The 230,686-nt window shown below is 58.8% G+C and carries 212 protein-coding genes, 7 tRNA genes and 2 pseudogenes (1 of these 221 cut by a window edge); 54 read left to right on the forward strand and 167 right to left on the reverse strand.

The genetic code is table 11. The annotated features are described in order from the left end of the window. Positions 1-87: 87 nt before the first annotated feature. Together BN1724_RS02495 and BN1724_RS02500 are read right to left on the reverse strand one after the other, a co-directional pair. Positions 88-161 (reverse strand) — tRNA-Val (locus BN1724_RS02495). Positions 162-259: 98 nt separating this feature from the next. After that, positions 260-676 (reverse strand): DUF3052 domain-containing protein, encoded by a 417-nt coding sequence (locus BN1724_RS02500; protein WP_058234089.1) that lies wholly within the window; start codon positions 674-676, stop codon positions 260-262. 262 nt (positions 677-938) lie between these two features. On the opposite strand from BN1724_RS02500, the gene aceE reads away from it, so the two are divergent. From aceE to BN1724_RS02530, 6 genes are all read left to right on the forward strand, one after another. Then, positions 939-3,683 (forward strand): pyruvate dehydrogenase (acetyl-transferring), homodimeric type, encoded by a 2,745-nt coding sequence (gene aceE, locus BN1724_RS02505; RefSeq protein ID WP_058234090.1) that lies wholly within the window; start codon positions 939-941, stop codon positions 3,681-3,683. Positions 3,684-3,699: 16 nt separating this feature from the next. Next, positions 3,700-4,104, forward strand: coding sequence for a GntR family transcriptional regulator (locus BN1724_RS02510; protein ID WP_058234091.1), 405 nt, complete (start codon positions 3,700-3,702; stop codon positions 4,102-4,104). A gap of 93 nt (positions 4,105-4,197) precedes the next feature. Next, complete coding sequence (locus BN1724_RS02515) at positions 4,198-5,202, forward strand: ACP S-malonyltransferase (RefSeq protein WP_058234092.1); 1,005 nt, start codon at positions 4,198-4,200, stop codon at positions 5,200-5,202. Beyond that, on the forward strand, positions 5,199-6,200 hold the full coding sequence (locus BN1724_RS02520; RefSeq protein ID WP_058234093.1) for a beta-ketoacyl-ACP synthase III: 1,002 nt from the start codon (positions 5,199-5,201) through the stop codon (positions 6,198-6,200). Before BN1724_RS02515 ends, BN1724_RS02520 begins: the two co-directional genes overlap by 4 nt. A 130-nt stretch (positions 6,201-6,330) precedes the next feature. Next, positions 6,331-6,579 carry an acyl carrier protein gene (locus tag BN1724_RS02525; protein ID WP_058234094.1) on the forward strand — a complete coding sequence of 83 codons (249 nt, stop codon included), beginning with the start codon at positions 6,331-6,333 and terminating at the stop codon, positions 6,577-6,579. 148 nt (positions 6,580-6,727) lie between these two features. Next, entirely contained in the window at positions 6,728-7,969 is a 1,242-nt protein-coding gene (locus tag BN1724_RS02530) for a beta-ketoacyl-[acyl-carrier-protein] synthase family protein (RefSeq protein ID WP_058234095.1), read from the forward strand. A 424-nt stretch (positions 7,970-8,393) separates the two neighbouring features. On the opposite strand, the gene BN1724_RS02535 is transcribed toward BN1724_RS02530, so the two are convergent. Together BN1724_RS02535 and def are read right to left on the reverse strand one after the other, a co-directional pair. Beyond that, on the reverse strand, positions 8,394-8,885 hold the full coding sequence (locus tag BN1724_RS02535) for a DUF3145 domain-containing protein (protein WP_058234096.1): 492 nt from the start codon (positions 8,883-8,885) through the stop codon (positions 8,394-8,396). 79 nt (positions 8,886-8,964) lie between these two features. After that, the gene (def, locus tag BN1724_RS02540; RefSeq protein WP_058234097.1) at positions 8,965-9,450 is read right to left on the reverse strand and encodes a peptide deformylase; all 486 of its coding nucleotides are present in this window, start codon (positions 9,448-9,450) and stop codon (positions 8,965-8,967) included. Positions 9,451-10,037: 587 nt separating this feature from the next. On the opposite strand from def, the gene BN1724_RS02545 reads away from it, so the two are divergent. From BN1724_RS02545 to BN1724_RS02565, 7 genes are all read left to right on the forward strand, one after another. After that, positions 10,038-10,448, forward strand: coding sequence for an NUDIX domain-containing protein (locus BN1724_RS02545; RefSeq protein WP_058234098.1), 411 nt, complete (start codon positions 10,038-10,040; stop codon positions 10,446-10,448). A gap of 2,584 nt (positions 10,449-13,032) precedes the next feature. Continuing rightward, positions 13,033-13,407 carry a helix-turn-helix transcriptional regulator gene (locus tag BN1724_RS13525; RefSeq protein WP_084252687.1) on the forward strand — a complete coding sequence of 125 codons (375 nt, stop codon included), beginning with the start codon at positions 13,033-13,035 and terminating at the stop codon, positions 13,405-13,407. Between the two features lie 337 nt (positions 13,408-13,744). Next, entirely contained in the window at positions 13,745-14,206 is a 462-nt protein-coding gene (locus BN1724_RS13175) for a tyrosine-type recombinase/integrase (protein ID WP_058234100.1), read from the forward strand. 125 nt (positions 14,207-14,331) lie between these two features. After that, positions 14,332-14,541, forward strand: coding sequence for a helix-turn-helix transcriptional regulator (locus BN1724_RS13530; protein WP_407919309.1), 210 nt, complete (start codon positions 14,332-14,334; stop codon positions 14,539-14,541). 90 nt (positions 14,542-14,631) lie between these two features. Beyond that, entirely contained in the window at positions 14,632-14,850 is a 219-nt protein-coding gene (locus BN1724_RS13535; RefSeq protein ID WP_407919310.1) for a helix-turn-helix transcriptional regulator, read from the forward strand. 28 nt (positions 14,851-14,878) lie between these two features. After that, positions 14,879-15,127, forward strand: a complete 249-nt coding sequence (locus BN1724_RS13540) for a helix-turn-helix domain-containing protein (RefSeq protein ID WP_058234101.1) — start codon at positions 14,879-14,881, stop codon at positions 15,125-15,127. A gap of 24 nt (positions 15,128-15,151) precedes the next feature. Further along, on the forward strand, positions 15,152-15,403 hold the full coding sequence (locus tag BN1724_RS02565; RefSeq protein ID WP_058234102.1) for a helix-turn-helix domain-containing protein: 252 nt from the start codon (positions 15,152-15,154) through the stop codon (positions 15,401-15,403). Between the two features lie 196 nt (positions 15,404-15,599). Here BN1724_RS02565 and BN1724_RS02570 read toward each other — a convergent pair whose 3' ends face one another. The 46 genes from BN1724_RS02570 to BN1724_RS02800 all read right to left on the reverse strand — a co-directional run bounded on the left by BN1724_RS02570 (position 15,600) and on the right by BN1724_RS02800 (position 51,276). Next, positions 15,600-16,790 (reverse strand): Fic family protein, encoded by a 1,191-nt coding sequence (locus BN1724_RS02570; protein ID WP_058234103.1) that lies wholly within the window; start codon positions 16,788-16,790, stop codon positions 15,600-15,602. A gap of 284 nt (positions 16,791-17,074) precedes the next feature. Then, the gene (locus BN1724_RS02575) at positions 17,075-17,503 is read right to left on the reverse strand and encodes a hypothetical protein (RefSeq protein WP_157085718.1); all 429 of its coding nucleotides are present in this window, start codon (positions 17,501-17,503) and stop codon (positions 17,075-17,077) included. After that, the gene (locus tag BN1724_RS02580; protein ID WP_058234105.1) at positions 17,491-17,877 is read right to left on the reverse strand and encodes a DUF7718 family protein; all 387 of its coding nucleotides are present in this window, start codon (positions 17,875-17,877) and stop codon (positions 17,491-17,493) included. The genes BN1724_RS02575 and BN1724_RS02580 overlap by 13 nt, the downstream gene beginning before the upstream one ends. 255 nt (positions 17,878-18,132) lie before the next feature. Then, on the reverse strand, positions 18,133-18,474 hold the full coding sequence (locus tag BN1724_RS02585) for a hypothetical protein (protein ID WP_058234106.1): 342 nt from the start codon (positions 18,472-18,474) through the stop codon (positions 18,133-18,135). Between the two features lie 74 nt (positions 18,475-18,548). Further along, positions 18,549-19,277: a collagen-like triple helix repeat-containing protein gene (locus tag BN1724_RS02590; protein ID WP_058234107.1), complete on the reverse strand. Its 729-nt coding sequence runs from the start codon at positions 19,275-19,277 to the stop codon at positions 18,549-18,551. Further along, positions 19,270-19,605: a hypothetical protein gene (locus BN1724_RS02595; RefSeq protein ID WP_058234108.1), complete on the reverse strand. Its 336-nt coding sequence runs from the start codon at positions 19,603-19,605 to the stop codon at positions 19,270-19,272. Before BN1724_RS02595 ends, BN1724_RS02590 begins: the two co-directional genes overlap by 8 nt. A gap of 1 nt (position 19,606) precedes the next feature. After that, complete coding sequence (locus tag BN1724_RS02600) at positions 19,607-20,593, reverse strand: peptidoglycan-binding domain-containing protein (RefSeq protein ID WP_058234109.1); 987 nt, start codon at positions 20,591-20,593, stop codon at positions 19,607-19,609. Next, positions 20,590-20,865: a hypothetical protein gene (locus tag BN1724_RS02605; protein ID WP_058234110.1), complete on the reverse strand. Its 276-nt coding sequence runs from the start codon at positions 20,863-20,865 to the stop codon at positions 20,590-20,592. The genes BN1724_RS02600 and BN1724_RS02605 overlap by 4 nt, the downstream gene beginning before the upstream one ends. 12 nt (positions 20,866-20,877) lie before the next feature. Then, complete coding sequence (locus BN1724_RS02610; RefSeq protein ID WP_058234111.1) at positions 20,878-22,020, reverse strand: pyocin knob domain-containing protein; 1,143 nt, start codon at positions 22,018-22,020, stop codon at positions 20,878-20,880. After that, on the reverse strand, positions 22,017-22,961 hold the full coding sequence (locus BN1724_RS02615) for a hypothetical protein (protein WP_058234112.1): 945 nt from the start codon (positions 22,959-22,961) through the stop codon (positions 22,017-22,019). The genes BN1724_RS02610 and BN1724_RS02615 overlap by 4 nt, the downstream gene beginning before the upstream one ends. Next, positions 22,961-24,049: a Gp37-like protein gene (locus tag BN1724_RS02620; protein ID WP_058234113.1), complete on the reverse strand. Its 1,089-nt coding sequence runs from the start codon at positions 24,047-24,049 to the stop codon at positions 22,961-22,963. Before BN1724_RS02620 ends, BN1724_RS02615 begins: the two co-directional genes overlap by 1 nt. Further along, positions 24,050-24,895 carry a phage distal tail protein gene (locus BN1724_RS02625; RefSeq protein ID WP_172797068.1) on the reverse strand — a complete coding sequence of 282 codons (846 nt, stop codon included), beginning with the start codon at positions 24,893-24,895 and terminating at the stop codon, positions 24,050-24,052. It lies immediately after the preceding gene. Between the two features lie 35 nt (positions 24,896-24,930). Further along, entirely contained in the window at positions 24,931-28,866 is a 3,936-nt protein-coding gene (locus BN1724_RS02630; protein ID WP_058234115.1) for a phage tail tape measure protein, read from the reverse strand. A gap of 50 nt (positions 28,867-28,916) precedes the next feature. Beyond that, the gene (locus BN1724_RS02635; RefSeq protein WP_058234116.1) at positions 28,917-29,189 is read right to left on the reverse strand and encodes a hypothetical protein; all 273 of its coding nucleotides are present in this window, start codon (positions 29,187-29,189) and stop codon (positions 28,917-28,919) included. 128 nt (positions 29,190-29,317) lie between these two features. After that, complete coding sequence (locus BN1724_RS02640; RefSeq protein WP_058234117.1) at positions 29,318-29,659, reverse strand: hypothetical protein; 342 nt, start codon at positions 29,657-29,659, stop codon at positions 29,318-29,320. 32 nt (positions 29,660-29,691) lie between these two features. Then, entirely contained in the window at positions 29,692-30,309 is a 618-nt protein-coding gene (locus tag BN1724_RS02645; protein ID WP_058234118.1) for a phage tail tube protein, read from the reverse strand. Positions 30,310-30,374: 65 nt separating this feature from the next. Then, complete coding sequence (locus BN1724_RS02650) at positions 30,375-30,752, reverse strand: hypothetical protein (RefSeq protein WP_058234119.1); 378 nt, start codon at positions 30,750-30,752, stop codon at positions 30,375-30,377. Next, positions 30,749-31,000 (reverse strand): hypothetical protein, encoded by a 252-nt coding sequence (locus BN1724_RS02655; RefSeq protein ID WP_058234120.1) that lies wholly within the window; start codon positions 30,998-31,000, stop codon positions 30,749-30,751. The genes BN1724_RS02650 and BN1724_RS02655 overlap by 4 nt, the downstream gene beginning before the upstream one ends. Next, positions 30,997-31,320 (reverse strand): hypothetical protein, encoded by a 324-nt coding sequence (locus BN1724_RS02660; RefSeq protein ID WP_058234121.1) that lies wholly within the window; start codon positions 31,318-31,320, stop codon positions 30,997-30,999. The genes BN1724_RS02655 and BN1724_RS02660 overlap by 4 nt, the downstream gene beginning before the upstream one ends. Then, complete coding sequence (locus tag BN1724_RS02665; RefSeq protein WP_058234122.1) at positions 31,320-31,808, reverse strand: hypothetical protein; 489 nt, start codon at positions 31,806-31,808, stop codon at positions 31,320-31,322. Before BN1724_RS02665 ends, BN1724_RS02660 begins: the two co-directional genes overlap by 1 nt. 15 nt (positions 31,809-31,823) lie before the next feature. Continuing rightward, complete coding sequence (locus BN1724_RS12810; RefSeq protein WP_157085719.1) at positions 31,824-31,991, reverse strand: hypothetical protein; 168 nt, start codon at positions 31,989-31,991, stop codon at positions 31,824-31,826. Beyond that, a complete protein-coding gene (locus BN1724_RS02670; RefSeq protein WP_058234123.1) occupies positions 31,988-33,283 on the reverse strand; it encodes a phage major capsid protein in 1,296 nt (431 codons plus the stop codon). Before BN1724_RS02670 ends, BN1724_RS12810 begins: the two co-directional genes overlap by 4 nt. 5 nt (positions 33,284-33,288) lie before the next feature. Next, complete coding sequence (locus BN1724_RS02675; RefSeq protein ID WP_084252692.1) at positions 33,289-34,122, reverse strand: HK97 family phage prohead protease; 834 nt, start codon at positions 34,120-34,122, stop codon at positions 33,289-33,291. A gap of 59 nt (positions 34,123-34,181) precedes the next feature. After that, the gene (locus BN1724_RS02680; protein WP_157085720.1) at positions 34,182-35,459 is read right to left on the reverse strand and encodes a phage portal protein; all 1,278 of its coding nucleotides are present in this window, start codon (positions 35,457-35,459) and stop codon (positions 34,182-34,184) included. Then, the gene (locus BN1724_RS02685; protein ID WP_058234126.1) at positions 35,450-37,135 is read right to left on the reverse strand and encodes a hypothetical protein; all 1,686 of its coding nucleotides are present in this window, start codon (positions 37,133-37,135) and stop codon (positions 35,450-35,452) included. The genes BN1724_RS02680 and BN1724_RS02685 overlap by 10 nt, the downstream gene beginning before the upstream one ends. Beyond that, positions 37,135-37,488 carry a terminase small subunit gene (locus BN1724_RS02690; protein WP_058234127.1) on the reverse strand — a complete coding sequence of 118 codons (354 nt, stop codon included), beginning with the start codon at positions 37,486-37,488 and terminating at the stop codon, positions 37,135-37,137. Before BN1724_RS02690 ends, BN1724_RS02685 begins: the two co-directional genes overlap by 1 nt. Before the next feature lie 134 nt (positions 37,489-37,622). Further along, the gene (locus tag BN1724_RS02695; RefSeq protein ID WP_084252693.1) at positions 37,623-37,928 is read right to left on the reverse strand and encodes an HNH endonuclease; all 306 of its coding nucleotides are present in this window, start codon (positions 37,926-37,928) and stop codon (positions 37,623-37,625) included. Positions 37,929-38,174: 246 nt separating this feature from the next. Continuing rightward, on the reverse strand, positions 38,175-38,855 hold the full coding sequence (locus tag BN1724_RS02700) for a helix-turn-helix domain-containing protein (protein WP_058234128.1): 681 nt from the start codon (positions 38,853-38,855) through the stop codon (positions 38,175-38,177). Positions 38,856-38,982: 127 nt separating this feature from the next. Next, positions 38,983-40,269, reverse strand: coding sequence for an AAA family ATPase (locus BN1724_RS02705; RefSeq protein ID WP_058234129.1), 1,287 nt, complete (start codon positions 40,267-40,269; stop codon positions 38,983-38,985). Beyond that, positions 40,262-41,260, reverse strand: a complete 999-nt coding sequence (locus BN1724_RS02710; RefSeq protein WP_058234130.1) for a hypothetical protein — start codon at positions 41,258-41,260, stop codon at positions 40,262-40,264. Before BN1724_RS02710 ends, BN1724_RS02705 begins: the two co-directional genes overlap by 8 nt. Before the next feature lie 70 nt (positions 41,261-41,330). Then, positions 41,331-41,789 carry a hypothetical protein gene (locus tag BN1724_RS02715; RefSeq protein WP_058234131.1) on the reverse strand — a complete coding sequence of 153 codons (459 nt, stop codon included), beginning with the start codon at positions 41,787-41,789 and terminating at the stop codon, positions 41,331-41,333. Positions 41,790-42,926: 1,137 nt separating this feature from the next. Next, a complete protein-coding gene (locus BN1724_RS02725; RefSeq protein ID WP_058234133.1) occupies positions 42,927-43,199 on the reverse strand; it encodes a hypothetical protein in 273 nt (90 codons plus the stop codon). A gap of 23 nt (positions 43,200-43,222) precedes the next feature. After that, positions 43,223-43,765, reverse strand: a complete 543-nt coding sequence (locus BN1724_RS02730) for a single-stranded DNA-binding protein (protein WP_058234134.1) — start codon at positions 43,763-43,765, stop codon at positions 43,223-43,225. Positions 43,766-43,768: 3 nt separating this feature from the next. After that, positions 43,769-44,629, reverse strand: a complete 861-nt coding sequence (locus BN1724_RS02735) for a recombinase RecT (protein ID WP_058234135.1) — start codon at positions 44,627-44,629, stop codon at positions 43,769-43,771. Continuing rightward, the gene (locus tag BN1724_RS02740) at positions 44,626-45,402 is read right to left on the reverse strand and encodes a hypothetical protein (protein WP_058234136.1); all 777 of its coding nucleotides are present in this window, start codon (positions 45,400-45,402) and stop codon (positions 44,626-44,628) included. Before BN1724_RS02740 ends, BN1724_RS02735 begins: the two co-directional genes overlap by 4 nt. A 774-nt stretch (positions 45,403-46,176) precedes the next feature. Further along, positions 46,177-46,515, reverse strand: coding sequence for a BRO-N domain-containing protein (locus tag BN1724_RS02745; RefSeq protein ID WP_058234137.1), 339 nt, complete (start codon positions 46,513-46,515; stop codon positions 46,177-46,179). Positions 46,516-46,518: 3 nt separating this feature from the next. Then, positions 46,519-46,974 carry a BRO-N domain-containing protein gene (locus BN1724_RS02750; protein WP_058234138.1) on the reverse strand — a complete coding sequence of 152 codons (456 nt, stop codon included), beginning with the start codon at positions 46,972-46,974 and terminating at the stop codon, positions 46,519-46,521. Between the two features lie 206 nt (positions 46,975-47,180). Next, on the reverse strand, positions 47,181-47,516 hold the full coding sequence (locus tag BN1724_RS02755) for a dsRNA-binding motif domain-containing protein (protein WP_058234139.1): 336 nt from the start codon (positions 47,514-47,516) through the stop codon (positions 47,181-47,183). Between the two features lie 21 nt (positions 47,517-47,537). Continuing rightward, on the reverse strand, positions 47,538-47,876 hold the full coding sequence (locus BN1724_RS02760) for a hypothetical protein (protein ID WP_058234140.1): 339 nt from the start codon (positions 47,874-47,876) through the stop codon (positions 47,538-47,540). Further along, positions 47,873-48,187 (reverse strand): hypothetical protein, encoded by a 315-nt coding sequence (locus BN1724_RS02765; protein ID WP_058234141.1) that lies wholly within the window; start codon positions 48,185-48,187, stop codon positions 47,873-47,875. The genes BN1724_RS02760 and BN1724_RS02765 overlap by 4 nt, the downstream gene beginning before the upstream one ends. Further along, complete coding sequence (locus tag BN1724_RS02770) at positions 48,184-48,507, reverse strand: BRO-N domain-containing protein (RefSeq protein ID WP_058234142.1); 324 nt, start codon at positions 48,505-48,507, stop codon at positions 48,184-48,186. The genes BN1724_RS02765 and BN1724_RS02770 overlap by 4 nt, the downstream gene beginning before the upstream one ends. Continuing rightward, complete coding sequence (locus tag BN1724_RS02775) at positions 48,504-48,830, reverse strand: hypothetical protein (protein ID WP_058234143.1); 327 nt, start codon at positions 48,828-48,830, stop codon at positions 48,504-48,506. The genes BN1724_RS02770 and BN1724_RS02775 overlap by 4 nt, the downstream gene beginning before the upstream one ends. A gap of 38 nt (positions 48,831-48,868) precedes the next feature. After that, positions 48,869-49,105: a hypothetical protein gene (locus BN1724_RS02780; protein ID WP_058234144.1), complete on the reverse strand. Its 237-nt coding sequence runs from the start codon at positions 49,103-49,105 to the stop codon at positions 48,869-48,871. A gap of 63 nt (positions 49,106-49,168) precedes the next feature. Next, complete coding sequence (locus tag BN1724_RS02785; RefSeq protein ID WP_058234145.1) at positions 49,169-49,984, reverse strand: phage antirepressor KilAC domain-containing protein; 816 nt, start codon at positions 49,982-49,984, stop codon at positions 49,169-49,171. Between the two features lie 235 nt (positions 49,985-50,219). Continuing rightward, positions 50,220-50,630 (reverse strand): hypothetical protein, encoded by a 411-nt coding sequence (locus tag BN1724_RS02790; protein ID WP_058234146.1) that lies wholly within the window; start codon positions 50,628-50,630, stop codon positions 50,220-50,222. 376 nt (positions 50,631-51,006) lie between these two features. Continuing rightward, positions 51,007-51,276, reverse strand: a complete 270-nt coding sequence (locus BN1724_RS02800) for a hypothetical protein (protein WP_058234148.1) — start codon at positions 51,274-51,276, stop codon at positions 51,007-51,009. Between the two features lie 758 nt (positions 51,277-52,034). Between BN1724_RS02800 and BN1724_RS02805 the strand changes: the two genes are divergently transcribed. Beyond that, positions 52,035-52,370, forward strand: coding sequence for a hypothetical protein (locus BN1724_RS02805; RefSeq protein ID WP_058234149.1), 336 nt, complete (start codon positions 52,035-52,037; stop codon positions 52,368-52,370). Positions 52,371-52,537: 167 nt separating this feature from the next. On the opposite strand, the gene BN1724_RS12815 is transcribed toward BN1724_RS02805, so the two are convergent. Beyond that, positions 52,538-52,885 (reverse strand): hypothetical protein, encoded by a 348-nt coding sequence (locus BN1724_RS12815; RefSeq protein WP_157085721.1) that lies wholly within the window; start codon positions 52,883-52,885, stop codon positions 52,538-52,540. A 43-nt stretch (positions 52,886-52,928) separates the two neighbouring features. Further along, positions 52,929-53,177, reverse strand: a complete 249-nt coding sequence (locus BN1724_RS12820) for a hypothetical protein (RefSeq protein WP_157085722.1) — start codon at positions 53,175-53,177, stop codon at positions 52,929-52,931. Positions 53,178-53,232: 55 nt separating this feature from the next. Here BN1724_RS12820 and BN1724_RS02815 point away from each other — a divergent pair, with 55 nt between their 5' ends. Beyond that, on the forward strand, positions 53,233-53,541 hold the full coding sequence (locus BN1724_RS02815) for a hypothetical protein (protein ID WP_058234151.1): 309 nt from the start codon (positions 53,233-53,235) through the stop codon (positions 53,539-53,541). Positions 53,542-54,748: 1,207 nt separating this feature from the next. Here BN1724_RS02815 and BN1724_RS02820 read toward each other — a convergent pair. After that, positions 54,749-54,964, reverse strand: a complete 216-nt coding sequence (locus BN1724_RS02820) for a helix-turn-helix domain-containing protein (RefSeq protein ID WP_058234152.1) — start codon at positions 54,962-54,964, stop codon at positions 54,749-54,751. 114 nt (positions 54,965-55,078) lie between these two features. On the opposite strand from BN1724_RS02820, the gene BN1724_RS13545 reads away from it, so the two are divergent. Next, positions 55,079-55,381, forward strand: coding sequence for a helix-turn-helix transcriptional regulator (locus tag BN1724_RS13545; protein ID WP_084253082.1), 303 nt, complete (start codon positions 55,079-55,081; stop codon positions 55,379-55,381). Here BN1724_RS13545 and BN1724_RS02825 read toward each other — a convergent pair. Further along, positions 55,343-55,414: transfer RNA gene (locus tag BN1724_RS02825), tRNA-Asn, on the reverse strand. The genes BN1724_RS13545 and BN1724_RS02825 overlap by 39 nt on opposite strands. Positions 55,415-55,657: 243 nt before the next feature. Beyond that, positions 55,658-56,266, reverse strand: coding sequence for an isochorismatase family protein (locus BN1724_RS02830; RefSeq protein ID WP_058234153.1), 609 nt, complete (start codon positions 56,264-56,266; stop codon positions 55,658-55,660). 77 nt (positions 56,267-56,343) lie between these two features. Here BN1724_RS02830 and BN1724_RS02835 point away from each other — a divergent pair. Then, positions 56,344-56,417: transfer RNA gene (locus tag BN1724_RS02835), tRNA-Ile, on the forward strand. Between the two features lie 142 nt (positions 56,418-56,559). Here the strand turns inward: BN1724_RS02835 and dnaG are convergent. The 4 genes from dnaG to BN1724_RS02855 all read right to left on the reverse strand — a co-directional run bounded on the left by dnaG (position 56,560) and on the right by BN1724_RS02855 (position 62,651). Continuing rightward, the gene (gene dnaG / locus BN1724_RS02840; protein ID WP_058234154.1) at positions 56,560-58,620 is read right to left on the reverse strand and encodes a DNA primase; all 2,061 of its coding nucleotides are present in this window, start codon (positions 58,618-58,620) and stop codon (positions 56,560-56,562) included. Next, on the reverse strand, positions 58,620-59,909 hold the full coding sequence (locus BN1724_RS02845) for a deoxyguanosinetriphosphate triphosphohydrolase (RefSeq protein WP_058234155.1): 1,290 nt from the start codon (positions 59,907-59,909) through the stop codon (positions 58,620-58,622). The genes dnaG and BN1724_RS02845 overlap by 1 nt, the downstream gene beginning before the upstream one ends. Before the next feature lie 2 nt (positions 59,910-59,911). After that, on the reverse strand, positions 59,912-61,156 hold the full coding sequence (dusB, locus tag BN1724_RS02850) for a tRNA dihydrouridine synthase DusB (protein WP_269447049.1): 1,245 nt from the start codon (positions 61,154-61,156) through the stop codon (positions 59,912-59,914). A 100-nt stretch (positions 61,157-61,256) separates the two neighbouring features. Next, positions 61,257-62,651, reverse strand: coding sequence for a glycine--tRNA ligase (locus BN1724_RS02855; RefSeq protein WP_058234156.1), 1,395 nt, complete (start codon positions 62,649-62,651; stop codon positions 61,257-61,259). 100 nt (positions 62,652-62,751) lie between these two features. Between BN1724_RS02855 and BN1724_RS02860 the strand changes: the two genes are divergently transcribed. The 5 genes from BN1724_RS02860 (at position 62,752) to BN1724_RS02880 (ending at position 66,249) form a co-directional block, all read left to right on the forward strand. Then, positions 62,752-63,639 (forward strand): metal ABC transporter substrate-binding protein, encoded by an 888-nt coding sequence (locus BN1724_RS02860; protein ID WP_058234157.1) that lies wholly within the window; start codon positions 62,752-62,754, stop codon positions 63,637-63,639. Further along, positions 63,636-64,358: a metal ABC transporter ATP-binding protein gene (locus tag BN1724_RS02865; protein WP_058234158.1), complete on the forward strand. Its 723-nt coding sequence runs from the start codon at positions 63,636-63,638 to the stop codon at positions 64,356-64,358. Before BN1724_RS02860 ends, BN1724_RS02865 begins: the two co-directional genes overlap by 4 nt. Further along, positions 64,355-65,227, forward strand: coding sequence for a metal ABC transporter permease (locus tag BN1724_RS02870; RefSeq protein WP_407919294.1), 873 nt, complete (start codon positions 64,355-64,357; stop codon positions 65,225-65,227). Before BN1724_RS02865 ends, BN1724_RS02870 begins: the two co-directional genes overlap by 4 nt. Before the next feature lie 76 nt (positions 65,228-65,303). After that, complete coding sequence (locus tag BN1724_RS02875; protein WP_058234160.1) at positions 65,304-65,690, forward strand: Fur family transcriptional regulator; 387 nt, start codon at positions 65,304-65,306, stop codon at positions 65,688-65,690. Positions 65,691-65,757: 67 nt separating this feature from the next. Beyond that, positions 65,758-66,249: a DedA family protein gene (locus BN1724_RS02880; protein ID WP_058234161.1), complete on the forward strand. Its 492-nt coding sequence runs from the start codon at positions 65,758-65,760 to the stop codon at positions 66,247-66,249. On the opposite strand, the gene BN1724_RS02885 is transcribed toward BN1724_RS02880, so the two are convergent. The 10 genes from BN1724_RS02885 to hrcA all read right to left on the reverse strand — a co-directional run bounded on the left by BN1724_RS02885 (position 66,185) and on the right by hrcA (position 77,089). Then, on the reverse strand, positions 66,185-66,979 hold the full coding sequence (locus BN1724_RS02885; protein ID WP_058234162.1) for an isoprenyl transferase: 795 nt from the start codon (positions 66,977-66,979) through the stop codon (positions 66,185-66,187). The genes BN1724_RS02880 and BN1724_RS02885 overlap by 65 nt on opposite strands. A gap of 26 nt (positions 66,980-67,005) precedes the next feature. Beyond that, positions 67,006-67,737: a DNA repair protein RecO gene (gene recO, locus BN1724_RS02890; protein WP_058234163.1), complete on the reverse strand. Its 732-nt coding sequence runs from the start codon at positions 67,735-67,737 to the stop codon at positions 67,006-67,008. Between the two features lie 98 nt (positions 67,738-67,835). Beyond that, entirely contained in the window at positions 67,836-69,635 is a 1,800-nt protein-coding gene (leuA, locus tag BN1724_RS02895) for a 2-isopropylmalate synthase (protein WP_058234164.1), read from the reverse strand. Positions 69,636-69,885: 250 nt separating this feature from the next. Continuing rightward, a complete protein-coding gene (gene era / locus BN1724_RS02900; RefSeq protein ID WP_058234165.1) occupies positions 69,886-70,854 on the reverse strand; it encodes a GTPase Era in 969 nt (322 codons plus the stop codon). Positions 70,855-70,908: 54 nt separating this feature from the next. Next, the gene (locus tag BN1724_RS02905; protein WP_058234166.1) at positions 70,909-72,252 is read right to left on the reverse strand and encodes a hemolysin family protein; all 1,344 of its coding nucleotides are present in this window, start codon (positions 72,250-72,252) and stop codon (positions 70,909-70,911) included. Positions 72,253-72,254: 2 nt separating this feature from the next. Then, on the reverse strand, positions 72,255-72,719 hold the full coding sequence (gene ybeY / locus BN1724_RS02910; protein WP_058235713.1) for an rRNA maturation RNase YbeY: 465 nt from the start codon (positions 72,717-72,719) through the stop codon (positions 72,255-72,257). 40 nt (positions 72,720-72,759) lie between these two features. After that, positions 72,760-73,824, reverse strand: coding sequence for a PhoH family protein (locus tag BN1724_RS02915; RefSeq protein ID WP_231928135.1), 1,065 nt, complete (start codon positions 73,822-73,824; stop codon positions 72,760-72,762). Positions 73,825-73,890: 66 nt separating this feature from the next. Next, positions 73,891-74,742 (reverse strand): 16S rRNA (uracil(1498)-N(3))-methyltransferase, encoded by an 852-nt coding sequence (locus tag BN1724_RS02920; protein ID WP_084252697.1) that lies wholly within the window; start codon positions 74,740-74,742, stop codon positions 73,891-73,893. 49 nt (positions 74,743-74,791) lie between these two features. After that, positions 74,792-75,925 carry a molecular chaperone DnaJ gene (gene dnaJ, locus BN1724_RS02925; protein ID WP_058234167.1) on the reverse strand — a complete coding sequence of 378 codons (1,134 nt, stop codon included), beginning with the start codon at positions 75,923-75,925 and terminating at the stop codon, positions 74,792-74,794. Between the two features lie 144 nt (positions 75,926-76,069). Then, on the reverse strand, positions 76,070-77,089 hold the full coding sequence (gene hrcA / locus BN1724_RS02930) for a heat-inducible transcriptional repressor HrcA (protein WP_058234168.1): 1,020 nt from the start codon (positions 77,087-77,089) through the stop codon (positions 76,070-76,072). 152 nt (positions 77,090-77,241) lie between these two features. Between hrcA and BN1724_RS02935 the strand changes: the two genes are divergently transcribed. Further along, the gene (locus tag BN1724_RS02935) at positions 77,242-78,153 is read left to right on the forward strand and encodes a DUF3097 domain-containing protein (protein WP_058234169.1); all 912 of its coding nucleotides are present in this window, start codon (positions 77,242-77,244) and stop codon (positions 78,151-78,153) included. A 15-nt stretch (positions 78,154-78,168) separates the two neighbouring features. Here the strand turns inward: BN1724_RS02935 and hemW are convergent, their stop codons facing one another. From hemW to lepA, 3 genes are read right to left on the reverse strand one after another with little or no spacing between them, the layout of a single operon-like run. Continuing rightward, the gene (hemW, locus tag BN1724_RS02940) at positions 78,169-79,377 is read right to left on the reverse strand and encodes a radical SAM family heme chaperone HemW (protein ID WP_407919311.1); all 1,209 of its coding nucleotides are present in this window, start codon (positions 79,375-79,377) and stop codon (positions 78,169-78,171) included. Between the two features lie 2 nt (positions 79,378-79,379). Further along, complete coding sequence (locus BN1724_RS02945; RefSeq protein WP_058234170.1) at positions 79,380-80,105, reverse strand: MOSC domain-containing protein; 726 nt, start codon at positions 80,103-80,105, stop codon at positions 79,380-79,382. Beyond that, positions 80,102-81,991, reverse strand: coding sequence for a translation elongation factor 4 (gene lepA / locus BN1724_RS02950; protein WP_058234171.1), 1,890 nt, complete (start codon positions 81,989-81,991; stop codon positions 80,102-80,104). The genes BN1724_RS02945 and lepA overlap by 4 nt, the downstream gene beginning before the upstream one ends. A 245-nt stretch (positions 81,992-82,236) precedes the next feature. Here lepA and BN1724_RS02955 point away from each other — a divergent pair, with 245 nt between their 5' ends. From BN1724_RS02955 to BN1724_RS12825, 3 genes are all read left to right on the forward strand, one after another. After that, entirely contained in the window at positions 82,237-82,845 is a 609-nt protein-coding gene (locus tag BN1724_RS02955; protein WP_058234172.1) for a type II toxin-antitoxin system PemK/MazF family toxin, read from the forward strand. A gap of 248 nt (positions 82,846-83,093) precedes the next feature. After that, positions 83,094-83,360 (forward strand): 30S ribosomal protein S20, encoded by a 267-nt coding sequence (rpsT, locus tag BN1724_RS02960; RefSeq protein ID WP_058234173.1) that lies wholly within the window; start codon positions 83,094-83,096, stop codon positions 83,358-83,360. Between the two features lie 593 nt (positions 83,361-83,953). Continuing rightward, positions 83,954-84,151, forward strand: a complete 198-nt coding sequence (locus tag BN1724_RS12825) for a hypothetical protein (RefSeq protein WP_157085725.1) — start codon at positions 83,954-83,956, stop codon at positions 84,149-84,151. A gap of 51 nt (positions 84,152-84,202) precedes the next feature. Here BN1724_RS12825 and holA read toward each other — a convergent pair whose 3' ends face one another. From holA to BN1724_RS03010, 11 genes are all read right to left on the reverse strand, one after another. Further along, positions 84,203-85,189 (reverse strand): DNA polymerase III subunit delta, encoded by a 987-nt coding sequence (holA, locus tag BN1724_RS02965; protein WP_058234174.1) that lies wholly within the window; start codon positions 85,187-85,189, stop codon positions 84,203-84,205. A 137-nt stretch (positions 85,190-85,326) separates the two neighbouring features. Further along, positions 85,327-87,834, reverse strand: coding sequence for a ComEC/Rec2 family competence protein (locus tag BN1724_RS02970; RefSeq protein WP_058234175.1), 2,508 nt, complete (start codon positions 87,832-87,834; stop codon positions 85,327-85,329). Further along, entirely contained in the window at positions 87,831-88,607 is a 777-nt protein-coding gene (locus tag BN1724_RS13250) for a ComEA family DNA-binding protein (protein WP_231928136.1), read from the reverse strand. The genes BN1724_RS02970 and BN1724_RS13250 overlap by 4 nt, the downstream gene beginning before the upstream one ends. 250 nt (positions 88,608-88,857) lie before the next feature. Further along, the gene (locus BN1724_RS02980) at positions 88,858-89,514 is read right to left on the reverse strand and encodes a vitamin K epoxide reductase family protein (RefSeq protein ID WP_058234177.1); all 657 of its coding nucleotides are present in this window, start codon (positions 89,512-89,514) and stop codon (positions 88,858-88,860) included. Continuing rightward, positions 89,511-90,491, reverse strand: a complete 981-nt coding sequence (locus BN1724_RS02985) for an NAD-dependent epimerase/dehydratase family protein (protein ID WP_058234178.1) — start codon at positions 90,489-90,491, stop codon at positions 89,511-89,513. Before BN1724_RS02985 ends, BN1724_RS02980 begins: the two co-directional genes overlap by 4 nt. After that, positions 90,488-93,175 carry an alpha/beta fold hydrolase gene (locus tag BN1724_RS02990; protein ID WP_058234179.1) on the reverse strand — a complete coding sequence of 896 codons (2,688 nt, stop codon included), beginning with the start codon at positions 93,173-93,175 and terminating at the stop codon, positions 90,488-90,490. The genes BN1724_RS02985 and BN1724_RS02990 overlap by 4 nt, the downstream gene beginning before the upstream one ends. Continuing rightward, positions 93,172-94,203 (reverse strand): 3-oxoacyl-ACP synthase III, encoded by a 1,032-nt coding sequence (locus BN1724_RS02995; RefSeq protein WP_058235716.1) that lies wholly within the window; start codon positions 94,201-94,203, stop codon positions 93,172-93,174. The genes BN1724_RS02990 and BN1724_RS02995 overlap by 4 nt, the downstream gene beginning before the upstream one ends. A gap of 220 nt (positions 94,204-94,423) precedes the next feature. Continuing rightward, positions 94,424-95,230 carry a hypothetical protein gene (locus BN1724_RS03000; protein ID WP_157085726.1) on the reverse strand — a complete coding sequence of 269 codons (807 nt, stop codon included), beginning with the start codon at positions 95,228-95,230 and terminating at the stop codon, positions 94,424-94,426. Positions 95,231-96,447: 1,217 nt separating this feature from the next. After that, on the reverse strand, positions 96,448-97,050 hold the full coding sequence (locus tag BN1724_RS12830) for a hypothetical protein (RefSeq protein WP_157085727.1): 603 nt from the start codon (positions 97,048-97,050) through the stop codon (positions 96,448-96,450). A 1,683-nt stretch (positions 97,051-98,733) separates the two neighbouring features. Next, on the reverse strand, positions 98,734-101,124 hold the full coding sequence (locus tag BN1724_RS03005; protein WP_058234181.1) for a glycoside hydrolase domain-containing protein: 2,391 nt from the start codon (positions 101,122-101,124) through the stop codon (positions 98,734-98,736). Between the two features lie 514 nt (positions 101,125-101,638). Beyond that, complete coding sequence (locus BN1724_RS03010) at positions 101,639-102,559, reverse strand: sugar phosphate isomerase/epimerase family protein (protein ID WP_084252700.1); 921 nt, start codon at positions 102,557-102,559, stop codon at positions 101,639-101,641. A 204-nt stretch (positions 102,560-102,763) separates the two neighbouring features. Between BN1724_RS03010 and BN1724_RS03015 the strand changes: the two genes are divergently transcribed. Continuing rightward, on the forward strand, positions 102,764-103,351 hold the full coding sequence (locus tag BN1724_RS03015) for a thymidine kinase (protein WP_058234182.1): 588 nt from the start codon (positions 102,764-102,766) through the stop codon (positions 103,349-103,351). Between the two features lie 89 nt (positions 103,352-103,440). Here the strand turns inward: BN1724_RS03015 and BN1724_RS03020 are convergent, their stop codons facing one another. Beyond that, positions 103,441-103,749: a hypothetical protein gene (locus BN1724_RS03020; RefSeq protein ID WP_058234183.1), complete on the reverse strand. Its 309-nt coding sequence runs from the start codon at positions 103,747-103,749 to the stop codon at positions 103,441-103,443. Between the two features lie 309 nt (positions 103,750-104,058). Here BN1724_RS03020 and BN1724_RS03025 point away from each other — a divergent pair, with 309 nt between their 5' ends. After that, entirely contained in the window at positions 104,059-105,276 is a 1,218-nt protein-coding gene (locus tag BN1724_RS03025) for a MalY/PatB family protein (RefSeq protein ID WP_058234184.1), read from the forward strand. Positions 105,277-105,352: 76 nt separating this feature from the next. Next, positions 105,353-108,832, forward strand: coding sequence for a bifunctional proline dehydrogenase/L-glutamate gamma-semialdehyde dehydrogenase (locus BN1724_RS03030; protein ID WP_058234185.1), 3,480 nt, complete (start codon positions 105,353-105,355; stop codon positions 108,830-108,832). 102 nt (positions 108,833-108,934) lie between these two features. Here BN1724_RS03030 and BN1724_RS03035 read toward each other — a convergent pair whose 3' ends face one another. Next, complete coding sequence (locus BN1724_RS03035) at positions 108,935-110,368, reverse strand: UTP--glucose-1-phosphate uridylyltransferase (RefSeq protein WP_058234186.1); 1,434 nt, start codon at positions 110,366-110,368, stop codon at positions 108,935-108,937. Between the two features lie 154 nt (positions 110,369-110,522). On the opposite strand from BN1724_RS03035, the gene metG reads away from it, so the two are divergent. Then, complete coding sequence (metG, locus tag BN1724_RS03040) at positions 110,523-112,343, forward strand: methionine--tRNA ligase (RefSeq protein WP_058234187.1); 1,821 nt, start codon at positions 110,523-110,525, stop codon at positions 112,341-112,343. A 31-nt stretch (positions 112,344-112,374) separates the two neighbouring features. Here metG and BN1724_RS03045 read toward each other — a convergent pair whose 3' ends face one another. Beyond that, a complete protein-coding gene (locus tag BN1724_RS03045; RefSeq protein ID WP_058234188.1) occupies positions 112,375-113,649 on the reverse strand; it encodes an O-acetylhomoserine aminocarboxypropyltransferase/cysteine synthase family protein in 1,275 nt (424 codons plus the stop codon). A 155-nt stretch (positions 113,650-113,804) separates the two neighbouring features. Continuing rightward, positions 113,805-114,476, reverse strand: coding sequence for a DNA-3-methyladenine glycosylase I (locus tag BN1724_RS03050; protein ID WP_058234189.1), 672 nt, complete (start codon positions 114,474-114,476; stop codon positions 113,805-113,807). A 134-nt stretch (positions 114,477-114,610) separates the two neighbouring features. Between BN1724_RS03050 and BN1724_RS03055 the strand changes: the two genes are divergently transcribed. Continuing rightward, positions 114,611-115,150 (forward strand): methylated-DNA--[protein]-cysteine S-methyltransferase, encoded by a 540-nt coding sequence (locus tag BN1724_RS03055; RefSeq protein ID WP_269447050.1) that lies wholly within the window; start codon positions 114,611-114,613, stop codon positions 115,148-115,150. Between the two features lie 100 nt (positions 115,151-115,250). Here BN1724_RS03055 and BN1724_RS03060 read toward each other — a convergent pair whose 3' ends face one another. Beyond that, complete coding sequence (locus BN1724_RS03060) at positions 115,251-117,461, reverse strand: chorismate-binding protein (protein ID WP_058234191.1); 2,211 nt, start codon at positions 117,459-117,461, stop codon at positions 115,251-115,253. Between the two features lie 314 nt (positions 117,462-117,775). Between BN1724_RS03060 and BN1724_RS03065 the strand changes: the two genes are divergently transcribed. Both BN1724_RS03065 and BN1724_RS13185 read left to right on the forward strand, forming a co-directional pair. Further along, positions 117,776-118,153 (forward strand): histone-like nucleoid-structuring protein Lsr2, encoded by a 378-nt coding sequence (locus BN1724_RS03065; RefSeq protein WP_058234192.1) that lies wholly within the window; start codon positions 117,776-117,778, stop codon positions 118,151-118,153. 701 nt (positions 118,154-118,854) lie between these two features. Then, complete coding sequence (locus BN1724_RS13185) at positions 118,855-119,028, forward strand: NUDIX hydrolase (protein WP_197671751.1); 174 nt, start codon at positions 118,855-118,857, stop codon at positions 119,026-119,028. A gap of 239 nt (positions 119,029-119,267) precedes the next feature. On the opposite strand, the gene BN1724_RS03075 is transcribed toward BN1724_RS13185, so the two are convergent. Further along, positions 119,268-120,299 (reverse strand): nitronate monooxygenase, encoded by a 1,032-nt coding sequence (locus BN1724_RS03075; RefSeq protein WP_058234193.1) that lies wholly within the window; start codon positions 120,297-120,299, stop codon positions 119,268-119,270. 290 nt (positions 120,300-120,589) lie between these two features. Between BN1724_RS03075 and BN1724_RS03080 the strand changes: the two genes are divergently transcribed. Beyond that, on the forward strand, positions 120,590-121,186 hold the full coding sequence (locus BN1724_RS03080) for a class I SAM-dependent methyltransferase (RefSeq protein ID WP_058234194.1): 597 nt from the start codon (positions 120,590-120,592) through the stop codon (positions 121,184-121,186). A 161-nt stretch (positions 121,187-121,347) separates the two neighbouring features. Then, positions 121,348-122,628 (forward strand): MFS transporter, encoded by a 1,281-nt coding sequence (locus BN1724_RS03085; RefSeq protein WP_084252703.1) that lies wholly within the window; start codon positions 121,348-121,350, stop codon positions 122,626-122,628. 59 nt (positions 122,629-122,687) lie between these two features. Here the strand turns inward: BN1724_RS03085 and BN1724_RS03090 are convergent, their stop codons facing one another. Both BN1724_RS03090 and BN1724_RS03095 read right to left on the reverse strand, forming a co-directional pair. Continuing rightward, the gene (locus tag BN1724_RS03090) at positions 122,688-123,554 is read right to left on the reverse strand and encodes a helix-turn-helix transcriptional regulator (RefSeq protein WP_058234195.1); all 867 of its coding nucleotides are present in this window, start codon (positions 123,552-123,554) and stop codon (positions 122,688-122,690) included. 287 nt (positions 123,555-123,841) lie between these two features. Beyond that, positions 123,842-124,201: an ArsR/SmtB family transcription factor gene (locus tag BN1724_RS03095; protein WP_231928137.1), complete on the reverse strand. Its 360-nt coding sequence runs from the start codon at positions 124,199-124,201 to the stop codon at positions 123,842-123,844. 87 nt (positions 124,202-124,288) lie between these two features. Here BN1724_RS03095 and BN1724_RS03100 point away from each other — a divergent pair, with 87 nt between their 5' ends. Continuing rightward, positions 124,289-125,566, forward strand: coding sequence for an MFS transporter (locus tag BN1724_RS03100; RefSeq protein WP_058234196.1), 1,278 nt, complete (start codon positions 124,289-124,291; stop codon positions 125,564-125,566). 321 nt (positions 125,567-125,887) lie between these two features. On the opposite strand, the gene BN1724_RS03105 is transcribed toward BN1724_RS03100, so the two are convergent. From BN1724_RS03105 to BN1724_RS03135, 8 genes are all read right to left on the reverse strand, one after another. Further along, positions 125,888-126,667 (reverse strand): class I SAM-dependent methyltransferase, encoded by a 780-nt coding sequence (locus BN1724_RS03105; protein WP_058234197.1) that lies wholly within the window; start codon positions 126,665-126,667, stop codon positions 125,888-125,890. A gap of 380 nt (positions 126,668-127,047) precedes the next feature. Next, positions 127,048-127,120, reverse strand: a tRNA-Ala gene (locus BN1724_RS03110). A 32-nt stretch (positions 127,121-127,152) separates the two neighbouring features. Next, positions 127,153-127,803: a histidine phosphatase family protein gene (locus BN1724_RS03115; protein WP_058235720.1), complete on the reverse strand. Its 651-nt coding sequence runs from the start codon at positions 127,801-127,803 to the stop codon at positions 127,153-127,155. A 53-nt stretch (positions 127,804-127,856) separates the two neighbouring features. Continuing rightward, positions 127,857-128,264: a ribosome silencing factor gene (rsfS, locus tag BN1724_RS03120; protein ID WP_058234198.1), complete on the reverse strand. Its 408-nt coding sequence runs from the start codon at positions 128,262-128,264 to the stop codon at positions 127,857-127,859. Then, positions 128,261-128,866, reverse strand: a complete 606-nt coding sequence (locus tag BN1724_RS03125; RefSeq protein WP_157085728.1) for a hypothetical protein — start codon at positions 128,864-128,866, stop codon at positions 128,261-128,263. Before BN1724_RS03125 ends, rsfS begins: the two co-directional genes overlap by 4 nt. Positions 128,867-128,879: 13 nt before the next feature. Further along, positions 128,880-129,494 (reverse strand): nicotinate-nucleotide adenylyltransferase, encoded by a 615-nt coding sequence (gene nadD / locus BN1724_RS03130; protein ID WP_084252706.1) that lies wholly within the window; start codon positions 129,492-129,494, stop codon positions 128,880-128,882. A gap of 22 nt (positions 129,495-129,516) precedes the next feature. Continuing rightward, positions 129,517-129,675 carry a hypothetical protein gene (locus tag BN1724_RS12835; protein WP_157085729.1) on the reverse strand — a complete coding sequence of 53 codons (159 nt, stop codon included), beginning with the start codon at positions 129,673-129,675 and terminating at the stop codon, positions 129,517-129,519. Between the two features lie 90 nt (positions 129,676-129,765). Beyond that, on the reverse strand, positions 129,766-131,118 hold the full coding sequence (locus BN1724_RS03135; protein ID WP_058235722.1) for a glutamate-5-semialdehyde dehydrogenase: 1,353 nt from the start codon (positions 131,116-131,118) through the stop codon (positions 129,766-129,768). Between the two features lie 181 nt (positions 131,119-131,299). On the opposite strand from BN1724_RS03135, the gene BN1724_RS03140 reads away from it, so the two are divergent. Then, the gene (locus tag BN1724_RS03140) at positions 131,300-132,280 is read left to right on the forward strand and encodes a ribokinase (RefSeq protein WP_084252707.1); all 981 of its coding nucleotides are present in this window, start codon (positions 131,300-131,302) and stop codon (positions 132,278-132,280) included. 80 nt (positions 132,281-132,360) lie between these two features. Here the strand turns inward: BN1724_RS03140 and proB are convergent, their stop codons facing one another. The 7 genes from proB to BN1724_RS03175 all read right to left on the reverse strand — a co-directional run bounded on the left by proB (position 132,361) and on the right by BN1724_RS03175 (position 141,762). Beyond that, complete coding sequence (proB, locus tag BN1724_RS03145; RefSeq protein WP_058234201.1) at positions 132,361-133,533, reverse strand: glutamate 5-kinase; 1,173 nt, start codon at positions 133,531-133,533, stop codon at positions 132,361-132,363. After that, complete coding sequence (gene obgE / locus BN1724_RS03150; protein ID WP_058234202.1) at positions 133,530-135,113, reverse strand: GTPase ObgE; 1,584 nt, start codon at positions 135,111-135,113, stop codon at positions 133,530-133,532. The genes proB and obgE overlap by 4 nt, the downstream gene beginning before the upstream one ends. Before the next feature lie 126 nt (positions 135,114-135,239). Further along, on the reverse strand, positions 135,240-135,488 hold the full coding sequence (rpmA, locus tag BN1724_RS03155) for a 50S ribosomal protein L27 (protein ID WP_058234203.1): 249 nt from the start codon (positions 135,486-135,488) through the stop codon (positions 135,240-135,242). Between the two features lie 16 nt (positions 135,489-135,504). After that, positions 135,505-135,813, reverse strand: a complete 309-nt coding sequence (rplU, locus tag BN1724_RS03160) for a 50S ribosomal protein L21 (protein ID WP_197671752.1) — start codon at positions 135,811-135,813, stop codon at positions 135,505-135,507. Positions 135,814-136,070: 257 nt separating this feature from the next. Further along, positions 136,071-139,040, reverse strand: coding sequence for an Rne/Rng family ribonuclease (locus tag BN1724_RS03165; protein WP_058234204.1), 2,970 nt, complete (start codon positions 139,038-139,040; stop codon positions 136,071-136,073). A 415-nt stretch (positions 139,041-139,455) separates the two neighbouring features. Beyond that, positions 139,456-140,181, reverse strand: coding sequence for a PspA/IM30 family protein (locus BN1724_RS03170; protein WP_058234205.1), 726 nt, complete (start codon positions 140,179-140,181; stop codon positions 139,456-139,458). A 117-nt stretch (positions 140,182-140,298) separates the two neighbouring features. After that, positions 140,299-141,762, reverse strand: coding sequence for a coiled-coil domain-containing protein (locus BN1724_RS03175; protein ID WP_058234206.1), 1,464 nt, complete (start codon positions 141,760-141,762; stop codon positions 140,299-140,301). A gap of 255 nt (positions 141,763-142,017) precedes the next feature. Here BN1724_RS03175 and BN1724_RS03180 point away from each other — a divergent pair, with 255 nt between their 5' ends. The 5 genes from BN1724_RS03180 to BN1724_RS03200 all read left to right on the forward strand — a co-directional run bounded on the left by BN1724_RS03180 (position 142,018) and on the right by BN1724_RS03200 (position 149,575). Continuing rightward, positions 142,018-143,583, forward strand: a complete 1,566-nt coding sequence (locus BN1724_RS03180) for a cytochrome ubiquinol oxidase subunit I (protein WP_058234207.1) — start codon at positions 142,018-142,020, stop codon at positions 143,581-143,583. A 13-nt stretch (positions 143,584-143,596) separates the two neighbouring features. Further along, on the forward strand, positions 143,597-144,658 hold the full coding sequence (cydB, locus tag BN1724_RS03185) for a cytochrome d ubiquinol oxidase subunit II (protein WP_058234208.1): 1,062 nt from the start codon (positions 143,597-143,599) through the stop codon (positions 144,656-144,658). 83 nt (positions 144,659-144,741) lie between these two features. Continuing rightward, on the forward strand, positions 144,742-146,430 hold the full coding sequence (gene cydD, locus BN1724_RS03190) for a thiol reductant ABC exporter subunit CydD (RefSeq protein WP_058234209.1): 1,689 nt from the start codon (positions 144,742-144,744) through the stop codon (positions 146,428-146,430). Further along, on the forward strand, positions 146,427-148,337 hold the full coding sequence (gene cydC, locus BN1724_RS03195) for a thiol reductant ABC exporter subunit CydC (RefSeq protein ID WP_084252709.1): 1,911 nt from the start codon (positions 146,427-146,429) through the stop codon (positions 148,335-148,337). Before cydD ends, cydC begins: the two co-directional genes overlap by 4 nt. Continuing rightward, positions 148,334-149,575, forward strand: coding sequence for a sensor histidine kinase (locus BN1724_RS03200; RefSeq protein WP_231928139.1), 1,242 nt, complete (start codon positions 148,334-148,336; stop codon positions 149,573-149,575). The genes cydC and BN1724_RS03200 overlap by 4 nt, the downstream gene beginning before the upstream one ends. A gap of 272 nt (positions 149,576-149,847) precedes the next feature. On the opposite strand, the gene BN1724_RS03205 is transcribed toward BN1724_RS03200, so the two are convergent. Next, a complete protein-coding gene (locus BN1724_RS03205) occupies positions 149,848-150,477 on the reverse strand; it encodes a response regulator transcription factor (RefSeq protein ID WP_058234210.1) in 630 nt (209 codons plus the stop codon). A 309-nt stretch (positions 150,478-150,786) separates the two neighbouring features. On the opposite strand from BN1724_RS03205, the gene BN1724_RS03210 reads away from it, so the two are divergent. Continuing rightward, a complete protein-coding gene (locus BN1724_RS03210) occupies positions 150,787-151,233 on the forward strand; it encodes a hypothetical protein (RefSeq protein ID WP_157085730.1) in 447 nt (148 codons plus the stop codon). Positions 151,234-151,563: 330 nt separating this feature from the next. After that, positions 151,564-152,094 carry an Imm26 family immunity protein gene (locus tag BN1724_RS03215; protein ID WP_058234212.1) on the forward strand — a complete coding sequence of 177 codons (531 nt, stop codon included), beginning with the start codon at positions 151,564-151,566 and terminating at the stop codon, positions 152,092-152,094. Positions 152,095-152,213: 119 nt separating this feature from the next. On the opposite strand, the gene BN1724_RS03220 is transcribed toward BN1724_RS03215, so the two are convergent. The 12 genes and pseudogenes from BN1724_RS03220 to thiL form a co-directional block, all read right to left on the reverse strand. Continuing rightward, entirely contained in the window at positions 152,214-152,594 is a 381-nt protein-coding gene (locus tag BN1724_RS03220; protein ID WP_058234213.1) for a DUF695 domain-containing protein, read from the reverse strand. Between the two features lie 36 nt (positions 152,595-152,630). Continuing rightward, on the reverse strand, positions 152,631-153,116 hold the full coding sequence (locus tag BN1724_RS03225) for a hypothetical protein (RefSeq protein ID WP_157085731.1): 486 nt from the start codon (positions 153,114-153,116) through the stop codon (positions 152,631-152,633). Between the two features lie 978 nt (positions 153,117-154,094). Continuing rightward, positions 154,095-154,353: pseudogene (locus tag BN1724_RS03230) on the reverse strand (Txe/YoeB family addiction module toxin). 240 nt (positions 154,354-154,593) lie between these two features. Then, a complete protein-coding gene (locus tag BN1724_RS03235) occupies positions 154,594-155,226 on the reverse strand; it encodes an RloB family protein (protein WP_058234215.1) in 633 nt (210 codons plus the stop codon). After that, entirely contained in the window at positions 155,226-156,572 is a 1,347-nt protein-coding gene (locus BN1724_RS03240) for an AAA family ATPase (RefSeq protein ID WP_058234216.1), read from the reverse strand. The genes BN1724_RS03235 and BN1724_RS03240 overlap by 1 nt, the downstream gene beginning before the upstream one ends. 904 nt (positions 156,573-157,476) lie before the next feature. Next, on the reverse strand, positions 157,477-158,418 hold the full coding sequence (gene mutM, locus BN1724_RS03250; protein ID WP_058234218.1) for a bifunctional DNA-formamidopyrimidine glycosylase/DNA-(apurinic or apyrimidinic site) lyase: 942 nt from the start codon (positions 158,416-158,418) through the stop codon (positions 157,477-157,479). Position 158,419: 1 nt separating this feature from the next. Beyond that, on the reverse strand, positions 158,420-159,148 hold the full coding sequence (rnc, locus tag BN1724_RS03255; protein ID WP_058234219.1) for a ribonuclease III: 729 nt from the start codon (positions 159,146-159,148) through the stop codon (positions 158,420-158,422). After that, complete coding sequence (locus BN1724_RS03260; RefSeq protein WP_084252712.1) at positions 159,148-159,846, reverse strand: YceD family protein; 699 nt, start codon at positions 159,844-159,846, stop codon at positions 159,148-159,150. The genes rnc and BN1724_RS03260 overlap by 1 nt, the downstream gene beginning before the upstream one ends. A 110-nt stretch (positions 159,847-159,956) precedes the next feature. Continuing rightward, a complete protein-coding gene (coaD, locus tag BN1724_RS03265; RefSeq protein ID WP_058234220.1) occupies positions 159,957-160,472 on the reverse strand; it encodes a pantetheine-phosphate adenylyltransferase in 516 nt (171 codons plus the stop codon). A 47-nt stretch (positions 160,473-160,519) separates the two neighbouring features. Then, the gene (gene rsmD, locus BN1724_RS03270; RefSeq protein WP_058234221.1) at positions 160,520-161,098 is read right to left on the reverse strand and encodes a 16S rRNA (guanine(966)-N(2))-methyltransferase RsmD; all 579 of its coding nucleotides are present in this window, start codon (positions 161,096-161,098) and stop codon (positions 160,520-160,522) included. A 1-nt stretch (position 161,099) separates the two neighbouring features. Then, positions 161,100-163,316, reverse strand: a complete 2,217-nt coding sequence (locus BN1724_RS03275; RefSeq protein WP_058234222.1) for an ATP-dependent DNA helicase RecG — start codon at positions 163,314-163,316, stop codon at positions 161,100-161,102. A gap of 242 nt (positions 163,317-163,558) precedes the next feature. Then, entirely contained in the window at positions 163,559-164,653 is a 1,095-nt protein-coding gene (gene thiL, locus BN1724_RS03280) for a thiamine-phosphate kinase (protein WP_084253088.1), read from the reverse strand. A 251-nt stretch (positions 164,654-164,904) separates the two neighbouring features. Between thiL and BN1724_RS03285 the strand changes: the two genes are divergently transcribed. Beyond that, positions 164,905-165,381: a DUF3515 family protein gene (locus tag BN1724_RS03285; protein ID WP_058234223.1), complete on the forward strand. Its 477-nt coding sequence runs from the start codon at positions 164,905-164,907 to the stop codon at positions 165,379-165,381. Positions 165,382-165,424: 43 nt separating this feature from the next. On the opposite strand, the gene BN1724_RS03290 is transcribed toward BN1724_RS03285, so the two are convergent. From BN1724_RS03290 to leuC, 7 genes are all read right to left on the reverse strand, one after another. Further along, positions 165,425-166,543: a D-alanine--D-alanine ligase family protein gene (locus tag BN1724_RS03290; RefSeq protein ID WP_058234224.1), complete on the reverse strand. Its 1,119-nt coding sequence runs from the start codon at positions 166,541-166,543 to the stop codon at positions 165,425-165,427. Positions 166,544-166,547: 4 nt separating this feature from the next. Continuing rightward, positions 166,548-167,564 (reverse strand): NAD(P)H-dependent glycerol-3-phosphate dehydrogenase, encoded by a 1,017-nt coding sequence (locus BN1724_RS03295; RefSeq protein WP_058234225.1) that lies wholly within the window; start codon positions 167,562-167,564, stop codon positions 166,548-166,550. A 13-nt stretch (positions 167,565-167,577) separates the two neighbouring features. Continuing rightward, a complete protein-coding gene (locus tag BN1724_RS03300; protein ID WP_058234226.1) occupies positions 167,578-168,348 on the reverse strand; it encodes a lysophospholipid acyltransferase family protein in 771 nt (256 codons plus the stop codon). Further along, positions 168,348-168,911 (reverse strand): hypothetical protein, encoded by a 564-nt coding sequence (locus BN1724_RS03305; protein WP_058234227.1) that lies wholly within the window; start codon positions 168,909-168,911, stop codon positions 168,348-168,350. Before BN1724_RS03305 ends, BN1724_RS03300 begins: the two co-directional genes overlap by 1 nt. Continuing rightward, a complete protein-coding gene (gene murA / locus BN1724_RS03310) occupies positions 168,908-170,236 on the reverse strand; it encodes a UDP-N-acetylglucosamine 1-carboxyvinyltransferase (protein WP_058234228.1) in 1,329 nt (442 codons plus the stop codon). The genes BN1724_RS03305 and murA overlap by 4 nt, the downstream gene beginning before the upstream one ends. Positions 170,237-170,362: 126 nt before the next feature. After that, the gene (leuD, locus tag BN1724_RS03315; protein ID WP_058234229.1) at positions 170,363-170,974 is read right to left on the reverse strand and encodes a 3-isopropylmalate dehydratase small subunit; all 612 of its coding nucleotides are present in this window, start codon (positions 170,972-170,974) and stop codon (positions 170,363-170,365) included. A 52-nt stretch (positions 170,975-171,026) separates the two neighbouring features. Continuing rightward, complete coding sequence (leuC, locus tag BN1724_RS03320; RefSeq protein WP_058234230.1) at positions 171,027-172,439, reverse strand: 3-isopropylmalate dehydratase large subunit; 1,413 nt, start codon at positions 172,437-172,439, stop codon at positions 171,027-171,029. Positions 172,440-172,586: 147 nt separating this feature from the next. On the opposite strand from leuC, the gene BN1724_RS03325 reads away from it, so the two are divergent. Continuing rightward, the gene (locus BN1724_RS03325; RefSeq protein ID WP_157085907.1) at positions 172,587-173,306 is read left to right on the forward strand and encodes an IclR family transcriptional regulator; all 720 of its coding nucleotides are present in this window, start codon (positions 172,587-172,589) and stop codon (positions 173,304-173,306) included. A gap of 21 nt (positions 173,307-173,327) precedes the next feature. Here BN1724_RS03325 and BN1724_RS03330 read toward each other — a convergent pair whose 3' ends face one another. The 7 genes from BN1724_RS03330 to BN1724_RS03360 all read right to left on the reverse strand — a co-directional run bounded on the left by BN1724_RS03330 (position 173,328) and on the right by BN1724_RS03360 (position 177,951). Next, positions 173,328-174,149 carry a universal stress protein gene (locus tag BN1724_RS03330; protein ID WP_058234232.1) on the reverse strand — a complete coding sequence of 274 codons (822 nt, stop codon included), beginning with the start codon at positions 174,147-174,149 and terminating at the stop codon, positions 173,328-173,330. Positions 174,150-174,269: 120 nt separating this feature from the next. Beyond that, the gene (gene ddaH, locus BN1724_RS03335) at positions 174,270-175,049 is read right to left on the reverse strand and encodes a dimethylargininase (protein ID WP_058234233.1); all 780 of its coding nucleotides are present in this window, start codon (positions 175,047-175,049) and stop codon (positions 174,270-174,272) included. A gap of 144 nt (positions 175,050-175,193) precedes the next feature. After that, positions 175,194-175,269, reverse strand: a tRNA-Glu gene (locus BN1724_RS03340). 20 nt (positions 175,270-175,289) lie between these two features. After that, positions 175,290-175,365 (reverse strand) — tRNA-Glu (locus tag BN1724_RS03345). Positions 175,366-175,392: 27 nt separating this feature from the next. Continuing rightward, positions 175,393-175,464 (reverse strand) — tRNA-Gln (locus BN1724_RS03350). A gap of 156 nt (positions 175,465-175,620) precedes the next feature. Next, positions 175,621-177,048, reverse strand: coding sequence for a glutamate--tRNA ligase (gene gltX, locus BN1724_RS03355; RefSeq protein ID WP_231928265.1), 1,428 nt, complete (start codon positions 177,046-177,048; stop codon positions 175,621-175,623). A 123-nt stretch (positions 177,049-177,171) separates the two neighbouring features. Beyond that, positions 177,172-177,951, reverse strand: coding sequence for a fumarylacetoacetate hydrolase family protein (locus BN1724_RS03360; RefSeq protein WP_058234234.1), 780 nt, complete (start codon positions 177,949-177,951; stop codon positions 177,172-177,174). Between the two features lie 127 nt (positions 177,952-178,078). On the opposite strand from BN1724_RS03360, the gene BN1724_RS03365 reads away from it, so the two are divergent. Together BN1724_RS03365 and BN1724_RS03370 are read left to right on the forward strand one after the other, a co-directional pair. Beyond that, a complete protein-coding gene (locus tag BN1724_RS03365; RefSeq protein WP_058234235.1) occupies positions 178,079-179,089 on the forward strand; it encodes a hypothetical protein in 1,011 nt (336 codons plus the stop codon). Between the two features lie 19 nt (positions 179,090-179,108). Beyond that, a complete protein-coding gene (locus BN1724_RS03370) occupies positions 179,109-181,709 on the forward strand; it encodes a DEAD/DEAH box helicase (protein WP_084252713.1) in 2,601 nt (866 codons plus the stop codon). On the opposite strand, the gene cimA is transcribed toward BN1724_RS03370, so the two are convergent. The 12 genes and pseudogenes from cimA to gatC form a co-directional block, all read right to left on the reverse strand. After that, positions 181,706-183,355 carry a citramalate synthase gene (cimA, locus tag BN1724_RS03375; protein WP_058234236.1) on the reverse strand — a complete coding sequence of 550 codons (1,650 nt, stop codon included), beginning with the start codon at positions 183,353-183,355 and terminating at the stop codon, positions 181,706-181,708. The two genes, BN1724_RS03370 and cimA, sit on opposite strands and share 4 nt — an antisense overlap. Positions 183,356-183,472: 117 nt before the next feature. Further along, positions 183,473-184,561: a branched-chain amino acid aminotransferase gene (locus BN1724_RS03380; protein ID WP_058234237.1), complete on the reverse strand. Its 1,089-nt coding sequence runs from the start codon at positions 184,559-184,561 to the stop codon at positions 183,473-183,475. 120 nt (positions 184,562-184,681) lie between these two features. Continuing rightward, positions 184,682-185,713, reverse strand: coding sequence for a 3-isopropylmalate dehydrogenase (locus BN1724_RS03385; protein WP_407919312.1), 1,032 nt, complete (start codon positions 185,711-185,713; stop codon positions 184,682-184,684). 90 nt (positions 185,714-185,803) lie between these two features. Beyond that, positions 185,804-187,408, reverse strand: coding sequence for a phosphoglycerate dehydrogenase (serA, locus tag BN1724_RS03390; protein WP_058234239.1), 1,605 nt, complete (start codon positions 187,406-187,408; stop codon positions 185,804-185,806). A gap of 55 nt (positions 187,409-187,463) precedes the next feature. Further along, entirely contained in the window at positions 187,464-188,492 is a 1,029-nt protein-coding gene (gene ilvC, locus BN1724_RS03395; protein ID WP_058234240.1) for a ketol-acid reductoisomerase, read from the reverse strand. 118 nt (positions 188,493-188,610) lie between these two features. Then, positions 188,611-189,126, reverse strand: coding sequence for an acetolactate synthase small subunit (gene ilvN / locus BN1724_RS03400; RefSeq protein WP_058234241.1), 516 nt, complete (start codon positions 189,124-189,126; stop codon positions 188,611-188,613). A gap of 151 nt (positions 189,127-189,277) precedes the next feature. Beyond that, positions 189,278-191,035 (reverse strand): acetolactate synthase large subunit, encoded by a 1,758-nt coding sequence (locus BN1724_RS03405; RefSeq protein ID WP_058234242.1) that lies wholly within the window; start codon positions 191,033-191,035, stop codon positions 189,278-189,280. A 281-nt stretch (positions 191,036-191,316) separates the two neighbouring features. After that, positions 191,317-193,148, reverse strand: a pseudogene (gene ilvD / locus BN1724_RS03410) (dihydroxy-acid dehydratase). A 122-nt stretch (positions 193,149-193,270) separates the two neighbouring features. Then, complete coding sequence (locus BN1724_RS03415) at positions 193,271-194,968, reverse strand: alanine/glycine:cation symporter family protein (protein WP_084252716.1); 1,698 nt, start codon at positions 194,966-194,968, stop codon at positions 193,271-193,273. Positions 194,969-195,308: 340 nt separating this feature from the next. Beyond that, positions 195,309-196,817: an Asp-tRNA(Asn)/Glu-tRNA(Gln) amidotransferase subunit GatB gene (gatB, locus tag BN1724_RS03420; protein ID WP_058234243.1), complete on the reverse strand. Its 1,509-nt coding sequence runs from the start codon at positions 196,815-196,817 to the stop codon at positions 195,309-195,311. Beyond that, positions 196,814-198,352: an Asp-tRNA(Asn)/Glu-tRNA(Gln) amidotransferase subunit GatA gene (gene gatA, locus BN1724_RS03425; protein WP_058234244.1), complete on the reverse strand. Its 1,539-nt coding sequence runs from the start codon at positions 198,350-198,352 to the stop codon at positions 196,814-196,816. Before gatA ends, gatB begins: the two co-directional genes overlap by 4 nt. Before the next feature lie 2 nt (positions 198,353-198,354). Beyond that, positions 198,355-198,651 (reverse strand): Asp-tRNA(Asn)/Glu-tRNA(Gln) amidotransferase subunit GatC, encoded by a 297-nt coding sequence (gatC, locus tag BN1724_RS03430; RefSeq protein WP_058235728.1) that lies wholly within the window; start codon positions 198,649-198,651, stop codon positions 198,355-198,357. Between the two features lie 48 nt (positions 198,652-198,699). On the opposite strand from gatC, the gene BN1724_RS03435 reads away from it, so the two are divergent. After that, the gene (locus tag BN1724_RS03435; RefSeq protein ID WP_058234245.1) at positions 198,700-199,491 is read left to right on the forward strand and encodes a rhomboid-like protein; all 792 of its coding nucleotides are present in this window, start codon (positions 198,700-198,702) and stop codon (positions 199,489-199,491) included. Here BN1724_RS03435 and ligA read toward each other — a convergent pair. From ligA to BN1724_RS03485, 10 genes are all read right to left on the reverse strand, one after another. After that, positions 199,420-201,759, reverse strand: a complete 2,340-nt coding sequence (ligA, locus tag BN1724_RS03440; RefSeq protein ID WP_407919295.1) for an NAD-dependent DNA ligase LigA — start codon at positions 201,757-201,759, stop codon at positions 199,420-199,422. The genes BN1724_RS03435 and ligA overlap by 72 nt on opposite strands. A gap of 270 nt (positions 201,760-202,029) precedes the next feature. Further along, entirely contained in the window at positions 202,030-203,190 is a 1,161-nt protein-coding gene (locus tag BN1724_RS03445) for a hypothetical protein (RefSeq protein ID WP_157085733.1), read from the reverse strand. Further along, positions 203,187-204,287, reverse strand: coding sequence for a tRNA 2-thiouridine(34) synthase MnmA (mnmA, locus tag BN1724_RS03450; RefSeq protein WP_058234247.1), 1,101 nt, complete (start codon positions 204,285-204,287; stop codon positions 203,187-203,189). The genes BN1724_RS03445 and mnmA overlap by 4 nt, the downstream gene beginning before the upstream one ends. Positions 204,288-204,298: 11 nt before the next feature. Further along, complete coding sequence (locus BN1724_RS03455) at positions 204,299-205,513, reverse strand: cysteine desulfurase family protein (RefSeq protein ID WP_231928140.1); 1,215 nt, start codon at positions 205,511-205,513, stop codon at positions 204,299-204,301. A 64-nt stretch (positions 205,514-205,577) separates the two neighbouring features. After that, entirely contained in the window at positions 205,578-206,453 is an 876-nt protein-coding gene (locus BN1724_RS03460) for a hypothetical protein (RefSeq protein ID WP_058234248.1), read from the reverse strand. Positions 206,454-206,731: 278 nt separating this feature from the next. Further along, positions 206,732-207,763: a vWA domain-containing protein gene (locus tag BN1724_RS03465; protein WP_084252717.1), complete on the reverse strand. Its 1,032-nt coding sequence runs from the start codon at positions 207,761-207,763 to the stop codon at positions 206,732-206,734. After that, complete coding sequence (locus BN1724_RS03470) at positions 207,760-208,773, reverse strand: vWA domain-containing protein (protein ID WP_172797069.1); 1,014 nt, start codon at positions 208,771-208,773, stop codon at positions 207,760-207,762. Before BN1724_RS03470 ends, BN1724_RS03465 begins: the two co-directional genes overlap by 4 nt. Beyond that, on the reverse strand, positions 208,770-209,252 hold the full coding sequence (locus tag BN1724_RS03475) for a hypothetical protein (protein ID WP_058234250.1): 483 nt from the start codon (positions 209,250-209,252) through the stop codon (positions 208,770-208,772). Before BN1724_RS03475 ends, BN1724_RS03470 begins: the two co-directional genes overlap by 4 nt. Then, on the reverse strand, positions 209,239-210,132 hold the full coding sequence (locus BN1724_RS03480) for a DUF58 domain-containing protein (RefSeq protein ID WP_058234251.1): 894 nt from the start codon (positions 210,130-210,132) through the stop codon (positions 209,239-209,241). The genes BN1724_RS03475 and BN1724_RS03480 overlap by 14 nt, the downstream gene beginning before the upstream one ends. Positions 210,133-210,146: 14 nt before the next feature. Further along, the gene (locus BN1724_RS03485; protein ID WP_084252718.1) at positions 210,147-211,298 is read right to left on the reverse strand and encodes an AAA family ATPase; all 1,152 of its coding nucleotides are present in this window, start codon (positions 211,296-211,298) and stop codon (positions 210,147-210,149) included. A 76-nt stretch (positions 211,299-211,374) separates the two neighbouring features. Here BN1724_RS03485 and glgX point away from each other — a divergent pair, with 76 nt between their 5' ends. From glgX to glgB, 3 genes are all read left to right on the forward strand, one after another. Beyond that, positions 211,375-213,615 (forward strand): glycogen debranching protein GlgX, encoded by a 2,241-nt coding sequence (gene glgX, locus BN1724_RS03490; protein WP_058234252.1) that lies wholly within the window; start codon positions 211,375-211,377, stop codon positions 213,613-213,615. A gap of 254 nt (positions 213,616-213,869) precedes the next feature. Beyond that, positions 213,870-215,993: an alpha-1,4-glucan--maltose-1-phosphate maltosyltransferase gene (locus BN1724_RS03495; RefSeq protein WP_231928141.1), complete on the forward strand. Its 2,124-nt coding sequence runs from the start codon at positions 213,870-213,872 to the stop codon at positions 215,991-215,993. Continuing rightward, a complete protein-coding gene (gene glgB / locus BN1724_RS03500; RefSeq protein WP_084252719.1) occupies positions 215,980-218,274 on the forward strand; it encodes a 1,4-alpha-glucan branching protein GlgB in 2,295 nt (764 codons plus the stop codon). The genes BN1724_RS03495 and glgB overlap by 14 nt, the downstream gene beginning before the upstream one ends. Before the next feature lie 165 nt (positions 218,275-218,439). On the opposite strand, the gene BN1724_RS03505 is transcribed toward glgB, so the two are convergent. From BN1724_RS03505 to BN1724_RS03515, 3 genes are all read right to left on the reverse strand, one after another. Further along, on the reverse strand, positions 218,440-219,333 hold the full coding sequence (locus tag BN1724_RS03505) for a co-chaperone YbbN (protein ID WP_058234253.1): 894 nt from the start codon (positions 219,331-219,333) through the stop codon (positions 218,440-218,442). Positions 219,334-219,444: 111 nt separating this feature from the next. Continuing rightward, on the reverse strand, positions 219,445-220,482 hold the full coding sequence (locus BN1724_RS03510; protein ID WP_058234254.1) for a hypothetical protein: 1,038 nt from the start codon (positions 220,480-220,482) through the stop codon (positions 219,445-219,447). After that, complete coding sequence (locus BN1724_RS03515; protein ID WP_058234255.1) at positions 220,479-221,675, reverse strand: hypothetical protein; 1,197 nt, start codon at positions 221,673-221,675, stop codon at positions 220,479-220,481. Before BN1724_RS03515 ends, BN1724_RS03510 begins: the two co-directional genes overlap by 4 nt. A gap of 235 nt (positions 221,676-221,910) precedes the next feature. Here BN1724_RS03515 and nucS point away from each other — a divergent pair, with 235 nt between their 5' ends. Together nucS and BN1724_RS03525 are read left to right on the forward strand one after the other, a co-directional pair. After that, the gene (nucS, locus tag BN1724_RS03520) at positions 221,911-222,597 is read left to right on the forward strand and encodes an endonuclease NucS (protein ID WP_058234256.1); all 687 of its coding nucleotides are present in this window, start codon (positions 221,911-221,913) and stop codon (positions 222,595-222,597) included. Between the two features lie 41 nt (positions 222,598-222,638). Then, complete coding sequence (locus tag BN1724_RS03525; RefSeq protein WP_084252720.1) at positions 222,639-223,889, forward strand: N-acetylglucosamine-6-phosphate deacetylase; 1,251 nt, start codon at positions 222,639-222,641, stop codon at positions 223,887-223,889. A 60-nt stretch (positions 223,890-223,949) separates the two neighbouring features. Here the strand turns inward: BN1724_RS03525 and BN1724_RS03530 are convergent, their stop codons facing one another. From BN1724_RS03530 to atpB, 9 genes are all read right to left on the reverse strand, one after another. After that, on the reverse strand, positions 223,950-224,372 hold the full coding sequence (locus tag BN1724_RS03530; protein WP_058234257.1) for a DUF2550 domain-containing protein: 423 nt from the start codon (positions 224,370-224,372) through the stop codon (positions 223,950-223,952). A 10-nt stretch (positions 224,373-224,382) separates the two neighbouring features. Then, the gene (locus BN1724_RS03535; RefSeq protein WP_231928142.1) at positions 224,383-224,682 is read right to left on the reverse strand and encodes a F0F1 ATP synthase subunit epsilon; all 300 of its coding nucleotides are present in this window, start codon (positions 224,680-224,682) and stop codon (positions 224,383-224,385) included. Further along, positions 224,679-226,154, reverse strand: coding sequence for a F0F1 ATP synthase subunit beta (gene atpD / locus BN1724_RS03540; protein WP_058234258.1), 1,476 nt, complete (start codon positions 226,152-226,154; stop codon positions 224,679-224,681). Before atpD ends, BN1724_RS03535 begins: the two co-directional genes overlap by 4 nt. 42 nt (positions 226,155-226,196) lie before the next feature. After that, the gene (locus BN1724_RS03545) at positions 226,197-227,123 is read right to left on the reverse strand and encodes a F0F1 ATP synthase subunit gamma (protein WP_058234259.1); all 927 of its coding nucleotides are present in this window, start codon (positions 227,121-227,123) and stop codon (positions 226,197-226,199) included. Positions 227,124-227,167: 44 nt separating this feature from the next. Then, complete coding sequence (gene atpA, locus BN1724_RS03550; RefSeq protein WP_058234260.1) at positions 227,168-228,802, reverse strand: F0F1 ATP synthase subunit alpha; 1,635 nt, start codon at positions 228,800-228,802, stop codon at positions 227,168-227,170. 83 nt (positions 228,803-228,885) lie between these two features. Further along, positions 228,886-229,701, reverse strand: a complete 816-nt coding sequence (locus BN1724_RS03555; protein ID WP_058234261.1) for a F0F1 ATP synthase subunit delta — start codon at positions 229,699-229,701, stop codon at positions 228,886-228,888. A 10-nt stretch (positions 229,702-229,711) separates the two neighbouring features. Continuing rightward, a complete protein-coding gene (locus BN1724_RS03560) occupies positions 229,712-230,266 on the reverse strand; it encodes a F0F1 ATP synthase subunit B (protein WP_058234262.1) in 555 nt (184 codons plus the stop codon). Positions 230,267-230,274: 8 nt separating this feature from the next. Further along, the gene (gene atpE / locus BN1724_RS03565) at positions 230,275-230,502 is read right to left on the reverse strand and encodes an ATP synthase F0 subunit C (RefSeq protein ID WP_058234263.1); all 228 of its coding nucleotides are present in this window, start codon (positions 230,500-230,502) and stop codon (positions 230,275-230,277) included. A 78-nt stretch (positions 230,503-230,580) separates the two neighbouring features. Then, positions 230,581-230,686, reverse strand: partial view of a F0F1 ATP synthase subunit A gene (atpB, locus tag BN1724_RS03570; protein WP_331709468.1) — the final stretch only. Its footprint extends 647 nt past the window's final position; the window shows 106 of its 753 coding nt (coding positions 648-753); the start codon falls outside the window, past its right edge; it ends in the stop codon at positions 230,581-230,583.

Below are 230,686 nucleotides of genomic sequence, written 5' to 3' on the forward strand. Positions count from 1 at the left end.
AACGCTCTGACCTGGGCCGCAGACGCGAACAAGGCCCGAACCTCGACCAACGTTTCCGTTAGCAAGGGTTCGACCCTTGGCTCGGGGTGGGCCGTGAGGGACTCGAACCCCCGACATCCACGGTGTAAACGTGGCGCTCTAACCAACTGAGCTAACGGCCCGTGCTTGCTCGACGCAACTCATGCTGACGTGAGCAGACCACATCGTTGCAGATGATGCGGGCTCGAGCAAATTGAACAAGCCCGCATACACCGCGACATCAACGGCTTCGAGCTCCAAGCCGAGTCGCTGACCAGTCAGGCGCTGCGCTGACAGAGCTCATCGCTTTGAGCCCCGCAAGGTCAGCAGATTCCTCGATGATGGCAGGTTCCACATGGCCGGGGCGGCCAGCTTTGGGCACGAGCAGCCAGATCGGTGCGCCGGGCGCGAGCGGAGCGAGGGCGTCCACCAGCTGATCGACTAGGTCCCCGTCGTCGTCTCGCCACCAGATGATGACGGCGTCGACAATCTCCTGAGTGTCCTCGTCTTCTAAATCGGAGTCGATCGTATCCTCAATCGCATCGCGTAAATCGAGGTCGACGTCTGCGTCATAACCGATCTCCTGGACAATCTGCCCCACGGTGAATCCGAAGAGCTGGGCCGATGCGCTCGTGGCGGCGTCGGGCGACGGTGCCAAGGAAAGACTCCTTCATGTCGGTGAAATGTCGTGGATACCAGGGGCTTAGCGGCCTTCTGGTAGCTGTCGGCTCTGAGTCTAGCTAACTGTGTTTTTCATGTCACTTGGCTTTGCTGCGCAGGTTCAACACCTCCGTCAGCGTAATCTGGAAATCCGCACGGACTCGGAGCGGTCGAGCCGGTCATGAGCCTTTAGGGCATTGATATGTCGCCGCCGACCCGACCCCGTCGCCCCTGTCGGAGCACCGAGAGAAGAGGACAGCGTGACTTCACGAGACAGCAACGGTCCCATCATCAACGGCGTCTACTCCCCTGCCCCGGACCCCGATCCGCAGGAGACCCAGGAGTGGATTGAGTCGTTTGACGGCGTCGTCGATGAGCGAGGGGGCGCTCGAGCGCGGCAGATCATGTTGAATCTACTGCGTCGAGCCCGGGACCGTCACGTCAGTGTCCCGAGCACCAACTCCACCGACTACATCAACACGATTTCGGTTGAGGATGAACCGTATTACCCCGGCGATGACAGCCTGGAACGAGAGATCCGCGCTGCGGTGCGCTGGAACGCAGCGATGCTGGTGCATCGTGCCCAGCGGCCAGGAATTGGCGTCGGTGGCCACCTGTCGAGCTATGCCTCGGTGGCCACCATGTACGAGGTTGGCTTTAACCACTTCTTCCGTGGGAAAGACCATCCCGGCGGTGGTGACCAGATCTTCTTCCAGGGGCATGCTTCCCCCGGGATCTACTCGCGTGCTTTCATGATGGATCGTCTGAGCGAGGATGTTCTCAACGGTTTTCGCCAGGAAAAGTCACATCCTCATGGCATCCCGTCCTACCCACATCCGCGCGCTATGCCGGATTTCTGGGAGTTCCCGACGGTGTCCATGGGCATCGGCCCGGTTAACGCCATCGAGCAGGCGTCATTTAACAAATACCTGCATAACCGGGGTTTGAAAGACACGTCCCAGCAGCATGTGTGGGCGTTCCTCGGCGACGGCGAAATGGATGAGGTCGAATCGCGCGGTGCGCTGCACATACCGGCGATGGAAGGTCTGGACAATCTGACCTTCGTCGTCAACTGCAACCTGCAGCGCCTGGACGGCCCGGTGCGCGGTAACGGCAAAATCATCCAGGAGCTGGAAGCCCAGTTCCGCGGTGCCGGCTGGAACGTCATCAAAGTGATTTGGGGGCGCGGATGGGATCCGCTGCTGGCAAGCGATTACGATGGCGCGCTGGTCAACCTCATGAACAACACCCCTGATGGCGACTACCAGACCTACCGTGCCGAATCCGGTGGCTTTATTCGCGATAATTTCTTCGGGCGCGATCCGCGCACCAAGGCCATGGTCGAAGGAATGAGCGATGACGACATCTGGTGGAAGCTGAACCGTGGTGGCCACGATCCGCACAAGGTGTATGCGGCATACAAAGCCGCGATGGAGCACACCGGCCAGCCGACGGTGATTTTGGCTCACACCATTAAGGGCTTCAAGCTCGGTAAGTCCTTTGCAGGCCGCAACGCGACGCATCAGATGAAGAAGTTCACGCTGGACGACATTAAGACGTTCCGTGACACCCTGCGCATTCCGATCAGCGACGCTGAACTTGAGAAGGATCTGTACGGGGCGCCGTACTACCGCCCGGATCCAAACTCGGACGCTATGCAGTATCTGCATCAGCGGCGCCGGGAGCTCGGTGGCCCGATCCCCCATCGCGCCCACAAGAAGGTCTTCCTTCCCCAGCCCGCTGAGAAGGAATACAAGGTTGTTCAGCGCGGTTCAGGCAAGCAGGAAATCGCCACCACGATGGCGTTCGTGCGTCTGCTCAAGGACCTCATGCGGACGAAGGAAATTGGCGCCCACTTCGTGCCAATCATTCCGGATGAAGCCCGTACCTTCGGCATGGACTCCATGTTCCCGACGGCGAAGATTTACAACCCGCACGGGCAGAACTACATCTCCGTGGACCGCGATCTGCTGCTGGCCTATAAAGAGTCCGCCTCTGGCCAGATCAAGCACATGGGCATTAACGAAATCAGCTCGACCTCGGCGTTTACCGCTGCAGGAACGTCGTACGCAACCCATGAGTTACCGATGATCCCGGTCTACATCTTCTACTCGATGTTCGGTTTCCAGCGCACCGGTGATTTCTTCTGGGCGGCGGGTGACCAAATGGCTAAGGGCTTTGTCATCGGGGCCACGGCCGGAAAGACCACCCTTGCGGGTGAAGGCCTACAGCATATGGACGGCCACAGCCCGATCCTGGCCTACACCAACCCCGGCACGGTCATCTACGACCCGGCATACGGATACGAAATCGGGCACATCGTGCGCGATGGCCTACAGCGTATGTACGGCGAGAACGAAACCCGTAACCAGGATGTCTTCTACTACCTCACGGTGTACAACGAGCCGATCGTGCACCCGGCTGAGCCCGAAAACCTCGATGTTGACGGCCTGCTGAAGGGTATGTACCTGCTGAAGGCTGACGAAGGCGAGGGCCCCAAGGCCCAGCTGATGGCCTCCGGTGTGGCCGTGCCGTGGGCTCTGCACGCTCAGCAATTGCTGCGCGAAGACTGGGGAGTCTCCGCCGATGTGTGGTCAGTCACCTCATGGACGGAAATGCGGAAAGAAGCTCTGGAAGCAGAAGAACACAACTTCCTGCACCCGAGCGAAGAAGCGCGAACTCCGTGGATTACGCAGCGTCTGCACGACGTGCAGGGTCCGTTCGTGGCGACCAGCGATTTCGATCATCTGCTGCCCGATATGATCCGCCAGTGGATTCCCGGACGCTACGGCGTTCTGGGTGCCGATGGCTGGGGCTTCTCGGACACGCGCCCGGCAGCTCGCCGCTTCCTGCACATTGACGCCCATTCGCTAGCCGTCCGCGCTTTGGCAGAGCTGGTTGCAGAAGGCAAGCTCGACCGGTCGGTTCTTCAGCAAGCCATCGACAAATACGATCTGTTGAACGTCAACGCAGGTCAGTCAGGCAGCGACGGAGGCGAGGCCTGACTCGCTGGTCACGACGATGACTTCTCCGTCGATCTCGGATCTGCCCCCGCTCGTGGGCCTCAGCATCGAGGCCCACGGCGCGGTGGCGCCGGTCCACCAAATCTATGACGCTATTGCGTCCGCAATTCGTTCGGGTGAACTGGCTCCTGGTACTCGGTTACCCACTGTGAGGACGCTTGCGACGGACCTGCAGGTTGCGGTCAACACCGTCGCTAAAGCGATTCGACGGCTTGAGGAATCCGGCCTGGTCATTACCAGGGGACGCGCAGGCACTGTGGTGGCTGCGCAAGATGCGCCCATGCGGGAACTATCCCAAGCCGCGGCGTACTTCGCCGAACTATCCAAGCGCTTAGGTATTGATCGTTCCCAAGCCGACGCCCTCTTGGATGCCGCCTTCGCCGACAGCAATACCGGACCCTAGGTGGGCTGCATACTCAAGGGCCGTTAATCTTTTCACTGTCGGTACAACCACTGTACGGCCGGACCGGCATCTCATCACAACTAGGAGAACCCCGTGCTCGTTATCGTTTGCCCCGGTCAGGGCGCGCAGAAACCGGGCTTCCTCGCACCTTGGCTCGACCTTCCGGGAATGCGCGATCTGCTCGGACAACTCGGTGACGCCTGTGACTGCGACCTGATAACCCACGGCACCGTCTCGGATGCTGACACCATCCGCGATACGGCCATTGCGCAGCCTCTTTTGGTCGCCGCCGGGATCATCGCTCACACCGCTCTCACACAGACGGTTGCCGCCGTATCTGCTGGCGCAACGTCAAATACTGAACCACCAGCTAGTAAAGAACCTCTCCTCGCAGATCTGTTCGCCGGCCACAGCGTCGGAGAGGTGACCGCAGCGGCGCTGGCAGGCGTGCTAACCCCTGAGGCAGCCATGCGGTTTGTGTCCGCGAGGTCTCAGGCAATGGCCCGAGCTGCAGCCGCCACCCCCACCTCCATGTCTGCGGTCGTCGGTGGCCAGCGCGATGACGTCATGGCTCGGCTCGCTGAGTTAAAACTTGTAGCCGCCAACATTAACAGCGCGACCCAGATCGTTGCCGCTGGCGATCCTGGAGCTCTTGCCGCCCTTGCCGCAGAGCCTCCTCGCCGCGCGAGGGTCATCCCACTGTCAGTAGCCGGAGCATTCCATACCCCGTATATGGATTCCGCCCGTGAAGAACTGCGCGAAGCAGCGTTGCATTTTGAGCCCGCCCCGGCGACCACGCCGCTGGTCTCCAATGCACAGGGAGCACTGGTTCGCGATGGGAAGGTGTACATCGATTCACTGGTCACCCAGGTTGCAGCACCGGTGGATTGGGAAGCCTGCATGAAAACTTTTGCATCTCAACAGGTCGATGCGATGATCGAGCTCGCCCCGGCTGGAACACTCACCGGTCTCGCTAAGCGAGATCTCAAAGAGGTGGAGCGAGTGAACCTAAACACGCCCGATGACCTTGCTCCAGCCCGCGATCTCGTCCTCGCCCATGCGGGCACCAACACCAACACTCCTGGAGGTAACGCGTGAGCGCGACTTTAACCCCGGCGACCACCGTGCCCGGTAGCCGCATCCTTGCTTATGGAGCTGCCCGCGGCGACGTCGTCGTTCCCAATGACGATCTGGTCGGCCCCATCGATTCCTCTGACGAGTGGATCCGCCAGCGCACCGGCATCATTACTCGCCGTCGCGCCAGCGCCGAGATGTCAGTGCTCGACATGTCGCGTACGGCCTCTCAGGACGCCATCACCGCATCCGGTTTGAACGCGAGCGATATCGACACGGTGATCGTTGCTTCGATCTCGTTCCCCTACCCGACGCCCTCACTCGCCACACTGCTGGCCCACGAGCTCGGCATTGACGACGCTGTCGCCTATGACATCTCGGCTGCCTGCGCCGGTTTCTGTTACGGGATCGGGCAAGCAGATGCGCTCGTGCGAGCAGGAGCTGCCCGCAATGTTCTAGTCGTCGGGGCTGAAAAGCTCTCTGATTTCGTCTCCCCCACCGATCGCAGCATTTCATTCCTGCTCGGGGACGGGGCCGGAGCCGCCATTGTCACCGCGAGCGAAACCCCCAAGATCGGCCCGACGGTATGGGGCAGCGACGGTGGCAATTGGCACACCATTCGGATGACGCACTCCTGGCTGCAGATGCGAGACGAGAATCTCGGCTGGCCCACCCTCGAACAGGACGGGCGAACCGTTTTCCGGTGGGCTGTGTGGCACACCGCAGACATCGTGCGTCGTACCCTTGAGCAGTCGGGACTGACCGTCGAGGATGTCGATGTTTTTGTGCCCCACCAAGCCAATATGCGGATCGTAGATGAGCTGGTGAAGCAGCTGAAACTGCCTGAATCAGTGACCATCGCCCGTGACATCGCGGATACCGGAAACACGTCCGCCGCATCCGTCCCGCTGGCAACCCATCGTCTGCTTGCCGAGGGCCAGGCAAAGTCCGGCGATGTCTGCGTGCAAATCGGCTTCGGGGCCGGACTCGCCTACGCGAGCCAAGTTGTCATCTTGCCCTGATAACGTCACATGAGACCACCTTTGTCAGGTGTTCGACAACGCGTCGTTCCTGCAAGGTTCTGTGCTGGGCGGCCTCGCCCGGTAATGTACTCACTGCCCAACGAACAAATATTCATCTAAGGAGCAACCCATGGCACACTCGGAGAACGAGATCCTCGCCGGACTCGCAGAGATCGTGAACGAGGAGACCGGTGTCGCCACCGAGGACGTCCAGATGGACAAGTCCTTCACCGACGACCTCGACATCGACTCGATCTCGATGATGACCATCGTCGTCAATGCTGAGGAAAAGTTCGACGTGCGCATCCCCGACGATGAGGTGAAGAACCTCAACACCGTGGGAGACGCCGTCAAGTACATCAACTCGGCTCAGGCCTAAGACCTAGCCCGGGGCACACCTCCCCGGGAATAGCGGCATAGGCCGCAGTGGCGGCGGGGAGGCCTACGTCTTCCCGCCGCAAACGTATTAACCCCGCTTTCCCTCCCCGCCCCGGTGTGCGGGCGTCGCCTAGACACAGGAGCACCGAATGACCACCACGCCCCGTCGAGTTGCTATCACCGGCCTCGGCACGTTCAATCCCCTCGGAACCGACGTTGATTCGACCTGGAAAGCCGCTCTGGCGGGAACCAGTGGCGCCCGGACGCTAGAGAACGACTGGACTGAGGCGTACGGCCTGTCCGTCAACTTCGCCTGTTCTGTTGCGGGAGACCCCTTAACCGTTCTATCGCGACCGGAGTCAAAGAAGCTCGACCCCGTCGGGCAATACGCTCTCATCGCGGCTCGGGAAGCTTGGCGCGACGCCGGGACTCCTGACGTTGACCCCACCCGCCTGGGTGTTGTCGTCGGTAGCGGAATCGGCGGCGTATGGACCCTCCTCGATCAGTGGGATGTAGTCCGCGAAAAGGGTGCCCGTCGCGTAAATCCCTTTACCGTGCCGATGCTGATGGCGAACTCGTCCACCGCACACATTGAAATTGAATTCGGCGCTAAGGCGGGCGCACATACTCCGGTCTCAGCCTGTGCAACCGGCGCGGAAGCCGTCGCCCACGCTGCGGATATGATCCGTTCAGGCCGTGCTGACATGGTGATTTGCGGCGGCGCCGAAGCCTGCATCCATCCGCTGCCGCTGGCCGCATTCGCTAATATGCGGGCACTATCTACCCGTCGCGACGATCCGGCAACGGCATCACGACCCTATGACCGCGATCGCGACGGCTTTGTCCTCGCGGAGGGCTCCGGCATTTTGGTTCTCGAATCCGAGGAACACGCCCAGGCTCGCGGGGCCCGTATGTACGCCTACGTCGCAGGCCGTGGTATGGCCTCAGATGCCTACCACATCGCCGCGCCCGATGAGGATGGCCAGGCACGCGCCATGCGGGAGGCACTCGCTCTTGCCGATATCTCGCCGAAGGACGTCGTTCACGTGAACTCTCACGGAACCTCGACCCCTCTGGGCGATATTGGTGAACTCAACGCGATTCGCACCGCTTTCGACGGGCAGACCGACCAGATTGTGGTGTCCTCCACGAAATCCATGACCGGCCACTTGCTCGGTGGCGCCGGCGCTTTAGAGACCATCTTCGCGGTGCTGGCGGCCCATCACCGGGTTGCTCCTCCGACGATCAATATCGAAAACCTCGACCCTGAGGTCCACATGGATATCGCCAACGGTGCACCGCGTGAGCTTCCATCGGGCGACATCGCCGTGCTGAACAATGCATTCGGTTTCGGCGGACATGATATCGCGCTGATTATGACTACTGCCTAAGCTCTAATTTCAGCTGGCTAGGGTCTAGTTCTACCTGTTTAAGGTCAACTTCCATCTGGTTAAGGGCTAGTTCTCCTGTTTAGGCTCCGGTTTTAGCTGGCCTCTTAGTCTCGATTGGACAGTTTAACCGGGCTGTTCTAGCCAGCCGGATCGTCTGGCTCGCGGGCTGTTAAGGCCCGCGAGGGCCAATACATCGCGGAGCACCTCCATGAGAGGGGTGCTCCGCGATATGTATATAGGGTTCGGCCATATAACGGATAACGTCATATAACGGGTGTGGCGCCATCGTATACCGGATACTGTCCGCTCATAGACCGAAGGCTATACGGTATACAGCAGATGATCGGGGGCCATAAATGCGGTCACCGATATCCCAGCAACCTTGAAAAGAGCGGAAAGCATGCCGGGGAGATTTAGCCAGCAATTAGCCGACCCGATGCAGCCACCTCATGCGCACTCCGTCCCCAGCATGGCGATAAACTTCCAGTTCTTCATCCCACGGCGCCCCTAACGCGAGGTTCAAACGCTCGGTGAGTGAGAGCGGATCGCGTTTGCTGTGTTCGATACATGAGCGAACCTGGTCCTCAGTCAGCACCGTGTTTCCCGCACGGTCCATCGCCGCATAGAAAATACCGAGGTCGGGGGTATGACACCAACGGGCACCATCGGCGTGCATCGAGGGTTCCTGCGTCACCTCAAAACGAAGATCGTCCCAGCCGCGCAGAGCGCTGGCCAGGGCTGCCCCGGTCGTTTCCCGGCCTCGCCAGGACGTTTCGGCGTGCACCAGGCCATGTTCAATGGGCTGTTCGCGCCATATCAGGCGTACAGGCACACCAAGTACTCCGCTGGCCGCCCAATCAATGTGCGGGGTGAGGGCACGCGGCGCGGAGTGGATATAGAGCATCCCCTGGGTCATGGTGTCCCTTCCTGTCCGATGCGTCTTCCCCAACGAATCGGTGCGGTGAAGGGCTATCCTTCCCAGGTTTAGATCAAGCCTAGAACTTTTCTCTAATGGCTCGCAACGCTTTCTTTTTCTGAGAGCGTTCTAATCGATCGATATATAGGAAACCGTCGAGATGGTCGCATTCATGCTGAATCAGTCGTGCGACGATCTCCTCTCCTTCCAGCACGACCTCTCGACCATCCAGGTCGACACCGATCGCACGCGCGTACTGGGCACGACGGGTGGGATACCAGAGCCCTGGCAAGGAAAGGCATCCTTCTTCCCCATCTTGAATCTCATCAGATAGTTCGACGATGCGAGGGTTCAGGATATAGCCGATCTCCCCCGCGAGATTCCACGAAAAAGCTCTGAGACCGACCCCAATTTGGTTGGCGGCTAAACCCGCTCGACCTTCATCGTCGACGTTCTCACACAGATCGCGGACCAGCTGCCGGACCCCCTCGGTGATGTCCGTAATCTCTTCGCATGGCGTGCGCAAAACAGGATCACCGATGATACGGATAGGGCGATGAGCCACGTATGCTCTCCTTGCTGGAACTGGCCTGCGCTAGACAGGTGATCTCTCGGTTCTATGCCGCATTCATATCTATCACGCAATATCCAGCTGCACTATGACTAGCGTCTCCCGAGGACCAGTCGGTGGACAAACACCCTCCTCATGAACACCTGCCAGGCTTAGAAGCTTCAATGAGCAGTCACGCTATGAGCTAGGCGGACATAGCATGGCTGCTACGCAAGCCCCCTCTTCTCAACTAGCTTCACACACCATCGCGATCTTCCCGTATGCGACCCGCTGATCTTGGCGATACCCGCCCATTCGAGCGTGTTACGATATTTGACCCCTAGAGACGTTTGATACCATGATGTAGCGCTAACCGAGTTGCAGAAATAGTCACAGTCACCGAAACATTGAGATACTGACACCGGCATGTCGGTACAGCCATTTGCTACATACGGAAACTCTCACCCTTTTAAAATGCGTCATCAACGACACCAGGGAAATGACCAGCGTTTCAAGAGCCCGCACGCTAAACGATACCGGATACCAAAAAACACATTCACCCATGCCAACAATGACTTCACGACACCAAAGACAGGAATATAATGAACAACCCTACGATTAGAGTCCGAGCCGCTGGAATTCTCGCGACTAACAACGGAATCCTCGTTCAAAGAAAAGTCAATGACCACCACTGGGCACTACCCGGCGGCCAGGTAGAGTTTGGGGAGTACGCTAAAGATGCACTGTGGCGAGAATTCAACGAAGAACTCGGAATTGATATCGAAGTCGGTGAACAGCTCACCGTTTTAGAGAACTTCTTCGAGCTCAACAGTGCCCCTTTCCACTCCATCGAATTCTATTTCAGAATAGGTGCTCCTCAAATCGGATCAGCCCCGCCCGCCAGTACGGAACCAGACCTCGAATTTCAATGGTGGATTCCGGGATGCGACCGAGAGTTTCGCCCCCATATTTTAGAGCCTCTGATCGTCGCTGAGCTTCAAAGGCTTAGCTAATGGCTTAGTGGCTGGAGTTCAGGCCTGGGATGCAGGCCCATATTCGTGGTGCCGCCGCGGGCATGGGCTTGTGTCGTCGATACTCACGCTGGTGCATCGACGCTCACTGACTGACGATGAACATAGAAACCCCGTCCTGTTGGACCGAACGGGGTTTCAATACTCCTACCACTCTGTGAAAGATATTAGTGAAACGGCTATAGGTATCTCGTGTCGGCAACTATTGAATACCATGCGCACTAGCCGTTCTATGAGAGCATAGAAGCTGCATCACTAGGCGTCATATCAGGTGGACCGCCGAGCCAGAACCTGATAGTTGATATTACCTGTTAACCTACGCCCACTCGCGTCTTGCGATACCATCATGCATTAGAAGCGTAGAGCCGATGCCATGTCACCACATGAGAAATGGTGATGATAGCTTCTAAAATTATGAACTGATAAAACACTAAAATCCTCAACCGAAAGTCCATGAGATACACCGATCAAAATACACAAAAATTTAAGGCAAATTTACCTTTACCCAAGAAGAATTATAGTGAGAATAATCATCTTCACTAGGCTGTCTCTAAACCCTTTATTGAAGGGAATATTAAACAAGGATGTCTAATAAATCCATTTCTTGGGTTAGGATATATCTAGCCATATCATTTTGATTAGCGGTATACTTTTACTCTCGACATTAACGCTTATCTATACCGATCCGCCTGTTCGCATTTATCAATTATGTCCAGTCCGGCTCCTGCGCCAATCATAGATTACTACACAAAAAATAAACTTAAAGAAGATTCGATTTTGACAGATAATGAACTCTGCATTCTCATGTTCACTGACGGCGCCAACCATCACCAGTTTTGGCGCAAGTCTCTTTGTGAGAAGTGGCTCTAAACAACATCGTGCATTAGATCCAGGTTATCCTCGTCCGCATCCCCTGAACAGCAGCGAGTATCACCCGCTTGCTCGGGAGCCGATGAAACTTTAGCCATGCATCAACACTGCACAGGAACTGAGATATAGCATGTTTACCGCAAATTGCGTAAAATAGAATAGTCCAGTCAGATATCGATCAAGCGCAGAACTGTAGGGCTCTCGGCAAGGGCGACAAAACATGGCTCGCGCCAGCCAATGGTCCCGTACTGAAACGGGCATACATCGATGCGATGGGGACTGTTTCCTGACCTCACGAATAGACACTTCTCCCGACCTAATCTCACGCTATTCACACTTGCAGGAAATCAGATACATATCTGACATGTTTTATAGGGAATCTATCCAGTAAAGGGGTATACCTGAAATATACACTCCCACTATCCAACCAAGAACTGCCTGTGAATATGCGGAACCTGGACAGACGGAACTAGACATCAAAGCCGATATCTCGCCGGCTACCAGTGTCCCCGAGAACGGGCACAGCATCCCCGCCGGGAAGAGATAGAGATTCGTAAAAGCGAGACACAGGGCATGAGCCATGTGCTACATGATGGTTACTTGTCCCAGCTCTGACATGAGAGTATGCATACCACCATATAAAGCGACAAGGATGCGCTATGAATAATCGACTCAAATCGGTAGGCTTCTGGGCACGAAACCATCTTAAAACCGCGTCCACGGTAGCTGGATGCCTCGGTTGCGGTGGCACGCTCTTTGTTTCTATGTTCACACTGCTCCTCATCAGTGCGCTCCTAGTCCCGACACCGACCGCCTCCCCATCACCGACTGTATCCCCATCACCAATCGTCTCGCCATCACCGACCGTCTCGCCATCACCTGCACCCACGCCATTGGTAGAGACACCCGCGCCATCGACACCGACTCCCACACCATCAGTGGGCACTCCCCCACCACCGGTGTCGACTCTCCCACAGGAGGTCCCTGCTCCGATTGACCCGAAACCTAACCCTGGGCGAGCACCAGTTGCCCCGAGGCCCAATCCCGCACCCAAGGAACCTACCGCGCCACACCCCAAACCTAGTCCGGATCGGTCCGAAAAAGTTTTCGTGAAGCCTGGAGCATTTTGCTCAGGCGGCGTCGGAGTCACCAAGAAAGGGAAGCCTATGGTCTGCAAACCCGCAAAAGATGGGCGTCTGCGCTGGCAAAAGGTTGGTTAGAGTAACGGTCAAAGGGTGTCACTTACCTTTCAAAGGCGATGGAACATGACAAATTTCTAGATGGAGCCCCTAGAGAGGATTTTGATAGAGCTCAAGGGTGAGTTGCTGCACGGCGTGAATGGTCACCTTAAAGCGTTCGGCCATATCTTCCATACTCACCCTGTCGAATGTTGATAGGGAGCTTTCAACCCACACACATATAGGAGGTTCTGCGCTTCCTTGTGTGCCCGTTGGTAGGCAAGTTCAGCCGTATTCGCAACCACCTACCGCAAACTCGTAGCGCCTCCTCGTGGACACCGCAAGATATGGACATGGGGTCATCACTTAGTTCCCTCCGAAACGGGCGCTGCTACATCTTGCGCGGTCATGAATCTGTCGTGCGACAGCCTTTAGGCCACACTCCTACGCACGTAAGACTAAGTGGCAACGCCTTGCGAGTGCCGTTGATAATCGCTAAGCCTGGCGCATGATTATCGATCCAGGGGAGTGGGGAATCCCCCGAATTTACGAAGGCAGACCGACTCCGCAAAGCACGTGAGTGTGCTGGACTTGAACAGGCTGAGCTTGCCGAAAGGCTAGGAGTGGCTCGCAACACTGTGAGCACTGCCGAGCGTGGGGTGAACTCCCCCAGGCGCATCATAGTGCGCGCGTGGGCATTAGCAACTGGTGTACCGCTGTACTGGATAGAAACAGGAAGGGTCCCGTCACCTGATGGCGACGGGACCCATATGCTCCCGCGGTTGGACTCGAACCAACAACCGTTCGGTTACAAGTTCTTGCAGGTCAGACCGATAACGAAAAGATCACGATCATATGCAGCTCGACCGGTAAGGACTCCTGTCGCTGCATGATCCCCACATGAATGAAAACTGGATAGATGCTGAGCGCCATTACGTCATTGCCCTCAGAGCAGCGGGCAGAGCAGACGGAACGATCAGGATTCACCGACACTACCTAAGACAGATCCAGCGCCACGTCCGTAGTCCCTGGTCAGCGCAACATTCCGACCTTCTAAAGGTTCTCTCAAATCGGTTCTGGGAAGCGGAAACGCGCAAAAGTGCCCGATCCGTCATATGTTCATTTTACCGATGGGGGCACGGTACCGGACGGATCGAAACAGATCCAAGTGTGGGATTGCCCACAGTTCACGTTCCGCCGAGATGTGCCCGACCGACACCGGAGGACATCGTGCGCAAGGCTCTATCTCTCGCAGACCGGCGTCTAGACCTCATGATCCGGGCAGGCGCTTACCACGGACTGAGGGCATGTGAGATATCCCGCATTCATCACAACGACCTCGAAGGCGAGGAGTTGCGAGTACTCGGCAAGGGAGGGAAAACGCGGCTCGTACCCATCAATGATCCCGTACTAGAACATGCGATACGCCGCTGCGAGGGGTGGCTATTTCCTGGTCGCACAGACGGGCACCTCTCCCCCGGCCACGTTACCAAACTCCTGAGCGAGGCCATCCCCGGAATCTGGACGGCCCACACCCTGCGCCATAGGTACGGTACGAAGGTCTATGAAGGTGCTGGGGACATTCTTGTGGTCGCGGAACTACTCGGCCACGCCCGGCTCGACACCACTAGGCGTTATGTGCGAATGTCGCGCGATAAGGTTCGCGAGGCCGCGCGGGCAGCGGCGGCCTAGATGTATGGCGAACTCCACGCTCCTCCCCCACTCCAAGTCGAGCGTTATTCACGCTTGCATGAGATCAGACAAACGTCTACCGTTTTTTCATGGAAAATCTACCCGGGACAGGGGTTGTGCCCGAAATGAACACGCTCACGAATCGTTTGCGGGCAGCGCGAGAGTATGCGGACCTTGGGCAGACTGAACTAGCCATTAAGGCCGGTATCTCACGGGCCACCATCAGTGCCGCCGAGAACGGGCACAGCGCCCCATCTAGCGCAACGATCACAGTCTGGGCATTGGCCTGTGGCGTTGATGCTTGTTGGTTAAGTACAGGGAGACTTAAGCCGTAGCCAAGAGTTAGCTGACTCTACGAAGGATAGGAATAACAAGTGTCCGATGATCGAAACCGAGGAGTGATACCCCAGATCAACACTCTTCCAGTGCGCATACGTGCCGCGCGCGAGTACGCCGGATTGGAACAAGGTGAACTGGCCGATAAGGCTGGGGTGGCACGAGGAACGCTAGGGGCGGCAGAGCGTGGCTACAGGACGCCGACTAAACGCACTCTCACCTTGATTGCCTGGGCCTGCGGCGTTGATTCGCATTGGCTTAGAACGGGCCGACCGCAACCCTGTAATGATGGTTTAAATCATAACTAGCTAAATTTCTACCAGATAGGACTATCGAGTGTTTGACGACCGGAATAAGGGGGTAATCCTTCAGATTAATACACTCCCGATACGTCTGCGAGCGGCGCGCGAGTATGCAAATTTTAGCCAGGAAGGCCTTGCGGAGCGGGCTGGAATTGGCATGGCCACCGTAAGCCGTGCAGAACGGGGCGACGGAAGGCCGACGCGCGCAACCATCAGGTTGTGGGCGTGGGCCTGTGGAATTGACGCAGAATGGCTCAGAACAGGAAAGCCAGAAATTGGTTAACCCTCTACGCGACAGGAACGTTGGGTGCCTAATAACCTCACCGAAGGGACGATCCCTAACTTCACCAAGGCAGACCGGCTGCGCAAGGCGCGTGAACTCTTGGGGCTAGATCAAAGCGCCATGGCAATCCGCTTGGGTGTCTCGCGCGGAACCGTGAGCAATGCAGAGAGAGGGGCTGTTGAGCCTCGCCGAACTGTCGTGCTGGCGTGGGCGTTAGTTACCGGCGTTTCGTTGCACTGGCTTGAGACTGGCAAGGAAGCCCCAGAGGACGATTGACACGCTCCCTCATGCCACCACCCAACGATACTGCGCGCTAGACATGTCCTCGCTGAGGTCTACTGTCGAACGGGCGGCGTGATGCTGGAACGTATTGCCCTGGCACTGGGTGAGGGTTTGGACTATCCATAGCGCAGCGTAAACAAAAAGAACCCCCACGGTTACGTCTAACCGTAGGGGTTCTTTTTCAAGCCGTCTAGTTTGGCAGCTCTGGCGAATACTGCTGTAAAGGCATAAATGCATTCATAATAAACGCGCAAGGGATGTATCCGCCTTTGCGCTTTACGACAAGGCCAAGCTTCTCTAGCGCATTCAGGTCGCGAGCTATAGTGCGGTCTTCGCGCCCAGCGTACATCTCGGCTATTCGGGTAGTAAGATGCCGCATTGATTTTTTAGGCGTCTCTTCATCGATTGGGAGCGCTAACACCAAATCTCGCCGACGCTCTTTGGTGGGCCCGGAAGGTTCGTTACGAAGACGCTCATGTACATAGTTAATCCATGCGATACGAACCTGATGAGCCTTTACGGTGTCAATGTGTTCGCGAAGCATATCGACATACCCCTCAACCGCGTAGAGAATAAAGCCGTCCAGGTCGTTTTCTCGTGACGCCGCTGCAAGTCGTTCATAATAGCGGGTCCGGGTGCGATTATAGAAATCAGAAAGCAGATTCGACGCAATCCAGGGAACAACGCCTGAGTGCGCTAGAATCGCCACCTCAACAAGTCGGGCGGTGCGTCCGTTGCCATCTCCAAAGGGGTGAATCCATACAAGGTAAAGATGGGCAAGGAGGGCAGCGAACACGGCGTTATAGAATCGCATGTCATCCGACTGGGATTTATCTTGTGATGGAGCAATGAAAGCTTCATTAAGCCATGAACATAACTTGCTCATGAGGAAATCAAGCTCTTCCGGCGGTGCCCCCCGATAAATGTTGCCGACAATTAAATTGGTGGTCGTGTACTCGCCAGGCGCTACATGACCATCATGCTCAAGGCCCTGTAAGACGCTGGCATTTTGTTCTTTAATCCATGCTTCAGAGAGTCGGAATCCGTTCCCTTGTCGCCCCGATTCGTCAATGACTGCGAGTGCTTTAACGATATTTCGTATTTCGACTTCGAGATATTCCTGCGATGCAGGGAGCCTGTGCCCCCTATTGATAATTGCGTCGACATCCTCTTCGGACAGAGCGTTTCCCTCAATCGCAGTAGTGGCTAGCGCACCTTTGGTGAGAACCACTGAGGCCAAAGCGTTTGCCAGTGCAGGGGGTAGCGGAATACCTGCGAGGTGCTGGTTCTTAGAGAACGCTTCGCCGAGCTTTGCCCACAACATGCTGACCTTCGGGGCGTACTGGAAGGTCAGCCATTGATGCGTTTCCATGTACCTCATGCAGCAAGAATATCCAACTTGGCCGAGTTTTGGCAATGCGTTTGGCATGTCAACACCGGCGGCCGAGGTCGCCTGCGTGCGGATTTCTGGCCGCCAAGATTGCGCTTACATATAAATCGCACCATTATGCAGACACAAAAAGAACCCCCGCGGTTACGTCTAACCGTGGGGGAAACTTTTGCGGAACCTGCTGGGCTGAGCGTCACTCTAGACTACTTTTAGGTCATTGTCACGTGACCATCTATCGGCCATGTTTCTACTTCTGAAAACAGAGCAGGGGTAGATTAAGTCAGTGCAGGAACTTTCATATCGCCCCCGAAAGATACTCGGGGTGCGGCGAGGCGCGTATCCGTCAATCGGAAGCATTCCCACGACTTGTTGCGCTTAACTGCTTCAATGAGCATGCCAATGCATGCATATCGAGACACATCTTGCATAGCCGCTCTATCCTTGGATGGGGTGGCGGTAATGATTTCCAGTTCCCCTGCATGGATCATGGCTATCACGCATTTTTGTGCACCGCCGTGCTGGATGTGGCGATCTACACGCCGCATCACATCCCCGACCTGATCGTCATAGAGGACAGCAATCACAGGGGTTCGGGAGACGCATCCGTTGCGGGCGAGGTACTCCCTTCCCGCCGCCGTGGTGGTTAGCTTTGCGAACGTACGCGCCACGTCAAGCCGTTCGCGCCCATCCTTCACTGCTTCCACCTCCGAAAGTACTCGTGTGCGTGATCGAACATTTGATCTAACGCGTAATCGTACATAGAGTTAACCACGTCCCATTCAGTGCCGTCTACGTGGATATATTGTATAATATCCGTTTCGCCAGTATCTCCGATCCCTTCGCGCATGCGGTGACGATGCACAGCCCCGTGACAGGTGTCGATGCGCGACACCTCTGCAAGGCGTTCAGAACCATCGTCGTAGTAGAGCATAATGGCAAAGCGGACAACCTTCCCCCTATAGATGTGCTGGACAATCTCGATTTGTAGGTGGTCACCTATATCCACCAGGGTTGTCTCGACCGTACAGGCTGCTTGCGGTGGCGGGGTGTACTGTTCAGGTTTTGGTTTAGCCGTCATGTCGGCTAAACCTTGCCCTGCGTGCCTGCGGGGAGTCACTCAAAGTCACCGGCACAGCACGTCATGGAACATGACCTGCTCGACAAGATGTCCCTAGCGTGCCTGCTAACACCTGTTAGGGCTATGGGGTTACTCATCCCGTAATCATAGGCTGCACAACTTGCCCAAGGTGGGGCATTGGCGTCCAACCAACCCTGAGCTCATACATAAAAATAGCGCCCCGCACCTCAATCTAGAGATGCGGGGCGCTCGATGTCAGTTCTCCGGGTCCGGCTTCGGCGTGAGCGATCCAACCGGGCGAATCACATCACCGTTCGGTACAGCCTCATTCGCTGGGCCTGCGATCACTTCACCGTCGCTGACGTGTTCGAGAACCTTGGAGTTCGGGGTGACGTACTTGCGGGCAACCATCACGATGATCGGCGCGATCACGGCCACCAGGCCAAGGATTGCCACCTTCTGATCCTCGCTGATAGGGATACCAAACGCGATCAGAAGCGCAATGAGGGCGGCCACAATGGCGGTGATGGTCGCGGCCGAGATCACCGGCTCAGAGCGCAAAATATTTGTATCGTTCGCGACGTGCGTATTAGACATAGGTGTGCCTTCTTTCACTGTGTACGTAGAGCTTGCGCAGGCAGGCGCGTTATGCCGCGGTGCGCGAGATTGGTTTAGCGCGACGGGCTCGGCGTGGGGGCGGCGGGAAGTTTGATCAGGCAGGGGCCGCCGTCGCTTTCGGTCTCATCACTCCATGTCAAAATCCAGTGACCGGTCTCGGGGTGACAGGTGGCGCTCACGAGTCCGCGTCCGGCAGGACCCGTCTCACCCGCAGGCCCAGCAGGTCCTTGGGGTCCTGGTGGCCCGGGAGGCCCTGCCACACCGTCTTTACCGTCTGCACCGGGCTGACCATCCGGACCGGCCTGGCCGGGCATGCCAGGGGCACCAGCAGGCCCAACCGGACCTACCGCGCCATCACTACCCGGAATGCCTTGTGGCCCTTGCGGCCCTACAGGTCCACGGTTTCCAGTCGTATCCACGGTCTTTGTGTTCGGTGTCTCAGCGGCGGTTTTCTGCGCTTCTTGACACACGGCCTTACCCTGGGCGTCTTGTTTGATCGCGCCCGAGGCGCACAGGTCGGCTACCGACCGGGCGATATCTTGTTTGGCTTGACTTTCGTCTTGGACTTGGACGTGCGCGCGCGATAGTTGTTCGCCGCGTTCGCGCAAGGTTTTACCGTTGTTCCACACCACAACAGCCATGATGGACATGCCCGCTAGCCCGGCAATGACAAGGATTGTTAAGACCCACACCATGATGCGTTCAATCTTGTCGGCCCGACCTGCGGCCTGCATGGTCTGTTCTGCCCGCTCTTCAATATCTTTAAAATCGCGTTCAGACATTTCTCACCTCCCTGTAGGCCGGGTCGGGTTCAATACCATGGTCAATGAGTTGCCGGTAGTACGACAAGCGGTCACTATTAGCTTGCGCGAGCATTTTCCGGCACTCCTCGAGCGTGATATTGACCTTCTCGGCTTCGGCCAGGTAAAGCTCTGCGCGAAGTTTTTGCGCCTCAATAGCATCGTCGCGGCGTTGTCGTCTGGATGTGCTCACGCGTGTCACCGCCCATGCAATCCCGCCACCCAACACAGTGACCGTCCCGCTAAGGCCACCAACGGCGGTCAGTAGATCGGACACACTGTCTTGAGTGGCGAGAATGCTTAGGGTCATCTCACTCCGTCGCTACCTGAACGGTCAGATGATTTGCCACCTCTTCGGCGCTCACCTTGGCCGCGCCTTCGCGTGCGCCACGCTCTGCGGCCTCCTCAATGGCCTTCATGTCAATGCTCTGACCGTTGATGAGCTGGCTAATAGCCTCACTTAGGCCTGCGATCTGTCCCCGCAAAGGGAGTAATTGCTGACGCACAATCCGGTCCGTCATCGACCCGAGCGTGGTCTCGGGGTACTCTGCGCCACCCTCATAGCGGCGGGCAATCATCGGGCCGCGCCACACCTTATTAGGCAGCTCGTCAAGCTTTCTGTTTATCTCATCAATTGCGCTCATAGCATCCTCCAAATATTTGCGTGTGTCAGGTCCGGGGATGCCGTCGGCAGCAATCCCCATATCGTGTTGAAAAGCGGTGGTCGCGGCGCGGGTGGCGGGGCCGATCACCCCATCGACGGCGAGATTTCCGTACCCAAGTTCGTTCAGTGCGCTCTGAGTCTTGGGTACATCCAGCACCCCGCCGCTAGAGCCATTAGTAGATGCGCCGGCGTAGATAGGGCGTACGGCGCCGTACAGGGTGGATGCGCGCCGGTACCGGTCGTGATAGACCCCGTCACCGTTGGCGCTGCCGTTATCGTTGGTGTTTCCGCCGATGCGTTCGATCCGTCCATCGGAGCCCACCCCGGATAGGGCAAGCTCAATATGGTTCATGCCCTTACCAACGATCAGTAAATCGCCGCGTCGGACGTTGCTTGCCCCCTGGTAAAAACGTCCGTGCCGCTTGCCCCAGGTTACCGCGTCGGGTACGTAGCGGGAGTAGGGGAAGTTGGCCTCAGGGATGCCGACCTTGCGGGCTCCCCAGGATAGGAAGTCATAACACCAGTAATCAGCGGGAAACCCCAACTCACGGGAATACTTATTGGCGTTTCCCCGGCCTTCGCGGTAACCGGTTTCGCGGACCAGGGTGGCTATATAGTCCTCAAGTTGACTCATACGGGGTTGTCCTTATCTCGTAGAGAGACATCGGCGGTCTCGGGGTTGCGGGCAGTGTTAATCACGCCGGCGGCTTCCATTTCGGTGGGCGCAATAGCGTCCTTGACGGTTTCAAGCAGGGCGTCCGGGTGGGCCCCTGCTGCTACGGCCTCGCGCACCAGTCCGGCAATCTGCTCGGGTAGTTCGTTAGCTCGTGCGCGGCGCTCTTGCTCGGTCAGCACCTCAATGCGTAAAGCATCTAGCTGTTCATCGTCGTAGTTTGTGAAGTCCATACAGTTCTCCTTTTAGGCAGGGGTGCCAGGCATGCTGGTGGGCCAGGGGTCGCGGGTGGTGAACCAACTCGTGCCGCGCACATTGGTTTTAGCTGTGATCGACCACGCCGTCACGCCGTTCGTCCAGGCATCAAAACGGGCCTCAGTGGTGGGGCCGAGAGTGTCGATTTCACCGGCGGCCTGTTCGAGTCGGAACCCGTTGGGAAGACTCCAACGCAGACCGCTTAAGGCGTCGGTTTGTTCGCCATGCAGGCTGATCCCGACCATGACACCGACCCGTCTGATCTTGATGGTCGGTTTCCATTGAGTCGAGGCTGTCCTTGCGATGCTGGAGATATCGCGCCACCCGGTATCAGGCAGTGTGGCCGATAGCCCGTCAATGCGTTGCCACGGTGACCACAGTTCGGTTGTTGCCGACTTATAGAACGCGCGTTGATACACCTCGCGATAAGTCCCGTAGGTTTCGTAGGTTTGCCAGATGAAGTTGCCGTTAGGTGCCGAGGTGGCCGTGAGTAGGCCGGCCAGGTTGCGCGGATACCCCATCTCGGGGGTTGCGTACTGGGATGCCACCTGCACCCATGTCCCGCTCCGCACAGAGTCAAGGTGTTGAGCAAGCTCGAGAACACGTACAGAGTGTTCACCCTGGAGAGTTTTCAGACTGTTCTCCAGTGCAGCGATGCGGGCAGCTTGAGCGTCAATCACTTCCGAGACGGCGGGCGTCCACGGCGTCGAATCGCTCAGCTTTTCGACCTGGAATAGGTCAATATGTTTATTTGCCGGCAACTTGAAGCTGATATCGGGAATGCTGAGGCGTTTGCCTTCGCTGTTGCTTCTTTGGAGGGCGATATTAAATTTCGCAGTCCACCACCAGGTGCCGCCGATATCCGTAGAGACCAGTCTGGTCGGCGTGTTCGAGCCGTCCGGGGCAATCATGTGGCCCGCGCGCACATCGCACAGGACCGGACAGAGGAATCTAAAACCTTTCGCGCTGGGGATACGCGAGTGCGAAGGATGTAGCTCGATAGTGCCGGTAATATTTTTCGATTGATCGGGATAAAAATCCTCGTCCCCGCCATCTCCGAGGATAACGGCAAAGTTTGCGCCGACCGTTCCGAACGTGATGCCCTCAGAAGTGGCCCAGGCTGGTGTGCTCATTCCTCACCCCGCGTTGTCCACATTGCGCTAAATGCCCACGCGTCACCGACGCGCGTCACGGTCGATCCAGAGGTCAGGCGGCACGAAATCTGCCCGGATCCAAGATGCAACTTATATAAGCCTGGATTTCCTGCCAGGGCAGCAAATCCATGTAATTCAAGATCGGTGCTCGGGTCACATAACTCGTCCGGGATGAGCTTGCCGTGCACCATAAAGTCAGAGCCTTGAGTGAAAGCTTCGGCGGTGCGGCGCAACCACACCTGCATCTGACATAGCCTGCGCCCGTCATCGGTGTGCGAGACGATGATCCCGCCGGAAAACATGTCAGGAGACCACCCATTCATAGCGTGCGGCGCAACTCGCCACGGCGCATTAGCAGGCTTCCACCCACCATCAGTGGCCCTCCACACCGTGGAGGTGGAAAAGTCAGTAACGAGTGTCCCGCGCAGCACACTGGTGGCAGGTGGAAGATTGCTCTTATTCTCCACCGTGAGGGTGGGCGAGATGTAAGCGCGTCGCGATACCCGAGAAGCATCAGTGAGCAGCTGGTTCGGAAGGCGGCGCACCTCCCATAGCGGTAGATATACCTTGCCTGACCCGCCGGGGATTGCGGTCGTGGCCGTGACGGCTACCGGGCCAGATGCTCGGGCGTGCTGAGTTGGATCATATGTTAATCCGATATAGTAGGTTGTTGCTTTCGTGACGGCGGGCAGGGCGAAGCTGTAGACGGCATCTAGGCGATGCTGAAAGCCGTACACAATGGCTTTTGCCATGCCGTTAGCGCCGACGGTGAGGCGTCCCTGATTTGAGGTGTTGTCGACCGTGAGGTTGTAGGGGTCGCCACCCTCAGACAGGATGCCGTTGCCAAGTCCAAGCGTAACCTGCCCCCACTGCTGGTCAGTCAGCGGCTTTTCCAGGACTGGGAAGCTTGTTTGCGCCATTAGATCACCTCTAATTCTGTGGTGCGGGCTTTGAGTGATTTCACTTCGCTCACCCACGCTGGTTGCTTGTTATCCGCCTGGTCGTGATCACCAACCGATATTTCTGCGTTTCGTCCAGTGGGGGTCCAAGTCAGATGAACCTCACGGACCGGTTTGGCAAGGGTGCTGTTGCCAAGGTGGACGCTGACGATGTCGCCGAGCTGGTAGTCAACCCCGTACGTCAGTCCGGGCACTTCGGCGAGAGAAAAGTTTGCGGTTGCCGATTCTGCGCCGTCGTCCAATTGCTTTTCCCCAGATTTATCTAAGTCCTCAGCTTTATCCGTGTCGCGTTGGTCTTTAAAGGTTTCGATACGGCCCCAGGTTGAGGTGCGGATGTATTCCTTGAGGGTGCGTGATGCCCCTTCGCCCTGTCCGCCCACGACTACAGCTGTGGTTGTCGGTGCGCTCAGGCTCCAGGATGCATTTTTGAGCCCGCCTTTTTTCCCGCCAAATCGAACCTGTCGCGAGAGGTCTTTTGGAGTCCGTACAACAAACTCGATACGGTCGCCAACCCAGGTAGCATCAAAGGTGACGCCGCCTTCTCGCGCGAGGTGACGGCATTCATCCAGCAGGTTTTTAAGCCGGGTCCGTACGGTCACAACATTGCCCTGCGCTTTAGATGGGGGCAGCGTCAAGAACTGGGTACGACGATCTTCGCGCGCACTTGGTCCAGCGTTGAGGTCAACAAGACTGCGGATAGCTGTTTCTGCGCGGCCTGTCGCCCGGTAATAGTCGGTTCTCTGGGCATCTGGGGCGCGCAGCGGGTCGGGCAGTGTGACACGGTGGGCAAGGCATGCCAATTCAGATACGCCGGTCCATGTCACTTTTACGAAATTCTGTGTCACGTCAGTGCTAATAGAGCGAATCGGCCCCGAGGTGACGCCAGGAATAAGTAGACGCCATCCGGGACCGACTGCGGCGGTGCGCTCTGTCAAAACGGCAGATATTTGATAGGTGCCAAGCCCGGCGTCACGCAGCACCGCGTCACCCGATAGTGCTTCAACCTGTCCGCGTCGAATGCCTTGAGGGTCGATCAGCCAGGGCTTCACTTACATCCCTCCCAGATAGCGTTCACGGTATGTCAATCGCACCAGGGATTCCGGCCCAGCGTCGGTCAGGGTGACAGTTAGGCGGTTTAGGCCCGGCGAGAGGGGAAAGATGGTGGAGTTCACGTCAACATCAGCCCAGCGATCTGGGGTAATGTCATCAGTGCGGCCATCAAAACGCACCACCTGGCCAGCTGGAAATGCGCCCTTGACGGTGAGGTGGTCGCTACCGTTAGAGATCACCAGGTCGCGTCCAGGGCCGATCACCTCCCAGACGGGGTTGATCGGGCCATCGCCGTCGATGGTGACATCAAAGCGACCCAACACGGTTGAGGCCGCCAAAAGGACCGGGAAGAACGGCGAGGTTGTGGAGATAAACGGTTTGCGACTTGGGGTAACTGAGAATGTTTGCAGTCGCTCCGGCCCTTGCCACCACGGATCGGGACAGCGAAACGTGAGCCCGAGTGTCTGCCAGTTGCCGTGAAAGTTTTGCCCGAAATCCCCTTCAAGACCAGAGTCTAGATACCCACTAATGTAGCGTTGACGGTCTGTGGCCGGGTCGTAAATATGAATATCAACGGGCCCAAGATGTGGGGCTAAAAGCGCATAGAGTTCGCCTCGCCACCCGGTAAGGCCACCTTCGCCGTCGAATTGGGCGAAGATCGGAATAAACAGTTTACGTTCGGTGTAACGCTGACCGACCACAACTGATCCGTGATCGGCCAGGCGTTCAACGGTCTCTAAATGAGAGGGAGCAAGGCCCAGACCAGTAGACCCGTAGATATGTAGCACGGGATCCTCTGGGCCCCTCCCCAAGGTGAGGGTCTGTCCGGCACGAGAAAATGACACGATTGGATAATCTTTGCGCGCCACACTTAACCCCTTTATACCACTAGCAGCGCCTCACGTTTGCGACGCTGATCCTCAATTTCTTTAGCCACGTCCTGCGCTGAGTGGCCGTAAATATCGCCAGTGTTCACCACAAGACCGGCCTGGGTGCTTGCGGGTCGGTCCGCAATACGCATCAGCGCTTCAGACTCAGCAGGCGGAAGGATCGTCTCAGGACGGTTAGTCAAATTTGTCACGAGATGAGTACCGGGCCCTAAGCGACCTCCCTGGTCATACAACTTTGGAATGATGCCGCCACGAGCAAAACCAACGTGCACGTGGTTGTAGTGCGTACGGACTGTGGCCGGATTATTGGGAACCCCCATACGTCCCGAGGAGTTCCATTGCCGCGCACCCGCCGGAGAGTACAGCAACTCAGTCGGCTTCAGCGGCCACATGGCGTTAAAGAACTTCATCATGAGGGCGGGCGGTCCCGCGTAGTCGCGTGCACGGTTTTGCGCATGCAACGACCGATATCCCGACAAGGTGCGCGCACCAGGTCGATACCCAGATGTCACCGCTAGACCCATGGATGTTGCCAGGCGTGTGGAGTAGTCCAGGGATCGCGTGCCACCGGGTGGCGGCGTAGCCAAGGCGGCCACGCTACCTATGGCGGCACGTGCGAGATTATCCCCGATGAGGGAGGCAATCTTCATGGGGATCGCCTTTGCGATCTCCAAGATCATGCCAGCGCCGGGAATGCTGCCAATCAAAGACGAGGCAACTTTCTTGAGCGCCGCACCCGGATCGGCGATAGCGTCAGAAACAAAGTCCCACACGCCCTTAGCGGCATCCCACACGTCGCCGCCAATATCTTTCACCTTGTCCACAATGCCGCCGAGCGAGAACCCGGTTTGGAATCGGGTAAGCGACTGGCCGGACATGGCGGCCCGATTGACCGCATATAGACGCGCACGCTCGTACGGGTCGCGCATGGCTTCAGAGACGTAGACACCTTCACCGCGACGCATGGGGACAAGCTGATCATCGCCATTGCGCCAGGACGAAGTACCGGGCAGGATACCGCCCCGAGCAAAACCGACCGTAAATTGTTTGGGGTCGATTTCCTTAACGCCAAACGTGCTTGCGATTTTATTGAAGTTCTTCACGATCCCATCGCGCACGATGGTCTCAATCACGAACTTAATCGGTACTTTTGCGGCGTCTTTGATGGCCTCCCAGGCCTTAGAGACAGCATCCTTGGTTGTGTTAAACCCTGATTTGATGCCGTTCAAAACTTTATCAAAGATCGGTTTAACGGTATCGCGGAACCAGGTGACAACCGGCGAAATGATGGTGTTTTGAATGACCGACCAAACAACCGATAGCCGCTCTTTTAGGATGGTGAACGCGGTGCCAACGAGGGTTGCGACCAGTTGCAGCCTAGGCCAAACATTGGCCATAAACCAGTCCACGACAGCGCCGACGAGAACCATGATCCCGTTCCAGACTGGCAGAAAAATATTCTGATACAGCCAGGTTGCGGTAGCGCCGATAGCCGCAAAAGCGAGCTGTAACGCAGGCCAAGCGGTCCCGGTAAACCAGTCAGCCACCACGGCTACCGCGGCCTGGATACCTTTCCAGGCGGGAGTGAATACATTGATCCACAGCCACATTGCCGCCACAGCAATGGCGTCCCATGCCGACTTCAGTGCAGGCCACGCGGTGCTCGCAAACCAATCAACGACCGCACCGATGGCCGCCTTAATCCCGTTCCAGACGGGCAAGATGACATTTTGGTACAGCCAGATCATGACCGGGGCGACGATTTCGCGAAATGCCGCCACCCAGATATCTATAATGGTCATGATGACCGCGATAACCAGGACAATCGCGCTCTTAATGCCCTGCCAAACGGGAATATAGACGTTTTTCCACAGCCACATAGCGGCTGTTGCCATGGCGTCCCAGACGGCCTTAAGTGCAGGCCAAGCGGTATCAACAAGCCAACCCACGACCGCAGCAACGGCGATCTTGATGCCGTCCCACACTGGGGCGAGTATGGTGCGCCACAGCCACATGGCGGCGGCGGCAATACCGTCCCACGCCGTTTTCAAAGCGGGCCAGGCGGTATTAGTAAACCAGTCCACCGTTGCGGCAATGGCGACCTTGATGCCTTGCCACATGGCAGCGAAAATCTTTTTACCGATTTCCGTTTTGGTGAAAAACCAGGTCAGCGCAGAGATGAGCAGACCAATAAGGACAATTATTTTTCCAACAACAGGTAGCGACGTGATACCGAGCTTAATAGCGCTAAAAACACCTGTAATAGATGTCGCGAAGGAGGCTAAGGAAGTAGTTAATGCGACAAATGCTGGAGATGCGACATAGGCAGATGTTCCAACGATCCCAATCGATGCAGCAAGCGGGGTGAGCCACTGCCAGTTATCGGCGGTGAAGCGGGCAAGCTTAACGAACCCGTCGATCATCTTCCCGAAAATCGGGAGGAACTTATCAATCATGGGGGTTCCCTTTTCAGAGAACCAGGAGAACATCTTGGACAGCACGGGCATGAGGCGTTCACCCAGCGCTACCTTGAAGTCCTCCATCTTGGCCTTCATGACCTGCTGCTTGTGGGCGTAGGTGTCGGCCTCGCGAGCGAAGTTGCCCAGAGAGTCGGCAGCCTGCTCATTGAGTAGCGCCATGGTGATAAGCTGTTTTTGGTGGGGGGTAAACGCCCCGCCAGTCTTCTTAATGCCCATCTCTAGGCCCTTGGCCTTTAAAGTGGCGTCATTGAGCGAAATGCCATATCGCTCAATAGGGTCCATTTCGCCGCGCAGCGCTGAGGCGATCGCGTCAATGGCGTCCTTGGTGCTTCCCCCGAACTGTGAAGATAGGTCGGCGCCCAGCGTGATAAGCCAGTTCGTTTTATTAGCGAGCTCACTCATGGGCGTGCCCGCATTTTTCAGCGAAGCCCCCAACACGGTCGCGAGCTCGTTGTACTGGTTTTTCGACAGGCCAACCGTCGTAGAGGCAGCGTTTGACCACTGCATCATCTGGGCAGAGGACTGCTTGAAAACGTTGTTGACGGCCCCGATGGACTGTTCGAGGTCACCGGCAGCATCGGCCCACCCTTTAAAGGTGTTGACACTTGCCACGGCCCCTACGGCGGCTAGCGCTGTGACCGACAGAGACTTCAGACCTCGGCTAAGAGTGGATCCGAACCCTAGCCCGGCCCGTGTTCCAGCAGTTTCAAACTCGCGAGCCACCCGGCGCGCCGATTGCCCAGCCTGAGTCTCTACTTTGGCAAACGGGCTCCGAAAGGCCCCCGAAAAAGCGGCCTTCATCCGCGCGCCAAGGCTGGAGAATGCCCCGCCCGCCCGCTCAGTGGACGCAGCCGCGCGGTTGGCAGCTTCGCGGGCCTGGTTGAGCTGAGAGTTAGCCTGACGCTGCTCTATGGCATAGCGCGAGACGGTCTCGGCGGCGGTGCGCGAGACGTCGGTGTACTTGTTTTTCGCCTTGGTGAGGCGATCTTCAGCCGCAAGGTCAGCAGCGGTTGGCTTGACGGCATCGCGAGCAGCGGCCAGGCGTTTTTCTGCCGCCGCCACCGCGTCTGGTGATCCCGCTTTACGTGCGGCAGCGAGTTCTTTCTCGGCAGCCTTAACGTCTGCATCTCGCGCGATAGAGGTTTTGCGAACCTCTAAAACGCGCCTTTCGGCGATTTCGATCTGCCGAGCGGCATCGGCGCGCTGGCGTGCCGCGCGTTTGGCAGATTCTTTAACGCGCTCGTCTGCCTTTTCGGCGTTGGCGGCCAGCTTGTCAAAGTCTGGGCCTTTTTCTTGGCTAAACGCCTTGCCCATGGAGCGGCCCATAGATCGGCCCGCAGCGGCGGCGATACGGTCCCCGCTAGAAAAGGCACGCCCAATCTCGCGGGCGATCTGTGAGCTCTCAACGGTTAGAGTGACATAGGCGGTTGATAATTCGTAGGCCATGACACCCCCTATTTAGTTATGTTCTGTTAAATGGTGTGCGGCTAATCTTCTCAATCATCGGTTTCAAAGTCGCCGTTTAGCCAGTCGTCTAGTTCAGAAATTGGGATTGGGTCCGAACCAACCTTATTTGATTCTTCAGTAATCTCCCACGGGCGGGCGAGATGCACGAAGTCTTTAGATGTGGCTTTAGACTGATTCCCGCGTTGCACATTGGCGTTAATCGTCGCTTCGGCAATGTGCATGAGGAGGTCTCGTTGCGGATCGCCCCATTCCCAGTTTTTCAGGGTCTTCCTGTAGGGAGAGTCCCAGGGAAGGTTTCCCATGGCCGGAACGATGTCTTGCCATGCCTGCAGGCGGCGGCGGGGGTTTGGATGTTCGGTCTCCCGCCACCGAAGCCCTGCATAGATGAGCGACGCTTCTACTTCGGAAGGGTGCTCATCGTGCGCCTTGATTACTGCGAGGATTTTCCCAAATCTACCTGAGATGCGTCAGTCCACAGCGTGGCAAACTTTTCCATTTCGCTAATCGACAGGTCGGATACTGCGTCAATCATAGCCTTATCGACATTTGCGGCCTTCAAAAGATCAATAAGTACCGGGAGGTCGCCGTTGATGAGCTTAGATAGCTCAACTGCTGACAACGATGCCTGATTTGGGATAGCAAAAACAGCATCTCCGTACACCTCGGGATAGGTGAAGTATACGAGCGGGTACCTTTTAGGGGTTACGCGCTTAAAGTCGCACCGCTCCGGGGACTTGTTCTGCTGCTTTTTCTTCTTTTTCTTATTCGACACGAGACATAGTCCTTAATTAGAGGGGTGGGCGATCAGGAGGCGGGGGCCGGGTTCGGCGTGGGGGTCGGGGTCGGCTTAGGGTCAGCCTTACGCTTGACGGCGCGGCCAGACATAGCCTTATTCTTAGCCCCGTTACTATTCGGGAACGTTTCAATAGTGACTTCATAGGCGATGATGTCGGAGTGAACGTAATTAACATCGCCCGCTAAAGATACGCGACCGTTATAAATGCATTCACGAACCTTATAGTCGCCGTCCTTCATATCTAACCCAAATGCACGATTAACGGAAACATTACTTCGTACTTCAACAGTGATATCGTCAAACTCGTTGTTCGAGACGATGACGTTTTCTTCACCGAACAACAGTTTCAGGGTGTCAGCATTGCGGGACTCTAAGAAGGTAAGCTTATACGTGAGCGAGTGTTCTTTGGTGACAACTTTTACAACGTCCCCACCCCACGCCTTGATCTTCTCGTCAGATTTGTCGATGGTGCGGGTGACGCCATCCTCGCCGACATATCCACCTTTCTTGAAGGCGGCATCCCATGGGTCGCGCACGTTATCAGGGAAAGGGGTTCCGACAGGGGCGTGAACTAGGCCCCCCGTCGCGGTGACGGGGCCGCCGGTGAGAATATTGTTAATGGACATAGTTACTCCTTAGGAAGGGCATAAAAAAACACCCATTAATGGGTGTTCATGAACGGAAACCCTGATTAGGGTGTAGGGACTTCTTGCCCTCTAAACCTGAGGGTGTGGGTCAGTTGAAAAATAGGGATGCGCAGGTCAGGGTCAGGCGTATATCGCGGGCGGCTCATCACATTGAGCCAGCGACCCTCTTGAGCACCCCATTCCCGCAGTAATGCGTCTACGGTGCGGGCGGCAAGGGAAGCGGCATCGGCGTCTTCATGTGAGCACTCCACGGTGATGCGCACATCGTCGAAGACCTGCTCATATAGTGTCCCGCCGCTATCGACCACGCTGATATAGAGTCCGCGAAAGTCGTCCGGCCTAGGGTCTTGGGAGTACTGCGCGTCAAGGTGCTGAGACAGGTAGGAGATGACGATGGCTACCGGGTCGGGGAAGATGATCACCGTCCGGCCTCCAAGGAGCGCAAAAGCCGGTTGTGTTTGCGGTTATCGCGCATCGCGGGTCCCGTTGCCATCACAGAGACAGCGCCGCGTGGCACTTCGAGCACCAGGTCAGTGACGATATAGCCGTGTACTTTGCCGTCTTGGGATGCCTCTTTCTGAATCCGCTCAGCGCGCTCCATGAGGTCTTTTTTGATACGCGGGTCGTTGCGTAGCTGCTCAAACCCTTCGCGGTGAAAAATGATCTTCATTCGCTCACCCTTCGCGCGAGAACTTCAGTGCGAAATGGCCGGACGGTGAACATGTTGACTAACGGTTCGCCGGGCTCTTCGACTGCGCATTCATGGCCGCGCACAATGAGCTTGTCGCGCGCTGAGATGGTGGTCCCGGGCGGGAAGTACAGCCTGTAGTCGTAGCGCACGTTGAGCGTTATGCCATCGCGTGGTTCTGATGTGTCAGGGATGTCGACACCAACGCCGGTCACAGCAACCTGCGGCCCCCAGGTGTCGATCAGTTGGCCGCGAGCGTTCTTCGTTGTTCCGGCGTGACGGATGATGGTGACGGTCTCCATTAACACCCCCAGGTCAGGCGATACGGTTCCAGTGCGTAGCGCTCAGCTTCAAGCAGGCAGCCGCCGCCAGAGCCGCGCGGCCCCCAGGTCACCGATTGCGTACCGGCGCGCTGTGAGACCACGCTTCCGGTGCGGTCGGCGCGGATGCGTTCAGTAACGGCCTGGGCGATACCAACCAATGCCCCGACGTCGGAAAATCCGTGCGTGATGGTGAGGGAGATTGATCGGTAGCGCTTCGGCCATAAACCATTGCGCCTGCGCACAATGCCAGCCTCTGACCATTCGTATGCGGACAGGTCGAGCGGCTCGTCGAGAACCTTCAGGTCTTTAAGGTCGATGACTCGACGGGACGGGAGTAATAGGGTGTCTGTTCCCGTCCCGTCGAGTATTAGTGTTTCCGTTGTGATGGGGGCGATATGCCAGCCACAAAAATCCCGAATGGCCTGAACGGCTTGATCTTCGGGAGACGCGTTGGTGTCGGTGAACATTTCGCCCCCTTCCTGTTACTTCTTGGCCGGTCGGCCCCTCTTATTGCGGGGTTTGTAGGCGCTTGCTTCGTCAGCCTCTAGAGATTCGGTGTCCTCGGCGCTGAGGCCAAGGGTCTTCGCATCCTCGTCAGAGAGCTGAACGGTTAGCTCAGCGCCTCGGTGGCGGATGCGGTAGACCCTCACGCGCCACCACCGCTAGCGGGCGGCGTCGGCGTCGAGGCGGGGGTCGGAGTGGTGCCAGCTAGCGATACCTTCACGAAGGCGGCCGGGTAACGCACCGCTAGAAGCTCACGCATTTCTGCCAGGATGGTGAAGCGGTTGAAGGTGAAGTCCTCGCCGTCAATATTGGAGGCCTCAACCCGGATGCCACCCTTGCGGTAAACCGTGGCGGCCTGCTTACCCGCGCCCACGAGCACGGTGCCCGGATTCACTGCGGTCGTGACGATGGGGGTCTTAGCCCAGATCGGCGGCTCCATGGCGACCCCGCCTTGGCCGTACTGCCCCATGAAGGGGCCTCCGCCAAGGTACTGGCCGTTAGCATCCTTAGATAGGCGCAGAGTCTCATAATCAAGCGGGTTCATGACCACGCCGTCAGGCATCAGGCCGGTCCCCACCTTGACCTTAGTGAGGGCGCGGTAAATAGCATCCAGGTTGTCCGCCTTGCCGGCAGATTTCTCCGTCTGAATGCCGGACCGGTTAAAGATGCCGGTGATGGTATCGCCCTTGCCGGTGCCGTTGAGAAGCTGATCTTCCTCATACATCATCAACTGGTAGAGCAGGCGGGTATTGATCTCCGAGACGATGTACGGGATATCTTCTGCCATCTCGTCGCTCAGCTTGATCCATCCGGCGATCTTGTGCAGCGACTCTGTCACTTCGTCATAGCCGGGGAAGTTCAGGCCAGGCTTGCGAGTGTTCTCAGCAACGTAGTTGAAGTTTCCGCCGGTCTTGGGATCGAACGGCTTTTCTACGAAGTACTTCAGCATGGAGGACGTGATGGATGCCGAGCCGAGCCAGGAGGCGATAGTGGGTCGCTCAACGTACTGGTGAACGATGTTCGTATCAACCTGCGGCTGCTCGATCCCTGCGCCGGTGGTCGTTGTCGTATGAGCATCACCGGCAGCCTTGGATAAAGGAAATTCGGGGGCGTCTGCGGTTGCACCCTTGCGACGTCCCTTGATCCGCATCAGCGCTGGGGATAGATGCTTGATGGAGTGCTCACCCAGAGACCGGGCATTTCCCTCTTTAGCCGCCTTCTCTTCGGCCACAGACTGCGGCGCATCCAGCGAGGCAAGAAGGTCAGAGGCAGACTTCGCAAGCCGAATCTTCTCGTTCAACTCCTCAATCTCCGCACCCTTAGCATTGATTTCTTTAGCCTCTTCGGGCGTAAGGTCACGGTTTTCGTTCGCAGCCTTTCCGGCAATGTCGCGCGCCTGCTTTAAAATCAAGTCGCGCTGTTCGGTATATGTAGGCATAGGGGTTAGACCTCTTTCATGTAAATGGATGTGACGGCGGCGAGGGCGATGAGGGGGTTGCCGCCTGTTTTCCCCCCGTCACAAGGCGTCGTGATGGGCGGGGATTCGGTGGCCGGTTCGGCGGGTGTTTCTACGTCTTTGGCTTTTTTGCCGTCACCGTTGTTGTCATCGTCCTCGTCGTCGATATCCGGCTTAGGGTCTGAATCGAGAGAGGTCAGAACGCTTTCAATAAGCTTGATTGCTTCGCGTAGTTGAGACTCGTTCGACGAAGACAATGCACGTCCGGCTTTTGCTAGCGCGTGTCGTTCTTTGACGCCCAAGATTTCGGTTTCCTGATTGGCTCCGACTTGCACGACAGAGACTTCATATAGGTCAAGCCTGCGTAGCTCTAGGTAGTCGTCATGCTCTTTACTCTCCACCCATGCGTAATCAACAACGTCGAACGCGAACGACATTTGATTCACAAGTCCGGCCTTCATAAGCCGGTGGACTTGTATCGCCTTGGGGTTATCTAGGTCTAGCTTCACTTTGACGAACAGGCCGTGTTCATCTTCGCGGGCTTCGAGGGTTGCGCCAATGCACATGTCCGGGTCAGACATCTGGTGTGACCAGTAGCAAGGGATGCCAGAGCCGCCGGGACCGTACTTGGTGAGCGTCTGCTCGAAAGCGCCCTTAACGATCATGTCGCCGTAGGAATCAATGTTGTCGAAGACGGCGGCATAGCCTGTAAATTGACCATTTTCCAGGTTGTCAGACGACGGGTTGATTAGGATGTCTAACTGCTTTTTGTGCACAAAAAAGCCCCTTTCATGAAGTTCATTAATTGACGTGCCGCACATGAAGGGGCGGCTAAAATGATGGCGGCATTACATGATTGTTAATGCCGCGGTGGCATGTATTAACTACCTGGTGGTCTTCCGTCGCCGCCGTCTTGCGGGGATGCTTGTCCACCCACCGTGACATTGAGCGGAGTCACAAGTTCATCGCCGCCAGGAACGGGAGGAAGCTCGAAGCGGGCACGACCTTCATTTGTTGACATCCACGACTTGCCGATAGCGGTCGAGAGGAATGATGCTTGTTCTTCAAACGAGCCGCGCAGCATAGATTCAACATTGAGCTTGATGTATTGATTGTCTGGGGCGTCAAGAAGTGGAAGAACGAACGTCGATACTCGATCTTCAATAGATCTGATATCAGGGCCAAGTGAGGTGCGATACAGCGCCCGGTTGAACTCCTGCATGTTCGAGTAATTTGTGTTATCGAGCGCGCCCACCATGGCGGGGTTGACTTGATAGACCTGCGCCACGGTCTCCAGGGAGAGCTTGACGGATTCGGCCCATTGTTCATCTGCGGACGAAAATGATAGGCGCTTAAGTTCGGTGCCGTCTTCAAGGAGTGGGATACCGTCTGCGCGGGGTCCTTTATCGCCAACAAAGGCTTCAAGCATGTCGTAAAAGCGGCGGCGGGCGGTGTTGTCCCAGGTGGGGGCATTGACGGGCCGGGATGCATATGCGCCCACACGCCCGTTGCGTTTCCATAGTTGGAGGCGGTGCTTGCGGCTTGAATATTGCTCTTCCAGCACCATGCGCAGCGTTTCTACCGGGGATGAGGTGCTCAGCGAGGGTGTGGGGGTCCATCCGCGAAACTCCACGACGCTACCCTCAGGAAGGTCGATATATCGGTCACTTCCCGGCGGCTGAAGTCGGAAGGTGCGCTCGGAGAAGTGACTATCGGCCATTGGAGTCACCCATGGCGGTGGGAACGGGTGAATGACATAGCCGCTATCTGCGGGCGCAATAAACCAGTAGGCCGTGTCATACAGGCTCTTGGTAGCCACCAGGTCATATAGCAGCTCATACCCAGTCATATATGGGTTGGGTTTGCGCAAAATGGTAGCGACGGGGTTATCGCGCACCCGGCGGCGCTCCTCGCCATTGGCCTCAAACAGCTGCATTCCAAGTTGAGCGATGTTGCGGGCGCGAAAGTCGATGACAGTACGCAGGTGCGGCTGGGTGGCCCACAGATCCTCTACAGACATATTCGACGGGTCGGACGTGGGTAGGTCGTGGGCAAAGATGTCGACCTCGCGACCCATGAAAGTGGTGCGCGCTCGGATCGTGCGGCCAGCACGTAAAACCGATTGCATGAGGTTGCCAAAAAAGGACACTAGGCCCACCACCTCCACTCCTTGTCATCATCCGTACTGTCGGCGGCGTCGCTATTGGCCGTATCCTTGGCGACTGTTTCGCTATCCACCGCAGGGGCGTTATCTGCTTTCGGCTCCTCTTCCCACCACGCGCCATACCCGTCGGCATATGCGGATTGCTTAGGCTCTAGGTCCAGGTTTGCCAGACCCCACCGCGCCAACGTGACAGCACACAAGGGGGCGGCATCCACGGAGGAGTTTTGCCGATCCAATAGCGCCACCTCGCCGAGCTTGCGGCGCTGTGTGTGCTTCATGGCGCTCAGGAGCGCAGGCTGTGGACGGAAGGACACCTCGCCGGCAGCCATCGCGTCATCAAGCTGGGATAGAGAGTTAGTCAGTTCCGTGCCCTCGCAGGTGCGGATGTCAAAGCCTTCTTTTTCAAGCCACGTAATCAGTGAGGAGGCGGGAGCGCCGCGACCTTGGACCACGATGGGTCCAGGGTCTTTCAAGGTGCCGAGGTATTCGGCAATCCAGTGCGTGCCAATCCTCTTAGTAATGACCTCAACATGGATTTTTTTGTCTTCGCGATATCCGGCGACGGCCACCCAGGAGGCTGTGCGGTCTTTGGAGACGTCCACGGCGTACACCAGGGGCGAGTCATCGGCAATGCGAGAGGTGGGATCGGTGCACTTTTCGACCTGCTCGGTGGGGAATGTAGGCTCTGCACTCACGGTCACCCATTGACACATCACCTCGGTGCGGAACTTGTGCTCTGGCATACCGTCGTTGGCGGTCTTGCCGATTCGTGAAGCCTGAGAGAGTAAGTCATCAGAGGTCACGAAGGTTCGGCCATTGCAGGTACGGTTCATGGCCGGATTAGCTTGGGCTAGAGCGCGAAGGTCTCGAACGTCTGCGCCTTCAGGTGCGGACCATTCGAGAATGCAGATGGTTTTATCGCCATCCCAACCGTCTGCGGTGCCATGCTCATCAATCCAGGCGCGCAGGGAGTTTGCTTCGCGAATGGCGTCGTTTCGTAGGCCGCGCAACACGGTGGACTTTGCCTCACCGGCGTTAGAAACAGCGATAACCTGCGACGAATAGATTGAGTTTGTCGTGTTTTGAACGGCTGACCAGGCGTCATAGTTTCGTTGCTGGCGCAGCTCATCGAAAAAGACGTCAGTAATGGACTGAGAGCGCCCGGCATCGTCGGTAGCGGCGGCAGTGGACCATTTAGAGCCATTATCGAGCCGGACAAACTTGTTGCCGTTGGTGTTACATACCTGCTGGATACGGCCTCGGGTGGCATCGCAGGCACGCAGGGTGCGAATAGCGCGATCAAGGATATCCTCGGCAGGAGTGAGCTTATGGGCAAGCCCGAGAATCTCCGGTGGCGGCGGTTTCTCACCCGGTGCTTGCCACATGAGCATCCGCCATAAAGCACGGGCTGTAGTCCCATAGGTTTTACCGTTTTGACGAGCCATGAGCTTGAGGACATACCGGAAACGCAGCCTAGGAAACTCATCCGCCGTGGTACTACCCGGCATGAGCTCAAGGGACCTAATCAGGTCTTCTTCTTGATGAGGCAGCAGCTCTAAGCCAAGGATGTCTTTCCACATGGCGATAGCTTCAAATCCAAGGCTCGTCTCCGGTGTGAGGGGTCGCAGCTCGGGCGTATAGATTCTGGGCATGCGTGAGCCAAGAATCATTACGCCTCCTTTGACGACCTCTTCTCTGCTTTGAGCCGGCGTTTGCGCAGCTCTTCAAACGGGTCGGCCTGTTTTTCTCCATCGCCACGCACCGCGCCACGTGCGGCAGGAGTCAGGCCGAGAGAGACGAGGGTCTTGTGCAGGTTCGGGCCGGAAATTGCCATTGCCTTCTTGATGGCTTCGTCGTCATCAGAGGCAACAGCGCTATCGAGGTAGCCAGCGTAGTAACGTGCGAGCTCAATCGCAGCACCATCGGTGGTATCATTGAGCCAATACGCGCTTTCAAGGGCTTCGTCCACAACTTCTCGCAGTGGCCGTAAGTTACCGACTTTGGCGCTAAAAATTTGGGTCATAATCAGCCTTCCTTATGCCCTTCTCACGCGCGCGCGTGCCCGTCCTCGGGGGGAGAGGAAGCTGCCCCCTGAAAAATCGGGCGTTTCGGACATAATAGTGATTTTAACGCCCCTATTCCTACCTCAATGTCCGTTTAATTCCCTGAAAAATCAGCCCATTCACGCGACGTTTCACCCACCTCATTGACAAACATTCTGTTTCCTCTGGACACATTGCACCTTTTGTGCGATGCCCGGAAGTTACCGGGATCTAACGTGAGCTCGGGATGCGTGGACCGTGGATAGTAGTGGTCAAGCTCGAACGCTTCGGGGTCACGCGCACCTAGCCGGTAGTCAATGCCTTGGCCGCACATCCAGCACGGCGCGTCCTCAGCCTTGCATCGGGCGAAGAACTCTGCGCGCAGCTTTCGATAGCGCCGACTTCCAAGATCAGATGACATCCCATACTCCTTACGTCTTCGTTATGTATGGAATGTGCAATACCGGGCCGCCTGGATGGTCGGCACAGACGGCCCGGCATGTGGCAGTGGGTGCGCCTAGACATCCCGCAAGAAAGGAAGCCAAAGAACCGGAATGCCTAGGCGGCGTATGGCTCACCTGGCAGCGTTGTCTCTCGCGCTAAGTGAGGGCATAAAAAAACCCCGACCAATCCGGGTCGAGGTACAAAAAATTCAATCAATCACAGATTAGTGGGCACCCTTCTCACCTGCAAGTCCTATAGGTAACATTTTGATAACAGAACAGGAGATGGTGGGTGGCGCACCTTCCGCCTGTAGCTCACCGCGCTCAATCATCCGTCCAATCGTGCGGCGAGACACCCCTAACAGTTTCGATGTCTGGGCGATGGTCAAGCGCTTACTATCGGCATCTTGTGCATGCTCAGCCACCTTCGACTCATGCCCCGCCCTGCATCGCACGATCCACCCGTCATCAGGGTAGACCCACTGTTGCGCACCACATCCGCACGGAGTGGGAACAAGCGTGCGGCGCGGGAGTGTGCCAAGCATCCCCTCAGCCATATGGGCATGATCCCTGAGCTCTAGCACCATGTCCTCAGTCCACGCCTGGACAGCTATCCAGGTGGCGTGACGGCGCAGGTATAGCCCGAGCTCTTCGGTGTCATCGCGCGGGAGCGTGCTCCCATACTCCTCCTCAACGATCCTGGCCCATCCCTGCAGGCAGTAGTGGATCATCTCTGCCTGATCGAACAGGTTTAAATCAATCGGCGCACTAGATTCGTACGTCGTGCCATTCACCCTTTCTCCGATCATTTTGCGCTTACTGCGGGCGGCATCCCGCAAGGTCAGCGCGCATTCTTCGGCCCGTACGATCACCTTGATGATGTGCTGTGCATCGATTTCGGACATGGGTCCTCCCAAACGTCTAGGGCTGGATGTGTGGTCTCAGCCCCGCAGATTCCGCTTCTGCGCGTGGTGACGCTGGTGTGGGGTTACTTCTTATGCCTTCAGGGCTGCTGGAGCGCCCTGTAAGCGCCTAATAGTGGTCTGGGTATGGTTCTGTCGGCTCGGGCGGGCTCGAGGGGCTGTAGCGGTAGTTTTCTGGCGTCCATGGGTAGTAATTGCCCGCATAGAGCGAGTCGGGAAATGCCCGCTCGTCCCGATCCCCGCGCCACCTCTTAAGGTCAACCTTCCGATAGTGTTTGTTCGCCTCATAGGGCGGATAAGACGGGTCAAGCTGGAGCCCGATCCCAAACTCAGGCCAGCCCAAAAGCGCAGACGAACCGCGCGGCCTTAGCTCGCGAATCCCGCCGCTAGATTGCGCGTGCCCGGCGTGGGCTTCCATGACAAGCGCGGCCCCTTTTGATCGCAGTGAATCAAGTGCTGCAAGCAAGGGAGCCGCGTCGTCGTCAGACTGGATTGCCCTCGGCGTGAGGCGGTACAGCGGGCCGATAAACAGCACATCCGGATTATGCTCATCCATCAAGTCATGCAGGGCCGATAGATCACGCTCGGACGTGATGTTCAGTCGGGGAACGCATGCTAGCGGAACCAGCTTGCCAACATCCATCCCCTGCTCTTGGGACGTGTTGGCAACCAGCGTACGAGTTGCCCGCCGCCACTGTTTTTCCGAGTTCTCGGCATCGACGACCAGTATCCGAACAGGCTGAATGCGCTCGAAAGTAAACGGGTTGATGCCCGCCGCTGAGCATACAGCCATCTGGCGCACCAGTGTCGATTTACCTGCACCTTCGCCACCTGTCAGCACAAGCCGATCACGGCGTTCAAGAATGCCTGGTATCACCCAATCGTAGGCGTCAGTCTCTTGAAGGATGTCCGAGAGCATGCGCGCCTGAAGGGCCCGAGAGTGTGGGGACCCGATATTTTCCAGGTCAGATTTAGCGATAGCGATAGCGTCGGCCAGATCGGCTTCTAGGGCGTTTTGTTGAGCCCTGACGGCCATCTGAACCAAACGTCGACGCTTAGCTCCTTCCGCGACCTGTTCGGCCCAGAACCCCACTGACCCGCCAATGGGTGCCGCGTTCGTCAGGTCGAACAGCTCTGCCGAGTTGAACCCCTTAACTTCCCGCCGCACGACGGCTTCCATTGACACGACATCAGTCGGTTCGCCGTTTTTCCATCGGGTATGCAGCAGGTCCCAGATATTACCTAATCGCGTGGCGAGAAAATCATCGGCGCAAATATGCTCACTTGCCCAGCGAATTGCTGAACTGTCAAACAAGCATGCGCCAATAATTGCCTTCTCAGCATCAATCGTGTCGGCCGATCCAAGATTAGCGTTAAGAAACTCCGGGCTATCCACGAAGTTCCCATTCTTCTAATTGCCTACCCGAGGAAGAATGCGCTGCTAGCTTCGGGCCGAAGTTGCCGCGTTCAAACTCTTTGCGCATCCAGACTCGCCACGCCTGAATCCAATCAGACTTTTTAGCGTTCTTTGTCTCTGCGCTCTTCCAGTAGTCACAAAATGCTCCGGTGTGCCACTGGATGTTCAGGCCAGGAACTGTTCGTGAGGCCCACTCTAGCATGGATTCGTTGATCGCAAAATCCTCAGGGATGCGCGTCGCCTCACGCGCACGTGTACGGGTACGCGCGCGCCCGCGCGCACCCTCTCTCTTATTATTACTACTAGTTATGTAGAGAGGCGCTTTTTCTTCCGCGTCGACTTCCACCCCTCTTTCCACCCCTCTTTCCGCGCGGAATTGGGGGTGGAATTGGGGGTGGAATGCTTCAGCCTCATCGAACAAGGAGCTCTGCTCATCCCCACATCGGGGGCTCTGGTCGGCCTTCGGACTCCGCTCCGCGGGGGCATCAGCTTCATCATTTTTACTGGTCACAGCTTTTTTTCTCGCCCGATCCTTGGCGCGTTTGCGCTCGATCTGTTCGCCACTCTCGTTCCATTTGAGCCATCCGCAGATGCGATAGCCGTCGCCGTCGCGAACGATCAGGCGCGCCTTTTCGAGACGTTCGGCTCTGCTCATCGGGTCGCTTCCGCTGACCTTCCACCCCTCTTTCCACCCCTCTTTCCGCGCGGAATTGGGGGTGGAATTGGGGGTGGAATTGGGGGTGGAATTGGGGGTGGAACTCGCGCCTGGTGCCGCGCGCTTAGCCGCGACGCCTAGTCGAGAGGTTAGCTCCGAGTCCGATATCCACCCATCCCGCCCCGGGTAACGTTTCGCATAGGCCAGCATGCGGATGTACATCAGTTCGGCTTCTTCGTCTAAGCCGATCATCTTTTCGTCATCCATATAAAAGGCATGCAGCGGAACGCAGTCCATGTTTTTTCGGATAGCCATAGATTCCCCTCGTAAATAGATTCAAAATGAAATGTAAGTAGGCAGAAATAAAGGGTAAACCGCCTCCCCGCTATAACGGAAAAACGGGCCGACAATAGTCGTCCAGGATGACATTGGCCCTTAAGTGTTTATCTGGGATCATGGTATCTACGCCCTCGTGCCATAGCCATGGACCGTTCACGTAGTTGTAGTTATCCTCGTCGAGTATTTTCATGGTGACTAGCTCATCAATGCACCCTTTAAAGGTGTCAGACAAGTTCACCGGGTCGTATATTCTGCGCGTGCGTTTCGTAATCCCTACCCAGATGGTCGCGCGACTGCACGACTGTAGGTGACGCGCTGCAACCCTCGTGAGCGCGCGCATAGCGTCTTTCACCTTGGTGCGCTTCCACGTCTGTGCGGCGCGGTTGCTTGTAATGGTGAGGTCTAGCGGAATGGTTAGGGTGAAGGTCTGGGGCGTGAATGGATAGTCGGCATCACGCGGGGTCCATGACGGGTCCGTGTAGTCCCATGTATCGGGACCGTGCATGAAACCTCCTCCATGGGTCTAGATAGGGTCGGGAAGCTGTTTGGTGGGCATGGATAAGCCCCTGCCGCTGGTGGGGTGCAGCAGGGGCTTACGGGTGGGGTTCGCGCGAGACGAAGCGGCTAGGCATCACTCTTGTCACCCTGAGGCGATTCCGGGACGGCGTTTTCTATTCAGTCAGCACTCATGGCCTACCTTTCTCGTACCTGTCTAACTCTATTTGCCAAACATCTTGAAGATGGCTATCCCACATAGAAATGAACTTATTCCAGCGAATCCCGTCAACCTCGAGCCATATCGACTCGCCACAGGCACACTTAAACTCAGCCTCGACAAGATCAGGATAATCTCGATCCCAATGCTCCCTGACGCCATCGGTAAGCCGATGCCCACAGCAAGATGTATCCACAAGCCCTTGCGTCCTGAGGGTATGGGAATACGGCACCTCAGATAGATCGATCACGACAGAATCAAGGCTATCGGAGCAGGCCGAAACCTGCCGACTATTACTAAAGTCGCAGTTCAGGTGATCCAGCTTGGCGGACGCTATCCGAATGAATCCCTTATTGAGTGTGTAAGCGTTTAGGTCTGTCGGCGATGCTTTGGCGATGCGGAGGAGGCGCTTAGCGTTATCCCATGCCAGCGTGACGTATGCGGGATCATTCAGCATCCTCAGTACAGTGCGATTGAGGTAGATGTGGACGCGAGAACCGCGCTTGTGGCTTGGGAATTGAGTGATCGTCACGACGGGAGACGGGGCTTGGTTGGGTCGATCCGACCTGCTAATCGCTTGAAAGACCATGATTTTATCCTTTCTTGGGCATAAAAAAGCCCGGATCATTCCGGGCTGTTGAGGTGGGGTTGGTTGACGTTAAGGTCTAATGGACTTCTTGCCAATATGGTTCTTGTTGGCCACGCTCCCATAGTCTGAGACGACGGGTTCCTCGCCATTCCTGAATTTCTACAAAATCCATCCGATAGCGGTAGTCCGCTTTTTTCAATAACACCTTCATGGCTTCCTTGGCCTCATCTAGTCAACCAAAGACGCCTAAAATTTCATCAGTCTCACCCTCGTACGAAGCTGATGCTACAGCTACATAGGCCACAAATTCATTCTTCACTTCTTTTCCTTTCGTAGCTTTACCGGCCGCTTTCTTTTACTTCACTCCATTTCTTTGTGTACGGCGAATAATCCCACGTCTTGTGAAGCTGAGGACCCTGCCATTCCTGAATTTCTAGGTGCCTATTGCCGTATTCTGTGTAGTAAGGCGCAATGCGGTGGCATTTGCGGCGGACAGCTCGAGCGGCATACTTTGCCGCCCTTAACGAGCCGTATACACCTAGAATCTCGTCGCTTTCTTCATAATCCTGGACAGGGTCGAGGACCACAAATACGCTAGGGAATGCGTTCATGATATTTCCTTTCATAGGGTCCTTTAAAACGGCAGCTCGTTCGTCCCGCTAGCCCACGGGTTCACCTGTTGCGGTACCGCCTGCGCCTGGGGTGCGGGCATAGGTGCAGGTGTTGGGGTGTAGGCCTGCTGCTGAGCCGTCCAGTTTTGTGCGGGGGCTGCTTGCTGAGCCCCGAACGGTGCCAAGCCGCCCTGCTGTCCGCGCTGGACCTTGACCGGCTTAGCTGTGGCGTAACGCAGTGACGGGCCAATCTCATCCACGTCGAGGCTGATAATGGTGCGCTTATTGCCTTCGTGATCGTCGTAGGACCGCTGCTTCAGTCGACCCTGGACGATTACGCGCATGCCTTTTTCTAGGGACTCGGCCATGTTCTCAGCCGCTCCATGCCAGAGCGTGCACCGCATGAATAGCGCTTCGCCGTCCTCCCATTGGCCGGTCTGACGATTGAAGGTGCGCGGGGTGGATGCGACCGTGAACAGGGCGTACGGGGTGCCAGTTTGGGTGAACTTCAGGTCGGGGTTGGCGGTCAGGTTGCCGACCACAGTGATAATGGTGTCTCCGGCCATGGTTTATTGCTCCTTAGGGGCTGGGGTGAATGAATCTGATATACGCGCGACCTCATCAGCGGTCAGTTCAGAGCGTGAGGCGATATCGCGGCCAAGAATGCTCGAGACGTAGCCAAGTGCTTCATCTCGTCCGATCAACCCGTTCTCATTGAGAATGGCGAACATTCGCTTAAATGCAGCCTCAGATGGCTGATCACCCACCGGCGCTGACTGACCTGCATTGTTGTGTGGCGGCGGCGCTTCCTGATCAGAGGAATCGTCGGGCGTCGGCGTCGTCTTGGGCTTGGTTTTGCGTGAGACCTTGCGAGTAGGGGCACTCGAGACGACCTCAACCGTTGCTGGAACGTCTACAAAGTCGCCGCCGATCTCATCGGGCGTATACTTCGCAGACCCTAAGACTTCTGGGCAGGCAAGGCGGCAGCATTCGGATATTGCGCGCGCCCTCAGCATGGAACTGGGGAACTTTTTCCACGTCGCATTTCCGGTAATTCCTGCCGTGCGGGCACGCTCAAGGGTCCAGGTGACTTTGTGTTCATACCCCGGGTCATCGCGTCGCCAAATGGATGCGGTGGCCGATTGGTCATCTGCCGTTACACGCACCCGGTGCCCCGCCTCGAGGGCTCTGCGGTGCATCATGGCAGCCGACATGGACGGGCGGCCATTGACGACGTAAATATCAGTAAGGGCCGTGATTGGGGCTTCACTGAGCGCTTGAGCATATCCGATGGCGACCAGGATGTTAGCCGGTGCCTGCTGGTATTCGCGAGGAATAATCGACGCGGCAGCTAAGGCCTTACTGTATTCCATCTGCTCACTGAGGTTCATCGCGTGGGATGAAGACTGATGTGGAACGAGTTCGTTCATGAGGTGATCTCCTTAAGGTTTTTAGGGTTCCATCGGGTGTAAACGGTGCGTGCCGCCTTGAAAACTCGGTAGGCACGATTAATCTCTCGACGGTTCGCGCATAGCTCGTACAGGCGCGTCCCCTCATCTGTCACGTGCGCGACATACGTGGCCGCTACGTTGGGTAGCGGGTGCTCGGTCTCGGGGTCGTCATCGTTGACATAAAACTCTGCCCACGCATAAGCGGCAGTCTGTAAAGCGGTGTCGGCGTAGACGCCTGAGCTGGTCTTGATGTCAATTTCGATAGGCTGACCGTCGCGAATGCTGGGTATGCTCGCGATGAGGTCGAACCGGCCCACCCACCAATCCCGCCGATTGGCTACTGACCTCTCGGTTAGAATTGGGGTGACATTCCATTTATCCAGAAAGTTGGCGTACCCAGTGACGTACGGCACAAGTTGATCTGGCACGTCAATTTCATCGCCATACACCAGGCCTTCCGCGATTTTATGGACTGCGGTTCCGCGTATCGCGGCTTTATCGCGCTTTCTAATCGGCGCTTTGCGCCATTCATCGTACAAAGCGTCAGAGTTGACGTTTTCAAGCACCCACATAGGGTCAGGGGTTGCCAGGGTGTCGGAAATCCACTGTGTGGCAGCTTTCGCGGCCTGGTTGGCTGCCCAGTACATCAAGCCCGGCTTAGGGATGCCGCCGCTAATAATGGTTGTTACGGACGGGGCTGTTTTACCGTCTAACTGGTATCGGTGGGATTCTTCAAAAAACGTAAGACTCATGTCTCTTCCTTTGCGATTCCAAGCATGCGGTGAATAAGATCTGCGTCTGGGCATCGACGGGATACGACGTCTCTGGCCTTAGCTGCTAGCTCGGGCTTCAGTGGCGGTTGGAATGGGAAGTAATCACTTCTCATCCAGTCCTTGGTTGGTGAGGTGCGTCGGCGTTTAGCGGGGCTGCTCATGCGGGTCTCTTCCCACATATAGTGGCGATGTCTCTCCATAGGTTCAGGCTGTATTTAGTGCCATGGAGATATACGGTTGGGCTATAGGCGCGTACGGCGGCATCGTGGCGCGTCATACGTGCCCAGGGGCTCTTCTGTGCATCGTCAGCTGAACACGCCGCCTCGATAGCTTTAGCGGTCATGGGTCGCGGGGTGGTCATCGTTTTTTGCTCTTTTGTATAGCTCGCCTAATGGCGGTATTGCCTGTCGGGTCTTTGTAAGGCGGGTAGCTTCGCGGCTTTTTCCGTTCAGGGACCGGCTTCCACGGATTGTTACCCTGCTGACTTTTCGTTGACTGCTTGGGTGGCGCTGGATCGGGGTCGCTTTTGCCCATCAGCCAATCCGTAACAGCGGCTAGTTCAGGGTCGTCCGCGAATAACTGTTGTCCACTTGTTGGCGAGGTTTGTCGATTGTGGTTACTTCTCGTCACTGATTCATCCGGTTTTCATGTGGTTCAGCTCGTCATCGTTAGTCATGTAGCCTCCTCGGGTCATCTGGTTTGTGGGTATAAAAAAGGCCCGCCAGTAGCGGGCCTTAGGGCAACAGGTGAGACTTAGTTATCTCCATCTTTTGGCTTGCGCTCACGGTCCCGAATGCTGTGGATTATCCAATCATCAACCGCCACGAAACGTTGATTAGGTGCATGGCGTGCGGCAAGTCGAAGACCGGCCAAGGTTAGGGAGGTTTTATTTACGTAGTCATCTCCATGTTCCCAGCGCTTCCTCTCAGTATGCTGGACTCCAACAACCCTTAACAGAACACTGGTGTCGCTATAGCCGTAAGCTTCGGCGACGTCTCCCAAGTGAAACCACGCCTCGAAAGTCTGATCGTCGATAATCGCACGAATCGGCTTGTCGCTTTCGGGGATATATTTAGTCGTCTCGAATCGCATTTCTCAAATCTCCCTCTCAACGCGCTTGTCTTCAGTGGTGTTGCATTCTGTGTTTTCGTGCGAGTTTTTTAGAAAACTTTTTAATTCCGCCGCGTGTAAAATAATTGCGACAGCCTCTTCTAGCTCTAAGTCTGTACTGGCAAGGGCGGGGATCAGGTTGTGGGTAAACGCCCTTCTAAAATCCCTGGCTTCAGGATGAGTGGAACAGAGTTGGGCAGAAAGCATACCCTCTATGGATACTAAAACACCATCTCCATTTACCCCTTCAGCAAATCGTGTGTAATCGACGTCGTATTCATCGTCATCCAGCATTTCCAGCAAATCGTTTCGACTGTCATAGTCGAGCGCTTTATACAAGTCAGCCGCTTCGACTAGTTGCTTGCCGCTCTCTAAATCTTGGTAGGCACGCATATTATGTCCGTGCAATTCATACGGCTCAATCTCTTTATATTCAGTCATAACACAATTTCTTTCATGCTATATTTACCGTTTACGTGTCCGCTGAACGACTTCGTGCAGGACGTATTTCCTTTTGAGGCGGCGGCAGTTGGGGCAATAGGTGCGCAGGATGGGGAGAATGTTACCGCTAGGGGTAACAATTGAAGCGCTCTCGGTGACGGGAATGCTTTCGCAGCGTGGGCATTTCCTTGGGGCTGGCATAGGCGTTATACCTGGTACACAATCGCGGCAGCAAGTCCGAGGGGCAGCATGAGTCCGACAACCCCTAAGCCGACCCTTCCTAGAGCGTTGATAATGCGCACGCTAGACGTTCGGCGCGGCGGTGCGACCTTACGGGGTTCAGTGCGCTCTCCCGCGTCAACCTGGTGTCCTATGCCGTCGATTTCGGCTTCAGCACCGAAATATCCTGCATGGAGCGGCCCGGTCCACCCACAGGTCCGACACTCGGCGTAGGTGTGGTTAAAGCCAACGCGTACGGCGTAATCGTGCAGCTTTGACGGGGCGGCATCGGTGCGGCGGATGGTAAGAACGTTGCTCGACATGGCTGTTTTCCTTTCGAGGACTTAAAAGAATTTCAGATCGTTATCGAGGCACCAGTCTTCGATATCGTAAACAAGATTTCTTGGGCCATATTCAAGTAGTCTGCTATGATGGTCGTCAGGCAAGTCTTTAAAGAAATTGTAAACAGCTTCCGCCGTCACAAAGACCCTTAATCCGTGACGCTTTGTTTTTATGAGGCAGACCTCCTCCTTGGCGGCATGTTGATAAACCTTGTGGTCGGGCTTCACTCGTGCGTGACGCGCAATATCTTCAGCCATGAACCAGGCTTGCCCTTCGTTATCTATGAAGGCATCTAGGTTCCAGGGAGCATTTTCAACCCCGGCTTCTTCGCAGGTTTTCATCCCAGTTTCTCCTTACACCATTTTTCGATTGCATTTATGATCTTCTTGCAATCTCTATCCACGGTGCATCCGATGGCGTCGCGGAGGGCTTCAAGGGTTGCCCGTTTACTTATAAGCACTCGCGCACCGTAAGCTTCCGCAAGACAAATATCATCATCTAGGAGATCGTGATAAACGCTGCTTGCATAGTAGTACTCAGCGCAAATAGCAATACCTTCGACATCAAACCATGGTTTATTGTCATCATCTAGGGCGACAAATATGCTGACATTATCAACATTGAGCAGGTCGCACGGTGACATTTTCTTCATCCCAGATTCTCCTCGCACCATTTTTCGATTGCCTTTATTGCTTCCTTACAATCGATCCTCTCGGAGTACTCAATGCCGTCAGTAAGGAGTTCAAGGGTTTCCCACTTACTGATGAAAACTTGCTTATCCCCACCTGGCCCATACTTAGCAAAGCAAACATCTTCGTCTGGAAGATCCCTGTACATTTCGGACGCATAGAGGTACTCAAGGCAGTAAGCGATATCGTCAGCGTCAAACCACGGTTTATTATCGTCGTCTACGGCGACCGTGATTTCGATGTTACGTATCCTAATCTCGTCCCACCACTGCATTATATTCATTTTAAGTTCTCCTTGCACCACTTTTCGATTTCTTTTATCATTTTCTCGCAGTCGCTGTATTTAGCGTGCCCGACGGCTTCGTGAAGCACATCGAGGGTAACCCGCTTGCTTATAAGCACTCGCTTCCATTCGTCATCACCAACTTTCGCAAGACAAACATCTTCGTCCGGAAGATCACAGTAGAGATCGGGTGCTCCGGGAGCATATTCGGCATAATTGGCAACGTCTTCGGCGTCGAACCACAGTTTATTGTCGTCGTCTATGGCAACCTCGATGCCGGGAAATGGCGTCCCGATACTGTCATTCCGTTGCATTTTTTTCATTTCTTTGTCCTTTCGGTAGGGGTTATTGATTTGTAGCGTTAATGAAGCGGCTGCAGTTCATCCGCGCCACCCTCTTCCTTGCTGTAGACATCGGCGAGAACACGTTCTATCGCTTCTTGTGCGGTTGGGTCGTCAACCAGGGGCGGCACATAGTCGCCGTCCCATATCGCGTGACAAATGCGGGCCAGGCGGTGAACTTTTCGCGCCGACAAGTGTGCACCCATGTCTTGCGCGACCTCCTGAATCATGCGCTTTGTTTCCACGAAATCAGGCATAGTTCACCCCTGGTATTGCATCGTTGCGATGCCGTCAGGCGACGGATTTAGAGTTAGAGATGGTTAGGCGGCGCTTATATTGAGGCGGCCCGATAAGAACCGGTCAATAAAATACGCCTGCCCCTTCCCAGTGACTTTCGGTGTGCGGTTCACCGTGACGTGGCCATCCGAATGCGTCACCGCCGTCTCCTTAATCTTGAACAAGCCAAGGTCCATTGCTTTTTGTGTCGGACTATTCCAATCAGAACCCTTACGACTGACCAGGTAGCCGTGCTTGCGAAGGACTGAGAACAACCTGGTCGCACCGATGTCAATACCGTTACCCCGCAGAATCTTCGCGAGATCACCGACAAGGATCGTTGAATCTGACATACTCACCGCATCAGCGAACAAGACTTTCGGCGCGTCACGCATGGCCTTCTCTTCAAGTGCGGCACGAGCCGCGCGCTCCTCCTTGATCTGTTGAAGTAGTCGGATCGCCATGTCTGGGTCAGAGAGCATCGCATCCACAGCGTCAGGGGTTGCGTACATGCCGTGGCGACGAACCGAGGGAAGGACGTCAGAGAAAACCCATGCCTGGAACCGTTCGACCTGGGCGCGCATAGCCGGGTCTTTGATTCGTGCTGGCTGCCGGCGGCCTATCGCGTGATAGAACCCGGCCTCCGTCAAGTACCAGACTTTTTGAGGTCCGCCGGGGGTCTCCGCCGTCGTGTAACCCTTCTGGTCTGCGGGAATGCTCTCCGTGAGACGAAAAGCATCTCGAAAGCCCAACGCTTTCGCCAGCGATGAGGCAATAACGATGAAGCCGTGTTCAGCGGACGGCATGATGCTTAGCTCGAACTCGCCGGACGAGAACAGGGTGGGGGTATTGGTCGTCATGACGCACCACCGCACGTCACGACGGACTTGCGGGAACAAGCACTGCCTGCTACCATAGCTGGACTCCTTAGGGGAGTATGAGTCACGTCGGGGTTATCTGCCAAGACATGTCCGGCGTGGCTCTTTTTTGAGGACATAACGCGGCCCGTAAAGGTAGCGTTATGGGTTGACGAGGCCCTGGACATCTGCATTGTCTGGGGTCCGCTTTCGTTGTATCCCATTGTAGCATTCATGGTCAGTCCTCAGTGGCTTTCGGCTTGTTTTCTTTGGAAATTTTTTCGTAATGCTTATGCACGAAGTACGTGAGGTAGTAATTAACCATCACCCCACTCTCTAGCAGGACCTCGGCAATTGGATCGTCTAAGCAGCCTATTGCGGGGGGCTTCATTTTCTGAATTTCGTCGCTGTGCATATTGCGAGCCGCCGAGAGCATGACGTCTTGGGTTATAAAAACTCCAGCGCACACTTCTCCGCTTCCGACATAAGCTTTCACCGACCAACCTTCGATACCTAGGACGGCGAGCATATTTTCGGCATACCCGTAGCCGAATGCGCTAGCGACATCTGAAGCTAAATACAGGTACTTGTCGCCGGTCCGAATGTATCGGATATTGACACCTTCAAGCTCTGGAACCTCAATCTTCATCGGTCATTCCCTTTCGATTCGCCTTCCAGGTTGGGGCGGTTTAGTAGTGCTTCCTTTCAGTCGTTCCGCTCTGCGCCACACAGAACACACCTATGCGTATGACTCTGAAGGGCCTCTTGGATATTCCGTAGAAACGCAGACTCCCGAATGAGGCCACTGTCGTGACTTATACCCTTGTTATCGCCTACGGGACGCACATCATCCCAACCGTTTTTCACATCAAAGCCTGGAGGTGCCACGCTAAATATATCTTCAAGCGCTTCGGGAAATAGGTACCACCTATCGCCATCCTCGCCCATAATCCACCTTGCCGTAGGAGTGATTTCTAACCTGCCGATTTTCATTTTGCTTCCTTTCGGTTGTTATTTCGCGTCTCTTACGCCAGATTGCGGGACATAGAGTACGAGAGCTCTTCGCCAAGCATTCTTAGAAATGCAGATTCTCGAATGAGGGCGACAGGGAGGGGGAACTCTTGAACCCAATCTTCTTTGCATATGTCCTCTGGATAGACGGACGCTACCCCCTTACCGCCTGACATGCTAGCCAAATCTTTGCGCACCTCGTCTAGGTCATACCATCTAACCCCGTCCTCCTCTACGAATGGTGCCGCCGTCGTTTTAATTTCTATGTTGCCGATCTTCATCATGCTCCCTTTCTTTTGAATCGGACCCCTAGCGGGGACTCTGCTTGCTTTGTCTCCTCGCCCCACAATTTTCGCCCGGCGAACCCACCCAGTTTTAGCCGCGTAACCAGCGCCTCTAGCTCGGCCACTAAAAGTGACCGAGTTCTAGCGCTCACCGGGGCCTTTGCGTCCAATAGGGTTCCCAGTGGGTCGCCTCCCGTCTAGGCGTAAAGTATGAAACACGGGCGCACATCGTTTAGAGTCTGAGCACGAGAACAGCGACTATGGATATAGTTGTGGCGGGTCTTCCCCTTTCGTTTGGGATGGTTTGGTATTTAGGGTTGTGTAAGCTTGGGTTATGTAAGGCTAGGTGGCATTCTCAGCTATATGCTTTTTAGCTTCTTTGACGAGGTCATAGGGGTTTAGAGAATAGGAACCTTCCCATGAGCAACTGAGACATGATGGCGAACAGATTCCAAAATAGCTGATCACAACGCAACGATGCTCCCGGGACACATCTTCAATGCCAAGGTTATCTTTCCAATGCGATTTCAGCTCTTTACGTACACCTCGGTTAAATTTGTCATTGCAAACAGTACTAGACCATTCACAGTCATAGCATTCTAGAAATGAACGATTGGATTTCAGGCGCTCAACGAGAATAACGTGCGCGGTCATGGCCGCCTCCCGTCAAATGCGCTCTTAGCGTCTGCGGGGTGATCTATCGTGGTGCTATCGACTGCGGTGTCGGATTCCGCAGGAGCGTCAAGATAGGAAATCTTATGGCTACTCTCATCGTCAACACCTTCGGACTTTGGCCAATCGACCTTAAGGCTGAAGGCGTCTTGAGTGGTGGTCTCAGGATCAAAACCACAGATGATGTCCTCGACCGCGTTGCAGAGCTCGTGAATGATTCGGTCACCGGGGAACGACGCGGCTTCTGGCTCGCAGGACAACTTGACGTCGAGGTTAAGGATGAACTCACACACCCGAACCCCAGGAACGGACATCAACGGCTGTGGATACCTGCGAGTGCTGCTGTGCACCTGATTTATGATCGTCCGCTCCACCCGAGTCCCGACCGGCTTGAAGACCGGGCGGACACCGTTTACCTGTGACTCGTAATTCGGATCGGGAATAATTTTGCCACCCCATGCCACTTGAGGTCTGGGGAGCGGCCTTTTACGGTTCATCGCTGGTCACCTTCTTTCTAATATTCGTCGTTATAACCCCAGATCAGTAAAGCCACACATAGACTGGGGTAATGGATATAGCTACATCGATATCAGCCGCATCGGCAGTGTTGTCGGTTTTGGGAGGCGCGTTCGCCTGGTGGCACGCGCGGTACTCGAAAAGGGCACGCCGCGCGGCTGAGGAAGAACGTCAGCGAGCCGAACAGCAGGTACGCCTTGCCGAGGAACAGGCTCGCGCGGCGCATCGACAAGTAGAACTTGCGGTTGAGCGCGCGGCACAGGCGGAACGACTGTTGAGCGAGGCCCACACTCTCGCAGAGAGCGCCAAGCGTATTGCAGATGCCCACGAGCCCGATATGCTCACTCTGACATATGTCGAAGGAAGATCGTACCGGCTGCGCAGTAACGTGGACCATGCCCTCACGGTCAAAAGCGTCCATAACCGGGACCTGTTCTTTCGCCTTGACCTGCCTGAGCCGGTAACTATCCCTTCTCATTCTTCGATTGACTTTCTGGTAGTGGCGACTTGGGAGATGCCTTGTCCGGGCGAGCTTGTTCTTGATGTTGAAGGCGAGAGCGCTCCCGTTTTTCTCGCCTTTCCTCAATAAGGGTGTGGATGATATCGAACCAGATAGAAACACACATGACCACGCAGATGACGGCGCAGACAATGGTGATGATGAATGGAATAGTCACGCCTTCTTTTTCAAGCTCAGCGATAAACTCACACACGGCGTTAGTCCTTTCCCTCTAAACTGTCGCCACGACTATCCGAAGGAGCATCGTTATGGGCATGTTCATCTGCGGGAATGTCAGAGCCTCTGTCTCCGACAAGTCCCTCGCGAAGACGGAGGCGCTTATCAGCCTCTTCCTGCGCGAATCGCACGACCTCTTGAAAATCGAGACCCCTAATATGTCCCTCAGTGAGCATGGCGTGTCGGCAAGGGTGGGTTTCCATTACTGGACGCCGGGTGTTCCGCTCGCGCTCCTGTATGACGTCACTGAGGTTCCGGACTTCAGTGACGAGGACCTCAATGAGATTCGTCGCGTGTACGATATGACGAAGAAGGACCGCATTGTGTTCTTTATGACGTGAACGACCACTCACACCGTCACCCCCGCCACGAGGGTACTGAAGCGCCGCAGGGTGGAAAGAACGTGCGCACGTCGGGCGGTTGAACACCTGAACCACGGCAGGCCCGCAGCCTTTCCCGCCACACGGGTCTTGTATAGCTTGCGCGTCACCCGAACCGTGCGCACGTCTGAAGGACAGGCTACATCGGCATGGGTGTGAGGGTGTGAAAAATGAGGGTAAGGCATCGTAGCCTCCGTGTAATGGAGTTCGTTCAGCGGGGCGTGAGATGTCTTGTTCAAGGACTGCTCACGCCGGGTGCTTGAACACCGGCCATTACCCCGGCCCGCCGCCTTCCCCGCAAAGCGGGTCTTGTATAGCGGTCGCGCCACCCGGCTACAAGTAGCCATAGGAAAGGCCGCATTAGGAGCGACGGGCCTGTAATGGTCGGTGTGTTCAGCACCTACCGCAGAGCGTAGCACCCCATCTCCGGCAGCGCAAGATGAGTCATGGCGTGCGGCATCGTTGGACACACGTGAGATGTGGGCGCCAGCAGACGCAGACGGCGCGCTGAGGTGCGAGAAAGTGGGGACAGGCATCGTAGCCTCCGAGATCTTGTTCTTTTCGTTCAGGGGCGCATCCTCGTTGTTCAGGCGAGGAGAACGCCGGGTACTTGAACACCCGGAACAAGTCGGGCCCGCCGCCTTCCCCCGCGTTGCGGGGTCTTGTATAGCGTGCGCGCTACCCGGCTTCCCAAAAGGAAGCCATAGAAAACGCCGCGCTTCGGGGCGACGGAACCGCTTGTTCTTGGTGTGTTCAGCACCTGCCACAGACCGTAGCACCCCATCTCCGGCAGCGCAAGATGAGTCATGGCGTGCGGCATCGTTGGACACACGTGAGATGTGGGCACCAGCAGACGCAGACGGCGCGCTGAGGTGCGAGAAAGTGGGGTAAGGCATCGTAGCCTCCAGGGTGTCGTTTTTTCGTTCACAGACGCCGCCCTGTTGTTCAGGCAGAGAGACGCCGGGTACTTGAACACCCGAAACGACACGGGCCCGCCGCCTTCCCCCGCGTTGCGGGGTCTTGTATAGCGTGCGCGCTACCCGGCTTCCCAAAAGGAAGCCAAAGAAAACGCCGCGCTTCGGGGCGACGGATCCGGTCGTTTGGGTGTGTTCAGCACCTGTCACAGACCGTAGCACCCCCTCGCGGACGTTGCAAGACATGGAAGCCATTAGTTCTCCTCAGATTCGTGCGCGGCATCCTCGCACGCGATGGACTCGATCACGGCAGGATCGAACAGGTAAGCGCCAGTGCGACCCGGAAGCTTCATTGCTGGGACCAAGCGATCGGTAGCTAGACGCTGAAGGACAGTGTTGCGAGTGATGCCGAGACGCTCAGCTACCTGTGTGGTGCTAAGTAACCCATGTGGGAAGTTTGATTCGGTCATGCCGGCAACTATAGAGCAAGTTTCCCTTAGGAGCAACATAGCCTACTCGAGCACTCTGGCCCATCATGTTACGCCCAGGTGGCGCTAAGTCCCCTAGGATGGTAAGTTGCCCATATGACTGTTGATGCTGCATTGGGGAACATCCCTCAGATAACCAAGGCTGTGCGTCTACGCCTAGCCAGGGAACATGCTGGCCTTGAACAGGCTGAACTCGCCGAACGGATCGGCGCGTCTCGTCGAACGATAGGGTCAGCAGAGCGTGGTGAGCGCGATCCTAGGAGAACGCTAGTAATGGCATGGGCACTCGCAACTGGCGTGCCGTTGCAGTGGATAGAAACAGGAAGGGTCCCGTCACCTGATGGCGACGGGACCCATATGCTCCCGCGGTTGGACTCGAACCAACAACCGTTCGATTAACAGTCGAATGCTCTACCATTGAGCTACGCGGGACTGACCTGAAATACTTTAGCAGCGTTCCCGGTGTGGATCGAACCAGATCGCACCAGTGTGGTAATCGTCATGCTCAGCTTTTCGGGTGCCCTTTCGATGCCGCCACCTGCTAATCGATCTCCTCGCTGAGCCCCACTCGCGCGACCTGCTGCTGGATCCTGTCTCACGGAGCATTGCCGGGTGGGGAGTGTTGCCGTCGTAGGACGACTCGCACCTCCTCCAGCGGACAGGTCCTGGCCCGCGTTACGCGATCTGTCCACCGGCTGCTGAAATCTCCGCGCACACGGCACGTCCGGCGGATGCATCAATCGCCGTCACCATATCCGTGAGCAGACGAATGGTGTACCCGTGCCTGATGGCATCCAGGGCGGTGGCCCGCACACAGTAGTCGGTGGCGAGGCCGACGATGTCTAATTCGTCGATGTCATAGGCCCGCAACGCCTGATCAAGGCTCTGACCTGCCAGGTGATGCCCTTGCTGTTCTCCCGCATGCTCAGGGACGTGGCCTTCAAAACCCGAATACGCTGCCTCGTACTCCCCCTTGACCACGGTCAATACCGGGATGGCCTCCACGCGTGCGAGAGCGGCCGAGATGATGCCGTTTAGTTCCGCACCATCTGAGCCGGCAGCGCAGTGACGCGGCCAACTGTTGACGTAATCCGGTTCGTCAGCCCAGTGAGACCCCGGATCGATATGCCAGTCCTGAGTGGCAATGATGACGGCGTAATCCCCTGAATGCGCGCCGAGGTGGGCTGCGATCCGTTCAAAGACTCCGGTCGCTCCCTCCACTCCCAGTGGGCCACCTTCGGTGAAATCGTTCTGGGCATCGACGACCAGTAGCGCACGGGGCATGGGAGTCTCCGTTCAGTCTGAGTTTTCCTAAGAGCTCTATTCCACGTACGATAGAGCGTCTGGTACGACCCAGGCTAGGGGCAGTAGCTCAGCCGGTTAGAGCAGCGGACTCATAATCCGTCGGTCGTGGGTTCAAGCCCCACCTGCCCTACTGAAAATTTCCGATGTGACCTGCCTGCCGACGATATTCCGTGGGCAGGCAGACTTTTTTATGGTGACTTGATCGGCGCGGTCTCGTCCTCGTGGATGAACGCCTATGACACGGCCTAGATTCACCCGCCGCATTTCCCGGACTATTCGCCAGCTTCGCGCAGCGCCCGACGCCGCTCTTGAAGAGCGGTCATCCGGGTCATAATTTTTTGATACTCCTCGGCCTGAGCGACCGGGTCGGTGCGTTGGAGGCGGGTGCGTAAAACAGAGTATTCACGGGTGAACGAAAGCTCGGTAAGCCGACGCAATAGGTCAGCAGCAAGCCGGTCAATATCAGTCTGGGTGCGGGCGGGAAGCTCCGTCGACGCCAGTTCCTGAATGAGCGGACGCACGGTCTCCCCGGCGATCTCCAGCACCTCATCCAAATACCGGGCAGGGCTCAGAGTTCCATCGACCGCATCTAGCAGGGTCCCGGCGGCCAGCATCACGTCCCATACCCCTTGGAGGGCCGGAACATGGAAAGAGTCATCGGGCAGCAGGGACACCATCATGCGGTCAAGAGAGGTGGGTGCCTGCAGCATGACGGCAAGCGCCTGCACTTCGACCACACCGACCGGGTCCCTCGGGGACACGACATCGCGCAACCGCATAATAGGCGGGGGATCTGGGCTATCTGTTCTGCCTCGGTCACCGCCTGGAGGCATCGAAGCACCGTTGTCGGCCACACCAGCCGCCGCTGCGCCCGTCGAGCTCGCACCCCCACCATGAGAATGGTTCAGGTGGTCGCGGGACCGGTCTGCATGGCGACCGGTGCTATATGCACCACTTCCGGCACGGGCTGCATCGTGCACTGCCCGCAACACCGTGCGTTCATCCATTCCCAGCCAACCAGCCAGACGGCGCGCATATTCGGGACGCATTGCGCGGTCCCGAATCCTTGCGACCACGGGCGCTGCCATCCTTAGGCCTGCCACTTGGCCTTCCACGGTGTCGAGATCGACCTGCGTGAGAACCGACTTGATTGCGAACTCAAACAGAGGTCGCCGCGAACTGACCAGAGCAGCAAGAGCCTCATCGCCTTTAGCTAGGCGCAAATCGCAGGGATCCATTCCGTTCGGCTCAACAGCAACGTACGTCTGCGCTACAAATCGCTGATCTTCATCGAAAGCTTTAAGGGCGGCTTTTTGCCCGGCGGCATCCCCGTCGAACGTGAAGATCACCTCGCCACCTAAACCACCTCCGCTGGTGTTGAGGCGTAAACCAGCAGCCGGGGAGGTATCCCCCATCACTCGGCGCACGATATTAATATGGTCGGCGCCGAAGGCCGTTCCGCACGAGGCGACGGCGGTATCAATTCCCGCGACGTGGGCGGCCATCACATCGGTGTATCCCTCCATCACCACCACTTGGCGTGTAGAGGCGATGGCCTTGCGGGCAAGATCGAGACCGTAGAGAACCTGAGATTTATGGTAAATCGACGTCTCGGGGGTGTTTAAGTACTTAGGCCCCTGATCTGATTCCAGAAGTTTGCGGGCGCCAAAACCAATCGTCTGTCCAGTAATGTCGCGTATTGGCCAGACCAAGCGACCGCGAAAACGGTCATAGACCCCCCGTTGCCCCGTGGACACCAACCCAGAAGATGCCAGCTCCGGCTCAGTAAAGCCGCGCCCGCGCAGATGCTTTAGCAGTGCGTCCCAGCTTTCCGGCGCAAAACCGATTCCAAAATGCTCGGCGACAGAGCGGTCAAATCCGCGTTCCGCGAGAAATCGGCGGCCCGGCTGAGCAGCAGGCGTCATTAACTGCTCTTGAAAGAACTCTTCGGCAATGCGGTGGGCATCCAACAGCCGTTGGCGGCTTCCCAGATCGGGGCGCTCTACCCCGTGCCCTCCGGACGATTCCTCATAGTGCAGCTGAACACCGAAACGTGCCGCGAGCATCTCAACAGCTTCAACAAACGAGAGGTGGTTAATCTTTTGCACAAAGGAGATCACATCCCCACCCTCATTGCACCCGAAACAATGCCAGTGGCCGAGGTGAGGTCGGATATGAAACGAGGGAGTTTTTTCGTCGTGAAATGGGCACAGACCTTTCATCGAGCCAACTCCGGCGCTGCGCAAGGTCACGTGCTCACTCACAACCTCGTCGATCCGAGCCCGCTCCCGCACCAGATCGACATCCTCGCGCCGGATTCGTCCCGCAGCCATCAGCGTCTCCGCTGGCACAGCGCATCGTGCAGACGCCGCGCTGAAAGATCGGTGTAGGAGGCGAGCTGATCGATCACAACGCGATGCCGAGCCGAATCATCCAGAGCCTGATGAAACATTTCCGCAAACAGCGGCGTCATATGAACGGGTCCGGTATCCAGTAACAAGGCGTGTAGGTCACGCAGAATTTGCTCTTGCTGTTCATACACCGGCTGCTGCGCGGCCGCGGCCATCACGTAGGTGGCTGCTAAGCCCTTGAGCACCGCAATTTCTAGCCGGGTCTCGTCGGGAACGATCACCCGAGCCTCATAGCGGCACACCGGGTGCTCACCGTACTGTGCGCGCGTGGCGTCCACAACTGAGCCGGTGAATCGCCCGATGAGCTGGCTCGTCATATCTTTGAGCGCCGCAGCCGAACGCATGGTCCCGGTGAAGTCCGCCACCCAGAATGGCTCTGCTTCTAACCGCGCGAGCGCACTATCGAGTTCACTGATGGGCACATCTGGCATATACCAGTCTTGAACCACGTACAGCGCTGCGTGGCGTTCCATGGCATCGCGCAGCATGGACAGCTGCAACCGGCCACCGAACACGGCGTCCTCGATATCGTGCACGGAATAGGCGATATCGTCGGACGCATCCATCACCTGAGCTTCCAGGCACGCGACCTGGTCGGGGGCTTTGTCTCGTGCCCAGGCAAACACGGGGGCGTCGTCTTCATAAACACCGAATTTTGACGAGTCCGGGTTCGGCCCTGAACCTCGACGCCACGGATATTTCACTGCGGCATCCAGCGTCGCCCGGGTCAAGTTCAGACCGACTGGTCGGTCGCCGTCAAAAACCTTCGGTTCAAGCCGCGTGAGCAGCCGCAGCGTTTGCGCATTACCTTCAAAACCGCCGATATCCGCGCTGAGCGCATCGAGAACCTTTTCGCCGTTGTGTCCGAACGGTGGGTGTCCGAGGTCGTGAGAGAGGCAGGCGGCATCTACGATATCTGGGTCGCATCCCAGCTCACGGGCGATATCGCGTCCGACCTGGGCCACTTCCAGCGAATGGGTGAGGCGAGTGCGGATGAAGTCGTGTGATCCGGCGCCAAGTACCTGTGTTTTTGCCCCGAGCCGGCGCAGAGCGGAGGAATGCAAGATTCTGGCGCGGTCGCGTTGGAAGGCCGTTCGCGCCTGCGATTTAGGAGGTTCAGGATGTTGACGCTGCACATCGTGCGCGCTGTAGCCGCTGCGTGAGGCTTCTCCCCTCGCCGCTGTGACGGACCCTGAATGTCCGTTGGCCATGATCACCCTCCCGAAATCGATAACTCGGCCTGGTGCAGCCGTGCCGCGAGATCCGGTGTGATCTCCCGGGTCTGCATCCACCCCTCCGGCACGGCGGGACGCTTGGGGTGACCCGCCCGACCGCGAGGCCCCTCCACCACCGGCCCCGGATACGGGCAACCCAAGTCCAGCCGTTCGAGTTTGGTATCCAAGTCACGTAAAGATTCCATGGTGGTGAGGGCTTGGCGTACCGCCCCGCCCACCGGGTACCCCTTGAAATACCAGGAGACATGTTTTCTCAGATCTCGAACCCCGCGCCCCTCATCGCCAAAGTATTCAACCAGCAGTTCTGCATGACGACGGAGAATAGCTGCGACCTCCCGCAAGCCAGGCCGAACCCGATCCGGTAATCCGTGAAAACCCGCGGCGAGGTCTGCGAAGAGCCAGGGACGGCCTTGGCATCCACGCCCCACGACCACACCATCGCAGCCGGTTTGCTCGCACATGGCAAGCGCATCGTCAGCCGACCAGATATCTCCGTTTCCCAGCACCGGAATCTCAGTAATCAGCTGTTTCAGATCGGCAATGGCATCCCAATGCGCGGTTCCCGAATAGTGCTGAGCGGCAGTTCGCCCATGCAGAGCAATTGCTTTGGCCCCAACTTCCTGCGCAATCAGCCCAGCATCGCGATAGGTCAGATGGTCTTTGTCGATACCCATCCGGGTTTTGACCGTCACCGGGATGTGCTCAGCAGCTTCAACCGCTCCCCGAACGATCTGCGTAAACAGCTCGGTTTTCCACGGCAGCACGGCCCCTCCGCCGTTGCGGGTAACCTTCGGCACCGGACATCCGAAATTGAGATCGATGTGATCGGCTCGGTCTTCTTCTCTGAGCATCACCACCGCGGCGCGTACAGTCGCCGGATCCACGCCATACAGCTGCACCGAGCGCGGGGTCTCCCGTTCATGGCAGGTGATGAGGCGCATCGACTCGGGTGTTCGCTCGACCAGGGCCCGGGAGGTAACCATCTCGGAGACGAAGAGCCCGCCGTCGTGCTGGCTATACCGTGCACCAAACTCGCGGCACAGCAGACGAAACGGCATGTTGGTAATTCCCGCCATGGGAGCAAGCACAACTGGGGTGTCTACCGTAATTGGGCCGATGGTCAGGTCACGGCTGATCCCAACGTGATTAGCAGCCGCTGCCCGGTCCACCGTATTTTCAGTGCGATCAGTTCCCACAGATGTCATCGCTCCCAAGTCTCCCATCTCATCGCCTGCCCGGCGCTGATAACTCGGCCTCGCCCGGCGGCGCCAGAAAGACCGCCGGTACCGATTACTCAGGACACCACGGCACGACGCGCATTGATTAGGCGCAGCCGATCAGACGTGAGCCGAGATACTCCCTGACCTTGTCGAGTGCAACCCGCTCCTGGGTCATCGAGTCGCGCTCTCGGATGGTTACCGCTTGATCCTCCACGGTGTCAAAATCCACCGTCAGACAAAATGGTGTGCCGATTTCGTCCTGGCGGCGGTATCGCCGACCAATCGCACCGGAGAGGTCAACCTCGACGTTCCACAGCTGACGTAGCTCCTGCGCAACAGCTTTAGCTCGCGGCACGAGGTCCTCGCTCTTGGACAGCGGCAGCACCGCGACCTTCACCGGCGCCAATCGGGGATCTAGGCGCAGCACGGTGCGCTTATCCACTCCGCCCTTCGTATTAGGAGCTTCATCCTCGGTGTAGGCGTCGATCATGAAGGCCATCATTGAACGGGTCAATCCGAAGGACGGTTCGATCACGTAGGGGGTGTACCGTTCGCCGCTGGGCTGGTCGAAATACTGCATTTTTGTACCTGACGCCTCGGTGTGGCTGCCGAGGTCGAAGTCGGTACGGTTTGCAACTCCCATCAGTTCGCCCCATGGGTTGCCCTGAAAACCGAATTTGTATTCGATGTCGATCGTGCCCGCACTGTAGTGCGCACGCTCGTCCTCCGGCACGTCAAAACGCCGCATATTGTCAGGATTGATCCCCAGGTCCACAAACCAGTTCCAGCAGGTCTCAACCCACGCCTTGAAGTGCTCGTCCGCTTCAGCGGGCGGCGTGAAGTATTCGATCTCCATCTGCTCGAACTCACGGGTGCGGAAAATGAAATTGCCGGGCGTGATCTCGTTGCGGAAAGCCTTACCCACCTGGCCAATCCCGAACGGAGGCTTCTGCCGTGCAGCGGTCACAACATTGAGGAAATTGATGAAAATTCCCTGCGCCGTCTCCGGTCGTAGATAGTGCAGGCCTTCCTCGTTATCGACCGCGCCGAGGTAGGTCTTCATCAGACCCGAAAAGAGCTGGGGCTCCGTCCATGCCCCTTCCTGACCAGTTTCAGGATCGCGAATATCAGCCAGCCCATTGACAGGGGGATGTCCATGCTTGGCAACGTAGGCCTCGATCAGGTGATCTTCGCGATACCGCTTATGTGTATGCAACGACTCCACCAAAGGATCAGTGAAGGTGGCGACATGCCCGGACGCTTCCCACACGCGTGTGGGAAGGATCACCGACGAGTCCAGCCCCACCATGTCCTCGCGGCCCTGCACAAAAGTGCGCCACCACTGGCGCTTGATGTTCTCTTTAAGCTCCACCCCAAGCGGCCCGTAATCCCACGCTGACCTGGTGCCACCGTAAATCTCACCGCAGGGAAAAACGAAACCTCGGCGCTTGGCAAGAGCGACGACATTATCCAGGGTGCTGGCGGGCGGCTTGGCCACGGAACATCACTTCCATCGGGTCAGGGGATGCAGTTGGTACTGGGTCATCCTATCCGCGTTGTCTTTGACGACCTTCCCCGGGTGCTTGAAAATGATTGTCATGCGCCTGCCCAAAACCATTCTCACCCTGCTGATGTCATTAGGCCTGATCATCTCCGTCTCAGCCTGCTCAGCTGGAACATCCGCCAATCAGGGCAAGCCCGTCAGCATCGTCGCATCGAGTTATCCGCTGGAATACCTGGCATCGCGCATCGGCGGCGAGCGAGCGCACGTCACCAACATCACGCCCCAGGGCACGGATCCACACAGCGTGGAACTATCCGTCAACCAGGTCCGAGGCGTCGCAGACGCTGACCTCCTGCTCTTCATCAAAGGTTTCCAGCCCCCGGTAGATGACGCCATCACCAGCCAATCCCTCACCAATGGACTGGACATCGCGGCAACGGTGCCCATGCTTCCCAGCAGCACCGGCACCGACCCGCATTTCTGGCACGACCCGCTACGCATGGCACAGGTCGGCGACGCCACCGCGAACAAGCTCGCCACCATTGATCCCGACGGTGCCGAAAGCTATCGCTCCCACGCGGCGAGCCTGCGCAAGGACCTCGAAGCTCTCGACGCCTCCCTCACCTCGCAGTACAGCGCATGCCACGGCGATAAGGCCTTCATCACCAGCCACGCAGCATTTAACTACTTAGAGTCCCGCTACGGACTCAAACAGGTGGGCATTACCGGCGTTGATCCCGAGTTTGAGCCCTCGCCTGCACGGCTCAAGGAAGTAGCCGATATCGCGAAGAAACAGCACGCGACCACCATATTTATGGAGAAAACCGCCAGCCCGAAAGTGGCTGAAAGCCTCGCGTCCTCCCTCGGCGTCAAAACCGACACCCTGTTCACCATGGAAACTAAACCGGAGTCCGGTGACTACCTCACCGCCATGCGCCATAACGCGGATGTGCTCACCGCAAGCTGGGGATGCCGATCATGAACACGCAGTCAGCGGCGCTCAGCGCACACGACTTATGCGTGAATCTTGGGGGAACCCCCATCTTGCACACCATCAATTTGACGGTCAGCCACGGTGAGGTCCTGGCACTGCTGGGAGCTAACGGATCTGGGAAATCTACCCTCCTGCGCACGCTGGTGGGCATTCTTCCCCCGACCTCCGGCACAGCGTGTATCCGCGGCATCCCAGCGGTCCAGCGGGCAGCGCATCGCGATCTCGGCTATGTTCCCCAAACCACCGGCGAGACCGGCAACATCGCAGCGACCGCCGCTGAAACCGTTGCGACCGGTCTGCTTGGACCCTCACGGTGGCGAGCCTCCCTGCGCAATCCACGGATCGCGGCGGCCCTTGACGATGTAGGGATGAGCCACCTGGCTTCTCAGCCCGTCACCGAAATGTCCGGTGGACAGCGTCAACGTATCCATATCGCCCGGGCCCTGGTTCGCTCCCCTGCCATTCTCGTGCTCGATGAGCCATTCACCGGAGTCGATCTCGACACCCAAAAATCCATCGCCGATCTGCTCACACAGTGGCATGCCTGGGGCACCACAATTGTCACCGTGCTGCATGAGCTCGGGCCCCTGGCTGATCTGGTCACCAGAAAAGTTACCCTCGACGCCGGCAGCGTAATCAGCGACCGAATGATCCCGGCAACCCTCTCTGCATCCGCACCAGACACGATCGGAACCCCATCCCCGTGATCGAGCTTCTGAGCAGCCCCTTTCTTCGCTATCCCCTGATTATCGCGTTTTTGACCGGTCTCACCGCCCCGGTGATCGGAACCTACCTGGTTCAAAAACGCCTCGCGCTGCTGGGCGATGGACTCGGACACGTCGCTCTCACCGGGGTGGCCGTGGGATGGTTCACCGGAAGTGTGCTCGGGGCCGGCGTTCCCGGAGCCTACGCGGTGCCCGGAGCCCTCGTAGCGTCAATCCTCGGCGCCCTAGCCATTGAGTACGTGCGGGAAAATGGACGAACCAGCCGCGACGTGGCGCTAGCGATATTGTTCTACGGAGGTATTGCCGGCGGCGTCGTCATTATCCAAGCTTCTGGTGGCACCAGCCAGAACCTGATGGCCTTTCTCTTCGGCTCAATCAGCACGGTCACGCTAATTGACCTCATCACCAGCGTAGTACTGAGCATCATCGTGCTCGGCATCGGTCTGGGCCTTCGACGGTTACTCTTCGCTGTCGGCAGTGATGAAGACTTTGCCCGAGCCACAGGGCTACCCGTGCGAGCAATGAATATCTTGATAGCGGTGATTGCAGCCTTAACCGTCACCTTGTCCATGCGGATCGTGGGCGCTCTCATGGTCTCAGCTCTCATGATCGTGCCGGTGGCCGCTGCCCAAACCATGGTCCGCGGTTTTGGACGCACGATGGCCTGCGCAATGAGCATCGGAACCGTGTGCGCAATAGCGGGCCTCATCACGACCGCTTATGTCGATCTCCCACCCGGCGGTACCATCGTTTTGTTCACCATCGGTGTCTATATCCTCGGGCTCATCATCAGTGCGATCGTGCGCTTCGCCAGCGCGAAGCCGCCTGTGCGTAGATCAACCGACGGTTAGGATGGAGACCGCCTATCCACGGCGACAACTGACAAGAACGTCGCAACTCAGCGACGTATGCGGGAGGTAGCTAAGCGTGCAACGCACCACCAAACAGCGCACAGCGATACTTAGCGCACTCGCGGACGCGGACGATTTCCTCACCGCGCAACAACTGCATGAGCTGATGAAGCAGACGGGCCAAGGGGTTGGCCTCGCCACTGTTTATCGCAACCTCACTGCCCTCGCATCAGCAGGGTTAGTCGATGTGTTGCGTACGGACGACGGGGAGTCAATTTACCGTCAATGCGACGCGGGCGGACATCACCACCACCTCGTATGTCGCCGTTGTGGGGCCACAGTTGAGTTCACGGCAGAACCAATGGAATCCTGGGCTGACAATGTAGCTGGCCAGCATGGATTCACCGATATCCGGCACACGATGGAGATCTTCGGGCTCTGCCCTGCCTGCTCAGCGTCCTGATCTTGACAGGCCATATCCTCGATCCTGGGAAGGAGCTCTGACACTGGGTGGAAGAGCCGTTGAGCCCATGATGGAGTGGATTGAGTCCCTCCCCTTGGCTTTAGCCTTCGTTTTTCTCTACCTCGTGGTGCTGAGCCGAGCGGGAGGAACCTATCTACTCGGGCGTCTCGCCCACCACTTAGCCGATCGAGGACGCCTGCACACATTCCTCAATTCTGAGCGCACCACCCGCGCCCGCCGCGTTGTCAACACCTACGGAGCCCCGGTCGTCGCCGTCAGCTTCCTCACCATAGGTTTCCAAACAGCGGTCAATGCTGCCGCCGGACTCACCCGGATGCCGCTTAGGCGTTACCTTCCTGCGCTCCTCATCGGAGGGGCGGTCTGGGCGCTGCTGTACGCAACCGTGGGCTTGGCCGTGATCTGGCTATGGCTCGACCTGCTATGGACTTCACCGTGGGCGGCTGTCGCCGTGGTGATCCTCGTGTGCGCGGTGACTACGTGGTGGTGGGTGCGTCGACGGCGCCGCCATAACGCCGATCCCTCTGCGCATACTCGCTGATCGCCCGCCATAATACGGTGCGATCCACATCGGGCCATAGCTCGGGACAAAACACGAATTCCGCATAAGCAGCCTGCCACAGCAAAAAGTTCGAGGTGCGCTGCTCTCCTGAGGTCCTCAGGAACAAATCGACATCGGGCATCTCAGGATCGGCGAGGTGAGCAGCGATGCTCTTTTCTGTGATCCCCCGCGGGCTCATCCGCCCCTCGCTGACCTGGTGCGCAAGGGCGCGCATCGCATCCACGATTTCGGCACGCCCACCATAGTTGACGCACATGTACATGGTCATACGGGTGTTATTTCGAGTGAGTTCCTGGGCTTGCTGCAACTCCGAAATCACAGAACGCCACAGCTTCGGGGTCCGCCCCACCCAGCGCAGTCGCACTCCCCACTCGTTGAGGGTATCGCGCTGGCGATGCAGCACGGCGCGATTAAATCCCATCAGAAAGCGCACCTCATCCGGCGAACGCTTCCAGTTTTCCGTCGAGAATGCGTAGACCGACAAATGCTTAACGCCGATTTCCAGCGCCCCCGCCACCACATCCAGCAGAGCCGCTTCACCCGCTTCATGCCCCGCAGTCCGGGGAAGTCCCCGCTGATTGGCCCAGCGACCGTTTCCATCCATCACCACAGCGACATGGTGGGGAACAAATTTCGCAGGAATCGCAGGCGCGGTGGCACCGCTGGGATGAGGATACGGATCGGCATATCCGTGGCTCGCAGGCTTCATGTGCGGGGGCGGGGCGGGGTCATCGACTACCTCTCGATATAGGACAGGGAACGGAGAGCGCGCTCAAGGTGCCACTGCATCGAGTTCGCAATCAACCGGCTCGCCTCTAGGGCTACCGTATCGTCAGCGGCACACACCGGCTCCCATTGCCCCGCCATCAAACATGCGAGATGGGTAACCGCTTGCTCGCGCACCGCCACCGCACCCGCTTGGCGACAGGAACGGCACACCAAGCCTCCAGCGGCCACATCGAATGCGTGGTGCGGCCCGGGGGCACCGCAGCTGGCACAACTTCGCAGGTTTGGTGCCCATCCGGCGTAGCCGAGAGAGCGAAGCAAAAAAGCATCCAGCACCAACGCAGGGGCGATCTTCCCCGCGCACAGGGTTCTGAGCGCACCGACCAAAAGCAGAAAGTGAGCTTCCGAGGGCTCCGCAACGTCGCCGACGAGACGGTCAGTGGTCTCAACCATGACCGAGGCGCTGGTGTAACGGGTGTAGTCGGTGACGATGTCCGCGGCAAAAGGCGAAATGGTCTCTACCTGCGTCACCGTGTGTAACGAACGGCCACGGTGAAACTGGATATCGACCAGGCCAAAGGGCTCCAGCCTCGAACCGAATCGACTGCCGGTGCGGCGCACTCCCTTCGCAACCGCGCGCACCTTACCGTGGCGCCGGGTCAGCAGTGTAATGATGCGATCGGCCTCGCCCAGCTTGTGGGTGCGCAGAATGATCGCATGATCGCGAAAGAGCTTTGACATGTCGGCCACAATCTACCGCGTATGACGGGCTTTTCGGCGTAGACACTTGCCACGTTGTTCGTCTCACCCAGTCGACCCAGTCGGCTAGTTCAAAGGTATTACCTCGTGCGCAGGGCGTCCCGCTCTGCTCGGTTGACCGCAGAAATGATGGCGGCAATTGAGGCTCGGGTGATCGAACCATCGATTCCAACACCCCACAGAATACGATCTCCAATTTCGCACTCAATGTAGGACGCCGCCTTGGAGTCGCCGCCTTCACTCAGCGCGTGTTCGGCGTAATCGAGCACTCTGAGGTTAATCCCGCGGGATGCGAGAGCCTGAACGAAGGCATCCACCGGACCGTTGCCAATGCCGATCACCGTGCACATCTCGCCGTCCACCACGAGCTGGGCTTCCAGCCGGTCCGCCCCATCGCCGAAGGAGGACTGTTGCAGACCGCGGATATCGAAGCGTCCCCAGGATCGATTGGGGGCAGCGTCCGGCTCGTAGTGAGTCACCGGAAGATATTCATCGACAAACGCATGCCAGAGCGCTTCGGATGAAATCTCGCCACCTCGTGAATCAGCAAGGCGCTGGATGACCGAAGAGAACTCAATTTGCAGCCGTCGCGGCAAATCGAGCTGGTGATCGGTTTTCAATAGATAAGCCATACCGCCTTTGCCGGACTGCGAATTGACTCGAATAACAGCCTCGTATGAGCGACCGAGATCTTTAGGATCAATAGGCAGATACGGGATACGCCAGACGGAATCTTGGAGACTGCGCCCGGTTGCCTGAGCATCAGAGCGCATCCGGGTAAAGCCCTTATTGATAGCGTCCTGGTGAGAACCGGAAAAGGCGGTAAAGACCAGATCCCCGCCGTACGGGTGGCGTTCATGCACTGAAATCTGATTGCAGTACTCCACGGTCCGACGTACCTCGTCGATCCGAGAAAAATCAATCTGCGGGTCAATTCCCTGGGTGAAAAGATTCAACCCGAGCGTCACCAAACACACATTCCCGGTGCGTTCACCGTTCCCGAACAGGCAGCCTTCAATACGATCAGCTCCGGCCAAATATCCCAGTTCAGCAGCGGCGACACCGGTACCCCGGTCGTTGTGCGGATGCAGGGACAGCACAATGTTCTCCCGATTGAGCAGATTCCGCCCCATCCACTCGACCGCGTCCGCGTAGACATTGGGCATCGCCATTTCTACGGTGGCCGGAAGGTTGATAATCACTTTCCGTTCAGGGCTGGGATTCCACACATCCGTCACCGCGTTACACACCCGGGCGGCGAATTCCAGCTCCGTTCCCGTGAAGGATTCCGGGGAATACTCATAAAACACGTTCGTATCGGGAATGGTTTCCTCGTATTTTTGACACAGCAGCGCCCCTTGCACCGCAATATCGAGAATCTGATCCTCATCCGCATTAAAGACCACATCGCGCTGCAGAATCGAGGTCGAGTTATACAGGTGAACAATCGCCTGCTTCGCGCCTTCGATTGCTTTGTAGGTTCGTTGAATCAGGTGTTCACGGGCCTGGGTGAGAACCTGGATCACTACATCGTTGGGGATGAGATCACGTTCTATCAGAGTTCGCACGAAGTCGAAGTCGGTTTGCGAAGCGGCCGGAAACCCGACCTCAATTTCCTTGTATCCCATGGTCACCAACAGGTTAAACATGCGCAGTTTGCGTTCAGTGTCCATCGGGTCGATCAGGGCTTGGTTGCCATCTCGCAAGTCCACTGCACACCAGCGGGGTGCGGTCTGTATCCGGCGTATGGGCCAGGTACGGTCGGGCAAGTCAACCTGGATCTGTTCATGAAATGGCTGGTACCGGTGCACAGGCATCCCAGACGGTTGCTGGGGATTCCAGGCCTCAGGCCGAGTCATGTCATCGGGTGCGGAGGTCATATGTCATGTCCCTTCATCGCGAAAAGGCCCTCATGGCGGAGCCTCGTCATCTAATCGGCGCGATGTCGCTGCCGGTCCTGTCATCACCGGGATGCCACTCTCCGCGACGAGAGACCGGCGATATAAGACCTTTTAGATCTTCGACGACTCGTCGCGGCACCTAAGAAGAAGCATGCGCAAAACCATCCGGTCACGATAACACTGGCCTGGATGCTCTCTGACGGTGGGCCGAATCGCGGACACCATCGCTCTAGAACCCTAAACGCTGCAATTGCTTAGGATCTCTCTGCCAATCCTTTGCAACCTTCACCCGGAGATCGAGATATATTCGACGGCCCAGCAACTTCTCAATCTCAACCCTGGCCCTCGTCCCCACGTCTTTGAGTCGGGAACCAGCTCGGCCGATCACAATTCCCTTTTGGCTATCGCGCTCGACATACACGATTACCCGGACAACCAGTTTCCCGGTTCCCGGTGCCACCTCGTCCTCGGAGGTTCCATCCCGTGGCTCTTCAACAATTTCGTCCACGACCACGGCTAGCGAATGTGGCAGCTCATCGCGCACGCCTTCGAGAGCGGCTTCCCGTACCAGTTCGGCGATGCGCTTAGTTTGGGTGTCGTCGGTGATGGCGTCGTCCGGGTAGAGCTGAGGGCTGAGCGGCAGATGCCGCGGAATGACCTCGAGCAACACGTCAACCTGTTCCCCGGATATGGCTGACAGCGGCACAATTTCCCGGAAAGCAAGCAGTTTATCGACGGCGACTAGGTGTTGAAGGAGGCGATCTTTGCTTACCAGGTCCGTTTTAGTCACCACCGCAATCACCACGGGCCCGCGTCCATGTGCGATCAGCTCCCCCAGCTCGGCGGCTATATATCGGTCACCGGGACCGATTTTCTGGTCCGCGGGTAGGCAAAAACAGACCACGTCGACTTCGGTCAAGGTCTCACGCACGAGGTCGTTAAGGCGTTCACCGAGCAGAGTTCGCGGCCGGTGAAGGCCCGGGGTGTCGACCAAAATGAGCTGCGCCTTGGGCATTGTCACAATGCCGCGGATCGCATGCCGTGTGGTTTGCGGTTTAGCGGAGGTAATCGCGACCTTTTCGCCGACCAGCGCATTCGTCAAAGTGGACTTGCCGGCATTTGGCCTTCCCACCATCGCCACGAATCCCGCGCGGTATGCCGCATCATCAGTCGTATCGGGTGGTTGCTGATCTCTCATCGTGTCCTCGTCTTCTCCGTGCGGCATTATGTGTGCAATGCAGCATTATTCACGCTATGCGGCAGCATCGTCAGACGATGTCTGGTCTCGATCAGCTGAGTCATCGCTAGTCGAGCTCGCGCGGGATACCAAAATGGTTGCGAGACGCTTGCGTCGTCCAGCGGTTCCATCGGCTACAAGATGCAGACCCAAGGCATCCGTCTCCGCGCCGGGGATCGGCACCACACCGAGCGATTTCGCCATGAGACCAGCGATTGTATCGACGTCGTCATCGTCAATATCAAGGCCGAAAAGCTCTCCGACCGTCGAAATGGTTTCCCTTGCTGGAACCCGGAACACTCCATCGCCCAGGTCCTCGATAACAGGCTCTGCCCGGTCGTGTTCATCGGAAATTTCTCCGACGATCTCTTCCAAAATGTCCTCGATGGTCACGATGCCGCTGACCCCACCATATTCATCGACGACTACGGCCACGTGCACATGAGCGGCCTGCATGGAGCGCAATACATCGTGGGCGTGGAGGAACTCCGGGACAAACTTCGCCGGACGCATGATCTCCTGAGCGGACGATGCTACGGTGCGTTCCCGCCCAGGGCCTGGCAGTCGCGGTGAGTGCAGGGCGCGCATCACGTCCTTGACATAGAGCACACCGAGCAGGTCGTCTACACCGTCCCCGATTACTGGCACGCGGGAAAAACCTGAGCGCACGAATAGTCGCATTGCTTGTTCAGCTGAGGCATCCGCAGCAATAGTCACCATGTCGGTGCGCGGCACCATGAGTTCGCGGATTTTGGTGTCCCCGAGGCCGAAGATGCCGTGAATCATGTCCCGTTCATCGACTTCAAGTTCCTGGGTCTCGGTCGCTCGATCTACAAATTGCCGCAGTTCAGCTTCCGTGGCGTATGGGCCACCGCGAACCTTCCCTCCGGGGGTGAACGCCGAACCGATGTGAATGAGCAGTGAGCTGACCGGTCCCAGCACCACTCTGACGATTCCCACCAGCCCCGAGAGGCGGATCGCGGTTTGTTCTGGATGGCGACGGCCCAGAGTCCTCGGAGATACCCCAACCAAAAGGAACGCAAGCACCGCGGTCACAGCAAACGCCACTAAAAGTGGCACGATCCACCCGTCGAGGTTTTCAAAAACAATGGCGGTCACCGCCACGGCAAACGTCATTTCCGCGATGATTCGGCCGAGGTTGATCGCGGCAAATGTGCGGGTAGCATCCTCGTGCTGGCGCATCACGCGCTGACGCCGCCGAGCGGGCTGGGATTCCAGGGCGCGTTCCAGGGCCACTGTGCTCACGGTCAGCATCGCCGAATCAGCCGCCGTCAAAAGCCCTCCGATAACCAGGGCGAACACACCCAGCGGGAATAGAAAGAACAGGGAGACGTCCATGATTACGCGTGGTCACCGGCCTGAGCGAGGAAGGTCAGCAGAAGTTTGCGCTGCAGGGCGAACATCACGCGTTCTTCTTCGGGTTCAGCGTGGTCGTATCCGAGCAAATGCAGCATTCCGTGGGTAACCAACAGCAGCATTTCTTCTTCGGCGCTGTGTCCTGCGGCGCGGGCCTGGTCTGCTGCGACCGTCGGGCATACCACGACATCTCCGAGCAAGCCTTCAGGTGCCGGATTATCCGCTGTGCCCGGTCGCAGCTCGTCCATAGGGAATGACAGAACGTCGGTCGGGCCCGGTTCATCCATCCATTGCACATGTAGCCGAGTCATCGCTTCTTCATCCACGAACAAAATGGCGAGTTCAGTTTGCGGGTTGAGATGCATAGCGTCCATGACGAAACGCGCCAGATCAGCGAATTCCTTTTCATTGATCTTCGCGGTGGTTTCGTTATTGACTTCGATACTCACGGGATGCTCCTCACGAGGCGATATCGTGGCGGGGTTCAGGTCAAGCTCCATCAGGACCGGGAACCTTGTAGGGTTTTGTTTTGCGCCGCGGGACAGAGTGCCCGGCACCTCCAGCTCCGTGATGCGATGATTCTCCGATCTCCCATCGGCCGTACGCCTCAACAATCTCTGACACCAGACGATGCCGAACCACATCTCGGGCGCTGAGATGGCAAAACTCGACGTCGTCGACACCCTGCAGCACGCGCTCAACAACCCGTAGCCCGGACCGGGTGCCTCCCGGGAGATCTACCTGCGTTACATCCCCGGTCACCACCATCGTGGAGTTAAAGCCGAGCCTGGTCAGGAACATTTTCATTTGTTCCGGGGTAGTGTTTTGGGCTTCATCCAGGATAATGAATGCGTCGTTGAGGGTTCGCCCGCGCATATAAGCCAATGGCGCCACCTCAATTGTTCCCGCCCCCATTAGCCGGGGAATGGATTCAGGATCGAGCATGTCGTGCAGCGCATCGTAAAGAGGGCGCAGGTAGGGGTCGATTTTTTCATTCAGCGAGCCTGGCAGGTAGCCGAGCCGCTCACCGGCTTCGACCGCGGGCCTGGTCAGAATGATCCGGTTAATTCGCTTAGCCAACAGTGCCTGCACCGCCATTGCCACTGCGAGGTAGGTTTTTCCCGTGCCTGCGGGACCAATCCCGAACACCACCGTCGACCGCTCAATCGCATCCACATACGTTTTCTGACCGAGCGTTTTGGGGCGGATAGTGCGGCCACGGGAGGACAAAATCGTTTGAGATAACACCGTGGCAGCGTTTTCGTCACTGCGGCGAACATCCCCATAAATCGCGGCCGCCCGGTGAACAGCTTCCGCCGTCACCGTCTGACCGCGCGAGACCATCTCGACCAGGCTGCGCACAATAGACAGAGCGCGGCGACACGCATCATCGTGGCCGCGCAACGTCACTTGATGGCCACGGACGTGGACATCGACTTCCGGAAGGACCTCCTCCAAGGCGGCAATGGCCTCATCATGGGCGCCGAGTACCTGAAGCGGACTGAGGTGATCGGGAATCGCCAGACGTCGTTCCACGACCTCGGGGCCGGGCATGGGCACAGATCTCCTTCGTGTGGGTAGCATCCTTCGCAGTCTCGATCCTAGCCGGACCCGGTGACACTACATCGCCGCCGCATCAGCGTGATCATGGCGAAATTGGTCAGTTCCGCCCCAGCGACCGACAGCGGCACTGAGAGCAGCTAATACCGCTGGGCCCGCGGTCGAGGCCCGCAAAATTTCAGGCCCCAACTGAACCACCCGGGCCCCGGCTACAGCGAGTGCTGCCACTTCATCAGGCGTGATACCGCCTTCTGGACCCACCACCACACTTATCGACGACATCACGATCTGCCCAGATGTTTGTGCAGTTACCCCATCTGCAGCGGCGAGCTCAGTGAAAACCTCACCGATAGATGCATCCGCACTCTCGTGCAATACGAGCGTTAAACCGCCCTGTGCACGAGAGTCCTCCACAAGCTGGATCAGCCCGGACATATCCACCGGGTCGCCGAGAGCCGGAATCGTCAGGCGCCGCGACTGCTTCACCGCCGAGTCGATAGTTGCTTGCCATTTCATAAGACCCTTGCGTGCCTTTTCACCGTTCCACCGCACTACACAGCGGCTAGCCTGCCACGGCACGATCCTATCCACACCTAGTTCCGTGGCTGTTTCCACCGCCCGTTCGTCCCGCCCTTGCCGCGCTAATGCCTGAACCAGCACGAGCTGCGGTGTTCGCGGCACCGCGGTACGGGAGGAGTCAGCAAGAATCACCTCAAGGTGTTGTTTCCCGACGGTATCCACGGTTGCCCGCGCCTGCGATCCACCGCGGTCGGTTATCAAAACACTTTCGCCAACGCGCACCCGAAGAACCTTCACGGCATGATGAGCTTCGGCACCGTCAAGACGAATACGGGCACCGGCTTTCAGCCCCTTTAGCATCTCGCCGGGAACCAAGAACGCATGCGCGGTCACGCGATCACCATACCTGGACAGAATCCGAGATGATAAGGTCCGCTATACCTCACAGACCCTGTAACCGTTCCCGCAGTTTGGAAAAGACGCCATTTCCTGACGACCCATGAATCCTGGCTTCTGGTTTTTCCTCACCGCGGAGCATCGCGAACTGCTTCAGTAATTCGCTTTGCTCATCGGTGAGCTTGGTCGGAACCGACACGTTGATTCGCACCTTAATGTCGCCTCGTCGTTTCGATCGCAGTCCTGTTACACCCAAACCGTGCAAGGTGACGGTGTCTCCCGGCTGCGTTCCAGGCTTCACATCCACCTCCTGGGAACCGTCGAAGGTCTCCAGAGAAACGACCGTGCCGAGCGCCGCTGCTGTCATCGGAATATCGAGCGTGGTGAGCAGGTCATTGCCTTCGCGAACAAAAATGTCGTGATCGCGCACCCGCAATTCAACGAAGAGATCCCCACGCGGGCCACCGGCAATACCAGCCTCACCTTCACCGCGCAGCTGAATCCGAGTGCCGGTCTCCACACCAGCAGGAATGCGCACCCTCAACGTCCGGTCAGCCCGCACGCGCCCCTGGCCTGAACACTCCGTACACGGGTTATCTATCCGGTCACCATGCCCCTGGCAGGCTGCGCAGGGAGCCGAAGTCATAATCTGCCCGAGCAAAGAATTAGCCACCCGCTGCACATGGCCCGATCCCCCACACACCGTGCACCGCGTAGGACTCGATCCAGGTTCACAGCACGACCCGTTGCATCGGCTACACGGATCAGCGGTGCGAATGGGAATATCGGCCTCGGTTCCGAACACGACATCCGCAAGATCCACGTCCAGCCGTTGCAACTGGTCGGCACCGCGACGCTGCCTCGGCACCGGCCCGCCACTTCGGGTATGCATCCCGGCGGCACCGGCAAACACATCGAAAATATCGGAGAAATCGAAGGTCCCGAAGTTAGCACCGCCACCCATTGGGTTACCCGGTCCGCCGCCAAGATCGTACATCCGGCGTTTTTCTGGATTGGATAGCGTCTCGTACGCCTGCGAAACCTGTTTGAACTTTTCAGCCGCCTCGGGATCCGGATTCACATCCGGGTGGAGGGTCCGGGCAAGCTTCCGGTAAGCCTTTTTAATCTCCTCGCTAGAGGCGTCGCGTGAGACACCGAGAAGCTCATAGTAGTCGTTCACGTCTCTCCTGAGTTGATCAACGATGGGGTATCGGTTGCAGGGCCCGCGCGGTTCGTGGACTCTGCGCTGTCTGTGGGCGACTACCGTGCGCCCGCTGGTTTACGGTGTTCAGCCGGTTGACTGAAAACCGTTTGGTTAGTCGGTCTACCCGAGGAATCGGGACATGTAGCGGGCTACCGCGTGCACCGAGGAAATCCCGGCCACATAATCCATACGAGTCGGGCCAAGAATTGCAAGATGCGATGCGGCGCCCGGACGCTGGCCTGGGGCATAGCCCGCGCTGACCACGGATGTGGAGGTGAGAGCGGCGTCTGGCATTTCGTGGCCGATGCGCACCTGAATTTCCCCAGCCTGCGCGCTCATCTCCGTGAGCAAGCGCAGCAGCACAATCTGCTCCTCCAGGGCATCCAACAGCGGCTCCACGGCCGTCTCAATGTCTATGCCCCAGCGTGCCAAGTTCGCGGTCCCCGCGAGCACAATTCGATCCTCACGCCGAGCATCCAACAGGGCATGCACCGCGGCGAGGATGCTCTGCACCTGGCCGCGTTCATCGAGAGGATAACCTTCCACAAGGTCATCCAGACCCTTTTGCAGATCAGTTACCCGTTGTCCGACCATCACCGCGTTCAACTTGGTCCGAAGATCGTGCACAAACTGGTCGGTCACATCGGGGATCACATCAATGGTGCGCTGGTCCACCCAGCCAGCGTCAGTAATAAGGACGACCAAGATCCGCCCCGGCGCCACGGCGACAACTTCCACATGACACACCTTGGCCTGGTGCAGCGATGGATATTGGACCATCGCGACCTGCCGAGTGAGCTGTGCGAGCAGCCGGACGGTGCGCGAGAGCAAATCGTCGAGATCTGACGCGCCGTCGAGGAAGGTGGTGATAGCCCGGCGCTCAGGAGCTGACAGCGGTTTAATGTGGGCGAGGTTATCGACGAAAACCCGATATCCCTTATCGGTAGGGATTCGCCCGGCCGACGTATACGGCTGTGCAATCAGACCTTCGTCTTCAAGCACCGACATGTCATTGCGAACGGTCGCGGGTGAAACTCCGAGGTCATGCCGCTCCAGGAGGGCCTTAGAACCGACGGGTTCACGGGTTGCAACATAGTCCTCAACAATGGCCCCGAGAATGTGCATCTTGCGCTCGTCCATGCCCTCCTCCTTCCCACCGGCAGTCTTTAGCACTATAGGCGGTCGAGTGCTAATTCTAGCGAACGGTGACGCAGAGCCCAATGTGGCACCCAATGCACTTGTGGTCGTGTCCAGCCCTCGAGAAACCACTATGACTTGATACCTTTCCGGTCATGGCATCACGACCATCACCGCGCGCCACAACCGGTTCATCATTTCCAGGCTCTGACCGGTACGGCAGGGATGTCCTCGCACCCGGAGCCCCTGACCTTCACCGGCGCCGCCCTGTGGCGACCAAAACCGAAGCTCGGCAAGGACTCGTGGTCGAAGATGCCACAACCGGCTGGTGCGGAGCTATTACGCGCGTAGAGAAAATCGCGGGTGGCAGGAGTGTTGAGCTCGAAGATCGACACGGTCGTCGCCGCTCCTTCCCACTCGGACCCGGTTTTCTGCTCGAAGGCCAGCCTGTGATCTTGGTGCCCGCTCGCAACGTCTCAGGCCCTCAGGGGCCAGCACGCTCAGCCAGCGGTTCCGTCTATGTCTCCAATCTGCGTGCCCGCGAGGCCCGCGGCTCTCGACTCTGGGTTGAAGGCAAGCACGACGCCGAACTGGTCGAAAAAGTGTGGGGACATGACCTGCGGGTCGAAGGAGTTGTGGTTGAACTCCTCGAAGGCGCCGACCACCTCGTCGATCTCGTTCGAGAATTTCAGCCCGGACCAAATCGCCGACTCGGCGTTCTCTTAGACCACTTGATCACCGGATCTAAAGAATCCCGCATCGCTGAAGCAGCCCGCAGTGTGCCGGGAGCGAGGGAGCACTTGCTAGTTCTTGGGCATCCATTCGTGGACATTTGGCAGGCTGTACGCCCGGCCCGAGTGGGGCTCGCATCCTGGCCCGATATCCCCCGCGGCACCGACATCAAAGTGGGTACTCTGCGGGCACTGGGGTGGCCAGCCAGCGACCAGGCCGATATCGCAGACGGATGGCAGAGAATCCTGAGTTCAGTGCGCAGCTACGCGGACCTCGACCCGGCTCTGCTAGGGCGCGTCGAAGAACTGATTGACTTCGTCACGGCGACACCGTAGGTAAGTTGGGCGGGTCTACGTCAGATCCCGAATTACCTGATCGGCGAGGAGCCTGCCAGCAGGCGTCAGGACAGCCTTCCCCTGAGCCAGTTGCGCCGGATCGAGCAGTCCCCGGTTAGCGTGAACATGCAGCGCTGACCGACGTTCAGCGGCAACAGCATCAATATCCAGACCATCAACGGTCCGCAACTCGAGCATGATGCGCTCAACCCGTCGATCCTCGGCGGTCAGAATCTCCTGCCCGTCCTGCGGAAGCACTCCCCTGGTAACCGCATGGGCATAACGGCTTGGATGTTTGAGGTTCCACGCACGCATCCCGTCGCGATGGCGATGCGCTCCGGGTCCGATTCCCCACCAGTCTGCGCCATGCCAATACGCAAGGTTGTGGCGGCAGCGAGTCTGACGGGATTGCGACCAGTTCGAGACCTCATACCAGGTGTATCCAGCCTCCGCCAAGAGGGCATCGATCAGATCGTATTCGTCGGCCATAAGGTCACTATCGACCGGGGTTATCTCCCCGCGCCGTAGCTGCCGAGCCATCGCCGTGTTGCCCTCGATGATGAGTGAATACGCCGAGACGTGATCCGGTTCGCAGGCAAGAGCAGCCCTCACCGAGGTTTCGACATCCTCAATCCGCTCCCCCGGAGTGCCGTAGATCAAGTCCAAGCTCACCTGCAAACCGACGTCCCGAGCCCACTGCACAACGCGCGGAATCCGCGCTGGGTCGTGAGTTCGATCCAGTGTCGCGAGCACGCGCGGCACCGCAGACTGCATTCCGAATGACACCCGCGTAACACCACCGTCTGCCAGCTCACGTAGGGTATCCGCGGTCACGGAATCGGGATTGGCCTCAATGCTCACCTCGGCGTCGGGTGCCAAGGGGATCAGTGTGCGCAGATGATCCAGCATCTGCACGAGGTCGGAAGCGGGCAGCAGCGTCGGTGTTCCACCACCGAAAAATACGGTGTCGACCTGACTGTATTCGTACCCATGTTGCTGGTCATCGGCGTGTACTAAGTCCATTTCCCGGCAGGCATGGTCGGCATATTCTGCACGGCTTCCTCCGCCGCCAAGATCTTTGGCCGTGTACGTGTTGAAGTCGCAGTATCCGCACCGGACAGCGCAAAACGGGACGTGGATGTATACGGATAGCCCCGTGGTTACTCCAGCCACCCCTGCGCCAGCACCGGGACCAACGGCGACACTCGGCACCTTGCCGCTGATTGTCACGCCCGGGATCCTGGAATCTCTCCCACGTCTTTTAGAACCCGACCCATTTTCGCCGCCACTTCGTGGTGGAAGATATAGCCACTACTTCGCGCCCAGGTGAGCATCCGCTCAGCCATCGGCGGAGTAATTCGTGCGTACACAGCGGATACCGTGACCTGGTGGCCGGGGGTGTAAAGAACCCTCAGGTCATCGCCAGTCTCAATCACGCCGGCACTCACCACCCGGGTATACGCGCCGGTGCGCCCGCGGCGGTGGTAATCACTGCGGAATGTATCCGTGCCCATCCAGCGTTGAAAGGTGGCGCACGGGGTTCGAGGCGCAGTGACTTCCAATTCCGTACTGCCTATGGCCAGCCGCGCACCCAGTTCCAGATCATCCACCTCAAGACCGCTGATTCTTAAATTTTCCCCAAAACCACCGGCGGGGATGGTTCGACCAAGGACTTTCTGCCAATGATCAGCTTCGACCCGGCTCAGCAGATACACCGCCTGGTCCAAGCCACCGTGGTGGATACGGTCAGCCTGGACATCCCCGCGCAGCCCATAGTTTCCGACAGGAACCGGGCCTGAAACCGGCTGTTTATCAATCGCGGTGACCCCAACCATGCCATCGTCCGCGTGCAACGCAGCTACTACGCACACGGCTTCAACCTGGCCGACAGCGCCTTGAGCCACCGCGGTGGATACGGTTTCAGAAGCTGATTGCGGGGTTTTAGGGATCATTTCTTCTTGTCCTTACCTGCGACCTCACCGTCGGACGAGAGCGCTGCAATAAAGGCCTCCTGCGGCACCTCAACACTGCCAATGTTCTTCATCCGCTTCTTTCCCTCTTTCTGCTTTTCTAGCAGCTTCCGTTTCCGGGAAATATCGCCGCCGTAACACTTTGAGAGGACGTCTTTTCGCAGGGCTCGAATGTTTTCTCGAGCAATAATGCGTGAGCCGATAGCTGCCTGGATGGGGACTTCAAACTGCTGACGCGGAATGAGGTTCTTGAGCTTACCGGCCATCTCCACCCCGTATGAGTAGGCTTTATCGCGGTGAACAATGGCGCTAAAAGCATCGACTGTCTCACCCTGGAGCAAGATATCGACCTTCACCAAATCTGCTGCCTGATCGCCGGACACGTCGTAGTCCAGGGAGGCATAGCCTTTAGTTTTGGACTTCAGCTGGTCAAAGAAATCAAACACGATCTCTGCAAGAGGCAAGGTGTACCGCAGTTCCACGCGGTCCTCGGACAGATAGTCCATTCCAAGCAAACTCCCGCGGCGCTGCTGACACAAGTCCATAATGGCGCCCACGAAATCGCTCGGAGCCAAAATGGTCGCACGCACCACCGGTTCTCGAATTTCCCGGACTTTGCCCCCGGGGAAATCTGACGGATTCAGCACTTCGATTCGGCTGCCATCCTCCATGGTGACGTCATAGACAACCGACGGGGCGGTGGAAATTAGATCCAGGCCGAATTCGCGTTCTAGCCGTTCCCGCACAATTTCTAGATGCAATAGACCTAGGAACCCGCAGCGGAAACCGAACCCGAGCGCGGTGGAGGTTTCCGGTTCATAGATAAGAGCGGCATCATTTAGTTTCAGTTTATCCAGCGCATCACGTAAATCGGGATAATCGGAGCCATCAATGGGGAATAGTCCCGAATAAACCATGGGTTTAGGATCCGAATACCCAGCTAGTGCCGTGCTCGCACCGCGCCGCGCAAGCGTGACGGTATCGCCAACTTTTGACTGGCGCACATCTTTCACACCCGTAATCAGGTATCCCACTTCGCCCACGCCGAGCCCACCGGTCGGAACGGGCTCCGGTGAGATCACGCCGATTTCGAGCAGGTCATGCTGTGCTCGGGTGGACATCATTTCGATCCGTTCACGGTTCTTCAAATGCCCGTCAACCACACGCACATAGGTGACCACGCCGCGGTACGTGTCGTACACCGAGTCAAAAATCATCGCCCGACATGGCGCGTTTTCATCTCCGACCGGGGCCGGAATGGTACGAACCACATGGTCGAGCAGTTCGGCCACACCCGCACCCGTTTTACCGGATACCCGCAGCACATCCTCCGCATCGCAGCCAACCAGTTGGGAAATTTCTGCCGCATATTTGTCGGGGTCCGCAGCGGGAAGATCGATCTTGTTCAAAACTGGAATGATAGTGAGGTCGGATTCCAAAGCGAGATACAGATTTGCCAGTGTCTGCGCTTCAATCCCCTGGGCCGCGTCAACCAGTAGAATTGCGCCTTCGCACGCGGCGAGCGATCGAGATACCTCGTAGGTGAAGTCCACGTGCCCGGGCGTGTCGATCATATTCAACGCATAGGCGAGTTCCCCGCGACCATCTCCCTGATCCAGGCCCCATGGCATCCGCACCGCTTGTGATTTCACGGTGATACCGCGTTCGCGTTCAATGTCCATGCGATCGAGGTACTGAGCGCGCATAGCCCGCTCGTCGACCACACCGGTCAACTGCAACATACGATCAGCCAAAGTCGACTTACCGTGGTCGATGTGGGCGATGATGCAGAAGTTCCGGATCCGCTCGACCGGTGTTGAGGCGGGGGTAATCGTCGCCGTGGCCGCATCTGAGATCCTAGGGGTCACCGCTGGTGGGTCCTTTCATGGGCGCTGTTCGTGTTCTCCATCGTCTCATGAGCGCAGGACACCGCGAACTCGACCCCAGATGCGCACTCAGCAGCACGGAGTTCGTGCGGAACCCATAGCATTTGTAGAACGCATTCCCCGGTGATGGTGTTGAGGGGAATCGACGCCGAGACGACACCTAACCGAAACGGCACTGAACGGAATGCACCCGCGTTCACAATATTTTGCTGAAGATAGGAACTTTTGTGGCACTGTTCTCACGCCTGGCGGGAATCGTCAGGTCACTCGCCCAGTCTCCGCAAGTGCGCCGGGCAGCACGCGATCTGGCCAAGGAAGCAGGCCGTCAGCTGTCCAGCCCTCCGCGGCCGGTCGAAAGCCATGACCGTGCGCGCCACACCAGCACCGCCAAGGGTTCGCCTGCCCAGGCGTCCGGCGCCCAGCTCGCCGACCGGCCTTCTCAACCGCCTCTGCATCTGTCATATTCCCCGCATCCCGACGATAAAGCCGACCCCGGTGAAGTCGTGTGGGGATGGGTTCCGTTTGAGGAAATGGATGGGCGCGGGAAAGATCGCCCCGTTTTAGTTATTGCGCTTGAAGACGACGTGTTGGTTGCGCTCATGCTGACCTCCCGGGACCGTGGTGACGGTGTGCATACGGACCATCACGGGCAGCATTGGATCGACATTGGAATCGGTTCGTGGGATCCGCAACGCCGCCCCAGCGAGGTGCGTCTGGATCGCCTCATCCGCCTAGCTCCAGGCAGCGTTCGCCGGGGAGGCGGACGCATCGATCACAGCACCTTTTCCAAGGTGGCGGATGCCACACGCCGAGTTCATGGGTGGCGACCATCCTGACCTGGGCGATCACCCTGCACTCTGGTATCGTTTCTGCTTGTATGTGTGAACATACCGCCCGCCGCAAATGCGGTCGCGGGGTCAACCGTGTCAGACCCTGTACCCGTTGTGCGTCGAGCGTGTAGGTCCGGGGTTGCGCCCGCGGACTTCGGCGTCACCAGGCAACCCCCACTGCCACGTCCCCGCCGGAATTCGTCCCTCGCATCCCGGAACGTTCCACCGTCGAAGCAACACGGAGAAGAGTCCACGTGGCCAACATCAAGTCCCAGATCAAGCGCATCAAGACCAACGAAAAAGCGCGCCAGCGCAACAAGGCGGTTAAGAGCGAGCTGAAGACCTACATCCGCAAGGTGCGCACCGCTGTCACCGCCGGTGACGTCGATGCCGCGGGAAGCGCCCTGAAGCAGGCCGCCCGCAAGCTCGATAAGGCGGTTTCCAAGGGCGTTATCCACAAGAACCAGGCAGCCAACCGCAAGTCGGGCCTGGCGAAGCTGGTGGCGAAGCTCGACAAGTGAGGTCGTCCCCCGCTGGGGAACCACACGTCGGTGAGCCCGCACGTAAGGACTGTCACTGGGTGACGTTTTCTTAACGGGTGTTCTCACCGTAGAAAAAGACCGGGTCTGTTCCAAGGAACGGACCCGGTCTTTTTCTATGCCATACAGGGATGGGTTTACGGCACCCGCAGGGTCCCGGGATGTGCCTTTGACGTCATGGTGTGTCCTAGCTGTGTGGCGTCAATCGCTCGAGCGAGTCCCCGATCCAAGCGAATACTGCATCCTCGCAAATCCGAGGAGTATTCGGGCGAATACAGATGTGACAAACATTTGACGCTCCCCACCCCATTTCGTCGGTTCGCAGGGCATGCTAGCCTCCGTTTAAGAGCACAGTCGTGATTCGACGTACTCGAAGGCATGTGTTGCCTGACACCAATGTTTCCCGATGTCGTGACCAATCTTGAGGGAGTTTCATGTCGACAACGATGATTGTTGCGGTCGGAATCAGTGTCATGATTGGCGCTGCCATCGTCATCTTTGCCACCGTCTATCTAGGTAAGGAACGGAAAGATAGAAACGGCAAGTAGTAACCTCCCTTCTCTCAAACTAACCTCATGACAGATGTGACCGCCGCAGAGTCCGGTCCAAACGGGCTCGCCGCCGTAATCGCGCTGGCCCGTGCCGGATTACATGTGGAGGTCACCGAAGCATCCTCGAGTGCAGGGTCTGATGTCGCACCAGATCATGACAGGGGGACGGGGCCATACCCTGATACCGGTCTAACCCCCGAAACTAAACCCAACCCGCTTTAACGCTCACACGGTCGGGTTGACAGCGCGCGTACGCTCCACGCTTACGCTTACTCAACGATCGCGGCGCGCACGACAAATTTCGAGTACCGCACGCTGCACGGCAAACGCAGGGTCCCGAGACGCCCCTTTCACATCATGATCTGCCCTAGCTGTTGCTTCAATCGCTCGAGCAAGCCCCCGATCCGACCATGCTTGGGCCTCTCGTTTCAAATTCCGCACCATCCAGTCAGGCATCCCGAGCGTTTTCGCGCTCGCTCCGGGCGTGCTCACCTTCGCAAGACCGCGAATCTTCGAGGCGATAGCGGCCACCATAGGAACCGGGTCAACACCGCTAGAACTCGCTTGGCGCAGCAGAGCCAGGGCTTCGCGGTCTCTGCCTGCAATCGCCGCATCAGCCACCGCGAACGCCGTGGTCTCCACACGACCTGCTACCACGCTGTGGACCGCGGCCCGGTCTATAACCGGTGGTTCTTCCCCTGCTTCCGGCTCAGTATCAGCAATGATCTGACGGCAGGTTGCAGCGAGTTCAGCGAGGTCTTGAGAGAAGGCATCTACCAGCGCGGCGGCTGCGTCCTCACGGATCCGACGCCCAGCTCGGGTGAACTCAGAGGTGACAAACACTTGGCGGTCCCCGACCCGTTTCATCGGTTCACACGGCACCCGGGGTATTCCCGAACCGCGCAGAGCATCAAGAACTTTCTTCCCTCGATTACCACCGCGATGGATTACAACTAGCGTCACATCAGCTTCGGGCGCTGTGCGGTAGGTGTTCAGGTCGGATAGCAGCGCATCGGGCGCGGTCTGCATATTGGTGATGATAATGAGCCTCGGCTCACCGAAAAGTGAGGGGCTGGTCGCGGCGGTCAAGCCACCTTGGGCGTATGCATCCGATTCGATTCGGGTCACCGTCGTATCGGGATGGGCTGTATAGGCGAGGTTGCGCAGACGTTCCACAGCGCGATCGACAAGGAGGCCTTCACTGCCGTGGAGCAGCACGATTGGCGCGATTGTGACGCTGTGCCATGCGACGTCGCCCATAATCTCCTCGTCTCACTGTGGACTCATAGTCATACCGACGGCCTGTGATTAGCAGCTTGCGTAGGCAGCCTTCACATGGCGGCACGGCGATCTGAACGGTGTGCGACACAAAATGCGACATAAAGATTGGCACAAAGTCAGGACCGCATCCATGATCCCATGCGGCGGATCGTCCACTGTCCCGGCGCGGCTGGTTCTACGACTGTGATCCCATCGCGATCGGTTCGCAGGATGTCAGCCCCGTTTTCCGTCAGCATGGTGAGGGTGCGAGCAGCTGGATGCCCGAAGGTGTTGCCGCGTCCAACTCCGATCAGCGCAATCTGAGCATTGATCGCCCGATACAGCTGGGGATACTGCCGAGCTGAGCCGTGATGCGCAACTTTCACCACCTGCGCATGTGGGGAAGGATTTTGCGCTAGAAAAGCCCGCTGGGCGGCCGGTTCAAGGTCACCTAGGGCCAGAAGGTTCCGTCCGTCCGGCCAGGAGACATCGACCGTTAAGGAGCAGTCGTTGGGCTCTGCTTGGTCTAGCTGAGAGGTTTCTTGGGATGCGGCCCGACGCACGCTCGATACATCGGAGGGCCACAGAACCCGCACCTTGAGTCCGTCTAGCTGTGCCCCATCACCCGCGAGAGGATGCTCACCAGGTTCGTGATCAACGGGACAGCGCCAGGTGCGCCGCGGTGTTCGCCCGCCCGATAGCGCCGCCAACCCTCCAATATGGTCGGCATGGGCATGAGTGAGAACAACCAGGTCAACATGATCGATCTTCAGCGTGTTTAGACATGTCCGCAAAGAAGCAGGGTCGGGCCCGGTGTCTATGAGGATCACGGCACGGTTATCTGGCCCATCGCGGGCCACGAACGCGTCTCCCTGGCCCACGTCGCATTGAGCGATCGTCCACGCCGGCGGATCAAGAACATCCCGTATCATCCGCACCATGGGCGGGGTACCCACGGCCACCAGCAGCCCGGCCAGTCCCCAGCGCACATAGGGTGTGCGTCGTCCCTTCCAGATCAGGACGAGCAGCATCCCAAGCCCGACGCTAACGCCAACGACGGTGAGGGATCCTTGCCATCCCTGCGGGACCGGCAGCGCCGATCCCGGAAGGTTTCCAAAGACGTCTGAGACCACCAGAATGATTCGAGCTGCGCCCGCTGCGACGGTATTGGCTAATGCTGCCGCTCCAGGCCACCAAGGCGCGATCACCAACCCCAGCATTCCGCATAGGGTGGCTGGCCCCACAAACGGTGCCACCAGCATATTGGCGAGCACGGACCACAGCGACACCTCCGGGGTTAAAAGAACCAGCAACGGAGTACACACGAGCTGTGCGACCAAAGGCACCGTCACCGCCAGTGCGAGAAGGCGGGGTATGCGCTCACCGCTCAGACGGCACATTAAACGGGCCAGCGGATCGGCCGCGGTGATAATCGCCGACGTCGCGAGAACCGACAAAATAAATCCAAGTGATGACGCAACCGCTGGGTCCGCTAACGCCCACAGCAACGTAGTAGCAGCTAAAGCCGGGATCGGTCGCGCGCGATATCCCAGAAATCTGGCGACGAGAAGGGGCACGACCATCACACCGGCACGCAACACACTGGGTTGGTCCGACACCAAGCAGATATATCCCGCTCCGAGAATTGCGCCGATTGCGAGGCGAGGACGCCGTGGCACACCGAGTATCAACAGCGGAACCACGACACTGCCGATTACCAGGGCAATGTTGGCTCCGGAGACCGCAACCAGGTGCGTGAGCCCGCTGCGCCGAATCACTTCCTCGCGTTGTGTGCTCATACCCTGGGTGTCTCCCGTGGTCATACCGCGTACGAGGGCAGATACGTCGGCGGGCAGATGTGCGGTGGCTACGCGAGCGGCAGCGCTGAGGCGAGTACGGACACCGTCCGCAGCGATATAGCCGCTGATCCTGGTCGGTTTCATCGTGAGCAAAGCGCCGCTGGCACGTAACCGGCCGGTGAGGGTGACCTGGTCGCCACGATGCCAGGTGCGGGGGTCATGGGGGTCATTGTGATGAGCTGGCTCGGGCCGTGTGGTTTTGCCCTGGGACTCGCTTAGAGCTTTAGCGGGTGGCGGCGGGGACGAGGATTTCGGTGTTGGTTTTCTGTCCGACGAGCTAGAGACCGATCCTGGAGCGGGCACGGATAGCAGAAGGGTGACGCCGGGAGCTCCACGGGGATTGACCCGAACCGATGCTGTGCCGCGTCGCCACTCAGGCCCGTCGAGGTGCTCGACAGGGTCTGCGATAACCGCGACCTGAGTGGTGACCGTCTGTCCACGCTCAGCTCTAACCTGCCAATCTGCCCGGGCATGTCGAACCGGGCCAGTCGTCACCAGCGTGCAAGCTAACAGAGCACCGAGGAGAACGCACTGGGCCGCTACGGCTGACATTACTGGTGCCCGGTGAGATGGTGGGCGATGAGAACGTTCAGAACCGTGCGAGGACGACACCGATTCGAGAGGTACGCGCCGCCGCCTCGCCACGGATATCAGCGTGACGCCGGCCATCATGAGGCTGAGCGCCACTGCGGCGACCGGAACCCAGTGCGAGGTTCCCAGCAGAAAGAGCGTGCCACCCCACGCGGTCAGCGCTGCCGGCACCAACCGCACATCATTACCACTCACACCCGCACCTTGTCGCGGATCTTTGCCAGCAGCGATGGTCCGATCCCCTGCACCTGAACAAGATCATCAATACTGGTGAATCTGCCGTTTTCTTTGCGGTGCTCCACAATGCGTTTGGCAATCGCAGGCCCAATGCCCGGTAAGGCATCGAGGGCGTCAGCGTTTGCGGTGTTGATATCAACTAATCCGCCGTGAGTACCTGAGCTGCTGGCGCCCCCGGCACCGGATGTGTGTGAGGAGTCTGCGAGTTCTCCAGCCGGGGCGGCCCTGGGTTCTTCGCCGACCGCAGGGACATGGATCTGTTCGCCGTCTTGGGGGCGTCGGGCCAGATTTACGGCGCTAAGATCGGCCTCGGGTTTGCTACCGCCGGCTTTATCGACGGCGTCCGCGACTCGTTGCCCAGCCGCTAGGTGCACGATGCCGGGTCGAGCCACAGCGCCGGTGACGTGCACAACCACGGGACCACCGGCCCCCGCAGATTCTGACCTGGCCTGTTCTGCTCCTGTGCGATCTGCCCCGGATGAATTGCCTTGATCTCGTGCCCGTGAGGCAGAGTCAGCTGCTCCGTCGGAACGTTCCGGGGATTGGGCGGACGATGATGACCCTGCTCCCACCGATGAGGACTCCGATCCGGTGGTTCCGAGAACTCCGGGGAGCGTCACTGCTGCCACGGCGATAAGCCCGAGAACGAGCACTCCGATCAGAGCGCGTGGAGCCAAGGCCCAGCGAATCGAGCCCCGCTCGCCATGGGTTTTAGGCTTACGCCTGTTCACCGTGGGATGACAAATGCGTCGCGAATGGTGGGGCTGTGCGTGCACAGCCCCGGCACCGTCAATGCCTAATGGTATGGAGTGCGGCTCAGAATGTGGCAAGGAATCTCGAGAGGTCGGCATGCGCCGACGCTATGTCGCTGACTATCCCCTGCGGCCAGCCCCGACGACCCGGTGCATAACCGGCCATACCCCACCCCGGGGACCAGCTAGAGGCCACGCGTTGACCAGCTAGAGGACCAGCATCGACTGTCTACACGCCGAGCATCGACAACCAGCTCGGCAAAAAGCCGAAGAACAGCAAACACAGCACGAGCGCATACCAGATGACTGTCAGGGAGATCCAATGACTAGTCAGCCGACGAATCACTCCCCCGGCCGGAACAAGACCGCTGTTCACGCTATACGCAAGATAGACGAAGAACATCGGAGCGGTCGCCGCCCACACTCCTAAACAGTTCGGGCACAGCATGTGGATGATAAAGACGGCGTCGATAATTAAAAAATGCACGAACCCGAAGGCGAGAACCAACCCGATCAGGATCGCGCGTTCAAACCATCGTGGAAGGTTCGCCCCCGCAGCCAAGAGCAGGCCAGCTGTTCCCAAAATGGCGTAACCGGCCAGGCCCAGGAACATATTGGGAAACCCAAAGATAGAGGCCTCCGGGGTCATCATCACTGATCCACAGGAGATAAACGGATTGATATCGCAGCCCAGGTGCGTTCCCGGGTTTTCAAGCATCCGAATTTTGTCGATGGACAGGACCAGAGCAAGAACCCACGAAATCGTCGAGAAAATAAGCAGTATGACCCCGGCAACGCGAGGATTAATTCGTTGATGCCGCGCGCGGATTTCAGCGTCGATCTCCGCCCGCAGGGCATCATCGTCCGGGGTCTCCAGATCGGTCATGGCATCCTTTCGCTCCTGTACCAAGCCGCGAGTTTATCGAGGCCGTCCTCGAAGGATACGCGTGGGGTCCAGGACAAACGCTGCCGTGTACGCCGCTGGTCAAACCAATGGGCCGTAGATAGTTGTTCGGCAAGGAATTCCGTCATCGGGGGCTCATCGGCGCCGGGATGTTTGTCCCACACTCTCTCCACCACGCGTCCAGCCCATCGAGCAGCACCCGAGGGAAGCCGCAACCGCGGGCCTGGCACGCCGGCAGCCGCACAGAAACCGCCCAAAACTTCAGCCACAGTTCGAGGCTGTCCGTTCGTGACCACGAAGGACTCGCCGTGTACTCGCTCAATTCGGTCCATGGCTGCAATGATCGCATCCGCCGCATTCGTCACATAGGTGGTGTCAATGAGCGCATGGCCACGGTCGAGCAGGGGCAGCGTGCCCCGGCGCCCCCGATCAACGATTCTCCCCACCAACTGGGTGTCGCCCGGTCCCCAGACGACATGGGGGCGAATCGAGACCACCTTCAGCTCATCGCTGTCGGCGGACATCGCTAAGAGTTCAGCGGCCGCTTTACTGCGCGCATAGTTGCCGCGTGCCCGTGCCGGATCAGCGGGTCCCGTCCCCTCCCCCACAATCGAATCACCCACGTGCGCGACTGAAGGGGAGGAAATATTGACCAGTTTCCCCACCCCGATTGCTCGCATGGCATCGAGAAGGTGCGCGGTGCCGCGAACATTGACGTTCTCAAACTCCTCATAGGAGCCCGCGAATGACACTTTGGCCGCGAGATGAATGACCGCATCCATGCCATCCACCGCGCGGCAAACATCACCGGGCTCGGATAACGATCCGGGTCGGTCTTTCACCCCGGGAATTGACGCGGGTCGGCGTTGGAAGGTTGTCACGAGGTCACCGCGGTCGCGCAAAGTTTCCGCAACGCATCGTCCGAGCATTCCCGAAGCGCCGGTCACCAGAACTTTCATGGGCGTCCCACCGGCAGCCCGCGCAATGCTGCCTCGGCCCAGCGAGACAGCGCAGCACGATCGATTTTCGAGTTGTGGCGAATATCCGTGGGGAGCGTGACGGTTGTGAACACCGCCGCCACATCGCTTCCGGTCATTTTCCGCACGGCATGGCGGACTGCCTCGGTCAGCGGGGCTGGGGCCGTGCGTGGGCGACGAGCTCGACCCGGCCGATACTCCTCATCGGTTTCCACGACCAGCACAATTTGTCGGGTCCCATTGGGACCGACGGCACACGCTCCGGCGCGTCGAACCCCTGGCACTGATTCTGCCGCTGCTTCCAGAGCGACCGGGGTGCGCAGCCCGTCAGCTGTGGCGATAACGTGTGCGGCCCTGCCTTCGATCCACAGCCGACCCGTCTCGTCGAGGTGTCCGACATCGCCGGTAGCGTGCCAGGTTGGGAAGCGGTGCGCGGTCCGAGTGGTATCCCAGAGCATGAGGTAGCGGTCGCGGGCATGCGGGGCACGGATCAAAACCTCACCGGTCACACCGGGCTCTGTCGTGGGTTCGGATCCAGTGCGACCGAGCTCATCCATCGGAGCAATCGCCACATCGACACGGCGAGCTGGGCGGCCCACACACACGCCGTTGCCTTGGCCTGCGTCCTCAATGCCTGGCAGGTCAATGGTGGTCACCACGAGGCATTCGGTCATGCCGTAGGGCGTGAGCAGATCCGCGTCGGGCATCAAGGCGCGCAGCTGCCGCAGAAGATCAGCCGGGATCGGTGCTCCTGCTGACAGGAAGACTTTTACCCGGGCAAGCGCTGCCCTTTCGCGGTCATCGAGCTCAGCTTCGGTCGCAAGCACATTGGCTAGCGCTGCCGGGGAGGTAAACACAGCGGGCTCGCCAAGCCGGTCGATAGCGTGGGCGAGGGCGGAGGCCGTGAGCGTGGCCGGGGAGGTGACGTCCATATCTGGAACCACTGAGGGAGCTCCCACTGCGGGCCCGAGCAGTGCGAACGGGGCGAAACCAGCCACCAATCCGAGCTCGGGTCCGAGACCGGTCGCTTCGCCCAGAGCACTGAACATGGCGGCCAGCTGGCGATGGGTGTACACCACGCCTTTGGCTGGGCCGGTGGAACCCGAGGTGAACAGCACAGCCGCGTCCGCGTCAGGTTCTGGCCAGTCTCCAAGAACATCCGGGCTCATGGCGAGCAGTTGGCTGCCTTCGTCTGCTAGCTGTGCTAAGGAGGTCTCAACTCCGAGCGCGATGCGATCGATAGTGGGCAGAGTCTTCACCGAAATACGCTGACCTGGCCAGCCCAGGGCGCGGGCACCCGCGAGGGCCTTTTCCACGCCGATCACATATTGCGAATGCGAGCCGACCACAGCCCGGGTCAGCCCCTGTACCCCGAGTCCAGCATCGGCCACCACCGCCACCGCACCGATCCGTAGACAGGCGTACATGGTGGCTGTTAAGTCCGCTCCCGGAGGGACCAACACGTTAACTCGGTCACCGGGGTGTACCCCGAATGCGAGCATACCTGCAGCAATGTCACGGACCCGGCGGGCGAGCAGGTCCCAGCTAATCGTGCGGGATCCCCCACCGTCTGCTTCGGATCGCATTTCAACCACGGCGCCGCGATCCCGATAACTTGGATCAGCGGCTAAATCTTCGATCCGCTGCCCTAACTGGATAAATGGTGCTGGCTGGGCGGCATCGGCGATCGTGGGAGGTGCCGGGCGGCGCTGAGCATTGCTGTCGAAAGTGTCGCTGAGCCAGCGGCAGACGATGGCGGCGACGTCGGCATCTTCCCACACTAGGTGGCTCGCGTCTTCAACCCGGTGCACGTCGGCCTGGGGCATCCGAGCAATCAGATCGCGCAGGTACCGATCAGAGAAGACCACATCACGCGGTCCCCACACGAACAAAGCGGGAACGTCGAGGTCGCGGATGCCGTCGGCTACTCGTTCCAAGGTGGGCCGGCTGGGATGCCCGGGTTCGAAGGGAATGTCGGCGACGAATTGTTCGATGCCGCGCCGGCGAGCCCGAGTTCGGTAGGGCGCAAGGTAGGCGTCTCGCACCTCGTGGGGAAGCGGCGGCTTGCTCAGAGCGAGTGTCGTCCGCAGGAAGCCGTCGGTCAGTGACGTCGAGGTGGGTAGAACCCCGGGACTGGTCGCAAGACGTAAAGCCCCCGGAAGGTGTTCAAAAATCTCCTGATAAACGCCCGTGTTGGTCAAGATCACGCCAGCTAACTGGTGCCGGTTATCCAGCGCCCACCCGAGGGACACCAAACCGCCCCAGTCGTGACCAACAGTGATGACTTTCCCTCGCAGGGACAGCGTGTCGGTGAGCAAAGAGAGATCCGTAATCCGGTCTTGCAGCGTGCGACGGCGCTCGGTGCGCTCAGACCATCCCATCTCCAGCTGGTCAACGGCGATCACTCGCCATGGGAGTTCAGCGGAGGCAAGCGGCTCCATGAGACTGCGATAGAGGAAGGACGACGTGGGATTGCCATGCACACACAGCAGTGTTCCCACCGGGGTCTGCCCGTTCTCGGCGAGGAGCGTCTGATTATCGAGCAGGTGCCAGCGGCGTTGCTGTCCGGTGGAGTCGGTCGCGAGTACGGTGCGATGCACTCGTGGGTCGACGCCAGGCTGCTCTGGAACCTCCGCGATATCGCCGGTTTTCCGGATGGTTTTCACCAGGTGACCTCCATCATTCCGGTATTGATACCGGAGCCCACTCCGAGCAGTACGATCTTTTGTCCGGGGCTGAAACTCTCCGAACTCTTTGCCAAGGTCATGGGCAGCGACACTGGGCCGACATTGCCCCAATCCGGGAACGTCACGGGAATCTTGTCGATATCCACACCGGTAGCTTTGGCGAATGCTCTGGTGTACACCATCGAAATCTGGTGGGTGATGAAGGTGTCAGCGCTGCGGAAATCAAATCCGTCCTTGTGCGCATCGCGCCACGCATCAACAACCAGGGCGAGGCCATGTTCGAGCAGACCCTTGGTGTCGGTCCTCATGTGGCCAAAGCTTCCGATGCACAGGTGATGGTGCTCGCTGCCTGCCCGGGAGACGGTACCAACCAGTTTGTGCCCGTTGGGGTGCCGATCAGCGGGGCCGAGCACCGCAGCTGCCGCACCGGAACCAAGAGTGAGGGAAGCGAACTGATACTGGAAATCTTCGCGGGTCGCGTCCTTCGAGTTCAGGCGGTCAATCGTGCCCCGATGCGTAGATTCCATATCTTCAGCGCCGACCACCAGCGCGTAGTCGATCTGACCTGCGTCGATCATATTGGCGGCGAGCGTCATACCGTTGACGAATCCGAGGCAGGCATTGGTGATATCGAAGTTCATCGCAGAGGTCGGCAAACCCAGACCCGCGTGCACGGCGACGGCGACCGAGGGCTCCAGGTTCCGGCGCGACACAGAGGTGTTGATGACGATCCCGATCTGCTCGCGCGACACCCCCGCCCGAGCGAGAGCGCGTTCGGCGGCGGTGACCGGGGCTTGTACCCAGCCCTCCTCGTCTTTCCACCAGCGGCGTTCAAAAACTCCTGACACCCTCTGCAAGGTTCCCCGGGGCAAGCGCAGACGTTTGCGCGCAGGAGCCAGCCAGTCATCGATCTGGTCGGAGGTCACCACCACCGGTGCCTCTACCGCCGTGATCGACAGGAGGGCAGCATTGCTATGGCGGAATGTTGTGTTGCCGTTCAAGCGCATACCTTCGTCGTCTATCGTCTGTGGCACGGGAAATCCCGTGCCATTGTCCCACCCAGTGCGCGACCCTACGGAAGCGTAGCCGATATGTCTCCATCAAAGATGGTCGTGCCGCATACAGCGTGGCATATTGACCGTTATGCACGCGATGACCGCGCGGAGACGCGGTGAGGGTCGCGTCACAAAACAGGCGTCTCGTACGTCATCGACCAGCGTTCATACCTTAAATGGTCAGTCCTAAGAATGCTTGCGCTGTCAGCGAATCCGCTGCATTGTCGTCTCGGTTCGACGATTCTCGCCCCGTGAGTCGTTGCCGGGCATCGACCGTCCTCGGCTCACAGGACACCGTGGACGGGCTGAGATCAGCGACGTCATTCCATTTTTTAAGGGGCATGATCTCCACGGGGAACGTGTGATGAGAATTAGCGGCAAGCGGCTGGCGCAGAGTCTGGATAGCCTGCAGAACGTGCGTGCCTGGGATGCGTCGAGCGTCGACACCACCGAGACTCATCCCGGCAATCGCCCGAGAATCGACCTCTACCCGTACTCTCACGCCTCGGGGAACGGGCGCAGGCCCAACAGAGAACACCGTTACCGCCGCCGGGACCCAGATATGCCGCTCAGCAGCGGGCTTGAACGGGGTCCACACCACCCCGGTTTCCATCCCCCATCTTTGATCAGTTCGACTATCGACCTGTTCCGCTTTTGACTCGTGCTGGGTCTGGTTCGCATGCGTATCGATCACGACGTTGAGCGGTTGCGGATGAGAGATGACGTCATGCGGGTAGGCGAGGTCTCGACCGGCGCCGAGCGTCACAGTAGCTGACTGACCGGGTTCTATGGCCTCGCTCACCTCCACCGTTGCAGACATGAGGTCTCCCTTGCCGGATGGCTCCGACACATAATGGCAGCGCAGGGGTTTGCCTTCATGAGATACCAGCGGAGAGGCGTTGACTTGGTATACCCGTTGGTCCCAGGTCATGGTGATCCTCATGCCCGGTTTGATGCCGTCGGGAGTTGTCGGTGTCATGATGCCACCTAACAGCCGAGGCAACGTCACTGTATTGCCTTCGGCTGTGGCAACTGTAAACGTCTCAGATGACACTGTGAATCGCGGTGCATTATGAGGATCAGCAAGGGCCGAAGGGGCATTCGTGACGAAGACAGCGAGGGTTCCTATCCCACCGGCAAGGAATGCACGGCGTCGCAGATTGGCAGTCGATTGTTGGTGGGTAACCATAGTCTTCATCCTTATCGGCGTAAAGGGGCGGTCGGGAGTTGTCGGCGTGTTTCACATCTTATCTTCAATAATGGCTTTCGGACGGGATAACCGGATAGCTGGCCACGTTTTCGATGGGGTATCTCGGATAGCCGTGCGCGATGAAAGGTAGACATGTGTCCGCCAGATGATTGGGCGACAGATGAGTCGAAAATAATCGTCATGTACCGCGGCCACGGGCCTACAAGATGTAGGCCGTGTTGACATACCGTCCGTGGACATGATCAAAAGAAGGAGCGATATATTTCAGTCGTTTAATATGGAGGCGGCCCCGCAAGCCAAGGCGCAACATAACTATCCCACACTAAAACCTGAATAATAGAACTGACCACGAAGACGATTGAGGGCACAACCGCTCGCATATACGGGTTAATGGGCCGACGAAAAATATCAGTGAAGAATATGATGCCGCAGGCCAAAAGAATAGGTAGACCAGCAAGGATATTCTGCACAGGTACGGGCCAACACGTTGGGTAGACGCAGCTTCGGGAAGGATCTATGAACTCTAAACTTGATCCGAAATGAGTACCCAAACACCAAATAAACGAAAGCCATACCGCAAAAACAGGCCGGAAAGATACAAACCATGTCCAGTCCTCACTCCGAACAGGGGCGATTGCAAAACCGACCGCTAACAGAACGATTAAGGTCACCCATTCGGTCGAGGGCGCCGTGCCGTGGATCACCGAGTGCAACTCGGTCATACGTACATACGATAAGCCAGAGTCACCTATCCCCATGAGGCCTACAAGGACTGTACATAAAACAAACGATATAACTCCACCCAGAAATCTCAATAAACCCATGGTAATCCGTGCAACGCGTTCTCGGGTTACGATACTGTTTGACACTTAAAATTCCTTTCTTGACAATCGACAACTGGGCTCTAAAACCAAAGACAATTTCTTGTATTAGCTACCTCAACCCGATAAGCTCAAGTGCAGAGTATATAATTTTAAGGCTTTGAATCACTGCCACCACGACGGGGGTGGACCGTTAAGAAACTGAAGGATGTAACGATCCCACACCCAAAACTGCATGACAGTTAAAAATATATAGATAACCGATGGCAAAATTGCTCTTAGATAAGTATCTATCGGCCTGCGAAAAACATCAGTTATAGCAAAGACAGCACAGGCAATCAACAGTGGCGCACAAGCAAGCATTCCTTGGAAAGGTTGAGGCCAGCAACTCGAATAGACGCAGTGGTCAGAGGGCCAAAAAAACTCAAACGAGGTGATAAAGCTCAAACCGCCACACCACGCTACCACCAACCATACGGCAAGCCCTAAACGGAATGATAAGAACCAAAAAGAATTCTCACGCCGAACGGGAGCGATAGCAAGCCCAGTGGAAAGCACGACATTCATTAACACCCAAGCGGATGACGCAGCCAGACCATGCACAACTCCACGGGGTTCAACTAACCGCACTCTTGATAGCCCAGAATTGTCTACACCAGAGATGAACGCTACACACGTGCACACCAGAAGCGAGGCGATCCCTAAAAATATCCGAAAGACAATCACTCTAAATTGAATAATTTCTTCTCGAGTTATTTTCTCTTGCACGATGCCTCCTCTCGTTAGCGCGTAAGTATTCACATAAACTGGGTTGCTCGATCTGCTACGGCACACGTTTGGTCTAAAATTTAGACGACCGATTTACAAGATATTCGTAATGCGCCCTGACATTAATCAATAGATAGGCGGTCCACTAAGAAAAGGGAGGACGTAGCTGTCCCACACTAAAAACTGAACGGCAGTCAAAGTTAAATATACAGCTGATGGCAAAACTGCTCTTACAAAACCGTTTGATGGCCTGCGAAAAATATCAGTAAGTAATGCGATGACACAAGCTATCAGCAGGGGAAGCCCTGATAATATATCTTGAAATCCTAGCGGCCAACAATTCGCATAGACACACTGATCAGATGGTTCCACAAACTCAAACGCTGCCCCTATTCGTGCCCCAGCAAACCATACAAATAGCAACCAGACAGAAAGCCATGGACGGAACCACAAGAAAGCAAAGGAATTTTCTCGTCGGACAGGAGCGATAGCAAGGCCCAGCGCAAATACGGCAATGTACATAAGCCACTGTGTAGACGGTGCTATTCCTCGGCTAACACCGGAAGGAGCGGCTAGGATTACACTCGACATTCCGGAATTAAGTACACCAAATGCAAAAGATATGTAGGTGCACGTTATCAGAGATGCGATACCTAAAGTGAACCGCAAAAAAGATGCAGCTATTTTTTTGACGCTACCTTGTGAGATATCCACTGCCAAACACCTCCTCTAAATTTTATCTTAAGCACATATATGTCAGTTTCATGTTAACGATTTATAGCTTTTTCGGCGCATCATGGAGGTAGTACACTAGTTCCCCTATACACTACCCACTCACATCAAAAAATGGGGTGGCCCACTGAGGATGGGAAGAACATGCGTATCCCATATAAAATATTGGATTATTGTGGATCCGACAAAGACAACCAGTGGTACGGCTATTCGCACAAATACATGTGAAGGCCAGCGAATAACATCCAATATAAAGATCAGCGTACACACCAACAACAGAGGCGAGCCAGCCAGTAGTTCTTGAACTGGAGTCGGCCAACAACTTGGATACGCACATTGCGTTGAAGAATCCAAGAACTGCAACTGAGATATAAACCAAGAACAAAGTGCCCAAAAAAGCACTATCCATATTGTGAGCAACGGCCTAAAAGATAGAAACCAGATAGAGTCTTTTTTTCGACTAGGGGCAATAGCAAGTCCGATCACAATGAAAGAAAGCAACTCTAAATCTTCAGCAGAAGGAAACGTGCCGTAGTCGATAAGTCGCGGTTGAACCATACGGACATGAGAAAGCCCGGAGTGTCCAAGCCCGTACCCAAACGCACCAATCGTGCATAGCACTGCCGAAACTATGCATAAAATAATGCGTAATATGCTTGCCGCAAACTCTTTGTTTGGCATATTTGGTGCACATAATTTTATCAAAATTTCTTCCTTCCGATGAAAACTTATAGCTTTATATTACCTGTAAAGCTGATTATAAATAGCCTCCAATATTTCTTGCAGCTAAGAATATATTTGAGAAGTTTAATGAAATCTAAGCCATATCGGTTTGTCTACGCTGACAATACTTCCGGCACCAACAATCTGCGATCGATACGCTAATCATTAAGACGAATCATGGGATATTTACGTAACATTTTGCAATGCAGCAGAAAGTAAATAACATCCTCAGGATCCGAATCGCTCCATCGCTGCAGCGTACCCCCTCCCCAGTTGCTCTGCCTGGAGTTGGTTGGGTAAAGCTGCGATTCCAGCCGCCTCCTTAAGCGCTTCGGGGGTTTTAAATATATTTGACGCGCCGTAATCAATACCATCAGCCAACTTTTTGAATGCCGCACTTACATTTTCCGGCTTTCCACCAAATCTCTCCTTATAGAACCTGCGAACCCTTGTTTTAGAATCTTCTTTCAGTAGCACTCGCAAGCAGTCCGATAAAGTGGACTCCGGATTCACTTTAAGAGCTTTTGCGACGAGCCATGCATCCGCATCAGCAATAACATCTGCTCGGTCAAATGCGCTAGGCTTGTCAGTTCCAAGTATTGTGGATGTCCAAGTAAACAAATCAGGCTTAGGGCTATCCTTAAGCCTCTCATAGTTACCCCATAATTGAAGCAAATCTAGAGGCCAACCACCCAAGTCGCCTAAACCGTAGTCATCAAATGTTGTTGACAATCCCCACGTGCGATAGCCTAAGGCTGTAGCGGCGAAATGTGCAACATCCCGTTTAGAGTCAGGTCTTGCTGGAGATAATTTCCCAATAAACTGCTCTGCCACTGACCGAGCAACCTTGGAGCCTTTTGGAATGTCACCTTCTGGAAGATATATATCCCACTTACCCCCATAAGACCCTTTACCATAGTTAGGCTTTCGTAAATAATTTAAGATGTAATCTGAAATCAGCGGTGCATATATGTCGATACGGAAGAGGATGCTGCTGTTACTCCTAAGCGCCCTCTCCGCTGCAACTTCAGCACGTACCACCCACTCAAAGACAGCATCGAAGCCAGTAGCCGATGGTGATCCATCCCGTTCAACAGGTGGGGATATCACCGTTGAGAGGTCCACAGACGCAGCCTTCTTGGAAACCATCACGTGGTCAACATTGAGCTTTGCCGACCCCACCGGTTCGTTGGACACCTCGACGACCTGGTTGTAATGCCAGTTGCTCGGCATAGGAAAGCCCATATTCCCAGACCATCCTGTCGACATACCCGCGATAAACGACCCCGACGTCAACCCCTCATCGGCAAGGATCTGACATATATTTCGAGTGCCATAGACTCCGATCTTGAAACTCCCCGTGACCGCGGAATCCATAACCTCTTTCACGCCCCTAAAGAATTCCTTCACCGGGCCAATAATGGTGTCCTCCGCGACATCCATGTCCACGCTGAAAAAGATCAGAGTGTCTTTAGGAAAGCCCAACACTCGGCCCCGTTCCAACGCTTCAAGTCCCTGGGTGCGTCCAGCTTCACGGGTCATGGTGCTGACATTATTGTTAAACCGTTGATGTAGCGGGAACAGTCGCAGTCCTTGTGCTTTCAGCAAATCGAGTTCCGGGGAAGTAATAAACTTTCCGGCACCCACCGTGTAGCGCCCGATATGGGTGTAACCACTAGCCTTAACACCAGCTGCTTGAGCCGCATCGAGTTGAATATTTGTGTCGATTCCCTTGGTTTTGATACCGGTGTCACCAGAAGAAACCAGGAGGCTAGCCCACGTAGTGAAATCACCCTTGCCGGTCTCCGGTATCTCCATAAAGTTTTGGAACAGGCGAACTTTTCCAGCTAAGGCTTCGCTGAATACGCCGTTGAGGTCAACGCCGTATCGATTAAAAATTAGCGCCGCTTGAAAAAGCCGTACGAAATGCGTGGCGCCGTCGGATGACCCAACCGCAAGCGAGGCTTTCTCCTTGAGGCCCGCCTTGGTTCCCGGCCCGAAGTTGCCATTAGCGACCCCATCGGCCATGCCAATCTCATATTGGAGAGCGAGCATGAGAGCATTTTGAACCTGACGGGGAAACAGTCCGTCGCAGGGTACTAGAGCAAAGTCTCGGCGGCCAGAGTATGTTTTATTGAGCCACTGCTGAACACCGCGAATGCCATTAGTGCCCTTCCCGCGGATAGGTATTTTGTAGGCGTCCATGGAGAGCAGGGACGCCATGAGCTTGACCTCTAAGACCGGGTTGTCCGCGCCGAGACCAAGGTCGGAGCGCGCACTTCCCAGAGATGGGATAAGGGTGGCAAAAGATACCGGACTGTTGGCGTAGAGACCGCTGTACCCCTTGCACCACAGCGCGCCACTGATAACCCGAACGACATTCTCCGGAACGGAGCTACTCGCGTTCAGGACACCGAACTTGGTCTGGAACGCACTGGTGCTCTGCGCTCCCCAGCCAGAGGCGACAGGAGAAATGCCCATCTCTGCCTGCATAGCTCTGCGCAGCGCGTAGATGGTGTTCCACCCCGTAATGCCGTCCTCGGGGATCTTCACCCACCCAGCTACGGTTGCATAGGTGGCGTTCAGCCATTTTTGGGCATCGAGGATCTGCTGGTCCATCGAAACTCCTGCCATTGGAGAAAACGGGATGTCGGCGATCTGACCTGCGGGGGGATGGCCCATCAGGCACCACGCCGATAGGGTTCACAGTACCGGTCGAAATGGGGTGCACCCGGGATTTAATAATGACGCCGCATTTCTTTCCAAACTCTTCAATAAATCTCTATAACGACGACATCCGCTCACCGACTCTCCACACAAGCACTGCTGCGCCCACGTCACCTCACAGCGCTGCGAATCGAGTTCGCGTAATCATTTGTGTCTCAAGCGATGGCATCCGCCCTGGTCCCCACATGCGGCATTTCCCGTGTGGGCTCGACGCGACGCATCGCATCCAGCATCCGCTTCTCTCCGCTGCCAGGCGCCGCATCAGGAGTGAATTAGCTGCCGGCAAAGCGGGTTATACACACATAATCTCCCTGGCCCACTACCAGACCGTTGCCCCCCAGTCGCCGCCACATCCACAGCGAAAAACGGCGCCCAAAACCGGCATAACTCACAAAGCCTGCGACTGCTACACACCGGGCTCAGCAATGTGGTGCGCTAGATGCGCACGGGCAAAGCTGAGGCACTGCCGCAAAACCTCTTCGCGGGCTCCAGGACGCCGCAACGTAGAGGTTGTGACCTCCACCACCACGCTGCCGCTAAATCCGCGATTAGCGAGTCGGCGCAGCACCTCGGCGCAGGGTTGGTTGCCCTCCCCCGGTGGCCGGTGTTCATCCTTGGTGGTGCGCCCAGAACCATCCGCTAAATGCAGGTGCGCCAGGCGGTCCCCCAACCGATCAAGCATCGCCAGCACGTCATCACCAGCTGTTGCGGCGTGGGACAGATCAATAGTGCAGTGATTGTAGGGCTGGTCAGTGGGGTCATGACTGGGCAGATAAATCATGGCCTCGCGGAAACCGAGTCTCCACGGGTACATATTCTCGACCGCCACCTGAACACCGTATTCGGCTTCTAAAGCGGCCACCCCGTCGACGAATTCACGTGCATAGCGCGTCTGCCACCGAAATGGCGGGTGCGCAACCACAACCGGGGTATCTAAATCAACCGCCATCTGAACAGTGCGTTCGATCTTCGGCCATGGCGATGGCCCCCACACGTGTTGCAGAAAGAACAGGGTCGGAGCGTGCAGGGAGAGGATCGGCTGATGGTGAGCTTTGGAGAGCGAGCGTAGTCCGCGAACATCCCGAGAAAGGTGCGAGGCGGACACCATCACTTCTACCCCGTCGTAACCGAGGTGATCAGCGATTCGGAAGGTATCGGACAGCCCCAGAGGAAAAACGCTCGAGCTAGAAAGGCCGACGGGAATGCGGCGACGCGGCATCTGATCACTGAGTAAGTCGCCTCCGCTCAGACGCCGACGCAAGGTTGCCCGACCTCTGCGATGCGCCTGGTTTTTGCGGGTGTAGGGAACCCGTCCGCTCCGTGTCATCAGAGCCTCCTTACCTCTCACCGCCTGGCCACAACGTGTCCGGCCAGATTCAATGCAGCTCCTAGCCGGATAGATTCAGGTTACGCCCGCCGCCGGTGAGTTCACCGGGTACTACCCATGGCATCGCAGTAGCGGATCCGCACGGATGCAGGCATATATTGCTTGTAGACTCTTCGGCGCACCCCCTTCACATTCGGAGATCTCGTGGCGAAGCTGCATTTCAAATACGGAGCGATGAACTCTGGTAAGTCCGACACCCTGATTAAGGCCGCGTTCAACTACGCGGAGCGAGGACTTGACACCTTGACCATTAAGCCTGCGATCGATACCAAAGGCGAAGGTTTCATCGTCGCGCGCGGTGGTGCCCGCAGGAAAGTCGATGTGTTGGCAGGTCCAGACGCCAATTTGCGAACGGTCATTCATGACCGGGTGCGAGAACTCGGCATTGACCAACTCAGTTGCGTCTTGGTTGACGAATCGCAGTTTTTGAGCCCACACCAAATTGATGATCTTCTAGAAGTCGCGAAAGTCGACGGGATCTCGGTGATCTGCTATGGACTACGCACTGACTTCCAAACGCAACTCTTCCCGGGAAGTCGGCGCTTATTTGAGGTGGCCGACAACTTTGAGAAGCTACCCACCATGTGCCGCTGCGGTTCGCAGGCAGAATTCAACTGCCGAATGCGAGACGGAGTTCCTGTCTTTGAGGGTGGACAGGTTGCGATTGACGGCGAAGAAGTCACCTATGAATCAGTGTGCGCCTCGTGTTACCGCCGTGCACAAACAGGCTAGCTACCGATGCTTTAGTCGGAGCTAGCCTGTTCATACCCGTCTTCAGTTGTGCGCGGTGATGCAGTGAGCTAGATCGTGATGTAGTGAGCTCAGATGCCGTGTGATTTCTCGCCGGCCTCACGGATATCCGAGAGCTTGCCGTGCGCAGCCTCTGTCACATCGCGTGCGGTCTTACCAACGGTTTCAGCGACCTCCGGAGCCTTTTTCTCGACGTAGTCGGCGGCCTTAACCGCTGCACCCTGGGCAAAATCGCGAACCTCAGCCGCTTTCGCTTTCACCTCGGGATCTTCCACATATCCAGTGACGGATGCTCGCAGCTTTTCGTACGGCCCGCGTCCCGCACGGGATCCGAGAACGAATCCAAGCCCGACACCGAGCAACAAGATAATTTTCTTCACGGGGTTTCTCCTTCAAACGGTGCCCGCAGGCTGTCACAGCGCAACGGGTGTGGTGGACGTCATCCATCCTGTCACATCATGCTGCGCCTTAACCCACCGCGACACCCAGCCTTTACACACCGCGAGACCTCTATCTAAAACGACCCATATCCCCTCATGTCGCGCCACCCCGATTCACGCACTGTTTCACCAGTTCATCTCCCGCTTCGCCGATCCGCTTATTCACATCTCATTTGCCGCCATGTGCCCGCGCAACCTCATCAAGCTCCTAGACTGGGAGCAGACCATACTCGTTGGAAAAGGACGTCAATGCCGTCACACTCCCCGCATCCCGCATTCGACTCTTTCGACTCCCTAAGCATCGCCGACTTGCGTGCTCGCGGCTGCATGAAGTGGACGCAGTATCCGGAGGATGTGCTCGCCTTATGGGTAGCAGAGTCCGATGTTCCGACGGCGGCCCCAGTCTGCGCGGCTATCCAGGACACGGTACGGCGTGAGGGATTTGGGTACGCATCGCCGCGAGCCAAAGATGAGCTGAGGGCAGCATGCAGCACCTGGGTAAGTCACGTCTTTGATGTGTCCCTCGACCCGTCTCACGTCCACCCTCTTCCCGACGTCATGCAGGGAGTTGTGCGCGGAATCGAGCTCTTTTTCGACCCGGGGCCGGTCATTTTGCCAACCCCGTGTTACCCGCCCTTCCGGCACGCGCTCGATGTACTCGGCAGGCAGGCCATCGAAGTCCCACTCATCCCCGACCCGTCAGCCATCACTGCATCACACGGGGATGCCGAGCCCACCCGCTGGGTTCTCGACCTGGAACGAATCGAAGAGGCACTAGCTCACGGCGCACGCGGGGTGCTGCTATGTTCGCCGCACAACCCACTCGGCACCGTGTTCCGTCTCGACGAGCACATCGCGTTGGCGCACATCGTGCAGCGGCACGGCGCCCGAGTTTTATCGGACGAGATTCACGCCCCCATGTTTTACGACCGCGTGCATATTCCGTACGCCTCGTCCTGCCCGGAGGCCAAAGAGCACACCGTGACGGTCAGCTCTCCCTCAAAAACGTGGAATCTCGCCGGTTTACACGCGGCCATGATGGTGACCTCTCAGGCATCAGATCGTGACCGGTGGCTGAAGATGCCCTCGACATTCACCGGATCCCCCACCACCATCGGAACCGCAGCTGCTACCGCTGCGCTGTTACACGGGGAACCATGGCGCATCGAATTTCTCCGGTTTTTACGTCGAAACCGTGACCATTTATCGGCTCGGCTCGCCCAGGAGCTGCCCGAGGTGACGTACACGCACCCAGAAGGTACCTATCTTGCCTGGCTCGATTTCTCCGAAACGCGGATCCGTACGAACGCCGCCGCTTCCATCCTGCGCGAAGGAAAAGTGGCTCTCAGCCCCGGAACCGATTTCGCGCCGTCGGCCGCGGCCGCGGCCCGGCTCAACTTTGCTACCACGCACGACATTCTCGATGCCGCGATTAACCGAATCCGCGATGTCATCCATCCCGCCTGATCACACTCCGCCCCGACCGGACGCAGTGAACCCAGGACCAGCATTATCAACACGCCAGCAGACAAGGAGATCCCAGATGTCGACGACGACGCCACCACCCCACCCTGCCACCCCCGAGGTGTCGCCCGCTGAGGTCGAAAACCTGGTGCGCACGTGGGTCCAGCAAGCGGCCTCCTACCCTGCTCCTGCGCAGGCTACGATGCTGGCTGACCTGCTGAAAGATCAAGCCGGGCTCGACTTCACCGTCGCATTCGTCGACCGGGTGATCCGTCCTGAGGATCCGCGGGCTGCGGCTCGTGAGCTCAAACGGCTGGGCATTAATCCGCCGTCGTTCCTTCCCCGCAGCCAGCGCACCGCGGTCTCCGTCGGAGGAAAACTCGCCCCCCATGTCGCATCCCCAGTCACCAAAACGGCCCAGGCCGTGATGCGGCGAATGGTCTCTCACCTGGTTCTGGATGCCCGCGACCCACATCTTGCCCGCTCGATTTCGCGGCTACGTCAGGACGGGGTGCGCCTGAACATCAACCTGCTCGGTGAAGCGGTTCTGGGTGGCCGAGAAGCAGCGCGTCGACTTCACGGCGTGCGCGAATTGCTGGCGCGCGATGACGTGGATTATGTGTCGATCAAAGTGTCCTCTATTGTCGACCACCTGTCACTGTGGGGCGCTCAGCAAACCGTGAACAAAGTGGTGGAGACCCTCACTCCGCTATACACCGATGCCGCCTCCGCCGCATCCCCGAAATTTATCAATATGGACATGGAGGAATACAAGGATCTCGAGCTCACCCTCGATGTTTTTGAAACCCTTCTGTCTAAGCCAGAGTTACTGCGGTTGGAAGCGGGAATTGTGCTGCAGGCATACCTGCCCGATTCGCTCTCGGCAATGCGCCGTCTGCGCCGATTCGCCAAGCATCGGGTTGCCCAGGGCGGCGCACCGATTAAAGTGCGCCTGGTCAAGGGCGCAAACCTCGCGATGGAGCGGGTGGATGCCGCCGTCCACGGGTTCGAGCTGGCGACGTTTGCGTCCAAACTCGAAAGCGATGCCCAATATAAACGGGTTCTTTTCGATTCATTGAAACCCGAGCATCTAGCCCATGTCCGCCTCGGCGTTGCAGGCCATAACCTTTTCGATGCAGCCCACGCCCACCTGCTGGCCACCAAACGCGGTTGCTACAACGTGCCGGGCGGATTGGAATTCGAGATGCTGGCGGGGATGGCACCCGGCCAGGCCCGGGCTGTGCGCGAGACCGTCGGATCGATGTTGCTGTATGTTCCGGTCGTCTCCCCCAAAGAATTCGACGTTGCCGTCTCATACCTGGTGCGTCGTCTGGAAGAAAACGCCTCGAGCGAGAACTTCATGTCGGCGGTATTCGAGTTAGACCGAAGTGAGCACATGTTTACTCGAGAGCGCGAACGCTTTGTGCAAGCTCTCGATTTAGCCCTCACCTTGGATGCACCGAAAACTCATCGCACCCAGAATCGGCTCGCGGAACAGGACGAGGGTGCCGTGGCGCTCGGTACCTCTGTTCTTCCTGCAACTCCCGGACACTTCGTTAACACCCCGGACACGGATGCATCCACGGCTGTCAACCAAGCCTGGGCTGAACAGGTGGTAGCAACCGTGCCATCATGCAGCATCGCAGAAGAGACCGCCGACGCCGCCCGGGTGGACACGATTGAGGCAGTCCATGAACGCATCGAAGCCGCGCATAAAGCAGGAGCGGCCTGGGGTCACCGGCCCGCTTCTGAACGCGCCGAGATCTTGCGGGAAGCCGCCCGAGTGCTCGCAATCCACCGCGGCGATCTGCTCGCGCTGATGGCCCATGAGACCGGTAAAACACTCGAACAGGGCGATCCTGAGGTCAGCGAAGCTATTGACTTCGCACTGTTTTACGCCGATCAAGCCGAAGAGCTTGCCCGCGATGCGGAGGTCGACTTTAGGCCCCGCCGGCTCACCTTGGTCACCCCTCCGTGGAATTTCCCGGTCGCGATTCCAACCGGTTCCGCACTGGCACCGCTGGCGGCGGGAAGCGCGGTGCTGTTTAAACCGGCGCCCCAAGCCCGTCGGTGCGGAGCATTTGTGGCAGAGCTCCTGTGGAAGGCCGGGATTCCGCGCGATGTTCTCACGCTGATTGACGTCCCCGAAAACGAAGTGGGCAAGGCCCTTATCTCCGATCCCCGGATTGATCAGATCATTTTGACCGGGGCGTACGACACAGCCGCGCTCTTCGCTTCGTGGCGTCCGCAACTGCGGATCAAGGCTGAGACCAGCGGGAAGAACTCCATCATCGTGACCCCGCAGGCCGATCTCGACCTCGCGGCTAAAGACGTGGCTTTGTCGGCATTCGGTCACGCCGGGCAGAAATGCTCCGCGGCGAGCCTGGTCATTTTGGTGGGTTCGGTTGCACGCTCGCGGCGTTTCGCGGCGCAGCTTGCAGACGCCGTCCATTCATTGCACGTGGGTTACCCGGACGATCCCACCGTCCAAGTTGGTCCCGTCATCGAACCTGCCTCCGGCAAACTTCTCGAAGGACTCACCCAGCTCGGCGACGGGGAACGCTGGCTCGCTAAACCCCGTCAGCTCGATGACACCGGCCGCTTGTGGTCACCCGGTGTCCGAGGGGGCGTTCAGGAAGGGTCGCGCTACCACATGACCGAGTATTTCGGTCCGATCCTCGGCATCATGCACGCCGACACGCTCGAGGACGCGGTGCGAATCCAAAATGGCACCGCATACGGGCTGACCGCCGGCCTGCATTCCCTGGACGCGGACGAAATCGCGTGGTGGATCCAGCATGTGGAAGCCGGAAACCTGTACGTCAACAGGGGTATCACTGGCGCGATTGTGCAGCGCCAACCATTTGGCGGCTGGAAGCGTTCGTCGATCGGCGCCACCGCGAAAGCAGGCGGACCCAACTACCTGGTGAACCTCACCGAACCGGTGGACCGCGATACCCTCCGCAGCGCAGATCAGTGGCTGGCTGACGCCCAGCACAGCGACCGAGAAGCAATGGCTACTCGGTTCGTGCCCCGCGATGTGCAAAATCTTCACGGAGAGATCAATGTGCTGCGCTATCTGCCGGTTCCGGTCATTATCCGGGCGGCTGACAATGCAGATCCGGTGCGGGTGCGCCGCGTTCTTCACGCCGCGCGCATGGTGGGTGCACCCATCGCCCTGTCGGTTGCTACGACCCAACAGCGCGATGCTTTGGCTGCTGATCTCGCGCGCCATGAGGATGGATCAGCTCGGTTTGTTCGAGTCGAGGATGCCCAAACGTTCGCTGCCCGGATCGCCACCTGCTCAGAGCCTCGAGTTCGCTTGATTGGTGACGATGGGCCGGTGCTTTATGAGGCGATTGCCCGGCGTCCGGAGGTTGCGCTCTACGACGCTGAGGCCACGGTGAGCGGACGCGTCGAACTGCTCGTGTTCATGCGTGAGCAGGCCGTGAGCGTGACGAACCATCGCTACGGAAATCCGCTGCCTCATGACATCGATGTGGCGGGACCGTCCGGCTATTCGCGTGGTGTTCCCGGACACGCCAATTCATTGACGTAAAACTGTGAGACACACGTCAGCCCCCGGTCGCTTATGCGAAGTGACCGGGGGCTGACGTTATCTGAGGGAGCCGCTGCTACCGCAGGGGCACACTGAATACGTCTAGCTGTCCTGTGGTGAATCTGAGGTTCCCACGGTGGTTCCGGCTGAGATGTGCGCCGGGTCGTCGGGCCCGATCAACGCCGAACCATGCACCACCACCGGGGAATCAAACACGTGGTCACCGGTGACTTCAAACCGAGTCGCCTCACGCATGGACGGAACGCCGGCGGGGAACCGAGCCTCAAAATCGCCAATCAGCTTGTAGAAATCTTGATCTAGGCTCACCAGCGGGAGATGTTCAGTGCGACGCACCAACGCGAAATCATCGTCGAGCTCATAGATGTCTGAACGCACCAAAAGCAGATCACTGGTTGCTTTCACCGGGAGGAACCGCGCCCGATCCACCACAATGGCGGTCGCACCTTCAAACACTTCAATCGCAGCTCCCATCGCCGTTTCGATTTGGTAGACCTTAGGGCTGGTCTTATCTGCGGGATCTACCGTTTTCTCGTTGCGGATCATCGGTAGTCCCAGGACCCCCCGCCGTTCTTCCAGGGTCTTCTTGAGCACCGGAAGGTTGAACCACAGGTTATTGGTGTGGAAGAACGGATGACGGTGTTCGTCGGTGAAGAAATCCATTTGATGCGCGGGCGTTTGCGCGGTGTCGCGCAAAATTAACCGACCATCGCTGACCCGGATGGCAAGATGCCCGCCTTTACGATCAGCTGCAGTGCGCCGGCAGAGTTCTGCCGCATAGGGTGCCCCGCTGGCGGCAAACCACCCGGCGATTTTGGGGCTGGGAACCGTGCCGAGGTTATCGGAGTTTGAAATAGAGGCGTACTCGAACCCGGCCTCCAACAATGCATCCAGCAACCCGGACGTTTCCAGGGCCGTGTAAATATCGCCGTGACCAGGCGGACACCATTCAAGCTCGGGATCTGCGGGCCAGCTCACCGGCTCCAACGTGTCCACCGTCAGCTTGGGTTCTTTGTTCTGAACAAATGACAGGGGAAGGTCCCCAACCTGTAGATCCGGGTACCGGGCCAGGACATTCCATGTATCCGCTTCAGTGCGGAAGGAATTCATGAACACCAGTGGCAGCCGAGCCCCGGTTTTTTGCCGAGCGGCGCGAACCTGCTCAACAATCACATCCAGGAATGTCAGACCACCACGGACCGGAAGCAAGCTTTTCGCCCGATCCATGCCCATGGAGGTTCCAAGTCCGCCATTCAGATTGATCACGGCGAGTTTGGCGAAGGCCTCGCGCTGCGTCTCTTCATCAACCTGCACGTCCGCCAACTGCGGCGGATCCACGTAGGGGCGGATGGTTTCTTCTGGGATCTGACCGGTCGTCCCCTCTTTAAGTAGCCCGTAATAGTGGGTGAAGACGTCAATGGCGCGGTCGGCAACCCCAGCCTCGCGCATCTTGTGCTGCGCCTTAGCGAGCGGGGTCGACGGTAGCGAGTCCTGTGCGACTGATGGATCCTGGCTCATACCTTTACCCTATCGACGTCTGACGTCCATTTCACACCACCGGAGGGGTACGGTTCCGGGCCACTGTGCCGGTACAGTTGCGAGCCACCGGATCGGCGGAGCGTGCCTGGGCGATCCGCGATCAGGTACCGCGCATCGGATAGACTTGAGCCTCATGAGCACAGTTTTATCGGCCGTGGCCTGGCCCTATGCAAATGGTCCCCGCCATATTGGCCACGTGGCTGGTTTCGGGGTTCCCTCCGACGTTTTTTCTCGGTACATGCGTATGGCCGGGCACAATGTGCTCATGGTGTCGGGGACTGACGAGCATGGCACGCCGATTCTCGTAGCCGCTGATGAGGAAGGCACCACGCCGCGTGAACTCGCAGACCGCAACCACCGCATCATTAGCGAGGATCTGGTTGCCCTCGGTTTGTCCTACGACCTTTTCACCCGCACCACAACCCCCAATCACGCGCTGGTTGTGCAGGAAATGTTCCGCACGGTGCGCGACAACGGCTACATGCTGGAAAAATCGACCCAGGCTGCTATTTCTCCGTCAACCGGTCGCACATTGCCGGACCGGTATATCGAAGGTACCTGCCCGCTGTGCCATTCTCCGGGGGCGCGCGGTGACCAGTGCGATGCGTGCGGGCACCAGCTTGATCCCATCGACTTAATTGATCCCGTCTCGAAAATTAACGGGGAAACGCCTCAATTCATTGAGACGACGCACTACTTCCTCGATCTGCCTGCTCTCGCTGAGGAGCTGGGGCACTGGCTGGATGCATGTGAAGACACTGGTTTATGGCGTCCAAACGTTATTAAGTTCAGCCAGAACATTCTGAAGGATATTCGGCCCCGCGCCATGACCCGGGATATTGACTGGGGCATTGTGGTGCCGGGTTGGGAGGATCAGCCAACCAAACGGTTGTACGTGTGGTTCGACGCAGTCATCGGTTACCTTTCCGCGTCGATCGAATGGGCACGCCGCACCGGGGACCCGGAAGCGTGGCGCCGCTGGTGGAATGATCCGTCAGCGCTCAGTTACTACTTCCTCGGAAAAGACAACATCGTCTTCCATTCCCAGATTTGGCCGGCTGAAATCCTGGCCCATAACGGCAAAGGCGAGCGGGGTGGTTCCTATGGGGTCTTTGGTGAACTGAACCTGCCCACCGAGGTGGTCTCTAGTGAGTTCCTGACCATGGAGGGCAAGAAGTTCTCATCCTCCAAGGGAATTGTGATCTACGTTCGCGATGTGTTGTCCCGGTATCAAGCAGATGCCCTACGCTATTTCATTTCAGCAGCCGGACCCGAAAACAACGACGCAGACTTCACCTGGGCGGATTTCGTGTCCCGCACGAACAACGAGCTGGTCGCGGGATGGGGAAACCTGGTGTCACGCACGGCCGCCATGATTGCGAAGAACGTGGGCGAGGTTCCCGCCGCGGAGAACCTTGAACAGATTGACCGCGATTTGTTGGACAGCATCTCCGAAGGATTTGACCGTATTGGTCACCTGATTGAGACTCACCATCAACGTGCGGCAATCGCGGAAATTATGAAACTGGTGGGCGAAACAAACCGCTACATCTCTGAGACTGAGCCGTTCAAGATGAAGTCTGAGGATCAGCGTCCGCGATTGCTGACTGTTTTGGGGACTCTCGCGCAAGCGGTCACCAATGTGAACATCATGTTGTCACCCTTCCTTCCGCACGCGTCCAATGCCGTGGATCGTGCGCTAGGTGGCGACGGGAACATTGCTCCCCTCCCCCGGATCGAAGAAGTTGATGATCTCGACGGGGGCGAGCCGTATCCGATTATTACCGGCGATTACTCTGAGGTTCCGGTCTGGGGGCATCGACCTGCTTACGTTGGCGCTCCGATTGCCAAACCGTCCCCGATTTTCACCAAACTCGACCCGTCCCTGGTCGATGAGGAACTATCTCGACTTGGATTTAATGCCGAGCAGGAGCAGGCGACTGCCGTCAGCTAGCCGCTGCCCGTGCGGGCGTACGGAACTGGGCCTAGCGCTGGGACTGAACTAATGCCTGAGTCAGGTCCTGTTCCAGGTCGGTGACGTCCTCTAATCCGATGGAGAGCCGGATGGTGTTCTCATTGACCCCGCATGATTCGCGCTGCGCGCGACTGAGATGGCAATGCGTCGTGGACGCCGGATGCACAGCGAGGGTCCGGGCGTCACCGATATTGACCGCCAGGGTAATAAGCCGCAGGGAGTCGAGGAACTTTTCAACCGCCTTTGCGTCGCCTGCCAGGTCAAAGGAGAACACCCCGGAGAGTCCTCGCGGGAAGTCTCGCTGAGCGAGGGAAGCGTCAGGACGATCACCAATATGCGGATGGTGGACCCGCAGCACCTCTGGCCGCGTAGCGAGGGCCTGGGCGAGATAGGCGGATGAGGCACTGATACGGTCCATCCGTAAAGAGAGCGTGTCAATTCCCAGGAGCACCTGCGAAGCGCTCTGGGCGGGCAGCGTCACGCCCAGGTCAGTGACGTATTTTGCCCGCGCGTACGATAGCGCCCCCGATCCCCCGTGCTCGTACTCATCGGAAAAACAGACACCGAAGCGCCGGTTCGGCTCTACCAGCCGTGACCAGCGCTCGGGACATCGGCGCGGATCAAACCGTCCGGTGTCGACGATGACCCCGGCGATGGTCGTCCCATGACCCGCAAGATACTTCGTGGCCGAATGCACCACGAAATCGGCTCCGTGCTCGCCTGGCCGATATAGAGCGGGCGAGGCCACCGTGTTGTCGACGACGACCACGGCCCCGTTGCGGTGGGCGATGTCGGTCAGCGCGTCGAGGTCGACCAGATGGGCTCCGGGATTGGTGATCGACTCCACGAGAAGCACCCGCGTTTTTTCTGTGAACGCGGCTTCGACGGCGTCGAGATCCCACGCGTTCACACCGGTCCAGCTCACGCCCACGTCCGCCAAAGTGTCGTCGAAAAACTCAATAGTGCCACCGTACAGACGGTCAGAGGCCACCAGATGGGTCCCGGGGGCGAGCAACGCGAGCAGGGTGACAGCCACCGCGGCTTGACCCGATGCCACGGCAATTCCTGCGATTCCGCCTTCCAGCGCCGCCACTCTGCGTTCGAGAACAGCCGTCGTCGGGTTTCCAGAGCGCGAGTATGCAAATCCCTCGCGCTGTCTCGCAAAGACGTCACGCAATTCTCCGTGGGATGAATAGGCGTAGGCGCTGGTCGCATGAATGGGTACCGATATCGACCGATGCGGAGCCTCCGGGGTGTAGCCGGCGTGGGTTTCCAACGTGCTCATGGCGCCTCCTCGATCAATGGCGGGCAGAACCTCGGTATGTGAAGGATCAGTCCTCGGTTTCCAGAATGCGCGGCAGTCTCGCTCGAGCCCATCTATGTGGAATAGCGTGACGGCATGTGACCGATGAAGCGCTCTATCGACGGAAAGAAGGGTTGTCAGTCTCGCGGTGAGAGACGATATCCGTCTTTATCAAAGAGCCCTGATGTTCCTCGTCGAGGTGACCCCAGCAGATGGGTATCCACCATTCCAATGGCCTCCATCAGGGCGAACATCGTGGTCGGACCTACAAAGCGAAATCCTCGCCGGTGAAGATCTTTAGACAGCGCTACCGATTCTGGGCTCTGGGTCGGAATCTCGCGGAGGTACCGCGGGCACGGGGTACGTTTCGGCTGGAAGGACCACACGTGGGCAGCGAGTCCTCCCTCGTCTCGTAGGGCGATTGTCGCTCGAGCATTGGCAATAGCTGCTCGTATCTTGCCTCGATGGCGAATAATGTGTTCGTTCGCAACAAGCCGCTCCACGTCACCGTCGGTGTAGTCGGCGACCACATCGGCGTTAAAACCGGAAAATGCCTCGCGAAATGCGCGTCGTTTGCGCAATATCGTGGCCCATGACAGCCCTGATTGGAAACCCTCCAGGCAGATCCGTTCCAGGACACCGGACTCGGTGTAGATCGGCACACCCCATTCGTGATCGTAATAGTTGCGCAAGAGCGGTTCTTTCGCCGCCCAGATGGGACGCACAAGGTTATCGTCACACAGGACGAGGTCTCCTGAAGCGATTGCATCGTGCGCAAGATCGTCCTGGAACCCGCGTTGTCCGTCCATTGGGTTATGCCTTCCTCCGACATCAGCGCTTTATGGTCACGTTACCTTTGATCATTCAGGTGGATTACCGCATCCGGGCCAGGGCACGATGAGATGCACTGGCGGTAATCACCGCAATGGAGTTCACTGAGGTTGTGTCTTCACCGCAACGATTTGCCCACACTGTCCACGCGACGGTCCCTCTACCGTTTGGGGAGTACATCGTGCGGGCAGACGGCGACGTGCTCACTGGTGTTTTCCGTGTGGGTCAGCGGCATCTACCCTCGCAGGATCGGCTCGGAGTTAGCATCTCAGCGCAGGGGCCGCAATCTGGTGTCATTGAGCTCGCCATTTATGAATTAATGCGATATGCGCGGGGCGAACTCACCTCATTCAGTGTTCCGTTTAAACTGAACGGGACGCCTTTTCAGCGTAAAGTGTGGGAGGCGCTGAGCAGGATTCCCTACGGAAAGACGACAACCTACGGCGAGCTTGCCGCCGAGATCGGGGTTCCTCGGGCGGCGCAAGCGGTGGGGGCTGCAGTGGGCGCAAATCCAGTGTCGATTATTGTGCCGTGTCACCGGGTCATCGGCGCCACGGGGTCACTCACCGGATATGCGGGAGGGCTCGACACCAAGCGTGCTCTTTTACAGCTTGAAAGCCATGACCGTGACGAGCAGCGGCGCAAACTATAGACCACGAAGGATCACGGGCAAGTCCTGTTGAAGTCCTGTTGGAACATGCATGAGGGCACGTAGAAGACAGGTACGAGGCGACCTTTAGAGGGCATGGTTTTTAGAGGGTACGGTCCATTCCCCGCACGGGAGCCATCGCTTTGAGCACGAGCTCGTCCCATTCCCCAGCCTCACTCGAGTCGAGCACTATCGCACCACCCGCCGACACCCGTGCATCACCGTGGTCAAGCACCAAAGTACGGATCACAACAGCGAGGTCAGCTCCTCCCGAGGCACTGAAGTATCCAAGACAGCCCGAATACACCCCGCGTGCGCGCTGTTCGAGTGAGTCAATTATGTGGACCGTTCTTTGTTTCGGGGCCCCAGTCATCGACCCCGGGGGCATCATGGCACGCACAGCATCCAACGGGCCAAGCCCTGGGCGAAGGCGCCCTGTCACGGTTGTTTCCAGTTGGTGGACGGTGGGGTGTGTTCGCACCGCTAAAAAGTCGGGGACTTCAACGCTTCCGGGAATCGACACCATACTCAGGTCGTGGCGAAGTAGATCCGTAACCATGAGGTTTTCAGCCCTGGTTTTGTGGTCGGTTACCAGGCTCAATCGCAACTGTTCATCACTATGTTCATGATCGCCGCGCGGCGCCGTTCCCTTAATCGGGCGGGTTTCAACCCGCAGTCCCGGCGCGCAGGTAGATTCAGATGTGGAGTTCGGGCGGTAGACCCGGCAAAACCGTTCCGGTGATGCACACAGAATATCCAGCTGACCCAGCTGCAAGTGAGCCGCATAGGGCGCCGGATTCTGTTCACGCTGACGGCGATAAAGCTCGTGGGCTGTTCCCTCAATCTGAACTGGAAATTCCTCCGTGACACAGATTTCATAGGTGTCGCCAGCCCGCAGTGCCGTCTGACAGGCCCGGTACGCTCGCCCATATTGAGTTCTCCTCCCCTCCGGGATGATCAGCCGCGCCGTCGGGGTATTAACCGCAGTATCCGCTGCGGTGGGTTGGAGCCGGGGCGCATGGTCACCCAGGTGTTCCTTGAGCATGGGCGCCATGGATTGTAGCCAGCGTTTCGCACTCTGGATGCGTTCTGGATTACTAGGACATAGCGCAATGAGCGCTGCTTTCCCGGTGATATGGTCCACGACAAAATTCCGCGTCGTGCGCACCCATACCGCGTCAGGGGTTGTTGCCGGCCGCGGCTCAATCCCTAGGGTTCGCAGTCCTGTTTCGTATCCCAGGTACCCGACGTACCCGCCAATCATGTCGCCTTCCCACCCGTCTGGATGCTTCGCCGCAACCTGTGTGAGCCGACCAGCAAGAGCCTCGAAAGCGTCCGCACCCTGGGCGAAGATGGGTGGATTATGGGACGCACCGTCGTGCCGTCGAATTTCGAGCGTCCCATCTGGGGTGGCAATCAACACTTCGCCGTCGAGTGGGTCAGGAACGCCGATGAATGAGTAGCGTCCGGTATCGCCGTCGACGCGGTTGGAATCGAGGCGCACTGCATAGGGGGCGTCGCGCCACAGCAAGCCCGCAGCGGCGTCGAGGGCAGCAGCGAGGTTGTCGATATTGGCCGGAATCGGTTCGAGTAGCGCGGTCCATGGTGGTGGGCCGGTCTCGTTGGGCGGCTTAAGTGTGTGCTGGGGCCCGCTGCTATCGATATCAGGAGGCTGGGCGGTGGATGGGGTTTCGCTCGGTTTGGAGCGCTCCGCGCAGTGGCGACGGTCGCGGGTCTCGGCGCACAGGCGAATGAAGTTCGCGACCAATATCTTTCCGCCTTCTGAGCCTACCGATTCGGGATGAAACTGCACGCCCCACCAGGGGTAGTGGGCAGCGTGGAACGACATTAAGACTCCGTCTTCTGCCCAAGCATCTGGAATCAGAGCCTTGGGTAGGGGTTCGTCAATGCTCAACGAGTGGTAGCGAACGACTCTCAGATCTTGATCCAGCCCTGCAAAAAGGCCCCGACCGCTATGGGTAATAGTGCTGATATGCCCGTGCCGGGGCATTGGGGCTGAGCGTAGCTTTCCCCCGAGTAAGGTCGCCAACAGTTGATGACCAAAACAAACTCCGAGCACCGGAAGAGTTTCTGCGTATCGAAGAATCTCTCGCGTGCGTCCGACATCTTCGGGACATAACGGCGAGCCCGGCCCTGGGGAAATCAGAATGCCGTCGACAGCATCCAAAAGCGAAGGAACAAGCCTCATGTCATCGTGCGCCAGTACCATCGGCTCACGCCCGGTGATTCGCGCCACAAGGTGGCTCAGATTGGCGGTGTAGGAATCATGGTTGTCGATCAGTAGAAGGCGCATTTTACCTTCTTCCGTGATATTGTCTCCTACCTTGGTTGGAGATTTTGATGCACCGACAGACGCCTTTAGATTATGTCCCCCACACTTCGGTTCAGTCCTCATGACCGCATCCTACGAACTGTAGACAACTGTCAGCCTCTCCGATATGTCTGGTCCTGGCCGATAGGTTTCGTTAGAACGCCTAATCTTCACTATTCGACTCCATAGATTCGTGACCAAAACTTTGCAATTGGTGATTGAATAGTTGCAGTAAAGAACTTACTGTTATGAATGCAAAGCAACTCTCTACTTATCCACCAAGGAGAACTCAGAGCATGGCACGTGAACACATCACGATTATCCGGGACGACCTGGACGGAAGCGAAGGCGCCCGCAGCGTATCCTTCGCCATTGAGGGTGTGCAGTACGAGATTGACCTCGCTGAGGACAACCGCAACAAGCTGAGGGAAGCCCTCGCACCTTTCATTGAAAAGGCTGCTCGTATGGGGCGGGATTCCGGTCGTGGCGCATCGCGTTCCACCGGAACCCAGCGTGTTCACAAGTACTCCCGTGAACAGTCTCTGGCCGCAAAGCACTGGGCGGAAACTCATGAGGGTGAAAAGATCCTCTCGGAGAAGGGCATTAGCCACAGCCCCAAGGGCCGTACCGCAAATGCAGTGATTGAGGCTTACCTGGGCCGTCACGACAGCTGATTTTCTCAGCGCAATCAGAAGGGCTCGCCGTCCGCTATACGCGGGGTGGCGTGCCCTTCTAGTTTTTAGTCCACCCCTACACCTAGGGTCTGCGGTTAACCCGATTAGCCGCAATGAACACTCCACGGACAGTCGGCAAACATCCCACAGCCGGGGCACCGACTATCTACCGTGTGCAACGCCCCCATTTCTCATGTCAAACCTTCCTAAGGTCCTGCTCCATCCTTTGATTCCTGACCTCAACATTGGTCAGAGCTACCCACGGGTACAGCAGCTGTTGCGCCATAATCACCCCGTGCGCAATCTGAAAACTTCTACAGATGATCACCTATTCTGTCGGGTTATGTCGAAGAACGCAGCGCACTGGAATCACACACCAACATCTCAGCATCTCCAGTATGCGAACTGACGCCCAGTGACCTCTTAGGTTCACTGGTAAAGACTCTCACACCGAGCATCCTGCATGAGACGAGAAGGACACACCGGTGTTTCACATCAGTGAATCGAGGCAGGATCTCCCTGCATAGTTATAGGCCGCGATACCAACTCCAGGGAGGCTTAGAAATATCCGCGTCCCGTTATTCTGGGCGCGGACGTTATGTTATCGGCGGACGTCATCGCATTCAAACCAGCCACCGCACACCTAGACCATCAGCTCAACGCTGGCTGATTAGATCCACACCAATCCGCCAAGGACACCCATGAACCTCATCGAGATCTTCAACGACCGTTACGAACCCATCGGTACCGAGGACAAGCACACGGCCCATGTCAAAGGCCTATGGCATCGCACATTCTCCGCCCTTGCGATCACTCCCTCCACCCGCTGCTTGCTGCTGCAGAAGAAAGCCCCCGGACGCTATCGACCGGCCTGACTACGCCGACATCACTGTAGGAGGGCACTACGAAGCCGGTGAAACCATTGCAGACGGGGTGTGTGAAGTTCATGAAAAACTTGGGCTGCCAATCCCCTACAGCGACTTGCACTTGACCAGCTCTACTCGTGCCTGTTCATCGTTGCACGCAGGTTCTGTTCGGGCGAGCGTGCCCACCTGTTCTGGTATGCGGCGCTGTCCCTGGGGCGCACTCTCGGGCGCGCCTGCACTCAGCACGCCTAGGGCAGGAGGTCATGCACAATCTCTGCGGCAGAGGCCGACCGCACCCGAGCAAACCCGGTTCCAGCCCACAGGTTGAGGTTCTCTGCATCGTTGTTCTCATCCGCACTTTTACGCAGCGCCGAGGTCAGAAAATGCAGCTGCGGATAAAAGCTTGGAGCATCCTCCGACAGCACGTCGGTCAAGCGGTTAGCGATCGCCCGGGCAGGGCGACCAGTAAATGCAGTCGTCAGCACCGTATCCCGATCAGTCAATTCGCGAAGTGCCCGGCGATGAGTCGCTTTGGTTCCAGCCTCGTGCGCGTCGAGGAACATGGTTCCCACTTGAACGGCACTCGCGCCAGCATCCAACAGTGCGCGCACATCGGACGCGCCCGTCACACCACCCCCGGCAATGATGGGTTTATCGGATACAGAAACCGCATGCTCAATCAGATCGGCCAGGGGTTCGTTGCTACCATCGTCAATGCCGGGCACTGTCGCTCGATGACCACCGGCATGAGGCCCCTGAATACCGATGACATCAGCTGTTAAGGCCGCGATTGCGTCGATTCCCAGGCGGCTCGTCGCATACAGCACTATTGTTTTCCCGGCGTCGTGCAGCCGCGCCATCACCGCTGTTGTCGGGTACCCAAACGTGAACGATACGAAACGTGCCCCGGAGTCGAGCACAATGCGCAGCTTGGCATCGAACGCATCGTCGGTCCACACGGGTTCTGCCGGAAGCAACGCGTCGTCAATTGGCACCGTCTGAAGAATCAAATTCCGATAACGACGGTAAGCCTCAGCATCGCACGTCTGCCCGTTTGGGTCTGGAACAAAAATGTTCACACCGTACGGCGCCGAGATCCGGCTTTCGAGTTCTTCGATATCTTGACGCAGTTTCTCCGGGGTGAGATACCCAGCGGCCAGAAACGGGAGTCCCCCAGCCTGGGCAACAGCGGCGGCTAACGCGGGAGTTGACGGTCCTCCGGCCATCGGCGCGAGCACCAGAGGCGGCAGCACATTTTGAACGCGTTCTTCACAGTGCATTGGGGTGTCCTCTCTGACGTAGGCGGTAGGTCGCACTGCTAGGGATGTGAAGCTGTGATTCTTCGACAGTGAACTCGAAGCATGACGACCTCATCAACTCTAACCCTCCCGTTCTACTCCTCCCGCAATGACCGCTTGCGATTAGCTCGAGCTACGGTAATCATCGGATGCACCCGTACGGGTCGCCCTCCGGCGGCGTCATATGGACGCAGTGACACCCGAAAGACGTTTACTCGCATTTCCGATTTCAGGTGCACGCCGTAGGGTTTAAAACGCTGTAGCGTAAAGAAATGGAGATTTCATCCCGTCGCTGGAATCACAATATCCAGTACCATCCGCTAATTCTTCGCGCTGTGCCTAAGGGGGCCCGGTCGGCTCTTGATGTCGGATGCGGAGACGGTCTGCTCACATCAGAGCTACGGCGAGTGGTTCCCGATGTCATAGGCATTGATCTCGACGAGACCGTGCTAGCCACCGCTCGGCAATACAACGACGAGTTGACCTGGATCCACGGAGACGCTATGACATTCGCCTTTGATCGGCAGTTCGATGTCGTCGCCTCCATCGCCACCCTGCACCACATGCCTGATCTTGGTAAAGCACTGGCGCGGTTGGCCGACCTAACCGCTCCCGGCGGGGTGCTTGTCATTGTCGGAATGGCCCAGACCAGCCGCCCTAGGGATGCCATTCTCCACCTTGCAGGAATAGTGCAACACCGCTGGATGACTCATAAATATGGATTCTGGGAACACACGGCACCCGTGGTTTGGCCTCCTCCACACGACTATGTGACCGTCCGAAAGACTGCTGAGCGGGTCCTTCCGGGGGTGCACTGGAAACAGTTGCTTCTGTGGAGATACGCGTTGGTCTGGAATAAGCCTCGCTGAACCAGGACCACGACCTTGGGCCTAGCCCTGGCGATGCTAGTCAAGGCAGGCGCTGGTTGACCTCTCATAACCCGGGCAGGGTTTAAGGCATGGCCGCGGCGCACTGAGCGCAACCGGCCTGCACATCCCGCGTGAGTTGCGACTTAGAGAGGCTGCGCCGCATGGCAACCACCGCACACCCTGTATCCGATGCCAGTTCCGGCACGAACGGACCGTCATATCCCGCGCCACATCAGAAAGCTTCATTCGCACTTTTCGCGCTCAGCCTTGGTGGATTCGGGATCGGACTGACAGAGTTCGTCATCGCGGGTCTGCTCACCGACATCGCCGGTGACCTCAGGGTTAGCATTACGGCTGCCGGGCACCTGGTCGGCATTTATGCACTCGCGGTAATACCCGGTGCTTTAATCATCACCCCAGTTCTCATGCGTCAACCCCCGAAGTATGCGCTCATGGTGCTCTTGGGATTTTTCGTGATCGGTAACGTCCTTTCGGCCTGGGCCCCTGGGTACGAGGTCATGCTCGTTGCTCGGGTTATTGCAGCTCTTGCCCACGGCGGCTACTTCGGAATTGGCGCTGTGCTTGCGTCCTCCCTAGTGCCAGTATCCAAACGGGCCTCAGCAGTCGCTTCGTTATTCGCGGGTTTAACGATCGCGAATGTTCTTGGCGTGCCCGCCGGAGCACTTGTCGGACAGCACTATGGTTGGCGCACTGTGTTCTGGATTATCAGCGCTCTTGGACTGCTAGCGCTGATCGGGCTTATCACGCTCGTCCCCAGGACCGATCCTGAGCACAGTCAACTTCCTATCGCCCAGCAGTTCCACGCATTGGCCCGACCACAGGTACTCGCCTCATTAGCGACTACCGCATTGGTGTTCGGAGGAATGTTCGGGATGTTCACCTATATTGAACCCCTACTACGGGATGTCACTGGTTTTTCGGCCGCGGCGATTCCCTGGCTACTGATCGTTTTTGGAGCTGGACTGTTCGTCGGGAACATTCTTGGCGGCAAAGCAGCGGATCGACACGCCGATTACACGGTGCTCGTGCTATCAATTTTCTTGCCCATCGTCATCCTGGGCCTTGCAGCCCTCGCGAGTCAGCCCATACCGGTGACGGCCCTTCTATTCCTCCTAGGATTAGTTGGTTTTGCAACCGTTCCCGGCCTGCAAGCACGCGTCATGCGTCATGCTCAAGGGGCCTCAACCCTGGCGTCAGCAACAAATATCGCGGCTTTCAACCTCGGCAATACAATCGGTGTCACCCTCGCGGGCGCGGTCATCGCCGCTGGTTGGGGATTGCGAAGCCCCGCCGTGACCAGCGCGGCATTGACCATTGCAGGGCTGGTGCTGATCACCGTAGCCCGGTTCACAGCGCGGAGGCAGACCACACCTCACGGCTATAAGTCGACTCCGGATGGGAGGACAGATCACGCAGAGTAAACCGTGATGACTCCACACCTGTCCGATACCAGGGTCAAACCTCTGGGTGTCCGCCGCGTCTACAAGGTGGTGGTCAGCACCTTGAGCGCAGCGTATGACGCGCTCCCCGGATCGGCAATGTGGGTAAGGATGCGCTGCCCGTTCCCCTCCGGCAGATGCAGCACCTCATATCGAAGCTCAAGATCCCCAACCCGAGGATGGCGAAACCGCTTAGAACCGCTCGTACACAGGCGCACGCCGTGACCTGCCCACAGCGTCGCAAACTCGGGACTTTTCATGCTGAGCTCACCGACGAGTTCCACAAGTCGGCGATCATCAGCACAGTGGGCAGCTGCATACCGCAGTGACGCCACTGCGAGAGCGGCCTCATCCTTCCAGTCAACATATAGCTGACGGGTCTGCTCATCGAGGAATAGCAATGTGAGCTGGTTCGGCCGATCCTCCGGGCGGGACGGCGCGCCAAAATCGAGGTGCTCAGCAATCAGACGATGTCCAGCCTGGTTCCAGGCAAGGATGTCGTTGAAACGCCCAAGGAGCACTGCGGGTATCTCATGCATCGAACGCAATAGCTGTTCAGCGCCAGGTTTGGCTACTTCCAACGTTGACGGCTGAGGATGGCTTGGCGGAGTGGGGTGAGCGAGCGTGTATAGGTGGGTGCGTTCATCGGCGTCGAGCCGGAGGGCACGCGCCAGCGCATCGATCACCTGTTCTGAGGCATTGGCAGCCTGTCCCTGCTCTATTCGCGTCAGATAGGTGACGGAGACACCGGCGAGTTGTGCCAGTTCTTCGCGTCGCAGACCAGGCACACGACGGCGACCGTAACTATTGATACCCACGTCATCCGGGGTGATGCGGTCGCGGCGTGCACGCAAGAACTCGCCCAGTTCCGTCACTGGGCCGTCGGGATGTAGCGGCTTTTCGCCCATGCGGCTCATTGTCTCGCACCCGACAGTTCTCAGCCTGGCCCTTTCAGTGATAGGTATGAACGCAGCCGGAGGGTTGAGTTGGCGAGAGGGGCGACGGGGGTATAGGAATGTGCCCGCCACGCCAATGGTTTGGTCATAGAATATGCCAGCCCCATCTGCCCCTCGTGGCCAATGGTCGGAAGTTAAGCTATCTCCTCAGCAAAAGAAAAAAGCGAGCGATCACGCCTGAACCATCGTGGCCAGCCCACTCCCGTATTGGCCGCGTTGCAGATTAGGTCCTCTGCGGATCAGTTGTACTGCAACCTTGACCGCTCCCCCCCCCTTGACAGCGGCGAGGCTGCGTTAATGATCGAGTCAAGAACTCCCGGCAGTGCCGCGTCGAGATCCTCTCTGCGCAGTCGATGACCGCGCGCGCCGTCGATAAGGATGCGACGAGTAATACCGGCGTTAACCAGAATTGAGAAGTGGTGGCTCGCGGTTGACTTACTGATCGTGTCATAGAGCTGCCCACACATGGACGTGCCGTCGGGGCTTGCCGCAAGGCGTCGCACCATCTCCAAGCGAATCGGATCCGCCAGTGCATGTAACACGGTCCGAATATCTCCAACGGGGCTCAGCTCATCGTCGGGAACGGTCAGCGATGCCACCAATCCTCCTCGTAAGTTTGACGTTTATCAAACATGCCTCTAGGGTCCAAGTACGAACATCATCAAACTTACTGGAAGAGGTTCGGCATGTCGAGGACATCCGTACACCAGGAGACCACTCACTCAGGAGGCATAAACAGGCCGACCCAACGCTGGCGCTACTGGACGCTGCTCAGCATTCTCGCACTGGGACTCGGGGTATCGGCAACGCCCTCACTGCTCTACGCGCTATACAGCAAAGCCTGGCACTTCCCGCCCGTGGTCACCACGCTCATCTTCGCTGCCTACGCGGTCGGCGCCCTGGTATCGGTGCTGTGTGCGGGGCCGCTCTCAGATCGGTATGGCAGGAAACCAGTGCTCATCATCGCCCTACTCCTGGTCATCGCAGGACTGGGCGTGTTCATCCTCGCCTCGCATCCCGCATTTTTAATCATTGCACGGCTAGTGCACGGCTTTGGCATCGGAGCGATTGTCGTCGCTGCAGGGGCAGCACTGCTGGATCTTCGTCCCGAGGCCGCCGCCCTCACCGGAGGGCTCAACGCCATCGCCTTCAATCTGGGCATCGCACTCGGGGCCATAGGTTCAGCGATCATCGCGCAAGCACACCTGGCCCTGCTGCTAACCCCATACTTACTCCTGCTCGCACTGACCCTCACCGCCCTTATCGCCGTTATCGCGATGCACGAACCTCACGCCGCCCAACCCGCTCGAGGAGCCGGCAACCGAATACATCTGCCGCGCCCACAGGTACCAGCACAGATGCGAGGCCGTTTCATTTTCGCGGCCACAGGCGCAGGGGCAGCATGGGCTGTGCTCGGCGTCTTCCTGTCGCTCGAACCCGCCATCGCCACCTCAGCAATTCACGCCACCGGGCCTCTCTTTAGCGGCATCCTCATTTCAGTGTTTGCCCTCGCCGCCGCCTTTGCTCAATTCGTCAGCATGACATTCCCGGCCAGGCTCGTCGCTCTGATCGGGGACCTCGCCTCCGCGATCCTGCTCCTAAGCGGCATCGGCGCATTCGCCACCCGCAATCTATGGCTGATCCTGCTCGACGTGCTGCTTCTGGGCGCGGCATACGGACTTGCCTTCTCCGGATCCCTACGGACCCTCACCAATGACCTCCCCGCTGAACAACGCGGCTCGGTCACCTCAGCGTTCTACCTAGTCGCCTTTGGCGCCATGGCCATCCCAACAATCGTCGCAGGCGTAGCCGCGACCATCTGGAGCTCCGCCGCGATTTTCACACCGTTTAGCATAATCGCAACTCTGATCGCAGCCAGTGCGTTCCTCTTTGGCCTTCGCCTGCGCGTCAATCCACATCCTCAAACCGCAGCCCAGACAGGTGGTTCCGAAGATCGAACGTGATGATGCAGGTTCTTACCCTCAAGACCCTGAAGGACATCGCCACATTAAAAACTGCCCCGCCACCAAGCGGGGCAGTTTCGATGTTCCTCACTTTTATGGGTGCTGGCGCCCGGCCTCAGAACAACCTCTCAACGGCACGTGAGAGGTGCCCACAATAGGACCGATCAGAGATCAGCGTGCTCAAAACGGGCAACGGCGACTGGTGTGTCGATCGCAGTCACTAACACGGTGGCGACAAGGTCCCGGCTGCTGATCAGATAATCGACGTATCCCGCGGTGTCAGGGCCGGTTCCGGTGTCACCCCGGCGGGATCTGTGCTGATTATGAGTGCCCGTCCGTGTGGTCGTAACTGAGGAGCCAGAACGTAGTCTCGCCGAGGCGGTCGAGTCTCAGCCCGACCTGCGCGGCCTCCGCTGCGACCGTCCGCGGGTTCGGGTGGTGATAGGTGAACTCGGTGGTGTCCTCGACGAGGACCCGCTCCCCCTCCAGCGTGAGGTAGCACATCCGCCAACGCATCCGCTCGTCGTCGATCGGCCAGCCTTCCCCAATGCCCCGGTAGTTCAGCTGTCCGACGGTCGCGGCGACGAATTCAAACGGCTCCACTCTTGCGGGTGTCTCGGGGGCTTGCAGGTCGATCAGCGCCGCGCCGCCCTCTCTCAGGCGAGCGGCGAGCTCGGCGAGCACCGCGGCACGCTCACTCACATCAAAATGACCGATGACACCGAGCAGGATCGCGCCCCCGATACGGGGCGGGAGCGGGGCGGAGAAGAAGTCCTCCGGACGGACCGTGATCCGATCGAACCACTCCGGGTGCGCAGCGACCCGGGCCAGCAGGAGGGACCGCATGGCACGGCTTGGCTCCAGTGCGACCAGCTCCGCATCCGGCAGGTGATCGAGCACCCACTCGCTGTTCAGCCCGGACCCCGCGCCGACGTCAAGGATGGGACCGGCCTCCGGTCGCAGTCGGGCTCCGACCACCTCCAAAGCGGCGACCTGATCCGATCGGTACCGACCGATGAATAGGTCATAGGCACCAGCGGTAGCCGCGTACGGGTCTCCACCAGAGACGGTCGAGCCGTCATAAGCTGCATCGTGAGTCATACCACAATAGTATGCTCCTGGGAATCATTATTATTCAATGGACCTGTGCAGGCCGGTCGCCGAGGCGCCCTGGCAGTACGCGGCTGCAGAAGGTCAACTCCTCACCGAGACCGAACTACAGATCAACCGCGACCGGGCGACTACAAGGGCTCCGCGGAGTTCCACGACCTCTACAACAAATGCGAACCAGCCGAATCGCACATCCTCAGCCGCGCCCTGTCCACACACATCACCATCGACGATGAAGAGAACGTCATCTACACACCCGACGAGCCCACGACCAGCGTCCTCGCCCACATCGCTGCCGACACCCCACCAACATCGCCCACATAAACAAAACTGCCCCGTCATCAGACGGAGCAGCTTCTATTTTTTACTTGTGGAGCTAAGGGGATTCGAACCCCTGACCTCTTCCATGCCATGGAAGCGCGCTACCAACTGCGCCATAGCCCCGAAGGTTTGTTCCGCGAGCGGAACGTCAATAACTATAGCGTCCCAGCGACTCCGAGCGAAATCGGCGGGAGATTATGTGACAGCAACCTCATCGTCTGCCCCGATGGGTCAGTGTGTAGCGGGGAGAGCACACTGCCGTGCGCGTTAGATAAGCCTGCGACCCCGTGGAATCCGATCGGGTCGAGCCCGAGCAAGTTTGCTACACCGAGAGTTATTGCTGCGCCGTGTGCGACGACGACAACCAGGCCCTGCTCGCCGTGTTCCGCCATGAGTTCGCGGCATGCCAGGCCAACTCGTAGCGCGACGTCAACGCGTGCTTCAACCCCGTCGGCGTCCACATCGCGCTGTGAGCGCCACTGCGTGAACTGCTGGGGCCACCTTTGCTGAATCTCGTCGCGGGTGAGTCCCTCCCACGGACCAAAAGAGCGTTCGATAAGGCGTTCATCCACAATCGGAGTTAAACCTTTGAGCGCGGCCAGAGGTTCGGCGGTTCGACGGGCCCGCATCAACGGCGAACAGGCCACCGCGCTGATCGGGGTCTCGGCAAGTGCCTGCGCAATCTGTTCGGCCTGGTGCAGACCGTTCTCACTCAGCGGAACGTCCGTGCGTCCGGTGAGGCGGCCTGCGCGATTGAGTTCAGTTTGGCCGTGCCGTATAAGAAGCAGTTTTTTGGTACCGCTCATGATACCCTTCTTGCCCTCTGATAACGGTTCTTCGCGCTCAGAACACTGGTTCGTCATGAAGCGTCATCGATGGATGAAGCCTTTTCGTCTGCCTGCGCCGAATCGACCAGGCTGAGATCGAGGGTGGGACAGTCTTTCCATAGGCGTTCGAGCGCATAGAACGCGCGATCTTCCTCGTGCTGCACATGCACGACGATGTCGCCGTAGTCGAGCAGAACCCAGCGTGCGTCGCGTTCCCCTTCGCGGCGTAAGGGTTTACGCCCGACTTTCAAAAGCGATTCCTCGACGCCGTCCACAATGGCTTGCACGTGGCGTTCATTGCTGCCTGAACACAAAAGAAACAGATCCGTGATCACGAGGTGACCGCTGACATCGAAGGCCACGATATTGATGGCTAGTTTGTCGGCGGCGCCGGATGCTGCGGTGTGGACGAGGTCAAGAGATTCGTTGGGTGCGCTCACGCGATAGATCCTTGAAGCAGGGTCGAGGTTGGCAGGTTCGTTTCAACCCCGTCGAGAAGATGGGTCGGTAGGTGGGTTGGATAGATGGCTTGGGTGATGTGTTGCGGCGCCAAGTTTGCGGTCATCGCCGCGGTGTCGCCACCGTCTCCGCCGAGCAAACTGGTAGTGGTGATCAGGATGATCAGCGCTATCAGCACGAGCGCGATGACGATCCAGGTCATCCAGAACAGAGGGCTGTCCCCGAAACGCGAGCGGGCGCGCAGCACGGGACCTTCAAAACGGGGGGCGGGACGAGGCGCCGGGGCTTTGTCCTGGGGAATTTCCCCAAACTCCGTCCCGTCGACTTCGACGTCCTTGACCACGGCCTCTTCGGCGGTGATCGGCGGCGCTGTTTCGGCTTTACGGCGCCCGAACAGGCGCACTTTAGGGCGGGGTTCTCCGGGGCCGGGCGGCGCAACCGCGTGGCGTTCGAGGATGGGTAACTCGCCTGATGTGTTGCCGTCAGATCGGCGCCGCCCGCTCGATGCAGGAAGTGCAGGATCGGTGCGCGTCGGCACCGCTCTAGCCCGGCGTCCATGACGCCGAGGTCGATCCGGTGTCATGACGTGCGTGTGGTCAGCGTCCGCCATCGTCCTCACTTCTCACGTACAAAGCGTATTTATTGATGTACTGCACGACCCCGTCCGGAACTAAGTACCACACTGGGTCGCCGCGTCGTTTGCGCGCACGGCAGTCTGTGGAACTTATTGCCATCGCCGGCACTTCAATAAGTGTCACCCGTCCGGCGGGTAAACCCTCGGTTCGTAAGACGTGACCGGGCCGAGTCACGCCGATGAAATGCGCGAGCTCAAACATCTCCTGCGAGTTTTTCCAGGTGAGAATCGTGCGCAGTGCGTCGGCACCCGTGATGAAGAAAAAATCTGCATCGGGGTAGAGGGATGAGAGGTCTCGCAGGGTATCAATCGTATAGGTCTTGCCGGGCCGCTCAATATCGACTCGCGAGACCGTAAACCGAGGGTTTGCGGCGGTAGCCACTACCGTCATCAAATACCGGTGTTCAGGATCGGATATGTCCTGACCCTCTTTTTGCCAGGGCCTACCGGTGGGAACGAAAATGACCTCGTCGAGATCAAAAACGCTCTGCACCTCACTTGCTGCCACGAGGTGGCCATGGTGAATTGGGTCGAACGTCCCGCCCATGACTCCGAGACGTCGCCGACGGGTGTTCATCGTCTGCGTAGACCTCACCTGGTCAGTCTTGAGGGGAATCCTTGTCCGTCAATCCGCTAAACAGGAAGGTAATCCCGAGCAAGGCAAGCAATACAACGAGCGTTCCTACGCCGTAGACGATAGGAGGAAGCCCTTCGGCGGCGTGGGAAGCCTCCGCCATCAGCAGTGCCTTATCCATCATCAGTGCACCTTTCATCGCGACGACATATCTCTAGCATTCTCGCACATCGACGCCTCAGACTGCGGAAAGAGCGCGAGTCGTAAGCTCACGTCAGGGTCGAATATGGCCGGTTCCGACCAGATGCCACGTCCCGGTGGTGAGTTCTGGTAGTCCCATCGGACCGCGCGCGTGCAACTTCTGGGTAGAGATACCGATTTCAGCTCCGAAGCCAAATTCTCCGCCGTCGGAAAACCGGGTGGAAGCATTGGTCATCACAACAGCCGCATCGACCCCCCGAATGAATTGCTGCTGCGAGGCTAGTTCTCCGGTGATAATCGCTTCGGTGTGCCCGGTTGAATAGGTGCGCACATGAGAAATCGCCTCATCGAGGTTATCCACCACGCGAACGGCGAGGTCGAGCGAAAGATATTCCGTCTCCCAGTCTAATTCACCGGCGGGCACCACGTGAATCTCCGGGTCGGTTGCAGGGCCGCTATCGTCTTTATTTGCGGAAGCGGATTTGCCCTCGACTTTATCTGCGATCCGCATCTCGCCCAGAAGTGCTAACGCCCGCGGGCACACATGGAGGGTGACGCCGTGCGGAGCCAGACGCCGCGCCATCGTCGGAAGAAACTGCCCTGCGACCTCCGCCACCACGAGCACGGTTTCCACCGCGTTACATGCACCAACTTTCTGGGTTTTAGCGTTCTCGACGATATTGACCGCTGCGTTCAGATCAGCGCTGCGATCGACAACAATGTGGCAGTTCCCGGTGCCGGTCTCAATGGTGGGTACGGTGGCGTGTTCAACCACCCGCTTGATCAGGCCCGCTCCCCCACGCGGAATCACCACATCGACCAGGCCCCGTGCCCGCAGCAGCACATCGACACCTTCGCGTCCGTAGGCGTCGATTCCGGCCACGAGATCAGCAGAAAGACCGCGTTCAACCAGAGCGGAACGCACGATGCTCACCAGCGCCGTGTTAGATGCGGCCGCCGCTGATCCCCCGCGCAACACCACAGCGTTGCCCGATTTCAACGCGAGTCCTGCCGCATCGATGGTCACGTTCGGGCGCGCTTCATAGATCATGCCCACAACGCCGAGCGGCACCCGCACCTGTTGGAGCTGCAAACCATTGGCGAGCGTTGACCCGCATCGAACCTCGCCCACCGGATCGGCCAACGCAGCGGTCGCACGAAGCTGGGCGGCCATATCCTCGATCCGCGCTGGGGTCAGGTGAAGCCGGTCGCGCAGGCCCGGGGAGATGCCCTCTGCATCGGCTCGGGCGAGATCATCCTGGTTCGCTGCGAGAACGGTGTCAGCCTCAGCGAGAAGCCGATCAGCAATCGCATGCAAGGCATCGTCCTTGAGGCTGCGAGGCAGAGAACCAAAACTCTGCTGAGCCGTGCGCGCGGCGCGGCACACAGTAAGGACAGGGTGATCTGAACCGGTGGTCGTGCTCATCGCCATAGAGTAGTGGGGAGGTGGATCTGTTGTCAGCTATGAACCGCTGGTTGACGCCGCCCCGCGTTCGACCCCGGGTTTTGTCTGAGCGCACGTTATTGTCTATGAAATTGTCTATGAACATCACCCCAACCGCGGCACATACCTAAACCACAGCACATACCTGAGGAGCGCTTCGAGGATGCCCATGACATCTGCCGGGCCACCGAGCTTAGACCCAGAAATTATCGTGGTCGGGTCTGTGAATGCAGATTTGATGCTGCGGATTGACCGCCACCCTCAGCCAGGTGAAACTCTGTTGGGCAGCGGTGCGACGTATACTCCCGGCGGGAAAGGTGCGAACCAGGCCCTCGCGGCTGCCCGGGCGCTGTCCAACGGCATTGGGAACGACACACATCCGCGGGTCGCGTTGCTGGGCGCTGTCGGCGATGACCAAAACGCCAATATCGCCCTTCGTCTGCTTCGGGGCGCAGGGGTTGATCTCAGCATGGTTGCTGAGGTGGCCAAGCCGACCGGCTTAGCGGTGGTCACGGTCGATAACGAGGGTGAAAGCTCAATCGTTGTGGTGCCAGGTGCAAACGCCACCGTCGGCAGCGCGGCTGTGCGTCGATGGTCTGAGCGCGTGCGAGCCGCGACGGTGGTTGTGGCGCAGGGGGAAATTCCTCGCGATGGCATTGAAACAGCTGCGCAGATCGCCATGGGCAGGCTAGTGCTCAATCCAGCGCCGGTGCTCGATCTCGACCCGGAGGTGCTGCGGCGCGCAGATCCGCTCGTGGTCAACCAGCATGAAGCCCGCGGAGTTCTTGCGCAGCTCACCGGCGTACCGACCCCAACCCAGAGCACTGATCGGGAGGTGGCGGACCAGCTCGTGGCCACCGGAGTGCGATCTGTGGTGCTGACCCGGGGAGCTGGTGGCGCCCTAGTCTTTAACGCTCAGGCACCGGGGTGCGCAACAATTCCCGCGGCCCAAGTTACTGCTGTTGACACCACCGGCGCAGGCGATGCCTTTATCGGCGCTCTGGCGGCTTCACTCGCCACCGGCCAAGACCTAGTGTCCGCGTCCCGTACGGCATCGCGGGTGGCCGGCTATTCGGTGCAGTACCCGGGTGCTCAGGACAGTTATCCAGAGCCTGGGAGCAAGCTTCCGTCCTTGCCCCACTAACCCCCGTCGAAGACCATCGATAAGCTTTCCGATCCGCACACCCCTCCGGGTCGTGAGACTCGGGAACACCCCGTAGGAACTCAATCCGAGTGGCGGCGAGAGGCAGCACCACCGAGCAGCACCAGATCATCCCGGTGCACCACCGCACGCACAAACCGCTCGCCCTTGGACATTCGCAGCACCTCGGCGCGCAAACCAGCCATCTCTCGAATATCGTCGCTGGAATGGGCCACGAGCCCTCGGGCAATGAGGCGCTGCGAGGTGTCGCAGATGTCCACCGGCGCACCCGCCCCGAAGGCACCATCCACTCGAACAATGCCCACAGCTAAAAGTGAGCAGCGTCGTGACACCAGGGCCTGAACCGCACCCTCATCGACAATCAGCTGGCCCGCACCGCGTGTAGCGCATCGCAACCACACCAGGCGGGTACGGCGCCGCCCCGGATGCGCGGGGAAGAACGTTCCCATCTGTTCACCCGACAATGCTGGCGACAGCAAACCGGCGTGGGTTAACACCACGGCGGTGCCGGTCGTAACAGCGATATGCGCCGCATCCAGTTTGGTGACCATGCCACCGGTTCCAACGGCGGACCCAACCGATCCAATGCTGAGCTCGCGCAGATCATCAAAATTCTCGACGCAGTCAATCTTGTGCGCACCTGGACTGCCCGGCGGCGCGGTATACAACCCGTCTACATCGGTGAGAACCACCAGCAGGTCAGCTCCAATTGCTTGAGCAACCAGCGCCGCGAGCCGGTCGTTGTCGCCGAAACGAATCTCAGCGGTGGCTACCGCATCATTTTCGTTGACGATGGGCACGATGCCGGCGGTGAGCAACGCCCCCAAACATGCGCGGGCATTGCGATAAGTTTCTCGCTGTACAACATCGGATTCAGTGAGCAGAACCTGCCCCACATGCAAACCATGGACGGCAAAAGCCTGGGTATAGGCGGCAATCAAAAGGCCCTGGCCCACACTGGCGGCAGCTTGCTGGGCGATCACATCGCTGGGACGGCGATCTAGGCCGAGAATATCCAGTGCCGCGGCAATCGCGCCCGAGGTCACCAGCACGATTTCTCGTCCGTCGCGATGCGTGCGAGCAATCACATCCACAAGGTCGTTAATCCTGGCCCGGTCTAAATGTCCGTCGGCGGTCGTCAGGGACGAGGATCCGACCTTGATCACAATTCTCTGAGCGTCGGCGATACCCTCTCGGGTGGTGAGTTTCGCCGGCACTCGCGCGGGAGGGGTCACCGCTGCTGGTCCTCACCATCCACAGAGCGCCGGGCGGTTACAGATTCACTCGGATCCTGCCGAGCCGGGTCACTCCAGTGTCCGGATTTACGTTCCTGCTCCATCGCCGCTAAACGGTTCAGTCGAGCAGCGGTTTTAGCTCTCTGTTCAGCTTTTTTCTCATCGCGGGTGGGGCGGGAATGATCTTCCAGCCGGATATCCGTGCCGCGCGCACCGAGCAGTTCTGCGCCTCCGACCATAGATGGTTCAAAGTCGAATACGACGGCGTCATCCGTCGACCCAATCACGACAGTGTCGCCCGCTACCGCACCCGAGGCAAACAGTTGGTCCTCGACACCAAGCCGGGTTAAACGGTCAGCGAGGTAACCGACGGCTTCATCATTGGCAAAGTCCGTCTGGCGCACCCATCGTTCGGGTTTGTCTCCTCGCACTCGATAAAGGATCGTATCCCCGTCGCGTTCGACGGTCACGGTGAATCCTTTATCGTCAACAGCGTCGGGAGCCAAAACAATCGGAGCGGCCTGCGGCGGAGGCTGCTTGGCACGCGCTTCCTCCACCAGACGACCCAGCATGAACGTCAGTTCGCGCAGACCTTTGTGACTGACCGCCGAAACCTCGAGAACCGGCAATCCCCGTTCCTGGAGCGCTTCACGCATCATCTCGGCCATATCGGCGCCATCCGGGAGATCAACTTTATTCATCACCACCACGGTGGGCCGCTCCATCAGCGGAACCCGGCCAGCGCTATCGGCCTCGGCGTCGAGGCGGTCAGAGTAAGCGCGCAGCTCCGCTTCTACGGTCTGTAGGTCGTGCAACGGATCGCGGTCGGATTCCGGAGCTGCCGCATCCAAGACATGCACAATCACATGGCATCGCTCAATATGGCGCAGGAAGTCAAGCCCGAGACCCTTACCTTCGCTGGCGCCCGGGATAAGGCCCGGCACATCGGCAACCGTGTAGCGCATCTGGCCGGCCTCCACCACGCCCAAATTCGGGGTGAGGGTGGTGAACGGATAGTCGGCGATTTTGGGTCGGGCCGCAGACATCGCGGCAATTAGCGATGATTTACCGGCGCTGGGATACCCAACCAGGGCCACATCGGCAACCGTCTTCACTTCCAAGATCAGGCTGCGTTCTTGTCCTGGCTCCCCCAGCAGTGCAAAACCCGGCGCTTTGCGCTTTGTTGAGGCCAGAGCGGCGTTTCCGAGCCCACCGCGACCGCCCCGCGCCGCCACATAGCGGGCCCCGGTACCCACCAGGTCCACGATCACGTCACCGTCGGCAGTTTTCACCACCGTACCGTCGGGCACTCCGAGCACTAGATCCTCACCGTTGGCACCGGCCCGCATATCACCTTTGCCGAAGCCGCCGCTTTCCGCGGTGCGATGCGGCCGATGATGGTACGGCATCAACGTGGTGACATCTGGATCGACCACGAGCACGACATCACCACCGTGCCCGCCGTTGGCCCCGTCAGGACCGGCTAGCGGTTTGAACTTTTCGCGACGGATCGAGGCGCAGCCGTTACCACCATCTCCTGCTTTGACGTGGACAACAGCGCGATCAACAAAGGTCGCCATCGAGGGGCCTTCCTCTCAGTTCAGGGATGCTTCCGGGTATTGCGCCCGGATGCGCGTCGAGGGGCGGGCCCGAAGGTCCGCCCCTCGACGGGGTCTCTATCCGCGCTGAGTCGGACAGGATGGTCGTTAGGCGACGACGCTGACGACGTCGCGGTCACGCTTGCGGCCGAACTCGACCTTGCCGGCGGTCAGCGCGAACAGGGTGTCGTCCTTGCCACGGCCAACGCCAACACCCGGGTGGAACTTGGTGCCCCGCTGACGGATGAGGATCTCACCCGCGAGAACTTCCTGCCCGCCGAAGCGCTTGACGCCGAGACGCTGGGCGTTCGAGTCGCGCCCGTTCTTGGAGGAGCTTGCGCCCTTCTTATGTGCCATGAGGGAAACCTCTTCCTTACTTGATCCCGGTGACCTTGAGCCGGGTCAGTTTCTGACGGTGGCCCTGGCGCTTCTTGTAGCCGGTCTTGTTCTTGTATTTGAGGATGCGGATCTTCGGACCCTTTTCCTCGCCCTGGATCTCCGCGGTCACGGTGATCTTGGAGAGGGCGTCTCCGTCTGAGGTGATCTTGGTGCCGTCGACCAGGAGAACGGGGGCGAACTCCACGGTGTCGCCCGTCTCCCCGGCGACGCGGTTGATCACGATCTCGTCACCGACGGACACCTTCTCCTGACGACCGCCGGCGCGGACGATTGCGTACACCACGTGTCTGCTCTTTCCTGTTCGGATGATTGCTGCTCGGATTCCCGCCGGTCGGCACCCTACCGCGGACGACCATCCGCTGTGAGTGCGGGGGCCGCGCATGCGATATCGGGCGTCCGCTGATGAGGCGGGCACGATGCGGACGCACGAGGTGCGCCAGCGAAAATGATACGGGGAGGGTGCAAGGCAGGTCAACCACGACATGGCCGCCGACCTGCCCCAATGAGCTAAATCCCTGTGGGACTGCTCACTGGATGCACTCAGTCAGAGACGTCATCCTCCCCCACAGCAACAACTTCTCCCGCGACGGTGACCTCAGGGGTACCGTGCTGGGTCGTCGCTGCCGCAATGGAAGCGATCGTCGCGCGCGCGATCTCACGGGACTTTTCGTCCTGTGCGAGCACGTGCACGTCGGCGCTCTCCTTGTCCTTGGCCCGGTCCTCGATAAGCTCAGCGACGGCGTCTTTCGCGGCGCCACTGGGCTTCACCTTCTTGGTGGACTTGCGTCCTTTACGGGCTGCGGGGGCCTCGTCCTGCACGGGCTCACTCGGACCGGAGCCATCCATATCAATGACGACACCGCGACCGTTGCAATGCTCGCACGGGGTAGAGAACATTTCGACCAGACCCTGACCCACACGTTTGCGGGTCATCTGCACCAGACCGAGCGAAGTGACCTCTGCGACCTGGTGTTTAGTGCGATCCCGCGAGAGGCACTCCACCAGACGCCGCAGTACCAAATCTCGGTTGGACTCCAACACCATGTCGATAAAGTCGACCACGATAATGCCGCCGATATCGCGCAGACGCAGCTGACGAACAATTTCTTCGGCCGCTTCGAGGTTGTTTTTAGTGACCGTTTCTTCAAGCGATCCGCCGGTACCGGTGAATTTACCGGTGTTGACATCGACCACGGTCATCGCTTCGGTGCGGTCGATGACTAGCGATCCGCCGGACGGCAGATACACCTTGCGGTCCATCGCTTTCAGCAGCTGCTCATCGATGCGGTGCTTGGCGAAGACGTCTTTCTCGCCCACGTGCTTAGTGACGCGTTCCAGCAAATCGGGCGCAACTGCGGTGACGTACTCGTGCACGTCTTTCCATGCTTTGTCGCCCTGCACGATGAGCGAGGTGAAATCCTCGTTAAAGACATCGCGCACAACCTTGATCGCAAGATCTGGTTCCTGAGACAGCGCGACCGGTGCCGACTTCGACTTCTGTGCTTTTTGGATCGACGCCCACTGCGCTTTAAGCCGCTCCACATCGCGGGTCAGTTCTTCTTCACTCGCGCCCTCGGCGGCAGTCCTTACAATCACGCCCGCGCCCTCAGGGATGACCTGACGCATAATCTTCTTGAGTCGACTGCGTTCGGTATCTGGCAGCTTGCGCGAAATACCCGTCATGGACGCCCCCGGCACGAACACCAGGTAACGACCGGGCAGGGAAATCTGGCTGGTCAACCGGGCACCTTTATGCCCAATCGGATCCTTGGTGACCTGCACCAAAACAGCATCCCCGGACTTCAGCGCATTCTCGATCCGGCGCGGCTGGCCGTCGAGTCCGGCGAGGTCCCAGTTCACTTCCCCGGCGTACAGGACCGCGTTTCGGCCCTTACCGATATCTACGAAGGCTGCTTCCATGCTCGGTAATACGTTTTGCACCTTGCCGAGGTAGACATTGCCGACCATCGAGGTCTGAGTTTTGCGGCCTACATAATGCTCGACGAGCACATCGTCTTCCAGCACCGCAATCTGGGTGCGGCCCTTACTCTCGCGCACCACCATGGAGCGTTTTACCGCTTCACGGCGCGCCAAAAATTCAGCTTCAGTAATGACATTGCGACGTCGGCCCGCATCACGGCCTTCCCGGCGGCGCTGTTTTTTCGCCTCAAGACGGGTTGAGCCTTTCACCGCTTTCACCTCGTCGCGGCCCTCGCGGACTTTGACTACCGTGTTCGGCGGATCGTCCGGCGCGGGCTTGACGGCATCCTCACCGGCGGCACTTGAGCGACGGCGGCGCCGGCGACGGCGACTGGAACTGCCTACTCGCTCGTCATCGGTGTCAACGGCAGCGTCATCCTGCTCGGTTTGTGAAGCGTCCTCATCATCGCCAGGCACAGACCCGGCAAGCTCGTCCTCGGGAGCATCCGAGGTCTCGGAATCCTCACGTGCTAGGCCGCGGCCACGGCGTCCGCGGCCACCTCGGCGGCGGCGACGACGGCTGGTGCCACCTTCCCCTGCCCCGTCCTCGCGTCCGGAGTCTTCACGGGTGATCTCGTCCTCGTCGGTCTCATCAGCTGATTCGTCCAGCAGAAGCTCTTCTTGAGCCGAGCTACCACCGCGCGTCCGACGCGGCGGAATCACAATTGCGCTTCCCGCATCGAACATCACCGAGGTGGTGCCAACTGGCAGTTCAGGCAGCCCCGCCAGAGGCTGGGTCGGTTCCACAGTGTCAGTCGGACCGAGGCTCGGAGCCTGGAAGAACAGCGACGAAAAGTCCAGCTGAACAGATGGACGATCTGCTGGGCGCTCGACCGGTTTCTCTTCCGCATCCGGGGTTTCGACCGGCACAGTCCGGGTGGTTCGACGGGATGACCTGCGACCCCGGCGGGTTCCCGACGCGGGTTTATCCGACTCCTTCACCGTCTCCGACCGGCGCCGGGAGGCGAGTGCTTCCAGATCATCGAGCACGCCCAGCGTGGGCCGCTCGTCCTCATCCACGTGATCGGCATCGTCGGTGTGGCCGGGCTCATGATCAAAATCGCTGGTGACAGCCGAACCAGAGCCTTCGGCATTGGTGGGGCGAGGGGCAGCATTTTCAACGTGTCCAGCAGGGCCCGACACAGTAACCGTCCCGTTGTTCTGGCCCCGCTCTGATGCGTGATCAGTAGGAGACTCGGCGACTGGTTCCGCAGTAACAGGTTCGACCAGCTCAACATTTTGAGGCGGCCCTGCGGGAGCCCCCGCACGGCGCCGAGGCCGACGTGCCCTTTTCGTCGGAACCGCCGACTTCACCGGGACTTCGGGCTGCTCGGGAACGATTGTGAGAGGTACAGCGTCACTATTCGCTGGCGTAGACAGTGAATCCTCAGTGTCAGCAAGGTTCACACTCGGAGGGCCAGCGGGAGCCCCGGCACGGCGCCGAGGCTTTTTGGGTCGCGGGGTCGGGATTGGACTGTGTTCCTCGAACACCCGCCCATTATCTGTATCAGTAGCGTTATCTTCAGCCATCGGGCTGCTCCTAAGCCGCAGCATCCAGCGCACCCTGGGCCTGCGCAGTCATCGTCCATCAGGACGGAAGTCGTGAGCCCTCCGCGTCGCGCGGCTCCTAAGAGGAGCGCTGCGGTGCCGTGGGCGCGCCAGTCTTGCAACGCCAGGGGCGTGTGCGGGGGTTACCGTCTCAACACCGCGCTAAGGTCGGCCCGCCGCCCGTCGGGGCAAGTGGCTGCGCACCCGGTACATCGGGAGGTTCCTTCGCGCGGTACGGCACGAAGGAGCGCCGCCGTTTAGTATGACATACGCGCTCCACCGGGGCTCGACCGCTGGTGAACACGCGTGTCGTGCGGTGAAGCATTCAACGTTGACATGCTCCACCGCAAAGCCGGGTCACCTTATGGCATATACCCGGCACAACACGTCATACCGATCAGGCTTGGCCGTTGCGGTTCTTCAGCGCCGCCAACCGGGAATCCACATCCATCTGGTGCGCACTAGCCTCCAGGGATTCAAATTGCGCATCGAGCGAACTCGCCTGAATTTCCTGTCGGCCGACCACCTTGGCCTCTTCGCGCCGCACCTTTTCTTCAAAGCGAGTCAGTTCACTGGTCGGATCGAGCAGATCGATAGCACCCAAGGCATCGTTCATCCGGTTCTGAGCAGCCGCCGCTTTAGAACGCGCCACCAGCTGATCCCGTTTAGTGCGGAGCTCATCGAGTTTGACCCGCATCTGCTGCAGACCAACCTTCAGCTTTTCCACCGTTTCATTCTGGGCTGCGATGGTCGGTTCCACCGCGGCGACTTCATCCTCAGCTTGGATCTGGCGGGAGATCGCAATCCGGGCCAGATTGTCGAACTTATCGGCCTCAGCTGCGCTTCCCTCGGCGCGCAGCTGATCTGCCCGCTGAGATGCGGCAAGAGCTTTGCCTTCCCATTCTTGCGCGGCTTTCTTATCTTCGTCACGGTCGCGCTCAGACAGGCGCAGGTTACCGATGGTCTGAGCGACGGCAGCCTCCGCCTCCCGAATGTTCTCCGTATAGTCACGGATCATCTGGTCGAGCATCTTCTCTGGATCCTCAGCCTGATCCAGAAGCGCATTAATATTTGCGCGGGTGAGCTGGGCAATCCGTCCGAGGATCGACTGCTTTTTGACCATCATGAAGTCCTTTCGATTGCGATGCTCCTCGCGTTCTCGCCGCACAGGAGCCAACATTCCCACTCTAGTCTGATGCGCGCATCTACCCCGCCGATTTCACCGGCCAGACCGCGCGTTTTACCAGGGTCCAGGCCAGTTACCACGGCCCCCGCGAGACATCATCCCTGCCCGTGCTAGCGACCCCAGCACATCCCCGATGACATCGCTGGCTGTCTGCTCACTTTGCCGGCCCGGCTGCCAGGTATCGTCGGCGTCTGCGGCTCGGGCCTCCACATCGTCTTGAGCCTTAGCGAACGCATCCCGGGCGCGGCGTGCAGCCTCTTGCGCGCGCTCCCCTATCTGAGCCATCTCCCGCTCTGAGGTCACCGACTGTTTCAGCAGCGATTCAGCCTCACTCAGCAGCTGCTGCGCTTCCCCAAGCAGCGCCCGGGCAGGAGCCTGAATGCGGGTACGGTGAGACTCCATATATGTCGATGCCACTCTGACTTCGGAGCGAGCCGATTCCAGAGCTCTCGTCATAGTCCGAGCCACGGTCGAATTGGCGACGTACGCCTCTTGAGTGGCTGTGACAACGTCCTGCAAACGCACCGTCGCCTCTGTCACCCGGCCCAGTGCTGCCCGTGGATCGCGACGCGCCGCATCATCAAGTTCGGATGCCACTGATCGACCTAACGCTACGGCCTGCACTATGCGCGGGTCTGACCCAGAAACCGCCTCCGCCTGCACCAGCAAATCCAGCATCGCGCGCCGAGCCTCCGGCAATTTGACGCGAGACCTCGCGATTTCCTCCTCAAGATCATCAGCAACATCGAGCAGACTCACCGCCTCATCGACGTCATGTTCCGCACGATGCAGCGCCGCAATAGCCTCGCCCCGGCCAGATGGATCACCCAAACCCTTTTCCGCGATACTCAGGCATTCCATCGCATCGGCTAAAGCCCGTTCGGCTCGATCCGGGTGTGCTGCAACAGCTACCACTGCCTCATGTGAGCATTCCTCGGCGACGCCTCTGAGCTCCCCGCGAATGCCAGGGATCCGTGCCCTGGTTGCGTCCACGCGTTCTCGCAAGCTCACCAGCCGAGAACTGGCATGTGCCGCTTCGTCTCGCAACCGCCCAATCGCGGTGGTTGCGCTTTGCAGCTCGGTCAGCGCTGCATGGAGACGATCTCGAATGGCTTGCGCCGCATTCCGCGCGCCTTGTTCCCCGGCTACCTCGAGATTCTGGGAGTCGATGAGTCGTCTTTGAGCAAAGGAGGCATCTAAATCTCTCCGGGCGCGGGCCACTGCCTGCTGGAGCTGAACGGTCCTGTCAGCACCAAATTCTGCGTCCGCATATAGACGTTCTTGATCTGCCGCGGTGATGGCATCGTCACACTGGAGCAGTAACCGGTCCACATCGTCAAGGACGCACGCGAGCGGTATCGCGGGGGCTGTGTGAACATCACCACCCGCCGCGCTTGCCGCTGAACGACGCCGTCGGGAGGATGCTGCACGCACTCCGCCCACCAGCGCCAGGGCACCAACCGAGACCGCTATGAAACCTCCTCCAACCACGGGTAATACCAGGTCTGCGAGCCCCATAGGATCCTCATTTCACGTTCGGTTTACACCATTGCACCGAGCCCGAAAAGCGCCGGGCCGGGCGACGCCTCTAGCATCTCAGATGGTCTTGCCTCCGGCAGGCCAAGCGCTTTCCGACAGTAGAGTACGGTGACGCGATCTCCCACCGGAAACCTTCCTGGGACTATCGTCCCCAGCCTTTAAGACATACCGTCATTATCCTTACCCTGCGCATCAAGATGCGCAGACCCGTTACGTAACTCGAAGGAACCTGTCATGGAAGCCCTCGATTTGGCCCGCTGGCAGTTCGGTATCACTACCGTCTACCACTTCATCTTTGTCCCTCTGACCATTGGCCTGTCGCTGATGGTGGCGATTATGCAGACTGTCGCCACATTCTCGAAAGATGAGGTTAAGCGTGCCTCCTGGACGCGCCTGACCAAGTTCTTCGGGCAGATGCTACTGATCAACTTCGGTGTCGGCATCGCCACCGGCATTGTCCAAGAGTTCCAGTTCGGCATGAACTGGAGCGAGTACTCACGCTTCGTCGGCGACATCTTCGGCGCCCCCCTCGCATTTGAAGGCCTCGCCGCCTTCTTCATGGAATCCACCTTCCTCGGCCTGTGGATGTTCGGCTGGGACCGCCTCCCAAAGAAGATTCACCTGCTGATGATCTGGCTGGTTGCCGTCGGAACCACGTTATCGGCCTACTTCATTTTGGCTGCTAACTCCTTTATGCAGCACCCGGTGGCCGCCGTCTTCAACCCAGAAACTGGCCGCGCTGAACTGGATCAGAGCCAGGGCGGCATCCTGGCCCTGCTGACCAACGTCACCACGCTTGCGGCCTTCCCCCATGTGATCGCCGGTGCCTGGCTGGTGGCGGCAGCGTTCGTTGCAGGTATCGCCACATGGCATCTGGTGCGCCACACCCGCAAAGCACAGAAGCTGGGCGCGTCCTCGACTGAGGGCAAGGTTCACCTTGAGCAGGCTCGCCGTGTCTTCCGCCCCGCGGTGCGCTTCGGTGTGATCGCCATGGTGATCGCTGGTGTCTTAGTGATCGTCACCGGCGACTTTCAAGCCAAGATCATGTTCAAGCAGCAGCCCATGAAAATGGCCAGTGCTGAGGCTCTGTGCAACACCACCACCGGTGCCGACTTCTCAATTCTCGCTGTTGGCAGCCCGGATGCGTTCTCTGCGGACTGTTCTAGCGTTAGCCACCTGATCTCTCTTCCGAAAGTGACCTCATTCCTTGCCACCAACGATCCGAACGCAACGCTCCAGGGCGTTGAGGATCTTCAAAAGGAATACCAAAAGAAGTTCGGCGACACCGTGACCACCGCCGATGGGCAGAGCGTCAAGGCTGATTACCGTCCGAACCTGTTCGTCACCTACTGGTCATTCCGTCTGATGATGGGCTTTGCCATCTTCTCCGCGATCTTGTGCCTGTGGGCCCTGTGGGCGACCCGTAAAAAACAGGAGCTGGCCGGAACCACCACCTCCCGGGTGCTCGCGTGGTTTGCGGTGCTGGCCATCCCCATGCCGTTCCTTGCGAACGCCTTCGGCTGGATCTTCACCGAAATGGGCCGTCAGCCATGGGTTGTGGCCCCGAGTCCGGATGGTGACCCGCTAGTGCGCCTGATGACCATGCAGGGTGTGTCTAATCATCCGTCATGGGTTGTCGTTACCTCCCTGGTCGTGTTCACCCTGGTCTACGGCATTCTCGCCGTGGTGTGGTTCGGTCTGATGCGCCGTTACGCAGCCAAGGGAATCCCACTGCCCGACACCGGCAAGGACGGCGAGAACGAATCGTCCAAGACCCCGGCCCTCTCCTTCGGATACTGAGCAGGAGCACGTCATGGATCACTCCACACTCCAAATTCTTTGGTTCATTCTGATTGCCGTCCTCTTCATCGGCTACTTCATCCTCGAAGGATTCGATTTCGGCGTCGGCATCAACGTGTATGCGCTTGGGCGCCGGGACGAAACTCGTCAACGCATGATTTTGCGGTCGATCGGCCCGGTGTGGGACGGCAATGAGGTGTGGCTGCTTACCGGCGGCGGCGCCCTGTTTGCCGCCTTCCCCGAATGGTACGCCTCGCTCTTTACCGGGTTTTACCTCGCTCTTCTTCTGATTCTGCTGGCCTTGATCGTGCGCGTGTGCGCCTTTAAGTACCGCGACAAGATCGACTCTCCCCGGTGGCGGGCAGGCTGGAACCTCATGCACTTCCTCGGTGGCCTGCTACCCGCGCTGCTGTGGGGCGTCGCCTTCGCGAACATCGTCCAAGGCGTTGGCCTGAACCAGCACAAAGAGGTCACCACCACGCTGCTGGGGCTGCTGAACCCCTTCGGTCTGCTCGGTGGCATCGTGTTCGTCCTGCTGTTCTGGCTGCACGGAACTCTGTTCTTGGCCTTGAAGGTTGACGGCAAGCTGCGTGAGGATGCTAACCGCCTGGCGGGAATCTTGATCTACCCCACGATCGTGGCCGGCGCGGCGTTCCTGCTGTGGACCCAGTTCGCCTACAGCAACAAGCTGTGGACCTGGATTCCGCTCATCATTGCGGCTCTGGCTCTCGTCGCCATCATTCCTTTGAACCGTATGCGGCGTGAAGGATGGTCTTTTGCGGCAACCAGTCTGGCCATTGCCATGGCAGCGGTCGTTCTGTTCGGGTCCCTGTTCCCGAATGTGTTGCCGTCCACTACGGATCCCGCGTTCTCGCTCACGATCTACAACGCGTCCTCCACCAAGTACACTCTGGAGGTCATGACGATCGCGACGATCTGTCTGCTCCCGTTCGTTCTCGCATACCAAGCATGGACGTATTGGGTATTCCGTCGTCGCATCACCGAGGACGAAATCCCTGCCTCGGCGGGGCTCCTTCCTCGGGCTAAGGACGCTTACCGGAAGGCCTTCTCCTGACCTCCACGAGCACTCCTACCGAGGCTGAGACCTCGGCAGTGCCTCAGCGCCGTCCGCGCCGGCCACCACTGGACCCTCGTCTAGTGCGCCGAGTGCGGGCGGCGCGCCGCTATGTCACCCTCAGTGTGGTCCTTGGACTGGTGCAGGCACTATGCGTTATTGGCATCGCTATTTCCCTGGCTGACCTCGGCGCCCAACTGCTGGTTCATGGCACCTCTCCCATCGCTCGCCCGACAGCCCTGATCGCTCTCGCAGTCAGTCTTTTCGTGCGGATCGCCGCCACATTCATCCAACAGCGTTACGCGCACCGGGCGGCAACCGAAACCATCGCCAATCTTCGTGTCCGCCTGGTGAAAACCGCGGCTGAGCTCGGACCGCGGGTTGGTACCAGCCGCGGGACCGATGTAACCGCGTTGGCGACCAAGGGTTTAGAGAATCTTCGCCCGTATCTGACCGGATACCTTCCCCAGCTGCTGCTAGCCGCCACAGTGACTCCGCTTTGTCTCGTCGTGGTGCTGGTTTTGGATCCCACCAGTTTCGTGCTGGCCATTATCACGCTGCCGCTCATCCCCATTTTCATGATTTTGATTGGGCTGCTGACCGAGGGCCGCAGTGCGCGACTGCTCGCAGACATGCGCACGCTGTGGTCTCAAACCCTCGATCTGGTCGAAGGTTTACCGACCCTGGTGATGCTCGGGCGGCGCCGAGGCCCGGAAAAGACCGTGCGCGATCTGTCGGATCGTCACCGTCTGTCTACCATCGCGACCTTGCGGTATGCGTTCCTATCGGCCATGGTTTTGGAACTGCTCGGCACCCTGTGTGTCGCGTTGATCGCGGTCGGAATCGGGCTTCGCCTAGTAACCGCCGACATGGAGCTCATGCCCGCCTTAGCGGTGCTGGTTCTCGCCCCGGAGATTTATCTTCCGCTGCGGCAAGTCGGCGCCCAGTTCCATGCATCCACTGACGGCTTAGCCGCGCTCGATGCCACCTTCGATGTGCTCGATGCTCCCCGCTCGGAGCCCGGTACTCAGGCTGCGCCGCAGCTTGCGCACACCACATTGCGGTGCGAAGGGCTGGCCGTCACCGCCCGCGACGGGTATGCGCCTGACCACCTCGATGCTGTGATCGCGCCCGGTCAGCTCACAGCCATCGTGGGCCCGAGCGGGGCGGGAAAGAGCACAACCATTGATGCGCTGCTCGGCCTCCTGCGTCCGGACTCAGGGCGCATCGTCTTACAATCCGCCGACGGCGAGCTCAACCTTACCGACGTCGATCTCCCGTCATATTGGAACCAGATCACCTGGGTTCCTCAACGCGCGGTCCTTGACGTGGGTACGGTGCGCGAAGCTGTGCTCGCGGGAACACCACTGGCTGAAAACCTGAGGACAACGAGTAGCGCCGTTGATGTGCAGCCTCAGCTCGATGCAGCGGCACACCGAACCGGACTAGACCAGGTGATTTCCCAGCTTCCTGAGGGGTGGGACACTCCTGTGGGTCGCCTGGGTACCGGACTATCACTCGGGCAACGCCAGCGGGTAGCGCTCACCCGCGCCTTATTTACCCACACTCCCCTGGTGATCTTGGATGAGCCGACGGCGCATCTGGACGCGGGAAGCGAACGAGCAATCCTTGACCTCATTGAGGAACTGCGCCGACATGGCCGCACCGTCATCATCGTCGCTCACCGGGAGACCCTCATCGATATCGCCGATACCGTCGTGCATGTTCACCATCGTTACGTCTCAGACCAGAATGCGCAGGGGCCGGCATGAGGACTGTGACACCGCTGAGCCAGGTCACCCGCATGATGGCGATTCCCCGCAGCCGCCTCATCGCGGCGGTTGTGTCAGCATCGGTGACGCTCGGCGCGGCCTACGCTTTGGCGGCCGTGTCCGCCTGGTTAGTTACGACCGCATGGACTAGGCCCCCGGTGCTCGATCTCACCGTGGCCGTGGTCTCTGTTCGCGCACTCGGCATATCCCGAGGGGTCTTTCGCTATCTCGACCGTCTGCTCACCCACGATGTGGCCCTACGCGGCGTTGTGAATTTACGGACCGGGATCTTCGCCTCCCTGGCCTCACAGGATTCAGCGCGGATTATGAGGTTGCGCCGAGGGGATCTGCTCGCTCGGCTTGGAACCGATGTGGACGAGCTTGGCGATCATGTGATTCGAGGGCTGGTACCGGCAGCAGTCTCGGGCGTGATGGCTGTCGTGGCTGTTGTGGTGATTGCCCCTATTTCTCTGGCCGGGGCCACAATCATGTTGGTGTCGCTCCTGTTTGCCTCGGTGATGGCACCGGCGGCCGCGTATCGTTCATCACGCTTGCTGGAAGCATCCACCGTGCTGGCCCGATCCGAGCTCACAGCGAGAACTCTTGGAGTCCTAGAAGCCGCTCAAACCTTGCGCGTCAGCGGCGGTTTACCGCATGAACTCCAACGCCTTCACGAGGATCAAGCCCGTTTCGACCGTTCCATCGACCGGGCCGCAATCCCTGAAGCTATCGCCGCCTCAGCCGTGCCCGCCGCCACGTTGCTGGCTGTCGCCGGCTCTGTGTTCGCCGCTCCCGCTGTTCTCGCGCAGGGCGCTAGCGCAGGCCAGCTCGGCATGTTGATATTGCTTCCGCTGTCGGCATTTGAAGCCGCGACTGCCCTCCCTCAGGTTGCCCGCCAGATTGCGCGGTCGCGGGCGGCAGCTGCACGTCTGCATGATGTATTGCCGTCCCGGGCCGAGGATACTCAGTCTGCGGGCAGTGCCCTCACGCAACCTGCGGAGGAATCGGGAAAGTTCTTGGGCGACAATGAGTGCAGCGCCAAAGCTAATTCCAGGGCCAGAGGCACAGGCGATTCCAAGGTCACACACGACGGACCTGGGGTTGCATCGCGTGACGAGTACGCGATCCTTGCGCCCGTCCTGAGAGCAACGGACCTGACCATCGGCTGGACCCCAAAGCGTCCGCTTCTACAAGGCATCGACCTCACCATAGGACCCGGCACTCGCACCGCCGTGGTTGGCGCCTCCGGGCTCGGGAAAACCACGTTGCTCACAACGCTCGGCGGACTTCTACCGCCCCTGTCTGGGGATCTGACGATCGCCCAGAGTTCTCACGATGGCTCAGAACCCGTGCGGCTACCGCTTAGGAGCCTTTCCGAAAATACGGCCCGTGCCCTGATCACCGTTCACGCGGAAGACTCCCATGTTTTTGCCACGACGTTGCGGGAGAACGTACGAGTAGCGCGCGGCGACGCCTCCGACGAAGACATTCAGAATGCTCTCGTCGCCTCGGGGCTCGGCCCGTGGGTTCATTCGTTACCGGACGGGCTCTCAACCATGCTGGCATCCGATGGAGTGAGCGTATCGGGCGGTGAACGACGTCGTCTTTTGCTTGCTCGGGCCTTCATACGGCGCAGTCCGATCACGTTACTGGATGAGCCCACCGAACATCTGGACACCGCATCGGGAGATGAACTTCTGCGGCGAATCCTCGCCACCGACAGCGAAGATGCGCTCTTTCCGCCAGACTCAGCTGTGGTTCTGGTCACCCACCGGATGCGGGCTCTTTACTCCTGTCATGACATCATCATCATCGACGAAGGACGCATTGCGGTTCGCGGAGATTTTGACACGGTCAGAACGCATCCCGTGGCTCGCACCCTGCTCAGCGAGGAGAACGATACGTGAGCGCACACCCCGTGCCCGCCGGTGAACCGGATTTAGCCGGCCATGGCGCTAATGGCGGTATTCAGGCCCCTCCCGCGCAAACAGTGGCAGTCCCCTGGTACGACCTCTCTGTTGCGGTTCTCTCTGGGGCACTCACCGGTAGCGATGACGAAGAACTCCTCACCCTGCTCATTAATCGAGCGGCCCAGGAACTGCATGCGCAGGGCGTGCTTCTGGTTCTTCCCGGAGTCAACGACACCTGGACCATCGAATTCGTAGCGGGTGGCCCACCAGGGCTCCTTGGGCTCGCCTACCCTCCCGACAGTGCTGTCGCACTTCGACTGGCAGGAACCGATGCCCCCGCCGTCGCGGAACTCGACGCCGTCGATCTGCTACCGCCTCGACTGTGCGACTCCACGTCTGACCTGTTGTGCGTTCCGTTAGCAGCCCCCGACGGAATCGGGGGTGCCTTCGTGGTGTGGCGCGATGAGAATGGCGATTCCGCATCGCAGAGCGTCCCTGCACCTGCCCCGCACTTTTCATCGGGGGACCGCACTCGGGCTAACGGGTTCGCGGTCATCGCCGCCTTCGCACTCGGGCTTGCCGCCGCCCACGTCGAGCATGAGGTAGATTCCTTAGCTGCTGAACGCCGACGCATCGCGCGTGACCTGCATGACCTGGCTATTCAGGAACTCTTTGCCGTCGGCATGCAGTTAGACCGGATCGCCGCCCGAGCTCAGGCTATGTCCGACGGTGACGATATCGCCACGTCCATCGCCCAATCACTGACCGGGGTCGACCACGCGGTGGCCCAGATCAGAGCCATTGTGCAGTCATTGCGCAGGGATTCACCGTCAGCGACTCTGTCCCAAAGGCTGCGTCATGAGGCCTCATTAGCTGTCACCGGTCTGGGCTTTTCACCAGCGCTGCAGTTAGACGCGGACGCCCTGGATCGGGAAGTCGATGACGACATCGCCGAAGATGTGGTCGCCGTCGTGCGCGAGTGTTTAGCCAATGCCGCCCGGCACGCTGAAGCTAGCGCGGTGGCGGTGACCGTTACTGTTTTTGACGAAGGTGTTGACCGAGTTGTGCGGGTCAATGTTTCAGACAATGGCAAGGGAATCGACCCGAGGGTGACGCGCAGCAGCGGTCTATCCAATATTCGTTCACGGGCACGGCGACACAACGGTTGGGTTGACGTCATCGGTCTAGAACCCGGAACCATGATTTCGTGGCGGGTTACCCTCCCGCCGAAGTAACGCACGGTCGGCGAGGCGGCGCGCAACAGGCGAGATGGTGCGCAGTGAACGGGGTGGCGCGCAGCGGCCGAGGCAGTGCGTAGTGAAAGGGGTGGCGCGCAGCGGGCGAGATGGCGCGTGTTGAACAAGGCGGGCGCGAGTTAACCGGCGTCAGCACAATGAACGGTGCTTAGCCAAAGCCGGCAAGGATTTCACGACGAGCCCTCCCCGTCGTGATACCGGTGACCTCGTATGGATACCGGTGCTGAATACGAAATATACGGGGGTATATATCAGTGCTGCTGCCAACCGGCAGCGTGACGACCAGCGACCCAAGCTGCAATCTGCGTCCGGCGAGTGAGCCCCATCTTGGACAAAATCTGGGTGAGACGATTCTTGACCGTCTTCTCCGCAATCCCCATTGCCGCGGCGATCTCACGGTTAGACCGCCCCTCCCCAATCAGCTCGACGATGCGCACCTCAACGTCGGTGAGGTCGAATGAGGAGAAATCATCTTCCTCCTCAACCACAACCCCTTTCCAATCATCGGTGCCCGCCACCACACTGCGAATCGCAGCCAACATTTCAGTGCTGCGTACCGTCTTGAGCAAGAAGCCTCGCGCCCCGAGTTCCTGGGATGCTTTCACCGCAGCCTGATCATCAAATGACGTGAGAACCAGCATCAGCTGCTCAGGATTGAGTTGACGAGCCTGAGTCATCACATCCACACCAGTGCCATCAGGAAGCTGAAGGTCCACGAGAAGAAGATCCGGCCGCACCGCCGGAAGCCGACGCAACGCCTCCGCCACGGTAGATGCCTCCGCGACCACGCTGAGGTCCTCCGCACTGTCGATCACATCGGCAATACCTCGGCGAACCACCTCATGGTCATCGACGATCATCACTCGTGTCGTGTTGCTCATGCGTCCCCGTCTCCGTTTGTCTGTCGATAACCCTGGCCGTTCGGGACCCTTACGAGTCTTACGACCTCTTTGACACTGCCGGTAATGATATCAGTAACGAGCCGCAAGGCGTGTGACCTGCGGCGGAGTGGGGTTGCGGGGAGTTTTCGGTTCGCTTTCGCGTAGATCTGACTCCTGTCGGTAAGTGCGGTTAATCATCGGCCCTAGCTGAAAATCCGGCGCTGACTATCCGACAAAACGGGTCGCTATCGGGGCTGTCCAGAGGAGCACGTATCGAATCGGCACTCCTCGAAGCTCCCCACTCGAAGCATGCGGGGACCCGTACTAGTGCGCCAGGAGAAACCTACTAAATACGGTGGATTTGGTGGGGCTGCGTTGAGGTTTGGTCTCGGTGGGCAGCTTGCTGGGATGGGGTTGATGTCCTTTGGTGCGGATGCGGTGATCCAAAAAGCCACGACCGGGGAGGTGGATTGGAGCCAGGCTGCTATGTCGGGCGTGATCGGCATGGTCGGTGGTGGCGCGGGGATGCTGGCAGGTAAGGTTGCCGGCAGAGTCCTCACCAACCCAGCGGCGCGAGAAGTAGCCGCGAATGTGGTCGATGGTGCGGTCTCTGGCGGAGCGGACTACATGACCTCCCCAGGACCACACGCACCCAGTGGGTTCATAGGGGTGATGGGGTGGGGGCAGATACCGACGGATTCAAGCTTAAAGGTGTCAGTAAAACTGGCTTATCGGATCAGGGGACGAAGAAGCTAGGTAAACTAAACCCATCCCAGAAAGATCACATATATCCAAAGCGATACAACCTCGATACAACCGGGCGAGTAATACCGCATGTCAGCCAAGAAAAATGAAATGAGGTTTGATCGCCGACAAAGCGAACGCGACCACAAATGCCCTGCGGAAAACTTTCGGCACATCGAATTAAGGTGGGTCCATACAAGCATCAGGATTCACGTTCTCGAAGAAAACTGAATATAGAAGCCGGAAGGGACTACAATAAGTCTCACCCAAATGGCGGGCTTTCTAACCGTCGACATCAGATGAGTCAGCGGCGATATGAAGCCGCAGGAGGAGTGGAGCCGTATGAAGCAGCGCATCCGACGCCGTGATCTGAAGGTGGGGATGATATTTGCCTTACCTGTGGGTGATGGGCATTTTTACACCGGGCAGATCGTAGAGTTTGATCTCTCAAAGCCGTATATAGTGATCTTTCCGGTGGATCTCAGTCAGGATGAACGTGAGGTTTTTCCGGCGTTTAAGCGGACGGATGTCTGCCTCGCAACACAAACAATGGATCTTCTACTGTGCGACGGAACCTGGCCGATCATCGGGTCCGCCCCGGTGGATCCCACAGATCATCTGCCCGTCTATAAGCTTGGGGCAGACTCTATAGGCGAGGGTGTGACGATTGAAGATTATTACCGGAACAAGCAATGCGCTAGTTCGGATGCCGAGGCGGATCAACTAGGCATTAACTTCCGATCAACGCTATCCGTTGCCGGAGTGCAGAACGCAGCCACGGCATTAGCTGGGTTTATCGAAAAAACATGGTATCCCAACTACGACAAACTACTTCCAGAAAACATTGTGCTGGCCCGGGACTTCTTCAAATGATCACAACGATGTCCCAAACTAGCATACTCGCAGCACACCTCCGCCCCTCAATGCTATGCAGGGTTCAATCCAACGAAACCTATTCATTGAAAACTATCGGAACCCACGAAAGCGGGCGACTAGCTGGTAATTTCGCGTAAATGCCGCCAGCCTGAATCTCGGAAAGACTCAACTCCTATCTGACGGGATTTTACCCATTTAAGCACAATATCGGTTGAGTTGGCATTCATGCTATCGGTATACACGTGGAATAGACGCTGTCCACGAATCGTGTGATGCGCGACGAGGACACCCTGAGAACCCAGCGTGTCCACGAGGGTAGATTCAAACCGACGCAAGGAGTCCAGCACGGCTTCATCCGCGGGAAGTCCGTTATCTTGACTCTGATATGGCACGCGGATTCGGTGGTACATATCGAAGGTTGGGCAGTCAATCCACCGTAGCGCTCGACGATAGCGCAGAATCCCTGGATAGCCCTGCTGGTCCTCAAAAGCAGCCATAGACCATTCTTCAAGGTCGCTCTGAGCAGCCAGGGATTAGACAATGCGCACGAGCCCGGCAGCGTCGACATGCCGATCCGGGACCGCATCTAAAACATGGATTTCCCCAAGCCAACGTTCAATGTCATCCTCACCCAGAAGCCATCCCAGAAAGAGACCCGCTACCTGTAGCCGAATCCGTTCAGCAAGGCGGGAGAACATCGGATGGTAGACGCCAATATCGACTCTTAAGTTCTTCTCAGCAACCTCAGGGCGGAACAGCATGTGTTCCATATCAATCTGAGTGCCTTCAACGTTAATTGCCGCGGCGAGGGCGTTCGGGTCGTGCTCTTTGCTGGCACGGTATTCCCATCGGGCATCGGTGGGAGGGGCGGCGCTTAGCCACCGCTGAGCCATCGCGCGCACATCCGGCTCGCCCTCTGCCGAGACGGTAAGACAGTGCTCAGATTGTCTGCCCGGACCAAACTCCCAGGCAAGTCTCGGGTCAATCGCATCGACCCGCTGGGACAACTCCTGGACCATGGGCGTTATCTGGTGCGGGTCGATATGACAGCCTTCAGTTCTCCACCATTCCCAAAAAACAGAAATGGGATTGGCTGGCGCCTGGGATCGGTTCCGGCGAAACATGCTCATAACCCCATAATAAAGGCGTCAACCTCCTCGGCATAGCATTCATTGGCACATAGCATTCCTGGTGAAAGTCTCAGGATTGGAAGCTACGGTCAGGCATTGCTGAGCACGCTGCACCTTCCGATACTTAGATGATCTCAACCGTCAGATTATTGCCCTAGATGTTCATGTGCCGACCAGCAGCTTGACCGCTTACTTCTGAGGATATTCCAGCGTAAATGAGCCCTAGCCATTGAGCTCAACATTGTTTGAAACTAGTCCACCCAAACAGAGCTCCGATACCGCTAGATTGCGCCGTGTGGACGGTATTTCGACTGTCACCTTAAACACTTCGCCTAGCCTTCTCACGCCTTTCCGCTATATATCTCAGCCACGGACCGCCGCTGACGGCAGAGGAGAGTTCTGGCCACACTGAGGGGCAAATGGTTTCCTATGCGCTGGCTCCCGGACAGGTGGGGGATGTGAATGTACCAACCTTCTGCTTTAAGACGCGAAAATCATTGTCGCTTTAATTTAAAACTCAACTCATTGTCTTAGTTTTGATAAATCAAAGGAAAAGAATAGCAAGTCAAATTAACAACCCACCTACCCCGTCGCTAATACCTCGAGCAAAACTGGCTCGAACGGTTCATGAAACCTTCTCGCACGATGGGGGTCGGCAGCGCGGACACGGGTATTCGTCGCGGCTATAAGCGTTCAGGCTCCGAGCAAAGCATCTCGACTTGATACGTTTGCGATGTTCATGAATGATTGATCGAGTCGTCACTCGACTCTCGTGTAGATGATCACTCGACTCGCGCTCCGATCCCAGCAGCGTCTAATGCGTTGAAGGCCAGGATACCGACGTGATCCGCCGGGCGGCGCGGCGCTTCAGTGGTAGTGGTAGCGGGGCCTGCAGGATCACGAAATCATCACCATCGACGAGGTAGACGAGCCCGTGCTCCTCATTGATCCGCCGCGACCACGAGCCCTGGGCCCCGTAGTTCAGCTGCTCGGGCTTGCCGATACCCTCGAACGGTTCTCGCAGGCAGGCGTCGATGAGCAGGTTGATCCGCTCGAGGATCCTCCGGTCGGCCGTCTGCCAGTGCTTGTAGTCCTCCCAAGCGGCCTCGTCCCAGAGCAGCCGCACTCAGACGTCCCGCGGCTGACTGACCGGCTCATCGGAGCAGTCGAACTCGTGCTCGTGGGCCTGGGCCTTCCCGGTGCGGGCGCGGTCGTAGGCGTTGAGTAGCCTACGGCATTCACCGGCGAGCGGAACAGGTAGGCAGTTTTTCTGCCAGGCGGCCTACTCGTCGGCCGGCATGAGCACCGCATTGCCCCTGCGAGATCAGCGCCACCGACACTCATGGCTCTTCAGGCATATGTCAGATCACAGGACGACTTCGGGAGGTTTCTCTTCATGTCGGCTCGCCTTTCCCTCCATGAGTTCCACAAGGATTGGCATTGCAGAGGACGGGTCAGGGCCCTTTCTTCCTGCCTTCAGCTCAGGGTCAATGGCCCGAGCCGTTTTGCACGCTTCATGCACCCGGTGAAACGGGAAGGAATGCGAGAGAATCTTGCCCTCGATGAGCCCTAGTTTGGTGACGAGCTCGTCGAGCTGTGTCGAGGTCAGTGCTGAGCGCTTGTCTTCAACGTGCCACCGCAGCCATGCCTCGAACTTGAGGTTTGAGATCAGTAGCCAGATCCCCTCTCGTTGAGCGAGTTGAATAGCTGCGGGTAAGGTCTGGTGTTCATCGACGTCGACCAAGCACACACAGTCGTCGTACTCTTTGTCATTCTGTGCTGCTTCGTCCCGCTTCTCGACACACCTCTGGACGACTTTCAACGGATCCCTGCCTACGGGGACAGGCTTGACACAAGTCGTCACGCCCTTGCTTCGCAGGTAACGGTTCAAACCCTCGACATATTGGGGTTCAGTGCGGGTTCCTTCCGTGACGACAAGGATGCGCCGCACAGGTTGCCGATGCGGCCTGGTGTTGCGTCGACGCTGTCTGCCCGCCACTATCGCTGCACCTCTCCGGTATCAACGAGCGCAGCGAACAAGCTCGGCGAGAGCCTCGGGGTTCCGCCGTATCGTCCCGCGAGATAGCGCTTTGCAACGTTGGCATCGGGATGCTTGGGGAAGTCGGCCAGGCAGGCCAGCTCGGTCACTCCTTCGTTGGTTTTGTCAGTAAGCCAGATCTGTTCGGGTTCCAGGCGAACGTCGCTCAGTGGTGAGAGGAGATATGGCTCGTGGCTGGTGAAGACGAGCTGCGCGTGGCGCGTGTTGACGAGGGGGTCCGCGAACGCGCCAAGGAGCACCTCTACCAGATGCGGGTGCAGGCTTGCATCGATCTCATCGACCAAAAGCAGCCCACCCTCACGGAGTGCTTCCAGCGCAGGTACTGCAATCGTGAGCCAGGCAATGGTTCCGTCGCTCTCCTCTCCTACTGAGAATGGCGGGCAGTCGTCAGCGGTTCCCTGGTGGGTGAAGAGAAGACGTCGTGCAACCTGTTCGAGTTCATCGGCTTCGAGTTCCTCTTGCTCTTCGTCTCCGTCCTCCTGACTTTCAGTGCTTCCATCCTTATCACCCTCTTCGCTTAAGTCGCGTGCGAAGCGTCGGATTGCCCGGTAGATACGTTCCGGAAAGTTTGTCTCCTCGATATCGACCTTCATGACACCGATATCCGCAACCTGAAGCAATGTTACGAGTCCAGCGAGCGTTATTTCGCGATACGCCAGCGAGTCCGCGAGGCCACTCAGACGAGCCGTCCGATGCGAGTCCTTCGCTAGGACGACATCGAAACTCTCGACCAGGTCACGAGCGAAGGCGTGGATTGGTGAGTCTTTCAGCAGGAGCGCACGGCTGAGAACGAGTTCTCGGGGCGTCACCTCGATCTTGGAGCCAAAGCTCTGATGGAACGTGAGCACGTTCTCGTCGCGATCGCGCATCAACAGAGTGCGCCAACGCGAGCTAGGAACATCACGTAGCCACTCGCGTTTGATTCCATCCCGATCAACCTCGAAGCCGTACAGGTAACGGCGTCCGTCATGGACTAGATCAAGCTCATAGAGGCTCGTTGAAGTCTGAGAGTTCCCGTCAAGCTTGAACGGTGCCCGCCGCATGGACTTCGCCTCCTGCCACACGGTGGCAGATTGCCTGATCGCGGTGAAGGCGTAGAGGAACGCGTCCAGAACAACGGACTTGCCAGTTGCATTGCCTCCGAAGATCCCGGCGAGCGGATAGATCACAGAACTCCAGTCGCCTTCCTTGGGCTGGAGAGTCTTCAGCGCAGGGCGCGTGAGGTCAATCGCGACCTCGTCGCGGATGCTCTTGTGGTTGCGCACGGTGAAGCTCAGAAGGACCATTGGATTACGATAGCAGTTTAAGGACCTCTGCTTCTACGTTTTTCGAGTAAAATAACCTTCCTGGTTTGTCTTATCAACTTCTTGGATGCCAGGCCAGCGCACTCCGGACTGGCCATGCTCGGCAATGCCAGCATCGCCAGCAGCAGAGCGTGACTAGTGCCTGACGAAACTGAACAAGAGTTGAGCCGGCCCGGACTGACTCATTCCGACTTAGCCATCTCACGGCAAATGTAGGCCAGATCAAGCGCCAACCTCAGGTCAGTCATCCGCAGTGCAGCTGTGACCGTCGCACCCGCAACGCGGAACACCCTCGCCACTCGAACCGGAGTCTGGTTCTCAGGCCAGGTCGTTTCCTCCTCGACCACCATCAGCCGCTCATTTACAAGGTGCCACGAAGGTGGCATCAGCCAGATACCCAACCAATCCACCCCATCTGCGAACTCACTCGGAAAGATCGGTCCCGCCCCCTTCGACCCTAAGACGATGAGTGGCTCTCCGACAGGCGCCGCCGCACGAATCAGGTCGCCTGAGTTCACGGCCTGGTGCCACCCGTTAATTACCTCTTCCAATTACCGATCTCATGAGTGCAATTCTCATGCGACTCACATGCATACTCCGGAGTGCCGCAGACTCACTAGGCTCGGGTAATCCATCGAATACCGTCGAACCAGACCAGCACGGAAGCCCAACACCGACGATAAAACGCTTCTGACAGAGACTTCCGCAGTCCCACTCTGTTGTGACACGATGCGATGAAGGTCTTGCCTAATTTCAGCCTCGACAGGCTCTACATCAACGTCAAGTAGTCAGGCACACGATCAAGCCCCTGTCCAAGGGACATTTTCGCGATGGCTATGCACAGGTCCCGCGAACGGAGATTAGCACCACGCAGCAGCCAACCTCTTTACCGCCTCCGCTGGCACCTCGGGCAAAAGTGGCTTGAACGGTTCATGAAACGTTCCCGCACGATCAGCGTCCCGCACCGCGGACACGGGTGTCTGTCGCGGCCATAGGCGTTCAAGCTCTGGGCGAAATAGCCGCGCCTGCCGTATACGTTGACATAGAGCGCATCGAAGCTGGTTCCACCAACGCTCAGGGCCCTCTGCATCACCTCGGCACATCCGCGCACGATGGCATTCGCTGCCCGCTGCGATAGGTGACATCCCGGTGTAAGGGGGTGGACGCGTGCTGTCCACAGAGCTTCGTCGGCGTAGATATTGCCAATCCCGCTGAGGAGATCTTGAGCAAGTAACAGCGATTTGATGGGAGCTTTTCGAGTTCGCCAAGCCCGTGCCGCGCCTTGTACATCTGCGGCGGGGTCCAGCACATCTCGGGCGATGTGGGAAGCGGCCAGCGGGATCCTCGGACCGGCCGCCCCGTCCCCACCGAGAGCCCCGTCGGGAGTGGCGATCAACGGACTAATCCACATCCCGCCGAACATGCGCTGGTCAATCAGGTCCACGCGGTCGCCATCGTGCATAAAGATGCTGAGCCTGCGGTGACGTTCAGGATCCGAAGCCACGCCTTCATGTTCGGGCGCTAGCCTGCCAGCCGTAATCCCAGCCGAATGCCCATGCCCATGCCCATTGCGAACCCGTAGCTGCCCGCTCATTCCAAGATGAACAATCAGTGCTTCATCGCCGTCGAGCTCCCACCACAAGAACTTTCCGCGTCGGGCAATAGCGTCGATCCGTCTCCCCTGTATGCGCGCCGCAAAGTCAGCTGGTCCAGGACCGTGCCGTCGCACAATGCGGGAGTCGACAACCTGAACCTCCTCTATACGCCGCCAGAGAACATACGGCAGGAGGCCACGACGAACAACCTCAACTTCAGGAAGCTCCGGCATCTCAGCTCACCGGGTTAATACCTCGCGCAGAGGACACAGCCCGAACCGCCGCCTCCGCTGCCGCCTGTTCAGCGTCTTTCTTGGACCGGCCTTCACCACTACCCGTGACCCTGCCGACGACCTGAACCTTAGCGACGTATCGTTTAGCGTGTTCCGGTCCGTGTTCGGTGATCTCGTAGCGAGGAACGTCTCCTGTTTCTGCCGCGATTTCTTGCAAGCGGGTTTTGTAGTCGAAGCCAGCATCCAAGGCTGTTTCGTCGGCAAGCAGCGGGGCCAGTAAATCCAGCACAAAGGTCCGAGACACCTCCGCCCCTAGCCCGACATGAACCGCTCCAATCAGCGCTTCCGTGGTGTCGGCAAGAATCGACGCTTTATCGCGTCCGCCGTCAAGAAATTCTCCGCGCCCGAGCCGGATGTACTGCCCAAGTTCGATGGTGCGCGCGATACCCGCGAGTGCGCGCATATTGACGATGGCGGCGCGGCGACGCGCAAGCTGCCCTTCTGGCAGGTCCGGAAACATCTCGTACAGTTTTTCGGCGGCAGCGAGACCGAGCACCGCGTCGCCGAGAAATTCCAGGCGTTCGTTGTGTGGCAATCCGCCGTTTTCAAACGCGTAGCTTCGGTGGGTCAGAGCCAGGTCCAGCAAATCTCGATCCAGCGGAAGTCCGATCCGAGCGAGTAAGCCGTCGGGAGAGGCCGGGCTGGCATCGACATGGCGTCGACGTGCCATCAACGATCCCCTTCCGGCTCAGAAACCGAGGATTGCGGCTGGCTCGGCGAACCGTAGGAGAGCGAACCTTGGGACGCCGACCTGTGAGAATCCGAGCTATCCGACTCAGCTGCATCCCCATCGCCGAGCAGGGCTGACAGCGCCGCCCAACGGGTATCAATCACGTCGTGGTGATGCTTCGGGTCATCGTCAAGACGCACCCCGCACTGCGAGCACAGTCCCAGGCAATCCTGCCTACATAGAGGCCGATACGGCACCGCGAGCGCGAACGCATCCCGCAGCAACGGCATCAGGTGCACCTCATCGTCGATCACCACGCTCAGATCAGCTCCGCCCTCGTCGGCATCATCTGTCCCATGCCCGCTGGCAGACGCCTCCCGCAGCGCAGCCTTCTCTTGCGCTTCGAGCTTTTCGGGGAACATGAACAACTCGTCGAGTCGGACCATGAGGTCATCCTCAACGGGGTCGAGACAGCGCGAGCACTCCCCCGCAATATGTGCGGTGGCGCTACCTGCAACGTAAATACCGTCCACAACGGATTCGAGCGACAGATCGACGTCGACGGGCTCGCCTTCCGGTACCGCCATCACATCACTGCCGAAACCGGCTGGTGCGGGGACCTCAAGGTGTACCCGGCGCTGAGTTCCGGGGCGTCCGATCAGATCGACGACCTCGATATCGAGGGGCGAGGGGGTCACAACAACTCCTGGACTGGATGGGAGCCCGATCCTCCGGGCGGTTTCTAGGATACGTTCCCCGGCTCGCTACACAGGCTGGCTACACCGCGCATACGCGTTGGATTGGCCACTCATGGCTTCGACTGCTGTGCCAAGGCAGCCGTTAATGCCCGGGCAGAGGGGGCGGGAAGCATGTCGGAGACGTCTCCGCCGAGCTGGGCAACCTCGCGTACGAGTGAGGACGACAGGTGCGCGTGCGCGGGATCGGTGAGGAGGAAAACCGTCTCCAATCCGGTGAGCCGACGGTTCATGCGGGCCATTGGTTCCTCGTATGCAAGGTCAATTTGTGAGCGCAGCCCTTTGACCACGGCGACCGCGCCCACCTGTTGGCAAAAATCAACCAGCAGACCGGTGGGCAATATGCGCACGCTAACCTCGCCCATAGTCTGGCCGGGGGTGTGATCGTCGGTCGCGATGGTTTCGCGAATGGCTTCGCACCGCTGTTCGATGCTCAGCAGGGTTCGCTTCGACGGGTTGTGGGAAACCAGCACGATCACGGTGTCGTACATGGCGCGTGCCCGGCGCACGAGATCGAGGTGCCCGAGGGTGAAGGGGTCAAAGGAACCGGGAAAGACGACAGTGCTCACACCGCGAGCCTACCGATATCGACGCCGAGAACCCACCTGTACCGGATTTAACCTTCCACAGAATCCAGCACGCTGGCATAAAAGACGGTGGTTTCCCCGTATGTCCGCGTCATATCCTCGGCGCACCCTTTCGGCCAGGTGATGGGCGGTGTGCGGGAGGACCGTTCGATCACCACGGTTGCTTCATCCGCGAGCAGGCGCTCATCAATGAGGGCTCGGCATAAGTCCTCAACCTCGGCGGTGGGCACATCGTAGGGCGGGTCGATCAGGACCAGATCAAAAGGCCCTGATACTCCCAATGCGCTGAGAGAGGACTTCGCTCGAGCCGTGATGACCTCGGTGCACTCGGTGAGCCCGAGGGTCTGGCAGGTGCGCGCAATATTGCGGGCTGTTGCTTGGTGCGCTTCTACGAAGACTGCCGAGCGTGCTCCTCGCGATAGCGCCTCCAACCCGAGGGCCCCGGTTCCGGCGAAAAGGTCGAGAACCTGTGCCTCGTCAATGACTCCGTACCCGTCGAGACGCGAAAAGATGGCTTCTCGGACACGATCACTGGTGGGTCGGGTGCGGTCTCCTCGGGGAGCGGGAATGGTTCTGCCCCCAAGGTCTCCGGCAATAATGCGAGGCATTTTAGGTCCTCTCGACATGGCCGCCGTCGGCGGCGGTTAACGCGGTCACTGCGTGGTGCAGCGAAGGATAGTTAGCCAAGCTTGGTTCCACGTCCACGATCCGTTCGGCTTCCTGACGGGCGGAAAAGACCAGGTCGGAGTCTTCGAGAACGTCTACTAGACGCAGTGCTGAACGTCCGGATTGAGCTGTTCCTACGAGGTTTCCTTCTCGCCGTTCGGACAGATCGTACCGTGCCAGCGCGAACCCGTCGGTGGTTGCGGCTAGCTGCTGTAAGTGATCAGATGCAGGCGAGCCGTGGGGAGTGTTGGTCACAAAAAATGCGATCCCCGGAGCCTCTCCGCGGCCGACCCGACCCCGCAGTTGATGCAGCTGGGAGACCCCAAAGCGTTCGGCGTCGAGGACGATCATGGTGCTGGCTCGAGGCACATCGACCCCCACTTCCACCACGGTGGTTGCCACGACGAGATCCACACGATGTGCCACGAAATCGTCCATCACCCGCTGTTTATCTGCTGTATCCATGCGGCCATGCAGCGCGGCAAGCCGCCTCGTCTGTAACGCGGGATGGGAGGATAGTAGGCGGTATGTGTCGTTGACCGTGTGTATTCCAGCGCCATCATCGACTCCGTCGGCCTCATCGCGAAGGTTTAGGGTCTCGCTCTCCCCTTCTGCCCTGTCGTCAATGCGCGGGCACACCACAAATACTTGACGTCCGGCGGCAATCTCTTCGTCGGCGCGCTGCCACATCCGATCCATCCAGCGGTGATCTGATTCGTGCACCACGTACGAGGTCACGCCTGACCGTTGCGCGGGGGTTTCGGTCAGGGTGAGCACATCGAGGTCCCCAAACAGGGTCAGCGCAGCTGTTCTCGGAATGGGGGTGGCACTCATGACCAGCACGTGGGGTCTGACACCGTCGTCGCGGGTGAATCGCAGCCGTGAACGCTGGTGGACACCGAAGCGGTGTTGCTCATCGATGACGACTAGGCCCAGTGTCGGTAACTGGACTGTGTCAGATAGCAGGGCATGGGTGCCTACTACGAGGGCGGGCTGGCCTGAGGCTAAGTCGGCGAGCGCTGCCCGCCGAGCCGGTGCACGCGTGGACCCGGTCAGGAGATGAATCCGGGTGGCTTCGGGATCGGCGTGGATGGTTCCCGCTGTGCCGAGATCGCCGAGGAACTGACTGATGGTCCGATAATGCTGTTCAGCGAGCACTTCCGTCGGGGCGAGCAGAGCCGCTTGGGTGCCGGAATCTACCGCTTGCAGCATCGCAAGCAAGGCCAGAATTGTTTTGCCGGATCCCACGTCGCCCTGTAACAAAATATTGGAGGGATGCGGACGCTTCAGCCGGCCAGAGATCTCATCGAGAACTGTGTGCTGGCCCGCTGTCAGGGTGAACGGTAGCCGTTCGCGTACGCGTCGGGTCAGCGGGTCATGCGATGCGAGCGGTGATGCGGGTTGCTGGCCGTCTTCGAGGCGCCGCAGCGCAAAGATGGTCTGCAGAATAAAGGCTTCCTCGAATGCGAGACGCCGACGTCCTAACCTGGCGTCGGCGAGGTCACGAGGCGCATGGACCATGCGCAATGCGTCAGGCAGCTCCAGCAAACCTTGGCGCTTGACGACTTCCGTCGGCACCGGGTCCACGAGACCTCCCGGCGGAAGGGTGCCTACATAGTCCATGAGTCTTTCGTACGCGCGGCGCATCGTGATCTGTTTGATCTCGGCCCGCAAGGGGTACACGGGTTTAGGGGCAAGCACCGTACGCATGAGATCCGGATTGTCGTGGTCGAGAACCTCGTAATCAGGGTGAACGATTTGCAAAGCACCCTGGTGCACGCCGATCGTGCCGCTGACCACCACTCGGCGCCCCGGTGTGAGTCGGCGTTCGTGAAAAGCCAGCAGCCCGGGGTTGTGGACAAAAAATGTGAGGGCAAGTGATCGCGATCCGTCGCTCACTCGAGCATTGAGGAGCGAGCCGCGTCGGCGTGCCATGGCTCGCACCGTGACATCCTCAACGGTGACCAGCACGGTGGCGCTTTCACCGGGTGCGAGCCGGTCGAGCGAGGCAATGTCACCGGGGACCTCATAGCGCCGCGGAAGAATTCGCAGGGCGGAGTCAATGTCGTCTGCTCCCAAGGAACGAATGGCCTTGAGCTGAGCCTGCGTCAGCAGCGCAGAGAGCGAACGACCAGACCCTTGCGTTTGATGCGCCCTCATATGGTCCTCCCCTCGCCAGATACGCTACGGCCCCCTAACCCTATCGGCGTCATCCGACATCCGGTCTGACATACGTGTTCGTTCACGGCATGGCGTTCGTCAGTGCCCTTGCGGCGTGGGGTCTGCTCGCCGCATGGCAAAGGCAGCATCTATGTACCCGTCCCTGCCCCGGTGACCTGAACAATATGGAGGCAAATATGGCGGGATGCAGACACCGACGGTTCTGGTGCTCTGGCAGTAGTTCAGCCGGTCTGATGGAAGTGGTCGAAACCCGCGCCAGCAATGGGTGCTCCGCCGTAGGTCACCCATGGCCCCGAGCGCAATCCCCGGTGAGCATCTGCTGCGATGAGCCGACCGATCACTCGGAAACCTTTCGGAACCCCGTCTTGAGCGAATGAGGCCAGCATTAGGTGTTCTTCGCCCCCGTGGAGAACCCAATCCAATGCCATGGCTCGCGCGCGTTCGGTGAGCGCAGCCGGATCGCAGGTGTCCTTCAGTAAGGCTCGGGCGCAGGGAAGTAACTCGTGGATATCGGCCTTGAGAGCTTCCGGGTCGAGGTCCACTCGCACGTTGCTTGCGCGTGCTATCCGTCCTGTATCGCGCACCAGACCGTCCGAAAGGTCCATCATGGCGTGCACTTTGCCTGTGCGCGCCACCTCATAGCCAAGCCGAAGATCCGGGTCCGGAGCGTGGTGGACCTCGATGAGCGGCTGCGCTATGGCCGGCGGTTTCCCCGACAGGATCGCTGCTAATCCTGCGGCGGATCGGCCTAGGGCTTTGCCACCAATGGCAAGAACGTCACCGGCTTGGGCACCGCTACGGGTAATGGCTGGGTGAGTGAGCGCTCCTGTGGCGGTCACTGTGATGCTGAGGCAGGGGCCAGCACCGAGGTCCCCTCCGACAATCGAGGCACCATCGCGGGCAGCGCGCTGCGATATCCCCTGGGCGAACTGGCTGATCCAGTCGAGGGGAAGGTCCGCAGGGAGCGTCAGGCTGACGACCAATGCCATGGGCTGGGCGCCCATCGCGGCGATATCCGCCATGTTTTGCACCGCTGCTTTGTGCCCAATCGAGTAGGGCGGGGCGCAGTCCCGTAGAAAGTCTTGGCCTTCGGTCATGGTGTCGGTGGTGATGACTAGTCGCGATGACGGTAGGTGCAGGATCGCTGCGTCGTCGCCCGGCCCGATCTCTACGTTTTCGCCTTGGGGCAATAGGGGTCCGATGAGATCCAGGATGTCCTGTTCGCTTACCTTTGCTACGCACAGTTCGGTGCGGGGGCGAGTTATTCCTCGAGCGTTGAGGGGCTCGGAACCGGGGTGCGGACGCGGGTTCGACATGGCGTCAACTTTAGAACCGTTATCCACCCCTCTCGCCTAACAGTCTCCTATATATGTTTTAGAAATAACAGCGTTAATAAGGTGTTACTCATCTAGCGGCTGCGCAATGCGAAGTCCTTTAAGCTCAGCGTGTGACCCCTCGGCAAACCCCGCTTCACAACGCGTCCCCTGCCGCTGCCCTATCCCCCACAGCGACGTCTGCCCAAAACAGAGCAGGGCATGGGATAAAGCCCCGGTGCACACGGCGGGCCATGCGCACAAGCCTGCTCGCACTGGCCGCGCTGCCTGCTCTAGTGCTCACTGCGTGCTCACCGCTGCGAGTACCCCCAGGACCACACCGAACTGACCCCTTATGCGCACGCATCGTGGCCCAAGCACCCCAGCAACTCCTCGGCCAATCGCGACAGGAAACCTCATCGCAGGGCACAGTGGCCTGGGGCAACGGCGAGCGCGCTGTGATTTTGCGCTGCGGAGTGGAACCCCCAGCACCCACCACCGATGCCTGCACCACAATCACGACGGCCTCCGGCATTGGAATCGACTGGATTGTGGCCGAAGGCGGCCGCAACAGCATGACCTTTACGACCTACGGACGCGTGCCCGCCGTCGATGTCAGCGTTCCGCGAGGTGTGGGAGGAGACCAGGCTTCAGCCGCTGTGCTCGACCTCGCCCCTCTCATCGCATCGCTTCCAGTCCGTGCCCACTGTCTTGGACCCGCCGACGGCTAACGATCACCAACGTCCGCGAGCACAGCGGCGCGTCACATCTTGGTTAGCGCAGCCCAGTCCGCCGGGTCCGTGCGCGTTCAATGAGCTCGGTCAGCAGCTGCCGATACGGCAGACCCATGGCCTCCCACAGCACGGGGAACATCGAGCTGGGAGTGAACCCCGGAATCGTGTTGACTTCGTTGACCACCACACCGCGGTCAGTCACAAACACATCAACCCTGGCGAGCCCTTCAAGCCCCAGCACCGCAAAAGCGGTGGCAGCCACCGACCGCACCGCAGCAACCTGGTCATCCGATAGGTCAGCGGGCACCAGGATGTTGACCTCTCCCACGCCGAAATACTTCGACTCGTAGTTGTAAAACTCCAGGTCATCACCGGTCACGATTTCACCGGGCAGGCTAGTGCGCGGCATTTGACCGAACTCACCCTCGAGCACGGCGCACTCCACTTCCCGACCGCTGACCCCTTTCTCCACCAGCACCCGGGGGTCCTGGGCGAAAGCCGTCTCCATCGCCGCATCGAGTTGCGACAGATCAGTTACTTTGCTGACCCCAAAACTCGACCCTGCACGGCACGGCTTCACAAACAGCGGCAGACCGAGATCTCGGCAGCGCGCCGCAATCCCATGGGAGTCGTGCTTCCACTCCTGATCGCGAACTAAAAAGCCATCGGCAACCTGAATCCCGGCATGGGCCAGCATGACTTTGGTGGTGTGTTTATCCATGCACGCGGCTGACCCGAGCACGCCGGACCCCACATACGGCACATCAAATAACTCGAGCAGACCTTGGATGGTGCCATCCTCGCCGTATGGTCCGTGCACAAGGGGAAACACGACATCGATGTCGGTAAGGGGCTGCACCGCCCCATCGCGAATGACCCGCAGCGATATGCGCTCGCCCTCGCGCCGCGTCGATGTCGGCAAAAGCACTTCGTCGCCATCGGACGGAACCGACGGGGTTTGTCCGTCCCGCATCGACCACGCCGCCGGATCCTCGCTGACCAGTACGAAGCGCCCCTGATCGGTTATCCCGATCGGCACGATGTCGTAGCGGTCTTTGTCCAACGCTGCCATGACACAACCCGCGGTGAGACAAGAAATCCCGTGTTCTGCGCTGCGCCCCCCGAACAGCAGGGCGACAGTGGTCTTCGTAGAGCTCATTGGTTTACAGTACCCGCCCACCGGGTATTTCCTCACGCAGAGGACGCGCCAGCAGCCGCGCCGTGGTGTGTTCAATTCCCGCACCGTGATGGACTACATCCACCACCGCAGCGGTGAGTGGCATGTCCACCCGGTGGCGCCGCGCCAGCTCTAAAACAGCCGGCGCCGTCGTCACGCCTTCCGCCGTTTGACCGGCCTGCCGCACTGCTTCCTCAAGAGGCAATCCTTGCCCCAGATATGTGCCCACTCGGTTATTGCGAGACAGCGGGGAGGCACAGGTCGCCACTAAATCCCCGAGACCCGCTAAACCCGCGAAGGTCTGTTCATCCGCCCCCAGCGCAATCCCTAGCCGCGTGATCTCCGCCAGTCCCCGAGTCATCAGCGTGGCGGTCGTGTTATGGCCGTATCCAGCGCCGCCAGCCATTCCTACCGCGAGCGCAATCACATTTTTCGTGGCGCCCGCGATCTCGACTCCGACCGGGTCGCGGGATAGATACGGTCGAAAATACGGTGCGGCCAGCATTTTGGCGACCTGTGCGGTGAGATCATCGTCGATCCCAGCCACCGCGCTCGCACTCGGTTGTTTAGCGGCGATCTCGCGGGCAAGATTCGGCCCCGACAGCACCAGCACGCGTTCCGGCGGGACATTGCCCGCCTCGCTAATCACCTCGCTCATCCGCAGATCGGTGCCCTGTTCTATTCCTTTGGCGAGTGAGAGCACCGGCACCTCGGGCAGGGCAGGGCACTGGTGCCCCAGGCAGTGGCGCAACGCTTGGGCGGGTATCGCACACACGATGAGCTGCGTGTCGCTCAGCGCATCGGCAATTCGGGAGGTGGCCGTCACCCGCTCGTGTAGCGCAACACCGGGCAGATAAGCCTCGTTGCATCCACGCCGCCTAATCTCCTGAGCGATAGACGTCCTACGGGCCCACAGGGTCACATTTCCCCCGGCGTCTGCGATCACGTTCGCAATCACGGTGCCCCAGGAACCGGCACCGAGAACAGCGACCCGAGGTGACATAGCCTGCCCTTTCCTAGGCTTTATTCCTGCGCCGCACCAGGCCTCGCCGTAAACGCCGTCCTACCTCTGGACGGTGAGCGTCGCGCCGGCCGTCGTACACGGTGTCAGGCGGCGTTTGAGAGCGCAGCTGGGCCAGCATCGCAGTCACAGCGTTCATGGCCTCGTCCGTAATTCGGCGGGCGGCCTGGTACTCATCCTCGTGGGGTCGCTGCGTCGCCACAATAGCGGGGCCCACAATAATCTGTATTCCCCCGCGGGGCCGCAGATGCAGCTTGCAGGTTCGGGTTGGGTTGACCTTGTGGGAACCCCAGCACGCGATGGGAATGAGTGGGGCACCGGTGCGCAGAGCGAGTCGGGCAGCGCCGGTGCGTGCCCTCATGGGCCACAGCCCCGGGTCGCGGGTGTAGGTTCCCTCCGGGTAGACCGTCAACACCTGACCGGCGCACAGCGCACTTTCAGCGGCGGCCAGGGCATCCTGAGATCGCCCACGCCCGCGGGATACCGGTATCTGGCCGGTACGTCGCAATAACGTTCCCAGCACCGGAATACTAAACAGTGAGTCTTTAGCAAGGAAACGCGGCGGTATCCCCGAATCCACCAGCAGGTGTCCGTACGCGAGAGGATCGAAGGCACTGGTGTGATTGCCAATCACAATGGCCCCACCCTGGCTCGGAAGATTCTCCTGACCACTCCAGTGGCGGGCTGAAATAGCGACGAGCGCCGGTCTGAGCCCAAGTGCAGCGATCCGAATCACCCACGGCATCCGGCGATCGGTGGACACCATCAAGAATCCGTATCGCGCGTAGCCTGCGGCAAAACCCGCTGGTCCGGGGACGGCAGGGCTGGCGGTACGGATTTGCCGTCCAGCTGCCGAGTGTCGCGGGCCTGGATCCGCGCGCGGTGACGCACCGTGACGCCAGCGCGGCGGGCGAGCGTATTGGTGGTCTGAGCGTGCGTGATCCGGCGCATAGCAAAAATCATCCGGCCTCGCAGCGTTTTGTACTTCACGGCCGTCGTGACCCGAAGTAAACGCCCGTCCGGTTCGATCCCGACTGCGATCCTGAGCATCAGGTCACGGTCATCTTGAATAATCAGGGCCTCATCGTCGGTGGTTTCGGCCACCACCGCACTCTTGGGCAGCGGCGGCACCAAGTCCACCACGCGTAGCAGCTCGTTGCGTACGGCCCGCGCGCCCCGTCGCACCAGTGGCACGTTTTCGGGCGCGAACATGGCTTCAGCCCACACCTGCGGGTCAGAAACCGCTACGCCTCGGGTGGGAACGATCAAAACGTCGCAGTAGTCCGGGACGGGAATGTCCCTCAGGGCAAGAGACTCATATCCGTTCACGGCGCATCCTCGTCGCGGAATTCGGCCCCAAGAGCCGTGAGCTTCTCACGGAACAGTTCATAGCCGCGGTCAATCAGGTCAATTCCGTGGATGCGGGAGACTCCATCAGCGGCAAGCGCTGCAATCAGGTAGGAGAATCCGCCGCGTAGATCGGGGACTTCAATTTCTGCTGCTTTTAAGGGGGTGGCACCCGAGATAACTGCCGAATGGTTGAAGTTGCGCTGGCCAAAACGGCACCGCGAACCGCCGAGGCACTCGCGGTACACCTGGATTTTGGCTCCCATGTCATTGAGGGCGCGGGTGAAGCCGAGACGGTTTTCATACACCGTCTCATGCACGATCGATAGGCCTTCCGCCTGAGTGAGAGCGACCACTAACGGCTGTTGCCAGTCGGTCATGAACCCGGGATGCACGTCGGTTTCAATGGCCGCAGAAGTGAGCGGAACCCCTGGGTGACGGAACCGAATCGAGTCACCCTGCAGGAACTCAATGTCGCCGCCGATTTTCCTGAACACGTTCAAAAAGGTCGACATGGTTTTTTGCTGGGCCCCGTGGACGAGCACTGATCCGTGCGTCGCCAGCGCAGCACATGCCCAACTGGCCGCTTCAATTCGGTCGGGAAGAGCGGTGTGGTCAAAGCCCCCGAGCCGATCCACCCCTTCGATGCGGATGGTGCGGTCAGTCTCCATGGAGATGATGGCACCCATTTTCTGGAGCACCGCAATCAGGTCCTCAATCTCCGGTTCAACTGCGGCGCCGGACAGCTCGGTGATCCCTTCGGCGCGCACTGCGGTCAGTAGCACCTGTTCGGTGGCGCCGACACTGGGGTATTCAAGGTGAATCCGGGCGCCGCGCAATCCCTGCGGGGCGGTGATATAGATACCGTGCTCGCGTTTATCGACATCGGCACCGAATTCCCGCAACACCGTGAGGTGATAGTTGATCGGACGATCCCCAATCCGACATCCCCCAAGGTCCGGGATGATGGCTTCACCGAGGCGATGCAGAAGAGGCCCGCAGAAAAGAATCGGAATGCGTGAGGAGCCCGCATGGGCGTCAATGTCTGTCACATGCGCCTGCTCGACGTTGGAGGGATCCAGGTGGATCACCCCGGCGTCGAGATCCGCATCGACCTTCACCCCGTGAATGCTGAGCAGCTTTCCCACGATTTGCACGTCGCGGATATCCGGCACCGATCGCAGTGTGCTGGGTTCTTCACCGAGCAGTGCCGCAACCATCGCTTTGGAAACGAGGTTTTTGGCACCGCGAACGGTAATTTCGCCCTGCAAGGGGCGTCCGCCACGAACGGTGAACGTTGAGCTCATGGTGTCCTTCACGTGATGGGAAAGGGGCATGAAGCCCCCGTAGCAACTCTCCCACTGTAAAGGATGTCGAACGGTCCTTGTGTCCAGATCAGGCCCTCGGCTGACGGCTGTCTTCTCACACTGCGCTTAACGCATGTTAGCCGTGCGAACAGGAAGGGTTTTAGGCATCCAACTTGGGCGTTTAGCTTCAAATGCATCGATATCCGCTTCGTGGCGCAGGGTGAGGCCAATGTCGTCTAGCCCCTCCATGAGGCGCCATCGCGTGTAGTCATCGAGGTCAAAACGAAGCGTGAGATCCGCGCACCGAACCTGTCGGTCAACGAGATCGACGGTGATCTCCGTGCCCGGGTGTTCTTCCAGCATCTTCCACAGCAGTTCAATGTCACCTTGCGCCATCACACCGGCAACCAAGCCTTGTTTTCCGGCATTCCCGCGAAAAATATCGGCGAATCGGGAGGACAGCACGGCTCGAAACCCATAGTCACGAAGGGCCCATACCGCGTGCTCGCGAGAGGAGCCCGTGCCGAAGTCGGGCCCAGCCACGAGCACGCTGCCCTCTCGATATGCGGGCTGGTTCAGCACGAACGATTCATCGCGTCGCCAGGCTGAAAACAGTCCATCCTCAAACCCGGTTTTGGTGACCCTTTTGAGATAGACAGCGGGAATGATCTGATCGGTGTCGACATTGCTGCGTCGCAGCGGAACCCCGATGCCGGTGTGTGAGGTAAACGAATCCACGATTTTCTTCTTTCAGGTCTTTGGGAATGTCTGCTGTGTTCCGCATCCGCACTCAGGTCAGCGGAGCGAGATCTGCCGGGCTCGACAGTCGGCCACGCACCGCGGTTGCGGCGGCCACAGCCGGAGACACCAGGTGGGTTCGCCCGCCTTTGCCTTGACGTCCTTCAAAATTGCGGTTTGAGGTTGAGGCGCTGCGCTCACCGGGTGCGAGCTGATCTGGGTTCATGCCCAAACACATGGAGCATCCCGCCTGACGCCATTCAGCGCCGAAATCGATAATGTCGCGATGCAGGCCCTCAGCCTCGGCTTGTCGGCGCACCCGAGCTGATCCCGGCACCACCATGACACGCACCCCGGGGTGCTTTCGGCGTCCCCGGATCAACGATGCGAAGGTGCGCAGATCCTCAATGCGTCCGTTGGTGCACGACCCCATAAACACGGTGTCCACCGCAATGTCCTTAAGCTGGGTTCCGGGCTCCAAATCCATGTAGCACAGCGCCTTTTCGCAGGCGGCGCGGGCCACGTCATCGGTGAAGTCCTCGGGGGTGGGGACGCGCCCCGATAGCGGCATTCCCTGCGCCGGGTTAGTTCCCCAGGTGACGAAGGGTTCCAGCTCATCAGCGTCGATGATCACCTCGTGGTCGAAGACGGCGTCATCATCGCTGCGCAGTGTTCGCCAATACGCCACGGCCTCGTCCCAGTCTGTGCCAGTGGGGGCGTGGGGACGGTTTTTTACGTACTCGAAGGTGGTCTCATCCGGCGCAATCATCCCGGCCCTGGCTCCAGCTTCGATCGACATGTTGCACACGGTCATCCGAGCTTCCATGGACAGTTCCCGGATGGCGTTGCCGCGATATTCGAGCACATACCCTTGGCCGCCGCCGGTGCCGATCCGGGCGATCACAGCCAGGATGAGGTCTTTAGCGCTCACCCCGGGCCGCAGGGAGCCATTGACTGTAATAGCCATGGTTTTAAACGGCGTCAGAGGAAGGGTTTGCGTGGCTAGAACGTGTTCGACTTCGCTGGTTCCGATCCCGAATGCAAGTGCACCAAAGGCGCCGTGCGTTGAGGTGTGAGAATCACCGCACACCACGGTAATTCCGGGCATGGTCAGCCCGAGCTGCGGTCCCACCACGTGCACGATGCCTTGGTCCGCGTCCCCCAGGGAGTGGATTCGCACCCCGAAATCGTGGGCGTTTTGGCGTAGCGTTTCAATCTGGGTTCGGCTGACCAGGTCAGCAATCGGCTTGTCGATGTCGACGGTGGGGGTGTTGTGGTCTTCTGTGGCGATGGTTTGATCCACGCGCCGCAGCGGTCGGCCTGCGAGTCTGAGCCCGTCAAAGGCTTGGGGGCTCGTCACTTCGTGCAGGAGGTGGAGGTCGATGTAGAGAAGATCCGGCTGTCCGTTTTCCCCGCGTCGGACCACATGGTCCTGCCATACCTTTTCTGCCAGTGTGCCCGCCATAAGAACCTCCTCGATGCGCTCGGCGGCCTTTTCCCGCCCGTCAGCACGGGTCTATCGTGAGATCTGCCCGACACCTCCGCACTTGCGTCTCACGGAATAAGACGTCAGTATCATGCCATGGACAATCCTGGAGTGGATACCGCCGCAGTGCACGGCGGCAGCGGAGTCGGCGTCCTTGACAAAGCCGCCGTGGTGCTCGGCGCCCTGGAAGCAGGCCCCGCAACCCTTGCCCAACTCGTGCAGGCAACCGGCCTCGCACGCCCCACAGCCCACCGTCTCGCGGTCGCACTCGAACACCACCGATTCGTCGCCCGCGACATGCAGGGCCGTTTCATCCTCGGATCGCGCCTGGGCGAACTTGCCGCAGCCGCCGGAGAAGACCGCCTGCTCGCAGCCGCGGGCCCGGTACTGGCCGCATTGCGCGACCACACCGGCGAATCCGCCCAACTGTATCGACGCCAAGGTGATCACCGAATCTGCGTGGCAGCTGCTGAACGCCCAATTGGTCTGCGCGACTCGGTGCCACTTGGCGCCACGCTCACCATGAAAGCAGGCTCAGCCGCGCAGATCCTGCTCGCCTGGGAAGAACCAGACCGCCTCCACCGCGGACTCCACGGGGCGCGCTTCACCGCCACCATGCTGTCAGCGGTGCGTCGCCGCGGATGGTCCCAGAGCGTCGGTGAGCGCGAGTCGGGGGTGGGATCCGTCTCAGCGCCGGTACGGGGCCCCAACGGACGGGTTGTGGCCGCGCTCAGCGTGTCCGGGCCCATCGAACGCATCACCCGGCAGCCAGGGCGCTTACACGCCGCAGCCGTGATCTCCTCAGCGAACCATCTCACCGAGGTACTGCGGCGCTCCGCCTCCTAAGCCCTGTGGCGAGGACCCAGCTTAGAGATTGGGCCGGGCCAGCCACACCGGCGTATGCGCGTACCGCAAAATTGCCATAGTGACCGAGGACATGGCACTGGCGGTCTGAGTACGATCATGCGGAGCTGTGACGAGCATGCGTGCTCCGCTGCTCGCTTTGATGAGGTCCTGCGCGGAACGCCCGGTCACCGGGGCACCCATAGTGACCTCAACACCGGGGCTCTCCTCGTGGACAACCTGCCGGGCACGCTCAAGCACATGCTCAACACCCGCTTCAGCCACCGCTGCCCCGTGAACTACCTGCACACCCACGCCGTGCATCGTGGCCAGGTGCGCCGCTGCGCGCAGGGCGCGTTCCGAGAACGAGGTGCCATCAAAGGCAGCAGCCACAGGCCCGCTTCCAGTTTCCTCACCGCGGACCACCACCACCGGGCAATGCGCTCCCGAGGCAAGGGCTAAGGAGACCGATCCCACAACCAGGGACATGAAGCGACCAAGCCCTCGGCCGCCCACCACCAGCAGGTCTGCCGACGCCGACTGCTGTAGCAAAATCTCCGCCGGCCGGCCCACCACCAGCTCTGAGGTGATCTCATGCTCGGGTACCAGTTGGCGGGCCTGCTCAACCGTCTCTGCAAGCAGCTGCTCAGCCGCCACCCGCAGCCCTGATCCAGCGATTCCCGGTACCGGATCAATGTCGACATTCATCAATGGCCAGATAAATGCATGCACTAAATGCAACCGACCACCGGTCAACCGGGCGTGGTGAGCAGCGAACTTGAGCGCTCGCTCAGATCCGTCGGACTCGGTGACTCCAACAACAATGCGCGGGTTGTCCTGAATCATGGCGGCCTCCTCGATGCGTCATGAACACGGGCCCACCCTTAGGGCCACAGCCCCATTGTGTCATGTAAATCACCTAGTGACCTGGGCGCATTGACCCGGCTCGGCGCGAGGACACGCGAGCTAGCCGAGAGGCATTCCGCGCAGCCGAACCGAGAGGCATGTCACGCAGCCCTCAAGCTTTATAAACTCAGAGATGTCCACGTCGATGACGTTCAACCCCAGACCCCTGAACTTGCGGGCTGTCTCGGGTGCATCCGCCGACATCAGCACCGTATGCGCATCCAGCACCACCACATGCGACCCCGATTCTTCGGGCACCGCCATGAAGTTGTCCCATACGGATGGGTCATCGACCAGGGGCTCGTATCCGATCACGGTGCCATCGGGCAGCGCGGTGACGGCTGACTTGAGATGAAGAACTTTCGTCAAAGGCACGGCAACTACATTGGCACCCTGGTCAGCGAGCAGTTCGCGCAGCTGCCGGATTCCTTCATCATTGGTACGGCCCCCGTGGCCCACCCAAACCGTTCCGCCATATTTGAGGACGTCACCGCCATCGAGGGTGCCGGGGGCTTGGATCCGACTCACACGGTATCCGAGCTTGCGTACCATGGCCTCGGCTGCTTCGGCTTCCGCCCGCCGTTCTTCAGCTCCTGAGCGTGCGATCACTGCCAGGTCGCCATAGACGACCATGGTGTCCTCGACGAAGACCGAGTCTGGGCACGCATCTGCGGGCGGAACTTCGTGAGTGCTCCAGCCCGCGTCGTGCAGCGCCTGCACATACCCTTCCCATTGGCGCATTGCCAGCTCGCCATCAACGGGCTGACGATCAATATGAGTGACGATGCCATCGGCCAGACGAGGGGATGGCCTGCGAATAAGAGCATGTTTGCGGTCCATGCACCCAGTATCCTCCCGCCCCTCGCATAATGTCGTATACCTAACACCATTGACCGGCCTCTACGGTGTCGCCGCTGCCTCAAAAGCCTGCCGGCAGATACAAGAAAACCCGCGATCTAAAGAAAAAGACCACGGGCTATTCATTGGTACCCCGTACCGGATTTGAACCGGTGTTACCGCCGTGAGAGGGCGGCGTCCTAGGCCGCTAGACGAACGGGGCGCCGCAGGTTAAAAACCTGCTGGTACCCCGTACCGGATTTGAACCGGTGTTACCGCCGTGAGAGGGCGGCGTCCTAGGCCACTAGACGAACGGGGCGCCGACGGTTCAGATAGAACCATCAAGCTGGGGTACCTGGACTCGAACCAAGAACAACTGAACCAGAATCAGCCGTGTTACCGATTACACCATACCCCAAGGGGGTGTTTATCCTGCTCTTCTTCCGAAGCGCTGGGATCAGCACCGGTGAATAACAGTACACGACTACAGCCGATGCGTCGAACGGATCCGGGCTGCGCAGCCTGTGAACTCTCCCACCCCGCAGCCCAGATCTCATCCGAAAACTAGAACCCGTTACGCCGAGGCAAGGCGTTCACGCAACGCCCGCAAGCGTGCGAGGCTCGAAGTCTTACCCAAAAGCTCCATGGACTCAAACAGCGGCGGAGAGATACGACGACCTGACACGGCGCTGCGCAGCGGACCAAAGGCCAGCCGAGGCTTAATACCCATGGCATCGACAATGGCCGCACGCAGCCGCTCTTCCAAAACAGAGGCGACGAAATCCTCCTCGGCCACGTGATCGACCACATCCACCGCAGCGTCGAGGACCGCCACAGGGTCATCCCCCAGCTTCGTCAGAGCATCGTCTGCCACCACCAGATCAGCATCCGCAGTAAACAGGAACCGCAGCATGTCCGGGGCTTCTCCCATCAAGTTCATGCGCGGCTGAACCAGCGGGGTCGCCTTGACCACTAGGTCGTGCTCGGCCGGGGTGATCGGAGTCGAGACCACCTGAGCGGCTTGCAGATACGGCACCATCCGCTCGGTGAACTCTGCCTGCGGCAGCATCCGCATGTGATCCGCGTTAATGGCCGCAGCCTTCTTCAGATCAGCGCGCGCCGGATTCGGGTTGACGTTCGCGGCATCAAAACGCTCAATCATTTGATCAGCGGTAAAAACATCCTGGTCAGCCGAATATCCCCAGCCCAACAACGCCAAATAGTTGACCATGCCCTCAGGTAAGAAACCCTGGTCGCGGTAGAGGAACAGATTCGACTGCGGATCACGTTTAGACAGCTTCTTATTCCCCTCCCCCATCACATAGGGAAGATGCCCAAAGACCGGCATCGCTGACGCCACACCGATCTCAATCAATGCCCGGTATAGAGCAATCTGGCGGGGAGTTGATGACAAAAGATCCTCGCCGCGCAGCACATGCGTGATCTGCATGAGAGCATCATCAACCGGGTTCACAAAGGTATACAGAGGCTGGCCGTTTGCCCGCACCACCACGTAATCCGGCACCGAACCCGCGGCGAACGTAATCTCACCGCGCACCAAGTCAGTGAACGTGATGTCCTCATCGGGCATCCGCAACCGCCACGATGCCTGACGGCCCTCAGCCCTAAAGGCTGCTTTCTGCTCCTCGGTGAGATCCCGATCAAAACCGTCATAGCCCAGCTTCGGATCCCGGCCAGCTGCGCGATGCCGCTGCTCGATTTCCTCCGGTGTCGAAAAGGACTCATACACGTAGCCACCCTGCACGAGCTTGTCGAACACCTCGCGATAGATCTCGCCGCGCTGGGACTGCCGGTACGGACCGTGCGGCCCCCCAACCTCAATCCCCTCATCCCAGTCCAGCCCCAGCCAGCGCATGGCCTCAATAATCTGCTGGTAGGACTCTTCGCTATCGCGGGCCGCATCGGTGTCTTCAATCCGAAAGACAAACGTCCCGCCGTGGTGGCGGGCATGCGCCCAGTTAAATAGGGCCGTGCGGACCATGCCGATATGGGGAGTGCCGGTCGGGCTGGGGCAAAAGCGCACCCGTACCGGGGTGGTGCTGGACGAGGAAGTCACGATGTTGTTCTCCGATTCTGAGGAAATATATATGGCTCTCAAGGAGCGCTAACGCCGAACGACGGGGTTGGTGAGAACACCAATCCCCTCAATCTCAATGTCGATGCTCTGACCGGGGGTCACACTGCGCACGCCGGCAGGAGTGCCCGTGAGAATAACGTCGCCGGGGAGCAGAGTCATCACCTTGGAAATCTCCACCACGAGGTCAGTCACCGAATGCAGCATGTCGGCGGTAGTGCCGTCCTGGGCGAGGTCTCCGTCGACTCGCGAGGATATCCGCAGACCGTCGTCAACTGTCAGATCCGTTTCAATCCAGGGGCCGAGCGGGCACGACGTATCGAACGCCTTTGCTCGCAGCCATTGATTTTCCTGGCGCTGCAGATCCCGTGCGGTGAGGTCATTCGCGCAGGTGTAGCCGAGAATGACATCCGGGACCTGGGAAGGGTCCACAGCCTTGGCAAGGCGCTTAATAACCACGGCCAGTTCAGCCTCCAGGCTGATGTCATCGCTGTAAGCGGGCAATACGATGGGATCGTGCGGGCCGATCACGGCCGTGTTGGGTTTGAGGAAGAGCAGCGGAAGATCGGGGACCTGGTGACCAAGTTCAGCGGCATGGTCGGCATAATTGCGGCCGACGCACACCACTTTCGACCGCGGAATGACCGGTGCCAGAAGCCGCACATCCTCGCATGGGAGAACGGTTCCCGTGGGGCGAATTTCGGTGTAGAGCGGATCACCGGTAATCGCGTAGATCATCTCGTGTCCGTCACGCTCTTGAATAATTCCGTATTGGGGATCATCCCCGGTGGTGAAGCGAGCAATACGCATGCGGTCAGTCTACCGAGAGCATCTGGTCGCACCCGATGTCGAGATCTCCAACCTGAAGCCCATCACGGATTCTGACCTGGTTATCACCGAGTTCTCCCCGGCCAATTCCCCTGTCTAAGCTCATGCTATGCACCCCAACCTGCCCGCACCTGCTCGGATTCTCAGCACCGGTAAGGCGCGCCAAGCCCAGCTAAACCACCAGCAGCGCGCCGATACTCTGACCGAAGGGCATCGGATGCGCAAAGCGCGCGGGCTGAAACATCCGGTCGAGGATTTCTTATTTCACTATTACCCCTTTTCGCCCGCCAGGATGCGGCGTTGGCACCCGGGCTGGGACACCGCCTATGACGCGCGCGCAGATCTCGGTCCACGCTCGTCGCAGCGCGGTTCGGTCCGGCCTTGCGGGGATCTCACCGAGGATGGACGGAACTGGTATGTCGATACACCGGGCGCCGAACTCGGCACGCTCCTGCGCCGCGCCGACGTCCACCGGTTCGTCACCCAACGCGCCGACGCCCTCGCATTTATGTATCGCCATCTTCAGCGCACCTCTCTCAGCACCCGGACCCCGTCCTTTGGATGTTTCGGATTGCACGAATGGGCAATGGTTTACGCCCTGGCACCGGGCGAAAAGCGGCACAGCTCGCTTGAGCTACGGCTGGGCCAGGACGGCACCGATGAGGTTGTTCGCCGGGAACGGCTGCAATGCACTCACGTCGATGCGTTCCGTTTCTTTACCCCCGATGCTGCCCCACGCAACACCGTCACGCCCTCCCGTCACACCCAATCTGATCTCGATAATCCCGCATGTCTGCACGTCGGGATGGACCTGTTCAAATGGGCGATGAAACTTGCGCCGCTGGTTCCGTCGTCATTGGCATTGGATTGCTTTGAACATGCACTCGCGGCTCGCATCCTCGATATGGAAGCCTCACCCTACGATGTGCGGCCACTCGGATACGGGATGGTGCCGATTGAAACCCCCGCCGGAAAAGCAGAATATGTTCGCCGGCAACGGATACTCGCCGAGCAGGCAGAGACACTGCGTCAGCGGCTCTTGGATTACCTGAAGCCGCTGGCCGACATCATCACCTCCTTGAGCACCCAGACCGAGGCGCAAAACATCGCCTCCCCGTAAGCGTGACAAACTAAGAATCATGCCGCTGCTAGCCGACCATCTTCCGTCCTACCCGCATGCCCGTCCCAGCGACGGAATCGCCTCTGCTGACAGCATTGTCGAGGCTTTCACTCGCGCACAGGAGGAGACCGGGCGCACGCTGTACGACCACCAGGCCGAAGCACTGCTTGCGCTGGCTTCTGGGGACCACGTGATTGCGGCAACCCCCACTGGCTCGGGGAAGTCAACCGTCGGTTACGCTGCACTCTTCACAGCTCTTGCCACCGGCCGCCGAGCCTTTTACACGGCACCGATTAAAGCTCTGGTGAGTGAGAAGTTTTTTGAACTCGTTCACCTTTTCGGAGCTGCCGCTGTCGGGATGACTACAGGCGATTCTTCGGTTAACCGGGATGCACCGATCATCGTGTGCACCGCAGAAATTCTCGCGAGCCACGTGTTGCGAGATGGTCCAGCCAGCGATATTGAACTCGTGGTGATGGACGAGTTCCACTATTACGGAGACCCGCAACGAGGCTGGGCGTGGCAAATACCGCTGCTCGATCTTCCCCGCTGCCAATTTGTGCTGATGTCCGCAACGCTCGGCGACGTCTCATTCCTGGTCGATGACTTAAAGCAGCGCACCCGCCGCGAGGTGAGCGTGATCGACAATGCAATTCGTCCGGTGCCTCTCGACTTCCGCTGGTCAACCTCGGATATTGACGAGACCATTACCCAGATCCTCACTGAACGCGATGCGCCGGTGTACGTCGTACATTTCACCCAGGCTGCTGCGGTTGAGCAGGCCCAGGCCCTGCGGGGAACCGACATGCTCACCCGGGACGAAAAACAGCGGCTTCGCGACCTGATCGGAGACTTCCGGTTTTCCAAAGGATTCGGTTCCATCCTCTCCTCCCTGGTGCGACAAGGTATCGGCATTCATCACGCTGGGATGTTGCCTAAGTACCGCCGCCTGGTTGAGAAACTAGCGCAATCAGGTCTGCTGAAGGTTATTTGCGGAACGGATACCCTCGGGGTCGGTATTAACGTCCCCATACGGACGGTTCTGCTGACAGGCTTGGTGAAGTTCGATGGTCGGCGTAAACGGCTGATTAATTCCCGCGAGTTCCACCAGATCGCAGGACGAGCGGGCCGAGCCGGATACGACACCGTCGGCCACGTGGTAGTGCAGGCACCCGAGTGGACAATTCAAGCACTCAAAGAGGAAAAGCGCCGGGCCGAACGAACCCACAATGGGTCCACCCCGAATAGCGCCAAGAAGCACAAGAAGAAAGCAAAAGCCTCCGGCCCCAAAATCCCCGAAGGCGAGGTCAACTGGACAGAAAAGAATCTGGACAAGCTGGTGGAGAATCCACCCGAGCCGCTGCGTCCGGTCATGAGGATCAGCTCGTCGATGATTCTCAGCGTGATCGCACGGCCCGGGGATGCGGTGTTGTCAATGCGGCATCTTTTGCACGACGGGCACCAGACTCGCACCCAGATCGCCCGGTTATCCCGGCAAGCAATTCAGCATTTCCGCGGACTGCTGGATGCCGATATCATGCGGATCCTCCCTCAACCAGATCACCTGGGCCGCCGCATTGCCTTGGTCGAGGACCTCCAAGACGACTTCACCTTAACGCAGCCCCTGGCACCGTTTGCGATTGCCGCTCTCGATGCGATGGAGGAAGAGTCCGAAAACCTCACCTTGGACTCACTGTCAATTATTGAAGCCATTTTGGATGATCCAACCCCCATTTTGCTGGCACAGCAGCACGTGGCTAAAGGTGCCCTGCTGGCCGAACTTAAAGAGGAAGGAGTGGAGTACTCAGAGCGCATGGCGCTGCTGGATGAGGTCACCTGGCCCAAACCCCTAGAGGATGAGCTCACCGCACAGCTAGAGGTGTATCGCCGCGCCCACCCCTGGGTCAGCATGTATGACCTCTCCCCCAAGTCGATCGTGCGGGAGATGTATGAGACGGGTCAGACTTTCAGCGAGTTTATCTCCAGGTATCAGCTAGCTCGCGCCGAAGGGGTACTTCTGCGCTACCTATCGGATGCCTACCGGGCCCTGTCTCGCACCATCCCACAAGAATTGCGCACCGATGAGCTAGAGGACGTCATCGAATGGCTCGGGGTACTGGTACGCGGCATCGATTCGTCGCTCCTGGACGAATGGGAGGCGCTGGCCCACCCTGAGGATGAGGACGATGCAGCATCGAGTGTGCGTTCCACCTCACCCCGAGCGTTGTCAGCCCAAACCAAAGTCCTCACCACGATGGTGCGTGCCGCGATGTGGCAGCGAGTTGAGCACTTTGCCTTTGAACGGGAGGAGCGCCTAGCGGCCCTCGATGGCTGGAGCGGCTGGGATCAGGCACGGTGGGCGCAAGCTATGGACGACTACTACGACACCTATGACCACGTGAGTGTCGACGGCTCTGCTCGTCGCCCAGAGCTGCTTCATATTGAGCGTGAACGCGATCTGTGGCGGGTGCGTCAGGTGATTGATGATCCTGATGGAAACCATGACTGGGCACTCGCCGCCGAGGTTGACCTGGCGGCTACCGACGAGTCCGGGGAACTGGTGCTACGGATGGTCGGCGCCGGGGATATTGGCAGCTACCGCGATATGGGTGGGCATTAACTGGCGTGGGAACCGACAATTCCGCGCGGGGCGATACCGACCTTTAGGAATCCGTAGGTGTAGGCATCGGTGACCGCCTCCCAGGAGGCCTCGACAATATTGGGGCCGATGCCCACTGTCGAAAAGGTTAAACCCATACCTGAGGTCCGAACGAGAACCCGGGTGGTGGCGTTCGTGCCGCGATCAGCATCGAGGATACGGACCTTGAAGTCCTGTAGCTCAAACGCATCGATCTCGGGATACGCGGGTCGCAGCGCCGCACGCAGAGCCTCGTCGAGCGCGTTCACGGGACCATTACCTTCGGCCAGGGCAACGCTTTTACCGGTCACGGTGGCAGAACCACCATCCGTAGCAGGGCGCACGATTTTTACGATCGCCTCAGACTCCAAGAAGCCATCGCGCAATTGCTGGGTGAGCGCCCGCCACGTCTCGACGGTGTAATACGTGGGAAGCTTCCCCAGCCTGTCCAAAACCAACAGCTCAAAGGAGGCATCCGCCGCTTCGTAACTGTAGCCGCGGGCTTCGCGCTCTTTGACCGTCGCGGTGAGCTCTGTGAGCGTGTCTTGATCCGAGCCAAGGTCGAGCCCCAGCTCTCGGCCTTTCAATTCAATCGACGCCCGGCCTGCCATATCGGAAATGATCATGCGCATGTCATTGCCGACCGTATGCGGATCGATATGTTGGTAGAGATCGGCATCTACGCGGATAGCTGACGCGTGCAAACCAGCTTTATGCGCGAAAGCACTTCCCCCGACGTAGGGAGAACGCGGTGGCGTGGGAAGGTTGGCGATCTCTCCGATGGCGTGGGCAATGCGAGTCATCTCGGCGAGTCTGTCATCCGGAAGAATCTCAAAGCCCTCCTTGAGCTGAAGGTTCGCCACCACCGTCAGCAAATCAGCGTTGCCAGTGCGCTCACCGTAGCCGTTAATACAGCCCTGAAGGTGCACGGCGCCCGCCCGAATCGCGGCAATGGAGTTCGCGACCGCACAACCGGAGTCATTGTGGGCGTGAATCCCCAGCCGTCCCTCCAGGCTGAGCCCCATGCCGGCGACCTGGCGCGTCAGCTGTTCGATCACCTCGGTAATGCGATGGGGAAGCATCCCTCCGTTGGTATCGCACAGTGCAACGATCTGTGCCCCAGCCTCCAGTGCGCAGTGCACAACAGCCGCGGCGTATTCGGGGTGATACACAAACCCATCGAAGAAGTGTTCCGCGTCGAGATAGACCTCGCGTCCTTCAGCTCGAAGGTAGCCCACGGTCTCTCGAACCATCGCCAGATTCTCCTCCGGGGTGGTCCTCAACGCCGCGATGACCTGCCGCAGATCCGACTTAGCCACCAGGGTGATCACCGGGGCCTTCGACGCAAGCAGAGCGGCCACCTGGGGATCGTTGCGCACGTCCATTCCGGCTTTGCGGGTCGCTCCGAAAGCGGCCAGACGGGCACTGCGCAGGTTGAGTTCACTCTGGGCGCGGGCGAAGAACTCCGTGTCTTTCGGAACAGCCCCAGGCCATCCCCCTTCGATATGGGTCACGCCGAGTCCGTCGAGCAATTTCGCGACGGCGATTTTGTCCCCAACGGAAAGCGTGAGGCCCTCCTGCTGGGAACCGTCGCGCAGTGTCGTGTCATAGACGTGTATGGCCGGCATGGTGAGTGTCCATATCTGTGGCTAAACCCTGTCAGCAGGCCCGCTCAGGACGCGTCGGCGGTCTCGGCAAGCACTGGCCTTAGCCGGTAAGCCTAACGCGTCCTGGGCGAGCTGAGGTCATACGAGTCGCGTCATCCACCCTCGAGTGTCGTCAGCGCGCCCGTACTGGATGTCGCATAGTGCTTTCCGGATCGCGAGTGTGGTCTCGCCTGATCCTCCGTCGCCGATTGTCCAGGCACTGTCCTCGGAGCGGAACTCACCAATGGGGTTGACTACGGCAGCGGTGCCACACGCAAACGCTTCGCGCACTCGACCAGCGGCGATATCGTCCATGAGGTCCGATGCCACCAAGTTTTCTTCCGTCGGCGTGAGGCCGAGATCCGCGGCAAGCATGAGAATCGACTCGCGGGTAATGCCTTCGAGGATGGAACCGCTCAGCACCGGGGTGCGCAGGGTGCCGTCCGCGTACACCGCGAACACATTCATGCCGGACAGCTCATCAATGGTGGTGCGGGTCTGCGCGTCCAAGAAGAGCACTTCATCGCAGCCGTGACTGGCCGCCTCTGTTTTACCGATGAGTGAGGAGGCATAGTTACCGCCGCATTTGGCCGCGCCAGTACCGCCGCGCCCGGCCCGCGAATACTCACGGCTGATCCACACTTTTAGCGGCTGCACGCCGCGGGGGAAATAGGCTCCAGCCGGTGAAGCCAGGCAGTAATAGTCCACCGCGCGGGAGGGACGTACCCCGAGGAATTCCTCGGAGGCGAACATGAATGGCCGTAGGTAGAGAGAGGTTTCTCCGCCGCTGGGGACCCAGTCTCGGTCGGCGGCGACGAGTTCTCTCACCGACGCCATGAACATGTCTTCGTCCAGCTCGGGAAGCGCCAGCCTGCGCGCCGAACTGGCGAACCGGGCGGCATTGCGTTCGGGCCTGAAACCCCATATGGATCCGTCCTCGTGGCGGAATGCCTTCATCCCTTCAAAGATTTCCTGCGCGTAATGCAAAACCGCAGCCGCCGGAGACAGGATGATCGGGCCAAAGGGAATGATGCCGCCCCCGTGCCAGCCTTCATCGTGCGTCCACCGAATGTGGGCCATGTGATCTGTGAAGTGCGTTCCAAATCCGGGGTTCTCGAGAATGCGCTTGCGCTCGGCCTCGCCAGTGGGCGACGGATGTTCGGCGATGGGGAACGCAGACGCGTTCATGGGTTACCTCCACAGTGGTACATAGGCTGCGCCGGACGCAGCACGGATCATCAACGGTCATGAGGTTTCCGGTGCCTGTTGCGCTTTGACATGCGGCACCGGCGGTGAGATGGGTTTGTCTCAGTACGAGCGTACTGCGGCGACTAGGGAATCTCCGATGTCCTGGGTCCCTCGCCGTTGCTGTCCACGGGTGGCCACATCCTGGGCTACAGCACGGTGCACGCGTTCGGCGGCGTCATCGTGGCCGAGGTGTTCTAGTAGCATCGCCACCGACAAAACGGTTGCGGTGGGATCAGCTACCCCCGTCCCCGCGATATCTGGGGCGCTGCCGTGGACCGGTTCAAACATGGATGGGAACGTGCGGTCGGGGTTGATATTCCCGGATGCGGCCAGTCCGATCCCACCGGTGACGGCGGCGGCCAGGTCCGTCACGATATCGCCGAATAAATTGTCGGTGACGATGACGTCGAACTTCGCGGGATCGGTGACTAGATAGATGGTGGCGGCGTCGACGTGGGCGTAGTCCACCGTCACCTCGGGATACTCAGCGCCGACCCGTTCTACTGTTCGTCTCCAGAGGTCTCCCGCGTGGACCAGCACATTGTGTTTATGGACGAGGGTAAGGTGGCGGCGGCGTTTCATCGCCTGATCGAACGCAAAACGCACGGTGCGTTCAGCGCCGTGGGCAGTGTTCACGCTCACCTCCGTTGCGATCTCATATTCGGTGCCCTGCCGGAGGACGCCACCGTTGCCTGCGTAGGGTCCTTCGGTGCCTTCTCTGACTACGACAAAATCAATGTCGCCGGCCTTAGCCAGCACTGAGTTCACACCGGGAAACAGGCGAGCTGGGCGCAGGTTGACGTAGTGGTCGAAAGCGAAGCGCAAACGCAGAAGTAGGCCTCGTTCGAGCACCCCGGAGGGCACACTTGGATCGCCCACTGCGCCGAGCAAAATCGCGTCGTGACCCGCGAGAGCTTTAATCTCCTCATCGGTGATGACCTCGCCGGTGGCATGCCAGCGACGTGCGCCGAGGTCGTACGGGGTGGTGCGCACTGCAATGCCACTGGGCTCTAGCGCAGCGCTCAGCACGCGCAGTCCTTGCGGTACCACCTCACGACCGATTCCATCGCCTTCAATAACAGCTAGGTCGATACTGTTCACGTCCGCGTCCTTCTTCCTTACACCTTCGTCTCTGTGCGCTGCGTTGTGCACGATGCGCATGATTAGCGTGATGGTGATTGATTAATAGCTGATGGTGACCGCATAGCAGCGGTTCGCGTTGATCTGGTCCCTGATCTGTTCTGCCAGCTCCGCGGGTACCGGCTGATCGAGATTGAGCACCACTAGGGCATCTCCCCCGCTGGCGCCGTCTCGCGAAACTTGCATTCCCGCGATATTGATATTCGCCTCACCGAGCATCATTCCGTAGCGACCGATCATGCCGGGCCGGTCGGGGTAGGAAATAAACAGCATGTTTTCGGTCAGCGGAACATCCAGGGCGTGTCCGCGCACTTCGACGAGCTTATGCGTTTGCTGCACCCCGGCCAGGGTGGCTCCAACGGTCAGCACATCACCGGATCCAAGGGTTCCTCGGACCGCGATTTCATTGCGGAAGGTCTCCGCCCGCTCATCGGTCACCAGCTCAACCTCAATGCCGCGTTCCCGGGCAAGGACCGGCGCGTTGACATAGGAGACCTGGTCGGTGCTGATGGGGCGGAAGATTCCCCGCAAGGCGGACAGTTTGAGAGCGGTCACGTCCTTAGCGGCAATATCTCCGCGCACAATCACCTGGAGGTGCACAGGGATTTCGTCGGCCAAGGCAATAAATACCTGGCCGAGACGGTCGGCGAGCGCCACACCTGGGCGTACCAGTTCATCAATGGCTCCGCCTGCCACATTGACCGCGTCGGGGACCAGTTCACCGGCCAAGGCGAGCCGCACCGACTGCGCCACCGCTATCCCAGCTTTTTCCTGGGCTTCGACGGTGGATGCGCCCAGATGTGGGGTGAGGGTGAGGCCAGGAAGTTCCAGCAAACGGCGCGAGCTGTCACCGGTGGACGGCGGCTCCGAGGAATAGACATCGAGGGCCGCCCCCGCAATGGCGCCGGACGATAGTGCATCGGCCAGCGCGTCTTCATCGATCAGGCCGCCGCGGGCGGCGTTGACGATGTGCAGTGTGGGTTTTGCTACCGCAAATTGTTCGGCCCCGATCAGACCCACCGTCTCGGGGGTTTTCGGCATGTGGACGGTGACCACGTCGCTCAATCGCATCAGCTCATCCAGATCCACGATCCGCACGCCCTGTTCGGCAGCGCGCGCGGGGGTGACGTAGGGATCGTAGGCAATGAGTTCGACTCCGAAGGGACGCAGTCGGTCAGCAACCAGTTGTCCGATCCGCCCGAATCCGACGATGCCCACGGTTTTCCCGAGCAGTTCGGTTCCGGTGAGTGCTTTGCGTTCCCAGCGACCAGCTTTCACGCTCGCATCGGCCCGGCCAATTCCGCGCAGGGACGTCAGGATGAGAGCGACGGCGAGTTCGGCGGCTGAGACAATATTTGAGGTGGGGGCGTTAATGACCATCACCCCAGCCCGGGTGGCGGCCTCAACATCGATATTGTCGAGGCCGACCCCGGCGCGGGCGACTACTTCTAGGTTGGGAGCTGCGGAAAATACCTCCGCATCGACCCGAGTTGCTGACCGCACCAGCAGCGCATTGGCTTTGGCGACTTCCCGCAGCAAAGCAGATCGGTCGGTGCCATCCACGTGGCGGATCTCCACCTCATCTCCTAGGACGGCGACGGTAGCGGGCGAGAGTTCCTCAGCTAGGAGGATGACGGGCTTGCTCACGGGCTCTCCTCGGAAGGTGATGGGCGATCCGGCAGATCAGATCATGGGGATGGGATCAGCGGGCAGCGGTTCCCTCGGTGTAGTCGTCATCTCCGGCGTTGTTCCAGGAGAACATTTGGCGCAGTTCGCGTCCGACGCTTTCGATGGGGTGTTTTTCTTCGGTGGCGCGAAGCTGCGCAAATTCGGGGGCTCCAGCGTCCTGGTCGGCGATGAAGCGCGCGGCGAAGGTTCCGTCCTGGATGTCTTTGAGTACGGCGGCCATGGCCTTTTTAACGTCGGGGGTAATCACGCGGGGCCCGGAAACATAGTCACCGTATTCCGCGGTATCTGAGATCGACCAGCGCTGTTTCGCGATGCCGCCTTCGATCATGAGATCCACGATGAGTTTGAGCTCGTGCAGAACCTCGAAATAGGCGATCTCCGGCTGGTATCCCGCTTCGGTCAGGGTTTCAAAGCCTGCCTGAACCAGGTGGCTGACACCGCCGCAGAGCACAGCCTGCTCACCGAAGAGGTCAGTTTCTGTTTCCTCGGTGAAGGTGGTTTTAATGCCGCCTGCGCGCAGGCCGCCGATGGCTTTGGCGTAGGACAGTGCCAGCGGCCAGGCCTGGCCGGTAGCGTCCTGTTCCACGGCTACGATCACCGGCACTCCGCGCCCGGCCGCAAATTCCCGTCGGACGACGTGCCCTGGGCCTTTGGGGGCGACCATACAGACATCGACCCCGTCGGGAACGGTGATGTAGCCGAAACGGATGTTGAATCCGTGAGCGAAAAACACTGCGTTACCGGGTTTAAGGTTTTTTTGAATGTCTTCGGCGTACAGGGCGCGCTGGTGCTGGTCGGGCGCGAGGATCATGACGACGTCAGCCCATTCAGAGACCTCAGCCGGGGTGCCGACCGTAAATCCTTGGTCTTCTGCTTTGGCGCGGCTCGCTGATCCTTCTTTAAGTCCGATGCGTACTTCGACTCCGGAGTCTCGCAGGCTCAGCGCGTGCGCGTGTCCCTGTGAGCCGAAGCCGACCACAGCAACTTTCTTGCTCTGGATGACCGAGAGGTCGGCGTCATCGTCATAAAAAATATCAGCCATGGTGATTCTCCTTCGTGGTCGGTGCCGGTGACACCGGGTCAGAACCTCGGCTCAGTAACCGTCACACAATCTTATTTTTTGAGACTTTAAGTCCGCTATTTGGATGGCTCGAGGGCGGTCAGGACCGCACCACCCGGTCTGTAATCGATCGTCCGCCCCGGGCAATCGCCACCGCACCGGATTGCACGATTTCTCGCACTCCAAACGGCGACAGCATGGTTAAAAGTGCTTCCAACTTGTCTGAGACCCCCGTGGCCTCGATAGTCACCGCATCAGGAGCGGCATCAACCACCTTCGCCCGGAACATCTGAACAATTTCGAGCACCGAGGTGCGGCTTGCGTTATCCGCCCGAACTTTCACCAGGAGCAATTCCCGTTGGACCGTCTGCTGCGGTTCCAGCTGAACGATTTTGAGAACGTTCACGAGTTTGTTCAACTGCTTGGTGATCTGCTCCAGAGGCGCTTGGTCAACATCTACCACCACGGTGATGCGAGAGACCTCTGGATCCTCCGTCTCCCCCACCGCCAACGACGCAATGTTGTAACCGCGCCGCGCAAATAGCGCCGAAACCCGGGTGAGAACACCCGGCTTATTTTCCACGAGCACGGACAGTGTGTGCTGGTTAGGCCTCATCTCGTTGTCCTCCACTCATCGCAACCAGCGATCTGTTCGGATAGTCCACCTCGGTTACTCAAAGCCCGGACCGCCATCCCCGACCCGCTCGCGCAGCAGGCGGTGGCCACGTCGAGAATCTTACGATTCGCCGGGCACGCATCTTGGAGGCTCAAATGTCGCGCTCCCATTCCGGAGTCATGCCCTGAGCGATCTGGATCTCGTCATTAGAGACCCCGGATGGAACCATGGGCCACACCATCGCATCTGCACTCACCCGGAAGTCCACCACAACCGGACGATCATTAATCTCCATCGCCCGCTCAATCGTGGCATCCAGATCTTCATCGCGCTCACAGCGAAGACCCGCACAGCCGTAGGCTTCAGCGAGCTTCACGAAGTCGGGAATGGACACCGTTCCATGACCGGTATTCAAATCCGTGTGGGAATACCGCTTGTCGTAAAACAGGTTTTGCCATTGGCGCACCATTCCCAGCGATGAGTTATTGATGATCCCGACCTTAATCGGAATATTGTTTAACGCACAGGTCGCGAGATCTTGATTCGTCATCTGGAAACATCCGTCACCGTCAATCGACCAGACCGTGCGCTCAGGACACCCCACTTTCGCCCCCATCGCCGCCGGCACCGAATATCCCATCGTCCCTAGTCCACCGGAATTGATCCAGCTGTACGGGCGCTCGTATTTGATGAACTGACTCGCCCACATCTGGTGCTGTCCCACGCCTGATACGAAAATCGAGTCTGGCCCAGATATCTCGCCAATGCGGGAAATCACCTTCTGCGGAGCGGTGTGTCCGTCTGCTGTTGTCGTCCAGCCCATCGGGTAGGTATCACGCAGCCTCGACAGTGTTTGCCACCACGCCTCGTAGTCGCGCGGATCCTCTGCCGCGAGCACGGCGCGCAGCTCGGAGGTCATCGACGTGATGACATCCTTTGCATCTCCCACAATCGGAACGTCTGCGTGACGATTCTTGGAAATCTCTGCCGCATCGACGTCTGCGTGCACCACCGTGGCGTGGGGGGCGAAGGAATCGAGTCGGCCCGTGACGCGGTCGTCAAAACGAGTTCCGAGCGCAATGATCAAATCTGCGCGCTGTAACGCTGCTACCGCGGCCACGGTGCCATGCATCCCCGGCATGCCCAGGTGATATGGGTGGGAGTCGGGCAGAGCTCCGCGGGCCATCAAGGTGGTCACAAACGGTGCGCCCGCGAGGTCAACAAGCGCCCTAAGCTGCTCGGTTGCACGTGCTCTGAGCACCCCGCCTCCCACATAAAACACTGGGCGCCGAGCATGTGCGAGCAGGCGCACCGCTTCCCGGATCTGTTTGTGGTGGGGGCGTGGAGCAGGTCGGTATCCGGGAAGATCCAGATCCTCCGGCCATTCAAAGGTGGTGTGCGCCTGTTGCGCGTCCTTCGTGACGTCCACCAAAACCACCCCGGGGCGTCCCGTTGATGCGATGTGGAACGCCTGTTTGACCACGGTGGGAATCTGTGCTGGATCACGCACGAGGAAATTATGTTTGGTGACCGGCATCGTCATCCCAACGATGTCGGCCTCCTGGAAAGCATCGGTGCCAATAAAGGAGGATCCGACCTGACCCGTAATAGCCACCATCGGGATGGAGTCCATCTGCGCGTCGGCAATCGGCGTGATCAGGTTGGTTGCCCCGGGTCCGGAGGTTGCCAAACACACCCCGACCCGACCGGTGGCATGTGCGTAGCCACTAGCTGCGTGTCCCGCTGCTTGTTCATGGCGGACCAGGATATGGCGCAGATGCCTGGCGTCTAAAAGGGGGTCGTAGGTCGGCAGAATTGCACCACCGGGCAGACCGAAGACAACATCGGCACCGGCGTGTTCGAGAGAAAGGATGAGGCTCTCGGCACCGCTGACGTTGTGGGTCGGCATCGGCGTTCTCCTTCGCATACTGGCGGACCCGACTGCTGCCGGGTATGCAAAAGCCCCTCTTCCGGAGATCCGGTGGAGGGGCGCGGTATAACGTCGTCGCAACGACCAGGCGTTAACCGCGCCCGGTAATAACAACGACGAGAAGCTTGTGCATGGTCTTCATCATACGGAGCACAGCACATCACAGTGAAGGTGTCTCACAATACGAACCAGTGTCCGCAAATTGAACACACCGAGGGGCGTCGAGACATCCCGCAGTCACTATGAAGCATCCGGCTCCATCAATCCAGCGGCCTGCGCGTGGCCCCATACGTCGCCGAACGCACCAGCGAGGCATACACCTTCAGCGCTTGGCTCACCGTCCGATCCCGAGCCACCGGTTTCCACGGCAAAGGCCCCTTGGCCGCACGCCGACGCTCCAGTTCCTCCTGCGGCACATTCAACCGCAGCGTTCGCGTATCCACATGTATTTCGATTTCGTCGCCATCTTCAACCAAGCCGATCAGGCCCCCGCCCGCCGCCTCCGGAGAAATGTGACCCACGCTGATCCCGCTAGTTCCACCCGAAAACCGACCGTCGGTGATCAGCGCACACGTGGCACCCAGCCCTCGCCCCTTAAGGAAGGACGTCGGATACAACATCTCCTGCATTCCCGGCCCCCCTTGGGCCCTTCAAACCGGATCACCACCACATCGCCATCGCGCACAGTTTTATCCAAGATTTTCTGCACCGCTTCTTCCTGCGACTCACACACCACCGCTCGGCCGATGAAATGGAACAGATCTTCGCTGATCCCAGCTGTTTTGATGACGCACCCGTCCTCAGCCAGGTTCCCGCGCAACACACACAACCCGCCGTCTTTGGTGTGAGCGTGCGGCACCGCCCTAATAACCCCAGCCTCCGCGTCGAGATCGAGGCTCTCCCACCGATGCGACGTCGAAAACGCCTTGGTGGTGCGCACCCCACCCGGCGCGGCATGGAAAAGCTCCACCGCCTCCGGCGACGGAGAATCCCCGCGAACATCCCAGGCCCGCAACCAACTCGCCAAATCCGGTGAATGCACAGAATGCACCGAGTGATCGAGCAAACCCGCACGATCTAATTCACCGAGAATCGCGGGGATACCCCCAGCTCGGTGAACATCCTCGATATGCGCGGTTCCATTCGGGGCCACCTTCGTTAAGCACGGAACATTGCGCGAAATGCGGTCAATATCCTCAAGGGTGAAATCAATATCCCCTTCGAGCGCAGCCGCCAAAATGTGCAGAACCGTATTGGTTGAGCCACCCATTGCCACATCCAGGCTCATCGCATTGGAAAAAGCAGCCTTATTCGCAATGGACCGCGGCAGCGCCTGATCATCGTCCTGCCCGTAATATCGCTTCGCGAGCTCCACCACGGTGCGACCAGCCCGCAAAAAAAGCTCACGTCGAAAAGCATGGGTGGCCAGTGTCGTCCCGTTCCCCGGAAGTGATAGACCCAAAGCCTCTGTCAAGCAATTCATCGAGTTGGCAGTGAACATGCCCGAACAAGACCCGCAGGTCGGACACGCGCTCGCCTCTAGCTCAGCGAGCTGAGCATCGCTGACCCGCTCATCAGCAGAAACCGAAATAGCATCGACAAGGTCTGTGCGATGCTCAACCACCCCGGTCAGTTCCTTCCCCGATTCCATCGGGCCACCCGAGACGAAAACTACCGGGATATTCAGGCGCATCGCCGCCATCAACATCCCCGGGGTGATCTTGTCGCAGTTAGAAATACACACCAGCGCGTCAGCACAGTGAGCATTAACCATATATTCGACACTGTCGGCAATAATGTCGCGGCTCGGCAGTGAGTACAGCATGCCGCCATGCCCCATCGCAATCCCGTCATCAACCGCAATCGTGTTGAATTCCCGAGCAATTCCGCCAGCCTCACGAACCGCCGAGGCCACCAGATCTCCCATGTCCTTTAAGTGGACATGACCCGGAACGAACTGGGTGTACGAGTTCGCGATCGCGATCATGGGCTTACCAAAATCGGAATCAGTCAAACCTGTTGCGCGCCATAGAGCGCGGGCCCCAGCCATATTCCGACCATGTGTTGACGTGCGAGAGCGCAGATGCGGCATGCCCACATCGTATGCCTCGCTCTGTACAAACACGCAGATCTCCGCCATGCGGACGGCCTGCGGGCCCGCTCTCAACGCGCAAGACCACCCCACGCACTGCCCGCCGCACGGGAACATCGGGGTTAGTTGTCCTTCACGGGGCTTTCTTGAGCCAAGTCCTCGTGAGCCTGCCCCTCTTTGGCACGGCCATCTCTCACTGAGGCCCCATCAGCCACGTCATCGCCAGCCGGAGGCACCGGAAAATCCGGGTCAGCTTCCAATGCGGCTTTTACCTCGTCAACGTGATCAGCGAACTCGCGCTCTTCGCGCTCAGCGGCCCGCACCTGGGCATCGGTCGGCTCATGATCGCCCATCCCGACCGCTAACTCGCTAGGAACCTGCTCGATTGTCCCGACCTCAACCCGTTTACGGTGCCGCAAAATTTCCAATCGCAAGATCTTCGACAGCGCATACAAACCGATCAGGTTGGGGATGGTCATGAGGAAGAACATCGCATCGGAAAAAGCAATCACCGAATCCAATGAAATCGCGGCCCCGACGACCACAGCCACAATCCAGCAGATCTGGAATACCTTCTCGACTACGCGCCCCCGCCCGAAAAGATAGGCCGCCGCAAGCTGCCCGTAATAGGCGTAGGACAGCACCGTCGAAAACGCGAACAGGGCCACCGCCACCGTGAGCACAATCGGAAACCATGACGCGACAGTGCCAAATGCCGCCGACGTCATCGCAATACCGTCGCTACCAGCGCCCCCACCCTGGTACGCACCGGTCACGGTAATCGCGAGCGCGGTGAGCGTGCATACGATAATCGAATCGACCAGCGGCTCCCACATCGCGGTAAATCCCTCGGTGGCCGGGTCTTTCGTCTTCACAGCTGAGTGAGCCATTCCAGCCGTTCCCACACCCGCAGCATTCGAGAACAAAGCCCGTTGAATACCGACCACAGCCACGCCGATAGCGCCCCCTGCCACCCCGTCGGCCGTTAACGCACCCGTGAAGATCGTGACCACCGCATGCGGAAGGTGGCTTATGTTTGCTACCAACACCGCAAGCACACACCCGATGTACACCACAGCCATGAGCGGGGTGATCTTCGAGGTCCACTTGGCGATCGATGTAATACCACCGAGGATCACTACCGCAGCAAACACGGCCATCACCACGCCGATAATCCAGCGGTTATCTATCAAAAATGTGGAACCGGTCTGATCGGCAATGATGGTCGCCGCCTGGTTCCCCTGGAAGAGGTTCCCTGCACCGAATACCCCGACCAAGGTGAACACCGCATACAGCCCAGCCAGCACAGCGCCGGTCCGTTTGCGCCCAATCTCAGCAAGACCGTTCTTCAGGTAGTACATAGGACCACCAGCGGTGCGACCGTCCTCGTCAACTTCCCGGTATTTCACCCCGAGAGTCGCTTCAGCCATCTTCATACTCATCGCAAAGAACCCGAAGATGATGATCCATAAAGCAGCACCGGGACCTCCGACCGAGATCGCGACCGCCACACCGGCAATATTGCCCAGCCCCACTGTTCCCGATAACTCGGTAGCCAGCGCCTGAAACGAGCTCACCTCACCGGGATCTGTTTTCCGTGTAAAACGCCCCCGGATCACGTGCAGCGAATGAATCAACCCTGTGATCGGCTGAAATCGCAGCCACACCGTGAGGAAGATGGCGCCGATCATGAGCCAGACGACAATCAGCGGAATCTCGACGCCGCCAATCTTCGGCGCGAAGAACACGATATTGGATAGCACCGTTGCCACTGGGCCGAAGACGTTCTCTATGATCTGGTCGATGGATCCTGTAGGCACAGGAAACTCCTGAATGTTCGAGGTAGAAATAGGCCAAATTCGACCTTACTCGTCTTGGCCTCGATTGCAAGCATGTGACCAGCGATGATGTATTTGCCACTGTTCATCATGGGTCCGGTTTCACGGCCCAAAGCCGACCGAAAGCCACCGCTAAAGACCTGGTCAGCAGGCTGCCATAGCAAGATCAAGGGCTCTCATCAAATAACAGGGGCTGCCAGGGGTTATCGTGCCGAGCTGTGCGCACAGAAAAGACGGCTGGCACCTCACCTGGCACCAGCCGTCTTCCACACACATCACCTCAGCACTGTGTGCAGCACACCCGTGGACCTAGCGCTGCGGGTTAGCCCTGAATGCCGAGCCGGTCCAGGATGATTTCCCGAACGCGTCCGCCATCAGCCTGACCGCGAGTGGCCTTCATAATCGGGCCAATTAGCGCCCCGACCGCCTGCATCTTTCCACCGCGGATATTCTCGACCACCGCCGGGTTAGCGGCAATCGCCTCGTCAACCGCACTGATCAGCACCGAATCATCAGAGATGACCGCGAGACCTTCGCGATCAACGATCACCACCGGATCCTCGCCCTCGGTCAACACCATGCCGAGGACCTTTTTCGCGATTTTGTCGTTGATCTTCTTCTCGTCGATCAACCCCTGCAACTGTGCGATCTGGCTCGGAACAATCGGAAGCGCATCCAGGTCGCGATCCGTTTCCTTCGCGGTGCGGGCCAGTTCGCCCATCCACCACTTACGGGCCGCCTGCGGGGCACAGCCCGCCGACACCGTCTGTTCAATCAAATCGAGTGCTCCGGCGTTAATCACATCGCGCATTTCAAGGTCACTAAAACCCCACTCACGAAGCAGCCGACGCCGCCGATCCGCAGGTAGCTCGGGTAGAGCTGCACGGATCTGCTCAACCCATTCCCGACTCGGTGCCACCGGCACCAAATCGGGCTCCGGGAAATAACGGTAATCCTCGGCATCCGACTTCACACGGCCAGAAGAGGTGGATCCCGTGTCTTCGTGGAAATGCCGGGTTTCCTGAATAACCGTCTCCCCGGCATCGAGAATCCCCGCTTGCCGGGAAATCTCAAACCGGACGGTGCGCTCAATCGAGCGGAACGAGTTCACATTCTTGGTTTCCGTGCGCGTGCCCAAAGGTGCCTCAGGCGACGGACGCAAAGACACGTTCACATCGGCGCGAACATTGCCTCGTTCCATACGCGCTTCGGACACATCCAGCGCCCGGAAAATATCCCGCAAGGTGCGCACATACGCGGCGGCAACTTCGGGAGCACGCGCGCCGACCCCGGTAATGGGGCGCGTCACAATCTCAACCAGGGGAACCCCGGCACGGTTGTAGTCCACGAGCGAATGAGTAGCGCCTTGGATGCGTCCGGTCGCGCCACCGATATGGGTGTTCTTACCAGCGTCTTCTTCCATGTGGGCGCGTTCGATCTCCACCCGGACGATTTCGCCGTCACTCAGTTCAACATCCACGTAACCGTCAAAGGCAATGGGCTCGTCATACTGAGAAGTTTGGAAATTCTTCGTCAGATCCGGGTAAAAATACTGCTTGCGCGCGAAACGGCAGGTCTCAGCGATCTGACAGTTCAAGGCCAAGCCAATCCGGATCGCATACTCCACTGCGGCCCGGTTGACCACCGGAAGAGTTCCAGGAAGGCCAAGCGAGACCGGAGTGATCGCCGTGTTCGGCTCCGCAGCGAATATATTCGGAGCGCCATCGAACATTTTGGTTGCTGTACCGAGCTCAACATGCACTTCAATTCCGAGCACCGGGTCATAGCGCGTGGTGGCATCGTCGTAATCGACCAGAGTCGTCGTGTTCATTTCGCGTCTCCTGCGGGGGTAACGTCCGTCGCGGTCGGGATGGCAGGGGCCTGAGACAGCAGCGGGCCACCCCATGTATCCTCCAGCAATGCCTCCAGCGCACCGCCCACGCTGTATAGACGCTCATCGGCCATAGCCGGGGCGAGGAACTGGATTCCGACCGGGAGACCGTCAGAGGCCAGCCCCGAGGGCAAAGACAGCCCCGGCACCCCGGCGAGGTTCGCGGGGATTGTGGCAATGTCATTCATATACATAGCCAGCGGGTCCGACAGTTTTTCTCCGAGCTTGAAAGCGGTGGTAGGCGCTGTGGGCGATGCCAGGACATCGACATTCTCAAATGCCGACGCAAAATCACGCTGAATCAAAGTGCGTACCTTCTGGGCGCTGCCGTAATACGCGTCGTAATAACCCGCAGACAGCGCATAGGTGCCCAGCAAGATACGGCGCTTAACCTCAGCCCCGAATCCTGCCCCGCGCGTGGCGGCCATAACTCGCTCAGCGATCGGGTGATCCTCCGGAACGACGCGCAAGCCGTAACGCATGCCGTCAAACTTTGCGAGATTGCTCGATGCTTCCGACGGCATGATCAGGTAGTAGGCGCCCAGCGCGTACTTAAAGTGTGGGCAGGACACCCGGGTGATCTGCGCACCCGCGTCTTCAAGCATGGCGATTGCTTCGCTAAACCGGGTTTGAACGTCGGGCTGGAAACCTTCGCCCTCCATATCCTCGATCACCCCGATCCGCAGACCCTTCACATCACGGCGCTGGGCAGCCTCAGTAAAGGACGCCCAGGGGGAGGAAATCGAGGTCGAATCCAAGGGGTCGTGGCCGCCGATGAGATCGTGCAGGGCAGCAGCGTCGGCGACCGTACGGGTGCAGGGACCTGCCTGATCCAAGGACGAAGCCATAGCGATCAACCCGTAACGGGACACCCCGCCGTAGGTAGGCTTCACGCCCACCGTTCCGGTGACCGCAGCGGGCTGCCGGATAGAGCCTCCGGTATCTGTTCCAATCGCCAGCGGAGCCAAGAAACCCGCGACAGCCGCAGACGAACCGCCGCCGGAACCTCCCGGGATGCGTTCGATATCCCACGGATTTCGGGTCGGGCCATAGGCGCTGGTCTCCGTGGAGGAACCCATGGCAAATTCATCCATATTGGTTTTGCCGAGAATGGGTAGCTTCGCCTGCCGGATCTTGGTGACCAAGGTGGCGTCATACGGCGGCATCCAGCCTTCGAGGATCTTTGACCCCGCGGTAGTGGGCATACCTTTGGTCACCACCACGTCCTTAATGGCGATGGGCACCCCCGCAAGCGGCGCGAGATCTTCCCCCGCACTGCGACGAGCATCCACATCCTTTGCGGTGGCCCGAGCATCATCGGCGTTGACGTGGAGAAACGCATTCAATGTACCGTCAAGGGCGGCAATGCGCTCCAAGTGTGCATCGGTAACCTCCAACGCACTGACCTCGCCGGCACGCAGTGCCTGCGCCGTGTCACACGCGCTGAGACGGGTGAGTTCCTGTGATGCAGCCATGTCTACTCCTCCCCCAAGATCTGCGGTACGGCAAAGCGTCCGTCAACCACTTCAGGTGCCCCGGACAGGGCCTCCTCCTGAGTCAAGGTTTGGGTCACGACGTCTTCACGCATCACATTGGTCAGCGGAATTGGGTGGCTAGTGGCGGGAACGTCGGCGGTGGCAACCTCAGACACAGACGCAACAGCATTCATGATGGCGTCAAACTCACCCGCGTAGCGGGCAATCTCGTCATCAGTGAGCTGAATCCGTGCCAGGTCTGCCAAACGCGCGACGGCGTCTCGATCAATCGCAGGCATGGGAACCATTCTAGGGGCCCACATAGCTGGCCGTGCCATGATGAGCCCGTGCACCATCTCGCCACCGCCACGATCATCCTCGGGCTATTGATCGCGGTATCACTCTCGTACGGCTGGGCTTTGACCGCTCCCTTGGCGCGCGCATGGCAACGCCACGGAGGCTTTGTGAGGTGGTATGTCACCAGCGCACCGGTGACCTTCGTCTACCTTCTGATCCTCGCCATCACCACCTGGGTGCTGCTGGGAATGCCCCATGAGATCCGACGGCTTTACATCACGGCCCAGTCCACCAATCTCCAGCACCTCACCTCCGACCCGATCCGAGTGCTGATCCGCAGCGCATTCTTCGTGTCGAAATCAGAACTCTTAGCTTGGATCGCCCTGTTTGCGCTGGTGCTCGCCCCGGCTGAACGTTGGCTCGGCAGCGGGCGCGTGATTGTCGCTTTTGCGGTGGGGCATGTCGGCGCGACCGCCCTGACCGCCCTCGATATCTGGGTTCGGATCAAATGGCTCAACGCTCCGGTCACACTATGGACTGTTCAAGACACCGGCGTGAGCTACGGATTCGCATGCTTAGCCGGCCTGATGCTGTTCCGTCTGCGCGGGCGAAGCCGTTTAATCTGGGGCGCAATTCTGGCCGCGGTGGTCATCTACGGGCTGTGGCCTGGGTCGACCTTTACCGACCTTGGACACGCCTGCGCCATTATTATCGGCCTGTGTCTGATGCCGGTGACGCTTCCAGCCTCAGTGAAAGCTCGAATGAGCCCGTCAGGAAGTTTGCGCTCCCTCTGGCGACGCAGCGGCGCCGACGGACCTCACCGCCTCGGGGCCGCCCGCTAAAAGGGCCACAAAATTCTCCTCATCCAAAATGCGAAGCCCAAGCTCCCGGGCTTTAGTTTCCTTAGAGCCGGCGTTTTCTCCAACCACCACAAAGTCGGTTTTTTTCGATACCGAACCTGAGGCTTTCCCGCCGCGCACAATGATCGCTTCTTTGGCGCTGTCGCGGGTGAGACCATCGAGACCGCCGGTCACCACAATGGTCAGCCCCTCAAGGGTTCGATCTACCGCATCATCCTGCTCATCGGCCATGCGCACCCCGGCGGAACGCCACGCCTTCACCAGGTCAAGGTGCCAATCTTCGGTAAACCAGTCGCGAATAGACTCGGCGATCACACCGCCCACACCATCGGTCTCCGCAAGATCCTCGACCGGGGCCTTTTGGATCGCGTCGAGACTGCGGTACTTTGTGGCGAGCGCACGCGCCGCCGTGGGACCAACATGACGGATCGATAGAGCCACAATCACCCGCCATAGCGGCTGCGACTTCGCTTTTTCTAACTCCTGAAGCAGCTTCTTCGTATTTGCCCTGGGTTTCGACGGAGTTTTTGCGGTGCTCTTCGTCCAAAAATACGGCTCTCGGGCAGGTGCTTGCGCAATGCCCTGCTTCTTGCGTTCTCGCCACACTTCAACACCCGCCAGATCCTCGGCGGTCAGATCAAATAGCCGCGCCTCCCCGCGCAGCACCGGCTGGGCAGGCGGGAACTGATCAGCATCCGCATCCGCAGGCCGGCCCCGGTCGGGGTCGGTCAGCGCAATGGCCGCTTCCCAGCCAAGCGCCTCGATGTCGAATGCTCCGCGTCCGGCCAAAGCGAACACGCGTTCAACAATCTGCGCCGGACACAACCTCGCATTGGGGCACCGCCAGTCTTTGTCCCCGGCCCGGCTGGGACCGATCACACTGCCGCACGACGGGCACCGCGTAGGCATCACAAAGGGCCGTTCAGTGCCATCCCGTAACGCGGTTACCGGCCCCAAAACCTCGGGAATCACATCTCCCGCTTTGCGCAAGATCACGGTGTCACCGATTAAGACCCCTTTGCGCTGCACTTCAAACTGATTGTGCAAAGTGGCCCGTTCCACGGTAGAACCCGCCACCGTCACCGGTTCCATCACCGCAAACGGCGTCACCCTGCCGGTGCGCCCTACATCAACTTGAATATCCACCAGCTTGGTCGTGACCTCTTCGGGGGGATATTTGTAGGCAATGGCCCAGCGCGGCGCCCGTGAGGTGGAGCCCAGGACTCGCTGCTGAGCAAAGGAATCAACTTTGACCACAATGCCGTCAATTTCGTGTTCCACATCGTGACGGTGTTCGCCACTATCGGCGATAAAGGCCAGGACCTCATCCAATGCGCTGAGCACCCGAGTATGTGGCGACGTCGGCAGCCCCCAGGCCGCTAACTGTTCATACACTTCGGATTGACTCGCCAAAGCAACCCCGTCGTGCATCCCCACCCCGTGCACGTACGCGGCGAGCGCGCGCGAAGCGGTCACCGCCGGGTTTTTTTGGCGAAGCGATCCGGCAGCGGTGTTTCGCGGATTCGCAAAGGGCGGCTTTCCTGCTTCGCGCTGACGTTCATTGAGCTCCTCGAACGCGGCCACGGGGAAAAACACCTCTCCGCGCACTTCCAGAATGTCCGGAGGATTGTCGGTCTCGAGCTGGTGCGGAATGGTGGCGATCGTGCGGACGTTGGCGGTCACGTCCTCCCCCACGCGTCCATCACCACGGGTAGCGGCCCGAATGAGATGGCCTTTTTCATAGACAAGATCGACCGCGAGACCGTCAATCTTCAATTCCGTGAGGTAGCGGACCTCTTCACCGACCTGGTTTTCAACCCGCTCTGCCCAGGCCTGAACATCCTGCTCCGAAAACGCATTATCTAAGCTCAGCATCCGTTCCAGGTGCGTCACCGGAGCGAAGGCTTCCGATACGCTGCCGCCGACGGTTTTGGTCGGAGAGTCCTCGCGGGCAAGCTCCGGGTGCGCCGCTTCCAATTCGCGCAGCTCTCGTTCAAGCGCATCGTATTCGGCGTCGGCGAGTGTGGGCGCGTCGTGTTCGTAGTACTCGATGCGGGCCTGCTCGATCTGAGCTATCAGTTCGGCAATGCGCTCTTGAGCGTGTCGACCATGGCGTGGATCCCCAGTGCGTGAGGGTGTACCTGGATCAGTTCCGCCAGCTTCCTCAGAAACACTAGCCGAATCAGGGTTGCCTGCTGCATCCGATGAATCCGACGACACGATGTCATGGGCACGGGGCGTTTTACTCACCGCTCCATTGTGCACGGGTCACCAAGGTGATGGACATTTGGCAAGACCGCGACGAGACTCACCCCACCGTTCAGCTGAGCGTGCTGAGCACCAACGGGCTGAGCTGCATAGGTACCGATCGCCGACCCTAAGCGGCGACAATTTCCCCATATAGCAATGATTGCTCTATATAGGGGCCATTACGCCACTTAATAACGATTACCCGTACGGGCCGATTGCTCTATTTCGGGAGGATTATCGTCCGAACCAGATTCAGCCCGTTACCGCCTTTTAAGGGGCGACTCGCTCCGCCCAGGCAGGTGCCGTTCTGAGTAAGCGCTCCACGTCCTGTTCTCTCAGCAAACGCCGGGAAACTAGAGGCATCGCCGGATCTGGCATCGTCTGTATGGTCGCGGGTACGTCAGCACAAGAGCCACGGGATGAGACCTGGCTCCCGCGCCGGTGAGCGACCAAGGTGAAACCTCCGCATTCACGGGCGGAATACCCCAGTTCGCGCCAGGTCATAAAGAGGCTGTCTAAGTCACGTTCAAGACAGCGGGGATCGACTAAAAACCATAGGTCAATGCCCCGACCACGTAGCTCCGCCAACATTTCCCAGGTCGCTCGGCCCGGCTGGGACGCTAAGGATCCGCACCGCACCGGGTCAACCGCAACCGCGGATAGACCGGCGTCAATAGCCGCGCGCACAGAATCAGCATCTTCGCAGCCAGCGAGAACCACGTCAGCCGCTGAGCTCGCTCGGATCTCGGTGAGCACCTGGGCCCACAGCTGGCCTGCATCCGGCGCGGGGAGCGGCGGATACATTCGGTACCCAGATGCGGTCGGGATCTGCCCGCATCGAACCCGAGTTAAACCGTCCTCCCACAAGAAAATGGTCGGACGTAGCCCCGGTACTCGCAGCTGAAGGTCTGAGCAATGGCCTGCCACGCCGTCCGCTAAGAGGTACGGAAGGTCTCGCAGAGCCCCACAGTCAGACAGCGTTCGTTCACCGGAGGCGAGATAAGTGCTTGCTCCCAGGGCTACCGGGCCCAAGGCCATCACGCTCGCTCGTCCTTCGTACCCGAACCAGGCGATCTGAGCGGCGTCAAGGAGCTCCGTCCGGGCGGCTCGCGCACGTTCCCAATCTCGACCCTGGCCAGTTCCGATGCGCCATCCGTAGGAGGTGAGGTCACCGGTGGTTCCCAACAGGGCCAGGGTCGCCACCAGCGGACTGTCGGTGGGAAGGAACGGAATGGCACCAATTTGCGACTCCGGATCGGATCCGAGTAAGGCCCTCACCCGCGTCAGGCTCGCTCCTACGCCCGACAGCATGCCGTCATCCTTAGTCCCGCTGCCACAGGTCAACCAGGTGCCATCCCCGGTTACTGTCACCAGCCGTGGTGGCTCCGGAGTAGGGCCACCGGCTGCGGGTCCGAGCTGGTTACCAGTCATGAGCGGCTCTCCCGTCCGCAAATGGTGCCGCAAGCTAGCACCCGATCACCGACGTCATCGACGCCGTAGAGAACCAAGGTTTGACCAGCGGCGACTGCCCGTAGCGGAGTGTCAAGATCCACGGTGAGCTGGTGGGTATCGCAGCGGGATACCCGCGCGGGAACCGTGCTGCCATGGGCCCGGATTTGCACGGTGACGTGCTGACCCTCGTGAAGCGGTTCAAATAAGATCGGCGCCTCCGCGGTGATCTGGCGGGTGCTGAGCAATTCTGATGGCCCGACGATAATCTGACGGGTTTCCGGTCGAATATCCAGGACATACCTCGGACGACCATCCTGAGCTGGACGGTTTAACCCCAGGCCTTTGCGCTGGCCCACCGTGAACTCGTGGGTACCTCGGTGTTCTCCGAGCAGCCCGCCATCGGCATCGAGAATCTCACCGGGCTGTTCACCAAGACGCGAGCGAAGGAAACCTTGGGTGTCGCCATCCGGGATAAAGCAAATGTCATAGCTGTCGGGCTTGGTGGACACACCGAGTTTCCGGGCCCTCGCTTCGTCACGCACCGCTTGCTTATCCGGGGCATCTCCGAGCGGGAAGAGCGCATGAGCTAGGGCATCCGGTCCCATCACTGCAAGCACATAGGACTGGTCTTTGGGCAGGTTTTTCGCGCGGTGCAGCGACGGACGACCATCGGGTCCCCGGGTATCGAGGTGGGCATAATGACCTGTTGCCACAGCGTCAAATCCGAGGATCTGAGCTCGTTCGAGCAGTGATGCGAATTTGATCCGTTCATTGCAGCGTACGCAGGGGTTGGGAGTCCGGCCAGCCTGATATTCGGAGAGGAAGTCGGTGATCACGGTCTGTTCAAAGTCCTCGGATAGATCCCAGACGTGAAAAGGAATGCCGATCCGGTCGCAAGCGCGCCGTGCATCCGCGGCGTCTTCTACTGTGCAGCATCCGCGCGAACCAGTTCGACGTTCATCGCGGGTGCGGGATAAAGCCATATGGACACCGACCACGTCGTGCCCTAACTCAACCGCCCGCGCTGCGGCCACCGCGGAGTCCACTCCGCCACTCATCGCTGCCAATACCTTCACGGCGAGTCAGTCTAGCCTCGGGCACCGACCCGCCGAGCTGCCGCGAGCGCGCTGGGAAGTTCCTTAAGGAACGCATCTACATCCGACATCGTGCTCGACCACCCCAGTGAAATCCTCAGAGCTCCCGCTATGTGGTCAGCGGGAAGGCCCATTGCTTCGAGCACCCGGCTGGGCTGGGATACCCCGGCCCTGCACGCCGACCCGACACTCGCGTCAATACCGGCATGATCCAGCACAAATAATAGGGTGTCGCGATTAACCCCGGGGAAGGTGGCGTGCACTATGTGGGGGCTGCGCGGGGCCCCCTGTGCTGTCACCATCGCCGTGGGGTCAATGTGCTGGATTCCTCGCTGAATATGCGCAGCCAACACAGGGTATTGATGCCGCCCCGGATCATCCACACAGTCGCGCACGGCTGTTGCCAGTGCCGCCGCCCCAGCGACATCGAGCGTTCCCGAACGCACATTCCGTTGCTGTCCGCCGCCGGTGGATACCGTGCGCAATGGGCATGTAGATGGCGCGATCAGCAGTCCGGAGCCTACGGGGGCACCAATTTTGTGTCCGCTCAAGCTGACCGCATCGAACTGGTCGAGCCGGAGAGGAATATGCCCTAAAGCCTGGACTGCATCCGTATGAAAGAGTGCTCCGTGGCGGCGTGCAACAGCTGCGAGTTCATCGATTGGCTGGATTACCCCGGTCTCGTTGTTGACCGCGTGGATGCTCACGAGCTCAGCTGGTTGCTGATGGAGCATCTGGTCGAGCTCTGCTGGGCTGCACAGTCCGTTGTTATCGACGGGAAGCACACGCAGACGCGTGGCCGTATCGGTCTCAGTTCCTGCGAGGTCACGCGCCGTTTCCAACACGGCCGGATGTTCGGTGGCTGAGACCACTAGGCGCGCCGCATTGCTGTTGGAGTTGTTGTTGAAGTTGCGGGTAGCGATACCGCGAAGCGCAATATTGTCTGCTTCGGTGCCACCCGAGGTCAGAATCACCCAGGATGCGGGGACATCTAGTGCCTGCGCAATGTCGTCCACCGCATCATCGAAAATCCTTCGCGCTGCCCGTCCGCTGGTGTGGGTCGCTGATGCGTTGCCGACTACGTCAAGGGCTGTCAGCAGCGCTTCGCGGGCTGATGGTCGCAGAATTGAGGTGGCGGCGTGGTCGAGGTAGACCCGCCTGTTTGTTGACCTGGCGCAATCCGGCTTTTTCCCGATCGGTATGGTCACCTGCTGCCTCCTTCTTTCTCTGCCCCGCCCTCAGCTGCACGTCGCGGTTTTGGCACCCGAAGAATCACCAGGGCTTATCTTGCCGATTTGAATCTCCGCTGTCACTTCGTTCGCCGCGCCCTCGATTTGCTTGCCGGTTACGTTCGTCGAGCCTATCTCGCTGTTCCTTGCTTTCACTAGGCCCTGGGGTCGGCGCTATACCAGGTTTACCGGTGCCGTTAGGGTCATTTTTCCTCGGCGTATGATTCGGATCTTCTAGCGGTTTAATTCTCCCATTTTCTTGATTATTTTCATTCGATCCTGAATCTTCTTGAGATTTTTTCTTGTCAGCTTCAGATTGTTTATTGTCTTCAGATTTTTCCCTATCCTTGGGCTGCTCCTTATTATTCGGATCGTCTTTAGGATTCTCAGGGGTTTTGCCCGCCTGCCGATCAGCTTGTTCTTTCTTGTCGCGCAGCCGACCAGCAGTGCCACTCGATTTACTCTTATCGTCAGAGTTATCGCGACCGCCACCGGATTCGCAGTGTGCAAGCGCAGCTTGCGCCTCTTTCAGCCGCGCGGCTCTGGCCGCAGGATCTTGCACAATATCGGCTTGGCGTTCAATAGAAATGGCGAGATTGGTACGAATTTTACATTCAGCATAATGAGGTTTGTTAAGGTCCCAGCCGCCATTCCAGGTAGATAGCGCGGTCCGCAGCAATTGCTCCGCCTCGACGTTTTTACCTTCAGCGAGGGCGGCTGTGCCCTTATTAAAGTAAATTAGGTATGGTTCAAACCAATTTGCCGGCTCCAACAGGTCGAGCCGATGCGCGGCATCACTATAGTTTCCGTTGTAGTATGCGAACGACGAATACGCTTCAACTATCGGCATTGTGAGGAACTTTGCCGATAGGCCGAACATGCCTAGCAGCGGAACTGCCAGAATGCCAAAAAATCTCATTCTTCTGCGACGCAGTTTAGAACGGTCTATTCCTCGGCGCCTGAGTCTGGCGACTGCACGTCGATGGCGAAGTATTTCGCGAAGATTGGCAATGTCACCAGACATCGTGGAGGTGATACCAGCGCGACGCACTCGGCGTCGTGCACGTCGGGGCCTTTTGGCCTCATGAGAGCGCACCGGCTTGGTCTCGTGTGAGCGCACCAGCGCGTCATCTAGATCCAAGGTATCTGCCGCGGAATGCTCTTGCAGGAGGCGCAACCTGTGCGTGGACATACTCATCAGGCACCTCCCCCGCGCGGCGGATCACCCTGAGATGTGGTCGAACGCTTCCTCATGGACTTCAGGGTATAAATCGGAAGCCGGTAGGTGAGGACCCCGATCTCCCAAATGATCAAACCTGACGCAATGACCGCGGCCATCCAATACCACTCGAAATATATTGGAAGGATGGTTGGATCTGGAGCAAGAATCTCATTAAACTTCACACCGTTGAGATTATCTTTCAAATCACCCCCGGGAGCCACCCGGTGATAATAGCGAACACCCAATTCCGTCGATACATTTTCAAGTTGTCGCGAATTCAAACGTGACAGCGCATCCGAACCGTCACTGTCACGAATATATTTTCCATCCTCTTGAAAACCGCTGGCTTTCATACGACCACCCTGAGCAGTCCCATATCCGAGCACGGCTCCGCCGGATATAAATTTTTTATCCGTCACAAACGAATTCGATGCCCGGCCGTCTGTGTTTTCGCCATCCGTGAACACGTACACCAGTATTTTTGACGAAGGATCCTCCTCGTGTGCGGATGCAATTGCCGACTTCAACAGTGGGATAGGGCGGTCAATGTTGGACCCTTTGGAGTACCTTGTAGGTTCCGTCGACATGGTACTAATCCAGGTATCAACTGCCTCGGCATCAGTGGTGAGCGGGAGCTGTTGGGTCGCTGACGAATCAAAACCAATAATGCTGTATCGAGAACCTTGAGTCATCGCCATAATGGTGCGCATATCCACCTTGACGCCTTCTAATCTTGGCTTAGATCCATCCCAGTCTTCGGCGACCATAGATCCTGTGAGGTCAACAATGAAAAAGACATTAGCGTCCAGTCTCTTATGCTGTTCATAATTTAGTTGACTTACTGGCCTGAGCCCCACGGCCAGCAGGGCGAGCACAAGGAATAGGCGTCGCATCCAGTCAACCCGAAACCCGCGCCGCGACCCAATAAACGATAGGCAAACCAGTATCATGAATCCGAAAATTGGAATGATTGCCTCTAGCGGCAGCAGTGGCAGAAAAGTAGTCATGAGTGGGTCTTTCCAGCAATGATGAGCAGCATCGCAACTGCCAGAACCGCGGCGATCCACGGCCACAGCGGCTGATCTATCGGACGAAGTTGCGGGTTCGCCCCACCCGCACTAGCCTGCGTTTTCTCAACTTTTTCCAGAAACTTAGGCACCGCGTCCGGGTTGCTCGAGGAGTAAAAATCTCCACCGCGCCGCAGCGTAACGGTTCGCAACTCTCCTGCGCACGTAGCACCACACTGGTTAGGGCCAGGATAAAACGAGAACAGCGTAATATTTCTATTTCCTACAAAGTCGGCAGCTTGATCTAAATTATAGATAGACTTTCCATTGACCTCATTATCAGTCACAAGTATTATTGATCGACTACGTTTTTTATCCGTATGATCAAAAAGAGTTGCGCACGTTGCCAGTCCATCGGGAACAATCGAAGCCTGATTTGGAACCCCTTGCGTCCCATTTACAAATTCCGCATATCTGCGAACTTTCTGGGGACTATATATAACCCTGCCTTTGCGATAGGCACCCTCATCAAAATCAATTGCCGAGGCGCCAGCACTTAATTCTCTTTTCGCTAGCTTATAATCGGTCGTCAAAGGGAAGATAATACGGGAGGTCGAGTTAAAAATCGATAGGGCGATCCGTTCACCATGAAAATCCTCGACCATACTGGAAAACGCCTTCAGCGTCTCACTGTCATAACCGGACATGGAACCCGACACATCGAGACATATTACAATGTCTCGGTGTGGAAAAGTATCCGAACTAATATGCTCGGTCGCTAGCCGTCCCGCAAGCAGAGAAATACTCAACACAGCAATTCCGGCAACAATAACCCGGATCATCCCCAAAGCCCTGGCCCCCATCCTGGCCACCCGATAAGAACTAAGCTCTTCAAGGAACTCGGTGTTTGCCACCACAATGGACGGGGTTGGATGAATTATTCTGCTTATATACGCTAAGACCCATATTGCGAGCGCAACCACAATAATCGTGATGGTGACGTTCATCATTGCCAAGACCATTGACGAATCACCTCTCTCACGCGACGTAACGAATTAGCTAGTTCCACGTCACTGTCGATAGCAAATCCGGGTTCGTAGAGACTTTCCATCACTGCACAGATATCTTTCATCCGCGCATCCTGTTTAATATCTTCAAGTTCTTTAACGTTCGTATTTTTGCCGCTGGTAAGCGTGACGAATCGTCGGAGCATCGCTATGAGCTCATAATGGGCCTGATCCGCCGCAAGCTCTTGACGATAGTGACGCACCCCAATATCGTTGGTCGCTCTTAAAAACTCAGCGATCAGCGCTTCATATTCATTGGGGGCGGCGTGATACACGTGTGCCTCAGCGATCATCCGCGTCCGCCACAGGACCAAAAAGACGATGAACGAGGCAATCATTCCAATCGCTAACCCCAGTATGATCCAGACCGGTGAATACTGAGCAGGCCCCACAATCTGGGAGATATTCTCAGCGTCTCCCACGGCGTCCCCTTCGACCGAGTATTTTGATGATCGCGGGCACAACGTCCGACTCCCCCGAAACCAACACGTCGTCAATCCCTAATCGAACGAGCATCCCGTCGATCTGCTGCCGGCGCCGCTTTTTCCACTTTCGGACTTCGTTCTGCACCGTCAGAGAGGAGCGCGCAAACGATGGGATATGACGTGGCAAATCAATATCCGTGACCTGACGGCGCATCGATTTAGGTTGCAAGGGATCAGCGTCGCGAACCCTAATGGTGAGCACATCGTGTCTAAATCTGAGCTTCCGTAACCGGTCATAGTCAGAAGGATGAGGATGCGCATCGTCCGTGAGAAGCACCAAAAGACTTGGTTGAGAGATGCAATAGCGGGCTTGGTCGAGGAGCCATGCGATATCTGCAGGCGGGGAACTCCACGTTGTGCTCCGCTGCACTGTTTGCAGCACCCGTTCCAGATGAGCTGTCGCCGAGCGAGCTGGCAGTGTCACCGGCGCACCGCGGTGACCAGCCACAAGGCCCACCAAATCCCCATGCCGCGAGGCCGCATAGCATATGAGGCCGGCTGCGGTCAGCATCGCATTCGATTTGACAGTGCCATCAGCCGCGGTCGCTGACATACCACTGGAGGTATCAACTAGCAGGCAGATGTGCCTGACCCGTTGCTCGGTAAACTGCCGAATCAGCGGTTCATTCGAGCGAGCGGTGGCTTTCCAGTCGATGTCGGAAATTCGATCGCCTTGCTGATACGTACGCAGGTCATCGAAATCCTCACCGCTCCCCTTAAACAGAGACCGCCCTCGGCCCTGGATGATTCCTCGGGCGCGATAGGACGTGTGGAAATCAATTTTGGCTCGTACCCGGGTCAGCAGAGAAGTCGCCATGTCACAGACTCGCCTCAGGGCGCCGGAACGGTGGTAAAGACGGTGTCGATAATATCCTCGGTTGTTTGTCCCGCCGCTAGGGCATCGAAAGTCAGGACCAACCGATGGCGCAGCACACTGTGCCGCATTGCCCGTATGTCATCGGGAACGACATAATCTCGTCCGCACAACAGGGCATATGCCTGCCCGATTCGCATCAGAGCGAGCGATCCACGAGGGGATGCACCCACCCGCACAGACTGGTCAATGTTTCGCACCGGACGCGGGCCCGATCCGCGGGTAGTGAAAATCAGGTCCACCACGTACCGCTTAATCTCCGGGTGCACATACACAGCATTGACGGTTCTTTGAAGAAACAAGACATCGTCCATCGTCACGGAATCAACCGCCTGTTCAGGCGCCTGGAGCCGGCCCTCCGTGGATCGATCGAGGATCTCATGCTCTTCAGCAGGCTGAGGGTAGGTGAGCACTTCCTTGATCAAAAATCGGTCCATCTGCGCTTCAGGAAGAACATACGTGCCTTCCTCTTCAATCGGGTTTTGCGTAGCCAACACCATAAAAGGATCGGGAAGCCGATAGATCTCTCCGCCGATAGAGGTTTGTTTCTCCTGCATGGCTTCGAGCATCGCCGACTGAGTTTTAGCGCTAGAACGGTTGATCTCGTCGAGCAGCACCACATTGGCGTGCACCGGACCGAGCTGAGTCGTAAAATTTCCGGTCCGATAATTGAAAATCTGGGTGCCGATAATGTCGTTCGGCATTAAGTCAGGCGTGCACTGGATCCGATGAAAGGTCCCCCCGATGGCAGTTGCTAGGGCCTGAGCAGCTGTCGTTTTCGCAAGGCCAGGCACAGACTCCATCAAAACGTGACCTTTAGCTGCCAAGGTGGTCAACAGAGCAACGCGCAAGTTTTCCTGTCCGACCACCCGAGATGCGAACACCCGAGAAATTGTGCGCGTAATCTCAACGGCTCGTTCCAGGTCCTCCGGCGGCACCGCGTGATGGCGAGTGATCTTTGCTGGCTTCGGCAGGACGATATCCACGCGAGACGGCCTGGTTTTCCCCTCGCGAAGTGCCCGATTATCCTCCTGAGACACCCCGCGGCCATCGCGGGCGGGTTCCTTGCCCGAACTCGTCGACGAATCGCCGACAACCACCGAATCCATAGGTAATGACTCTCCCGTTTGGTCGGGTTCTTATGACTGGTCCTGATCCTAACCCGCCCAATGCAATGATGTTCCGGTGTCATCATGCGCGAGTAGCTCTCCTCTCCATCCACCGCTGGGGCTCACCATCGATTCCGCTGGCCGGGGGACATTCGCAGTAGCGGCCCCGCGAGCCCAAGCAGTTGACCTGTGCATTATGAGGTCAGGCACCGAGCATAGAGTTCGGTTGCAGCAGTACTGGGACGGTGTGTGGTGGGACGAGGTCGAAGGCATGTCTCCCGGCACCCATTACGGAATTCGAGCGCATGGCCGCTGGGATCCATCCGCGGGTTTTTGGTACAACCCACATAAATTGCTCGTTGATCCGTATACCCGCGGGGTCTCTCACGTCTCAACATTGCTGGCCTCCATGTTTTCTACCCCAGTCGACTCCATGTTGCGACCGAGCTCCTGGGATCCAGATCCCGTCGATAACGGCGATCACATGGTGCACTCGGTCGTCGTGAGCAACACGTTTGATTGGAACGGGGACGCTCCTGTGCGCATTCCCTGGCGGGACACCGTGATTTATGAGCTACATGTTCGCGGTTTCACCCGTCAGTTACAGGCGCTTCCCGCCGCGCTACGAGGCACCTACGCAGGCTTAGGGCACGAGGCAGTGACCTCGTATCTCCGAGACCTCGGAGTGACCACCGTCGAGTTATTGCCGATGCACGCCATGATGGACGAAGCGCATCTGGTCCGATGCGGCCTCACCAACTACTGGGGATACAACACCCTGGGGTTTTTCGCTCCCAACCCGCAGTACGCAACTCAAGCGGCTCAACGCGGCGGGGCCCAAGCTGTGGTCCACGAGTTCAAAACCATGGTGGCGTCCCTGCACGCCGCGGGTATTGAAGTGGTGCTGGACGTAGTCTACAACCACACCGCAGAAGCGGGCGCGCAGGGACCGACGCTATCTTTGCGGGGGTTGGATACCCTCGAGTATTACCGCGTGAACGGTGGCAATTTCGATGACGTCACCGGAGTCGGAAACACCGTGAATGTTCAGTCGCATCATGTGCGGCGATTGATTTTGGACTCTTTGCGGTACTGGGTGGAGCAATGTCATATCGACGGGTTCCGATTTGACCTCGCAACAGCGCTCGGCCGCGGGGAGCGCGACTTCCGTCCCGATCACCCGCTGCTAGCTGCTATCCAAACGGATCCTGTGCTCAGTCAGGTCAAACTGATCGCTGAACCGTGGGATATCGGCTGGGATGGCTGGCAAACAGGACGATTCCCAACACCGTTTGCCCAATGGAACGACCATTTCCGTGACGATACCCGCACCTTCTGGCTCGAGCGGCCTGCTGCGCGACAACGCGGAGAAGACGATGGGTTCGGCGGAGTGCGTGACCTCGCGACGCGCCTGGCCGGCTCAGCTGATTTGTTTACGTGCGGCGATCCGGCTGGCCTGCCGTCAGGACGCCATATGCGCACCCCCTATGCGTCGGTCAATTTCGTGACCGCGCACGACGGCTTCACCCTGTATGACTTAACGGCGTACGAGCGCAAACATAACGAAGCGAACGGGGAAGACAACCGGGACGGTAGCAGCTCCAACCGGTCCTACAATCACGGCGTCGAAGGGGAGCCTTCCGATCTGTCCGATGAGGTAAGGCATGACCTCATGCGGCGCCGGTCTCGATCAGCTCGAAACCTCATGGCTACTCTGCTGCTGAGTGCAGGCACACCGATGCTGACGGCGGGCGACGAAGTGCTGCGCACACAGCGCGGGAACAATAACGCGTACTGTCTCGATAACGAGACCACCTGGGTTGCCTGGGACCATACTGAGCTGCAAAAAGATTTCAGGGCTACGGTGCGTGAGCTTCTGGCTATCCGTCGTCGATACCCGCAGTTACGGCCTGAAACGTTCCTGAGGGACGCGCGCAATGGGTCGGACGGTCCGCGATCCGTAGCTTGGTTTGATGAACGTGGAGATCGGATGAGCCATGAGTCCTGGGCCGATCCCCGTCGCAACACACTGATTGCGCTGCTTCCTGGCATGCCACTGCCCATTTCCACAGTTTCAGCACCCCGAGTAGATAGGGACGGGTTTGCAGAGATTCCCTACCGCAGTCTTCTGCTGATCATGCACGGAGGTCATGAACCATGCCGCGTGATTCTGCCACCGGCTCCGTGGACCGATAGCGTCGCTCGGGTTGTTTTTGCATCCGAACCTACTGGGCAGTTAACAAACGGTCGCATTATCGAATCGGCGATCGATATGCCCGGGCCCAGCATCGTTGTTCTTGAGCTGCCGGGCACCTGATCTGATCGCCGCCCTGGCCTCACCGCACCCTGATCTGATCGCCGCAGAGAACAGCAACAATCACAGAGAACATCGGGAAGAACAGGACTGCATACCCGTAGTCCCTTCGCCGGAGGTATCAACCCAGTAGGCTTAAAGCACTGCTGCTAAAGGCCCCGCTGAGGTAGGCCAGATGCTGCAGTTCGGTGGTGCGAGCCAAGGTCGATCACCGGCGGGACAACGTAGCCGAGGGGCTCATACCGATGAGAGGCAACATGATGAACCGAGCTGTTCACGGCATTGCGGTCGGTACCGAGCCGGATAATGGGGTCAACTCGAATAGCGGCAAAGAGTTGAAGAGTGCCAGCAGCTTAAACAGCGGCATCGGACGAATTCCGATTGTCAAGCATTCCCCGTGGGTTGATCACGGTCGCTTTCCCGCCTCGTGTGTCGCGGGGGAAACTATCCCCGTCACAGCAACTGTGTTCCGAGAAGGCCACGACGCTCTCGGAGTGCAGGTCGTTTTGTCTGACCCCGACGGCAAGGAACACTCTCGCCTCCCCTTGACCTGTTCCAATCCTGGCCTGGATTATTGGGAAGGGCACGCGCGCCCTGACCGCGAAGGCCATTGGACACTCACGATTGAGTCCTTCAGCTCCCCCTACGACACCTGGCGACATGACGCGCCAATCAAGGTGTCCGCAGGCCAAGACGTCGAGTTGATGTTGCTTGAGGGGGTGCGGCTGCTACAGCGAGTTGTCGATGAACACCACCGTGGCCTGCGCCCCCAACAAGACCGGGTACTCGCACAGGCCGCTATCGACTGCCTACGCAGCACTTCGCTCCCGCCCGAAGCACGCCTGGCCCCCGCAATCGCCGCCGATATGGCCGCCGCAATGCGCCAACGCCCGCTGCGCGATGGAGTGACCTACTCTGAGCCGACCCACCTCATCGTCCATCGTCAGCGCGCCCTGTTCGGCTCCTGGTACGAGATTTTCCCGCGCTCGATCGGGGCCCGGTTTTCCCCCGACGACGGGGGCTGGGTATCGGGAACGCTGCGCACCGCAGCCAACGATCTGCCTCGAATCGCCGATATGGGCTTTGACGTGGTCTACCTGACGCCCATCCATCCGATCGGCACGACGTTTCGCAAAGGACGCAACAACACTTTAGAAGCCGTCGATGGTGACCCGGGTTCGCCATATGCGATCGGCTCCCCCGACGGCGGTCACGATGCGATCCACCCCGATCTTGGGACGATGGAAGACTTTCGGTTTTTTGTCTCCCGGGCCCGCGAACTCGGTCTCGAAGTCGCGCTCGATCTCGCCTTGCAGTGTTCGCCAGATCATCCGTGGGTGCAGGAGCATCCCGAGTGGTTTACCGTGCGGGCTGATGGCACTATCGCCTACGCCGAAAACCCGCCCAAAAAGTATCAAGACATCTACCCCTTGAGTTTCGACACGGACTATGAGGGGCTGTATTGCGCTATCCGCGATGTTCTGGACATGTGGGTTGAGGCTGGGGTAACGGCGTTCCGCGTCGATAATCCGCATACCAAACCGGTCCGTTTTTGGGAGCAGCTGCTGGCGGAGTTCGATGAGCGACATCCGCAGGTGCTGTTCCTCGCCGAAGCATTCACCCGCCCCGCCATGATGCATACCCTGGGTAAGGTCGGATTCCACCAGTCCTACACTTACTTCACATGGCGGCACACCCCGTCTGAACTGCGTGAATACTTAGAAGAACTGGTTGCCGCCGCCCCGTATATGCGGCCCAGCTTCTGGCCCACCACGCACGACATTCTCACGCCCTTTATGTCGTACGGCGGAATGAATGCTTTCCGCCTGCGCGCTGTGCTTGCTGCAACCCTGGTCCCTACCTGGGGTGTGTACAGCGGCTACGAGCTCATCGAATCTGTTCCTCGGCCCGGTGTGGAGGAACAGATCGATAACGAAAAGTACGAATACAAACCGCGAGATTTCGAGAGCGCGTTGCGCACGGGACGTTCCTTGCAACCGCTGATCACGCAGCTCAATCACATCCGGCGAGCCCACCCGGCGCTCCAAACCCTCACCACGATCAGATTCCATCGGGCAGACCATCCAGGACTCATCGTGTTCTCCAAGCACCTAGATGCCCAGGCCTCGCCGTCAGGCCACAGCGACACCGTCCTTGTTGTATGCATGACGGAGCACCATGGCGAGGCCTACAGCTCGCTACACCTCGACCTGGATTCACTCGGCCTTCCTCCGGGCGCCGACTTTGACGTGGAGGACCTGCTCACCGGCGAACGATTCCACTGGACCGCTGACCCCTTTGTCATTTTGTCCGCCGACCACCGACCAGCACATATTCTGCGCATCGTACGAATCGAGGAGGATTCCCATGACGAACGATGACACCCGCCATACGGCGTCAAAGGCCGAGCAGAGAATCGAAGCCGGGGCCCCCATCATGCCCGCCAGCCAGCATGTGCTCGGTTCCGTCGCCACGGGTTCCTATCACGATCCGCATTCCGTGCTCGGTGTCCACCGCTACAAAACCGGCGTGACATTGCGGGTGCTCGCGCCCTTGGCACACGCAGTCGAGGTGGTTCTACCCGGGTCCGTTGAGAACAGCACCCAGGGAATATCGGATGGCCCTGGGGACAGAGTTATCCCGCTGGAGCACGAATACGACGGTATTTGGGTGGTTGCGCTCACCTCCGATTGGATTGATCAGTACCGCGTGAGAATCACCTGGGCACCCGGGCACGATCCGGTCTTGATCGAGGACCCCTACCGTTTCTTACCCACCGTCGGAGAACTGGATCTGCACCTGATCGCGGAAGGCCGCCATGAGGAACTCTGGCGCGCGCTCGGTGCCCGCACCATGCGTCACGGCGGTGTCGAGGGCACCTCATTTACCGTGTGGGCTCCTAATGCTCAAGCGGTGCAGGTGATTGGCTCATTTAACGGCTGGGACGGGCGACGCCATTGCATGCGCACCTTGGGCTCCAGCGGGGTGTGGGAGCTTTTCATCCCGGGTGTTGGCAACGGCACCGTCTACAAACTGCGCATCCTGGGACCGGATGGGACCTGGCGCGACAAAGCCGATCCCATGGCGCGGCACACCGAGGTCCCTCCGGCGACCGGCAGTGTTGTGGTGACGTCCGAGTTCACCTGGAATGACAACGAGTATTTGATCGCCCGGGCGGACCGCGACCCCCACACGTCACGGATGTCGGTTTATGAGGTGCACCTCGGTTCCTGGCGACCCGGTCTGGATTACCGGCAGCTTGCCGACGAGCTGGTGGAGTATGTGACCGATCTTGGTTTCACTCATGTCGAGTTTCTCCCGGTCGCTGAGCATCCGTTCGGTGGTTCCTGGGGCTACCAGGTGACCTCCTACTACGCACCAACGTCCCGTTTTGGTTCCCCAGATGACTTCCGCTACCTCATTGATGCGCTGCATCGCGCTAATATCGGCGTCATTTTGGACTGGGTCCCAGCCCATTTCCCGAAGGACGAATGGGCCCTAGCCCGTTTTGACGGCACCTGTCTATACGAGCATCCAGATCCTCGCCGCGGTGAACACCCGGATTGGGGAACTCTGATCTTCGATGTCGGCCGCCGCGAAGTGCGCAACTTCCTGGTTGCTAACGCCTGTTACTGGCTCGAAGAGTTCCACATTGACGGCCTGCGCGTCGATGCCGTGGCCTCCATGCTGTATCTCGACTATTCGCGGGCCGATGGCCAGTGGCTACCAAATATTCACGGCGGCCGAGAGAACCTTGAAGCCATTGACTTCCTCCAGGAAGTCAACGCGACCGTGTATAAACGCGTTCCAGGCGTAGTGATGATCGCCGAGGAGTCCACCTCGTTCCCAGGCGTTACTAAACCTACGGATGCGGGCGGTCTCGGCTTTGGCTTGAAGTGGAACATGGGATGGATGCACGACACGCTCAGTTACATCGGAACGGACCCGGTGCATCGCCAGTACCATCACAATGAGCTGACTTTCTCCATGGTCTACCAGTACTCGGAGAACTTCATCCTGCCGATTAGTCACGACGAAGTGGTGCACGGCAAAGCCTCACTTTTGCGTAAAACTCCCGGCGATGAGTGGCAGCAACACGCCACACTGCGCGCTTACCTCGCCTTCATGTGGACTCACCCCGGCAAGCAGTTGCTGTTTATGGGCTCTGAGTTCGCACAGGGAACCGAGTGGTCAGAAACCCTCGGCCTGCAATGGTGGCTCTTGGATTACCCCCTTCACCGCGGGGCACAGCAGCTGGTTCGCGATTTGAATCGACTTGAACGCGAGCAGCCCGCCCTGTGGGCGCTTGATCATGATCCCGCCGGTTTTGAATGGTTAATTTCCGACGACTCCGGTCAAAATGTACTGGTGTTTTTGCGTAAAGACGATGATGGCAACTGCGCCCTGGTCGCGGTGAACTTCTCGTCGGTCCCCTGGCATGATTACCACGTTCCCCTGCCCGAAGGCGGGGAATGGGTTGAAGTGCTCAACACCGATGCTCCCGTGTATGGCGGAGGCGGCGTAGGGAATCTGGGACGTATTCACGCCGAGGGCATGGGGATGTATGGTCGTCCCTGCTCAGCACGGCTTAGCCTGCCCCCGCTCGGGGCCGTGGTGTTCGTTCCAGCCCGACAGAGCAACTCCTCGCAGAGCACGTTGTAACACCCCACCAACTGCGCTCAACCTCAAAAGATCGCAGAACATGACGGCCCGTCTCAGCACTACGCGAGACGGGCCGTCATGCTATAGGTAGGTTGTGGCGTTATAGATACGGGGAAATCCGGGGTCGCGATCTACCCTCACCAACTACCTGACCTCAGCATGAGCTCAGAATAAAAGCGACCCGAGCTTACGGCGTGCAGCAGCCACCCGAGGATCCTGGGCACCGGTGATCTCGAAGTAATCCAAAAGGCGTGTCTTCACCTCATCGCGGCGGTCCGTATCACCTGCACGCACCGCATCGCGAGTTAGATCCAGCAGCCGAGCGAAGGCGTCCTCAACATGCCCACCCAACAGGTCAAGATCTGCCACCGTCAGCTGCGCATCGAGATCAAGAGGATTCTCCGCAGCTGCCTGGCGCGCCGACGCCGCATCCAATTCCTCCGTACGCTGCATGAGGCGGACACTGGCAAGACCAGCCTTCGCTTCGCTATCCGCCGGATTTTCCGCAAGTGCTTCCTCATACGCGGCAATGGCAGCCGGAATATCCGAGCGTTCAATTGCATCGACAGCCGCCTGATGCAGCGGCGGTAATTCAGGCTCTGCGTCCTGCGGAACACCAGACGTATCCAGGCCCTGTTCGGCAGCAAGCCGTACCACTTCGTCAATAACCGGGGCGAGCTGATCCCGTCCGTGTGCCCCCTGGAACAGCGGTTGCACCTGACCTGCGGTAATCAGCATGGTGGTCGGCAGCTGTTGCGGCCTCAAAGCAGCGGCGACACGCGGATCCTTATCGGCATCCACCACTCCAAGCGTGATCGCCCCGTTTTTCGCTGCCACCAGGTCACGCATGGTAGCCAGAAAATCATCGTTGCCCGGGACACGCGAGGACGTCACCACGACCAGCAGGGCACGACGCTTAGTTTCTTCCACCACCTTTGGCAGCGTGGTTTCGTTGATCTCCACCTCGTAGGAACTGGACGACGCTAACGAACTTGCGCCCTCCGCGTTTGCAGGATTCTTCAGCGAGGCAAGGTCAATAAGGCCGTACGGATCGGTCATGGCACACTCCGGATAATCGTCGGACACTGGTGGTTCAAGCCTAAGGGCATCCAGAAAGATCCGAGGGGACTGCTCTGGATAACCTGCGCCGGGACAGGGCAAAGATTCCGTTTAGGTGCCGGAAGCCGACAGCAAAACCTTGGAGCCGCCGATCCCCTGCATCTTTGCTCCACCTTCCTTAGGTGGAACATACAGGACCACAATCTCGCCGCTATTGATCTCCAGCTTGGTCCTAAACTCCTGCTTCCCAGCCAGCACAGTGATCGGGTTGGGGTTCCTATAGAAAATCTTGGCGCCCCGATTCACCGTGAAGGTGCGGGTCGAACGCAGCGCCCCAGCGATCAGAGCCCCGCCATTTTCGGTTCTAATACCGGCATATTCACCCGGATGCACGGTGTACTTTTCGATCACCGTGGCGACTTCATCCGCGCCGTCTCCCTCTTCGGTGCTGATCGTTTTCCGATCTTCCCAAATATCCCGCCACTGCCGGGAGATATAGGTGTCCTCGATCATCACCGCCCGGGTTTGATCGGTTAAACCTGAACCCAGTACCTCGGCATAGGTCGATAGTGCATCCTGCGGGCTGAGCACCAGATCTTTCGCATCAATCGGAACTTCTGCAGCGCCGACCGCTGGGTTCGGGATACCCACTTTAGGAACCTTGGCTCCCTGTGGCGCCCAGCCCCAGGTCGTGTAGGGAGATCGTGCATCCTTCTGCTGAAAGATCACAATGTAGACCGGAAGCTTAGGATCCTGTGCGTTGAGGAACGCGAACACGGTTCGTGGGAATGTCCCGTCAGAGGTGGGTACCCGCAAAGCTGAGGTGGTTGAAAACCGCTGCAGTTCCTTGGCCCATTTATCGAATTTACTAATGATCCCGTAGGTGGCGGTGCGAAACTCCGCTGCCGACCCCACGATGCGGGGCGCGAGCAGTGCGGCGTCGCGTTTCTCATCGGCAGCGTTGAGCGCCTGAACCGTCTGCGCTACCACCTTGGTGTACTGCTGCTCATCAACCACCGGGGTGGGAACAGGTTTCGGTCCCGGATTAACCGCGGGGGGTCCGTCTTTTCCGCCGCATCCAGCGAGCACAAGAGCAGATGCGGAAATCGCGCCGATCCCGAGGGCACGGCGGCTTGGTCGGGCTGTCATCGATGTCTTCCTCTGTTCTCGTCACCGTTGGGTTTTTCGTCCGGGAGGCTCGTCAAAGCGTCAGTATGGTTTTCCGAGGCCGTAGGTTTCGTGCCCTCGCGCCGTCCGCGCCTGGTCGCGCTGTCTGCCGCATTCAGACCCGTCATGCCACCGGTGGACGTCATCCCGGGACGTTGCGTCGTAGGAGTCCGCTGACCATCACCCGAATGGTCATCGTCCAATCCGAAAGTCGGCACTGCCGCCGGACTCGTCCCAGGCAGGCTCGATGCTGCTGAGGCCGACGGGCCGGAGCTAGATGGCGTCAATGAGGAGCTAGATGTCGTCAGCGCGGAGCTGGACGGCGTCAGTTTCGCCCCAGACTCAGGCCGCGAGCCATCCGCCGGTTTATCCCGCTCGGTATCCGTGCCCTCCTCAAGGGAGGGGGCAACAGCCTTATCCGATCCGTCAGAAGACTCATCGGAAGCATCAGAATCAGAATCCGCACCGGAATCAGCATCATCCCCGTTCGGTCCCGTCGCCCCGGACTTGTCATCCTTGGACCCATCCTCGCCCCGACGAGCCTTACGAATCTCGATCACTAAAACCGCGATCCCGCCGACGATGAGTAATGCTCCGATCACGTAGGCAAACGGCACCCACGAATTGCTCGCATTGCTCTTCCACGAAATAGTGATCGTGCCCGGGGCAGGCTGTTTACCATCGGTCGTGAGCAAAACTGACCTAAACGGCTGCTTGAGTTTGCCTGACCCGTAGCCTTCCTCCTGTGCGAATTCCGCGATTGAAACATTCAGCGTTCCCTTGCGGACGACCTGGTGCCGCCACAGATCAGAAGCCTTGGGGTCGGGAAGTTCGTTCGATCCTTTCGGATGCTCCGTGACTGTCGAGAGCGTCTCCCACGTCGGGACCCCACTGACCCGGGTATAACGGGTCTCGCCCAGCCACTGGGTAATATCGCCGTTCGCCGCGGTTGTCATCACCACATCGCGTCCGTCGGGTGCCGTAACCGTCAATGTGCCAGCGGCTCCCCCCACATACAGCACACCGGGATCGATCAGGACCGCTGGGCCCGGGTCTTTAATAGTGACGCTCGCGCGATGTTCACGCGGCGGCGCCCAGACGGTTTGCCCGCCCACGCCGATAGCGATACCGATCAGGCCGATGACGATGGCAACGGCCGCCAGAACTTTTCGCACGTGTCGATCTCCCGTTCGTGTCCTTGAGGCTAATGTCGAAGGAACAGAGCTGCTACAGCGATACCTACCAAGCACAAGACTGTGGCTCATCTGCCCCTGGGTAGTCATTGCACGCTGTCTATCTACGATACGGGCAGTGATAGAGGTTGAGGCAATGAATCTGAAGCTCTCTTGAACATCCGGGAGAGCATTATCACGCGGTTGAGCAAGGATCGCGATCCACTAGGCTGTCAGAGTGCGACTTGTTGTAGCTTCCTGCGCCGTTGATTACACCGGCCGTCTCCAAGCCCATCTTCCACTCGCTGACCGCGTCATCATGGTCAAAGCGGACGGAAGCGTCCTCATACATTCTGACGGCGGCAGCTACAAACCGCTGAATTGGATGTCTCCGCCCTGCACCCTGCGGGTCGAGCAACCCAGCCCCGACGATCCGTGGTTAGAACGCTGGGTGGTGACCCACACTAAAACCGGCGACAGTCTTCATATTTCCCTTCATGCCATTCACCAAGACACTCAGCACGACCTCGGTGTCGATCCAGGACTAGTCAAAGACGGCGTCGAAGCCCATTTACAACAGCTGCTGGCTGACAATATTGAAACCCTGGGTAACGGGTACGCACTGGTACGCCGTGAATACCCAACCGCTGTCGGCCCGGTAGATATCCTCGCCCGCGACGCCACCGGCACTAGTGTCGCGGTCGAAATCAAACGACGGGGAGAGATCGACGGGGTTGAACAGCTCACCCGTTATCTGGAACTACTCAACAGAGATCCCCTGCTCGCCCCGGTTCACGGTGTTTTCGCGGCCCAAGTCATTAAGCCCCAAGCACGTGTCCTCGCAACCGACCGAGGAATCCGGTGCGTCACCCTGGATTACGACGCCCTACGCGGAATCGACGACGCCGACTCTCGCCTCTTTTGATCCTGTTTCACAAAGCACACCATCGCCCCGGGAAGAACATCATGAACAGCATCGATACCCATTCCACCCCACACGATCAGCAAGTTCACAGCAACCACCCCACCCGCCGGGCGTTTCGCGGCACCGCAGTGCTTCCCGATCGGGTTCTGCCCGACGCTTTAGTTCTCATCGAGGATCAGCACATTTCCTGGGTAGGGCCGCATGAACAGGCCCCCGAAGATGCCCGCGATGTCCCGGTCGAAGTCCATGACGGCCTGATCCTGCCGGGGCTGGTTGATATCCACTGTCACGGCGGCGGTGGCGCCTCATTCCCTGATGCCACTGATGAAGACAGTGTGCGCACCGCCATTCACGCTCACCGCAGCCAGGGCACCACCTCGCTGGTGGCTTCGCTCGTGACCGCATCACCCGACACCCTGCGCACGAGGGTAGACCTGCTCACTCCTTTTGTACACAGCGGCGAACTCGCCGGGATCCACCTCGAAGGCCCTTTTATTTCCCCGCACCGCTGCGGAGCTCAAAACCCGGCGCAGGTTCAAGACCCCGACCCCGGCCTCACAGCGGACCTCTGCGCTCGGTCCGGGGGCGCAATCCGCACCATGACCATTGCCCCTGAACAACCCGGGGCCCGCGAAGCCATCGAGGCGCTAGCCCAAGGCGGAGCAATCCCTTCACTCGGCCACACCGACGCGCACGCTAATGCGATGGAAGCAGGACTGGAATGGTCACTCGCAGCCCTTGCCTCAGGGACCGCACCGTTCCCCCTTCCCACGGCAACCCACCTGTTCAATGGCATGCGGCCCATCCATCACCGCGATTCAGGCCCGGTTTTCACCTGCCTGGATGCTGCTGCTCTTGGGAAAATGGTGGTCGAACTAATTGCCGACGGGGTCCACACCTCTGCTGAAACCATCCGTTACGTTTTTGACATCGCTGCGCCAGGGCATGTCGCCTTGATTACTGATGCGATGGCAGCGGCTGGAATGCCCGATGGCCAGTACGAACTCGGTTCTCTTGCAGTCACCGTTGAGCAGGGCGTTGCTACGCTCACCGACGGTGGCGCGATTGCGGGTGGGACCGCGCGGCTCCTCGACGTCGTTCGCTTCGCCGTACGCACAGCGCGGGTCGAACTGTCCGCAGCGGTCAGGGCCGCATCGCTAACACCAGCCACAGTGTTGGGCCTCAGCGATCAGGTTGGTGCGTTGCGCCCAGGTCTGCGGGCAGATCTTTTATTGACCGGTCATGACCTGTCGCTGCACACTGTGCTTCGGGCAGGCACTGACATCGAATGATGATGCGAGGCGGGCCTAGCTCACAATGCCAAGACCCGCCTTACCGCTGACCGTCATCGGTTACCGGCGCCAGTCTTCCCCGGCTGGCGCCGCTTCCATCCATGCGGCGAGCCCGTTATAGGCAGGGCGGGACATCAGCAATCGCAAGGTGCGGCCATCGAATCGAGTGAGTTCAACAAAACAATGCGGCTCGATCCCGGGGTGCCCGCTATCGACGAGCCTGCGCGTCATATCTTGAATATCGTTGCGCCGAATCACAACGGACGGCCACGGGCGCAGAGAAAAAGCCCGGTACCAGCGCAGAGACAACGTGCCGTAACGCATGAGGCCAAACTGCCATCCGTGTTTCCATGCGCTGCGACGCCAAATCGCGCATTCCAGTGATCCGCGCTGTCTCGAAATCCAAAATTGCCGGACAACATACACGCCGGCAAGAAGGCAGAGTAATGCCCCGACCACAACGAGAGCAGTCGGGGCATTCAACTCAATATCCTCAGTGCCCAGCCGTCGCCGGTGCGACAGCCTGAGCCTCGTCAACCACCAACGTCACGACGTCTTCGTCAATTGAGACGAAACCACCGGTGACATGCATTCGGCGTTCGGTCAGGTCAGTGCCAATAATGCGCACATTACCTTCCTGCAAAATCGACAGAGTCGGGATCATCCCGGGAATGATGCCAAGAGATCCGTCCGCCGCAGGGGCAATAACCTGGGAGGCTTCGCCGCTCCACAGAGTGCGGTCAGCGGCCACGAATGTGACCCGCAGAACCTTTTTGACCGAGTCGGTGCTCACTGGGCCAGTTCCTTCTGGATCTTGTCCCAGTTGCGCAGCACGTCTTCAATGCCGCCGACGTTAAAGAACGCCTGCTCCGCGATATGGTCAAACTCCCCGTTGCAGATGCCTTTGAAGCCCTCAATGGTGTCACGGATGGACACGTCAGAGCCGTCCACACCGGTGAACTGCTTGGCCATATGGGTGTTCTGGGAGAGGAACTGTTGGATACGGCGGGCGCGAGCAACGACGACCTTATCCTCTTCGCTGAGCTCGTCAACACCGAGCATCGCGATAATGTCCTGAAGCTCTTTGTTGCGCTGGAGAATCTGCTTAACCCGCACGGCGGTCTCGTAGTGATCCTTACCGATGTAGCGCGGATCCAGGATTCGTGAGGTGGAGGCAAGCGGATCCACAGCCGGGTAGAGGCCACGGGATGCGATTTCACGAGATAGCTCCGTGGTTGCATCCAGGTGGGCGAATGTGGTTGCCGGCGCCGGGTCGGTGTAGTCGTCTGCGGGCACGTAAATTGCCTGCATCGAGGTGATGGAGTGGCCTCGGGTTGAGGTAATGCGTTCCTGCAGAACACCCATTTCGTCGGCGAGGTTCGGCTGGTAACCCACGGCGGACGGCATGCGTCCAAGCAGCGTGGAGACCTCTGAGCCCGCCTGAGTGAAGCGGAAGATGTTGTCAATGAACAGCAGCACGTCCTGGCTCTGCACATCGCGGAAGTATTCCGCCATGGTCAATGCCGACAGGGCAACCCGCAGACGGGTGCCCGGCGGTTCATCCATCTGACCGAACACCAATGCGGTCTTTTCAATAACCCCGGACTCGGTCATTTCCTCGATCAGGTCCCAACCTTCACGAGTACGCTCACCGACGCCGGCGAACACCGACACACCGTCGTGGTTGTTGGCCACGCGGTAGATCATTTCCTGGATCAGCACCGTCTTGCCGACGCCGGCGCCACCGAAGAGACCGATCTTGCCACCCTGCACGTACGGGGTCAGCAAGTCGATCACTTTGATGCCGGTCTCGAACATCTGGGTCTTGGATTCCAGCTGGTCAAAGGACGGCGCCTTGCGGTGGATGGGCCACCGCTCGGTCACTTTGAGCTGTTCTTCGGCGTCAACGTTGAGAACGTTGCCGACCACGTCAAAAACTTTGCCGAGGGTGAAGTCGCCCACCGGCACCGAAATCGGGGCGCCGGTGTCGGTGACCTGGGCTCCACGGACCAGACCGTCCGTTGGCTTCAACGCAATGGCACGGACCATGCCGTCGCCAAGGTGCTGAGCAACCTCAAGGGTGAGTGTGAATGAGTTTTCACCCTCGCCCTGGCCCGACAAGTCAATGGGGACGGTGAGGGCGTTGTACAGATCGGGGATCTGTCCAGGGGGGAATTCAATATCAACAACGGCGCCGGTGACCCGGGCGACGCGGCCGGTACCGCCACTCCCGGTGGTGGTCTGCTCGGTCTCGGTGATAGTCATCTCGTCTTCCTTATCGCGATGGGAGGGCCGCTGCGCGCCCGGTCAACGTTCTTTTCTACCCGAGCCGGCCAGCGCGTCAGCGCCGCCCACGATCTCGGTAATTTCCTGGGTAATCTCTGCCTGGCGCGCGGTGTTCGCAAGGCGGACGAACTTGCGAATTTGTGTCTCCGCGTTATCGGCGGCGGTGCTCATCGCGCGCTGACGCGCCGCATGTTCCGAAGCAACCGACTGCATCAAGATGTTGATGATGCGCGATTCGACGTACCGCGGCAACAGGGCATCGAGCACGGTGTGGGGGTCCGGTGCGAACTCATACAGCGGGTAGAGCGGCGGAGGGGTGCCGTCATCTGACGCTGGATCCGCATCGACAATTTCCAGCGGCACCAACCGTGCCGTTCGCGCTTCCTGAGTGAACCTGCTCAGAAACCGGGTCCCGACGATGAACAGCTCATCAATGTGGACTTCGGGATCCTCGCTCAGCAGATCGTGCTGTACGCGCTGAGAAACTTCGCGACCGAGCGCTACCAGCTCATCCTCGGCATATGGCGCCCAAGCCTGTTCCACGGGGTGCTCGCGGAAGGTGAAGTACGACAGCCCTTTGCGTCCAACCGTGTAGAGAACAACCTCTTTACCCTTATCAATGGTGAGGGTGTTAATGAGACGTTCGGCCTCGCGGATCACATTTGAGGAATATGAACCGGCCATTCCTCGATCTGAGGTAATGAGCAGAATCCCAGCTCTGCCCGTGACCTGCCGACTGCTCAAAAACGGGTGTCCGGCATCGCGCGAGTGAGTGGCCACCGCCGCCACGGCCTGGGTGATGGCCTGGGCGTACGGGGTGGTTGCTTCCACCCGGGCATGCGCTTTGGAGATGCGCGCCGCAGAAATCATCTCCATAGCCTTGAAGATCTTCTGCATGCCTTGAGCGGACCGGATCCGCTTCTTATAAACCCTTTGCTGGGCTCCCATATCTCTCCCTCGTCAACTCACCGGCGTGCCGTTGCCGACGGGCCTCAGCGCTGACCCCGGACAATGCGGTCCTGATCCACCTCGTCTTCGCTGAGGCGACCTTGTTCGCTCTCACCCACCGCAGCATCGCTCGTGCGGCCGGCTAGGAATTCCCGCTTGGCCTCATCGAGGATGGCGGTCAGCTCAGCTTCGGTGTCGGAGTCAAATTTCTCTGTGTCGCGAATCCGGCTCAGAACGGTGCCGTTGCGACGCAGAAGATCGAGAAGATACGCCTCAAACGCCAGCACCTCTTCGACTTCAATATCGTCGAACTTACCCGTGCTACCTGCCCAGATGGAGACAACCTGTTCCTCAACCGGGTACGGCGAGTACTGATTCTGCTTGAGCAGTTCCATTAATCGAGCGCCACGCTGAAGCTGATGCTTGGAGGCCGCGTCGAGGTCGGAGGCGAACATGGCGAAGGATTCCAGGTCGCGATACTGCGCCAGTGAAATTTTCAGGGTGCCCGACACCGACTTCATAGCCTTGATCTGGGCGCTACCACCCACGCGGGACACTGAAATACCGACGTCCACGGCGGGGCGCTGATTTGCGTTGAAAAGGTCGGATTGCAGGAAGCATTGACCGTCCGTAATCGAAATAACGTTGGTCGGAATATAGGCAGAGACGTCATTCGCTTTGGTTTCGATGATCGGGAGCCCGGTCATCGATCCCCCGCCCATATCGTCGGACAGCTTCGCACAGCGTTCGAGCAAACGAGAGTGCAGGTAGAACACGTCACCCGGGTAGGCTTCACGGCCCGGCGGACGACGCAAAAGCAGGGACACGGCTCGGTATGCTTCGGCCTGCTTGGACAGGTCATCAAACACGATCAGAACGTGCTTGCCTTCGTACATCCAGTGCTGGCCGATAGCCGAACCGGTGTACGGAGCAATGTACTTAAAGCCTGCGGGGTCGGAAGCAGGCGCAGCCACGATGGTGGTGTACTCCATGGCGCCGGCCTCTTCGAGCGCGCTGCGCACAGAGGCGATGGTCGAGCCCTTCTGACCAATTGCGACGTAGATGCAACGCACCTGCTTCGACGGGTCCCCGGACTCCCAGTTGGACTTCTGGTTAATGATGGTGTCGGTTGCAATGGCGGTTTTACCGGTCTGGCGGTCGCCGATGATGAGCTGGCGCTGTCCACGACCGATCGGGGTCATGGCGTCGATCGCCTTGATCCCCGTCTGCAGCGGTTCCTTAACGCTCTTGCGCTGCATCACGGTGGGAGCCTGAAGTTCCAGAGCACGCCGACCAGTCGACTTGATCTCGCCGAGGCCGTCGATCGGGGACCCCATCGCGTCGACTACGCGGCCGAGGTATCCGTCGCCAACGGGGACAGACAGCACTTCTCCGGTCCGGTGCACTTCCTGACCCTCTTCGATCCCGGTGAATTCACCGAGCACAACGCAGCCGATTTCGCGAAGTTCAAGGTTCAAGGCGAGGCCCAGGGTGCCGTCCTGGAAATGAACGAGTTCGTTGGCCATCACGCCTGGCAGGCCCTCAACGCGGGCGATACCATCGGCCGACTCGGTGACGTGCCCGACCTCGTCCTTCGTGGTGGAGCCAATCTGATAGGAGGAGACTGCTGTATCCAGGGCGTCCCGGATCTCCTCGGGACGAATCGTGAGCTCGGCCATGTCGCTGCTCCGGTTCCTTTCCTCGACCCGGCCGGACCGGGACAGTTGCTTCATATGGGGTCTTCGGTGATGCTGTCAGGTGGTTAGGAGGACAAACTCCGACGGGCTGTGTGCAGCCGCGACAGCACGGTGGCGTCGTAGAGGTCATTGCCGACCTGGATGCGCAGGCCCCCGATGACATCGGGTGACAATTCGAGGCTCATATGCACCTCACGCCCGTAGATACCGCCCAGGATCTTTCCAAGACGTTCCTGCTGAGCCGTAGTCAGCGGGGTTGCACTGGTCACAAGAGCGACCAACCGCTGCCGGCGTTCGGCAGCGATGGCGAGCATGTCCAACACTCGGCGGGATGCCTTGCGGTCCGTTCCGTACGTGACTGCCTGCTGAACCAGCAGCTGAGTCACCTCGTGTGCGCGTCCGGCGAGCAGACTCTTGACAATGCTCAGCCGTACCTCGGGGCGGTCACGGGTTTCATCGAACGCCGCACTGAGTTCCGGGCTTGAATCAATCGTCCGCGACACGCGGAACAGTTCATCCTCGACCGTGCCCAGCGCATCCTCGCGTTCTGCTTTGAGTAACAGGCAGGTGGCGCCGACGCATTCCAGCGCGTCGAGTAGGTCATCCTGCTGTGACCACCGCCGACGCACGAGCGCCAGGGTGAGGTCGAGAGCGACCGGGCAGACGCGTCCTTCAAGGAGTTTTTGGGCTACGGATGCCTTGAGATCACCGTCGCGTCCGGAGTCGCTGAGCAGCCTCAGGAGGCGATTGGTGGAGTCGATCAGACTCGCAATCTCGAAAAGTTCCCGTCCGCAGGTGATCAGATCCGTGTCTGGTGCCGAAAGCACGGCATCGGCTTGGGACATCACCTGGTGGAGGGAATCAGCGGATACTCCGCGCATCACAAACTCCTCACCGGGCAGAGACCGAATTAGAGACGTCGGCCTGTGCTTCCAGATCGTCCAGGAATCGGTCGATCACTCGATGTGCACGTTCGTCGTCCGTCAGAGCTTCCCCGACGATCTTCGATGCCAGATCAGTTGCCAGGGATCCCACATCGCCGCGCAGCTGGGCAGCTGCGGCACGGTGCTCAGCTTCAATCTGCTGACGTGCCGAGGCGACGATACGCTCCGCTTCAGACTCCGCACGCTCACGCATTTCACGTACGATGCGCTGACCGTCTTGGCGGGCCTTTTCGCGAATTTCTGCCGCCTGCTGGCGGGCAGTGGCGAGCTCTTGCTCCTGGTGAGAACGCAGGCGCTTGACTTCGTCCTGAACTACCTCAGCCTGCTTGAGACCGCTTTCGATTCGCTCACGACGCTCGTCGAGCACCGCGTTCATCTTAGGCAGCACATATTTCATACAGACCAGGCACAAAATGATCAGAAAGACCAGCGTCCAAAAGATCTCGGGTACCTCAGGTATAAATAGGGCGAATTTACCTACCCCATCGACAGCCAAGTTCATGGGTGACCTCAGAAGATCAGACCGGTCACGATGCCGAGCAGCGTGAGGACCTCGGTAAAAGCAATACCAATAAACATCGTGGTCCGTAGTTCACCGCGCAGCTCAGGCTGACGCGCCATCGCTTCGGATGCCTTACCCACGATAATGCCAATACCGATGCCCGGGCCGATTGCTGCGAGACCGTAGCCAATGGAGGCGACGTTACCGGAAAGCTCGGCGAGGGTGGTGGTGTCCACTAGGGTTCCTTTCGTAGTGCGAGAGCCCGGTTGGGCCCTCAGGTCGAAACAACGGCTGATGGAGCGAGAGGCGCGCTATCAGTGCTCGTCGGAGGTGGCCATCTGAATGTAGACCGCTGAGAGCATGGCAAAGATAAAGGCCTGGAGGATGGCAACGAAAATTTCAAAGCCGTAGATCCCCAGA

It is taken from the genome of Devriesea agamarum (assembly GCF_900070355.1).
In the GTDB taxonomy this organism is placed as follows: Bacteria; Actinomycetota; Actinomycetes; order Actinomycetales; family Dermabacteraceae; genus Devriesea; species Devriesea agamarum.

Excerpts from the sequence above, each read along its gene's own strand:
- BN1724_RS02735 (WP_058234135.1), bottom strand. The coding sequence starts at position 44,629 with ATGAACGAACTCGTTCCACATCAGTCTTCATCCCACGCGATGAACCTC.
- rsmD (WP_058234221.1), bottom strand. The coding sequence starts at position 161,098 with ATGCCTCGCATTATTGCCGGAGACCTTGGGGGCAGAACCATTCCCGCT.
- BN1724_RS02935 (WP_058234169.1), top strand. The coding sequence starts at position 77,242 with ATGGCATCACGACCATCACCGCGCGCCACAACCGGTTCATCATTTCCA.
- BN1724_RS02780 (WP_058234144.1), bottom strand. The coding sequence starts at position 49,105 with ATGCCTGATTTCGTGGAAACAAAGCGCATGATTCAGGAGGTCGCGCAA.
- BN1724_RS03170 (WP_058234205.1), bottom strand. The coding sequence starts at position 140,181 with ATGGTCAAAAAGCAGTCGATCCTCGGACGGATTGCCCAGCTCACCCGC.
- BN1724_RS03175 (WP_058234206.1), bottom strand. The coding sequence starts at position 141,762 with ATGGGGCTCGCAGACCTGGTATTACCCGTGGTTGGAGGAGGTTTCATA.
- BN1724_RS02790 (WP_058234146.1), bottom strand. The coding sequence starts at position 50,630 with ATGAAGATTGAGGTTCCAGAGCTTGAAGGTGTCAATATCCGATACATT.
- holA (WP_058234174.1), bottom strand. The coding sequence starts at position 85,189 with ATGGGCGACGTCGCATGGCACAGCGTCACAATCGCGCCAATCGTGCTG.
- BN1724_RS02880 (WP_058234161.1), top strand. The coding sequence starts at position 65,758 with ATGATGGAGTGGATTGAGTCCCTCCCCTTGGCTTTAGCCTTCGTTTTT.
- BN1724_RS02995 (WP_058235716.1), bottom strand. The coding sequence starts at position 94,203 with ATGCGCTTGAACGGCAACACAACATTCCGCCATAGCAATGCTGCCCTC.
- BN1724_RS02585 (WP_058234106.1), bottom strand. The coding sequence starts at position 18,474 with ATGTCTAATACGCACGTCGCGAACGATACAAATATTTTGCGCTCTGAG.
- BN1724_RS03470 (WP_172797069.1), bottom strand. The coding sequence starts at position 208,773 with ATGATGAACGTCACCATCACGATTATTGTGGTTGCGCTCGCAATATGG.
- BN1724_RS02700 (WP_058234128.1), bottom strand. The coding sequence starts at position 38,855 with ATGTCCGAAATCGATGCACAGCACATCATCAAGGTGATCGTACGGGCC.
- BN1724_RS02630 (WP_058234115.1), bottom strand. The coding sequence starts at position 28,866 with ATGGCCTACGAATTATCAACCGCCTATGTCACTCTAACCGTTGAGAGC.
- BN1724_RS03460 (WP_058234248.1), bottom strand. The coding sequence starts at position 206,453 with ATGAGATTTTTTGGCATTCTGGCAGTTCCGCTGCTAGGCATGTTCGGC.
- cydB (WP_058234208.1), top strand. The coding sequence starts at position 143,597 with ATGGATCACTCCACACTCCAAATTCTTTGGTTCATTCTGATTGCCGTC.
- nadD (WP_084252706.1), bottom strand. The coding sequence starts at position 129,494 with ATGAACACCCGTCGGCGACGTCTCGGAGTCATGGGCGGGACGTTCGAC.
- BN1724_RS02775 (WP_058234143.1), bottom strand. The coding sequence starts at position 48,830 with ATGAAAAAAATGCAACGGAATGACAGTATCGGGACGCCATTTCCCGGC.
- BN1724_RS02740 (WP_058234136.1), bottom strand. The coding sequence starts at position 45,402 with ATGAGTCTTACGTTTTTTGAAGAATCCCACCGATACCAGTTAGACGGT.
- mutM (WP_058234218.1), bottom strand. The coding sequence starts at position 158,418 with ATGCCGGAGCTTCCTGAAGTTGAGGTTGTTCGTCGTGGCCTCCTGCCG.
- ilvC (WP_058234240.1), bottom strand. The coding sequence starts at position 188,492 with ATGGCTGATATTTTTTATGACGATGACGCCGACCTCTCGGTCATCCAG.
- BN1724_RS02860 (WP_058234157.1), top strand. The coding sequence starts at position 62,752 with ATGCGCCTGCCCAAAACCATTCTCACCCTGCTGATGTCATTAGGCCTG.
- BN1724_RS03300 (WP_058234226.1), bottom strand. The coding sequence starts at position 168,348 with ATGGTGTCCACCGATCGCCGGATGCCGTGGGTGATTCGGATCGCTGCA.
- BN1724_RS03035 (WP_058234186.1), bottom strand. The coding sequence starts at position 110,368 with ATGAGCCAGGATCCATCAGTCGCACAGGACTCGCTACCGTCGACCCCG.
- BN1724_RS03560 (WP_058234262.1), bottom strand. The coding sequence starts at position 230,266 with ATGAACTTGGCTGTCGATGGGGTAGGTAAATTCGCCCTATTTATACCT.
- BN1724_RS03405 (WP_058234242.1), bottom strand. The coding sequence starts at position 191,035 with ATGCCGACCCACAACGTCAGCGGTGCCGAGAGCCTCATCCTTTCTCTC.
- gatB (WP_058234243.1), bottom strand. The coding sequence starts at position 196,817 with ATGAACACGACGACTCTGGTCGATTACGACGATGCCACCACGCGCTAT.
- era (WP_058234165.1), bottom strand. The coding sequence starts at position 70,854 with ATGAGAGATCAGCAACCACCCGATACGACTGATGATGCGGCATACCGC.
- BN1724_RS03380 (WP_058234237.1), bottom strand. The coding sequence starts at position 184,561 with ATGAACGCGTCTGCGTTCCCCATCGCCGAACATCCGTCGCCCACTGGC.
- leuC (WP_058234230.1), bottom strand. The coding sequence starts at position 172,439 with ATGGCGGGCACACTGGCAGAAAAGGTATGGCAGGACCATGTGGTCCGA.
- BN1724_RS02570 (WP_058234103.1), bottom strand. The coding sequence starts at position 16,790 with ATGAGGTACATGGAAACGCATCAATGGCTGACCTTCCAGTACGCCCCG.
- BN1724_RS02845 (WP_058234155.1), bottom strand. The coding sequence starts at position 59,909 with ATGGCCAACGGACATTCAGGGTCCGTCACAGCGGCGAGGGGAGAAGCC.
- dusB (WP_269447049.1), bottom strand. The coding sequence starts at position 61,156 with ATGGGAGACTTGGGAGCGATGACATCTGTGGGAACTGATCGCACTGAA.
- BN1724_RS03105 (WP_058234197.1), bottom strand. The coding sequence starts at position 126,667 with ATGACTCACGATGCAGCTTATGACGGCTCGACCGTCTCTGGTGGAGAC.
- BN1724_RS03075 (WP_058234193.1), bottom strand. The coding sequence starts at position 120,299 with ATGCACTGTGAAGAACGCGTTCAAAATGTGCTGCCGCCTCTGGTGCTC.
- BN1724_RS03065 (WP_058234192.1), top strand. The coding sequence starts at position 117,776 with ATGGCACGTGAACACATCACGATTATCCGGGACGACCTGGACGGAAGC.
- BN1724_RS03485 (WP_084252718.1), bottom strand. The coding sequence starts at position 211,298 with ATGGATTCGGTGGTTGTCGGCGATTCGTCGACGAGTTCGGGCAAGGAA.
- BN1724_RS02685 (WP_058234126.1), bottom strand. The coding sequence starts at position 37,135 with ATGATTCTTGGCTCACGCATGCCCAGAATCTATACGCCCGAGCTGCGA.
- BN1724_RS02785 (WP_058234145.1), bottom strand. The coding sequence starts at position 49,984 with ATGACGACCAATACCCCCACCCTGTTCTCGTCCGGCGAGTTCGAGCTA.
- BN1724_RS03510 (WP_058234254.1), bottom strand. The coding sequence starts at position 220,482 with ATGACAGCCCGACCAAGCCGCCGTGCCCTCGGGATCGGCGCGATTTCC.
- BN1724_RS02755 (WP_058234139.1), bottom strand. The coding sequence starts at position 47,516 with ATGTCGAGCAACGTTCTTACCATCCGCCGCACCGATGCCGCCCCGTCA.
- BN1724_RS03030 (WP_058234185.1), top strand. The coding sequence starts at position 105,353 with ATGTCGACGACGACGCCACCACCCCACCCTGCCACCCCCGAGGTGTCG.
- BN1724_RS02645 (WP_058234118.1), bottom strand. The coding sequence starts at position 30,309 with ATGTCCATTAACAATATTCTCACCGGCGGCCCCGTCACCGCGACGGGG.
- BN1724_RS02530 (WP_058234095.1), top strand. The coding sequence starts at position 6,728 with ATGACCACCACGCCCCGTCGAGTTGCTATCACCGGCCTCGGCACGTTC.
- BN1724_RS03360 (WP_058234234.1), bottom strand. The coding sequence starts at position 177,951 with ATGCGTATTGCTCGCTTCACCACCGGGGATGATCCCCAATACGGAATT.
- BN1724_RS02815 (WP_058234151.1), top strand. The coding sequence starts at position 53,233 with ATGGGCATGTTCATCTGCGGGAATGTCAGAGCCTCTGTCTCCGACAAG.
- hrcA (WP_058234168.1), bottom strand. The coding sequence starts at position 77,089 with ATGGACGAGCGCAAGATGCACATTCTCGGGGCCATTGTTGAGGACTAT.
- BN1724_RS03240 (WP_058234216.1), bottom strand. The coding sequence starts at position 156,572 with ATGGTCCTTCTGAGCTTCACCGTGCGCAACCACAAGAGCATCCGCGAC.
- ddaH (WP_058234233.1), bottom strand. The coding sequence starts at position 175,049 with ATGGACCGCAAACATGCTCTTATTCGCAGGCCATCCCCTCGTCTGGCC.
- BN1724_RS03365 (WP_058234235.1), top strand. The coding sequence starts at position 178,079 with ATGCACCCCAACCTGCCCGCACCTGCTCGGATTCTCAGCACCGGTAAG.
- BN1724_RS03100 (WP_058234196.1), top strand. The coding sequence starts at position 124,289 with ATGTCGAGGACATCCGTACACCAGGAGACCACTCACTCAGGAGGCATA.
- BN1724_RS02665 (WP_058234122.1), bottom strand. The coding sequence starts at position 31,808 with ATGTTCACCGACACCAACGCGTCTCCCGAAGATCAAGCCGTTCAGGCC.
- BN1724_RS13530 (WP_407919309.1), top strand. The coding sequence starts at position 14,332 with ATGAACACGCTCACGAATCGTTTGCGGGCAGCGCGAGAGTATGCGGAC.
- BN1724_RS12835 (WP_157085729.1), bottom strand. The coding sequence starts at position 129,675 with ATGATGGATAAGGCACTGCTGATGGCGGAGGCTTCCCACGCCGCCGAA.
- BN1724_RS03115 (WP_058235720.1), bottom strand. The coding sequence starts at position 127,803 with ATGAGCGGTACCAAAAAACTGCTTCTTATACGGCACGGCCAAACTGAA.
- BN1724_RS03480 (WP_058234251.1), bottom strand. The coding sequence starts at position 210,132 with ATGGCGACTTCTCTGCTGACCCGGGTACGAGCCAAAATTGATTTCCAC.
- BN1724_RS02765 (WP_058234141.1), bottom strand. The coding sequence starts at position 48,187 with ATGAAGAAAATGTCACCGTGCGACCTGCTCAATGTTGATAATGTCAGC.
- BN1724_RS03215 (WP_058234212.1), top strand. The coding sequence starts at position 151,564 with ATGAAGCAGCGCATCCGACGCCGTGATCTGAAGGTGGGGATGATATTT.
- BN1724_RS02610 (WP_058234111.1), bottom strand. The coding sequence starts at position 22,020 with ATGAGCACACCAGCCTGGGCCACTTCTGAGGGCATCACGTTCGGAACG.
- thiL (WP_084253088.1), bottom strand. The coding sequence starts at position 164,653 with ATGTCGAACCCGCGTCCGCACCCCGGTTCCGAGCCCCTCAACGCTCGA.
- BN1724_RS03125 (WP_157085728.1), bottom strand. The coding sequence starts at position 128,866 with ATGACACCGGATCGACCTCGGCGTCATGGACGCCGGGCTAGAGCGGTG.
- gatC (WP_058235728.1), bottom strand. The coding sequence starts at position 198,651 with ATGCCTGCGATTGATCGAGACGCCGTCGCGCGTTTGGCAGACCTGGCA.
- BN1724_RS02690 (WP_058234127.1), bottom strand. The coding sequence starts at position 37,488 with ATGACCCAAATTTTTAGCGCCAAAGTCGGTAACTTACGGCCACTGCGA.
- cimA (WP_058234236.1), bottom strand. The coding sequence starts at position 183,355 with ATGCCGGCCATACACGTCTATGACACGACACTGCGCGACGGTTCCCAG.
- ilvN (WP_058234241.1), bottom strand. The coding sequence starts at position 189,126 with ATGAGGCCTAACCAGCACACACTGTCCGTGCTCGTGGAAAATAAGCCG.
- BN1724_RS02710 (WP_058234130.1), bottom strand. The coding sequence starts at position 41,260 with ATGGCTATCCGAAAAAACATGGACTGCGTTCCGCTGCATGCCTTTTAT.
- BN1724_RS02985 (WP_058234178.1), bottom strand. The coding sequence starts at position 90,491 with ATGAAAGTTCTGGTGACCGGCGCTTCGGGAATGCTCGGACGATGCGTT.
- BN1724_RS02770 (WP_058234142.1), bottom strand. The coding sequence starts at position 48,507 with ATGAATATAATGCAGTGGTGGGACGAGATTAGGATACGTAACATCGAA.
- gatA (WP_058234244.1), bottom strand. The coding sequence starts at position 198,352 with ATGGCTGCATCACAGGAACTCACCCGTCTCAGCGCGTGTGACACGGCG.
- BN1724_RS12825 (WP_157085725.1), top strand. The coding sequence starts at position 83,954 with ATGACAGATGTGACCGCCGCAGAGTCCGGTCCAAACGGGCTCGCCGCC.
- BN1724_RS02830 (WP_058234153.1), bottom strand. The coding sequence starts at position 56,266 with ATGCCCCGTGCGCTACTGGTCGTCGATGCCCAGAACGATTTCACCGAA.
- BN1724_RS02590 (WP_058234107.1), bottom strand. The coding sequence starts at position 19,277 with ATGTCTGAACGCGATTTTAAAGATATTGAAGAGCGGGCAGAACAGACC.
- BN1724_RS02535 (WP_058234096.1), bottom strand. The coding sequence starts at position 8,885 with ATGACCCAGGGGATGCTCTATATCCACTCCGCGCCGCGTGCCCTCACC.
- rnc (WP_058234219.1), bottom strand. The coding sequence starts at position 159,148 with ATGGCACGTCGACGCCATGTCGATGCCAGCCCGGCCTCTCCCGACGGC.
- BN1724_RS03225 (WP_157085731.1), bottom strand. The coding sequence starts at position 153,116 with ATGGTCCAGGAGTTGTCCCAGCGGGTCGATGCGATTGACCCGAGACTT.
- BN1724_RS02865 (WP_058234158.1), top strand. The coding sequence starts at position 63,636 with ATGAACACGCAGTCAGCGGCGCTCAGCGCACACGACTTATGCGTGAAT.
- BN1724_RS03275 (WP_058234222.1), bottom strand. The coding sequence starts at position 163,316 with ATGAGGGCGCATCAAACGCAAGGGTCTGGTCGTTCGCTCTCTGCGCTG.
- glgB (WP_084252719.1), top strand. The coding sequence starts at position 215,980 with ATGACGAACGATGACACCCGCCATACGGCGTCAAAGGCCGAGCAGAGA.
- BN1724_RS03220 (WP_058234213.1), bottom strand. The coding sequence starts at position 152,594 with ATGGCTGCTTTTGAGGACCAGCAGGGCTATCCAGGGATTCTGCGCTAT.
- BN1724_RS13185 (WP_197671751.1), top strand. The coding sequence starts at position 118,855 with ATGAACCTCATCGAGATCTTCAACGACCGTTACGAACCCATCGGTACC.
- BN1724_RS03165 (WP_058234204.1), bottom strand. The coding sequence starts at position 139,040 with ATGGCTGAAGATAACGCTACTGATACAGATAATGGGCGGGTGTTCGAG.
- BN1724_RS02760 (WP_058234140.1), bottom strand. The coding sequence starts at position 47,876 with ATGAAAACCTGCGAAGAAGCCGGGGTTGAAAATGCTCCCTGGAACCTA.
- BN1724_RS03080 (WP_058234194.1), top strand. The coding sequence starts at position 120,590 with ATGGAGATTTCATCCCGTCGCTGGAATCACAATATCCAGTACCATCCG.
- BN1724_RS03025 (WP_058234184.1), top strand. The coding sequence starts at position 104,059 with ATGCCGTCACACTCCCCGCATCCCGCATTCGACTCTTTCGACTCCCTA.
- BN1724_RS03180 (WP_058234207.1), top strand. The coding sequence starts at position 142,018 with ATGGAAGCCCTCGATTTGGCCCGCTGGCAGTTCGGTATCACTACCGTC.
- BN1724_RS02885 (WP_058234162.1), bottom strand. The coding sequence starts at position 66,979 with ATGAAGCCTGCGAGCCACGGATATGCCGATCCGTATCCTCATCCCAGC.
- BN1724_RS02615 (WP_058234112.1), bottom strand. The coding sequence starts at position 22,961 with ATGGCGCAAACAAGCTTCCCAGTCCTGGAAAAGCCGCTGACTGACCAG.
- metG (WP_058234187.1), top strand. The coding sequence starts at position 110,523 with ATGAGCACAGTTTTATCGGCCGTGGCCTGGCCCTATGCAAATGGTCCC.
- BN1724_RS13545 (WP_084253082.1), top strand. The coding sequence starts at position 55,079 with ATGACTGTTGATGCTGCATTGGGGAACATCCCTCAGATAACCAAGGCT.
- BN1724_RS02545 (WP_058234098.1), top strand. The coding sequence starts at position 10,038 with ATGAACAACCCTACGATTAGAGTCCGAGCCGCTGGAATTCTCGCGACT.
- recO (WP_058234163.1), bottom strand. The coding sequence starts at position 67,737 with ATGTCAAAGCTCTTTCGCGATCATGCGATCATTCTGCGCACCCACAAG.
- BN1724_RS02980 (WP_058234177.1), bottom strand. The coding sequence starts at position 89,514 with ATGACCGATCTGGAGACCCCGGACGATGATGCCCTGCGGGCGGAGATC.
- BN1724_RS02655 (WP_058234120.1), bottom strand. The coding sequence starts at position 31,000 with ATGAAGATCATTTTTCACCGCGAAGGGTTTGAGCAGCTACGCAACGAC.
- BN1724_RS03545 (WP_058234259.1), bottom strand. The coding sequence starts at position 227,123 with ATGGGAGCCCAGCAAAGGGTTTATAAGAAGCGGATCCGGTCCGCTCAA.
- BN1724_RS03495 (WP_231928141.1), top strand. The coding sequence starts at position 213,870 with ATGATGAACCGAGCTGTTCACGGCATTGCGGTCGGTACCGAGCCGGAT.
- BN1724_RS03330 (WP_058234232.1), bottom strand. The coding sequence starts at position 174,149 with ATGATTCAGGACAACCCGCGCATTGTTGTTGGAGTCACCGAGTCCGAC.
- gltX (WP_231928265.1), bottom strand. The coding sequence starts at position 177,048 with ATGGTCCGCACGGCCCTATTTAACTGGGCGCATGCCCGCCACCACGGC.
- BN1724_RS03010 (WP_084252700.1), bottom strand. The coding sequence starts at position 102,559 with ATGACACGGAGCGGACGGGTTCCCTACACCCGCAAAAACCAGGCGCAT.
- atpA (WP_058234260.1), bottom strand. The coding sequence starts at position 228,802 with ATGGCCGAGCTCACGATTCGTCCCGAGGAGATCCGGGACGCCCTGGAT.
- murA (WP_058234228.1), bottom strand. The coding sequence starts at position 170,236 with ATGAGCTCAACGTTCACCGTTCGTGGCGGACGCCCCTTGCAGGGCGAA.
- BN1724_RS03370 (WP_084252713.1), top strand. The coding sequence starts at position 179,109 with ATGCCGCTGCTAGCCGACCATCTTCCGTCCTACCCGCATGCCCGTCCC.
- BN1724_RS03505 (WP_058234253.1), bottom strand. The coding sequence starts at position 219,333 with ATGACCGATCCGTACGGCCTTATTGACCTTGCCTCGCTGAAGAATCCT.
- BN1724_RS03525 (WP_084252720.1), top strand. The coding sequence starts at position 222,639 with ATGAACAGCATCGATACCCATTCCACCCCACACGATCAGCAAGTTCAC.
- rpmA (WP_058234203.1), bottom strand. The coding sequence starts at position 135,488 with ATGGCACATAAGAAGGGCGCAAGCTCCTCCAAGAACGGGCGCGACTCG.
- atpD (WP_058234258.1), bottom strand. The coding sequence starts at position 226,154 with ATGACTATCACCGAGACCGAGCAGACCACCACCGGGAGTGGCGGTACC.
- BN1724_RS02745 (WP_058234137.1), bottom strand. The coding sequence starts at position 46,515 with ATGCGATTCGAGACGACTAAATATATCCCCGAAAGCGACAAGCCGATT.
- BN1724_RS12815 (WP_157085721.1), bottom strand. The coding sequence starts at position 52,885 with ATGGACGCTTTTGACCGTGAGGGCATGGTCCACGTTACTGCGCAGCCG.
- BN1724_RS03290 (WP_058234224.1), bottom strand. The coding sequence starts at position 166,543 with ATGAGCTCTACGAAGACCACTGTCGCCCTGCTGTTCGGGGGGCGCAGC.
- BN1724_RS03555 (WP_058234261.1), bottom strand. The coding sequence starts at position 229,701 with ATGCGCGGAGTATCCGCTGATTCCCTCCACCAGGTGATGTCCCAAGCC.
- BN1724_RS02715 (WP_058234131.1), bottom strand. The coding sequence starts at position 41,789 with ATGCACGGTCCCGATACATGGGACTACACGGACCCGTCATGGACCCCG.
- BN1724_RS02750 (WP_058234138.1), bottom strand. The coding sequence starts at position 46,974 with ATGACTGAATATAAAGAGATTGAGCCGTATGAATTGCACGGACATAAT.
- leuA (WP_058234164.1), bottom strand. The coding sequence starts at position 69,635 with ATGACCTCCGCACCCGATGACATGACTCGGCCTGAGGCCTGGAATCCC.
- BN1724_RS03045 (WP_058234188.1), bottom strand. The coding sequence starts at position 113,649 with ATGAGCACGTTGGAAACCCACGCCGGCTACACCCCGGAGGCTCCGCAT.
- BN1724_RS02695 (WP_084252693.1), bottom strand. The coding sequence starts at position 37,928 with ATGTCATCTGATCTTGGAAGTCGGCGCTATCGAAAGCTGCGCGCAGAG.
- BN1724_RS03060 (WP_058234191.1), bottom strand. The coding sequence starts at position 117,461 with ATGCGCCTTCTACTGATCGACAACCATGATTCCTACACCGCCAATCTG.
- cydC (WP_084252709.1), top strand. The coding sequence starts at position 146,427 with ATGAGGACTGTGACACCGCTGAGCCAGGTCACCCGCATGATGGCGATT.
- BN1724_RS02945 (WP_058234170.1), bottom strand. The coding sequence starts at position 80,105 with ATGATCCCTAAAACCCCGCAATCAGCTTCTGAAACCGTATCCACCGCG.
- BN1724_RS02675 (WP_084252692.1), bottom strand. The coding sequence starts at position 34,122 with ATGTGCGGCACGTCAATTAATGAACTTCATGAAAGGGGCTTTTTTGTG.
- BN1724_RS03140 (WP_084252707.1), top strand. The coding sequence starts at position 131,300 with ATGCCCATGACATCTGCCGGGCCACCGAGCTTAGACCCAGAAATTATC.
- BN1724_RS02670 (WP_058234123.1), bottom strand. The coding sequence starts at position 33,283 with ATGCCTACATATACCGAACAGCGCGACTTGATTTTAAAGCAGGCGCGC.
- BN1724_RS02525 (WP_058234094.1), top strand. The coding sequence starts at position 6,331 with ATGGCACACTCGGAGAACGAGATCCTCGCCGGACTCGCAGAGATCGTG.
- BN1724_RS02820 (WP_058234152.1), bottom strand. The coding sequence starts at position 54,964 with ATGACCGAATCAAACTTCCCACATGGGTTACTTAGCACCACACAGGTA.
- BN1724_RS02730 (WP_058234134.1), bottom strand. The coding sequence starts at position 43,765 with ATGGCCGGAGACACCATTATCACTGTGGTCGGCAACCTGACCGCCAAC.
- obgE (WP_058234202.1), bottom strand. The coding sequence starts at position 135,113 with ATGGCGACCTTTGTTGATCGCGCTGTTGTCCACGTCAAAGCAGGAGAT.
- BN1724_RS03285 (WP_058234223.1), top strand. The coding sequence starts at position 164,905 with ATGCGCACAAGCCTGCTCGCACTGGCCGCGCTGCCTGCTCTAGTGCTC.
- BN1724_RS02510 (WP_058234091.1), top strand. The coding sequence starts at position 3,700 with ATGACTTCTCCGTCGATCTCGGATCTGCCCCCGCTCGTGGGCCTCAGC.
- BN1724_RS03210 (WP_157085730.1), top strand. The coding sequence starts at position 150,787 with ATGCGGGGACCCGTACTAGTGCGCCAGGAGAAACCTACTAAATACGGT.
- BN1724_RS03000 (WP_157085726.1), bottom strand. The coding sequence starts at position 95,230 with ATGACACCGACAACTCCCGACGGCATCAAACCGGGCATGAGGATCACC.
- BN1724_RS02905 (WP_058234166.1), bottom strand. The coding sequence starts at position 72,252 with ATGGACGTCTCCCTGTTCTTTCTATTCCCGCTGGGTGTGTTCGCCCTG.
- BN1724_RS02580 (WP_058234105.1), bottom strand. The coding sequence starts at position 17,877 with ATGACGGCTAAACCAAAACCTGAACAGTACACCCCGCCACCGCAAGCA.
- dnaG (WP_058234154.1), bottom strand. The coding sequence starts at position 58,620 with ATGGCTGCGGGACGAATCCGGCGCGAGGATGTCGATCTGGTGCGGGAG.
- BN1724_RS03005 (WP_058234181.1), bottom strand. The coding sequence starts at position 101,124 with ATGGACCAGCAGATCCTCGATGCCCAAAAATGGCTGAACGCCACCTAT.
- BN1724_RS03465 (WP_084252717.1), bottom strand. The coding sequence starts at position 207,763 with ATGACTACTTTTCTGCCACTGCTGCCGCTAGAGGCAATCATTCCAATT.
- BN1724_RS03090 (WP_058234195.1), bottom strand. The coding sequence starts at position 123,554 with ATGGGCGAAAAGCCGCTACATCCCGACGGCCCAGTGACGGAACTGGGC.
- BN1724_RS03085 (WP_084252703.1), top strand. The coding sequence starts at position 121,348 with ATGGCAACCACCGCACACCCTGTATCCGATGCCAGTTCCGGCACGAAC.
- BN1724_RS02595 (WP_058234108.1), bottom strand. The coding sequence starts at position 19,605 with ATGACCCTAAGCATTCTCGCCACTCAAGACAGTGTGTCCGATCTACTG.
- BN1724_RS03445 (WP_157085733.1), bottom strand. The coding sequence starts at position 203,190 with ATGACTGGTAACCAGCTCGGACCCGCAGCCGGTGGCCCTACTCCGGAG.
- BN1724_RS03295 (WP_058234225.1), bottom strand. The coding sequence starts at position 167,564 with ATGTCACCTCGGGTCGCTGTTCTCGGTGCCGGTTCCTGGGGCACCGTG.
- BN1724_RS02800 (WP_058234148.1), bottom strand. The coding sequence starts at position 51,276 with ATGATGAAGATCGGCAACATAGAAATTAAAACGACGGCGGCACCATTC.
- BN1724_RS02915 (WP_231928135.1), bottom strand. The coding sequence starts at position 73,824 with ATGCCCGGCCCCGAGGTCGTGGAACGACGTCTGGCGATTCCCGATCAC.
- BN1724_RS03135 (WP_058235722.1), bottom strand. The coding sequence starts at position 131,118 with ATGAGCACGACCACCGGTTCAGATCACCCTGTCCTTACTGTGTGCCGC.
- BN1724_RS02805 (WP_058234149.1), top strand. The coding sequence starts at position 52,035 with ATGGCTACTCTCATCGTCAACACCTTCGGACTTTGGCCAATCGACCTT.
- BN1724_RS02660 (WP_058234121.1), bottom strand. The coding sequence starts at position 31,320 with ATGGAGACCGTCACCATCATCCGTCACGCCGGAACAACGAAGAACGCT.
- BN1724_RS03205 (WP_058234210.1), bottom strand. The coding sequence starts at position 150,477 with ATGAGCAACACGACACGAGTGATGATCGTCGATGACCATGAGGTGGTT.
- BN1724_RS02635 (WP_058234116.1), bottom strand. The coding sequence starts at position 29,189 with ATGGGAAACCTTCCCTGGGACTCTCCCTACAGGAAGACCCTGAAAAAC.
- BN1724_RS02725 (WP_058234133.1), bottom strand. The coding sequence starts at position 43,199 with ATGAACGCATTCCCTAGCGTATTTGTGGTCCTCGACCCTGTCCAGGAT.
- BN1724_RS03050 (WP_058234189.1), bottom strand. The coding sequence starts at position 114,476 with ATGGACGGACAACGCGGGTTCCAGGACGATCTTGCGCACGATGCAATC.
- BN1724_RS02600 (WP_058234109.1), bottom strand. The coding sequence starts at position 20,593 with ATGAGTCAACTTGAGGACTATATAGCCACCCTGGTCCGCGAAACCGGT.
- BN1724_RS02605 (WP_058234110.1), bottom strand. The coding sequence starts at position 20,865 with ATGGACTTCACAAACTACGACGATGAACAGCTAGATGCTTTACGCATT.